Source organism: Paenibacillus sp. NPDC093718 (assembly GCF_050279985.1).
Taxonomy (GTDB): Bacteria; Bacillota; Bacilli; order Paenibacillales; family Paenibacillaceae; genus Paenibacillus_AQ.
Window position 1 is genome coordinate 918,576 of sequence record NZ_JBNNUS010000001.1, and the last position, 230,686, is coordinate 1,149,261.

Annotated in this window: 192 protein-coding genes, 4 pseudogenes, 2 riboswitches and 2 other annotated features (2 of these 200 only partly in view); of the genes and pseudogenes, 69 read left to right on the forward strand and 127 right to left on the reverse strand. The window is 50.0% G+C overall.

Annotated features, from left to right (window positions below; translation table 11 throughout):
- From ACQKPA_RS04620 to ACQKPA_RS04650, 7 genes are all read right to left on the reverse strand, one after another.
- A protein-coding gene (locus tag ACQKPA_RS04620) for an ABC transporter permease (protein WP_427489762.1) crosses the window boundary here: on the reverse strand, positions 1-447 show its beginning. Its footprint begins 501 nt before the window's first position; only the first 447 of its 948 coding nucleotides appear in the window; its start codon is at positions 445-447; the stop codon falls past the left edge of the window.
- Between the two features lie 84 nt (positions 448-531).
- Entirely contained in the window at positions 532-2,139 is a 1,608-nt protein-coding gene (locus tag ACQKPA_RS04625; protein ID WP_427489764.1) for an extracellular solute-binding protein, read from the reverse strand.
- A 227-nt stretch (positions 2,140-2,366) separates the two neighbouring features.
- Entirely contained in the window at positions 2,367-5,669 is a 3,303-nt protein-coding gene (locus ACQKPA_RS04630) for a M60 family metallopeptidase (RefSeq protein ID WP_427489766.1), read from the reverse strand.
- 166 nt (positions 5,670-5,835) lie between these two features.
- Positions 5,836-6,405, reverse strand: coding sequence for a helix-turn-helix domain-containing protein (locus ACQKPA_RS04635; protein WP_036660138.1), 570 nt, complete (start codon positions 6,403-6,405; stop codon positions 5,836-5,838).
- 33 nt (positions 6,406-6,438) lie between these two features.
- A complete protein-coding gene (locus tag ACQKPA_RS04640; protein ID WP_427489768.1) occupies positions 6,439-7,407 on the reverse strand; it encodes an NAD-dependent epimerase/dehydratase family protein in 969 nt (322 codons plus the stop codon).
- Positions 7,408-7,423: 16 nt separating this feature from the next.
- Entirely contained in the window at positions 7,424-8,614 is a 1,191-nt protein-coding gene (locus ACQKPA_RS04645) for a glycine C-acetyltransferase (RefSeq protein ID WP_427489770.1), read from the reverse strand.
- A gap of 165 nt (positions 8,615-8,779) precedes the next feature.
- Positions 8,780-11,281 (reverse strand): M60 family metallopeptidase, encoded by a 2,502-nt coding sequence (locus tag ACQKPA_RS04650; protein WP_427489772.1) that lies wholly within the window; start codon positions 11,279-11,281, stop codon positions 8,780-8,782.
- 200 nt (positions 11,282-11,481) lie between these two features.
- Between ACQKPA_RS04650 and ACQKPA_RS04655 the strand changes: the two genes are divergently transcribed.
- Complete coding sequence (locus ACQKPA_RS04655; RefSeq protein ID WP_427489774.1) at positions 11,482-12,315, forward strand: AraC family transcriptional regulator; 834 nt, start codon at positions 11,482-11,484, stop codon at positions 12,313-12,315.
- Positions 12,316-12,433: 118 nt separating this feature from the next.
- Here ACQKPA_RS04655 and ACQKPA_RS04660 read toward each other — a convergent pair whose 3' ends face one another.
- The gene (locus ACQKPA_RS04660) at positions 12,434-13,336 is read right to left on the reverse strand and encodes a LysR family transcriptional regulator (protein ID WP_427489776.1); all 903 of its coding nucleotides are present in this window, start codon (positions 13,334-13,336) and stop codon (positions 12,434-12,436) included.
- A gap of 185 nt (positions 13,337-13,521) precedes the next feature.
- Between ACQKPA_RS04660 and ACQKPA_RS04665 the strand changes: the two genes are divergently transcribed.
- The gene (locus tag ACQKPA_RS04665) at positions 13,522-15,057 is read left to right on the forward strand and encodes a methyl-accepting chemotaxis protein (RefSeq protein WP_427489778.1); all 1,536 of its coding nucleotides are present in this window, start codon (positions 13,522-13,524) and stop codon (positions 15,055-15,057) included.
- 84 nt (positions 15,058-15,141) lie between these two features.
- Here the strand turns inward: ACQKPA_RS04665 and ACQKPA_RS04670 are convergent, their stop codons facing one another.
- The 3 genes from ACQKPA_RS04670 to uvrA form a co-directional block, all read right to left on the reverse strand.
- Positions 15,142-15,531, reverse strand: a complete 390-nt coding sequence (locus ACQKPA_RS04670; RefSeq protein WP_427489780.1) for a tautomerase family protein — start codon at positions 15,529-15,531, stop codon at positions 15,142-15,144.
- Positions 15,532-15,710: 179 nt separating this feature from the next.
- Positions 15,711-17,474, reverse strand: a complete 1,764-nt coding sequence (locus ACQKPA_RS04675; protein WP_427489782.1) for an ABC transporter ATP-binding protein — start codon at positions 17,472-17,474, stop codon at positions 15,711-15,713.
- A gap of 30 nt (positions 17,475-17,504) precedes the next feature.
- Complete coding sequence (gene uvrA / locus ACQKPA_RS04680) at positions 17,505-20,006, reverse strand: excinuclease ABC subunit UvrA (protein ID WP_427489784.1); 2,502 nt, start codon at positions 20,004-20,006, stop codon at positions 17,505-17,507.
- Positions 20,007-20,329: 323 nt separating this feature from the next.
- On the opposite strand from uvrA, the gene ACQKPA_RS04685 reads away from it, so the two are divergent.
- The 3 genes from ACQKPA_RS04685 to ACQKPA_RS04695 all read left to right on the forward strand — a co-directional run bounded on the left by ACQKPA_RS04685 (position 20,330) and on the right by ACQKPA_RS04695 (position 22,861).
- The gene (locus tag ACQKPA_RS04685) at positions 20,330-20,956 is read left to right on the forward strand and encodes a CGNR zinc finger domain-containing protein (RefSeq protein ID WP_427489786.1); all 627 of its coding nucleotides are present in this window, start codon (positions 20,330-20,332) and stop codon (positions 20,954-20,956) included.
- A 207-nt stretch (positions 20,957-21,163) separates the two neighbouring features.
- Positions 21,164-22,036: an alpha/beta fold hydrolase gene (locus ACQKPA_RS04690; protein ID WP_427489788.1), complete on the forward strand. Its 873-nt coding sequence runs from the start codon at positions 21,164-21,166 to the stop codon at positions 22,034-22,036.
- A 123-nt stretch (positions 22,037-22,159) separates the two neighbouring features.
- Positions 22,160-22,861: a MerR family transcriptional regulator gene (locus tag ACQKPA_RS04695; RefSeq protein ID WP_427489790.1), complete on the forward strand. Its 702-nt coding sequence runs from the start codon at positions 22,160-22,162 to the stop codon at positions 22,859-22,861.
- A gap of 184 nt (positions 22,862-23,045) precedes the next feature.
- Here the strand turns inward: ACQKPA_RS04695 and ACQKPA_RS04700 are convergent, their stop codons facing one another.
- Together ACQKPA_RS04700 and ACQKPA_RS04705 are read right to left on the reverse strand one after the other, a co-directional pair.
- Positions 23,046-23,939 (reverse strand): DUF4097 family beta strand repeat-containing protein, encoded by an 894-nt coding sequence (locus ACQKPA_RS04700; protein WP_427489792.1) that lies wholly within the window; start codon positions 23,937-23,939, stop codon positions 23,046-23,048.
- A 210-nt stretch (positions 23,940-24,149) separates the two neighbouring features.
- Positions 24,150-25,082 carry an NADP-dependent oxidoreductase gene (locus ACQKPA_RS04705; protein WP_427489794.1) on the reverse strand — a complete coding sequence of 311 codons (933 nt, stop codon included), beginning with the start codon at positions 25,080-25,082 and terminating at the stop codon, positions 24,150-24,152.
- Between the two features lie 132 nt (positions 25,083-25,214).
- Here ACQKPA_RS04705 and ACQKPA_RS04710 point away from each other — a divergent pair, with 132 nt between their 5' ends.
- Positions 25,215-26,090: a LysR family transcriptional regulator gene (locus tag ACQKPA_RS04710; RefSeq protein ID WP_427489795.1), complete on the forward strand. Its 876-nt coding sequence runs from the start codon at positions 25,215-25,217 to the stop codon at positions 26,088-26,090.
- Positions 26,091-26,381: 291 nt separating this feature from the next.
- Here ACQKPA_RS04710 and ACQKPA_RS04715 read toward each other — a convergent pair whose 3' ends face one another.
- From ACQKPA_RS04715 to ACQKPA_RS04740, 6 genes are all read right to left on the reverse strand, one after another.
- On the reverse strand, positions 26,382-27,524 hold the full coding sequence (locus ACQKPA_RS04715; RefSeq protein WP_427489797.1) for a glycerate kinase: 1,143 nt from the start codon (positions 27,522-27,524) through the stop codon (positions 26,382-26,384).
- Positions 27,525-27,584: 60 nt separating this feature from the next.
- On the reverse strand, positions 27,585-28,853 hold the full coding sequence (locus ACQKPA_RS04720) for a GntP family permease (RefSeq protein WP_427489799.1): 1,269 nt from the start codon (positions 28,851-28,853) through the stop codon (positions 27,585-27,587).
- A gap of 131 nt (positions 28,854-28,984) precedes the next feature.
- Positions 28,985-30,169 (reverse strand): sugar diacid recognition domain-containing protein, encoded by a 1,185-nt coding sequence (locus ACQKPA_RS04725; protein WP_427489801.1) that lies wholly within the window; start codon positions 30,167-30,169, stop codon positions 28,985-28,987.
- 459 nt (positions 30,170-30,628) lie between these two features.
- Positions 30,629-31,990, reverse strand: coding sequence for an ABC transporter substrate-binding protein (locus tag ACQKPA_RS04730; protein ID WP_427489803.1), 1,362 nt, complete (start codon positions 31,988-31,990; stop codon positions 30,629-30,631).
- A 73-nt stretch (positions 31,991-32,063) separates the two neighbouring features.
- The gene (locus tag ACQKPA_RS04735) at positions 32,064-32,888 is read right to left on the reverse strand and encodes a carbohydrate ABC transporter permease (protein WP_427489805.1); all 825 of its coding nucleotides are present in this window, start codon (positions 32,886-32,888) and stop codon (positions 32,064-32,066) included.
- Complete coding sequence (locus ACQKPA_RS04740; protein WP_427489807.1) at positions 32,885-33,817, reverse strand: carbohydrate ABC transporter permease; 933 nt, start codon at positions 33,815-33,817, stop codon at positions 32,885-32,887. Before ACQKPA_RS04740 ends, ACQKPA_RS04735 begins: the two co-directional genes overlap by 4 nt.
- A 318-nt stretch (positions 33,818-34,135) precedes the next feature.
- Here ACQKPA_RS04740 and ACQKPA_RS04745 point away from each other — a divergent pair, with 318 nt between their 5' ends.
- Together ACQKPA_RS04745 and ACQKPA_RS04750 are read left to right on the forward strand one after the other, a co-directional pair.
- Positions 34,136-34,735, forward strand: coding sequence for a TetR/AcrR family transcriptional regulator (locus ACQKPA_RS04745; protein WP_427489809.1), 600 nt, complete (start codon positions 34,136-34,138; stop codon positions 34,733-34,735).
- Between the two features lie 159 nt (positions 34,736-34,894).
- Positions 34,895-35,449, forward strand: coding sequence for an HXXEE domain-containing protein (locus ACQKPA_RS04750; RefSeq protein ID WP_427489811.1), 555 nt, complete (start codon positions 34,895-34,897; stop codon positions 35,447-35,449).
- A 121-nt stretch (positions 35,450-35,570) separates the two neighbouring features.
- Here ACQKPA_RS04750 and ACQKPA_RS04755 read toward each other — a convergent pair whose 3' ends face one another.
- The 7 genes from ACQKPA_RS04755 to ACQKPA_RS04785 form a co-directional block, all read right to left on the reverse strand.
- Positions 35,571-36,233 carry a class II aldolase/adducin family protein gene (locus ACQKPA_RS04755; RefSeq protein ID WP_427489813.1) on the reverse strand — a complete coding sequence of 221 codons (663 nt, stop codon included), beginning with the start codon at positions 36,231-36,233 and terminating at the stop codon, positions 35,571-35,573.
- A 77-nt stretch (positions 36,234-36,310) separates the two neighbouring features.
- Entirely contained in the window at positions 36,311-37,591 is a 1,281-nt protein-coding gene (locus ACQKPA_RS04760; protein ID WP_427489814.1) for a TRAP transporter large permease, read from the reverse strand.
- Positions 37,591-38,091: a TRAP transporter small permease gene (locus ACQKPA_RS04765; protein WP_427489816.1), complete on the reverse strand. Its 501-nt coding sequence runs from the start codon at positions 38,089-38,091 to the stop codon at positions 37,591-37,593. Before ACQKPA_RS04765 ends, ACQKPA_RS04760 begins: the two co-directional genes overlap by 1 nt.
- 30 nt (positions 38,092-38,121) lie before the next feature.
- The gene (locus ACQKPA_RS04770; RefSeq protein WP_427489818.1) at positions 38,122-39,108 is read right to left on the reverse strand and encodes a TRAP transporter substrate-binding protein; all 987 of its coding nucleotides are present in this window, start codon (positions 39,106-39,108) and stop codon (positions 38,122-38,124) included.
- 79 nt (positions 39,109-39,187) lie between these two features.
- On the reverse strand, positions 39,188-40,210 hold the full coding sequence (locus ACQKPA_RS04775) for a zinc-dependent alcohol dehydrogenase (protein ID WP_427489820.1): 1,023 nt from the start codon (positions 40,208-40,210) through the stop codon (positions 39,188-39,190).
- A gap of 56 nt (positions 40,211-40,266) precedes the next feature.
- Positions 40,267-40,923 carry a GntR family transcriptional regulator gene (locus tag ACQKPA_RS04780; RefSeq protein WP_071223211.1) on the reverse strand — a complete coding sequence of 219 codons (657 nt, stop codon included), beginning with the start codon at positions 40,921-40,923 and terminating at the stop codon, positions 40,267-40,269.
- A 21-nt stretch (positions 40,924-40,944) separates the two neighbouring features.
- Positions 40,945-42,333, reverse strand: coding sequence for a four-carbon acid sugar kinase family protein (locus ACQKPA_RS04785; protein WP_427489822.1), 1,389 nt, complete (start codon positions 42,331-42,333; stop codon positions 40,945-40,947).
- Between the two features lie 242 nt (positions 42,334-42,575).
- Between ACQKPA_RS04785 and ACQKPA_RS04790 the strand changes: the two genes are divergently transcribed.
- The 4 genes from ACQKPA_RS04790 to ACQKPA_RS04805 all read left to right on the forward strand — a co-directional run bounded on the left by ACQKPA_RS04790 (position 42,576) and on the right by ACQKPA_RS04805 (position 50,974).
- The gene (locus ACQKPA_RS04790; protein ID WP_427489824.1) at positions 42,576-43,769 is read left to right on the forward strand and encodes an oxalate decarboxylase family bicupin; all 1,194 of its coding nucleotides are present in this window, start codon (positions 42,576-42,578) and stop codon (positions 43,767-43,769) included.
- 187 nt (positions 43,770-43,956) lie between these two features.
- Entirely contained in the window at positions 43,957-44,409 is a 453-nt protein-coding gene (locus ACQKPA_RS04795) for a MarR family winged helix-turn-helix transcriptional regulator (RefSeq protein WP_427489826.1), read from the forward strand.
- Complete coding sequence (locus tag ACQKPA_RS04800) at positions 44,406-47,573, forward strand: MMPL family transporter (protein WP_427489828.1); 3,168 nt, start codon at positions 44,406-44,408, stop codon at positions 47,571-47,573. Before ACQKPA_RS04795 ends, ACQKPA_RS04800 begins: the two co-directional genes overlap by 4 nt.
- A 266-nt stretch (positions 47,574-47,839) precedes the next feature.
- Entirely contained in the window at positions 47,840-50,974 is a 3,135-nt protein-coding gene (locus ACQKPA_RS04805) for an ATP-binding protein (RefSeq protein ID WP_427489830.1), read from the forward strand.
- A gap of 163 nt (positions 50,975-51,137) precedes the next feature.
- On the opposite strand, the gene ACQKPA_RS04810 is transcribed toward ACQKPA_RS04805, so the two are convergent.
- Positions 51,138-51,818 carry an O-methyltransferase gene (locus ACQKPA_RS04810; RefSeq protein WP_427489832.1) on the reverse strand — a complete coding sequence of 227 codons (681 nt, stop codon included), beginning with the start codon at positions 51,816-51,818 and terminating at the stop codon, positions 51,138-51,140.
- A 129-nt stretch (positions 51,819-51,947) separates the two neighbouring features.
- On the opposite strand from ACQKPA_RS04810, the gene ACQKPA_RS04815 reads away from it, so the two are divergent.
- Positions 51,948-52,835: a LysR family transcriptional regulator gene (locus ACQKPA_RS04815; protein ID WP_427489836.1), complete on the forward strand. Its 888-nt coding sequence runs from the start codon at positions 51,948-51,950 to the stop codon at positions 52,833-52,835.
- A 376-nt stretch (positions 52,836-53,211) separates the two neighbouring features.
- On the opposite strand, the gene ACQKPA_RS04820 is transcribed toward ACQKPA_RS04815, so the two are convergent.
- From ACQKPA_RS04820 to ACQKPA_RS04840, 5 genes are all read right to left on the reverse strand, one after another.
- Positions 53,212-54,141, reverse strand: coding sequence for a carbohydrate ABC transporter permease (locus ACQKPA_RS04820; protein WP_427489838.1), 930 nt, complete (start codon positions 54,139-54,141; stop codon positions 53,212-53,214).
- Positions 54,141-55,052 (reverse strand): ABC transporter permease, encoded by a 912-nt coding sequence (locus tag ACQKPA_RS04825; protein ID WP_076324132.1) that lies wholly within the window; start codon positions 55,050-55,052, stop codon positions 54,141-54,143. The genes ACQKPA_RS04820 and ACQKPA_RS04825 overlap by 1 nt, the downstream gene beginning before the upstream one ends.
- 10 nt (positions 55,053-55,062) lie before the next feature.
- Positions 55,063-56,679, reverse strand: a complete 1,617-nt coding sequence (locus ACQKPA_RS04830) for an ABC transporter substrate-binding protein (protein ID WP_427489840.1) — start codon at positions 56,677-56,679, stop codon at positions 55,063-55,065.
- Between the two features lie 331 nt (positions 56,680-57,010).
- Positions 57,011-59,284 (reverse strand): helix-turn-helix domain-containing protein, encoded by a 2,274-nt coding sequence (locus ACQKPA_RS04835; RefSeq protein ID WP_427489842.1) that lies wholly within the window; start codon positions 59,282-59,284, stop codon positions 57,011-57,013.
- A 146-nt stretch (positions 59,285-59,430) separates the two neighbouring features.
- The gene (locus tag ACQKPA_RS04840; protein ID WP_071223225.1) at positions 59,431-59,775 is read right to left on the reverse strand and encodes a winged helix-turn-helix transcriptional regulator; all 345 of its coding nucleotides are present in this window, start codon (positions 59,773-59,775) and stop codon (positions 59,431-59,433) included.
- A gap of 200 nt (positions 59,776-59,975) precedes the next feature.
- Between ACQKPA_RS04840 and ACQKPA_RS04845 the strand changes: the two genes are divergently transcribed.
- From ACQKPA_RS04845 to ACQKPA_RS04860, 4 genes and pseudogenes are all read left to right on the forward strand, one after another.
- Positions 59,976-61,145, forward strand: coding sequence for an MFS transporter (locus ACQKPA_RS04845; protein ID WP_427489844.1), 1,170 nt, complete (start codon positions 59,976-59,978; stop codon positions 61,143-61,145).
- 157 nt (positions 61,146-61,302) lie between these two features.
- Positions 61,303-61,834: pseudogene (locus ACQKPA_RS04850) on the forward strand (cupin domain-containing protein); the annotation flags it as partial.
- Positions 61,835-62,736: 902 nt separating this feature from the next.
- The gene (locus ACQKPA_RS04855; protein WP_427489846.1) at positions 62,737-64,098 is read left to right on the forward strand and encodes a dipeptidase; all 1,362 of its coding nucleotides are present in this window, start codon (positions 62,737-62,739) and stop codon (positions 64,096-64,098) included.
- 93 nt (positions 64,099-64,191) lie between these two features.
- Positions 64,192-64,482, forward strand: a complete 291-nt coding sequence (locus ACQKPA_RS04860; RefSeq protein WP_427489848.1) for a hypothetical protein — start codon at positions 64,192-64,194, stop codon at positions 64,480-64,482.
- A gap of 390 nt (positions 64,483-64,872) precedes the next feature.
- On the opposite strand, the gene ACQKPA_RS04865 is transcribed toward ACQKPA_RS04860, so the two are convergent.
- Positions 64,873-65,421, reverse strand: a complete 549-nt coding sequence (locus ACQKPA_RS04865) for a hypothetical protein (protein WP_427489850.1) — start codon at positions 65,419-65,421, stop codon at positions 64,873-64,875.
- 206 nt (positions 65,422-65,627) lie between these two features.
- On the opposite strand from ACQKPA_RS04865, the gene ACQKPA_RS04870 reads away from it, so the two are divergent.
- The gene (locus ACQKPA_RS04870) at positions 65,628-66,767 is read left to right on the forward strand and encodes a zinc-dependent alcohol dehydrogenase (RefSeq protein ID WP_427489852.1); all 1,140 of its coding nucleotides are present in this window, start codon (positions 65,628-65,630) and stop codon (positions 66,765-66,767) included.
- 90 nt (positions 66,768-66,857) lie between these two features.
- Here the strand turns inward: ACQKPA_RS04870 and ACQKPA_RS04875 are convergent, their stop codons facing one another.
- Together ACQKPA_RS04875 and ACQKPA_RS04880 are read right to left on the reverse strand one after the other, a co-directional pair.
- Positions 66,858-67,229, reverse strand: a complete 372-nt coding sequence (locus ACQKPA_RS04875) for a hypothetical protein (protein WP_427489854.1) — start codon at positions 67,227-67,229, stop codon at positions 66,858-66,860.
- Positions 67,230-67,317: 88 nt separating this feature from the next.
- Positions 67,318-68,031, reverse strand: a complete 714-nt coding sequence (locus ACQKPA_RS04880) for an aminoglycoside phosphotransferase family protein (RefSeq protein ID WP_427489856.1) — start codon at positions 68,029-68,031, stop codon at positions 67,318-67,320.
- Between the two features lie 135 nt (positions 68,032-68,166).
- Here ACQKPA_RS04880 and ACQKPA_RS04885 point away from each other — a divergent pair, with 135 nt between their 5' ends.
- The 3 genes and pseudogenes from ACQKPA_RS04885 (at position 68,167) to ACQKPA_RS04895 (ending at position 70,028) form a co-directional block, all read left to right on the forward strand.
- On the forward strand, positions 68,167-68,664 hold the full coding sequence (locus tag ACQKPA_RS04885) for a DinB family protein (protein WP_427489858.1): 498 nt from the start codon (positions 68,167-68,169) through the stop codon (positions 68,662-68,664).
- Positions 68,665-68,728: 64 nt separating this feature from the next.
- Positions 68,729-69,720, forward strand: a pseudogene (locus ACQKPA_RS04890) (helix-turn-helix transcriptional regulator).
- Between the two features lie 5 nt (positions 69,721-69,725).
- Entirely contained in the window at positions 69,726-70,028 is a 303-nt protein-coding gene (locus tag ACQKPA_RS04895; protein WP_076324148.1) for a putative quinol monooxygenase, read from the forward strand.
- A gap of 64 nt (positions 70,029-70,092) precedes the next feature.
- Here the strand turns inward: ACQKPA_RS04895 and ACQKPA_RS04900 are convergent, their stop codons facing one another.
- Positions 70,093-70,920: an AraC family transcriptional regulator gene (locus tag ACQKPA_RS04900; RefSeq protein ID WP_216530313.1), complete on the reverse strand. Its 828-nt coding sequence runs from the start codon at positions 70,918-70,920 to the stop codon at positions 70,093-70,095.
- 119 nt (positions 70,921-71,039) lie between these two features.
- Between ACQKPA_RS04900 and ACQKPA_RS04905 the strand changes: the two genes are divergently transcribed.
- The 3 genes from ACQKPA_RS04905 (at position 71,040) to ACQKPA_RS04915 (ending at position 74,293) form a co-directional block, all read left to right on the forward strand.
- On the forward strand, positions 71,040-72,389 hold the full coding sequence (locus ACQKPA_RS04905; RefSeq protein ID WP_427489861.1) for an alpha-L-fucosidase: 1,350 nt from the start codon (positions 71,040-71,042) through the stop codon (positions 72,387-72,389).
- Between the two features lie 231 nt (positions 72,390-72,620).
- Positions 72,621-73,505, forward strand: a complete 885-nt coding sequence (locus ACQKPA_RS04910) for an ATP-binding cassette domain-containing protein (RefSeq protein ID WP_427489863.1) — start codon at positions 72,621-72,623, stop codon at positions 73,503-73,505.
- The gene (locus ACQKPA_RS04915) at positions 73,505-74,293 is read left to right on the forward strand and encodes an ABC transporter permease (protein WP_427489865.1); all 789 of its coding nucleotides are present in this window, start codon (positions 73,505-73,507) and stop codon (positions 74,291-74,293) included. The genes ACQKPA_RS04910 and ACQKPA_RS04915 overlap by 1 nt, the downstream gene beginning before the upstream one ends.
- Before the next feature lie 236 nt (positions 74,294-74,529).
- Here the strand turns inward: ACQKPA_RS04915 and ACQKPA_RS04920 are convergent, their stop codons facing one another.
- The 4 genes from ACQKPA_RS04920 to ACQKPA_RS04935 form a co-directional block, all read right to left on the reverse strand.
- Positions 74,530-75,327 carry a TetR/AcrR family transcriptional regulator gene (locus ACQKPA_RS04920; RefSeq protein ID WP_427489867.1) on the reverse strand — a complete coding sequence of 266 codons (798 nt, stop codon included), beginning with the start codon at positions 75,325-75,327 and terminating at the stop codon, positions 74,530-74,532.
- A 144-nt stretch (positions 75,328-75,471) separates the two neighbouring features.
- Positions 75,472-75,831: a VOC family protein gene (locus ACQKPA_RS04925; RefSeq protein WP_427489869.1), complete on the reverse strand. Its 360-nt coding sequence runs from the start codon at positions 75,829-75,831 to the stop codon at positions 75,472-75,474.
- 262 nt (positions 75,832-76,093) lie between these two features.
- Positions 76,094-76,831: an SDR family oxidoreductase gene (locus ACQKPA_RS04930; protein WP_427489871.1), complete on the reverse strand. Its 738-nt coding sequence runs from the start codon at positions 76,829-76,831 to the stop codon at positions 76,094-76,096.
- 67 nt (positions 76,832-76,898) lie between these two features.
- A complete protein-coding gene (locus ACQKPA_RS04935; RefSeq protein WP_427489873.1) occupies positions 76,899-77,162 on the reverse strand; it encodes an Atu4866 domain-containing protein in 264 nt (87 codons plus the stop codon).
- 201 nt (positions 77,163-77,363) lie between these two features.
- Here ACQKPA_RS04935 and ACQKPA_RS04940 point away from each other — a divergent pair, with 201 nt between their 5' ends.
- Entirely contained in the window at positions 77,364-78,293 is a 930-nt protein-coding gene (locus ACQKPA_RS04940) for an AraC family transcriptional regulator N-terminal domain-containing protein (RefSeq protein WP_427489875.1), read from the forward strand.
- A gap of 171 nt (positions 78,294-78,464) precedes the next feature.
- Positions 78,465-79,729, forward strand: a pseudogene (locus tag ACQKPA_RS04945) (IS1182 family transposase); the annotation flags it as partial.
- A gap of 17 nt (positions 79,730-79,746) precedes the next feature.
- Here the strand turns inward: ACQKPA_RS04945 and ACQKPA_RS04950 are convergent.
- The 3 genes from ACQKPA_RS04950 to ACQKPA_RS04960 all read right to left on the reverse strand — a co-directional run bounded on the left by ACQKPA_RS04950 (position 79,747) and on the right by ACQKPA_RS04960 (position 82,989).
- Positions 79,747-80,580 carry a carbohydrate ABC transporter permease gene (locus ACQKPA_RS04950; protein WP_071223247.1) on the reverse strand — a complete coding sequence of 278 codons (834 nt, stop codon included), beginning with the start codon at positions 80,578-80,580 and terminating at the stop codon, positions 79,747-79,749.
- 16 nt (positions 80,581-80,596) lie between these two features.
- Positions 80,597-81,487 (reverse strand): carbohydrate ABC transporter permease, encoded by an 891-nt coding sequence (locus ACQKPA_RS04955; protein WP_076324156.1) that lies wholly within the window; start codon positions 81,485-81,487, stop codon positions 80,597-80,599.
- A gap of 101 nt (positions 81,488-81,588) precedes the next feature.
- Positions 81,589-82,989: an ABC transporter substrate-binding protein gene (locus tag ACQKPA_RS04960; protein WP_427489877.1), complete on the reverse strand. Its 1,401-nt coding sequence runs from the start codon at positions 82,987-82,989 to the stop codon at positions 81,589-81,591.
- Positions 82,990-83,391: 402 nt separating this feature from the next.
- Here ACQKPA_RS04960 and ACQKPA_RS04965 point away from each other — a divergent pair, with 402 nt between their 5' ends.
- From ACQKPA_RS04965 to ACQKPA_RS04975, 3 genes are all read left to right on the forward strand, one after another.
- Positions 83,392-83,877, forward strand: a complete 486-nt coding sequence (locus tag ACQKPA_RS04965; RefSeq protein ID WP_427489879.1) for a DUF1772 domain-containing protein — start codon at positions 83,392-83,394, stop codon at positions 83,875-83,877.
- Between the two features lie 148 nt (positions 83,878-84,025).
- Positions 84,026-84,712, forward strand: a complete 687-nt coding sequence (locus tag ACQKPA_RS04970) for a G1 family glutamic endopeptidase (protein ID WP_427489881.1) — start codon at positions 84,026-84,028, stop codon at positions 84,710-84,712.
- A gap of 83 nt (positions 84,713-84,795) precedes the next feature.
- The gene (locus tag ACQKPA_RS04975) at positions 84,796-85,683 is read left to right on the forward strand and encodes a DUF2268 domain-containing protein (protein WP_427489883.1); all 888 of its coding nucleotides are present in this window, start codon (positions 84,796-84,798) and stop codon (positions 85,681-85,683) included.
- A gap of 74 nt (positions 85,684-85,757) precedes the next feature.
- On the opposite strand, the gene ACQKPA_RS04980 is transcribed toward ACQKPA_RS04975, so the two are convergent.
- Positions 85,758-86,984: an amidohydrolase gene (locus ACQKPA_RS04980; RefSeq protein ID WP_427489885.1), complete on the reverse strand. Its 1,227-nt coding sequence runs from the start codon at positions 86,982-86,984 to the stop codon at positions 85,758-85,760.
- Positions 86,985-87,036: 52 nt separating this feature from the next.
- On the reverse strand, positions 87,037-87,627 hold the full coding sequence (locus ACQKPA_RS04985; protein WP_427490274.1) for an ankyrin repeat domain-containing protein: 591 nt from the start codon (positions 87,625-87,627) through the stop codon (positions 87,037-87,039).
- A 206-nt stretch (positions 87,628-87,833) separates the two neighbouring features.
- Between ACQKPA_RS04985 and ACQKPA_RS04990 the strand changes: the two genes are divergently transcribed.
- Entirely contained in the window at positions 87,834-88,703 is an 870-nt protein-coding gene (locus ACQKPA_RS04990; protein ID WP_427489887.1) for a LysR family transcriptional regulator, read from the forward strand.
- Between the two features lie 87 nt (positions 88,704-88,790).
- On the opposite strand, the gene ACQKPA_RS04995 is transcribed toward ACQKPA_RS04990, so the two are convergent.
- The 9 genes from ACQKPA_RS04995 to ACQKPA_RS05035 all read right to left on the reverse strand — a co-directional run bounded on the left by ACQKPA_RS04995 (position 88,791) and on the right by ACQKPA_RS05035 (position 99,574).
- Positions 88,791-90,641, reverse strand: a complete 1,851-nt coding sequence (locus tag ACQKPA_RS04995; protein ID WP_427489889.1) for an ABC transporter ATP-binding protein — start codon at positions 90,639-90,641, stop codon at positions 88,791-88,793.
- Positions 90,625-92,400: an ABC transporter ATP-binding protein gene (locus ACQKPA_RS05000; protein WP_427489891.1), complete on the reverse strand. Its 1,776-nt coding sequence runs from the start codon at positions 92,398-92,400 to the stop codon at positions 90,625-90,627. The genes ACQKPA_RS04995 and ACQKPA_RS05000 overlap by 17 nt, the downstream gene beginning before the upstream one ends.
- A 279-nt stretch (positions 92,401-92,679) precedes the next feature.
- A complete protein-coding gene (locus tag ACQKPA_RS05005; RefSeq protein WP_427489893.1) occupies positions 92,680-94,737 on the reverse strand; it encodes a HelD family protein in 2,058 nt (685 codons plus the stop codon).
- A 203-nt stretch (positions 94,738-94,940) separates the two neighbouring features.
- Positions 94,941-95,774, reverse strand: coding sequence for an ABC transporter permease (locus ACQKPA_RS05010; protein ID WP_427489895.1), 834 nt, complete (start codon positions 95,772-95,774; stop codon positions 94,941-94,943).
- The gene (locus ACQKPA_RS05015) at positions 95,771-95,941 is read right to left on the reverse strand and encodes a DUF4162 domain-containing protein (RefSeq protein WP_427489897.1); all 171 of its coding nucleotides are present in this window, start codon (positions 95,939-95,941) and stop codon (positions 95,771-95,773) included. Before ACQKPA_RS05015 ends, ACQKPA_RS05010 begins: the two co-directional genes overlap by 4 nt.
- Positions 95,942-95,953: 12 nt before the next feature.
- Positions 95,954-96,727, reverse strand: coding sequence for an ATP-binding cassette domain-containing protein (locus ACQKPA_RS05020; RefSeq protein WP_427489899.1), 774 nt, complete (start codon positions 96,725-96,727; stop codon positions 95,954-95,956).
- A gap of 61 nt (positions 96,728-96,788) precedes the next feature.
- Positions 96,789-97,607 (reverse strand): NAD(P)H-binding protein, encoded by an 819-nt coding sequence (locus ACQKPA_RS05025; protein ID WP_427489901.1) that lies wholly within the window; start codon positions 97,605-97,607, stop codon positions 96,789-96,791.
- A gap of 61 nt (positions 97,608-97,668) precedes the next feature.
- Complete coding sequence (locus ACQKPA_RS05030) at positions 97,669-98,559, reverse strand: helix-turn-helix transcriptional regulator (protein ID WP_427489903.1); 891 nt, start codon at positions 98,557-98,559, stop codon at positions 97,669-97,671.
- 259 nt (positions 98,560-98,818) lie between these two features.
- Positions 98,819-99,574 carry an MBL fold metallo-hydrolase gene (locus ACQKPA_RS05035; RefSeq protein WP_427489905.1) on the reverse strand — a complete coding sequence of 252 codons (756 nt, stop codon included), beginning with the start codon at positions 99,572-99,574 and terminating at the stop codon, positions 98,819-98,821.
- Between the two features lie 125 nt (positions 99,575-99,699).
- Here ACQKPA_RS05035 and ACQKPA_RS05040 point away from each other — a divergent pair, with 125 nt between their 5' ends.
- Entirely contained in the window at positions 99,700-100,131 is a 432-nt protein-coding gene (locus tag ACQKPA_RS05040; RefSeq protein ID WP_427489907.1) for an Lrp/AsnC family transcriptional regulator, read from the forward strand.
- Positions 100,132-100,223: 92 nt separating this feature from the next.
- Here the strand turns inward: ACQKPA_RS05040 and ACQKPA_RS05045 are convergent, their stop codons facing one another.
- The 10 genes from ACQKPA_RS05045 to ACQKPA_RS05090 all read right to left on the reverse strand — a co-directional run bounded on the left by ACQKPA_RS05045 (position 100,224) and on the right by ACQKPA_RS05090 (position 112,399).
- Positions 100,224-101,495: a Gfo/Idh/MocA family protein gene (locus ACQKPA_RS05045; protein ID WP_427489909.1), complete on the reverse strand. Its 1,272-nt coding sequence runs from the start codon at positions 101,493-101,495 to the stop codon at positions 100,224-100,226.
- A 34-nt stretch (positions 101,496-101,529) separates the two neighbouring features.
- On the reverse strand, positions 101,530-103,152 hold the full coding sequence (locus ACQKPA_RS05050; RefSeq protein ID WP_427489911.1) for an extracellular solute-binding protein: 1,623 nt from the start codon (positions 103,150-103,152) through the stop codon (positions 101,530-101,532).
- Positions 103,153-103,200: 48 nt separating this feature from the next.
- Positions 103,201-104,085: a carbohydrate ABC transporter permease gene (locus ACQKPA_RS05055; RefSeq protein WP_113060632.1), complete on the reverse strand. Its 885-nt coding sequence runs from the start codon at positions 104,083-104,085 to the stop codon at positions 103,201-103,203.
- 19 nt (positions 104,086-104,104) lie between these two features.
- On the reverse strand, positions 104,105-105,064 hold the full coding sequence (locus ACQKPA_RS05060; protein WP_427489913.1) for an ABC transporter permease: 960 nt from the start codon (positions 105,062-105,064) through the stop codon (positions 104,105-104,107).
- A 725-nt stretch (positions 105,065-105,789) separates the two neighbouring features.
- Positions 105,790-106,827 carry a LacI family DNA-binding transcriptional regulator gene (locus tag ACQKPA_RS05065; protein ID WP_427489915.1) on the reverse strand — a complete coding sequence of 346 codons (1,038 nt, stop codon included), beginning with the start codon at positions 106,825-106,827 and terminating at the stop codon, positions 105,790-105,792.
- A 209-nt stretch (positions 106,828-107,036) separates the two neighbouring features.
- Entirely contained in the window at positions 107,037-108,221 is a 1,185-nt protein-coding gene (locus ACQKPA_RS05070) for an MFS transporter (RefSeq protein WP_427489917.1), read from the reverse strand.
- 149 nt (positions 108,222-108,370) lie between these two features.
- Complete coding sequence (locus tag ACQKPA_RS05075; RefSeq protein WP_071223382.1) at positions 108,371-108,673, reverse strand: ArsR/SmtB family transcription factor; 303 nt, start codon at positions 108,671-108,673, stop codon at positions 108,371-108,373.
- A gap of 45 nt (positions 108,674-108,718) precedes the next feature.
- The gene (locus tag ACQKPA_RS05080) at positions 108,719-109,930 is read right to left on the reverse strand and encodes a glucuronate isomerase (protein WP_427489919.1); all 1,212 of its coding nucleotides are present in this window, start codon (positions 109,928-109,930) and stop codon (positions 108,719-108,721) included.
- Positions 109,931-109,959: 29 nt separating this feature from the next.
- A complete protein-coding gene (locus ACQKPA_RS05085) occupies positions 109,960-111,531 on the reverse strand; it encodes an extracellular solute-binding protein (protein WP_427489921.1) in 1,572 nt (523 codons plus the stop codon).
- A gap of 229 nt (positions 111,532-111,760) precedes the next feature.
- Positions 111,761-112,399, reverse strand: coding sequence for a TetR/AcrR family transcriptional regulator (locus ACQKPA_RS05090; RefSeq protein WP_427489923.1), 639 nt, complete (start codon positions 112,397-112,399; stop codon positions 111,761-111,763).
- A 167-nt stretch (positions 112,400-112,566) separates the two neighbouring features.
- On the opposite strand from ACQKPA_RS05090, the gene ACQKPA_RS05095 reads away from it, so the two are divergent.
- Positions 112,567-113,379 carry an SDR family oxidoreductase gene (locus ACQKPA_RS05095; protein ID WP_427489925.1) on the forward strand — a complete coding sequence of 271 codons (813 nt, stop codon included), beginning with the start codon at positions 112,567-112,569 and terminating at the stop codon, positions 113,377-113,379.
- Positions 113,380-113,433: 54 nt separating this feature from the next.
- Here the strand turns inward: ACQKPA_RS05095 and ACQKPA_RS05100 are convergent, their stop codons facing one another.
- Entirely contained in the window at positions 113,434-114,597 is a 1,164-nt protein-coding gene (locus ACQKPA_RS05100) for an MFS transporter (RefSeq protein WP_427489927.1), read from the reverse strand.
- A 21-nt stretch (positions 114,598-114,618) separates the two neighbouring features.
- Between ACQKPA_RS05100 and ACQKPA_RS05105 the strand changes: the two genes are divergently transcribed.
- Positions 114,619-114,834, forward strand: a complete 216-nt coding sequence (locus tag ACQKPA_RS05105) for a hypothetical protein (protein ID WP_427489929.1) — start codon at positions 114,619-114,621, stop codon at positions 114,832-114,834.
- Between the two features lie 208 nt (positions 114,835-115,042).
- Here the strand turns inward: ACQKPA_RS05105 and ACQKPA_RS05110 are convergent, their stop codons facing one another.
- From ACQKPA_RS05110 to ACQKPA_RS05130, 5 genes are all read right to left on the reverse strand, one after another.
- Positions 115,043-116,605 (reverse strand): 2-isopropylmalate synthase, encoded by a 1,563-nt coding sequence (locus tag ACQKPA_RS05110; protein ID WP_427489931.1) that lies wholly within the window; start codon positions 116,603-116,605, stop codon positions 115,043-115,045.
- Positions 116,606-116,713: 108 nt separating this feature from the next.
- Positions 116,714-116,943 (reverse strand) — a binding site (T-box leader).
- An 80-nt stretch (positions 116,944-117,023) separates the two neighbouring features.
- On the reverse strand, positions 117,024-118,094 hold the full coding sequence (locus tag ACQKPA_RS05115) for a bifunctional 3-deoxy-7-phosphoheptulonate synthase/chorismate mutase (RefSeq protein WP_194544030.1): 1,071 nt from the start codon (positions 118,092-118,094) through the stop codon (positions 117,024-117,026).
- A gap of 470 nt (positions 118,095-118,564) precedes the next feature.
- The gene (locus ACQKPA_RS05120; protein WP_427489934.1) at positions 118,565-119,788 is read right to left on the reverse strand and encodes a Gfo/Idh/MocA family protein; all 1,224 of its coding nucleotides are present in this window, start codon (positions 119,786-119,788) and stop codon (positions 118,565-118,567) included.
- 75 nt (positions 119,789-119,863) lie between these two features.
- Positions 119,864-123,805 carry a discoidin domain-containing protein gene (locus ACQKPA_RS05125; protein WP_427489936.1) on the reverse strand — a complete coding sequence of 1,314 codons (3,942 nt, stop codon included), beginning with the start codon at positions 123,803-123,805 and terminating at the stop codon, positions 119,864-119,866.
- 272 nt (positions 123,806-124,077) lie between these two features.
- Positions 124,078-125,289, reverse strand: a complete 1,212-nt coding sequence (locus ACQKPA_RS05130) for a DUF418 domain-containing protein (RefSeq protein WP_427489938.1) — start codon at positions 125,287-125,289, stop codon at positions 124,078-124,080.
- Between the two features lie 302 nt (positions 125,290-125,591).
- Between ACQKPA_RS05130 and ACQKPA_RS05135 the strand changes: the two genes are divergently transcribed.
- The gene (locus ACQKPA_RS05135; protein ID WP_427489940.1) at positions 125,592-127,055 is read left to right on the forward strand and encodes an ATP-binding protein; all 1,464 of its coding nucleotides are present in this window, start codon (positions 125,592-125,594) and stop codon (positions 127,053-127,055) included.
- A gap of 111 nt (positions 127,056-127,166) precedes the next feature.
- On the opposite strand, the gene ACQKPA_RS05140 is transcribed toward ACQKPA_RS05135, so the two are convergent.
- A complete protein-coding gene (locus ACQKPA_RS05140) occupies positions 127,167-128,123 on the reverse strand; it encodes a 3'-5' exoribonuclease YhaM family protein (RefSeq protein ID WP_127591713.1) in 957 nt (318 codons plus the stop codon).
- Positions 128,124-128,307: 184 nt separating this feature from the next.
- Here ACQKPA_RS05140 and ACQKPA_RS05145 point away from each other — a divergent pair, with 184 nt between their 5' ends.
- A complete protein-coding gene (locus ACQKPA_RS05145) occupies positions 128,308-129,234 on the forward strand; it encodes an NAD(P)-dependent oxidoreductase (protein WP_427489942.1) in 927 nt (308 codons plus the stop codon).
- Between the two features lie 121 nt (positions 129,235-129,355).
- On the opposite strand, the gene ACQKPA_RS05150 is transcribed toward ACQKPA_RS05145, so the two are convergent.
- On the reverse strand, positions 129,356-130,276 hold the full coding sequence (locus tag ACQKPA_RS05150) for an aldo/keto reductase (RefSeq protein WP_427489944.1): 921 nt from the start codon (positions 130,274-130,276) through the stop codon (positions 129,356-129,358).
- A 214-nt stretch (positions 130,277-130,490) separates the two neighbouring features.
- Between ACQKPA_RS05150 and mgtE the strand changes: the two genes are divergently transcribed.
- The 3 genes from mgtE (at position 130,491) to ACQKPA_RS05165 (ending at position 134,118) form a co-directional block, all read left to right on the forward strand.
- Positions 130,491-131,846: a magnesium transporter gene (mgtE, locus tag ACQKPA_RS05155; RefSeq protein WP_427489946.1), complete on the forward strand. Its 1,356-nt coding sequence runs from the start codon at positions 130,491-130,493 to the stop codon at positions 131,844-131,846.
- 328 nt (positions 131,847-132,174) lie between these two features.
- Positions 132,175-132,771: a DUF1349 domain-containing protein gene (locus ACQKPA_RS05160; RefSeq protein ID WP_427489948.1), complete on the forward strand. Its 597-nt coding sequence runs from the start codon at positions 132,175-132,177 to the stop codon at positions 132,769-132,771.
- 270 nt (positions 132,772-133,041) lie between these two features.
- Positions 133,042-134,118 carry an SDR family oxidoreductase gene (locus ACQKPA_RS05165; protein ID WP_427489950.1) on the forward strand — a complete coding sequence of 359 codons (1,077 nt, stop codon included), beginning with the start codon at positions 133,042-133,044 and terminating at the stop codon, positions 134,116-134,118.
- A gap of 72 nt (positions 134,119-134,190) precedes the next feature.
- On the opposite strand, the gene ACQKPA_RS05170 is transcribed toward ACQKPA_RS05165, so the two are convergent.
- From ACQKPA_RS05170 to ACQKPA_RS05185, 4 genes are all read right to left on the reverse strand, one after another.
- Positions 134,191-134,565, reverse strand: a complete 375-nt coding sequence (locus tag ACQKPA_RS05170; protein WP_127596394.1) for a winged helix-turn-helix transcriptional regulator — start codon at positions 134,563-134,565, stop codon at positions 134,191-134,193.
- 175 nt (positions 134,566-134,740) lie between these two features.
- Positions 134,741-135,895 (reverse strand): bifunctional diaminohydroxyphosphoribosylaminopyrimidine deaminase/5-amino-6-(5-phosphoribosylamino)uracil reductase RibD, encoded by a 1,155-nt coding sequence (gene ribD, locus ACQKPA_RS05175; protein ID WP_427489952.1) that lies wholly within the window; start codon positions 135,893-135,895, stop codon positions 134,741-134,743.
- Between the two features lie 17 nt (positions 135,896-135,912).
- Complete coding sequence (locus ACQKPA_RS05180; protein ID WP_427489954.1) at positions 135,913-136,662, reverse strand: GTP cyclohydrolase II; 750 nt, start codon at positions 136,660-136,662, stop codon at positions 135,913-135,915.
- Between the two features lie 184 nt (positions 136,663-136,846).
- A riboswitch (cyclic di-GMP riboswitch) is annotated at positions 136,847-136,940 on the reverse strand.
- 164 nt (positions 136,941-137,104) lie between these two features.
- Entirely contained in the window at positions 137,105-138,451 is a 1,347-nt protein-coding gene (locus ACQKPA_RS05185; protein ID WP_427489956.1) for a PLP-dependent aminotransferase family protein, read from the reverse strand.
- A gap of 180 nt (positions 138,452-138,631) precedes the next feature.
- On the opposite strand from ACQKPA_RS05185, the gene ACQKPA_RS05190 reads away from it, so the two are divergent.
- From ACQKPA_RS05190 to ACQKPA_RS05200, 3 genes are all read left to right on the forward strand, one after another.
- Positions 138,632-139,285 (forward strand): nitroreductase family protein, encoded by a 654-nt coding sequence (locus ACQKPA_RS05190; protein WP_427489958.1) that lies wholly within the window; start codon positions 138,632-138,634, stop codon positions 139,283-139,285.
- Positions 139,286-139,389: 104 nt separating this feature from the next.
- Positions 139,390-140,373 (forward strand): glycoside hydrolase family 43 protein, encoded by a 984-nt coding sequence (locus ACQKPA_RS05195; RefSeq protein ID WP_427489960.1) that lies wholly within the window; start codon positions 139,390-139,392, stop codon positions 140,371-140,373.
- A 462-nt stretch (positions 140,374-140,835) separates the two neighbouring features.
- On the forward strand, positions 140,836-141,504 hold the full coding sequence (locus ACQKPA_RS05200; RefSeq protein WP_427489962.1) for a hypothetical protein: 669 nt from the start codon (positions 140,836-140,838) through the stop codon (positions 141,502-141,504).
- A gap of 127 nt (positions 141,505-141,631) precedes the next feature.
- Here ACQKPA_RS05200 and ACQKPA_RS05205 read toward each other — a convergent pair whose 3' ends face one another.
- The 4 genes from ACQKPA_RS05205 to ACQKPA_RS05220 all read right to left on the reverse strand — a co-directional run bounded on the left by ACQKPA_RS05205 (position 141,632) and on the right by ACQKPA_RS05220 (position 144,003).
- Positions 141,632-142,270 (reverse strand): SdpI family protein, encoded by a 639-nt coding sequence (locus ACQKPA_RS05205; protein WP_427489964.1) that lies wholly within the window; start codon positions 142,268-142,270, stop codon positions 141,632-141,634.
- Complete coding sequence (locus tag ACQKPA_RS05210; protein WP_015736836.1) at positions 142,254-142,538, reverse strand: autorepressor SdpR family transcription factor; 285 nt, start codon at positions 142,536-142,538, stop codon at positions 142,254-142,256. Before ACQKPA_RS05210 ends, ACQKPA_RS05205 begins: the two co-directional genes overlap by 17 nt.
- A gap of 229 nt (positions 142,539-142,767) precedes the next feature.
- Positions 142,768-143,277 (reverse strand): GNAT family N-acetyltransferase, encoded by a 510-nt coding sequence (locus ACQKPA_RS05215; protein WP_427489966.1) that lies wholly within the window; start codon positions 143,275-143,277, stop codon positions 142,768-142,770.
- Between the two features lie 144 nt (positions 143,278-143,421).
- A complete protein-coding gene (locus ACQKPA_RS05220) occupies positions 143,422-144,003 on the reverse strand; it encodes a TetR/AcrR family transcriptional regulator (RefSeq protein ID WP_427489968.1) in 582 nt (193 codons plus the stop codon).
- 378 nt (positions 144,004-144,381) lie between these two features.
- Between ACQKPA_RS05220 and ACQKPA_RS05225 the strand changes: the two genes are divergently transcribed.
- A complete protein-coding gene (locus ACQKPA_RS05225) occupies positions 144,382-145,557 on the forward strand; it encodes an MFS transporter (RefSeq protein ID WP_427490276.1) in 1,176 nt (391 codons plus the stop codon).
- Between the two features lie 46 nt (positions 145,558-145,603).
- Positions 145,604-145,737 (forward strand): annotated as a pseudogene (locus ACQKPA_RS05230) (LLM class flavin-dependent oxidoreductase); the annotation flags it as partial.
- 156 nt (positions 145,738-145,893) lie between these two features.
- Here the strand turns inward: ACQKPA_RS05230 and ACQKPA_RS05235 are convergent.
- The 3 genes from ACQKPA_RS05235 to ACQKPA_RS05245 all read right to left on the reverse strand — a co-directional run bounded on the left by ACQKPA_RS05235 (position 145,894) and on the right by ACQKPA_RS05245 (position 149,133).
- Positions 145,894-147,195 carry a DUF1963 domain-containing protein gene (locus ACQKPA_RS05235; protein WP_427489970.1) on the reverse strand — a complete coding sequence of 434 codons (1,302 nt, stop codon included), beginning with the start codon at positions 147,193-147,195 and terminating at the stop codon, positions 145,894-145,896.
- A gap of 353 nt (positions 147,196-147,548) precedes the next feature.
- Positions 147,549-148,403 carry an NAD-dependent epimerase/dehydratase family protein gene (locus tag ACQKPA_RS05240; RefSeq protein WP_427489972.1) on the reverse strand — a complete coding sequence of 285 codons (855 nt, stop codon included), beginning with the start codon at positions 148,401-148,403 and terminating at the stop codon, positions 147,549-147,551.
- Between the two features lie 547 nt (positions 148,404-148,950).
- Entirely contained in the window at positions 148,951-149,133 is a 183-nt protein-coding gene (locus ACQKPA_RS05245; RefSeq protein WP_194544051.1) for a GapA-binding peptide SR1P, read from the reverse strand.
- A 543-nt stretch (positions 149,134-149,676) separates the two neighbouring features.
- Here ACQKPA_RS05245 and ACQKPA_RS05250 point away from each other — a divergent pair.
- On the forward strand, positions 149,677-150,324 hold the full coding sequence (locus tag ACQKPA_RS05250; protein WP_427489974.1) for a transcriptional regulator: 648 nt from the start codon (positions 149,677-149,679) through the stop codon (positions 150,322-150,324).
- Between the two features lie 1,332 nt (positions 150,325-151,656).
- On the opposite strand, the gene ACQKPA_RS05255 is transcribed toward ACQKPA_RS05250, so the two are convergent.
- From ACQKPA_RS05255 to ACQKPA_RS05270, 4 genes are all read right to left on the reverse strand, one after another.
- On the reverse strand, positions 151,657-152,268 hold the full coding sequence (locus ACQKPA_RS05255) for an SRPBCC family protein (RefSeq protein WP_427489976.1): 612 nt from the start codon (positions 152,266-152,268) through the stop codon (positions 151,657-151,659).
- An 80-nt stretch (positions 152,269-152,348) separates the two neighbouring features.
- Positions 152,349-153,317, reverse strand: a complete 969-nt coding sequence (locus ACQKPA_RS05260) for a helix-turn-helix transcriptional regulator (RefSeq protein WP_427489978.1) — start codon at positions 153,315-153,317, stop codon at positions 152,349-152,351.
- Positions 153,318-153,623: 306 nt separating this feature from the next.
- On the reverse strand, positions 153,624-154,547 hold the full coding sequence (locus ACQKPA_RS05265) for an NAD(P)-dependent alcohol dehydrogenase (RefSeq protein WP_427489980.1): 924 nt from the start codon (positions 154,545-154,547) through the stop codon (positions 153,624-153,626).
- Positions 154,548-154,712: 165 nt separating this feature from the next.
- On the reverse strand, positions 154,713-157,529 hold the full coding sequence (locus ACQKPA_RS05270; protein ID WP_427490278.1) for a LuxR C-terminal-related transcriptional regulator: 2,817 nt from the start codon (positions 157,527-157,529) through the stop codon (positions 154,713-154,715).
- A 211-nt stretch (positions 157,530-157,740) separates the two neighbouring features.
- Here ACQKPA_RS05270 and ACQKPA_RS05275 point away from each other — a divergent pair, with 211 nt between their 5' ends.
- Complete coding sequence (locus tag ACQKPA_RS05275) at positions 157,741-158,613, forward strand: AraC family transcriptional regulator (protein ID WP_427489982.1); 873 nt, start codon at positions 157,741-157,743, stop codon at positions 158,611-158,613.
- Positions 158,614-158,776: 163 nt separating this feature from the next.
- Complete coding sequence (locus ACQKPA_RS05280; protein WP_427489984.1) at positions 158,777-159,847, forward strand: hypothetical protein; 1,071 nt, start codon at positions 158,777-158,779, stop codon at positions 159,845-159,847.
- A 99-nt stretch (positions 159,848-159,946) separates the two neighbouring features.
- On the opposite strand, the gene ACQKPA_RS05285 is transcribed toward ACQKPA_RS05280, so the two are convergent.
- From ACQKPA_RS05285 to ACQKPA_RS05400, 24 genes are all read right to left on the reverse strand, one after another.
- On the reverse strand, positions 159,947-161,032 hold the full coding sequence (locus tag ACQKPA_RS05285) for an NAD(P)H-dependent flavin oxidoreductase (protein WP_427489986.1): 1,086 nt from the start codon (positions 161,030-161,032) through the stop codon (positions 159,947-159,949).
- 303 nt (positions 161,033-161,335) lie between these two features.
- Complete coding sequence (gene tyrS, locus ACQKPA_RS05290; protein WP_427489988.1) at positions 161,336-162,595, reverse strand: tyrosine--tRNA ligase; 1,260 nt, start codon at positions 162,593-162,595, stop codon at positions 161,336-161,338.
- Positions 162,596-162,686: 91 nt separating this feature from the next.
- Positions 162,687-162,917: a binding site (T-box leader), on the reverse strand.
- Between the two features lie 118 nt (positions 162,918-163,035).
- Positions 163,036-163,851, reverse strand: a complete 816-nt coding sequence (gene tetB(58) / locus ACQKPA_RS05295) for a tetracycline efflux ABC transporter Tet(58) subunit B (RefSeq protein ID WP_427489990.1) — start codon at positions 163,849-163,851, stop codon at positions 163,036-163,038.
- On the reverse strand, positions 163,848-164,879 hold the full coding sequence (gene tetA(58), locus ACQKPA_RS05300) for a tetracycline efflux ABC transporter Tet(58) subunit A (protein WP_427489992.1): 1,032 nt from the start codon (positions 164,877-164,879) through the stop codon (positions 163,848-163,850). Before tetA(58) ends, tetB(58) begins: the two co-directional genes overlap by 4 nt.
- A 287-nt stretch (positions 164,880-165,166) precedes the next feature.
- Complete coding sequence (locus ACQKPA_RS05305) at positions 165,167-168,259, reverse strand: S-layer homology domain-containing protein (RefSeq protein WP_427489994.1); 3,093 nt, start codon at positions 168,257-168,259, stop codon at positions 165,167-165,169.
- A 331-nt stretch (positions 168,260-168,590) separates the two neighbouring features.
- A complete protein-coding gene (locus ACQKPA_RS05310; protein WP_427489995.1) occupies positions 168,591-169,538 on the reverse strand; it encodes an ArsR/SmtB family transcription factor in 948 nt (315 codons plus the stop codon).
- Positions 169,539-169,740: 202 nt separating this feature from the next.
- A complete protein-coding gene (locus tag ACQKPA_RS05315; RefSeq protein WP_427489997.1) occupies positions 169,741-171,138 on the reverse strand; it encodes a family 43 glycosylhydrolase in 1,398 nt (465 codons plus the stop codon).
- Positions 171,139-171,227: 89 nt separating this feature from the next.
- On the reverse strand, positions 171,228-172,970 hold the full coding sequence (locus ACQKPA_RS05320; protein ID WP_427490000.1) for a glycoside hydrolase family 2 protein: 1,743 nt from the start codon (positions 172,968-172,970) through the stop codon (positions 171,228-171,230).
- A 67-nt stretch (positions 172,971-173,037) separates the two neighbouring features.
- Positions 173,038-174,042 (reverse strand): aldose 1-epimerase, encoded by a 1,005-nt coding sequence (locus ACQKPA_RS05325; RefSeq protein WP_427490002.1) that lies wholly within the window; start codon positions 174,040-174,042, stop codon positions 173,038-173,040.
- A gap of 12 nt (positions 174,043-174,054) precedes the next feature.
- Complete coding sequence (locus ACQKPA_RS05330; protein ID WP_427490004.1) at positions 174,055-175,833, reverse strand: glycoside hydrolase family 2 protein; 1,779 nt, start codon at positions 175,831-175,833, stop codon at positions 174,055-174,057.
- Between the two features lie 49 nt (positions 175,834-175,882).
- On the reverse strand, positions 175,883-176,818 hold the full coding sequence (locus ACQKPA_RS05335; RefSeq protein ID WP_071223309.1) for a carbohydrate ABC transporter permease: 936 nt from the start codon (positions 176,816-176,818) through the stop codon (positions 175,883-175,885).
- Positions 176,819-176,833: 15 nt separating this feature from the next.
- Entirely contained in the window at positions 176,834-177,805 is a 972-nt protein-coding gene (locus tag ACQKPA_RS05340) for an ABC transporter permease (RefSeq protein ID WP_220684211.1), read from the reverse strand.
- A 29-nt stretch (positions 177,806-177,834) separates the two neighbouring features.
- The gene (locus ACQKPA_RS05345; protein ID WP_427490007.1) at positions 177,835-179,568 is read right to left on the reverse strand and encodes an extracellular solute-binding protein; all 1,734 of its coding nucleotides are present in this window, start codon (positions 179,566-179,568) and stop codon (positions 177,835-177,837) included.
- A gap of 612 nt (positions 179,569-180,180) precedes the next feature.
- Complete coding sequence (locus ACQKPA_RS05350; protein ID WP_427490009.1) at positions 180,181-181,134, reverse strand: glycoside hydrolase family 43 protein; 954 nt, start codon at positions 181,132-181,134, stop codon at positions 180,181-180,183.
- 314 nt (positions 181,135-181,448) lie between these two features.
- The gene (locus ACQKPA_RS05355) at positions 181,449-182,099 is read right to left on the reverse strand and encodes a formylglycine-generating enzyme family protein (RefSeq protein ID WP_427490280.1); all 651 of its coding nucleotides are present in this window, start codon (positions 182,097-182,099) and stop codon (positions 181,449-181,451) included.
- A 60-nt stretch (positions 182,100-182,159) separates the two neighbouring features.
- Complete coding sequence (locus ACQKPA_RS05360) at positions 182,160-182,528, reverse strand: DUF4180 domain-containing protein (RefSeq protein ID WP_427490011.1); 369 nt, start codon at positions 182,526-182,528, stop codon at positions 182,160-182,162.
- Positions 182,525-183,190: a TetR/AcrR family transcriptional regulator gene (locus ACQKPA_RS05365; RefSeq protein ID WP_427490013.1), complete on the reverse strand. Its 666-nt coding sequence runs from the start codon at positions 183,188-183,190 to the stop codon at positions 182,525-182,527. Before ACQKPA_RS05365 ends, ACQKPA_RS05360 begins: the two co-directional genes overlap by 4 nt.
- A gap of 281 nt (positions 183,191-183,471) precedes the next feature.
- Positions 183,472-184,929: an ABC transporter substrate-binding protein gene (locus ACQKPA_RS05370; protein ID WP_427490015.1), complete on the reverse strand. Its 1,458-nt coding sequence runs from the start codon at positions 184,927-184,929 to the stop codon at positions 183,472-183,474.
- A 70-nt stretch (positions 184,930-184,999) separates the two neighbouring features.
- Positions 185,000-185,896, reverse strand: a complete 897-nt coding sequence (locus tag ACQKPA_RS05375; protein WP_427490017.1) for a carbohydrate ABC transporter permease — start codon at positions 185,894-185,896, stop codon at positions 185,000-185,002.
- Positions 185,896-186,822 carry an ABC transporter permease gene (locus tag ACQKPA_RS05380; RefSeq protein ID WP_427490019.1) on the reverse strand — a complete coding sequence of 309 codons (927 nt, stop codon included), beginning with the start codon at positions 186,820-186,822 and terminating at the stop codon, positions 185,896-185,898. Before ACQKPA_RS05380 ends, ACQKPA_RS05375 begins: the two co-directional genes overlap by 1 nt.
- Before the next feature lie 32 nt (positions 186,823-186,854).
- Positions 186,855-188,120, reverse strand: a complete 1,266-nt coding sequence (locus tag ACQKPA_RS05385) for a Gfo/Idh/MocA family protein (protein WP_427490021.1) — start codon at positions 188,118-188,120, stop codon at positions 186,855-186,857.
- 47 nt (positions 188,121-188,167) lie between these two features.
- Positions 188,168-189,259 carry a DUF4832 domain-containing protein gene (locus ACQKPA_RS05390; RefSeq protein ID WP_427490023.1) on the reverse strand — a complete coding sequence of 364 codons (1,092 nt, stop codon included), beginning with the start codon at positions 189,257-189,259 and terminating at the stop codon, positions 188,168-188,170.
- The gene (locus tag ACQKPA_RS05395; protein ID WP_427490025.1) at positions 189,240-190,565 is read right to left on the reverse strand and encodes an acyltransferase domain-containing protein; all 1,326 of its coding nucleotides are present in this window, start codon (positions 190,563-190,565) and stop codon (positions 189,240-189,242) included. Before ACQKPA_RS05395 ends, ACQKPA_RS05390 begins: the two co-directional genes overlap by 20 nt.
- Complete coding sequence (locus ACQKPA_RS05400) at positions 190,543-191,907, reverse strand: DUF4832 domain-containing protein (protein WP_427490027.1); 1,365 nt, start codon at positions 191,905-191,907, stop codon at positions 190,543-190,545. Before ACQKPA_RS05400 ends, ACQKPA_RS05395 begins: the two co-directional genes overlap by 23 nt.
- A 354-nt stretch (positions 191,908-192,261) precedes the next feature.
- Here ACQKPA_RS05400 and ACQKPA_RS05405 point away from each other — a divergent pair, with 354 nt between their 5' ends.
- Together ACQKPA_RS05405 and ACQKPA_RS05410 are read left to right on the forward strand one after the other, a co-directional pair.
- Positions 192,262-193,284: a LacI family DNA-binding transcriptional regulator gene (locus tag ACQKPA_RS05405; RefSeq protein WP_427490029.1), complete on the forward strand. Its 1,023-nt coding sequence runs from the start codon at positions 192,262-192,264 to the stop codon at positions 193,282-193,284.
- A 197-nt stretch (positions 193,285-193,481) separates the two neighbouring features.
- Entirely contained in the window at positions 193,482-195,461 is a 1,980-nt protein-coding gene (locus tag ACQKPA_RS05410; protein ID WP_427490031.1) for a DUF4832 domain-containing protein, read from the forward strand.
- A gap of 138 nt (positions 195,462-195,599) precedes the next feature.
- Here ACQKPA_RS05410 and rpsN read toward each other — a convergent pair whose 3' ends face one another.
- From rpsN to ACQKPA_RS05425, 3 genes are all read right to left on the reverse strand, one after another.
- A complete protein-coding gene (gene rpsN, locus ACQKPA_RS05415; RefSeq protein ID WP_427490033.1) occupies positions 195,600-195,869 on the reverse strand; it encodes a 30S ribosomal protein S14 in 270 nt (89 codons plus the stop codon).
- Positions 195,870-195,896: 27 nt separating this feature from the next.
- Complete coding sequence (locus tag ACQKPA_RS05420; RefSeq protein WP_427490035.1) at positions 195,897-196,709, reverse strand: AAA family ATPase; 813 nt, start codon at positions 196,707-196,709, stop codon at positions 195,897-195,899.
- A gap of 65 nt (positions 196,710-196,774) precedes the next feature.
- The gene (locus tag ACQKPA_RS05425; RefSeq protein WP_427490037.1) at positions 196,775-197,023 is read right to left on the reverse strand and encodes a type B 50S ribosomal protein L31; all 249 of its coding nucleotides are present in this window, start codon (positions 197,021-197,023) and stop codon (positions 196,775-196,777) included.
- A gap of 280 nt (positions 197,024-197,303) precedes the next feature.
- Here ACQKPA_RS05425 and ACQKPA_RS05430 point away from each other — a divergent pair, with 280 nt between their 5' ends.
- Positions 197,304-198,317 (forward strand): permease, encoded by a 1,014-nt coding sequence (locus ACQKPA_RS05430; protein ID WP_427490039.1) that lies wholly within the window; start codon positions 197,304-197,306, stop codon positions 198,315-198,317.
- 17 nt (positions 198,318-198,334) lie between these two features.
- Positions 198,335-198,781, forward strand: a complete 447-nt coding sequence (locus ACQKPA_RS05435) for a DUF1980 domain-containing protein (protein WP_427490041.1) — start codon at positions 198,335-198,337, stop codon at positions 198,779-198,781.
- Between the two features lie 145 nt (positions 198,782-198,926).
- On the opposite strand, the gene ACQKPA_RS05440 is transcribed toward ACQKPA_RS05435, so the two are convergent.
- Genes ACQKPA_RS05440 through ACQKPA_RS05455 form a run of 4 tightly spaced genes read right to left on the reverse strand, consistent with a single transcriptional unit; the run spans position 198,927 to position 202,885 of the window.
- Positions 198,927-199,736 carry an ABC transporter ATP-binding protein gene (locus ACQKPA_RS05440; RefSeq protein WP_427490043.1) on the reverse strand — a complete coding sequence of 270 codons (810 nt, stop codon included), beginning with the start codon at positions 199,734-199,736 and terminating at the stop codon, positions 198,927-198,929.
- Positions 199,737-199,770: 34 nt separating this feature from the next.
- Positions 199,771-200,823, reverse strand: coding sequence for a FecCD family ABC transporter permease (locus ACQKPA_RS05445; protein WP_427490045.1), 1,053 nt, complete (start codon positions 200,821-200,823; stop codon positions 199,771-199,773).
- Positions 200,820-201,833: a FecCD family ABC transporter permease gene (locus ACQKPA_RS05450; RefSeq protein WP_427490047.1), complete on the reverse strand. Its 1,014-nt coding sequence runs from the start codon at positions 201,831-201,833 to the stop codon at positions 200,820-200,822. Before ACQKPA_RS05450 ends, ACQKPA_RS05445 begins: the two co-directional genes overlap by 4 nt.
- A gap of 20 nt (positions 201,834-201,853) precedes the next feature.
- Complete coding sequence (locus ACQKPA_RS05455) at positions 201,854-202,885, reverse strand: ABC transporter substrate-binding protein (RefSeq protein WP_427490049.1); 1,032 nt, start codon at positions 202,883-202,885, stop codon at positions 201,854-201,856.
- Between the two features lie 260 nt (positions 202,886-203,145).
- Here ACQKPA_RS05455 and nikA point away from each other — a divergent pair, with 260 nt between their 5' ends.
- The 5 genes from nikA to ACQKPA_RS05480 are packed head-to-tail and all read left to right on the forward strand — an operon-like array spanning position 203,146 to position 208,023.
- Positions 203,146-204,675, forward strand: coding sequence for a nickel ABC transporter substrate-binding protein (gene nikA, locus ACQKPA_RS05460; RefSeq protein WP_427490051.1), 1,530 nt, complete (start codon positions 203,146-203,148; stop codon positions 204,673-204,675).
- Positions 204,676-205,623, forward strand: a complete 948-nt coding sequence (nikB, locus tag ACQKPA_RS05465; RefSeq protein ID WP_427490053.1) for a nickel ABC transporter permease — start codon at positions 204,676-204,678, stop codon at positions 205,621-205,623.
- A complete protein-coding gene (gene nikC / locus ACQKPA_RS05470) occupies positions 205,620-206,468 on the forward strand; it encodes a nickel transporter permease (protein ID WP_427490055.1) in 849 nt (282 codons plus the stop codon). The genes nikB and nikC overlap by 4 nt, the downstream gene beginning before the upstream one ends.
- Positions 206,465-207,265, forward strand: coding sequence for an ABC transporter ATP-binding protein (locus ACQKPA_RS05475; RefSeq protein WP_427490057.1), 801 nt, complete (start codon positions 206,465-206,467; stop codon positions 207,263-207,265). Before nikC ends, ACQKPA_RS05475 begins: the two co-directional genes overlap by 4 nt.
- A complete protein-coding gene (locus ACQKPA_RS05480) occupies positions 207,262-208,023 on the forward strand; it encodes an ABC transporter ATP-binding protein (protein ID WP_427490059.1) in 762 nt (253 codons plus the stop codon). Before ACQKPA_RS05475 ends, ACQKPA_RS05480 begins: the two co-directional genes overlap by 4 nt.
- Before the next feature lie 73 nt (positions 208,024-208,096).
- Here ACQKPA_RS05480 and ACQKPA_RS05485 read toward each other — a convergent pair whose 3' ends face one another.
- The 4 genes from ACQKPA_RS05485 to ACQKPA_RS05500 all read right to left on the reverse strand — a co-directional run bounded on the left by ACQKPA_RS05485 (position 208,097) and on the right by ACQKPA_RS05500 (position 211,849).
- Positions 208,097-208,291, reverse strand: a complete 195-nt coding sequence (locus ACQKPA_RS05485; protein ID WP_427490061.1) for a Spo0E family sporulation regulatory protein-aspartic acid phosphatase — start codon at positions 208,289-208,291, stop codon at positions 208,097-208,099.
- 196 nt (positions 208,292-208,487) lie between these two features.
- Positions 208,488-208,582, reverse strand: a riboswitch (cyclic di-GMP riboswitch).
- Positions 208,583-208,725: 143 nt separating this feature from the next.
- Positions 208,726-209,370, reverse strand: coding sequence for a YitT family protein (locus tag ACQKPA_RS05490; RefSeq protein WP_427490282.1), 645 nt, complete (start codon positions 209,368-209,370; stop codon positions 208,726-208,728).
- Between the two features lie 190 nt (positions 209,371-209,560).
- Positions 209,561-210,427 (reverse strand): phosphosulfolactate synthase, encoded by an 867-nt coding sequence (locus ACQKPA_RS05495; RefSeq protein ID WP_427490063.1) that lies wholly within the window; start codon positions 210,425-210,427, stop codon positions 209,561-209,563.
- 111 nt (positions 210,428-210,538) lie between these two features.
- Entirely contained in the window at positions 210,539-211,849 is a 1,311-nt protein-coding gene (locus ACQKPA_RS05500) for an MFS transporter (protein WP_427490065.1), read from the reverse strand.
- Between the two features lie 183 nt (positions 211,850-212,032).
- Here ACQKPA_RS05500 and ACQKPA_RS05505 point away from each other — a divergent pair, with 183 nt between their 5' ends.
- From ACQKPA_RS05505 to ACQKPA_RS05550, 10 genes are all read left to right on the forward strand, one after another.
- Positions 212,033-212,740: a 2-phosphosulfolactate phosphatase gene (locus tag ACQKPA_RS05505; RefSeq protein WP_427490067.1), complete on the forward strand. Its 708-nt coding sequence runs from the start codon at positions 212,033-212,035 to the stop codon at positions 212,738-212,740.
- A gap of 119 nt (positions 212,741-212,859) precedes the next feature.
- Positions 212,860-213,246 (forward strand): hypothetical protein, encoded by a 387-nt coding sequence (locus tag ACQKPA_RS05510; protein WP_427490069.1) that lies wholly within the window; start codon positions 212,860-212,862, stop codon positions 213,244-213,246.
- Complete coding sequence (locus tag ACQKPA_RS05515; protein ID WP_427490071.1) at positions 213,243-214,511, forward strand: DNA polymerase IV; 1,269 nt, start codon at positions 213,243-213,245, stop codon at positions 214,509-214,511. Before ACQKPA_RS05510 ends, ACQKPA_RS05515 begins: the two co-directional genes overlap by 4 nt.
- Positions 214,508-214,846, forward strand: coding sequence for a YolD-like family protein (locus ACQKPA_RS05520; protein WP_427490073.1), 339 nt, complete (start codon positions 214,508-214,510; stop codon positions 214,844-214,846). The genes ACQKPA_RS05515 and ACQKPA_RS05520 overlap by 4 nt, the downstream gene beginning before the upstream one ends.
- 191 nt (positions 214,847-215,037) lie before the next feature.
- Entirely contained in the window at positions 215,038-215,991 is a 954-nt protein-coding gene (locus ACQKPA_RS05525; protein WP_427490075.1) for an ABC transporter permease, read from the forward strand.
- Between the two features lie 12 nt (positions 215,992-216,003).
- Complete coding sequence (locus tag ACQKPA_RS05530) at positions 216,004-216,933, forward strand: carbohydrate ABC transporter permease (protein ID WP_427490077.1); 930 nt, start codon at positions 216,004-216,006, stop codon at positions 216,931-216,933.
- Positions 216,934-217,022: 89 nt separating this feature from the next.
- The gene (locus tag ACQKPA_RS05535; RefSeq protein WP_427490079.1) at positions 217,023-218,519 is read left to right on the forward strand and encodes an ABC transporter substrate-binding protein; all 1,497 of its coding nucleotides are present in this window, start codon (positions 217,023-217,025) and stop codon (positions 218,517-218,519) included.
- A gap of 139 nt (positions 218,520-218,658) precedes the next feature.
- Complete coding sequence (locus ACQKPA_RS05540) at positions 218,659-220,422, forward strand: sensor histidine kinase (RefSeq protein WP_427490081.1); 1,764 nt, start codon at positions 218,659-218,661, stop codon at positions 220,420-220,422.
- A complete protein-coding gene (locus tag ACQKPA_RS05545) occupies positions 220,397-221,158 on the forward strand; it encodes a response regulator transcription factor (RefSeq protein ID WP_127593255.1) in 762 nt (253 codons plus the stop codon). The genes ACQKPA_RS05540 and ACQKPA_RS05545 overlap by 26 nt, the downstream gene beginning before the upstream one ends.
- 30 nt (positions 221,159-221,188) lie before the next feature.
- Entirely contained in the window at positions 221,189-222,712 is a 1,524-nt protein-coding gene (locus ACQKPA_RS05550) for an ABC transporter substrate-binding protein (RefSeq protein ID WP_427490084.1), read from the forward strand.
- Between the two features lie 168 nt (positions 222,713-222,880).
- On the opposite strand, the gene ACQKPA_RS05555 is transcribed toward ACQKPA_RS05550, so the two are convergent.
- Complete coding sequence (locus tag ACQKPA_RS05555; protein ID WP_427490086.1) at positions 222,881-223,312, reverse strand: DnaJ family domain-containing protein; 432 nt, start codon at positions 223,310-223,312, stop codon at positions 222,881-222,883.
- 209 nt (positions 223,313-223,521) lie between these two features.
- Here ACQKPA_RS05555 and ACQKPA_RS05560 point away from each other — a divergent pair, with 209 nt between their 5' ends.
- The 4 genes from ACQKPA_RS05560 to ACQKPA_RS05575 are packed head-to-tail and all read left to right on the forward strand — an operon-like array spanning position 223,522 to position 227,501.
- Positions 223,522-224,625: an iron-siderophore ABC transporter substrate-binding protein gene (locus ACQKPA_RS05560; RefSeq protein ID WP_427490088.1), complete on the forward strand. Its 1,104-nt coding sequence runs from the start codon at positions 223,522-223,524 to the stop codon at positions 224,623-224,625.
- Entirely contained in the window at positions 224,618-225,658 is a 1,041-nt protein-coding gene (locus tag ACQKPA_RS05565) for a FecCD family ABC transporter permease (RefSeq protein WP_427490090.1), read from the forward strand. Before ACQKPA_RS05560 ends, ACQKPA_RS05565 begins: the two co-directional genes overlap by 8 nt.
- Positions 225,655-226,686, forward strand: coding sequence for a FecCD family ABC transporter permease (locus tag ACQKPA_RS05570; RefSeq protein WP_427490092.1), 1,032 nt, complete (start codon positions 225,655-225,657; stop codon positions 226,684-226,686). Before ACQKPA_RS05565 ends, ACQKPA_RS05570 begins: the two co-directional genes overlap by 4 nt.
- Positions 226,686-227,501: an ABC transporter ATP-binding protein gene (locus tag ACQKPA_RS05575; protein WP_427490094.1), complete on the forward strand. Its 816-nt coding sequence runs from the start codon at positions 226,686-226,688 to the stop codon at positions 227,499-227,501. The genes ACQKPA_RS05570 and ACQKPA_RS05575 overlap by 1 nt, the downstream gene beginning before the upstream one ends.
- 321 nt (positions 227,502-227,822) lie before the next feature.
- Here ACQKPA_RS05575 and ACQKPA_RS05580 read toward each other — a convergent pair whose 3' ends face one another.
- The 4 genes from ACQKPA_RS05580 to ACQKPA_RS05595 form a co-directional block, all read right to left on the reverse strand.
- Positions 227,823-228,449, reverse strand: coding sequence for an ABC-2 transporter permease (locus ACQKPA_RS05580; protein WP_427490096.1), 627 nt, complete (start codon positions 228,447-228,449; stop codon positions 227,823-227,825).
- Positions 228,442-229,308, reverse strand: a complete 867-nt coding sequence (locus ACQKPA_RS05585) for an ABC transporter ATP-binding protein (protein ID WP_427490098.1) — start codon at positions 229,306-229,308, stop codon at positions 228,442-228,444. The genes ACQKPA_RS05580 and ACQKPA_RS05585 overlap by 8 nt, the downstream gene beginning before the upstream one ends.
- On the reverse strand, positions 229,305-229,688 hold the full coding sequence (locus tag ACQKPA_RS05590; protein ID WP_427490284.1) for a GntR family transcriptional regulator: 384 nt from the start codon (positions 229,686-229,688) through the stop codon (positions 229,305-229,307). The genes ACQKPA_RS05585 and ACQKPA_RS05590 overlap by 4 nt, the downstream gene beginning before the upstream one ends.
- Before the next feature lie 303 nt (positions 229,689-229,991).
- Positions 229,992-230,686, reverse strand: the final stretch of a protein-coding gene (locus ACQKPA_RS05595) for a dockerin type I domain-containing protein (RefSeq protein ID WP_427490100.1). The gene runs 1,576 nt beyond the window's last position; only the last 695 of its 2,271 coding nucleotides appear in the window; its start codon lies off the right edge, out of view — the gene reads right to left on this strand; the stop codon is at positions 229,992-229,994.

Consider the following 230,686-nt stretch of genomic DNA (forward strand, 5'->3'; position numbering starts at 1 on the left):
TGCGAGGAAATCGAACATGATCCCGGTCACGACGACGATGGATACGAAATGCGGCAAATACGATATCGTCTGAACCGTACGCTTAAACAGCCGGCTGCGGATTTCGTTCAGCAGCAGGGCAAGGATAATCGGTGCCGGAAACGCGAAGATGAGCTCATAGACATTGATCAGCACGGTATTGCGCAGAAGGCGTTCGAAATAATAGCTGTTAAAGAAATTGCGAAAATGCTCAAATCCGATCCACTCGCTTCCCCAAATACCGTCGGCAATGCTGAAATCTTTGAAAGCCATCAACAGACCGTACATCGGTCCATAGTGGAAGATGGCATAGTATAGAATAACGGGAAGCGCCAGTATGTAGACGAATTTGTTCCGTTTCAAATCGTTCGCAATCGTTGTCCATTTCCCTTTGCGATGCTCGAAGGGATACTTCTGGGTGGCTGACAATCGAATCCCTCCCTCCAAATCAATTTATATTGCGCCAAGAGCGGCGGAGTCTGCATGTTTCCGCCGCTTCGGGACGTTTACCGTTTACCGCTTACCGTAACGCTCCAAGGCTTTCTGCTGTATTTCCAGAGCTTCGGCAAGACCCATGGATTCGATGGTTTTCACATACTTGTCAAACTGATCCAACGGCTCGGCACCCATGACGAACTTCAAGTACATCTCATCCTTGTATGTGTTGATGTCCGTCATGATGGAAGCATAGCGGCTGCTCTCGGATTGGGTCGGCGTTGTGCGCGGCATTTTCTTCTCCATGGTCGGCTCTGCCCAGATGATCTTGGACTCCAGCTGATCCGGTTCGGTCGTGTATTGTTGATCGAACCGAATATCAAGCATGAACGGCCCGCTGAAGGTTGCGCGGTTATGCTTGGACATGGACTGAATCACCGGCAGTCCGGAAGGGTCCTTCAATACTTCGGGCTTAAATATCGGCTTGCCGTCCTCCATCGCATAGCTGACGCCCTCTTTTCCGAAGTTAAACAACAGGGTGCCTTCCTCGGAATAGCCGTAATCCAGCCACTTCACCGTTTCAACCGGGTTTTTGTTGCTGGTGGTAACCGCTGCCCCGATTCCGTTAAACGCATGGTCCTTATATCCCCAGATTTGCTTGTCGCCCTTGTTCATCACAGGGTAGGGGGCTGCTACCAATCTGAAGTTCGGATCTTTATCCTTCATGAGTGTTCCATACTTGCCGATCCCGCTGCCGGTGTATAGAATCGCTGATCCGATTTGCCCGCCCGTAATTTTGGCCTCCAGCATTTTCTCATCGGTCGTCGCAAAGTCTTGATCAAGCAAGCCTTCCTTGTACCACTGGTTCATGAGCGTCAGGAACTCCTTAAATCTCGGGTCCGTCGGGCCGTATTTAACCTGACCTTCCTCTTGGTAAAACCCGGCATTAATACCCCATGCCCCGAGAAAAGCGGTTGTTGTATCGACATCTCCTTTTGTCAGATACAGGGGAATCTCATCCGCCTTGCCATTGCCGTTCGGATCTTGCTCCTTAAAAGCCTTCAATACGTTGTACCATTCATCAACCGTGGTCGGCATCGATAGCCCCAGCTTATCGAGCCAATCCTGCCGGATCGTCGGTCCGAGAAATACCTTAAGCTTGTCGTCGGTGCGCAGAAACGGGAACACGTAGATGCTGCCGTCATCGGTCGTAATTTCCTTCTTCCACTCCGGATGATCCTCGAGCACCTTTTTAAAGTTCGGGGCATATTGGTCGATCAAATCATTGAGTTTGATGATTTTGCCGTCTTTGATCGCCTTCTCCGGCCCCCCCGGATAGCCGGCCCATGAATATTCAATCACGTCCGGGAGTTTATCCGAGGTCATCATGAGGTTGAACTGCTCCGTCGCCTGCTGGCCCTGCGGAGGATGCTGAAAATCCACTTTCACCCCGGTGATCCTCTCCAGCTCCTTATAAGCCTCGATTTCGTTATAACTCTTCATCGTAGCGGACACCTGGCTAACGATTTGCACCCAATACGTCAGTTCCGATAGAACCGGAGGGGCTTCCGGGTCCGACGCTACCTCCGGTTGTTCCTTGGCAGGACCGCCGCACCCTGCCGCCGTAATGGCCATGGTGACGGCAAGCAAAACAATCCAGAATACTTTAAACCTGTTGACCTTCATTATCATTTGCCTCCCTTTTCCTTTGCTTGTTGTGTGAACTTCTGGTTTGTTAAGCACCACCTTACTGAACATTTTGGCGATTGAACACTGCCGTTTTTTCTAATTGTGCAATATATTTTTAAGGCAGTACATTGTCTATATTTAATCTTGGACTGACTTATTTCATGATGATGGCCATTACAGAAATGAAGGGCGGCCATTTCGGCCGCCCTTCATTTCGTAAGCTGCTAGAAAGCCGAGCTGCGGCTTCGGATGTAGTCTATGTCTCCAAGAAGCAGCTCCGCGAAGCCGAAATCGAGATGCTTGCCCTGCTGCGCCTTAATGGCATTCTCCAGCGAAATGATCGCATCCTCAGCTGCTTCGCTTCCAGGCGGATGCTGCTGGAGATTCGCGATTTTGGCCAATAAGCTTTGCATGATGCCGTGATTATCGATCCAGCCTTTCTCTTCCCCTGCTCTTACAATATGGTCGAGCTGTTCCTGATCGACAACGACTTCAAACGGGTATTCGCGAACCGAAATATTCCCGGCTGCATCTTCTGCCGTTATCCGAAGAGTGTGAGGTCCTGCTGTCAGCGTTAACGGCTCTCTAACCAGCGTTTCGGCAGCTTCCTTGCCATCCAGTTCCACGATGACGCCGGATACGCCGCTTAATGCGTCCGTGATGTGAGGTGACATGGTGAAACGCTCGGTTTGGTATACGGACTGGGTCACGTTTGCCGTGATTTCCGGGCCGGTCCGGTCGATCTTCACCGTCTTTGAAGCTTCGTCGCTTGTCACACCAGACATCGCGGCCGCCCGGGCATGTATCGTTGTCTGGCCTTCCGCTTCGACAAGTATGGGAGCCGTGTAATCCGTCCATTTGCCATCGGATCCGATCTTATACTGGCCTCGCATGCCCGCCGCTTCAGCTTCCGGTGTCATAGTGATGGTGACCTTCACTGATTCGCGGCTCCACTCGGAATCCTGATCGACCTTGATCTCGGGAGGAGCGTTCACCGTATGCGTCTCCCGCAGCCGCCACACCTCCTGCGAAGGGACTGGCAGATTCAGAGCGTCAAGGCGGGAACGAACTTCTTCTTTGGAATACAGCAGAGCCCATTTATCGAAGAACTCCGTCAGGTTCTCGCCTGCGGTTTTCGAGGCCATGATGACAAAGGTGTCGATCTCTTCTTGGTTTGTCGCTGGCAGCTGTGATGCCGGCAGCTCCCGGTACGCCTTATGAAGCTCAGCATAAAAGTCCCATCCGTAAGCCAGGGAAAGCTGGCGGAACATCACGAGATAGCCGAAGAGATCCAGCTGGCCCGAGGTGCCGAACGACTTGCCCGGAAGATCGCTTTCGATATAATCAAATGCCCGGTCGTAGAAGTCCTTTCCTTCCGCGTTCCGAATCAATAAGTTGCTGCTGTTGCCGAATTTTTCTTGGACATATAAAGAATAAATATTAACGGTAATTTCGCCCGTTACGTTCCAGTTCCAAGCTCCTTGCTGATACTCGTGGCCCGTCTCGTGCCAGAAGCCCCATCCTCCCTGTGTAACTCGGGATATGTCCACGGCGTGGCCCGCCGAAGGATCGATGTGGAACATGATCGGATAGCCGGCATGCATATAACCCGCACTAATCTGTCGATCCGCAACGTAACGGAACGGAAGGTCTATACTTTTGTGCGGCAGCGGTTGATCCGGGGAAAGTCCCGCGACTTCCTCGGTGTAGTCCACGATCGCGTCCCACTTCTCCACTAATTGCTGCGGATCTTCTAGCTGCCTGATATACTCGGACGGAAGCGTCAAGATCACTCTGCGTCCCTGAAGCTCTGCCCATGGAGCGGGATGATGCCGGATCGCGTCTTCCCATTCAGCCGGTGAGGTCTCACCAAGGATATAATAAGGAGCGCGAACTCCGCCGCTGATTTCAATATCCTTCGCAACGTCCGTCTGCGGTTTGGTCGGAATCAGGTAAATCAGGCCGCCATAAGGGCTGCGGATCCGATTCTCGCCCGGAAGGAGCGGCTTTCGCTGCGTTATGACCGGAGGTCGTTCCCATTCCGTTTTACTTGTCAAATTATCCGTGTGAGCCCCTACCTGCACATCTAAATTCTGGGTGCCTTCAGGAACATGAATCGTTACCCATTCTCCGGCCGGTGCGTATAACCCCGTGCTGATCCAATTCTTTGGAACCGTCCCTTGACGTAAATAGTCAAAGGTCGAATAATCAAAATTCACGTGAACGGATTGTCCCGTCACTCGCGGTGCGTCCGCCGGAACGGCTCCAGGAAATTGATCGGCATAAGGGGATTTGGGTGCTGTCAGATCATTGCCGATCCGTCCCAATTGAAAAGCTAACAATGCGCTGGTATAGGGCGCTTTGGAACGGTCCAGCGGAAACGTAAGCTGGGACTCCAAATCGCTGGCATCCTGCTCGATCACAGCATACAGCGGGCTTTGCGGGGTGATGCTGCTGACGGTTCCGCCGGTCACCGAAGCGATGACTTGCAGCTTCTTGTCCGCGCCGGCGCCAGGCCGTCCGACGTTGACCTGATCCGGTGACAGCGTTCCAGCCTCAATCGCTTCGGCCTGCTCCAGCAGCTTTAGCGAATGATAATTGGCGGATTGCTCCGGTGTCAATTTGGGCAAGGTTTCCGTTCGAGTAGACGCCGTATTGTTCATCAGACCAAGACCCATCCGGTTCAATAGGCGCTGCACCGGGAAATCCTCACTGAGCCTGCCCGAGCGGCCCTGATATTCATTCCCGAGGAAGACATGCGGATATTGCTCCATCACCCATCCTTTTAAGGGGACAACGACATGACCTCCTTGCGCGACGTAATGCTCGACGGCATCGACCTCGCTATCCTTCAGCGTCCCGTCAACATAAGCTACGGGGTAGCGGGACGGATCCAAATGCTCAGGTGTGAATTGCTCCAACCGGACCAGATCGATCGGCACATCGGTTTCGATGGTATAATTCTTCCACGTTGCCGACAACATGGGCAATCGCCCCTTGCCTTCCAACGCCTCCTGATAGGTCAACGTCTCGGAATCCTCCGTTAACCACAGGAGGATGTTGCGTGCCACCGTCTTCCGCTCATCGGTAATATCGGAGGTGAATTTGAAATAGGAGTCATCCCCTGCAACAACAACTTTGCCTTTTCCGTAGCGAGCGGCTGCAAGAATCGGCGTCGTGTCGGGGTTGACCGCCAGGACGAAGGCTTGGTCTCCGATGGCCGCGACACCGCCGTTATAGGTGGCCGATACCGTCGGATAACCGGACAAATCCTTATAAATCACATCAAGATCATGCTGGGACGCCATGCTCGCGGCGGTATTCGTGCCTAATACATGAACGTCAGCCTGCTTCGTCATTCCATCCGCCGCCATCAGTGTCTTCCCTGCCGGCGGAACGGCCGCAAGCGTGCAAGCAACCGCCAATAACAGCTTCAACCACTTTTTGGTGTGGAAACCCATCAACCGCTCAACTCCTTTGTCGATGATTTCGTAATAGCAACGAGAAACGAAGTGCTTCCGTTTCACCTCCTCCTCCCCTCCAGTTTCCTTTTTCCCACATCCTAAATATAAAACGGCCGCCCGGAACACCATACAGTCGATATTTAAGATCGGACTGTATTTTCTCCGGGCGGCACTAGCTTTTTTTAATATTTGGTTGACGGTAATCAATACGTGAAGCTGTTTTTCAAAATCATCCTCTGGCTGCGGCATCCGCATAAAATATAATCGTGTAAAATTTCGTTGTTTCATTCCCAGGGTTAACGTACCGATGGGGCCGGTTAGCCGAGAAATGCACAGAGCTTCCGGCAGGGACGGTGTAGCTTTCGTCTTCGCGCCACAGTTCCAGCTCTCCCTGATGCACAAAAATATATTCCTCCACGCCATCATTATGCGCTTCTGAACCATGGTCACAGCCGGGATCCATGATGACCATATAGGACTCAAATTTGGTGCGCAGGTTGTAGGAGAACAAAGGGTATACCCGGTATGCGCCTTCGGCCTCGTGAAAAGGCTCCACGTCCTCCGGGGATACCACGGTCACTTCGGTTTCCGCCTCTTCAATGAGCGTGGTGAATGAAATGCCGAGGCCGCTAACGATGCGCCATAATACGGAGATCGTCGGGTTGGAATCCCCCCGCTCGATCTGTCCCAGCATGGCTTTGCTTACGCCGGTCAACTCGGCTACGTTATCGAGGCTGAGGCCCCGTGATTTGCGGATGGCTTGCAGATTTCTCCCTACTTTTTTATGAATGGGTTCCAAGTGTAACCATATCCTCCTTCTGAAACTAAGCCGTTAACTGATCTTGCTCTGATCCGCTTGCGGCTTCTCCATAAGCTTTGACACCATATCATCGGTCATATGGTTCAAATCATATTGTACATCAAATCCCCATTCTTCGCGTGCTGCAGTTGCGTCGATAGAATCCGGCCATTCGTTCGCAATCGCTTGACGGACAGGATCCACGTTATAGTCGAGGCTGAAATCCGGTATGTGTCGGCGGATGCTGGCCGCAATCCCCTCAGGGGCGACGCTCATCGCCGTGACATTAAAGGCATTACGGTGTTTCAGCTTAGCCGGATCCGCTTCCATCAATGTCATGATAGCGGAGATCGCATCCGGCATGTACATCATGTCAAGGTAGGTCCCTTTATCAATGTAGGAAGTATAGCTGCCGCTGCGGATGGCGTCTACATACATCTCAACCGCATAATCCGTCGTTCCCCCGCCTGGAGGCGCAGAGTGGGAGATCAGCCCTGGAAAGCGCAATCCGCGGGTATCCACTCCGAATTTATGGTAATAGTAGTCACACAATAGCTCGCCGGAGACCTTGCTGACCCCATACATCGTTAACGGGCGCTGCAGCGTGTCTTGCGGCGTTGCTCTTTTCGGAGTGTCCGCCCCGAATGCTGCGATAGAGCTCGGCGTAAAGAACTGGCAGGATAATGCCCGTGCCGTCTCGAGCGCGCTTAACAAACCGCCCATATTCAGGTTCCACGCCAGTGCGGGATTGGATTCCGCCTTGGCGGACAACAGGGCTGCAAGATGGATAATCGTATCCGCCCGGTGTTCTTTAGCTGCTTCATGGAATGCTTGGTGGTCGGTTACATCCAGTATTCGGAACGGTCCTGATTGCACCGTTTCATGCTGGATTTGGCGAATGTCCGTTGCGAGAACAGCTTCTTCGCCGTAAACTTGCCGCAATTTCGCCACCAGGTCTGAGCCAATCTGACCGAGCGCACCGGTTACCATAATTCGTTTCATCACTTGTGCCCCCTTATTAGATCAGACCCAGCTCGCGTCCGATGGTTTCATATGCGGAGAGTGCGCGATCCAGCATCTCCTTCGTATGCATGGCGGTTGGCATATTCCGAACTCTTCCCGTGCCTTTTGGCACCGTCGGGAACACGATCGATTTGGCATACACGCCTTCTTCGTACAATCTGGTGCTGAATTTCTGGGTGGTTGCTTCGTCTCCAATAATGCAAGGCGTAATCGGCGTTTCCGTACGGCCGACGGAATAGCCAAGACGCTTAAGGCCTTCCTGCAGATAACGGGTGTTCTCCCACAGCTTCATTTGCAGGTCTTTGCTGTTCTGCAGGATGTCGATAGCGGTAATACAAGCAGCCACGGTACCTGGAGGCAGCGCCGTGGAGAACAGGAACGGCCGGCTGCGGACCTTGAGCCAATCGACCAGATCCCTTGATCCGGCAACATACCCGCCAACAACGCCAACCGCTTTGGACAGCGTGCCGATCTGGATATCCACTCGCTCCGACAATCCGAAATGCTTCACGGTGCCTGCTCCGCCGCCAAGAACACCTGAGCCATGCGCATCGTCCACATAAGTGATCAGATCATAGGTCTCGGCGATCTCCACGATTTCGGGGAGCTTCGCAATATCGCCGTCCATCGAGAACACGCCGTCGGTAATGACCATAATTTTGTTATATAAACCGGATTCTCTCGCTTCTTGCGCTTTCGAACGCAAATCGTCCATGTCCGAATGGTTAAAACGAATGACTTTGGCTTTGGTCAGGCGGCAGCCGTCAATAATGGAGGCGTGGTTCAGCTCATCCGACAAAATCGCATCCTCGGCACCCATCACCGCCGAGATCGCCGCCATATTGCAATTGAAACCGGACTGATAGGTCAGCACCGCTTCGGTTCCCTTGAACTGAGCAAGCTTCTCCTCAAGCTCTACATGAAGTGCAAGCGTTCCGTTAATGGAGCGAACGGCGCCGCTGCCGGTCCCGAAATCGGTCGTAGCCCGGATTGCCGCTTCTTTCAATCGCTCATCATTCGCCAGTCCCAGATAGTTGTTGGAAGATAAATTCACGAATTCACGACCCTGAATGGTAATAAGCGGACCATTCGGACTTTCAAGAGGCTGGATGGTATTATAGAGCCCTTGCTGCTTAAGTTCCGTTAGATTATCCTGTAAGAAAGCGCTTAACGATTGACTGGACATATGAAATTCCTCCCGTGGATCCGAAGTATCTTAACGTACATATCATTTACCATTCCATTGTATGCAAAAAGCCACACGCATGCAATATCCTGTACAAAAATATGTTATATTGCATAAACAAAAAAGCCATGCCTCCTCAACCGAGAAAGCATGGCTTATTCATGGTTATTCTCTTAACGTCCAAATATCGGCTTGCGGCTCAGGCAAATTCAATGAGGCAATCCTTGCTCTTCCGTCATCCGTCAGGCCTATTGCCCATTTGTCGAAAAATTCAGTCAGGTCCTCCCCAGCCGTTTGAGAAGCTATGACGGCAAAAGTATCGACCGTGCCTTGAATTTCATCGCGAGATAATTCGCGGTATGTCTCGAATATTCGGGTATAGAATTCCCAGCCGTAAGCAAGCTGAAGCTGCTTGAACATCACCAGTCTTTCATAATTGCCGATTTGGCCGTATTTTTTTGCCGGGTCATTGTTCTCAACAAATGCGATCCCCCGGTCGTAGTAATCCTTGCCGTCATTCCCGACTTTCAATAGTTCGGAGGCATTCCCGTACTTCTCTTGGGTGTAAAGCGAGAACAGGTTAACGGTCACTTCCCCGACATCGCTCCAGGTCCATGTCCGCTGCTGGTATTCATGCCCAAGTTCATGCCAGAATCCCCAAGCGCTTGATTTTACATAATGGACATCCAGCAGGTTGGCCGCATAACTGAACGGCAGCATGATTGGATATCCCGCATGCATTGCACCCGAAGAGATCTGTCCGTCGGCGACGTAACGACGATTCAATTGATGGGCGGTATGCGGCATTGCCCTGTCCGGATCAAGACCTACCAGTTCATCATAACTGTCGTAGATTTCATCCCAGGTCCGCATCAACTCCTCCGGATCGGTTACTTGGCGAATCAAATCCGAGGGGACCGTCAGGATAATACGTTCGCCTTGAAGCTCCGCAAAAGGGACGGCAACCGGCCCGGTGCGAATGCTCTCCCATTCCTCAAGCGTAGTCTTGCCAAGCACGTAATACGGTGCTTCCGCCGCCCCACTGATCTTGACGGTTGCCCGAAAGTCATTCTTCGCCTTTAGGGGAATGAGATATATGAAGCCACCATATGGGCTGTTAACTTGATGGATGCCCGGGGTCAGCTTCTGGTGGTTAACGATAAGCGGAACTCGTCCCCACTTGCCGGATCCTCTCAAATCGTCATCATGCGAACCGATTTGAACCGATAAATGCTCCACGCCTTCCGGTACTTCAAGCGTAATGACTTTACCGGGGGGTGCATACAATCCGGTACTGATCCAGTTTTTCGACGGAAGCGCGTGCGTGTACATCGTGTTGGGGAAATCGAAGTCGACCTCGACTTCCCGGTCGTTAACGATGACCGCTTCCTCCGAAACTGCTCCCGGAAATGCGTCGGCATACGGAGATTTCTCGTTGGCCGGATCCAAGGTAAAATGACTGAAGCGGAAGTTATGCAGCGCATTCGTATAGGGCTGCTGAAATTTTTGGACCGGGAACTCGGCGGGTGGCAGGCTGCCGGCCTCTGTATCTGCCCAAGCGTACAGGGGGGATTCGCTGGATAACGTTTCGAGCGTCTCGTTTAGTATATGGTAGAGCCGCTCCTGTTTTTTGTTCGCAGGGGTGCCCGGCGGGCCGATATTGATTTGATCGTAAGTGATCGTTCCCTCTTCCACTTCCTTGCCTTGAGCAAGCCGTGTCTTGATATGATGATCGTTGGCTTGCTCATAGGTCAATACCGATTCGCTCACACTAGACTCCGAACCTCTGTTCATCAGCGTCAGCCCAGCCCGGTTAAGCAGCTTTTGAATCGCAAAATCACGGCTCAGTCTGGCTCCCCTCAGATTGCCGACTTGAAGCACGATTTCCTCAGGGGTATCACGCGTTATTCCCTCGATGCTGCTCAGGTTATCCGCCACGACAATGCCGCCGCCTGACCGTAGATATTGATCCAGCGCTTCCAAATCCTTTTCCTTCATCGTATGGTCTACATAGGCTGCCGCGTATTTTTGCGGATTCAGGTTTACGGAATCCCAACTGTCGATTTTCACCAATTCGATGGGCAAATCCGGGTTTACCGTAAGCCCGGCGGAGGTAGTTATCAACCGAAGCTTCTTCCCAGATTTCTTCAATGCATCTTCATAGCGGTTCGTATGATCGTTTCCTTGACCTTGATTCGTGGTGGCATCTTCCGTCAGCCACCATAAAATATTCCGGGCCAGTTTACCGGCAGCATCCCCCGCCGACTCGGTCAGATTAAAATACTCCTTGCTCCCGGCGACAACGATACGCCCTTTACCGTAACGGGCTGCCGAAATCGTTGGAATATAATCGGGCACGTTGATATTGAATGCCGCATCCCCTACTGCAGCAACACCGCCGCCAGCGAAATATGGAATCGCTTGCAAATCCTTATAAAATATGCTGAAATCGTTCTTAAGCACGTCGAGCGGCGTTCCAGCCGACCAAGGAGCATCAGCCAATCCGGATGATTGAAGCTCGGTTGGTCCGGTGACGTCTGCCTGCGAAAAAGCCGTTACCGTATGTTTACTGATCTCGGCAGATTCTGCTGATGCGATAGATGCAAACATTAAGGATACTGCGGACCCGATTACTGCATATTTTTTAATCCGTTTCATTATCATCATTCCCTTTACGATTCCTCCTTGATTTCCTTTAATATCTGGATGGAATGGCACAGCTGCCATAAGCTTTACAGTCAACACCTCCCCCTGGATTTGTCATAGAATAGGAACTCCACTTTTAGCTTAATGAACGCCGCTCGGATTTGAAATGCATAAAAGACACATCAATGTATCCAAAATACACAACCGGTAGGGGGCAGCCAATGGATATTAACCACCTGAAGTTGATTCAGAATTACCTGGCTAACGCAAATCTTCACTTATCCATTGCCAAAGTTGATAAAGTGTCCCAGAATTGGCGTTTTTTTAATATGAGACCGTCCTATAACGCCTTATATTTTATACGGGAAGGAGAAGGCTGGATTAAGATCGATGATCAAGAGTATCGTCCCTCCCCCGGACAAATCGTTCTCATGCCGGCCGGATCGCTTCATTCCATCTCTGTCGTCAACGACAATACATACAGGAAGTTCTGGTGCCATTTTACCGCCAAGGTGGACACCCTGAACTTGTTTCAGCTAATTCATCTTCCCCATGTGCTGGATGTGCCGGACGAGTCATATATGGAACAGTTATTCAAGGAACTGATCGATGCCTATCGGAGCAGCGCTTGGACCGCCCCACTGCAAAGGAACGAAATACTGATGAGGCTTGTCCGACATTATCTTGACATCGTTCCCGATCGCCAAATCTCGCTGTCCATGCTGCCTGATATGCAGAAGCTGAACACGGTATTCCAGTATATCGAGGAGCACATCAACGATAACGTCAGCGTGGAACAGCTGGCAGGACTTATCCATTATAATCCCAACTATTTCATCCGCTTCTTCAAATCCAAAATGAAGATGACACCCGTGCAGTATATTATTAAAGTCAGGATCGAGAAAACAAAGGGTCTATTGATGACCACGGATTTAACACTGGAGGAGATCGGGAGAAGGGTGGGGATGGAGGTTCATTATTTATGCCGGGTATTCAAGCAATTCACTAACATGTCACCGGGGGAATTCCGTAGCCAGATCATGTCGAACCGCTAAAAAATCCCCCTGGGATGTTCCGGATTTAACTCCGATACTCTCAGGGGAATATGAGGGGCGACGCTATACAGTAACTCCAACTATAGCTAGCTATAGCCGGAATCTATACCCATCAAAATCAGGTGGATATCGCTTCATGCAGCGCTTCGACATAAGCGGCGGCCAACTTGGACAGGGTCGCATTCTTATGACAGATCCATCCGACGTTGATCGTCTCATCGCATGCGAGTGGAACCGGAATAATCTCGTTCCCGTTCAGGTCAGCGCTCAGCACCCCGGTCGAAATGGTATAGCCATTCAAGCCGATGAGCAGATTGAACAGGGTCGCGCGATCATTGACCCGAATGCTTTTTTTATGGGATAACGTGCTGAGGATTTCCTCAGAGAAGTGGAATGAATTGTATTCCCCTTGCTCGAATGACAAATACGGATAATTCTGAAGCTCGTCAATGGCCACAATGGACTGCTTGGCCAGCGGATTTTTGATACTGATAAAAATATGCGGCCTCGCCGTAAACAAGCTGGTAAACTGCAGTCCTGCATCCTTCAGCAGCTTGTTGATCACCTTGGCATTGAATTCATTGAGGTACAGGATGCCGATTTCGCTGCGCAGGGTTTTGACGTCCTGGATGATTTCGTAGGTCTTCGTCTCACGCAGCGCCAATTCGTATTCATCCTGTCCGTATTCCTGAACGAGGTTCACAAATGCATTAACCGCAAAAGCATAATGCTGTGTGGATACCGAAAAATGCTGCGGAGAAGGCTTCGCATTCAGATAACGTCCCTCCAGCAGCTCGGCCTGCTCTACCACCTGCCGTGCATATCCCAGAAACTCCACCCCCTCCTTCGAAAGCGATATCCCTTTGTTCGTCCGCTCGAATATCGTAATATGTAGCTCCTCTTCCAGATCCTTGATTGCGTTGGACAGACTGGGCTGGGAAATAAATAATCGTTTGGCCGCCTCATTCATCGAACCCCGATTGGCTACCTCAATTGCATATTTTAACTGCTGTAAGGTCAAAGCAGACGCCTCCTCTATAATTTTGAATCGAGATGCCGATAAACAACGGGTATAGAACAATTTTTCATTATTTTAAAAATATATATCTCTATTTGAAGGGAAAATTTAACTCATGTCAAATAGGTAGGCTGTATCGAAATTTTCAAACCACGATGTCGAAAGATAAGGAGCTCGATAAATTCTCTATGCTGAAACAAAAGATCAAACTTATGAATTCAGTCTCACTGGCCGTCATCGTTATTGCCGGCATTGTACACCTGCTCGCTCGGAAATTTCATGTATTTGATCACACCATGAAAACACATGGAATACTTACTTCTACCGAGATGGAAAGTCAGTTCGGCCCCGCACTGTACGCGCTGCTGGCTGTTCCTGTTGTTTTGTTAGCCATATCCCTAGCCGTCTATGCACGACGCTCAGATCATCCGATCATTCCGTATCTACATACGCTCATCCTAACGCTGGGAAGCATTTCGATGATTGCCGGCGCAGGCGGGCACGTCGAATTTCACTTTTCCATCTTTATGGTTGTTGCTGCATTATCCTATTATAAAAATATAAGACTCATCGTTTTGATGACAGCTATTTTTGCCGTACACCATCTGCTTGGCTATCTGGTCATTCCTGAACTGGTGTTCGGAACAACCAGTTACTCACTCACCATGCTGCTCATACATGCCTTATTCCTGATCTTCACATCGGCAGCAACCAGCTGGCAAATTATAAGCACATTGAAGATCGAAACATTACTCAAAGAGGAGCAGCATCAACAGCGTGCCGCGATCATTGAAGAGATCACGTCGAAATTGTCGCAGCCCTCCCTCCAATTGAATGACACGGCACTGCAGCTAAGCAGTCAATCGGGGCAGAGCACAGAGATCAGTAAGCATCTTGGCGGAGTTGTTCAGCAAGTAGCCGCCGGAGCACATCATCAGTTACATGTTATGAACATGAATACCGCCGCCATTGGCGATATTGCCGTAGGAATCCGGCATGTCGCAGCTTCGGCAACAGAAGCCGCTGCTGCATCCGAAGAATCCGCCAGACAGGCAGAGTTCGGCAGTCATATGATCGGTAATATCGTATCCGAGATCCGGAATACCGGTCAATCCGTCACTAGATCGCAAGAGGCAGTAAATGCACTAAACCACCATATTGCCCGGATCGGACATATATTGCAGGTGGTTCAAAGTATTGCAAGCCAGACCAATTTGCTGGCATTGAACGCTTCCATCGAGTCGGCAAGAGCCGGCGAGGCGGGTAGAGGGTTCGCGGTTGTAGCGAGTGAAATCCGTAAGCTCGCCGAGCAATCCTCCTCCTCCGTTGAGGAAATCACGGAGCTGATCCGGACTATACATAGAGAAACCGCTGATCTGTTAGGCAGCATCGGCCAAGTGGACCACAATATGAACACCGGGCTGCGGGTTGTAGATCAGGCGAAGGCTTCATTCGAAGTAATCTATCATGCCGTCAAGCAGGTAGCACTCCAAATGCAAGAGATCTCCGTATCCACACAGCAGTTGAATACAGGCTCCGACCAAATGAATCAGTCCATACAAGAAATGACCCGGTTTACAAGTGAAACGGCGGATCATACTCATGAAATCGTCGAAGCGTTCCGTGGACATTTTGAATCCATTAAGCAAGTATCGGATGCAGCCGACATCATGACCAGGCTGGTTGCCGATTTAAATCTTATTATAGAGCGTTTGAAGGAATGAAAGTGGGGAATACCTGCATGCTCAAAATTAAAAAACAGGGACAGTCGCATGGACTGTCCCTGCACTTAAAGCTTCTTTGATGCTCTAAATATTCACCTTATACCCTAATGCCAGTTCATCCCCGGGAAGCCCCCGGATTCCCCAGTTGTGCTGCGGGGTTTCGAATACCGTAATCTCCACATCCTGAGAAGAGATATGCAGCGTGTGCTCGATCCGTTCGAACAATAATCGAATCAGCTGTTTCTTGGCCTCCACGGTCCGGCCTTCAAATATGCTGATCTCAATCACCGTGTAATGATCCGTTCTCCCGTCAGGGAAGAAGAAATCCTCGCGACTCATAGGGAAAAAACGATGGAATTTCTTATCCGCCGGAAGTTGAAAAACGTCTACCACGCATGAATGTATCACTTCCGACAGCTGTTCCTTCACCGGGCTCAGCCGCTCCCGGACGCCATAAATTTTGATCTGCGCCATGCTCTGCTCATCTCCTCTACTCTCCACCCTACTCATCTATAGCGAGGTTTACGCTACCTATTATTTCTATTCGACCTTGGTCGAAACAAAACCTCTTGCCCTGATTGCACATGTTGAACAAGGTATGCGAAACGTCGTGCCGATCACTGTTGTTCCCAGTTCAATCCCCCTTGTGTCCCCTATTCCCCGGTCTGAAACTGCTTCTTCGCCCACTCCACATAGGACGGATGGCTTCGAATCAATTCTTCATGCGTCCCGCTTCCCGTAATGTGACCCTTCTCCAGGACAATAATCTGATCCGCCTCGACCACGGTAGATAACCGGTGGGCAATAACCACGGTCGTTCGTTCCACCATTAGATTGTTCAGCGCCTTCTGCACTTCGTGCTCGGAGTCGCTGTCGAGGCTTGCCGTCGCTTCATCCAGAAGCAGGATGTCCGGCTTCCGCAGCAAAGCCCTTGCAATCGCTACGCGTTGTCGCTGCCCCCCGGACAACTGGATGCCTCGCTCCCCAACCTCCGTGTCATATCCTCTCGGCAGTGCCTCGATAAATCCCTCCGCATAGGCCAGTCTCGCCGCTTCGGCAATTTCCTCGTCGGAGACCGGCTCCTCCCGTCCATAGACGATATTATCCCGGATCGTTCCGGTCATCAGCGGGCTGTCCTGGGACACATACCCGAGCTTTCGCCGCCAGGACTCCAGAGTATAATCACGGATCGCTTCAGAGCCAAAGTAAATCTCCCCGCCGGATGGCGCGTAGAACCGCTCAATCAAGGAGAACACCGTGGTTTTGCCGCTGCCGCTCGGACCTACCAGAGCGGTGACCTTCTTGGCAGGAATCGAAAAGGATACCTCGGACAGAATGGTCTCGCCTTCATGATAAGCAAACGTCACCTCTTTAAATTCAACGTCCCGATGCCCATTCGGTGCAGTACGCACCGCACGATCGTCGCTCTCCGGCTCATATTCGAGGATCAGCCGCAATCTCTCGGTGGCCGCCATCACCTTCTGAAGCTGGGAATAGAATGTGGCAAACTGGCTGAAAGGAAACATGATCTGGAACAGCAGCAGGATAAACGATACCAGCTCGCCTGCGCTAAGAGCGCCGGAAGAGACGCGAACGCCGCCGTATCCGATGATGACCACCAGCAGGACGACCATGACCATCGACATCAACGGAATCAGGACCGAGTTGATTTTGGCTTCCTTCATGCCGAATCGGTACAGGCTGTCCATATCGTCATACCCGCTTTTCTCCTCCCTCCGCTCTGCATTGGAGGCTTTCACCAGCCTGATCTCGCCGATCACCTGGGTCAGCATGGCGGACAGCTGGGCCAGCTGTCCATACATGCTGATGGAAATTTTGTACATCTTTCCGCCGATGGGCATTAATATGCCGAACCCTACGGGAACGGCAATCAGAATGATGAGAGTCATCCGCCAATCCAAGTAAAACAAGATTGCAACGGCCCCCAAGACGGTCAATAGATTCGAGCAAAAAGCAATCAAATGATCCGTGATCAGGGTCTTCACTTCATTCGTATCGTTGGTCACCCGGCTCATCGTTTCTGCCGAGCGGTGCTTGTCAAAGAACGGAACCGGCAATGCCAGCACCTTGGTCCAGAGCCGTTTCCGAATTTTGTTCACCGTCTGGTTTCCGACATAGGCAAGCATATAATAGGAAAGTCCGCTCGCCACGGCTTCCAGCAGGAACAGAACGGCCAAAAAGCCGACCGTGCGAATATTAAACGAATCTGCCGCAAAATTATCGATTAATTGGCCGGTGATGAGCGGGACGACCAGTCCCGTCACCGCACCCACCAAACTGAGCACGATGGCCAGAAACAGCACCAGCTTCGGAATACCCGAAGAGCGCAGCAGCTTAATAAAATATCGAATCGTAGTTTTTGTAACCTTACCCTTCTTTTCTACGGTTTGCTCCATATGGAATTCCTCCCTTTTTGCATCCAGCCGTCACATATACATTTCTTTGATAAAACGGCCGGTGAACGAGGCTTCCACAGCCGCTACTTCCTCAGGCGTTCCTGTCGCCACGACAGACCCGCCGGCAGCTCCTCCGCCAGGCCCGATATCGATGATCCAATCCGAATGCCAGATCAGGTCCAAATTGTGTTCAACCAAAATCACGGTGTTCCCCGCGTCCACCAAGCGGTTCAACAGAACGAGCAGCTGCCGGACATCACCAGGATGAAGCCCGGTTGAAGGCTCATCCAGCAAATACAGCGTGTGGTTTTTGGTCTTTTTGCTCAGTTCCTTGGCCAATTTAATCCGCTGTCCCTCACCGCCGGATAAGGTGCTCACCGATTGCCCCCACTTCAAATACCCAAGCCCGACGTCGCAGAGCAGCTGGGTCAATTCCATGATTTTCGGCCGATCCTCCAGAATCGACAGACTTTCCTCAATCGTCATATCCAAAATGTCGGAGATGGTGTAGCCGTTATAGGCCACGCGCAGAACCTCTTCCTTAAACCGCTTGCCCTTGCAATCCGGACAACGTACCTCCAGCTCCGGAAGGAAGTGCATATGCACCGACACAACGCCAAGTCCTTGGCATGTCTCGCAGCGACCGCCTTGTGTATTAAAGGAAAAGTGCTTGGCCGTCAATTGACTCTCCTTGGCTTCCGGCAAGCTGGCGTACCAGTTTCTGATATGGGTGTAAACATCGGTATACGTAGCAATGTTGGAGCGCTGCATTCGGGATACCGGTGATTGGTCAACCGTAATCAGCTGCCCTACCGATTCCCAACCCGTGATGGCCTTGCAGCCGATTGGAGTTGATTGATCGCTTCCGGATTCCGCCAGAAGATCAAACAAAAGCGTGGATTTACCAGATCCCGATACGCCTGTCACCGATATGAGACAGCCGAGCGGGAAAGAGGTCGTGATATGTTTCAGATTTCTTAAATGTGCATCCTCGATCGTCAGCAAACTTCCGTTTCCAGCCCTGCGCCGATTCGGTGCCGTAAGCATCGTGTTCTCCCGGAAATAGGATCCGGTCACGGACGTGGGATTATGGATAAGCTCCTCCAGCGTACCTTGACCGACGACCGTACCGCCCATCGTTCCCGCACCCGGCCCGATATCAATGATATGGTCAGCGGCCCGCATCACTTCTTCGTCATGCTCGATGACGAGCACCGTGTTGCCCAGATCCCTCAGTTGTTTCAGAACCTGGATCAGTCCCCTGGTATCTTTGGGATGCAGTCCCGTTGTCGGTTCGTCCAAAATGTACAGTACCCCTGTCAGGCCTGAGCCCAGAATCGATGCGAGTCGAAGCCTCTGGGCTTCACCGCCAGACATCGTGACGACCTGCCTCTCCATGGACATGTAACCCAGCCCGACATCCATAATGCGTTTTAGTCTGACAGCGGAATCATGAATGAGCGGCTCTACAATCGTTAATTGATCTTCCGTCAGCTTCCTCAGCAGCGCCTCCATCCAATTTAAGGCTTCCCCGATCGACCAGGCGTTGACTTCGTTTATGGAGACTCCATCCACCCGGACGCGGCGGCTGTCTTCCTTCAGCTTCGTTCCGTGACAATCCGGACAGAGGTGCTCATGAAACAGGGACGCTTCACCGGACTCGCTTCCCTTCTCCCGATACCTTCTCCATATCCCGGTGACTACACCCTCGTACTTGCCTTGTCCTACGGACTTCGGCGGTTTGACGTCAGGAAAATGCCGGCTGAACTGCTCGCTCTCTACGCCGAAATACAGGAGATCGCGCTGAATCTCGTCATAGTCCCGAAGCGGCATGAACTCATCGAATGCGAACCCGTAATACTGGGCTGCCGCTTTCAGAATGCTGGTGTTATAATCGGTAAGAGCGCTGTACCACGTTGCCACCCCGCCGTCCCTTAAGCTTAATTCCGGACGAAACACGGCCTCCATGTTCAGACTCACCGTTTGACCGAGTCCGCTGCATGTTTCGCATGCGCCTTCCGGCTTGTTAAAGGAAAAATGTGACATCGTCAATTTTTCGAGACCATGGCCGCATCGCCTACAATGAACCGTCTCGTGAGAATCGCTGATCTCTTCCTCCTCAGCCAGACCGTGGTAGGCTTCTCCCTCCACATGAGGGATCACCGTATCGCCACAGGACGGACAAGTACGTTCACCAAGCTTAGAAAACAGAATTCGAAGCAGCGTGTAGATATCCGTCACCGTTCCGATGGTGGATCTTGGGTTCCGGTTCGTAATGTGCTGTCCCACACTGATTGACGGGGATAGTCCTTCAATCGAATCCACCTTCGGCTTGCTGACCGAGTCCGACACCATGCCCATGGATTCCATGTACTGCCGCTGGCACTCCCGCTGCAGCGTATCCATCGCGAGCGTGGACTTGCCCGAGCCGGACGGGCCTGTCATGACAACCAGTTTGTACTTCGGGATTTCAAGCGAGACATTCTTCAGGTTGTTCTCCCGGGCACCGCGAATCTTAATCGTTCCTTCCATATATCCCAACCTCCTAAAAGTTTTGTGGAGCTCAGCTTCATTGAGAAACCTCGTAATAAAACTCGCTACGCAAGCATACTGTTTCGTTTTGGAAGCCTGGCGCCAATCCTTCAATTTACAAACCCATCTTACAACATTGATGCAAGTACAAAATTCCAAACGGAAAAAGGTTGATCTATCGCCGTTTTCGAGATCAAAAGCCGTCACGGAGCTTTAAGGTTTATGTATAACGTTTGATGCCGTTCCATTTGTATAAACACAGCATTGACTATATAATGGGCTACAAATAGTACTTATCGTATGTTTTGAGGAGAACGGAAACCATGCCGAAAAAAATCGCACCCGAATTTTATTTTATTGGCAACCATCCCATGCTGGATTTCGTGAATACCAAGATTGCGGTTGATGGACAACCTCTGGATTTGCTTGATACATTCGATTCTTTATTGGATTGGATGGTGAAGGCGAACCTGCTGTCCGAGGTTGATCGCAACCTGCGCAAGGCGGTATATAACAGCGCCGAGGAGGAAGCCGGAATCGTGGAAGCCGCCCGGTTGCTCCGCGGCCACCTCTTTAATCTGATTCAGCCGGGCAGCGTGAACGAGACCTCTACGGAAGCTAGCCTGCAGTATGTCAATGGGCTGCTGAAGGAGCAAATCCTTCGCACAACGCTGGTGGCAGAAGGGAACGCGTACAGTCGCAAAAGCCGGATGCTTTTTCGCAAGCCGCTGGATCTGTTGACCCCGGTCGCCGCATCTGCCGTTGATTTTTTAACTACCCATGACCTGAAGTTGGTGAAAAAATGCGAAAATCCGGCGTGCGTGCTTCGCTTTTACGACAATAGCAAAAATAGCACAAGGCGCTGGTGCAGCCCCAAAACATGCGGGAACCGCATGAAGGTCGCTGCCTATCTGGAGCGTCAGAAACAGCAGCAAACGAAGGAATCTTAGATAAATCATCTAAGATTCCTTTTTTAATACCCAAAACAACACTTTACAGGTTAATAATCAGGGTGTATAATTCCCTTAATCACATTTAGGTGGTTAATAAATCAAATAAGGTGGTGTTTTTCTTCTTATCATTACGACCAGTCAAAAGGCTCTACATAACGATTGCATCATAAAAATTCGTAGATAATTCAAGGAGGCATTTATCAGATGAATCATAAAATCCAGTATCACACGGCTCAAATCGAAGGCTTGGATATTTTTTACCGTGAAGCGGGGGCTCCCGGCTCGCCTGTTGTCCTGCTGCTGCATGGTTTCCCGACTTCCAGTCAAATGTATCGTCAATTGATCCCGGCTCTTGCCGATCAGTACCACGTGATTGCACCGGATTATCCTGGTTTTGGTTACAGCAGTGCGCCTGACCATGATCAATTCCAGTACAGCTTTAACCATTTCAGTCAGCTCATCGAGGAATTGCTCTCCCAATTAAATATCCAGAGCTTCTACGTCTACCTTATGGATTACGGTGCACCTGTTGGATTCCGGATTGCAGCACGCCACCCCGAGCGGGTTCGGGGGCTGATCATACAGAATGGGAATGCCTATGAGGAGGGGCTCGAGGAATTCTGGAATCCCATTAAAGCGTACTGGGAAGATCCCGCGAATCCGGATAAACGCGAGGCCCTGCGTTGGTTAACCAGCATCGAGGCAACAAAATGGCAATATACCCATGGCGTCCGTGATACCTCCCTCATTAGCCCCGACACCTACACGCTGGATCAAGCGCTGCTGGATCGGCCCGGGAACCAGGAAATACAACTGGATTTGTTCCTGGATTACGGATCAAATCCTCCCTTATATCCGGCTTGGCAGCAGTATTTCCGCGATGCGCAGCCGCCGACTCTGATCGTGTGGGGACAAGGCGACCATATTTTCCCTGAGAACGGGGCCCATCCGTATCTGCGCGATCTGCCCGATGCCGAGCTGCACATCCTGAAGGATGCCGGGCATTTTGCGTTGGAGTCACATGGACCTGAAATCATTGGTTACATCCGGGCATTCTTGGAATGTCAATCTTCATAAATATGAGCATGACAATGATATAAGCTATTTTCTCGGCAGGCTTTTCATTGAGCCGTTCTTCATGATACAATCCCCCAGAAAAAAGGATTCAAACAGATCCGGCATGAGGTAAGGGGGACCGTCATGGGTATCAGACCGATTGATATAGCCAAGAAACTGGGGATTACCACAAGTGCGCTCAAGCATTATGAAAAATGGGGAATTGTCCCTCCTGCGAAGCGTGCCCCGAACGGATACCGGGTGTATACGGAGGAGCATGCCGCATACTTCGAATGCATAAGAGCCATGTTTCCCGGCTTCGGCGTAGACGTTACGAAGCAAGTGATGATCAAGCTGCAGGAGAACGAGCTGGATGAAGCGCTCTGGATTGTAAGCGAGGTGCAGGCCAATCTGCAGCAGGATAAAGTCCTCGCGGAGCGGACCATCCGCATTCTGGAAACCGAGCAGCTTGACGTTGTCGATGCCCGTGGGCGGAAAAGAGAGCTAACCATCGGGGAGGTTGCGGCCGAAACCGGCGTTCCCACCTCGGCTATCCGCCATTGGGAGAAGGAAGGCGTCCTGATTCTGCCTCGGGATCAGGAAAACGGCTATCGGAAGTTCGAGGGCGCCCAAATCCGGCAGATCATGATCATTCGGATTCTTCGCTCGGCCAATTACCCGCTGGAAGTCATCAAAGATGTACTGCATGAACTCGAGCATCATCAAGTCGATAATGCCAGACGGGTGCTCAAGGACACGCTTGTATACCTCAACTACCGCAACCATAACCAAATACGCGGCGTGCACTATCTATATCAGCTGTGCCAAGTGCTGAAATTAATGTAAATCCCACTCCCTATGTGCACTGTTGTTTAACATACAAAAAAAAACAATCAAGGATGAACTACATCCATGATTGTTTTTTTACTTGATACCCCTATGTACTAGGGGGACTCGAAGAGTAACCCCGAATACTATAGAGCGCGTCTCGTTAAGAAATTTGGCACGTGCTCATAGCTAATGTGCCCGCTTATGGATTAACTTTGATGGAACCGACGGAGGTCGTCAGGGATATTTTCGCTCCCCCACCGTTTACGTCGCTCTGCCCCCGGCTTGCTCCAGTAATCTGTCCAAGCTCGGTTTCAGTGTCCAGCGTGTATTTCATGGTCGGCGCAAACGTGGCCGTGATGCTGCCTGCCGATGTGTTGGCCGTCAGCGTGCTGTCCTTATCGATCTGCTCAAGATCCAGCTTCACGCTGCCCGCTTCGGATACGATTTTGGAATTGCCCGTGATTTCCGTTTTGGCCAGCTGAATTTCCCCGGCTCCCAATTGAAGTTCGAAAGCCCCCTTCAATTCGTTCACCCGAATCTTCCCTACATCATTCTTGATGCGAATATTCCGCATGTCTTCCGGCACTTCGATTACATAATCTATCATGAATCCGGAGTCTCCAAATTGCTTCTGCGACCAATCCCACAGACTTTGGCTGGCGTCCTCCATAGGATGTGTTCTTAGTTCCAGTATGCCGCCCTTAAGCGTAAAGGAAGTGGCGGCCTGCTCCGTAACCTGGGAACGAATGTTGTCATTCTTGAAGAAGCTTTCATTAAACCATACGGTGGTTTTCACTTTGATCTCATTACCGGGTACAGCGATGAGCTCAATATTACCTACGGCATGGTCGATGGCCAGTCCCTCGGCTGCTCCCGCTTCCTGAGCCGTCGTCAACTCGAACTCTTTCCCTTCCCGCTTTACTTGATCACTGATAGCCAGCGCTGAATCGCCGGCAATATTTCCAACTTGTGCTAGTTTATCAAGCTCCTGATGTAATGCTTCCTCCGCATTATTGGCGGCATCGCATCCCACCAGTACGGCAAATATCAACAGCGATGAGATTTTCACTGCCATCATACTCTGTTTCTTCATAAAATCCTCCACGTCCATTCCTCTATATGTATATGTCCATTATATCGTGAAGGAAAAAGTTGACACGCTGCCACGGACCAGTTTCTACCTGGACCTTAGTCTGGGACGCCTCCTCCGTCTTTTGTATGACGCCGCGCGTACGAATCTGAAAAAAAGAAGGGAGTTCCCGCAGTAAAAGATCTACTCTTGGAACTACCCCTTTCTCTAAAATCACCGCGATTCTGATGGCTGGTCTATCCGCAGCACGACCTTCCCCCGAACATGGCCGGACTCCACAGTGCGATGCGCTTCTGCTGCTTCGCTCAGCGAAAACGCCCGGGACACATGGATCAGCAGTTTGCCTTGTTCATATAACTGAACCAATTCGGCCAATCGATCCTTGGATCGCTGACTGCGGATCGCGAGAACCCCCAGCTTTTCTACCCGATTGAAGGCTACTATCGTGCCGATGCGGCTCCGGTCGCCGACAAGCTCCAACGAGGCCAGCAGCGCTTCTTCGCCTGCGGCATCCAGCGCGGCACTGACTCCCTCTGGGGCGGCTGCCTTGACCCGATCTACAAGGCCTGGGCCATAGACAACAGGAACAGCACCCAGTGAGCGAAGATAATCATGATTTCGCTCGCTTGCCGTTCCGATGACCCTGGCTCCCCAGGCACGAGCGATCTGGACGGCGAAAGAACCGACGCCACCTGCTGCCGCATGAATCAGAACGGTATCGCCTTCACCGATTCCTAACGCCTGAAGGGCCGTATGGGCAGTTTGCCCCGATGCAGTCAGCACGCCTGCTTCCTCCCACGGCATCGAATCCGGTTTACGTACCACTTGATCTGCGCTAACCACGACATACTCCGCGTAGCAGGCGAGTAAAGACCAGCCAATGACGTCCTCACCAACCTCAAAGCCTATGACCCCCTCACCTACCTGATCTATCGTTCCGGCGAACTCATTGCCCAGGATTTGCGGCATCCGCAATGTCACATTAGGGGGCGCCCAGCCGCTTCCCCTTATCCCGCAGTCGGCTGGCTGTACGCCAGCTGCCTTGATTTTAACTCTTATCTGACCGTTACCGGCCTGAGGATCTTTAAATTCCAAGACACGCAGGACATCCGGCGGTCCAATCGTACTAAACGCTACGGCTTTCATATCGATCATCCTTTCATGAATCTCTTGAACTTGTTTCTGAGATCATTCTATAATCATCAATAGATAATAAAAAATACAAAAATGTCTATGTATACATATACTGGAGTATATAAGCAAGGACGGTGAACCGGAATGGAAATGTTACAGCTGAAGTATTTTGTAACCGTAGCAAGACTTGAACATATGACCAAAGCCGCGGAGGAGCTCCATATTGCTCAGCCGGCGCTCAGCAAGACCATTGCCAGACTTGAGGAGGATCTCGGCGCTCCGTTATTCGAACGCCAAGGCCGGCAGATCCGCCTCAATCCGTATGGCAAAGCATTTTTGGCAAAAGCCAAAGCAGCCCTGCAGCTGCTGGAGGAGGGACGGCGGGAGGTCGAGGATCTGGCGGGGCTGGAGCATGGGCGTATTCATTTGGCCTTATCCAACATGGAGCAGCTCCGCGAGCCCTTAAGATTGTTTCTAAGCAAACATCCGAAGGTCAACTTTCATATCATCCAGTCTTCGATGGAGGATATGGTTCAGACGATTGAACATAACGAGGTTGATTTCTTTCTCACTTCCATGCCCATCCGGCACCCGGATATACGGAGCTTGCCTTTGCTCGTCGAAGAGGTGTTCTTGGCCGTTCCCCCCACCCACCGCTTAGCCGGAAAAAATCAAATTCACTTAAGCGAGGCTGCAAGTGAATCGTTTGTCGGTTATAAAGAAGGTCATCCGTATCAAAAGATGAATAATGAGTTTTGCAAACAAGCCGGTTTTCTGCCGAAGGTCGTCTGCGAGGTGGAGGACCCCGGAACCATAGCCGATCTGGTACGTTCCGGATTTGGCGTGGCTTTAATCGGGGAATGCAGAAGCGGCGAGGAATTAAAGCTGACGAAGCTGAGCATTCGCGAGCCTCAGGCCCGCCGCATCTTCCAAATAGCATGGCTGGAATCCAGGTACTTGTCGAAGGCCGCGATTTCTTTCCGTGATTTCCTTGTGGAATATTACGCGGAATCACGTTAAGACGACCACAAGGGGCTGTCCCAATAGATCTTAGATCTTGCGGGAGGCCCTCTTCTTGCTGTTAGAAGACGCTGGCAGATCAAGAAGGCGGCAATAGACCAAAAGACAGAAATGACGGTACAGGGCTGACTTCCCTGGAATCGCCATTCCTTTATTTTTGCTGTTTTTTCATCAAATGAGCCCTCTCATCGAGTAAGCAGACTTGCTAATGGGACGGCCCCTTAGCAACAGGATTGCCAATCAAATCCTATACTCGAATTCCATCATACCCGTCTCTAATCGTCATCTTATTCAAGCCAACTTGCTACCGCATTTTAACGTCATTGCCATATTGCGCACTGTACGCTCCATATTGGCGGCGGCTTGTCTTATCGCATCGTCCAGGCTGCATACGCCGGGCACGATCGTGAACACCATATCGATGCCATGCTCAAGCACCGCTTCATGCCCGTCCGCAAGCGAGCCCGCGATCCCGATAACCGGCACTCCGTACCGCTTGGCCGTCTTGGCCACGCCCATCGGCGTTTTGCCGTAAATCGTCTGGCCGTCGATGCGGCCTTCTCCCGTAATGACGAGATCCGCATCCTTCACATGCGAAGCCAGCCCCGTCGCTTCGATAACAATATCTACGCCCCGCTTCAACTCAGCTGCCAAAAATGCGAGCATACCGGCGCCTAGCCCTCCGGCTGCGCCAGCTCCGGGAATTCGGGCCACGTCGCGGCCCAAGCATGCCTTAATCATCGCCGCATAATGGGCGAGATTGCCGTCGAGCTGCTGTACCATAGACGGATCGGCGCCTTTTTGGGGGCCAAATACGGCCGAGGCGCCGCGCTCTCCGGTCAGCGGGTTGTCCACATCGCACGCGGCCACGAAGGTAACCTGCTTCAGCCGTGGATCGGCTCCGCCCGTATCGATGCGGGCAATGCGATGCAACTCTCCGCCGCCATGGCCAATTTCCGAGCCATCGGCGTCAAGCAGCCGCACTCCGATCGCCTGCGCCATTCCAGCGCCGCCGTCGTTCGTGGCGCTGCCGCCCAAGCCTAGAATAATCGTGCTGACGCCTTCGTTCAGCGCCGACGTAATAAGCTCGCCAGTGCCGCGCGTTGTCGTCGCGAGCGGATTGCGCTGCTTCGGCGGCACAAGTGCTAGTCCCGAGGCCGCCGCCATTTCGATAATCGCGGTCTTTCCGTCACCAAGTATGCCGTAGAACGCGGTCACGGGGGTACCAAGCGGTCCCGTCACTTCGGTGTGAACCAATCGTCCACCTGTCGCATCCACCAAAGACTGCACCGTGCCCTCTCCGCCGTCAGCCATCGGCACATTGACGATATCCGCTTCGGGATACACGGCGCGCATACCCTTCTCTATGGCATGACATGCCTCTAACGCGGATAAACTCTCTTTAAATGAATCTGGAGCAATTACAACCTTCATTCTCTCCACTCCCTCTCCATCAGTCTTAACCAACTGCCTGAACCATCACTTTGCCGCAGATTACAAGAACCAGCCGAACACGCCGAACACCAATGTCGATACGACAGCCAGGACGAGACCGATTGCGGTCTCATACGGAATAAGACGCAGCCGCTCCTTCATCGCCATATTGACGCTTCCGCCCGTTGCGTGGAAGAAGCTGCCGTGCGGCATATGGTCGAAGACGGTCGCCCCGGCGTGAATCATCGCCGCAGCGCCCAGGGAAGCAACGCCAAGCCCCATAATCGTCGAGCCGAACACTGAGCTGGCGACCGCGGTACCTGCTGTTGTCGAAGCGGTGGCCAAGGACATGAACGCGCCGCTTATCGGTGCAAGCAAGTAAGCCGGCAAGCCGGAGGAGGCCAGACTGTCGATGATGACATCCTTCAATTGCGAATTCGATATAATGCCTGCCAACGTCCCCGTACCGAGCAGCATGATAGCCACGCCAGACATTTTGCCCAAGCCCGATACCGCAAATTGATTGATCTGCTTGATGCGGCCCATACACAAGGCGCCAACGAGGCCGCCGACCGGCAGCGCGATAACCGGATCGATGACGATGCCGGCCAGCGGGCGTAGCGCCAACAGCACAATCGCCGTGATCGGAGCCATCATCGCCGCCAGGAAGCTCGGAAGCTGCTCAGCGCATTCGTCTACGCTTTCCTGACCCGTAATCTTCGTTCCCTTCTTGGACAGGCGCTTCGCGATCAGATAAGTGGCAAAAAGACCAAGAACAGCCGGTATGATTCCTGCCATCATCATCGATGTCAGTGGAATATTAAATGCCTCTGCCGCCGAGATGGCGTTCGGATTCGGCGACATAATGTTGCCGGCCTTCCCGCCGCCGATCATGGCAAGCAATATCGCCATGCGAGACAAGTCGGCGCGCTGCGCAATCGCGATCGCAATCGGCGCCACCGTAATGACCGCGACGTCGATAAATACGCCGACCGCCGTCAGTACCATCGTCGCGAACGCCAGCGCAAACAGCGCACGCGTCTCGCCGACCTTGCGGACCAACGTTTCGGCAATCGTCTTCGCGCCGCCCGATTCAATCAGGACGCCGGCAAGCACGCCGGCTGCCAGGATGCGCAGCACGGCCGGAATCATGCCCTTCGCGCCATCCATCATCAAATTCACCGAATCAACCAACCCGATTCCGCCGACGATCCCCCCGGCAAGTGCCCCAATCATCATGCCATAGGCCGGAGGGACTTTACGCAATATAAGCACAATCGCCACAACCAAAGCCGTCAAAGCACCAAGTACAGTTACAGATACGTCCATAGTCAAGACCCCCTAATGTGTTGTCTCAATTCGTTATACTATTACTGTACCTGCAATCTGAAAGCGCTTCATCATGCATAAAAATGAAATAAAGCGCTTTATAGAACATGTTTTTTGTTCAAATGCACAAATCATGCATGTTCCTTCCAGACGCCCTCACTCTCCGGCTTCCTCTCTTCCAGCGCGCTTAGCCAGCGGGCCGTCATCAGCGTATATAAATCGCGAAAATGCTTCGGGTCTTTGCCGGTCGCCTCATGAATGCGCTGCAGCCGGTAGCGCAGCGTATTCCGGTGAATCGACAGCCGCTCGGCGATGCGCTGCTGCTCGCCGTTCTCATCATAATAGGCCTCCAGTGTCTGCTGCAGTTCCCCGCTCTTATCCTCCTGCACGAACCGCCACCATAGCCTCTGCAGCTCTTCCGCCACCCACGAGGGCGTAACGTTCGCTGCCACGGTCTCATTCGGCATATCTTCGCCGTAGTATACCGTCTGCTCCGGGAATATCGCCTGGCCTGCCCGCATCGTATCTTGCGCGGAACGGTAAGACGCGATTAAGCCGTCGATGCCGGAATACGCCTTGCCAACCGCAATGCGGAGCGGCGCAATCCGCTTCTCTTCCAGCAGTCTACGAATGTGACGGATGCCTTCGCATATATCGGCGTTCGGCTCCCGCGGATGGAGATGGGGCTTATACAACACGATTTGGCGCGTATTGTGAATGGCAATCAGGTCGATGGCGGGCCGACCCTCCAATATTTCGACCACCTGCTTGAGCGTAGACAATGAATTCGCGTCCTGCGCACCAGTCAGCTCCATAATGCATGCAACGCGCGCCTTATCCGGATGGAAGCCAATTCGTTCCGCCTGGAGGCGCAGCATGGCATTATCCTTGCCGTCCGCATGAATGACGGACAGAAGGAAATCCTCCTTCATCCGCTTGTCCCATTGGGCTTTTTCCAGCAGATCTGCTTGCTCCAAGTACATTTCCGCCGTCATTTTCACCAGCTCCCCGTACTTGGTCACCTCGTTCGGATCGCCGGTAATGCCGATGACCCCAACAACTTCGCCCTGGAAGTGAATGGCCAGATTCGTTCCGGGCAGCACCCCTTGCAGCTTGCGCGCGCTTTCCTCGTCAATCTCGAAGCGCCCCTTCCTCTCAATCGCAATGAGCGCCCCTTCATGCTTCTGATATAAGCGCGAGCGGTCGCCAGAACCGATAATCCGCCCCCGTTCATCCATGACGTTCACATTATAATGAATCACTTGCATTGTCCGTGTTACAATTTCTTGCGCCAATTCCTTTGTCAATCTGCTCATCTTGTCTATCCCCTGTCTATGTCCGCCACAATATGAAAAAACGCCCTCCATCCGATAAGTGCGATTAATCGCATTCTTACCGGGATAGGGGCATTCAGCTTGGAATAACGTTATATGTGCCCTAAATGAGAGTGTTAACACGAGGAAGGGAATTTCCTCACGAAGTGGCTGTTATTCGGTGAGGTACTATAATTAACGGTTATTTTGTCTGAGTATACGCTTTCGCGTTTCTTTTGTAAACTCAAACACCACCAGTATGGCCTCAAGAGAACGCAGGTAATCATGATTCCGTCACTAGCGGTTGAGGCGGATTTCTTTCTAAGAATGTATCGCTTATGCGAAACTGCCGGTGAATCGTTTGTTGGCTGAGCATTTCATGCCATGAACCAGCAAGCCGATCCTGATGGATCGGCTTGTTACTCCCTGTCTCTCCTGAGTTTGAGGCTCCCCATATCTATGCTACTTCACGGTACGGTTATAATCCTGGATTTTGGTCGTAATTTCTTTTGCTGCGTCATCCAGTGCCTGCTGCGGTGACTTTTTGTTGTTCAGCACCTCTTCAATCGCACCTTCCACAATCTGTCTTGCCTCGGGAAATACGCCCATCACAGCACCTTGGGTCGCTTTAACCAGCTTCGTCTGGTGCAGCTGATCAATGGCCGTCTGGAATTGCGGGAATTTCTTCAGGTTCTCCTTTACGCTTTCTTCCTCATACGCCTTCGTGGTAATCGGGAAGTACCCGGTATTGATATGCCAGTATGCCTGCTCCGATGGAGAGGTTAAGAATTTAATGAACTCCCATGCGGCTTTTTGCTCTGCTTCAGGACGACTATTCATCATCCACAGGCTTGCACCGCCCACGATAACACCACCTTCTCCCGCTCCTTCCGGCTTCGGAAGGAAGCCTGTGCCCACTTCAAACTTGCCTTCGGCGCTATCCACAAGTCCCTTCAAGGCTGCGGTTGAGTCCAGAATCATGGCGACCTGACCGGCAGAAAATGCCTTCTTGGAATCATCGGTTTTACGTCCCAGGTTATTGGCTGCCTTGGAGTCGATCAGATCCTTCCACCAAGTCAGCACCTTTACGCCAGGCTCGGTATTGACGAGCGACTCGGTCGCCAGATCGTCCCGGCCGTTGCCGTTGTTTACATACTCCGCACCCTGATTAGCAAACAACTGCTCCATAAACCAGCCGTATATAGCAAAATTCGCTCCTACCGCTTTCCCTTTTTTCGATATGGTGTCTGCCGCGACTTTCAGTTCTTCAAACGTCTTGGGCGGACTTTCCGGGTCGAGTCCTGCATCCTTAAACAGGTCTTTATTGTAATACAGTATCGGATTGGAGGAGTTGAAAGGCATGGAATACAGCTTATCATCAAACGTATAATACCCGCTGATGTTAGGTTCCAGCTGCGACACATCCCACTGATCCGCATCGATGAACTCCTGCATGGGTGTAATTAGTTTGGAATCGATCATAAACCGGCTGCCGATCTCGTACATCTGGACCACGGACGGTCCCTCGTTTGTGCCCATCGACGCCTTCAGTTTACTTAACAGGTCATCATAGGTTCCCTGATACACCGCCTCTACCTGCACCTTGTCCTGCGAAGCGTTAAAGTTAGCGACTAATTGATCAACCACCTTGGTTGTCGCTCCTCCCATCGCATGCCAGAACACCACTTTTTGAGTGCCAGCCTCCGTCTTTGGTACGGTATCCGTCCCCTTTTCAGGCTCCTCGCCCATGTTAATGTTACATGCACTAACCAGCAGCATGATCGCAGCTAACAAGATACTTACCAACCTCGTTCTTCTTCTCATCCGTGATTCCTTCCCCTTTCGTTCGTAAAATGCATCCTATGATAAACCTGCATATGACAGGTCAACCACCGCACTAACCTTTCAACGCGCCTGCGGTAATTCCCCGCACCAATTGTTTGACGCCAAAAGCCAGCAGCACAAAGGAAGGAATCAGCACGATGGTCACGCCGGCCAGAATCAGGTTCCATGACATTACCTCAGCATGCTGCAGCATAGCCACCCCGATCTGTACGGTTCGCATCGAGGCCTGATTCGTGATCAAAAGCGGCCACAAAAAGTGATTCCAGTGCGTGAGGAAGGTATACACCGCCAAGGTGGCAATGGAAGACCGGGACAACGGCAGCACCATGGACAAATAACTGCGGATATGACCGCATCCGTCAATTTTGGCCGCATCAAACAGCTCACGCGGGAGCTGCAGAAAAAACTGGCGCAGCAAAAACACGCCAAAAGCCCCTGCCATAAACGGCACGATCAATCCCTGGTAGCTGTCCATCCAGCCCCAATCCTTAATAGTCAGATAATTCGGAATAATTGTGACTTCCCAAGGAATCATCATCGTTGACAAGAAGAGTCCGAACAGCAGTGCCTTGCCCTTAAAATTCAAAAATGCAAACGCGTATGCGGCCAGACTCGATGTAATAACCTGACTGATCATGATGGCCGTCGAGACGATGAAGCTGTTCAGAATAAAGCGAATGATCGGGAAGCCGGAGATGGCCTCCGTAAAGTTGCCCAGATAGAAGCTCGACGGGAACAGCGGTGGTGGAAAATTAGCTACCTCCTTCTCGGTCATAAAGGATGAGAACACCGTAAAGATGAGCGGATATAACACAATCAAAGACAGCAGGATAAGCAGCAGATAGGTGAACAGGGACGTGATTCGGCGCAGGGTCATTGGTAATGCACCTTCTTCTCCAGAACTTTAAACTGCAGCAGCGTAAGGAGCAGAATAATCGCAAACAGGATCAAAGCCTGTGCGCTGCCGATGCCAAACCTAAAGTTGACGAAGGCATCCTGATAAATGGAGTAAACTATGACATTCGTGGAGTTGATCGGGCCTCCCTTGGTCAGAATGTGAATTTGCCCGAAGGCTTGAAATGCACCGATAACCGATACAATCAAGGCAAAGAAAATCGTGGGCGACAGCAGCGGCAGTACGATTTGGATAAAGGTCCGGATCGGCCCGGAGCCGTCCATTTTGGCGCTTTCGTATATTTCCTCCGGAACTCCCTGTAAACCGCTGGACAGCACAATAAACAGAAACCCCATGTTCATCCAGATCGTCATGATCGAGATCGAGATCAGAGCCCAGGAAGGATCGGTTAACCAAGGGATCGGCCCCAGATGAACGAAGCTTAGAAAATAGTTCAGCATGCCCGCCGTAGGATGAAACAACAGAAACCATATAATCGAGCCGGTTCCGACGGAAATGACAATCGGCAGTGAGAAAACAAACTGAAACACCTTCATCCCTCGCAGCTTGTTATGGGTAATGGCGGCAAGAAACAGCGACCAGATCAATGAGGTAGGCACGGTAAACAAAATAAACATCAGCGTTACGCCAAGATTCTTATAGAATGAATCAGTTGATAGAAGCCGGATAAAATTCTCCAACCATACAAATTCAACAACCTGACCCCGCGGATCCGTTATCGTCATGCTGAGATAAACCGATTTCAGCATCGGGTAGAACAAGAACATCATAAACAAGATGATGGAGGGTGCCAGAAATCCATAAGCTAAAGCATGCTCACCCCAGAGCCTTTTTCTTACTGCTGCGCTTTTAGGTTTCTTGCCATGTAAAACGCTTTCATTACTAGACAACCGACATTCCCCTTTCTTCGAAAATTTCTGCTTTGCCAATCGAAAAGACGCAAGGATTCGCAAAAAAGAGAACAAAAAAACACATAAACTGCATGCCGAAAAACAGACAAGCAATTGATGTGATTCTCCTCTTCTCCATCACATATGCAGATGCTCTTAACCATCCTCCCTTCATTATTATCAATAACACTGAAAATTTAGAACATTCCATGCCTTGATATTTCGAAAGTTGACAATACTTGGGAAACGATTGTAGTATTGAGTAAATACTCAGTTTTCTTAGGTTCGTCATTACATGAAAAAGGAAGCCATCTGCCTATGCCTACAACCAATCGAAATGCCAAGAAGGAACGGATATTGAACGCTGCTCTGAAGCTGTTCTCCCAGCAGGGATATCACGCGACGACAACCAAAGAGATTGCCGCCGAAAGCGGCGTTGCCGAGGGGTTAATCTTCTACCACTTCGGAGATAAGCGGAAGCTGCTGCTCTACCTTGTGAACAACTTTTCCTTTGTTACGCAGCTTCAAGAGGATGCGGGAGAACTGTCGAAGCTTCCTGCGGAGAAGGCCCTCCTTCAATACGGCTTGGCATACCTCCAGTTCCTCAGGACAAACATGGATTATCTACTGCTCATTTGGTCACCGGAACTCATAAAGGATGCCGAGGTATCGAATGAGGTGTCACGTCTGATCGGAGGTTTTGGGACAGCAGGCAGCAGCATACTCAAACAGGCGGCGGGATCGAAGCATCAATCTGAACATACGGTTCAGGTTGCGATGATGATGATGACCTCCTCCATCCTGGTCTATTGCATGCTCCATTCCCGCTTTGGACAGGAAACGCTCCCGCTTGGGGACGAATCGTATATTCGCGAGCTCGTCCGGCTGCTGATGCATGGCTTGAATGAAGAATCCTAAGTCGCCGAGGTTCATCACAGGAAGGATTGAATAGAAAAGCTGATCGCAGAACAGAAACAACATCTCTGCATCAGCTTCTTTTATCCATTGGATTTGAGTATTTACTCAGTTTTTTCGAGTGTCGTTAATATCGTTAGATTGAAGGGAGAAATGAGGATCATGCTGTCTTTCATGCCAGATTGGAGTTTCGCCATGATGTTGTGGCTGCTGCCGGTTGTATTTTTCATTCACGATGGAGAAGAGATTGCCACGATGGAATGGTGGCTCAGGAAGAACAAGAATAACCCTGTGCTATCCAAAATCTCGCCTGTCCCCACTCCGTGGGATAAAAATATCACCCTGCAATTTACATTTGCCGTCCTGCTGATCGGCTTTATTCTCACCGGCGTAACGCTCCTGACGGCTCTTAACTTCGAAATCAGCAGTCCATTCAACGCGCTGTTCGCGGGTTTTGTCACGGTGTTCCTGCTGGATGGCGTGAAACATGTGGGAGCGTCAATCGCCCTGTGGGCATACACCCCGGGTGTCATTACAGCCGTCATCCTTGAAATTCCGTACGGGATTTATGCGCTTTATCGCCTCCTACATGCAGACATCATAGATATGACTTCTCTCGCCCTCGGAACCATCATCGCCCTGCCGGTCACCCTGCTGCTGGTATGGACGGGTCTGACGCTTGGAAAACGCATTGCACCCTTCCGCATAAATATGTAGGCTCCGATAAGCGACATGTAGAAGACAAGCGACTACTCAACGTTCAAGGCGCCTCTTACTGAATCTCAAAAAAAGAATGCTTCCGGATCATCCGGAAGCATTCTTCTCTCTTTCGCAAATCCTACAAACTCCAATTGCGTCTAGGCTTATAACCTGCCTTCTCCAGAAATTCCCGCTCCGTCTCCAGACCAAGACCCTGAATCCCCACCTTGGCGCTCATCGAAGTAATCAGCATGCGGCTGGCCATCTCCAACGTTTGCAGGGCCATCCGCGCTTCGCGAATGGACGTATCATAAATAACCACGCCATGGTTTTCGAGGAGCAGCACATTGGCGAGCTTGGCCTTTTCCCGGACTCCCTCGCCCAGCGCGTCACTGCCCGGATGATAGTAAGGCACACGTTCGATTCGCTCGAGATAATACATCGTCTCGACGAACATATTGGACGGGAGCTCCAGGTCGGAGCAGGCAATCAGCGTAGTATAGAATGGAGAAGCATGGAGCACCGCACCGATCTCCGGACGGCTTTCGTAAATCGCCCGATGCATGGGCGTTTCTTTGGACGGTTTGCGCCCTTCTGCCCCATACACGTTCCCGGACAGATCACATTCGATCAAGTCCGCTTCCTCCAGTTCGCCAAGGAAAGTCCCGCTGGCCGTCACCACATAACGGTCCCCTTCCGTTCTGGCAGAGATATTCCCCGCATTGCCCCACGCGAGGTCGTATTGCATCATATATTTACCGGTGTGCTGCAGTTCTTTTCTAATCGTTTCTACACTAGCCATGACATCTACCTCCTGTAATAAAGTCTAATACTTCTCCAAATAATCGCTTGCTAGATGAACATCAACTAACGTACTTCCTATTTACCGCCTAACAGATTCGGAAGGAACATCGACAATTGCGGAAGATACGTGATCAGCAACAGGTCAATGATCAACACAATATAGAACGGCACCATGCCTTTTGCGATCTGATCCAGCCGGATCTTCGCGATCTGGGCCGATATGAACAGATTGATGCCTAGCGGCGGCGTGCACATCCCGATCGCCAGGTTGACGATCATAATAATCCCGAAATGCGTCGGATCGATCCCGAATTCGGCAGCTACCGGCGCCAGCAGCGGAGCCAGAATGATGATCGACGCATTGGATTCCATAAACATGCCCACGATCAGCAGGAACACGTTGACCAATAACAGGAACACGATCGGGTTATCGGATATGTTCACGAAGAAGCCTGCAACCGCCTGGGGAATTCCTTCACGCGTCATGATCCAGCTAAACAACCCCGCGCTTGCAATGATGAACATAATCACGGATGTCGTAATCGTGGATTGCGTTAGAATATTTATCAGCTTGGAGAATTTAATCTCCTTATACACAAATACGCCGACAATGAATGCATACGCAACGGCAACGCCCGCGGCTTCGGTCGGCGTAAAGATGCCGCCGTAAATTCCGCCAAGAATGATGATCGGCATAAGGACGGCCCAGAAGGATTCCTTGAAGGCCTGCCATACCTCTGCCGGCGTCTTTCTCTTCTCGCGCGCATAGCCTTTTCGTTTCGCAATAATATAAACGGCAATCATCAGCGATAAACCAATCATGATTCCCGGAATGAGACCCGCCATGAACAGATCGCCGATGGAAGTTTCGGCAGCTACTCCGTATAGAATCAACGGAATGCTTGGCGGAATGATAACCCCCAACTCACCGGACGTCGCTTGAAGAGCCCCCGTAAAGTTCTTATGATAACCCCGGGAGATCATGGCCGGAATCAGGATACTGCCCAGCGCCGCGGTTGCCGCGGCGGAGGAACCGGATATGGCGGCAAAGAACATCGAGGTTACAATTGTTACGAGTCCAAGGCCGCCTGGCAGATGGCCTGTAAGTGCATTCGCCAGATTCACCAGTCGTCTGGAAATCCCGCCAAATTCCATCAAGGTACCCGCGAACACGAAGAAGGGAATTGCCATGAGCGGGAATGAATCCGTTGACGTGAACGAACGCTGGACCAGTACAAGCAGCGGCGTGCCGCCTTCCCACCAGATTGCTACCGCCGACGCCATCCCCATCGAGACGGCAATCGGAACACTGATGGCGAAGAACAGGATCAGACATCCAAACAGTACGATAGGCATTATAATCCTTCCTCCTTCGCTTGCGGTACGGTGTCGGACACGATCGTTTCCAGAATTACCGCTACCGCATTCATGATGAGCAGCACCGCTCCAATCGGAATGGCTGCATAAGGAACCGACATGCTAAGCCCCATCGCTGCCGACGATTGCACGGAGACCCGGCCCAGAATGTCGATGCCCTGGACCAGCAATAGAATGAAAAACACGATGCATATCGCCATGACGGTAATTCGAATCACCTTTCGGTTGACTTCGCTCACCAGCTCCGGCAGCAGCTCGATCGCTACCAGCCGATGATGGCGCAGCGCCAGCGAGGAACCCAGAAATACAAGATAAACCATCAAGTATCTGGCAAGCTCCTCGGACCAGTGAAGCGGAAAACCGGCAATCCGGTATATAATCTGCATGATAATCAGGATGGACATGACACCCAGGATCATGGCCACTGCGATGCCCACGAGTTTGTTGAGCGTATCGATCGCTTTTAATGTCTGTCGCATGGCTTATCCCCCCTCTTGAAAGAAAAATGGTTATGGCGTGTTGATGATTTTGTCGTACAGCTCTCTTCCGTACATGTTGGCAAAGCGTTCATGCACCGATTTAGCTGCCGCCTCGAACGGCCCCTTATCCACTTCCACGAACTCCGTACCGAATTCTTTAAGCTCATTGATAATCTGCTCTTCTTGTTCAAAGACCAGCTGATTCTCGTATTCCGTCGCTTCCTTGGCGGCTTCTTCAATAGCCTGACGCTGAGACTCATTCAAGCGTTGATACGTCACTTCGCTCATCGCGAGCATCACGTAACCGTATACATGATCGGTCATCATCATATACTTCTGGACTTCCTGAATCTTGGAGCTGGCTGTAAAAGCAACCGGGTTCTCCTGCGCGTCAATAACCCCGGTTTGAAGCGATGAATAGACTTCGCCAAAGGCCATTGGCGTCGGCGTCGCCCCCATTGCTTCCCAAGCCGCAATGGAAGCCGGGATTTCCGGGACGCGGATTTTCAAGCCGCGCAGATCGCTTGGCGTTTCGATCCTCTTGTTGGCGGTCAGCTCACGCGGGGTTCTCATCCAGAATTCCAGCCCCCGGACCTCGGCATTATTCAGCAAGCTCTGTTTCAGTTCAGCGCCAACATCCCCATAGAGCACGTTCTCCAAATGCTGCTTGTCGCGGAACAAATACGGCAGTTCCAAGATGGCATAGGGGCTGTAGAAATTCGATAACACGCCCGCCGGCAGCGCAAAATCCACTGACCCGATTTGCATCCCCTCGATCAGGTCACGGTCATTCCCGAGCATCGAGCTGGCATACACTTCAACCTCAATCTCGCCGCCCGTTTTCTCCTTCACCAATTCCGCAAATTTAAGCGCGCCCAGATGCCACGGATCGGATTCACCCGTTATGTGACCGAGCCTCAGCTTGATCGGGCCCTCATCCGTATTCGGCTTCGTTATAATTAAAGCGCTTACAATGAGCAGTGCGGCCACCATGACAACTGCGAGTCTTTTCCACATTTGTCGTTCCCCCAATCTGATATGAAGTTCCTGCAGCCTCCACAACTAGAAGCGGAAGCTGCGGGGAGTATGTTGATTATTAAAAGGTGACGATAACCTTCAGGGACGAATCTTCCTTCTTGTCTACCAGGCGGAACCCTTCCGCAGCATCTTCATATGACAATCGATGGGAAATAACGGCTTTAACGTCCACCGCTCTGCTGGCTAACAAGTCAATGGCGGAAATGGTATCCTCACGCGTGTACGTCATGCAGCCCACAATTTCCTTCTCCGTCTGCTGTAAATTCACGATATCGAAGGTTTGCGTGCCATGGAACATGGCAATCGTTACGCAGCGGCCGCCTTTGCGAAGCAAGGCAAGGGCATCATCTACGATCCCTGGAACTCCTGCTGCAATCAGCACCTTATCAAATTCACCGGCGATATCCGCCTTCGCTTCCTCGGTCCAATGCTTCTTGCCGCCGATGTTTAAGGTGTGGGTAGCACCCATCTCCTTCGCGGATTCAAGCGCATAATCCATGACGTCCGTCACCATGAGCGTTGTAGCGCCGGCAGCCTTCGCAGCCGTCATGGCGAGCAGCCCGATCGGTCCAGCACCGAGAATGGCGACCTTGTCTCCGACTTCGATCCCGGCCTTGCGTACCGCATGGACCCCTACCGCGAAGGGCTCAACCAGCACGCCCAGCTCATGATCCAGCTGATCCGGCAGTTTGAACACGCATGCTTCCGGCGCAGCAAAGTACTCCGCCATCGAGCCATACCAGCCCTTCAGGCCCGGCGCTCCCCGCTCGGTGCAATAATTCGTTCTGCCCGTCAAGCAGTAATCACATTTGCCGCAGCCGACCTGAGGCTCCACGGTTACCCGATCACCAATCTGAAAGGATGTGACGTCCTTACCCACCTTCACGATTTCGCCGGACACTTCGTGGCCGATAATGACGGGCGGCTTCCGAAACAGATGCAATCCCTTATAGGTGTGAATATCCGAGCCGCAAATCCCGGCTGCTTTTACCTGTATCAGAACTTCCCCTGCCCCGATCTCCGGTATGTCCACGTCTTTAACGACAACTTTGTACGCATCCTCCACATATACAGCCTTCATTGTCTCTCCCCCTTGTTGTGATCAAGCTTCATGGGATGTTTTCCCGCTTCTCTCTGTTAAATAAAAAGCGCTTGCTTCGATTCCTGCAAATGCTTGCGCATCACTTCGGCGCTGCTCTCCTTGCCGGTCTTGAGCGCCTCATAAATCTTCCAGTGATCCTCCAGGAACTTCTCCATCCGGTGCGGATCCTTCCGCAAATGACGGCGGGTGATTCGCTGCAGATGATCATGGTAGTTCAGCAGCACCCGGTGTATTTCCTGGTTGCCCGTACATTCGCAAATGATCAAGTGGAAATCATGGTCGGCTTGAGCAAAATTTTTGACATCAAGCCGGCTGACGATGTCGGCAGTTTCGGCAAGATTGCCCTCCAGCTCCTTCTCCTGCTCAGGCGTGAGTCTGGATTCGATCTGCTGGCAGTTGAACGTCTCCAGCGCAATCCGCAGATCATATATGTCTACAATCCGGTTCACGGATAGATCATTGATGATGATGCCCTGCTTCGAGGAGACGGTGACAAAGCCCTCTGTCTCCAGCCGCGTCAACGCCGCTTTGATCGGCGTCTTGCTCATTCCCAGCAGCTCAATCAATTCTCGCTCGGACAAGAATCGCCCCGGCTCGAATTTCTCATTCAGAATGCTTTCCTTAATCTCGTTATAGGCCACATCTTTTAACAGAAGAGAGGAAGCTGCCCCTTTGCTTTTATCCATCGTCATTCGTGTATTCTCCTATCTTGGCTATTGATCCGGTTCAGGAAAACCGGCATCCCGTACTTTAATAAAATAATCCGGCGATCCCAGCTGTCCGCCCTTAAGAGCCAATTCCAGACCGTCCAGGCTTGCGTCGTCCGAATATACCCTGCACAGCGGAGCCCCTGGTGATACGTCCCATATCATCTCCAACCCGTAAGCGCCCATCTCGCTGGTGACAAAACCGGAGGTGTCTCCCCCAGCAATGACAACTCGGCGCAGCCCGGCTTGATCCATGACATGCTTGGTCAACTTCCCAAGGCTTCTGCCGATGTACTCGCCCGCTTCCGCTCCGGATAGTCCCATGGTCTTCAACCGTGTTCGTGTCTCACGGATCGCTTCATCCTCAGGGCCCAGCGCCGTGTAGAGCACCACGCTTTGTCCTTCTTGGAGCTTATCCACCGCTTGCTGGACAAGCCCCAGCCGGGCAGTATCATCTGTCCCCCCGATCATGGCCGGCGTAATACGCATGCCGTGATACCCTTCAGCTATCGCACGCTCAATCTGAAGCTGACTGACCGGTGAAGCGCTCCCGGACACTACCAGAATGGCATCGGTTGGCCGAACGGTCGCACCAGGTTTGTTATTCTCCAATGAAGGGGAAGCGAGTCCCAGCTCATCCCAATGGGCGGCCAAAGCATATTCAACGCCAGAGGAACCGACAACGAAAGTCCCCGCCCCTTCCGGCTTGTCCTGAATCAGCTGGCCACAGCGCTTGAGCCTGTCCTCATCCAGCGCATCAAACAGCAGAATTCCCGGCTTCTCCCCCAGTTTATCACGATATCGGCGAAGAACCGTATCCTTGTCTCCATCCAATTCTACAATATCCATTAAAGTTATGGAGTCCGCCGTCTGCTGCGCAAGATGAAGACGCAGATCCGCCTCATGCATCGGCGTGGAAGGGTGCTGCGACATGACGGGATGCCGATCCAGACGGTACACCGTATCATGCATTTTCGCAAAATGCTGGCCGAACAGCGTATAACGTCCAAGGCGGGGCGCGCCGACCAGCAGCGGAACCGTCACCTGATCTGGAAAATAGTCTCTTGCCACCCCAATCGCGTGGCCGATACTGCCAACCTCAGGCGAAGAGTCGAAGGTGGAGCATGTCTTATAGTGGACGAGCGGCGCGCCGCTCATGGACAGCTTCTCAAATACCGGCCGGAGCTCGGCCTCCATATCCTCCGGAGATTTGGCTCGGCTTGTACCTGCCACCCCGATGCAACGGATGCCTTCAAACTTCTTCAGCCGATCAAGCGAAGGAGCTTCCAGAAACAATACCGTGCGGTAACCGCTTCGGGCCAGCGCCTCCATCGCATCCGTTGAACCTGTAAAGTCATCGCCATAGAAAGCAAGCAGCAGCTCATTGTGGTTCATGCTTGTCCCTCCCGAATCTATGATAGATCTATCATAGATCTATTTGAGACCTATTGTATTTGCAGCGCTTTCAAATGTCAACCACCTTTTCGTTTTGAAGTGAGAAATATCATTGCGAAAACCGTCTTTGACTCGCCTCGCATTCCTCAACATATTAGCCAAGCGCTGGCTCATAAACTTAATGGATGGCAGTTTAACCGGATACGGTACGAAAAAACCAATATGGAGGGAGATACCGATTCATGGAGGATCAGAACCGGAACAGAGGAAATCATGACCGCGTGCCCCAGCCGATACGCAGCGACGGAGCAGGCGGGCCGGACTATGGCCCGCGGGATGTGATGAGGGATATCGAGAATCCCGACATGCTTGTGCCCCCCGCCACGGATGCCGGCTTGATGCCCAATCTGAAAATGTCGTTCTCCGATACGCATATGCAGCTGAATCATGGCGGCTGGTCGCGGGAAATTACGGTACGGGACCTGCCGATTGCCACCACGCTGGCCGGCGTGAATATGAGCCTTACGCCCGGCGGCGTCCGGGAGCTTCATTGGCATCAGCAAGCGGAGTGGGCCTATATGATCTGGGGCAGCGCCAGAATTACGGCCATGGATGCAAGCGGTAGAAATTTCATCGCGGATGTGGGGCCAGGCGATCTGTGGTATTTTCCGGCCGGCCTCCCCCACTCGATCCAGGGACTCGAGGAAGGATGTGAGTTCCTGCTGGTTTTTGACGACGGCCACTTCTCGGACCTGAATACCTTATCGATCTCCGACTGGTTTGCGCACACGCCAAAGGATGTGCTGTCCGCCAACTTCGGCGTTCCGGAGAACGCTTTTGACCATATCCCGAAGGAACAGGTTTATATTTTTCAGGATCAGGTGCCGGGTTCGCTCGAAAGCCAGGAGGTCCAGTCTCCTTACGGAAAGGTGCCGCTGAGTTTCAAGCATCGTCTGCTGGCACAAGAACCGATCCTAACCCCCGGGGGAAGTGTACGAATCGTGGATTCAGGCAATTTTCCGATTTCCAAAACCGTTGCAGCCGCACTCGTCGAGATCAAACCGGGCGCCATGAGGGAGCTTCATTGGCATCCGAATCAGGATGAATGGCAGTATTACCTTACCGGCCAAGGTCGAATGACCGTGTTTGCCGGCAATGGAGCAGCGCGTACCTTTGATTACAGAGCCGGTGATGTAGGCTATGTCCCCTTTGCCTTCGGCCATTACATACAGAACACGGGTACGGATTCCTTGTGGTTTCTGGAGATGTTCAGAAGCGACCGGTTCGAGGATATATCCTTAAATCAATGGATGGCTTTGACCCCTCGGGACCTGGTCCAGGATAACCTGAGTGTTGGAAATGAAGTCACCGATGCTTTGCGCAAGGAAAAATGGCCTGTTGTGAAGTATCCGGGATCTTCGTATTACCCGAGGTAAGTTCCAACCTTCCCGCGTCGAGGACATTGATCTGTTGTATTAACGTCATACAGACTCGCCCGGAGGATTTTCTTCCAAGGCGGTCTGTTATGTGCCGTCATGCGGATATTGACTTTTCTTTCCTTCTGCCATATAGTTCATTAATAAAACTATTTCATACGTGAACTATTTGAGAGGAGAACTATCATTGAACGACAAGGCAAAGCAGTGGATCGACCGGTATGTCGATGTCTACCTGCTTGTATCGAGGCGGATCAACGCCCAGATTAGAGAGCAGCTCGGCGAGGATCTGACCAGTGACCAGTTTCAAGTGGTACGCTTGATCAACGGCACGGATCACTGTACTTCATCCTATCTGGCGGAAGCTCTCGCGGTTGGCAAAAGCTCGGTTACGGCTATCGTCAACCGTCTCGTGGAGGCCGGCATTATCGACAGAACCCGGGACGAAGCAGATCGCAGGCTGGTGTATCTGACTTTAACGCAATACGGACGTACGATTTTTGAATCTGCCCAGGAACAGATGAGGGAGATCGTCTCTCCTTACCTGCAGCATTTTGAAGAAAAAGATATCGAAATGTTCATCTCGATGTTCGAGAAGCTGGGACAATTGATGCAAGAATCAGGGGGGAGAAAGAATTGAAAGTCATACTGAAAGCAAGATGGGCCATTATTGTGCTGTGGCTGGTAGCCGCAGTTGCGCTGTTTTTGTTCGCGCCTTCCATGTCGGACCTGGTGCGGGAAAAGGGGCAGCTGTCCGTACCCGACGGTTATACCTCTTCGCGCGCGGCGGAAATTCTCAAGGAAGCCTCCGGCGGCGAGGGCGGAGAAACCCTGCATCAGGTTGCGCTCGTCTTCAATAAACCCGATGGGCTAAGCGAATCGGATAAAGAGAGCATCCGGGAGGGCGTTCAAGCTTTAAACGACAATAAAGAAAGCCTTCATATTGATTCCATCAATGAACCGTTCACGCAGACGGAGCTGGAAGACTCGCTCATCGCCAAAGACGGCAAGACCATCATGGTCGCGCTTCAGGTCAGCGGCGGCCAGGAAGCCGTGAAAGAGCTGCCCGAGAAGGTTGGTCAGGTGCTGGAAGGCGTTCAAGCGGATCATTACCTGACAAGCGAAGGCCTCATCAATGAAGATACCATCGTCAGCTCGGAGGAAGGCCTGAAGAAAACGGAATACATTACGGTCATCTTTATTCTGCTCATTCTGTTCGTTGTATTCCGTTCCTTCGTGGCACCGTTCGTCCCTCTGTTGACCGTGGGGCTCAGTTATATCGTGTCACAGTCGGTCGTTTCTTTTCTCGTGGACCAGTTCAACTTCCCGATATCGACCTTCACTCAGATCTTTATGGTGGCCGTCATGTTCGGGATCGGGACCGACTACTGCATCCTGCTGATCAGCCGGTTTAAGGAAGAACTCACCACGTCGGAGGATACCAAGACGGCGATCATCGAGACTTACCGAAAAGCCGGCGGCACCGTGATTTATTCCGGGCTCGCCGTATTTGTCGGCTTTGCAGCCATCGGGTTATCCAAATTCATTCTGTACAAATCCGCGGTTGCGGTTGCAATCGGCATCGCCGTTATGCTCCTGGCATTGGTTACCGTCGTTCCATTCTTCATGGCGGTGCTGGGCAAGAAGCTCTTCTGGCCGTCACGCGGCAAGCTGGAGCATAGCGAAAACAAGCTTTGGGGAGCGGCAGGTTCCTTCTCACTTAAGCGTCCTTGGGCTGCATTGCTTGTCGTAGCCGTTATCGTGGCCCCTTTCCTGGCTACGTACAGCGGCAAGCTGTCGTTTAACAGCCTGGAGGAAATCGGGCCAAGTTACGCTTCGGTCAAGGGCTTTAACATTATTTCGGACAGCTTCGGCCCCGGACAATCGCTGCCATCCACCATCGTGATCAAGAACGATGACCGGATGGATACGGCGGAATACATGGGACTCGCGGAAAAAATCAGCCGGGAAGTGGAAAAGGTTGATGGCGTATCCAGCGTACGCGGGCTCTCCCGTCCAACCGGCGAGCAAATCAACGATTTCCTCATTCCTACTCAAGTGAAAACGTTAAATGAAGGATTGGGAGAGTCCAAAGACGGACTAACCCAGATTCAGAATGGACTATCCGAAGCAGGCAAACAGCTCAGCGAGAATACGCCGAAGCTGAATGAAGCCGCTGCGGGAGCCAAGGAGCTGACCAAGGGAACCGCCGACCTCAAGGACGGCATCACGGAGCTTGGCCAAGGCCTCAGCGCCATCCAAAAAGGAATCCAGAGCGGCAGCGCAGGCGCAGGCGAACTCAAAGCAGGGCTTGCCCAGGCTGCGAAAAGCGCAAAAGAGCTGGCTGCAGCTCATGCCCAGCTTCTCCAAGGTTATAAACAACTTGATACCGGATTAGCAGCTCTTGAAGGCGGCGTTGCCGGACTTAAAGAACAGCTGGGCGGCGTTGCGGCTGCACTGAGTGGACTTGAAGGCTCCTTCACGGGACTGGAGAGCAACCACCCGGAACTCATTCAGGATGCCGACTATCAAACCATCAAAGGTACCGTCACGCAAACAGCGGCAGGCACAGCCGAGCTGGCAGCAGGGTTAGGACAAATCGCCGAGCAGCTTAAAGGCGCGTCAGCCGGCTTATCGGAAGCCAACGCCGGCTACGCCAAGGCAGCCGCCGGGCAAACGGCGCTTGCCGACGGTCTACAGCAGCTTGTGACCGGTATCGCCGAGCTTCAATCCGGCCTTTCGCAGGCAGCTAACGGGCAAGGACAGATCGTGAGCCAAATCCCTTCCATTACAGACGGTCTGGACCAGCTGCAAGGCGGCCAGAAGCAGCTTGCCGACGGCTTTGGCGATCTAACCGGCCAGATCGGAGAACTGACGGAAGGACTGAACTCCAGCGCGGACGGATTGAAGCAAATTTCGGACGGACTGCATTCCGCACAGGATTATCTGCAGCAGATCCAGGACGTTCAGGATGAAGAGCTCAGCGGGTTCTTCATTCCGCAGGAAGCCCTTGAGAATGAAGAATTCCAGACGGTATTCGATACCTATCTCAGCGATGACCGCAAAGTAATGACGCTGGATGTGGTTCTGGCAACCAATCCGTACAGCGAAGAAGCGTTGGGCAGCGTCGAACAGATTCAAGCTGCGGTAGATCGCGCAGTAAAAGACACGAAATTGGAGAACGCCGAGGTTGCCATCAGCGGCATTACAAGCACGAACAACGATTTGCAGAACATATCGAATGAAGACTACACGCGAACCGTGATTCTCATGCTGAGCGGAATCTTCATTATCCTGGTCGTGCTGCTGCGCTCCCTCGTGATGCCGATCTATCTGATTGTTTCACTGGTTATCACATACTTTACGGCTGTCGGCGTTACGGAGATGATTTTCGTTCACGGCTTCGGGTATTCCGGCATTACCTGGGCCACGCCATTCTTCAGCTTTGTCATGCTGATCGCGCTTGGGGTGGATTACAGCATCTTCCTAATGGCGCGTTTCAACGAGAACAAGTCCAGGAACGTTCAGGATGCCATTCTGCATGCCATGCGCAACATGGGTACTGTGATCCTGTCCGCGGTAGTCATTCTTGGCGGTACCTTTGCGGCGATGTATCCGTCCGGCGTACTGTCCATGATGCAGATCGCAACGGTTGTCCTGGTTGGACTTGTGCTCTACGCACTCCTGTTCCTGCCATTCTTCGTACCGGTGATGGTCCGCATCTTCGGCAGGGCTAACTGGTGGCCGTTCACCCCGAAGGAGCAGGAAGCAAAGAGCCCTTCCGGACATGACGTAGGAATGTAGCCATTACAAGGATGACCCCAACCTAACAATGATCACAATAACCGTCTTTTCCTGAATCATGACAGGTAAAAAGGCGGTTATTTTCTATGCCATTTCAATAAAAGGGAACGGAAATCTCATCCGTGAGCACTTGGGACGATTACCAAAGAACCGAGCGAATGCTTTTTGATGGGGAATAGCTATACGATCGCCACATTTTCTCGTATATTAAGAAGAAAGAATTCTCGGATCTTCAACCATACCAAACCTAAAAGGGAACGTGAACCGTGCCAACACGATCTGCAAACCATACCTATCGCATTCAAATTAAAAAGATTCTTCAGTATATATTGGCAGTTGCTGTTTTTCTGTCCGTGCTCCTCAGCATTCGGTGGTATTGGATCGAGACCTTCGTTCCTCCCCACCATCCGAAAGCCTCCCAAGGGGTGCTCGACTTACGCAGCTGGGACCTCATACATTCCAAATCCATAACATTGGATGGAGAATGGGAGTTCTATCCGGACATGCTTGCCACAAAACAAGAGCTGGAGCAAACCAATCCGCAGCATCGCTATGTGCAGGTTCCGGGAAATTGGCGGGAGAGCCAAACGAAGGAATCCGCATCTGCCTATGGTACCGGAACCTATCGGCTTCGTATTCTGGTCGATCCATCCTTAACCGCTCCCCTTTCGTTCTGGATCCAACAGATTCAGGCTTCGGCGAGCGTCGAGATAAACGGCCTTAAGATGGGAGAGATGGGCAGCACCGGAGAGGACGGCAAAGACACCTATTCACCGGCTCGAAGTCCCTTCGTTGTCGATTACGCTCCCGTTAAACACACGCAAGAAATCGATTTGATTATACGCGTGGCCAACCATGAGCATCCGCTCCAAGGCGGAATTGTAAATTCCATCAAGCTGGGATCCAGCGAAGCCATCCACGATGAACGCGGACTTTCCATCGATCTTCAGCTCATTACATTCGTCGTGCTGATCCTTCACGGTTTGTATTCCTGCATTCTGTATTTTTTCAATCCGCGGGAATGGACGCTTCTTGATTTTTTTCTGCTGCTACTTACCGCATCCGTGACGATTGTAGTTTCAGATGACGATTTACTGTTGAAATGGCTGCCCATCAATTACGCTTGGGATCTTAAAATCTCCATATTGTCTTATTCTTGGCTATCGTTTTTCGTATTGAAAATGACTAGGAGCTTCACCTTGAAGACCCGCAATCGATGGTTTATCGGTTATGGCATTTCCCTGCTTCTATATTCCGGATTTATTGCAATCGCACCTGCTTCTCTTATCTTCTGGACGGTGGAATACAAAGTTTTTGCCATTCATTATTTATTGCCAATTATCATCTCTATATATATGTTCGGGAGAATGGTGGCTGCAAGCCGGGATGACGCGATCTTTCTGCTCTTGGCAGCCAGCGGCGTTTTCTCCAGTGTTATTTGGGGAGCACTCATTAAATATCAGGAACTTCCAAAAGTGTATTACCCCGTTGATGTCATCGCGGCCATCATCGGTTTCTCTGCCTATTGGTTTAAGCGTTATTTCCGCAACGTCGATAAAATCAGCAAGCTCAACCGCGAATTGCAGAAAGCGGACAAAATGAAAGACCGGTTTCTGGCCCAGACGTCACATGAGCTGCGAACGCCGCTGCACGGGATCATGAATATCGCCCAGAGCGTCTCAGACAGGGAACAGCATAATATGGACAATCGAAGTGCGGAGGATATGCAACTCCTTGTTAAGGTTGGACGCCAGATGTCGCATTTGCTGAATGATCTACTGGACGCCGTAAGGCTGAGGGAAAAGCGAATCGTACTGCATGCCGAGCCGCTATCCCTTCCCTCTATCGTAAATGGCGTTATCGATATCCTGAAGTATTTGCTCGAAGGAAAAGCTGTGCAGTTGAAAATGAATATAGACACATCCGAAGCCCTCCCTCTCGTTATGGCGGATGAAAAGAGGCTTGTGCAAATCCTCATGAATTTATTGCATAATGCCATCAAACATACCGAGGAAGGAAGCATTGCCGTAACGGCCAACGCCAAGAACGGGCAAATGTTCATCGAGGTAACGGATACGGGAACGGGAATGGACCAGGAAACACAGCAGCGGGTATTTCTGCCATACGAACAAGGCGATCCCGGATACGGCGACACCAACGGCATAGGTTTGGGCCTTAGCATCAGCAGAGAATTGGTAGAGCTTCATGGCGGCTGGATGACGGTTCACTCCGAAATCGGAAGGGGTTCAACGTTTACATTCACGCTTCCTTTGGCTGATTCGACTGACGTAGAGATGTCCCCCGATATATCGGCCGTTCGGTTCGAGGCCTATGAAGAAATGGCGGCAAGCCGGAACGACCTGAATGACCAGCCGCTCCAAACCGCAGAAGTCCCGTCAGCGGAAGAGCAGATGAACATCCTAGCCGTTGACGATAACCTTGTAAATTTGCGAGTGCTTGCGAGTATATTGATGTCTGAACCTTACCACCTGCAATTAACAACTTCGGCCGGAGAAGCGCTGGAATTGCTCGGAACGAGGCCATGGGATTTGGTAATCGCTGATGTCATGATGCCGCAGATTTCCGGTTACGAGCTGACACGGAAGATAAGAGAACGTTATTCCCCTTCCGAGCTCCCTGTGCTTCTGCTGACGGCGCGAAACGAGCCCTCCGACATGTATGCGGGGTTTCGGGCGGGTGCCAACGATTATGTCACGAAACCAGTGGATCCGATGGAGCTTAAATACCGTATCCAGTCATTGATTACGCTAAAGCAGTCCGTGAACGAGCGTCTGCGTATGGAAGCTGCCTATCTGCAAGCTCAAATCCATCCGCATTTTTTGTTCAACACCTTGAATTCAATCCACGCATTGAGTGAAATTGATGTGGAAAGAATGCGAAAACTTAACGAAGCCTTTAGTTCATACCTGCAAATCAGTTTTCAATATCAAAACTCCGGCAAATTTGTCTCACTATCGGAAGAACTCGAACTTGTACGCGCATATTTGTATGTTGAGAAGGAGCGACATGGCAACAGGCTCCATGTCAGATGGAACGTGGATCAGGACATTAACCTCCTGCTTCCTCCATTAACGATTCAGCCTCTGGTTGAGAATGCCGTACAGCACGGTATTATGCAAATAGCTAAGGGTGGAACCGTACAAATTCGTATTGAACGTCAGGAGCTTTCCACGCTGATTCAGGTCAAGGATAACGGCATGGGAATGAGCAGAGAAAAGGTACAGGGGTTGCTGGATGCTCCGCGAGAGGACAAAAGAGGAATTGGCCTGTACAATACGAATCGCAGATTGATTCAGACGTATGGGAGCGGTCTTTCCATTCAAAGCGAGGTCCATGAAGGCACAAGCGTATCTTTTGTCATTCCCGATCCGGAGCAATAGCGTCTCTTAACAGCAATAGGAGGGTATCCCGCCAGATCTAAGATCTTGGGACACCCTCCTTTTTTTCAAATACAGACGGATTCGATTGCTGCGTTTTCTTTTTCCTTCTGCCATTAACCCGATACGGATCGCCGTAAATGGAACGATGCTCCAGTCTAACAGCTCACGATACAACTCCGATATAAAACCCGTCATACCCCTTACTTCCCACCGTTTGAATAGCCGTGCCGGAAATCGCGGAGTTGGCGGACAGCATATCCATGAATTTGCGGATACCGTGCACCCGAGGGTCTGTGCTGTGATGATCGATAACTTCTCCATTCCGGATCACATTATCGCTAATCATGACGGTGCCCGGCCGTGAGAACTGTAACGCCCACTTCAAATAATTCGGATTGTTGGGTTTATCGGCATCAATGAAGATCAGATCGAACGGTTCCACCTTCTCCTTGGCCAGCTGCTCCAGCTGCAGCACAGCATCGCCTACCCGGATTTCCACCCTATCCTCCAGTCCGGCTAAGGCCACGTTGGATTTGGCAATCTCGGCATGATGCGGATCGAGCTCCAGTGAAATCAGCCGCCCCCCATCCCCAATCGCTCTGGCCATCCAGATCGAACTGTAACCTCCCAGTGTACCGATCTCCAAAATTCGTTTCGCACCCTTGATCTGAACGATGAGGTTCAGCAGCTTCCCTTGAGCCCTGGATACATCAATCTCCGGCAATCCGGCCTCCCGATTTGCAGCTAAGACCCTCTCCAGAACCTCATCATAAGGAATCAAATGTTCTGTGACGTAATCGTCTACTTTATCCCAAGTTGCAGCTTCAGCATCCTTCTTTTTCATGCCCGCATCCTCCTTATTCTCCATATAGATCTTACAAAGTCATTGTATGTGATTTATTGTTATAGATATAATATATATTTAAAGGACTTATATACTTTAAATATATGAATGGATAGGAGTACGGCACTCATGAATTTGCACGCATTACGGCTCTTTCACGTTATCGCCACAACGGGCAGTGTTACCCGAGCTGCTGAATTGTTAAATATAAGCCAACCCGCCATAACAGCCCAGATTAAAAAATTCGAGAAGGAACTCTCCCTTACTCTGTTCAAGCCGCAGGGCAGGGGCATCGGATTGACGGCGGCCGGAGCCGAGCTCGTTCCGCTTGCCAAAAGACTCTTCTCCGTCGAGCAGCAGATTGAACAATTCTGCCTGGATTACCGCAGCGGTTCGAGGGGACAGATCCGCATGGCGGCTACCTATCTTCCTTCCCATTTTCTTCTGCCGGCCTGGCTTGCAAAATACAAGCAGCGGTACGAAGAAGTAGAAATGAGCATAACCACCACGAATTCAAGCGATGCCCTTAAGCAACTGTTACATATGAATGTCGACCTTGCGATATACGGCGGTCTGCCAGAGGAATCTCCGAATACGATACAGATCGAGGAGCTGTTCCGGGATGAGTTATGGTTTGTCGTATCCCCAAATCACCGCTATGCCAACAAGCGTATCTCCCTGGAAGAGATGATGAGAGAGCCATTTGTTATGCGGGAGAAAGGCAGTTCAACGCGAGAACGTTTATTTGCCTTATGTCGTACCCATAGCGCGCCTTCCCCGCGGATCACGCTGCAATTCAATGGTCTGCACGAAGCGATTATGGCCGTCATTGCCGGATACGGTGCAAACTTTGTGTCCTCACTCGTCGTACGAGAGTATGTGGAGCGCGGTGAACTGAGCCGGGTCTATGTTGATGGAATCGAGCTTCAAAATATCATAGCGGTCTGCACCCGCAAGCATGAAACGTTATCCGCTGCCGCCATGAACTTCGTCGATATGATCCGGAATCAGTCATAAGTTACCGTTACATTTCCCCTATACATATTGCCTGCCGGGCTTCTCGTATTCTATACGAGAACAATCCCGGCAAGCTGCAATTTATCGGCGAACCGAGTGAAACACCGGACGGCCTCTGGTTGAGTGCCAAGGATGATTCCGGCAACGGAATCTACTTTACGGATGAAAGCCTCCATGAATCCTGATCCTATTTGCGCCGCTGGCACCCCTGCCCTCTTGCGCGTGACGGCGACAATCGCCAATATCCATCGGCTTCATATACTGCAGTAACAACAGGAACAAACAAATAGGGACATCCCGCCAGATCCTGGATCTTTCGGGACCGTCCCTTTTTTGTCTATTCCTCTGAAGCTTGATTAGTAAATTTACCGATGCGTTAACCTTTAATGGAGCCGATCATGACGCCTTTCTCGAAATATTTTTGCATAAACGGATAAATGAGCAGAATCGGAAGCGTCGATACAATAATGACCCCGTACTTGATCTGGTCGGCATATCGCTGCGCATACCCCCCTGCATCCCCGCCTGTTCCGGCACCGCTCGAGAACACCTGGTTTGACAGCAGAATATCCCGCAGAACGATTTGCAGCGGCTGGAGCTTCGTGTCCCGGATATAGATCAGCGCGGTGAAGAAATCATTCCAATGCCCCACCAAATAATAGAGTCCGATGACGGATATCAACGCTTTGGACAGCGGCAAGGCCACTTTAAAGAAAAAGGTAAAATGGGAGCAGCCGTCCATGACGGCCGCCTCATGCAGCTCCTGCGGCAGCGAGTTCTCAAAAAAGGTCCGCGCAATGATCAAATAAAACACATTCACGGAGAAGGGGAGAATAAACACCCAGATCGTGTTCGTCAGACTAAGCCCCTTCATCAGCAAATAGGTGGGAATCAGCCCGCCGTTGAAAAACATCGTGATCACGAAAATAAACATAATGAGCCGTCTGGCGCGGAATTCCTTTCTGGACAGCACATAAGCTGCCGGAAGCGTGAACAGCATGTTAACCAAGGTGCCGAACACCGTGTAAAACAACGTATTTCGGTACCCGGTCCAAATCCGCATATCTTTGAAAATCTCCTGGTAACCAAAAAAACTGATATTTTTGGGGATAAAGAGGACTTTCCCCGTAGAGACGAGCGTTGAGTCGCTGAACGAAGCAATGATGATAAAGTACAGCGGATAGGCGATCAGCAGAAAAATCATACTGCACAGAAAACCCAATGTGATCTTAAACGCTATCTCCTTGCCGTTCATGCGCGTTCTCGTATGTTCATGTTCCACAACCGTTTCTCCTTCCCCGATCATTAGAATAGGCTCGTTTCCGACATTCTCTTCGAGATCGTGTTCATCGCATACAAGAATACGAAATTGATGAGCGTGTTAAACAAACCGATGGCCGAAGCCAAGCTGAATTGATTGGAGATGATCCCGATTTTATAGACGTAGGTGGCAATGACCTCCGAGACGGGAAGGTTCAGCGAATTCTGCATCAGGAATATTTTCTCGAAGCCGGTCCCGAGGATATTCCCCATGCTGAGGATAAACAAGATGATGATGGTCGGGATGAGGGCGGGAATGTCGACATACCGGATCGTCTGCCATCGGCTGGCCCCATCGATTTTAGCGGCATCATACAGCTGGGGATCCACGGTGGACAAGGCTGCAAGATAGATAATGCTGTTCCAGCCGCAGTGCTGCCATATGTCGGAAAGCACATACACCGGGATAAAAGTCGAGGTGGATGCCAACAGATTGATATGTCCAAGCCCCACCGCCTTCATGAAGTGACCGACAACTCCGGTTTCGGAGGATAGCAGCACATTCAGCATGCCGACCAGCACGATAATGGATATGAAATGGGGCAGGTATACGGTAGTCTGCATCAGCTGCTTCATTCTTTTTCTGCGGATCTGGTTAAGGATGAGGGCCAATATGATCGGAGCCGGAAAGCCAAGCACAATCGTGGCCAGACTGATCAGAAACGTGTTCCGCATCAAATCCGTGAACAGGTAACTGTCGATGAATTGCTGAAAGTAAGCAAGCCCTCGCCACTCGCCGCCGGTCAAGCCTTTGCTGAAATCGTAGTCCCGAAAAGCAAGCTGGATGCCGTACATCGGGATATAGTTAAACAGCAGGATGACGATAATAGCCGGAAAAATCATAATCCACAGCTGATAATCTCGTCTGAAGGTGTTCTGTCTTTTACGGGATTCCATATCCTCCCTCCTAGTTTTGATTCATGTACTCGTCGTAATATTTTTGCATAATCTCTAGATTCTGCTTCAGGCCTGCCTTCTCGCTTTCCTTGATGTACGCGTCCCATTCGGCTTCCACGCCGCCCTTGGTCACCCATTTGGCAAAGCTGGATTCCGCTAGATTCATCACGTTGGTGTTGTTCAGGCTCATGGCGTTATTGTCCATGGTGGAATACTTGATGAACATGCCGGGGAACACGTCTTTATCGGGATCTACGTCCAAGGCCGCCTCCAGCGGCTCCGATTGACCCAGCACCTCCTGCATATCGGTGCCAAGCGTCAGCTCTAAGGTATCAGGGATATAAAATGCGCCGTTGTCCGCCATCGTCGAGGTCCATTTCCATGTACCCGGATCCATCTTGGCATCGGCTGGAGGCAGAACGGCATATGTACCGTCTCCGTTATCTTTAATATTCGGACCGATGGATCCGAATAGCACCTGCATACCCACCTCGGGGGCATAAAGCTCGTTGATAAATTTCATGGCCGCTTCCTTGTTCTTGGTCTTGGCGGACATGACGATATGGTTGGTGCCATAATTCAAGGAGTAGTGATCGTAGCTCCAGGACAGCTTCCCTGCATAATCTGCAGACACCTTCATCGGCGGCATGGAAGCATACTGCGGTGCCAGCTGCTCGCCGAACCGGTCGGACGCCACCCATCCCCAGGTAAAGCCGACCTTGGCCGTATCCCCTTCCCCGCGCGCGATGGATTGAAATTTCGTATAATCATGCGTGAATACTTCCGGGTTAATGAGACCCGCCTTGTACAATTTGTTTAGAAACGCGACCATCGTTTTGTACCTTTCATCCGTCAGGAAGTTCTTCACCTGACCGTCTTCCACAAAATAGCCCTGTCCGCTGCCGTCCGTCAGCGTAATGCCCATGCTGCCCAGGAGCACCGCCGGGTTAAAATATCCGCCGATGCCTCCCGGCCAATCCATCGGAATCTCGTCGTTCGGATCGCCGTTGCCGTTGGCATCCTTCTCTTTGAAGGCCACGAGGACTTCATACAGTTCATCCCATGTGGTCGGCATGCTCAAGCCGAGTTGATCCAGCCACTGCTGGTTAATGAACTGCCTGCTGGCGGTAGCGGGCCAGAACCGCTGATATTTGGGAAGACCGTAGATTTTGCCGTCCGACTGCGTGGCAATCACTTTTGTATCCGGTTTTTCATTAAACATGTTCTGTACGTTGGGCGCCTGATCCAGCATGCCGGACAGATCCTGGAACAAGCCTTGGAATTGCGCAAAGTCCGCATCCGTAATGACGTTCGGTCCGATGAACAGATCCGGAATATCGCCGCTGGCCAGCATCGTCCCTTTCTTCTGTCCCCAATCCGCGGTAATCTCCTGCCATTCGATGTCCACGCCCGCCGTCTCCTCAACCTTTTGCAGCCATTCCATTTCAGCCAACGGCTTCGTGAGCGGATGCTTGGTAATGATGGCGGTGAGCTTTACTTTTTTGCCTGTTTGATCCCCGGGTGTTTCGGCTGACTCGTTCGTGTCACCTCCGTCCCCGGTGCATCCTGTTAACAACATGGCTGTGATGGCGACGAGCGAGATGAAAACGTTTACCCTTTTCTTCATTCCATTACCTCCTGGTTTCGTTTGTTGGTCTGGTCCATGGGGGTATGCGGCCATGTATGGGCCTTGCCTTGGGACACATTTCACTCTAAACGGAGGGGAAGAGCTCCGTAAACGGACAGTTTTTTAAGCATCTTCATTTTTTGAAAGCGCTTATAATCAAACAGGTGAAAGCGCAACCAGTCTGGATCGCTACAGGGAATTCAAATATTGTATATATTCAAAAAATGACGCTTCTCAGCTTCAAGAAAATGCCCGCACAAGAAGCTTATAACGAAAAAGTTTGACAAAAGACCGCTGTAAGCTGTCTTATTCAGCATCAGCGGTCTTCGTTTTATGCTTTATGCGTATTTCGATATTGTCCGGGTGTCGTACCCACCATCTTTTTGAAGGAACGGATAAAACTCGAGGTGTTGGTGTATCCGACCTGTTGGGAAATGGATTCGAGGGTCTCCTCACTGTCCCGTAGAAGCTGAATGGATTTCTGGATGCGGAGCTGATCGATATACTCTTTGAAATTTTGCCCCATCGTTTTCTTGAAGTGATGGCTGAAGTTGGAGACCGACATATCAAAATAATCGGCCATCATCTGCAGCGAGCAGTTGGGATCCATTCCTTTCTCCGCTATGAGGGACAGAATCTCTTCCTGCGTTGCCGTACGGGACACGGGGAGCGTTTCGCTAATCATCTCGCACAGCTTGGCATAACTCTCCCTGATAATTCCGATCATCTGCTCCAGTGTATAACGGTGGTTAAATGCGGCCTCGGTTAGCCGAAGCAGGCTCTGGTCGTCATGACGGAACCGCTGGAGGCCGTTGAAAATGACGGTAACCGTATTGAGGTACACGCTCCGTATCATATGCGGCGGCAGGCTGTCGTTGCTTAAGTAACCGATCATCCGCTCCGCCAAAGAGGCCAGCATGGCCGCATCGTTCTTAAGGATCGCAAGCTCGAGGGATTGCAGGATTTCGGCAAAATAGGAGACGGCTCCGGTTTGGGGGACCTCGAGGTTGTCAAAGATCAGCACGGTCCCGGTCTTCCGGATGCGCAGAAACTCCGCCGTACGGAGCGCCTGCAGGTAGGAGAGATGGAGGTCCCCTGGCAATTGAGCTGCGCTAGGCTTACCAATGCCAATCACCGTTTGCCAGCTCGTCTGCTCCAATATTTCATCTTGCATCCGTTCCAGGCAGGATTTGAGCGGGAAATTCTCCGCATGGGAGCACACCAGAATCAATTCCTGCTGATAGATGCTTCTAAAGAAATAGCCTTGGACATCATCCGGCAGCCGTCCTTCATAGTTCCGGCAATAATCCAATATCTTCTCTATCCCTGCTCCATCCGCTTCACAGCATAGTACGGCAACCGTGAAGTAATCATGATGAAACCGGATGCCGACCTTTCTTGCTTCCCGTTCAAAATCATCCCAGCCTGCAATACGCCCGCTCACCAGTTCAAACAGCAGATTATCCCGCATAATCGGCAAGGATCCCTTCATATGCTCGTCCAGCTTGCTGTTGGCCAGCGAAAGCTCCTCCAACGTATATTTGATCGTATCGATTTCATTCATATGCTTCCGCTCCCGCGGTTCAAAAACTTGAACGGCGAGATCAACCAAACGGCGAATCGGCTGGTAGTTCTTCCGGATGGATACGTAGATAATGAACATTTCAAGCAGCAGAATCAGCCCGACCAGGATGGCCGTATTCAGTTGAATTGTCCGAATGCCCTGCAGGGACTTAGTTACCGGCAGCAGGCTCACATATTTCCAGCCATTCTTATCCGAAACGGAGAACGACACCAGATAGTCCGTTCCGCTGATTTGGTAAATGCCCGAAGAGGACGCCGACCCTTCCCCTATGCCGTGCACAAGATTCCTGAAATCATCGGAGGATTGGTATGACGTATCATTGGAGGATACCAATCGCCTTCCCTGGCCGTCAAACACATAAAAATCGCCGCTATAGGTTTCCGAAACGGCCTTCATCATCCGGACAATCGTATCCTCCCTGACCATGATCATGACGGCTCCGGGAGAATTCGAGCCTCCTACCGGCAGCGGCTGTACGAAGGTCAGCATTCTGACCCGGTTATTGCCGGGCACAACCACATTCTCCACAGGCCTGACGATTGGAGAATTAAGATCATTCAGGGTCTGGATCATATCTTCATGCGCCCAGTTTTCATAGTAGTAACCGACGCCCGGAATGGAAAGGTCGTCCAGACTGTATGCGCTTCCAGTTTTGGAAAACAAATAACCGATGTTCTTCACATACAGCAAGGTGTTGTAAATAAACGCATCGGTTGCATTGTATTTTTTCATCTCATTGGCAATAAGCACCCGCTGGTAGTCGCTTTCCTCCGCCTTATACATCTTGAATTCCCGGTTCTGCACCAGTTCAAACGGCAGATTGTACACATACCTTGTAAACGTATCCATCGATGTCATGAACTGCTCCGTAATATGCGCATTCCAGTCCATTTCCTTCTCTTTCACCACTTCAGCCGAATAGGGATAGTAATAGCACAGGATGACGATCACGGGAAACATCAGCACAAGCAAATAGGAAATCAACAATTTTGTCAGCAGGTTAATCTTATGGATTCGCAAGCGGCGACCACCTCCCTATCCTTCATAACAAATCTAAAAATGTTAACTATAAGAATACGTAATTTTCAAAAAAAAGAAAACTCATTTCCTGTTATAAACCATCGGAAATGAGTTTTTTGATATGTGTACTATTGTTGTGGCAGCAGTCATGAGGATTGTTCCACTCCCCATTTTTCGGCCCACTTCTCCATCTCCTTCAAAGAATCCAGGAAGTCCAATCCCTTGTCGGTCAATGAATATTCCACGGAGACCGGAACGGTAGGAAATACCTCGCGTCTTACGATCCCGCTGCCTTCCAAATGCCGCAGCACATCCGTTAAGGATTGCGTCTTGATGATGGCTGCATCCCGGTGAAGCTGATTAAACCGTTTCGGTCCTTGGGCTAATTGCGCGATGACTAGAAACGCCCATTTGGCTCCGAGAATTTGCAGCACTGAGCAGATATGATTGAACGCCGGCGTTTCCTGCAGCTCTTCTCTAACAGGTTCCACGATCTCACCCCATCGCTAACTAATCGTAAGTTAGTCAAAATGATTGGATAATATCCAAATACTTTGCCTTCTTACATAATATATGCGTCTTACTTATAATACAAACACAAAGAGATTTCAAGTTATACCAACCCGCTTGCGGCATGTGCTAGCCATGATCGCAGAGGGTATTGATCTTCTGACGAAGGGATGAATTAGATATGAATCGATTTACGATATATTTATTGGCGCTTGGGGTTTTTCTTACTGCTACCTCGGAACTGGTCGTCTCGGGAATTCTGTATGCGATCGCAGACGATCTTCATATTTCCTTGGCCTTTGCCGGCCAGCTGATTACCGCTTATTCGCTGGCTTTTGCGATCGGAACACCGTTTCTCGTCTCGTTCACGGCTCGGTTCAACCGTAAAAAAGTGCTGCTCGGCTCTCTTCTGCTGTTCATTGCCGGCAGTCTCGTTTCCTATTTCAGCACCGAAGTCTGGATGCTCATGGGTTCCCGCGTCATCCTGGGGGTAAGCTCAGGGGTGTATCTCGTAGCTGCAATGGGTACAGCAGCCAAGCTGGTACCCCCGGATAAGTTAGGCCGTGCCATCGGTACCATCGTGCTGGGTTTTAGCAGCGCCATGGTGCTTGGCGTTCCGATCGGAATATGGATCACGAATCTGCTGAACTGGCAATCGATCTTTCTGCTGCTGGCTCTGCTCAGTCTGCTGGTCGCCTTTGTCCTGATCAGACGCCTGCCGGATGTTGAAGGGGACGCACCTGTTCCCTTTCACCAGCAATTCAAAGTGCTGGGGAGCGTCGTAATCGTGAGCGCGCTGCTGCTTACGTTCTTCCGGGAATCCGGCAACTCGGTACTGTTTACCTATGTTACGCCATTTATCCAGGATATTTTCCATATCGCGCCATCAGGGATCAGTATCATTATGCTTGGCTTTGGACTTTTTGGAGCGATCGGCTCGAGGCTCGGCGGATATGGGGTCGACCGGTTTGGGCCTGCAAAAGTGATTACGCTCAGCACGATCATTCATATCGCGGTATTCGCGCTTCTTCCGCTGCTCGCCGGCCAATCGTTCATAGGACTCGTGCTGATGGGAATCATGGTGCTGTCCATGTTTGCGGCGGGTCCAGCCGTTCAGAGTTATTTTATCCAGCAAGCACCGGGCTCTTCCAATCTGATCCTCAGCTTAAACACCTCCATTGTCCATCTCGGGTTAGCCGCAGGCGCGGGTGCAGGAGGCTTCATGGTCAATACGACATCCACGCTTCAATATCACCCATGGCTCGGTGGATTCGTGCTCGCGCTTGGCCTGTCTGCAGGACTGGTCAGCTTCTTCGCAGGGCGGAAGACGATGATTCCGAAATCGGCGTGACCTCACCTGCCCCACCATATGAAATTTGCCCAAGCCACCCTGCCAAGGGTGGCTTGCACGCTACTGGTTCCGAAAATGGGCTCACGCATGTTTGCCTATGGGAATACCGTATTTTATGGGTCAAACGCCTATTACATTATGAAGGGCAGGAATCACAGTGGCAGTCTCTTATATGGATTTCACCTCTCCATCTGTTCGCTATACTTATGATCTGAGAAACAATCAAACATTTAAGAAAGACAATCAGAATTTCATCTATTCTCTCTCCGTAAAAGAATTGAATACGCTCGGAAACGCCTCCCTGCTGGATATTCACCTCAGCACAGGCAATGTGGTGGAGCCGCATATCCACCAGAATGCATCCGAGCTGGTGTATGTGATTACCGGCGCAGCCATCGTCTCCATGGTCAATCCGTTCACGAAGGAGCTGCTGAACTTCAAGGTAACGCCCGGTCAAGTAGCCCTCGTCCCCCAGGGCTGGTGGCATTATGAAATGGCGACGGTTGACAACACGCACCTGATCGCGGTCTTTGACGCACCAGTGCCTGAATTCATTGCAGGCTCCGATCTCTTGAGATTGACGCCAGCCAGCGTGTTCGCGCACACGTACTGCCTGGATGAAGCCAAAGTCAAAGACACCCTGGCACCGATTACCGATACGGTTGTCATCGGTCCGCCCAAAAACTGCCCGCAGCAGGGGCAAGTGCAAGGGCAGATGAAGCATCAACAGCCTGCGTCACATCATAATCAGCACTATTACCATCAAGAAGCCCATGATAATCGGGACTATGAGCTTCTTCAGCAGCAGCAGCAACAGCAATTCCAGCAACAGCAGCTGCAATTTCAGCAGCAACAACAGCAACAGCAATTCCAGCAACAGCAGCTGCAATTTCAGCAGCAACAACAGCAACAGTTGTTCCAGCAGCAATTTCCAGCTCAGGATCAATCGCAGCATGGAGCATATGCTGCTGAACCGCCGCTAACACCACCTCAATTACAAGAGCAATTCCGTTCGCAGCAGCAATTACAAGAGCAGCGTCAGCAATTACAAGAACAACAGCGTCAGCAGTTTATTCAACAGCAGCGTCAGCTGCCATTTTTGCAGCGCCAGTTAATTGGAAATGGCTGGGACCAATTCTAATCCATCCTCTGGTGATTATAGAACTTCGAGTGGAATACGCAGCATGACTATTGGCCAGTGATGCTGCGTATTTCTTTTTTATATGGAAATATATTATTTAGGAAGACCGGATCCTCTCGTTTTTTTCAGCTTCCGGCTGGGGTTGGCATGATCGCAGAAGCGGCCATACAAGAAGACTGGGAGAGGAAAAATTCCAAGCTCGACCGATTCCATCCTGGCTGCCCGAGCGCCTGATTTATGCCGTTCGCCACTGCAATAAGCTGATCCGTCCGGGGCTGCGGATGTTCTGGAGAAACCTTTTGGACAATTTTGCATTTCAACAGCCGGATGAGAGTCATGACAAGTTTCAAGATTAATCCCGTTATATTTCGTATTCTTCAAAAAACGGTTAGAATAGTAAGGTACGGCATGTATCGAATGCCAATGTATATTGAAGGAGGAACCTATATCATGAGCGTTGATTATAAAGCGTATTTCGCTGAACACCGTGAGACCCATCTGAATGAGCTGAAGGAATGGTTGTCCATTCCGAGCATTTCGGCCCTCTCCGAGCACAAAGACGATGTGGCAAAGGCTGCCGAGTGGCTCGCAGGCAAGCTGACGGAAGCAGGCCTTGAGCATGTGGAAGTTCATCAAACGGCAGGACATCCTATTATTACGGCAGACTATCTGCATGCCGAAGGCAAACCGACCGTGCTCGTCTACGGTCACTATGACGTACAGCCCGTAGACCCGCTTCATCTGTGGGAAACGCCGCCCTTTGAGCCGGCTATCCGCAACGGCAAATTGTATGCACGCGGAGCAACGGACGACAAAGGCCAGCTTTTCCTGCATGTCAAAGCCGTTGAAGCTATTTTGAAGCAAGAGAAGGAGCTTCCGGTCAACATCAAGTTCTGCATCGAAGGCGAAGAAGAGGTGTCCAGTCCGAACCTTCCGCTCTATCTTGACAACAACAAGGACAAGCTGGCTGCGGACGCCATCGTGATCTCGGATACGTCCCTGCTCGCACCTGGCAAACCGGCCATTTCCACGGGCCTTCGCGGATTGTGCTCCCTGGAGTTGTCTCTGGAAACAGCCAATACCGACCTTCATTCCGGTACATATGGCGGCGGCGTACCTAACGCCCTGCATGCGATGGTGTCCTTGCTCTCGTCTCTCCATGACGAACAGGGCCGCGTCGCCGTAAAAGGCTTCTATGACGGGGTGCTCGAGCTCTCCCCTGAAATGCGTGAGGAATTTGCCAAGCAGCAATTCGACGAGGATAAGCTGAAGCAGGATCTCGGCCTCGATTCCCTGTATGGTGAGGAAGGGTTCTCCTTCGTTGAACGCGTGGGAGCGCGTCCGACCCTTGAGCTGAATGGCGTATACGGCGGATTCCAGGGTGAAGGCAGCAAGACGGTCATTCCGAAGGAAGCCCATGCCAAAATTACGTGCCGTCTGGTAGCAGATCAGGATCCGCAAGCGGTCCTTGACGCAATTGAAGCCCACTTGCATGCCCACACTCCAGTCGGTTCGAAGATTACGTTTAAACCGAAGGAAAAAGCATTCGCCTTCAACATCGATCCGTCCCATCCAATGCTGCAAAAAGCCGCGGACGCGTTCGAGCATGTCTACGGCACGCGTGCCCTCTTTACGAAGGATGGCGGGTCCATCCCGATCGTGGAGAAGCTGTCCAGCACGCTGAACGCTCCTGCCGTCATGATGGGCTTTGGCTTGCCGGACGAGAATCTGCATGCGCCGAACGAGCATTTTAATTTGGAGAATTTCGACAATGGCTTGCTGACGATCGTTGAGTATTTGAAGCTCGTGTAAACTTTTGACGCCAACACCGAAGAGTAATAGTAACGAAAAGAACGCGTATGGCGGGATGATCGAATCCCTGCCAATACGCGTTCTTTTTGCTTTATGAAAAGCCTTTACGCCATCTATATACCGATCATTGACCTGCGGCTTCGTTTTACCGAAGAAATCGACCATGGGGTGTCTTACAAAAACTGTTGGGATGCCGGAACAAGCGGCTGCCATCACCAAACAAGCAGATTTCATCACCAACAGACGGCTGCTATCACCAAAACAAGCGGATTTCATCACCAACAGCAGCTGCTATCCCATACATGTGAATTCCATCACCAACTTGCAGCTTCCATCACCAAACAAGCGGATTTCAACGGACCACAGATCCGTTATTTGCCATGATTCAGGCGATTCTCTTATCCTAACGGACACCAAGTCCGTTATTTAACCTTTTCGCTGCGGAAAAGCGGACTTTTTATGCAAATAACGGACCTCATGTCCGCAAGTATCAAAGATTAGCTCATATCAGAGCAAATAACGTATCCTGTGTCCGGTAAATCCCATATGTCACGTTTGTCATCGGTTTGCGCAGCCGGTTCGCTCATAGGCGTGCCTCAACCAAACCGTAGTATAAAGGTGGCGGCTGCTGCGATGCACCGCCGGCTATTTGGTGTTGGTGCGCACGATGTACAAAAAGCTGTCCAAAGGAGTCATCGCTCCAACAACGCGTCGTGCAATCGTGCAATCTGGGTCGCCAGACTACGCTCCTTCGCCTGCCAAGCGACTAAGCTCTTACTTCCAGACGGCACCGTATTTCTTCCGGTACTTCGGATCTTCCTCGGCTTCAATCCATTCCAGCGCAAGCTGCTTGATGGTCTCATCCGGGTCTTGATCATACAGATGCCGCATTCCCTGAACGATATCAAACCGGACGAGCGTGCCGTTCTTCTCTTCCATCGCCGTTCTGTACCGTTCGCCCAGCTCCTCCATCAGCAGCTGCTTCTGCTTGTCCCCCGCAAGGCCAATCTTCCATAACGATTGCAGGCCATGTCTTGCGGTTACAAACCGCTTGTCCTTCGTCAGTTGGATCAGAGCCGGGAAATCTCTGAATATTCTGCCCTCCGGATCGCTGTGTGCAGCCAGATTGCATAGAAGTTGAGCCGCAATCGAACGTACATGGTTGTCCTTATGCTTCAAGTCCTGTACAAGCGCATCCCACAGCTCATAGGCCCATTCCACCTTCTCGCTCGTTAATGTCAGCAGCTCATTATATGCTTCATTTTGTATGTCGCGATCTTGCGATCTAAGATTCTCCAAATAACGATGAGCGTCATTCATCATGGTTCTAAGCCCTCCATTTATGGAATCAGCAGTTTTAGTTATCATATCACCGCGATTATACGATGTTTAGCATTGGCCTTTCTTTCACAAACTATGTTACTTGCGCGTCTCAGCGCATATGCATAAATAGCGGTGGGGATGTTAATACAATTGGATATCGGGTATTAAAAAAGAGAACTTCTGTACAACGCATAAGGAGGGAACGTATGAGAGCAGTCACATTTCAAGGCGCAAAAGACATTCAGGTCAAACACGTAGAGGATCCATCCATTCGGACCCAGGATGATATTATCGTCCGCATCACCTCTACAGCCATTTGCGGTTCCGATCTTCATATATACCTAGGGGCTATGCCCGCGGCTAAAGATTTCGTGATCGGCCATGAGCCCATGGGGATCGTGGAAGAGGTCGGTGCTAACGTAACCCGCGTGAAAAAAGGCGACCGCGTCGTTCTTCCGTTCAATGTTTCTTGCGGCCACTGCTACTATTGCAATCATGATATGGAGAGTCAATGCGACAATTCCAATGGCAACCCGGATGTCCATGCCGGAGGGTACTTGGGTTACACCGAACGCTACGGCAACTACCCTGGCGGACAAGCTGAATATTTGCGCGTTCCGTACGGGAACTTTATGCCGTTTGTCATCCCCGAGTCATGTGAGCTGGAGGATGAGGCGCTTCTGTTCTTGTCCGACGTTCTGCCTACTGCCTATTGGAGCGTGGAGAATGCCGGCGTGAAGCCGGGCGATACCGTCACGGTGCTCGGCTGTGGACCGGTTGGTCTGATGACCCAGAAATTCGCCTGGATGAAGGGCGCTAAACGGGTAATCGCCGTGGATCGCCTTCCTTACCGGCTGCAAAAAGCAAAGCTAATGAACAACGTGGAGATCTACAATTTTGAAGACTATGATGATATGGGCGCATACATCCGCGAAATCACCAAGGGCGGCACGGATGTTGTGATCGACTGTGTTGGCATGGACGGGAAGAAGTCAACCCTGGAAGCCATCGGTCAAAAGCTGAAGCTGCAAGGCGGAACGTTAAGCGCAATCGATATTGCCATCGATGCCGTTCGCAAATACGGCACGATTCAGCTGACCGGCGTATACGGTTCATTGTACAATATGTTCCCGCTCGGCCATATTTTTGAACGGAACATTACCCTTACCATGGGGCAAGCCCCCGTCATCCATTATATGCCGGAGCTGTTCAAGAAGATCACCGCGGGAGAATTCGATCCAACCGAGATTGTATCCCACCGGCTTCCACTGGAACAAGCAAGCGATGCCTATCGGATATTTAACGATCATGAAGACGACTGCACCAAGGTGGTTCTGAAACCGTAGCGTAATCTCAGCAAAAAGATAAACCATGCATCCCTGTCACAATCTTGATCTTGATAGGAGATGCTTGGTTTTTTGTGTCCCGGTAGCTGTCTATTCATTCGCTTTTCTGGGATTCACCCGAATGATCGTCCCGCATGGATCGGATATCCAGTAGCCCTGCGAGTTCTCGTAAACCTCCACCTCATCCCTGCGATCCACCTGATGCTCTCTCAAATATGAAGCGGCCGCCTCGGGATGATCCGTAGTGACCTCTAACCAGACATCCTGCTGAGCATAGTGCGTCATGCAATCCAGCCATAAATTGTTCGGACCGTGCTGAAAGAGGTGTGAACCATCCTTGAAGCCCAAATAAGGCAGCTGCAAAACCTCTTTGTAAAAATGTACGGTTTGCTCATACTTGTACTTCGGAATTTTAAGGGCAATATTGTTTCCACCGACAAACCGAATATCCGCTGATAACATGAGTACAAACCTCCGTCTGTTTTTTTATTATCGTATCATGCTGCGGCTTCAATAAATTCTTCTAGATTGCTATCCTGTCAATGATAGGCTAAGTTGACCCAGGCATCGGTTTATACCAATTGGGCATATGCGTCTGGAACCCCTCATACCAGTTCAGTACCTCTTGAGCCTGATTCAGCATAACCCCCACTTCCTGCTCACCGAATGGAATCGCCCAGTGTATCGAGGAAATCTGATTACTTGCGATATAAAGTGCCATTAATCTGAAGAATGAATCCGGTACCTCTCCACCTTGGAAATATCCGTGAATACGACCGGAAGCAAACCACGGGCTAATCGCAGCATCCCACGTAATCCGGTTAAACTCCTCCCAAGGATCACCGGAATCCGCCCGGTTGAAATCGATGATACCCAGGTCGCCTTCAGGAGTAACCACCATATTGCCGACATGATAATCCCCATGCTGAAAAGAACGGGGCCGCGCATCAAGCAAATATCGGTGCTCCTCCATATAACGAATGATGTTCTCAGCACCTGCCAGCCGAATGCCGCAGTTCTTATAATTTTTGATGTACCTATCCATCTTGGAATTATAATAAACCGCCCACGTATCAAAGCCGCTTTCAGCCGGAATGCGATGCATCTTGCACAAATATTGGCCTGCCTGAACGCCCAGCCGGTACTGCTCCTCAGAATCCAGCAATGGAATGGCGTCCCTGGCATCTTCTCCCGGAACCCATGTAAACAGGGAAAACACTTGGCTGCCATCATGGCATACGCCAAAATCAATCGGGCGGGACATACGCATCCTGCTGCGAATAGTTGAGCTTACAATCCCATTTTTTAATTTGGCCCATAATCACTGACCGTAACTGTCAGGAATGGTGTAATATACTCGTCTTGCAGCACACATCCTAAACCAAAGCGAGGGTTACACATGAACATGAGCTTAGAGGATTTTAAGACTGAATGGTTAAAAGAGGCGCATATCACCGAACAAGTCATGAACGCTTTAACCGACGAATCGCTCAAAACCGCTATGACGGAACAGCATCGCACGCTCGGACAGCTGGCCTGGCATTTGGTGATGTCGATTCAGTACATGACCATGCTCGGTTTGCAGTTTGAGGTCCCGTCTCGCGAGCAGGAAATCCCCAATTCGGCTGCCGAAATTACGGACAGCTACCGCCGGATCCGGCATGCCCTTCTGGATGCAGTTCAGTCGCAGTGGAGCGAGGAGGATCTTCGCGCTACCCGCGAATTCAACGGTGAGCCTTGGACAAACGCGGCATTCCTGCATTTTACTCTGGTTCATCAAGCGCATCACCGCGGACAGATGACGGTGCTGATGAGACAAGCCGGGCTGCGGATTCCCGAGCTCTACGGTCCGACCTACGATTCCTGGATCGACAAGGGCATGGACCCGCTCGTGTAGAAAAGATACAATCTACTTAATAGTAAACATTCAGGATCATCCCATCTGGAAGGAGCGCATCTAGATGTCCAAAGCGGATAATATGCTGTCGATCCTGTGGATGCTCCGCTCGGGCAAGAAGATGACCGCGCAGCAAATCGCCGATGAGCTGGAAATTCATGTCCGAACGGTGTACCGCTGCATCGATTCGTTATGTGCCAGCGGCGCGCCCATCATTGCGATTCCGGGCCGAACGGCGGCTTTCGGATCCTCGGACAGTTCGCGGAATCTCCGCTGATGTTTGACGCCGAAGAGCAGAAGGCATTAGTGCATGCTTCGATCTTTGCCAAAGAAACCGGCTATCCGTATACGGACGCGCTGAAGCGGGCGATCGGCAAGCTGAAGCTTTATACGAACGAGGAGCAGCTTTCTCAGATCGAACGGCACAGCAGCGGTGTTTCAGTTTTGCTGCCTCCTGTCCACAACGGGCTGCGGCCGCTGCTTCAGACGCTTGAAAGTGCCGCGGCGGATGGGCAAACCCTGAAAATGACGTATTCGAAGGGCAGGGAAGGCGCCAGCAATACCCGAAACTTCAACCCCTACGGCATCATCCACTGGAAGGGTCAATGGTATGCTGCCGGCTTCTGCCATCTGCGTCAAGAGATTCGCAATTTTCGCGTGGATCGGATCATCGGGCTGGAGCTGACAGGACATGGATTTGAACGGCCCGCTGATTTTTCTGCCAAGGATGTACTGCTTGGCAGTCTGCTGCCCGATCAAGGCAGCCATGAACCGCTGGTCCATGTCGTCATCCAAGGCCATGAGCATGTTCTGAATGAATTAAGTCAGCATTGGTTATTTGGACATACCCTTGTGAAGCGCCGTGATGGAGAAGCTCATTTTCAACTGGATACGTCTTCGCTGATGTCCTATGTTCCCTATTTTCTTCTCCCTTACGGCAAAGCTTTAACCATTCTGGAGCCCGCTTCTCTCGTGCTGAAACTGTCAGAGATCACAACAAGCATGGCGCTGCATTACGAACGCATGTTAAGCGACATGACCAACAAGGAAGGGTGAACCCGATGGAGAAATTCGCGATGTACGGGAAACTGATTGCCCATCCCGGCAAACGGGATGAACTTGCGGAGATCCTGCTCGAAGCAGCAGCGATGCTTAGCGATAACAAAGACTGTGAACTCTATATCGTCAACGTTTCGGACAGCGATCCGAATGCCGTATGGGTCACGGAATTGTGGAGCAGCCAAGACGCGCATGCCGCTTCGTTGCAGGGAGCCGATACGTCCGAGCTGCTGCAGCGCGGGCGCCCGCTGATCGCCGGCGCTGAGCCGCTCAGGCTTAAGCCGCTTGGAGGAAAAGGTTTCTAGGCAAACCTGATCGGAAGAAAAGAGGCTATCCCCGAATTGAATTTCAGGGACAGCCTCTTTTTTGCTATATATTGTTCCGATATTCCGAGGGGCTGTAACCAACCTCTTTACGAAACGTTTTCGAGAAATAGTTCGCTGATTCAAAGCCGGTGGCGTCCGCAATTTCTTTGATGCTTAGAGGGGTCGTTCTTAGCATGAGTTTGGCCTGCTCCATCCGCTTGAGGCTTAGATATTTCTGCGGCGTGATCCCGAAATGCCGTTTGAAGTACTTAATAAAATAATTCGGATGCAAATGCAGCGTCCCCGCCATCTGCTCAAGTGTAATCTCTTCATGCAGGTGATTCTTAATGTACTGCTGCACTTTGTGGAGCCTGCCCATATCTTCCATTTTGTCCGTATGAATCTGCGGCTGCTGGTGCTCGAACACGCGGGACAGGATGTCCAGCATCACCGACTTTTCCTTTAACCGCGCAGCTATGGTACCGGTACGATGCGCTTCCACCAGCTGCTGGAATAATGACGGAATCTCCGCATTGCCCGATAAATCATAACAATAAGGAACGTTCAGCCAGGAAAATACGTCGGAATCGCCCACGGTCGCCGAGAAGTGCGACCAGTATTTAAGATAGGGACGGCCGCTGATGACGGAGTAGGATTGCCTGGTCCGTGCCGGCATCAGAACCAATTGACCCGGAACGGGATACAGCTCCTCATCGCCGATCTTCACCCATCCTTCCCCATCCAGGATAAAATAAAGTTTGTTGTAGGACACGGTGTAGTCGAATTCCTTCCACTCCGGCCAGCACTGCGTTCTTTCGGCCTCCCAGATCTGAACCTGCATGTTCAGGAGCATCTGCTGAATGGCTTCATGTTCGTTTCGTTCATTTTTCATCTTCGATTATCCTCTAAAGTTATTATAATACCCGTCAGAGTTAAGTAATTATCTATTCATACTAACACATTCTTGTTAAAATCAAACTCGACAATTCCAAGAATCGGAGGTTTGAATCCATGACAACGACTACCACTCCAACCAATCAAGTCATCCAGGAACGAAACCAGCGCGTGCAATGGTTCCAGAACGACCGTTTCGGCATGTTCATCCACTGGGGGCTCTACTCGATCCCAGCCAGAGGCGAATGGCTCCGAAGCACGGAACAGATGAGCATCGAAGACTACCAGACCTATTTCGATGAATTTGATCCCGTTGACTATAATCCTCGGGAGTGGGCCAAAGCAGCCAAGAAAGCAGGCATGAAATATGCGGTGCTGACGGCCAAGCACCATGACGGATTCTGTTTGTTCGACAGCAAGCTGACCGAATATAAATCAACGAATACCAAAGCCGGGCGGGACCTCGTGCAGGAGTTTCTGGAAGCTTTCCGTGAAGAAGGACTTAAAGTCGGCCTCTACTTCTCACTGATCGACTGGTACCATGAGGACTATCCGGCCTATGGGGACCGCATTCACCCCATGCGCGCGAACGAAGCCTTCAAGCGCGATCCGAAAAACTTCGACCGATACCTGGATTACATGCACGGGCAGGTTCGAGAGCTGCTGACAGGCTACGGCAAGCTTGATATTATGTGGTTTGACTTCTCCTATGGTAACATGCGCGGCGAGGTGTGGCGCGCTACCGAGCTGATGAAGATGATCCGCGAACTCCAGCCGCATATTCTTATCGATAACCGGCTTGAAGGCAGCGGCGAGAGCGGGGGCAGCATCTACACTACCGATCCTTCCGTTTACAGCGGAGATTTCGCTTCGCCTGAACAGATCATACCGCCGCACGGCGTCGTGGATCAGACAGGTGCCCCGATCCCATGGGAAGCCTGCATCACGCTGAATAACAACTGGGGCTATGCAGCCGCCGACCGCAATTACAAATCGGCAACCACGATCATCCGCAAGCTGGTGGAATGCGTCAGCAAGAACGGCAACATGCTGCTGAATGTCGGACCAGATGCGAGAGGTGTTATTCCTAAGGAGAGCCTTGACGTGCTGGAGGAGATCGGCGACTGGATGAGCAAGAACGGAGACAGCATCTATGGCTGCGCGGCCGCCGATTATCCGAAGCCGGATTGGGGTCGGTACACCCAAAAAGGCAATAAACTGTATGCCCACGTCTTTGAGGAGTCCATCGGACCAATCAATCTCATCGGCATGGCCGACAAGGTGAAGAAGGCCCGTCTGCTCGCGGACGGATACGAATTATTCCTCAGCCGCCCATGGAGCGCAGCGGAATTCATCGAGGACGCATTTGTGAACTTCGCGCGGCCTGAACACTTCACGTATCCGCTTCCCGACAAACGCAATACCGTCATTGAACTGGAGCTTCATGACGAATCGGATCGTTCATAGCGCCAAGCTGCCTATACCCCTGCTTACATTCCTGAATAGAGCCTGACACGATGTTTTGTTACATCGGGCCAGGCTCTTTTTTTATACCCTGAAGCTCCATCATCCCTGTAGCCTCACGCAGCAGCCAAACTTAAAAAAAACATATTGCATATTAACTGTTTATACAATATACTAATTATCAATTAAACTGTTTATTATATATACAATTATATTCAAGGAGATGAACCTAACATGAGTAACTATGCTGTTGAGATTCGTCAACTGCGTAAAAGCTTTGGACATCAAACCGTCCTGGACGGGATCAACCTGAACGTGCCGGCAGGAAGCGTATTTGCCCTTCTCGGTCCCAACGGCGCCGGCAAAACAACCTTAATCAACATCCTATCGACCTTGGTAACGCCCGATGCAGGCAGTGTGCGGATCAACGGATATGATCTCGGCCAGAGCAAGCTGGATGTCCAGAAGTCCATCAGTCTGACCGGCCAGTTTGCTGCCGTCGACGAAGTATTGACCGCGGAAGAGAACCTGCGGATGATATGCAGGCTGTCGGGTTTATCCGCAGCGGAAGCACGCCTGCGAACTGCCGAACTGCTCGAACAATTCGATCTCGCAGCTGTTGCAGCCAAGCGCGTGAAGACGTATTCGGGCGGAATGAAAAGACGGCTTGATCTTGCGATCAGCCTTACCGTGCCGCGTCCCGTTCTGTTTCTGGATGAACCGACCACGGGACTGGATACTCGCAGCCGCCGTACCCTGTGGGATATCATCCTGCAATTGAAGAGTCAGGGCATCACCATACTGCTGACCACGCAGTATTTGGAAGAAGCCGATCAGCTTGCGGACCGGATTGCGGTCCTGGATAGCGGACGAATCGTTGCTGAGGGGAGCCCGGCTGAGCTGAAAACCCGGGTCGGAGGTCAGATGCTGGAGCTCCGCAACGTACACGACGAGGTGATTTACAGGATTCCGACTAACGGCAGCATTAGGGATGTCGCGCAGACGCTTCAAGAGTTCACTCGCCTGCTTCCGAACGAGACGCGTGTAAGTCTTCACAGACCAAATATGGATGATGTATTCCTGTCGCTAACCGACAAGAAATTGGAGGAGATCGTATAATGAGAGCAACGGCTTCGAACTCAAAAACAACGTCCTTTGCGGTCACCCAAACCGTCTTTATCGGTCGCAGCTTACGTCACAGCATCCGAAACGCGGAGGCCATGATTACGGCCATGATGCTGCCGATTATGTTGATGCTGCTGTTCACCTATGTATTTGGCGGCGCACTCGATCCCAGCGGACAGTATGTAGACTACGTGGTGCCGGGAATCATACTGCTATGCGCCGGCTTCGGATCGTCCAGCACGGCCCTCGATGTCTCCCAGGATATGACCAATGGCATCATTGACCGCTTCCGTACCATGCCCATTCAAAGCATCAGTGTCATTACAGGACATGTCGTTGCCAGCCTTGCCCGAAACATGCTGGCGACATTCGTCGTTATCGCTGTGGCTCTGCTCGTCGGATTCAGGCCTTCGGCCGGACTTCTGGATTGGATTCTCGCCATCGGTTTGATCGCGCTCTTCATCTTTGCCTTCACTTGGCTTTATGCCGCCATCGGCCTCGTTGCAGGCAGTCCGGCAGCGGCCGGCAGCTATGGATTCGCCCTCCTCTTCCTCCCCTACCTCTCCAGTGCCTTCGTTCCTACCGAGACGATGCCGACATGGCTGCAGGGGGTCGCAAGCAACCAACCGATCACGCCGGTCATCGAGTCCATTCGCGGGTTGCTGACGGGTGGATCTATCCAGGATCACATCGGCTGGGCAATAGGATGGTGTCTGTTCATCCTTGTCGGCTCTATGGTGTGGGGCATGTGGACCTTTAAGAGAAAAGCTGGAAGACGTTAACAATGCTTAGGCACGATAACCATTGAAGCATGCCCCGGACCACACACCGCATACAGGGAGCAGTGCACACGATATAGCATTGCGTTTTAAGAGCCACAAGGAACTTCATCCCCCTTCCAGCGGCTGTCATGTCCGGGAACGATATCAACCAAGCCAGACCATGATCCCCCGCTTTAGGCTTAATCAACCAGCAAAAAACCGATCCTCTTGCGAGGATCGGTTTTTTTACTTTATCATTACTTGTCCGACTGTCCGGGCTGTGTCTTGGCCTGAAGATAATGATCAATGCCGTCCAGAATGCGTTCCAACCCGAAATCAATATCGTTGCCGATTGGGTTCTCTTCCTGATTCTCTTCCGTGTAGACCCCCGACATCACAACCGGATGCAGGTACGGAAACCGATCCGGCTTCACAAGCTGTTTCAGGGCGGCCGTATAATCGAGTCCGTTAAATTGTTCCGGGGTGGATCCTGCCTGCAAGGCGCGTTCCATGTCCCGCTGCATCATGCCGCTTGATCTTGAATAATTGCTTAACAGGAGAATCAAAGACATCCGCTCATAATCATTCAACGGCATGTCCTTCATGAACCGGAGGCCCCAGTCGATAAATCGCAGGTTGTTCGGCGTAATGGGGATACCCGCAATCGGTATGTCACCGAACCAGGGGTGGTCCCGGAATACCTGCATCGTCGATTTGACGTAGATTCGCATATTCTCGCGCCAGTCAGCAGAATCTTCCGGCGGAATGGGAATATCGCACGCGGCGTTCTGCATCAGCAGCAAAAGGTCGTCCTTACTGGAAATGTACCGGTACAGCGACATGGCGGTAAAACCCAAGGTGGACGCGATTCGATTCATGGAGACTGCGGAAAGCCCTTCTTTATCGGCGATATCGATAGCTGTGTCCACAATCTGAGACAGGCTCATCTCCCGTTTCGGTCCACGCTGCGGCGGCTTTACCAATCCCCAGCTAAGAGCCGCCCCTCTGGGCAGCTTGGATCCAATATCCTGATCCATACTCTTATCGTTTGACATAAACAGTATATCCTTTCTGCATTCTAGCTTCTGATGCCATTGATTATTGTTTATATTATAAACAGTATATCATATATGTTTATCCTTATGTACTGGGCAGCACATAAGCATCAGTGCAAGGATACCGACTTGACCAACGTACACTCAATCATGTGACAGATGCATCAAAATATTGACCAGCTTCCCGAACGGATCGCGGACAAAAAAACGTCTTACTCCCCAAGGCTCATCAACGGGTCCATATTCAATGGAAAAGCCTGCCCGCCTCATCTCCTCCAGCACAGCCTCTAAATCATCCACTTCGATCGACAGATCCGGGACGGGCGTACCTCCGCCTCCTTCGGAAGCAAAGCTGATCTGTATGCTCATCCTCTCCTGCGAGCCATAAGTGGCAATCCAGCCATGATCCATTAACATATCCAGACCCAGCACATCTTGATAAAACGTCTTGGCTGCGGCGACATCCTTCGTTGCGACATTCGCGACAATGCGTTTAACTCCCAACTTGTTCTCCTCCATTCATCATGCTAAAGATATCATTGCATCTACGTTATACACGCCTCATGTAACTACACGACTAAGTATAGCAAATCCTTCCAACAAAAAAAGCTGTTGAGGTATACTCAACAGCTGATTCGTTAACTCTCCAATGCAGTTGTTATCCTCCATGCAGAAGCCCAAGGCTTGTGCTCAGACCTTAGCTTTTTCGGTAACATGGACCAACGCTCCCATAGAGGGTTGTTATTGTCATGAATGTATCCTTGAGTTATGCGGAACTTGCAGTCGGCCTGATGATGATTTCATTCACATCGACCTCCGGCGGCTGCTCGATAGCATATAATATCGCTTGCGCAATCGAAGTCGCCGGAATGGATATTCTTCGATATTCCTTCATGACCTGTCTGGCCGTATCATCGGAGATACTGTCGGCCAGCTCCGACTCCGTTACCCCCGGCGATATTTGCGTGACCCGTATACCGCTTCCGACCTCCTGGCGTAGGCCCTCCGAGATTGCCCGAACCGCATGCTTGGTGGCACAATAAACGGCTGCGGTTGGCGATACTTCGTATGCCCCGATCGAAGCGATATTGATAAATTGACCAAAACCCTGCTTCTGCATCACCGGCAGTCCTGCCGCAATGCCATGGAGGACGCCGCGGATGTTCACATCGATCATCCGGTTCCACTCGTCCACCTTAAAGGCCTCCAAGGGTGACAAAGGCATGACGCCAGCATTGTTGAGCATGACATCCACCCGCCCGAATCGGCTCACCGCCAAGTCGATGAAGGATTCCATTTGATCGAGATGAGCCACATTCAGCGATTGGTAAACAGCTGAGCCGCCTTCCCCATTCAAAGCGGTAGCAAGCTTCTCCAGCCTGTCCGTTCTTCTTGCCCCAAGAACCACATGGGCACCATGATGAGCCAGCAACCGGGCTGCCGCTTCGCCGATCCCGCTGCTCGCGCCTGTAATGGCCACGACTTTTCCTTTTACGTTAGACATACAATTCTCCTCCTGATCCTGTTTTGTACTTCCAAGCCAATCCGTCTTCCGCAATAAACACACATGGTTAGTTTTCCCGAACCAATACCATCCCTGCATGATAGAGAACGCCGTCCCGAAAATCGCCGTCTGCCGTGAAACCGGTATCATCCACATATTCGATGTGATCGCCTTGAATGAAATAGCGGCCTTGATAAGCGCTTTTCCGCCGGCCCCGTGCTTCATCATAACGACCGTTTGACAGCAGCTCGTGGCGAATATATCCGTCCTTGGTCACCCACATGCCTACATAGGGATGCTGCACCCCATTCGCGTTAAGAGCTGGATCCATTGCACACACCCCCCTCATTCCTCTTATCTGATCCTCTTGAATCTCATGAATAACCGTCCTGCCTTCAACCATCGAGGATACTCTAATTATGCCTTCATGGAGTATTTATCCGGTAGCTCAATCCACCACAATTCTTGCCTATTCCTGCAAACCTTATTAAGATTAAATCAAATACCATCGGAGGAGGCTTATCGAATCGGGATGTTAGATCATGAAGGAAGCAGTCTGCAGAACGAACTTGCAGGATACATCGAAAAATACACGGGTACTGACGGTACCCATACTACGCCTATACCCAATCTATCTTTAATACGGGCAACCGACGGGACGGAATTGACCCACTCGATTCACGAGCCCGCACTGTGCATCGTAGCTCAAGGCAGAAAATTAATCATGCTGGCACAAGAAAGCTATTTTTATGACTCGTACAGTTATCTTGTTGTCTCGCTGCAATTGCCCATATCCGGCCAAGTGATTCAGGCAACACCGGAGCAGCCCTACCTGTGCCTTAGACTGGATTTGGATCGACATCTGATCTTCGACCTCATTCCATCCTGCCAAGAGACTCTTCCTAAGAAAACCGACTCCAAAAAAGCTCTCTTTGTCAGCTCGATGAATCAGACTCTCCTGGATGCCGTCGTCCGCCTCGTGCGCCTTCTGGATACGCCGGAGGATATTCCCGTCCTTGCTCCTCTGATCACGAAGGAAATTGTTTATCGAATCCTTCAAGAGGAACAAGGCCAATCCCTCAAACAATTTGCCGTCAGCGGCAGTCATGCGCAGCGAATCGCGGCAGCGGCCCAGTTGATCGGGCGGGATTATAATCAGCCGCTTCACATCGCAGATCTGTCCGCTGCCGTTAACATGAGTCCTTCTTCGCTTCATCATCACTTTAAGGAAATCACCGCCATGAGCCCGCTTCAATATCAAAAACAAATCCGATTGCAAGAGGCGCGCCGACTTCTGCTCTCGGAAACATCCGAAGCTGCGGATGCCGCCTTCCAGGTCGGCTATGAAAGTCCGACTCAGTTCAACAGGGAATATGCCCGCATGTTCGGTTCGCCTCCGATCCGGGATATCAAGCGTCTGCGCGAGTTATTGGACCTCGGCCCCAGGCAGGGCCATGCTTGATTGAACCAGACAGCTAACGGGAACGATTTCGCCAAACACAAAAAAACGGCATAGCTGCCGTCAGGCTGTCGAGAAAGTCTCGACAGCTATTTTTTGTACATTTAATTCAACACGACACCGCGTTAATATTGTATAATATTAGTAAATAAACCGTTCGGAAGGGTGTTAAATATGTTGCGTTCTAACCGAGAAAAACAGCAGGCTTACGAGTTTGTTTCGATTGAAGAATTGGTTCCTCAAGATCATCTGCTCCGTAAAGTGGACAAGTATATCGATTTCTCTTTCATCGACGAAAAGGTCCGTCCGCTTTACTGTGCTGATAATGGGCGACCAGCCATCGATCCTGTCGTGTTATTTAAGATGATTTTCCTCGGTTATTTTTACGGCATCCGTTCGGAGCGTCAACTGGAACGCGAGATTCAGACGAATCTGGCATACCGTTGGTTTCTTGGTCTGGGATTGACCGACAAAGTTCCAGACCATACCACCATTAGCTGGAATCGACGGACTCGTTTCAAAGATACCCATATCTTTCAAGATATCTTCGATGAGATTGTGCTGCAGGCAATCCAGCATCGCATGGTCGGCGGACGAGTCCTGATTTCGGATTCCACGCATGTGAAGGCCAATGCGAACAAGCACCAGTACACCAAGCAGCAGATTTTACAAAACACACGAGATTACATGGACGAGCTCAATGGCGCGGTAGAAGCCGACCGGAAGACGCATGGAAAAAAGCTTTAAAACCCAGAGAGGATGTGGTCGAGAAGAAAGAAATCAAGGTGAGCAAAACCGACCCGGATAGCGGTTATATGATTCGCGACGGCAAACCGGAAGGATTCTTTTATCACCGGACCGTTGATCTAAAATACAATCTGATTACCGATGTCCACGTCACGCCGGGAAACGTTCATGATTCTGTACCGTATTTGTCGCGTTTGGATCGCCAACGAGAGCGATTTGGTTTTGAAGTTGAAGCCGTTGCCCTGGATTCAGGTTATTTAACAACCCCCATCTGCAAAGGATTGCAGGAACGGGGGATCTTTGGCGTGATTGCTCACCGGAGATTTCATCCGACCCAAGGCTTGTTTCCGAAGTGGAAGTTTACCTATGATGCCGAGCGCAACCGGTATATTTGTCCGCTCCAGCATGAATTGTTATACCGCACCACGAATCGAGAAGGATACCGGCAATATGCCTCGGATCCGAGGCACTGCAAGACTTGCCCGATGCTGGAGCAATGTACCCGTTCACGGAATCACCGCAAGATCGTCACGCGCCATGTTTGGGAGGACAGCAAGGAATGGGTGCGAAACAACCGGCTCAGCCGATCCGGCAAGTATTTATACCGAAAACGAAAAGAAACGATTGAGCGAAGCTTCGCGGATGCCAAAGAGCTCCATGGGTTTCGCTATTGCCGGTTGCGTGGGTTGCAAAAATTCTGTGAATTTCCCTATCCCTTCGTTCCGCCCTGCAGCCCGAAGCCCTTGGACATGAACTGCTGGGAGAGAATATACATGATGATTGCCGGAATGGCGTACAGCACCGAGAAGGCGGCCAGGCTGCCGTAATCGACCATGCCATACTGTCCGAAGAACTGATAGAGTTTTAAGGAAGCCGGGAACTTCTCCGGCGACTGCAGCAGGATATACGGAACAAAGAAATTGCCCCAGCTGCCCGAGAAGGTAAAAATCGCGACCGTACAAATTCCCGGAACCATCAGCGGTGCCACCACCTTGCGCATTCCCGTAAACACCGAAGCGCCGTCCACCCAGGCGGCTTCCTCCAGATCGCTCGGCACGGAATCCATGAAATTCTTCATCATCCATATCCCGTACGGCATGGACGAAGCTACATAGAACAAGATGACGCCAAAAATATTGTCATACAGCTTGAGCCCCAGGAACAGCTGGTACACAGGCACCATTACAGCCGTAATCGGGAGCGATGTCATAAACAGAATGGTTAGCATAAAGGGCTTCTTATATTTCATCTGATAACGGGATAGCGGATAAGCTGCGAGCAGCGCCAGAAGAACAACCAATACGGCTTGGCCAAGCGACATCACCAGACCAATCAGATATGCGCGCTGGTTCTCGCTGCTGGTCATCACCTCTACATAGTTTGCACCGGTAACCTTGCTGGGCATCTTCAGCGATTGCATCGCATTCGGATCGACGGAAGCCACGAGCACCCAGAGCAGCGGCAGCACAAAGCAAATACCGATCCCCGTTAGGATCGCGTACGGCAGAATTCGATAGATTAATTTACGTTGTTTGGCATTCATATGATCTCACCTCTGGTTACTCTTTCATCGACCTGATATACAGCAGGCTTAACACAATCCCGATCAGCAACAGCAGCAGCGAAATGGCGGTTCCATAGCCTAATTGATAGTTCACAAATGCCTGATTGTACATGAAGATCGGCAGGGTCGTCGTAGAGTTGCCCGGACCGCCCCCGGTCATCGCATAGATGAGTCCGAACACCCCAAGCGTCTGCAGCGTAACCAGCATCATGTTGGTTGTGATGGTGCTTTTAATGTAAGGGATAATGATGCGCGTGAAGATTTTCCACTTGGAGGCCCCATCCACCACTGCCGCTTCTTCGATTTCGTTAGGCACATCATCCAGCGCAGCTTGAAACACCAGCATCGAGAAGGCCGTACCGTGCCAAATATTCGCAAGAATGATCGTCAGCATCGGGACGGTAAACAGCCAGGTCACTTCCGAAAATCCAAAAAAAGTAATAATCGCATTCAAGGTGCCCTCATCCCCAAAAAAGCTGTACAAGCAAAGGGCGCACACGATCTCGGGCGTCACCCAGCCTGCAAGCACAATCGTTCCAATCACCCGCCGAAACGTTTTGTTCCGCTGCTTCATCAGCAGCGCGATCAGAAATCCCAGCACCTGCTGCCCGATCACAGCCGAGCCGATGAGGAAAACCAGCGTGTTCCAAATACTGATTCGCACCGTGGGATCCTGGAACATCCGGGCATAGTTGTCAAGGCCGATAAACTTAAGCTCCCTCGCCGCTTCGCCGGTTAACGCCAGATTGGTGAAGGAATAGAAGAACGTTAACAGAATGGGATAGATAAAAAACACGAGCATAATCGCGATTGAAGGAAGCAAAAAAAAGAGCCAGGTATACGTTTTTCTTCGTTTCGGGTAAACGTCTACGGACAGACTGCTCATGTATCGTTCTCCTTTTCGTGCAGATGATCTGAAACACCGCTTGCCCAAGCCTCCGCGATACATGGAGCGCTTGAGCAAGCCGGTTCTTTACGTATAGCCGATTATTTCTCCAGGATATGATCCTCTCCGACAATGCGGGTGACGTCCTGCGCATATTTATTCATGGCATCTGCAGGCGATGTTCCCGTTGCTACGGATTCCACCATGGTCTGAATCTGCGTCGACACTTCCGGATACTTTTCCTGGGCCGGTCTAAACTCTGCGTTCTGCAAGTATTCGGTCGCGATTTCGTTAAACGGCATTTTCGTATATTCCGGATCCTTGGCAACATCGGCACGGACCGTGATATTCCCTGAGGACATGACAAGCTTCTGCGTATTTTCCTTGTTTAGCGCATACTTGATAAATTCCCAAGCCTCGTCTTTGTTCTTGGAGTTGCTTGGAATCGACAGCGCCCACCCTCCGGCTAGCGTAATCGATCCAGGGTCCTGCCCTTGGCTGGTCGGCATCGGCGCGAAGCCGAGCACATCTTTGTATTCAGGCCATGGCGCCGCGCCTGATTCCATATAGTTACCCGTGATCCACGATCCATCCAGTGAAATCGCCAGCTTGCCTTGCGGCAGGTATTCGCGGGAAGCCGTGTTGCCTGCCTGACCGTTCAACACTTTGGAGAGCGGGGGTCCAAGCTTCTCTTTATTGACTGTCTCCACAAAAGTCAGCGCATCCAGAATGCCCTGGCTTTTCGTAATCCATTTGCCGCTGGCATCGTCATACAGCCTTTCGCCAGTTCCGTAGAGCAGCATTTCATAGGTTTGCATGGAGGTGGCTTCGCCTGTAGCCTTGCCCATGTTCATCCAGATCGGCACAACGTCAGGCGCCTTCTCCTTGATCGTACGCGCAGCGCTTAAGACCTCCTCCCAGTTCTTAGGCTGCCAATCCTCCGGAAGACCTGCCTGTTTGAAAATGTCCTTGTTGTACCAGAGGCCCCTGGAATCCGTATTGTACGGTACGCCGTACACCTTACCATCGCTGGCCGTAACCCCTTTCTTCATCGCTTCGATGAAGGAACCGTTGCCCCAGTCTTCCCATCCCGCCAACTTATCGTCAAGCGGTTCGAGATAACCTGCGCTTGCATCGGAATTCAGGATAAAGGTATCCTCTGTCACGATATCCGGTGCCGTATCTTTCGACTTGAGCGCCAAGGCCACCTTGGCAAAATAATCGCCTTCCGAGGCCTGAATCGGTGTCGGCTTAATCTCTACGCTTTTGTCAGGGTAGCTGGCCGAAACTTCCTTGAGCCATTTATAGAACGCTCCGTTCTCGCCGATCCCGTCATCCCGAAACGTAACAGTAATGATTTTCTTGGCCGTCTCTCCATCCTTTCCCGGCTCCGGATCGCCGGTTTCGGCCGGCGCTCCCTTGCCTCCGGTACAACCGAATAACAAAGAAACGCTTAATAAAGCCGTCGTTACTAGCCAAAAACCTCTCTTGCCTGACTTCATACTACTCCCTCCTTTTGGCTGCAGCACATTTGATATATTATCCAAATTCTGTATACGCTTACGAGAGCGTATATATAACTCTATTTTGAAAATAGTGCGGATATTCTGAACTTTTTTTCGTGCCAAATAGGCCCCTACATACGAAAGCGACCTATAGCAGCCACTCCTTCTGCATTTCTTATCGTATTGTTTATTTTCATAACGGGCGGATCGATGAACTAATTACCAGAAATAGAAAATATTAATATATCGTTCAGAGTCTATTGATTGATTATCATTTTCTGCATATTTAGGGCTTTACTTTTGCTGGAAATCCAATTATATTTGTATGTACAAACAATCAATTGAATATATACTGGAACCATACCAGTAATAACCTATGACATTGGAGGTTTACCATCCATGAGTGACCGCTTGATTTTTTTGTTGGCTTTATTCTCGGTAACCGGATCGGGACTCATAGCCGGGCTGTTCTTCGCTTTCTCGTCTTTTATAATGACAGCGCTAGCCCGAATTCCCAATGAACAGGGGATCCATGCCATGCAGTCCATCAATGCAACCATTCTCAATCCTTTGTTCGGCACATTATTTACAGGCACTGCGTTAACCAGTATCGTGCTTGCGGTCGTATCCGTCATGCGCTGGGGGGAACCCGGCTCGTTGTACTTGCTTACCGCCAGCCTGCTCTATTTAGCGGGATTCATCGTAACGATGGCGTTCAACGTTCCGCTCAATGACGCACTGGCAGTCGTTGACCCGGGTAGCAGTGCCGGAGGCGAGGTATGGAACAACTACCTGAGACGCTGGATTCCCTGGAATCATGTACGAACCATCACCTCTTTAGGGACGATGATCCTGTTTGTTTTTGCGCTAAGGCAGCTTAACTAGGACAGTAATAGGGCGTCTTAAACAGGCTGCTCTAGAACTCTTCATAGGCACACCAAGGATCTCAACCAAACTTTCTAACAGAAAACCCATACCAACTCTACCGATTCTTCATTAGATATACTATCAATCTAGTAAAGGCGGTGGAGATATGGGGATTCTCACGATAGATCAGTGGAATCACACATGCCAACTTGACACTTCAGCCAAGCCGCGTCGTAACATCGGATGGATATCAAGCAATTGGAGCGGATACAGCCTCAAAGGAAAAAAAGGTGCTTACAAACAGATCTCCGCCAAATGGAATGTGCCGTTTGTTCGTCCAAGCCGTGCAGCGACCTATTCGTCGGCATGGATTGGAATTGACGGCTTCGGCAATAGCAATCTGATACAGACCGGAACGGGTCATGAATTCATAGACGGTAAGGCTTACTATTATGCCTGGTGGGAGATACTTCCTGCCTCGGTTACGATCATTCCGCTGCCCATTCAGCCGGGCGACCGCATGCATGCCAGCATCATCAAGCGCAGCGGCTCGAACTGGTTGATCTGCCTTCGAAACGTATCCCAGAGCTGGACCTTTCGAACATTGCAGCGGTACAACGGTCCACAGACCTCGGCGGAATGGATTGTCGAAGCTCCGCAGGTTAATGGGGCTCTTGCGACAATGGCACGATTATCCCCCGTTGCCTTCTCCTGCTGCCGCGTCAATGGGAAAAGCCCCAAACTCACGGCGGATGATGGAGGCATTATGCTTCAGAATCTAAGCGTTACTTCCATTCCTTCTAATCCAAACCGGGCAGGAGACGGTTTCATTGTCAAAAGCGTTCGTCAATAAAGGGCTTGACCTTCACGCAGCGTAAAGGATTATCCTCATGATTATACGGAGCAGCCATGCTCCGGTAAGAGGAGGAAATCGACATGCAATTGATCGCTATCGATACACTAACCCATCAACAACAAGCTTTGGAATCTGCGCCTGAGCTGCGGAGCTCCGCATATGAGCAGCTTGTGAATCAGCCGCTTCAGCCGTTTATGGACACGATACGCAAACGTATGCCTCAAGGACAGGGCGATTACGATATGACGCAGCTACTGGGATTATATCGCTGTGCCGCTCATCCTGAAGAGGCGCTCCAGGCTTTGTCCCGACTTGAACTGGCCGGCTCCTGGAGCCGGTGCAAGGAAGCCGTGATGAAGGCTTATACCGCATTGAAACCGCAAGCTCATGGCATTGAGCTGGGAGAATTGCTCTTCACCCTCGCGCTGGGTGATCATGAGCGGTTCGGCCCCCAACCCGGATATACAGGCTCAGGGGGAACGCCGGGACAAATCATGGTCGTTGTGTGGCCGAACGATTATAATCTGCCGAGGCTCGCAGCCATTACGGCACATGAATTCCATCATAACGTCCGGCTCTCTTACGAGCCATGGAGCGCAGAGACAACGGTCGCTCAATACCTTGTGCTGGAAGGACTCGCCGAAGCTTTTGCCGCCGAGATGTACGGAGAGGATCACTTGGGACCCTGGGTTCATTCTCTGGACGAGGACCAGCACAGCGAGCTCCTGCCGCGCTACCGGAAAGCACTCCATATAACCGGGTTCAATGAGATACGAGGTTACATGTTCGGGGATCTGGAAGGGGACTTTTACGGGTTCACGAAGATAGGCATTCCGCCTTATGCGGGTTACGCCATCGGCTATCGGATCGTAACCGAATATATGAGGCAGAGCGGTAAATCCGTGGTGGAGGCTACTTATGTTCCTTGGAAAGAAATCATAGCGAAGTCTCCCTACTTCAGGGAATAACAACTCCGTAGCCCATTAACCAACAACAGCCGCTGCACACCGGAAAAGTCCGGCATGCAGCGGCTGTTTCTATATCATAATTCGTAAACCGGTTTTCCCTTGAACAGCACGGCCCGGCGGCGTGACCGCCTGGCAACGGCTTCGGCGGAGCAGCTGGCTTCTACGATCACCGCATCCGCCGCATCCCCGACGTTAGGCCAGGCATAGCGGCCGTCCTGGTCTAACGGCGTCACGCCTCCTGTAATAAACCCGAGAGCCTGTCCGAGCGAACGCTCATCGTACATATGGAAGCGTTCGGCCAGCGTGCCCGCCTTGTCCAGATTATCCCCTTTGCCGAACGGGGACCAATGGTCCATAATGCTGTCTTGCCCTAGCGAGATGTCTACACCGCAGCGATGCAGCTGTGGAATCGGAATGGTTCGGCCAAGCGGTACGGAAGAGGTGACCGATATGCCCAGATCCGCCAACCGAATCGCCACCTCATCCACTTCGCTTGGTGAGACGTCCGCGAAAGCCAGCGCATGGCTGAGCGTGACTCTCCCGTTCCAACCCGCTTCTTCCGTAAGGTCAGCTACGCGCTTAAAGGTATTCAGCCCTACATGCGACGACTCATGCAGGTGCAGGTCAATGCCGGCGTTGGCTTCAACCGCCAGCTCCATCACGGTGTTCAGTGATTTCTCCATGTTCTCATCCACCGTTGTGGGATCCAGACCGCCAACAAGCGCTGCTCCGTTCCGGAGCGCATCCCTGACCAGGGAGACGGACTGGCTGCGAAGCAAGCCGTGCTGAGGAAATGCTACAATCTCAACAAAAGCTTTTTCCCTGTATCCTTCAACCGCCTGCAAGGTGGCCTCCAAATTTCTCAAGCCGACAACAGGATCCACATTGCAATGGGAGCGGATATGGGTAGACCCGTAGCGCAGCAGCAGATCCAGCAGTCCCTCTGCTCTTTCCTTGGCAGTAGGCAGCAGCTCCGGAAGCAGCCTCTCTTCCTCCTCGATTCGGCTGAAGATTCCGTGAGCCGGACGGCTCGGTGCCTTCCAAGGGCCTCCATAATAGGTTTTGTCCAGGTGGATATGCATATCCCTAAATGATGGGAGCATCAGATCCCCCAACATGTCCCGAGTGGGCAATAACGTATCAGGCAAAGCATCCGCTGGGCGAATCTCTGAGAAAGCCCCATTCTCGATTTTCACATGAAAAAGTCCCGTTTCGGTTCCGATCACGACGTCATCATCGCAGCGATAACCTGTTTCCAGACGGACATTCAGCAGCCAATATGCAGTGCTCTGTTCGTTCATAGCGTTCATCCCCTTCTCGCTTATACTGCCTTCTATTTGTCTTGCTCTTCGTTTACAGCGCAGCATCCAATAGGATGCGTTCGATCTCTTGGTATCCCCGCTCCCTGGCATGCTGCAGGGGAGTAACGCCATCCCCGTCGGGAATCCGAGGGTCCGCTCCATGATCCAGCAGCAGCTTCACGATGCGCTGATAATTCTCGCTGCCGTCACCGAGAATGACAGCCTCCAGCAGCGCGGTCCAGTTCAGATTATTCATATGGTTCACATCGACGTCGGTTCGGGTCAGCAGCTCCTGAACAATCTCCACATGTCCGCGGTCGGAGGCCGGAATGAGAGCTGTCCCGCCATAACGGTTGGTCAACGTCACATCCGCACCGGCATCGATCGCCAAGCGCAAAATTTCCGCCATTCCCTCTGCACCGGCATACAAAAATACATTGTTCAGTTGATGATCCCGAATATTGATATCAGCGCCTGCCTGGATCAAAGCCTCTACCGTTCCGACATGATTGTGATAGGTTGCAGCCATCACAGCTGTTCTTCCTTGCTCATCCGTCGCATTGATGTCTGCGCCGGATTGAAGAAGCTGTCGTACTTGCTCCGTGTTGCCTTGCTCGGCATATTCAATGAGTTCACGATTCATATTCTGCACCTCTTCTTTCTCCGGATTGGGTTGACAGGCCGACAGGAAAAGGATCAATAGAATCGCTGATAAACGCAGCACTCGATGCTCCCTCCTCTTTCTATCGTATATATTGGTATGCTAACATGAGACAGAACCATATGAAAAATACTTAAAAAATTGAATTTACTAAGGTTTTTCATATACAAGGAGGATGGTTTCAACCTATGGACATCAGACAGCTCCGGTATTTTATTGCCATCGTGGAGGAAGGCTCGATCTCGCTTGCCGCCAACCGGCTTCATATATCCCAGCCGCCTCTAAGTCAGCAGCTGAAAGCGATGGAGGAAGAGCTCGGGTCCGTCTTGGCATATCGCAGAGGAAAGCGGCTCGAAATCACCGAATCGGGTAAAGCGCTGTATAAATATGCGCTCCAGATGACCCAGCTCATGGAAGAGGCCAAAGCCGAGGTAAAAGAGGTCGGAAACGGCGATAAGGGCACGCTGAGTCTTGGCATCAATACATTATCTTCGGTAGAACTGCCGTCATGGCTGCATGAGTTCAAGGCAAGATATCCCCATGTTTCGTATAAAATTCAACAGAACGAGTCGTATCAGCTCTGTGAGCTTGTAAGAAACCGGTCGCTCGAATTAGCGATTGTTCGCCTGCCGCTAGAATTGGACGATTTCTCGATCCTTCATCTGCAGACGGAGCCCTTTTATATGCTCACCTATGAGCCATACACCGAACAGGAGATAACCCTCTCTCATATTGCGCAGTATCCGCTCATACTGCCAAGCACGGAAGGACTCGGCGTGTATTATACGATCCAGATGGCTTTCTCGGAACAGAAACTCCAGCCGAACATTGCAGCCGAATGCTCCGACATTTCACTGCTGCTGCGCTTGGTCGCTTCAGGTTTTGGCGTGGCGATTGTTCCCGAAACGCTGGTCAAGCAGCACTTGCCAACATCTGTTTATGCCTTCAAAATCAAGGACACCCCGGCAGCGGCTTCCACAGCCTTGATCTGGCTGAGAGATCATCACGTCTCCAGAACGGCTCTGAACTTCATTGACTTGTTGACAAATACCCTATAACTACTTACTGCTTCTATAATCGGCCGCTCATACAAAAAGAGGACAGAGCTAATGAAAGCTCCGTCCTCCGGCAAGAAATTAATGCGGCTATTTTGTACGATACAATGAACCGGCAGCCTCGTGCTCCTGCTTCTGTCCTTGGGAGTGAAGATACAGCTCTTCATAATACCCATGGGAGTTCAGCAGTTCCTGATGCGTGCCTTGCTCCACGATCCGGCCTTTGCTCATGACCAAAATCCGGTCCGCCCCCATGATCGTAGATAGGCGATGGGCAATGACAAGGGTCGTCCGCCCCTCGGCCACAAGTTGAAGGGCGTTCTGGATCAGCTGCTCCGTATGCGAATCCAGATTAGCGGTCGCTTCGTCTAGAATGAGAATCTTGGGCTGGAACACAATAATTCGGGCGAAGGAGATCAGCTGCCGTTCACCAGCGGACAACCCGCTGCCCCGCTCCGACAACCGGGTATCATAGCCTCCCCTCATCCTCATGATGATCGAATCCGCACCGATAAAGCGGCAAGCCTCGATCACCCGTTCCCTCGAGATGGTCTCGTCGAACAGCCGTACATTGTCCAGCACCGTCCCGGAGTAGAGATACGGCTCCTGCTGAACAAGGCCTACCAGCCGGTGCAGATCAGACTGTGCCAGCTCCCTGATGTCGATTCCATCAATTCGAATGCTTCCTTCATTTACATCATAGAAACGGCACAGGAGACTGATAAGCGAGCTTTTTCCCGCGCCGGTGGTACCGACAATCCCGATCATCTCTCCGGGGCTGATATGGAGATCCAGGTCCTGAATAACCGGGGCCCCGCCTTCGTAACCGAACGTGATCCGGTCAAAGTCAACGCGTCCCTCGACTCTTGCTTTCTCAATGGCTGCCGGCTTACGTTGATCGGTAACCTCAGGCTGAATCGCCAGGAGACCCCATATCCGATTGATCGCCACCGTCGCCGATTGCAGCGTATTCCACTGCTGGGTGATCGTGTTGATCGGCTGGAAAAATAAACGAATATACGTTATGAAGGCATACAGCACGCCGAACTCCAGCGTTGTCCCCAGGACGGCTTGTCCGCCGAGCCACGTCACGAACGCAATGGCCAAGTTGTTCAATATTTCGTAGGAGCGGTTAAACAGCACATTCGTCCGGATCTCCCGAATATTGGCCTTGAAGTAAGAGCCGTTCCGTTCCTCGAACTGCTTCTCCTGCTCCTTCTGCTGATGGAAAACTTGAATCAGGTTCATCCCTGATAGATTCTCGGCCACAAAAGCCACCAGCCGGGATAACCGCGTTCTGGCCATCTGATAGGTGTGGCGCATGTAACGCCGGAACGCAATGGCGATCCCCGCAATGATCGGCAGCAGGATCAAGCAGTATAAGGTCAGCGTGACATCGAGCTGGAACATCAAAACGAGAATGAAGATCAAGGTGAAGCCGTCGCGGAACAGGCTCAGCAGCACCTGGTTAAAAAATTGATTGATCGCTTCGGTATCACTGGATACATGCGTAATCAAGCTGCCGCTCGGCACTTTATCGAAATAGGACATCGACAGCTTGGATATATGAGCAAACAGCCGTTTGCGAATACTCGCAACAATGCTCTGCCCCGCCTTTTGCAGCAAATTATTTTGCAAATAGGTGAACACCATGCTGAGCAGCGATAACAAAAAATAGATAGCGCATATGAGCATCAGGCCCCGAAAATCGTTCTTGCCAACCATCAGATTATCATCGATTGCGATTTTCATCAGGTACGGCTGCAGCAGCTCTGCCGAGATGGCAATCAAGGTGCAGCCGATAAACCCGGCAAAGATCAGCCGGTATTCCTTCATGTAACCCGATAAAGCACGGAATGTGGAAATATACTTGGGCTTGGACTGAGGGGCATTCAGATCCGCCTTTTGGTCCAGCTGCCAATTGTTAATGGCCTGTGCCATGAAACTTCATCCCCTCTTCCTGAATGTCATGCAGCGTCCGGTACAGTCCGTCCTTTGACAGCAGTTCTTCATGCGTACCCCGCTGAACCATCTCTCCCTGATCCAGGACGATGATCTCATCGGCATGTTTCAATGCACTGATCCGGTGGGCAATAATGATCGTAGTCTTCCCAGCGCGGATATCCCGAATCGTCTCCATGATTTCCGTCTCCGTCACCGCGTCGACAGCGCTTACGCTGTCATCCAGAATGAGGATAGGTGCATCCTTGATTATTCCTCGTGCAAGGCTGGTCCGCTGCCGCTGTCCTCCGGACAGCGTAATGCCGCGCTCCCCAAGGCGGGTTTCGAACTTGTCCGGAAACTCCACGATGTTGTCGTAGACCCGTGCTTTTCGTGCCGCTTCTTCAACGATTGCTGGCTCCGTGTCCCGTTTATAGAAGGCAATATTTTCGCGGATGGTCGAGCTGAACAGGAAGCCGTCCTGGGGAACATAGGCGATCCCTTCGCGCAGGCTTTTTAATGTAAGCTTCCGAATATCCTCTCCCCCGATCAGCACTTTCCCTGGAGGCGGGTCATAGGTACGCAGCAGCAGCTTCATAAGCGTGGTCTTGCCGCTTCCCGTTCGGCCAATGATGCCTAGCGTCGATCCGGGCGGAACATCCAATTGAATGCCGCGCAGAACCTGTCTGGCCCCCTCCTCTTGACCAACCGCATCCTCGTAAGAGAAGGATAAATCACGCACTTCAATGCCTGGGATCTCCTGATTCAGCTCCTTGGCGCCAGGCAGTTCCTTAATGTCGGCCTGCTTGCCAAGCAGGTCGTTTAATCGGTCAAGCGAAGCCCTCGCACGCTGAACGACATTGATGACATTGCCGATCTGCTGCAGCGGATTCATTAGCATACGAATGTAAAGCGTCAATGCGACAAAGTTTCCGACCGTAATCCGTCCCAGAATGGTCAGGTAACCGCCGAATAAGAGGGCGATAATGAGTGAGGTGGCGCCCAGAAACGGAATGATCGATTGAAAGAGCGATGATACGCGTACCAGCCGCAGCTGCTTGTCCCGGATGCGGTCCACCGTCGTCCCAAAACGCCGCTTCATCGTGTCTTCCACCGCGAACTTCTTGGTGACACGGATCCCGCCAAACTGCTCCTCCGCCGATTCCGTCATCACACCCAGCGCTTCCTGTACCTGTAGTGACCTTCTTCTGATAATCGGTCCGAGCCAAACGACAATAACCGGAATGAGCAGCAAAGGCGCGATGCTCGCAGCCACCAGATACAGCGGTACGTTCGTGATCAGCAGCATGACGATTGTGGAGACCAGCAGAATGGAGGAGTTTGCCGTCTGATTGATCCCCATTGAGATCGCTTCCCTTACCGTCGTCACATCATTCATGAAATAACTTAGCAGCTTGCCAACGCCATTCTTGGAATAAAATCGCTCACTGAGCCCCGTAAAATGGACAAACAATCGGCGGCGGTTCATAAATTCGAAATACCGCCCCGTGTACATCACCAGAAACTGACCGATCCCGCCGATGACGGCGAAACCGACACCGATACCCAGCAGCGTCCAGCTGTACTGTACGATACCGTCGACAGACAATAAACCATCCTTCAGTTCATCCGTAAAATGGCCCAGCACCCTTGGGAAGTTCACGTGGATGATGTTAGCAACCAAATGGCAGCAAACCGACAATACATAAAACGGCCACGTCTTCCTGAAAAAATCTCCAAGTATTCGATGAGAGTCCAATGTCCCATATCACTTCCTGTCCCGTTATTGGATTGATTAGCCCGTTACGTTCCTCCTTCCATACGTTTGCTGTGATACTCCCATATTAATAGGTTCTAGAAATAAATCAGTCCTCCTTCCCGAACGGCCATACGATTTATACAAATTCAGACATACTGAGTAACAGCAGCCGATATAGATTCAATCCAATCATCTAAAGAAAAAAGCCGCAACCACCCGTCGCGACTTTTTTAAAAGGTGTTCCTATGGATTGCGCTATCCTCCATTTTCGGCTCACGCTCACACCGCCAACCAAGGTGCCGGCTCGCCCGAATAGGTTAGCGAAAGCTTATGCATGGCCCGGGTACAAGCAATATAGAGTAAGCTTCGATCCATCTCCGAACGATAGTTATCGGCGTCCGCAAAAGGAACGATAACCTGATCGAATTCCAGACCTTTGGCCATATGGGCGAAGGTGATCGTAATTCCCTCCTCAAAGCGTTCACTGCTAAAGTCGAGCAGATTCACGCTGCCCTGAAGCCCCCTGATGGACTCATACACCTGCCGGGCCTGTGAAGACGTTTTGCATATGATCCCCATCGTCTGCAGCCCGGAATCTAAAAAGTGACGGCTAAGCTCTTGAATGAACTCCAGCTCCTCCCGGATGTCACGATACCGGATCACCTGCGGTTCTTCCCCATGCCGCTCAACGGGAATCATGGTGCTGCCCGGATGGATTCGCTTCGCGAGTGCCATAATCTCCAGCGTGGAACGATAGCTTTTTAACAGCTCAATCGTATCGGCATGCGGAAATACGCTCTTGATATCATGCAGTGAAGTGGACGTATATACGTTGACCGACTGGTTGCTGTCCCCAAGTATCGTTTTTTTGCACGAAAACCATTTCGATAGCACGACGTATTGAATCGGTGTATAATCCTGCATTTCATCGACCAGCAGATGCTTCACCATATCGTATGACGTGCTTCCCTCCAAATGCATTTTAAGATACAGCAGCGGAAAAACGTCCGCATACTCGATCGTTTTCCTTCCGTTCATGACAAACATGTCCGGTTTGTTCCTATATGAGAAAAATTCCTTGTACATGCTGAGCGCATTTTGAAATTTGAACATGTTCTTGATCGCGGTTTTGACTTTTTTGGCTTCTGCCGCAGTCAGTCTCTCTCCATCCTCTGTACGAACCCGGCCTGACAGGATGGAAGCCGTCTTCTCCAATCGCTGCCTGATCGGCGTGATCATGGTGCCAAGATAACAGTCCCTGATCTCCGAAGCCGGAATACATACGTCTTTCAGCTGAATATCCGCAGCCAGGAAGAAATGCTCATCAGCATATTTCATATAAGCCTCCAGCTCATGTACGAAGTGCATGCTGGCCTTATACCGGATCCGTTCAATGCCCTGTTCGTCATCGGCGCTCACGATTTCGTTCACCTGTTCGAAGAAGGTCTGAAACTGACATAATCCCCCCAGCTCTTTGGCAGCAAGCTCCTCCATCGTAACCTCCATGATTTTCTCTTCCCCAAGCTCTGGCAGAACGTTGGATATATAATCAGAGAAAACTTTATGGGGGGATATAATGAGCACGTTGCTGGAAGTCAAAGTCTCCTTATGGCGGTACAACAGAAAAGCTACCCTGTGCAGAGCCACCGAGGTTTTGCCTGAACCTGCCGCCCCCTGTATGATCAGCTCATTCGCGGTTTCGTTTCGTATGATGGCATTTTGCTCCTGTTGAATGGTAGCCACAATATTCTTCATCTTCTCGTCTGACGTGCTGCTGAGCTCCTTCTGCAGTACGTCGTCATTGATGTTCATGGAGCTCTCAATCATATATTCCATTTGACCGTCTTTGATTTTGTACTGCCTCTTAACGGTAATTTCGCCTTGCATCCTGCCCATGGGCGCTTCATACGACGCAGGACCGACATTGTAATCATAGAACAAGCTTGCTACCGGCGAGCGCCAATCATAAATCAGATGCTCCTGACTCTCCGAATTCGTAAAGGAATGGATGCCAATATAGTAGGCACCCTCTTCTTCCGGTTCATTCGAACGGAAATCCACCCTGCCAAAATACGGCGACGTGAGTAGTTTGCGCATCTTCTGCAGCCTGGCCGCCTTCTTCTCACCCGTATCAATGGACAAGGAAATATCAACCCGGTTGGCCGCCCGTTCCGCCGCATCCAATTGGGCCATGTTGACCCACAGGTACTTCTTCGCTTCAATGATCTCCTTATACGATTCGGACACCTTACCCTCTAATTCCTCCGACGCTTGATGAAGCTCCTTTAATACAAACTCAAGATATTCCCGCTCTGCGCTTTCGCTTCGATTCAGCATTCGTAAATTCCCCCTCTTTGCTAAAGAATAGCTTTAAGTATAGGGGTTTCCCGAAAAAAATATAGACTTATACTTTCCGTTGTAGTATTGTGTATTTATCGTGGGTCCAAAAATAGTGATACGATTTACATAGACCATAGAATGACATACCATAGATAAAAACCAGGCCGCATGCTCATGCAAGCCTGGTTTTTTTGTGCCTCTTACCGCTCGTTATTTGTCTGATACAAATACAGCGTAAGCGGGGCGAAAATAGCGATAATCACCACACAGACCCCGATTCCGATCATGATCACGGCCATGGTTGCCGTGCCGTTCATCAGTCCCCTGACCGTGGCTGCCGCCATGCTGATCGGATTCAGATCGATGAGAATGCCCGTCCATTTCGGCATCGTCGACGAATCCACCAGAATGTTGCTGGCGAACAGCAGCGGGTATATCGCGATCATGCTCGACCCCGATACCGTCTCCGGCCGCTTGGCGACGACGCCGATCAGCGCAAATATCCAGCTGACGCTGAATGCAAAAAGCAAAATGAAAGCAATGGCGCATACCATTTGGATGGCGCTGCCCTCGGGGCGGAAGCCCAGCGCAAGCCCCGTACCCATGGCAACGATAACGCCGACCGTATAACGCAAACCATCCCTGAGGATGGAACCGATGACGGAGGCGGGCTGCCAAAAGGGCAGCGTTCGGAATCGATTGTACACCCCTTTGGTAATATCCGAGCATACCGTGGTTCCGCTATACACCGTCATGGGCACGACCGTCAGCATCAGAATGCCGGGCAATAGGAATTGAATATAAGCTCCGGTTGACCCGGCCATGGCGCCGCCGAACAAGTAACTAAATATGAGCAGCAACAGAACCGGCGAAAGAACCGCGTCCATCACCAGACCAAACCCGTTATGCTTCGTATGCTGCCAAGTTCTCCACATAAAGATTCGGATCGCCGTCAGGGCATTGGGAGGATCGGTATCGGCTTGGCGAACAGGCAGCACGCTGTCCTTATTCACTGTATGTTGGCTTACATTCATGGAGTCCCTCTGCCTCCCTTCGACTTCGCATGGGTCAGTGACAGAAAGACCTCATCCAGACTCGGCTCGCTTAAGTCGAAATATTCAATGGCGAATCCGTTCTTCATTAGCGTACGAAGAGCCTCATTGGCAGCACTTGCATCCTCCACCGGGATCTTATGTACCAACGGATGTTCATCCTACATTACGTTCAGCGCGTGTGTCTCGTTTAACAAAGTACCGAGCTTGCGCTGATCGGCCGGTTCGATGAATTGGATGGTTAACGTTCTGTTGCCAACGGAAGCCTTCAATTGCCGGGGTGTTCCTTCCGCAATCAAACTCCCCTTATCCATCACGGCTATCCGGTCCGCCAGCTGGTCAGCTTCTTCCAGATATTGCGTCGTCAGCAGCACAGTGGTTCCCCGCTTCAAGAGCGACCTTACAACCTCCCACACTTGATTGCGGCTTTGCGGATCGAGGCCTGTTGTCGGCTCATCCAGAAAAATAACATCAGGCTCGGTAACGATACTGGCGGCAATATCCAGCCGCCTCCGCATCCCGCCAGAGTAATGCTGTACCGCGCGGTCCTTTGCTTCGCCGAGTCCAAAGGATTCGATCAGCTCCTCGCTTACGGATCGAGCCATTTTCGCCGAATAACCGTAAAGCCTTGAAATCAACATTAAATTCTGAAGACCGGAGAGTCCCTCATCCAGTGCTGCAAACTGGCCTGTCAGGCTAATCTTTCTCCGAACGTGCCGGGCATTGCTTACGACATCATACCCGGCTACGCATGCGAATCCCCCATCCGGCTTAACCAGGGTGGATAACATATGAATGGTGGTTGTTTTTCCGGCGCCGTTCGGGCCTAACAAGGCAAACAGCTCTCCTTGTTCGACTCGCAGATCGATTCCTCGAACGACCTCCATGCCGTTGTAAGATTTCCGAAGCTCCTTCGTTTCAATGGCGTAAGGCAAGTTTCACAGCTCCTCCTCTTCCTATAAAAATCAGCCTTTAGAATGTCATGCTGGCTTACTCTTAAAAATCGTCCAGATGATCACGGACCCAATCAGCAAGCGTGGCTGCCGGCCGCCCCGTGACTTCCTCCACCGTCGGCAATACCGTATAACCGATCTCGGGCGGATTTTTTCCCATTAGCACAAAAAACTCAATCGATTCCTCGTCATAGCCTTGCTCTCTCCATTGATCTCTCGCCTGTTCCTCGGTCAGTTCGATAAAACGGATGTCCTTGCCTGTTACCTCGCTTATGATCCGAACCGCTTCCGTTCGCGAGAGGGCTTCCGGTCCCGTAAGGAAATATTCTTGTCCATGGTGACCTCCCTCAAGAAGTGCGGCGACGGCAACCCGTGCGATATCGGCTTCATGGATTCTCGCGCTCAGCGCATGGCCGAACGGCTCGCGGACGACTCCCTCAATGCGGATCGATTCCTGCCAATCGGCCAAAATATTCGCCATAAATTCGCCGGGCTTGAGCAGGGTCCATTCCATCCCGCTCTCTCGAAGGGCAGCTTCGACGGGACCTTCTTCATAGCCCACCAATACCGTTACCCGCTTGACGCCTGCCTTCTCGGCAAGCTCGATAATCCTCGGATCCGTCTGAAGGGTTCCGTAAGCCTCATCGCTGGAAATGATCAGATGCATCGCCGTCACGCCTTGCAGGGCGGGGATCAGGCTATCCGGGTCATTGAGATTCCCGGCAACCACCTGGACGCCCTCCGGCAGAATCGCTTGCTGCGGATTGCGTGAGATTGCCCTCACTTCGCTTCCTTGCAGCACAAGCTGCTGCACAATGTGTTTTCCAACGGTTCCTGTAGCGCCTGTTACCAAAATGGTCATATGAAACTTCCTCCTCAAGTTCTGATCTAACGGTTCATGTTCATTCATTGTTCATGGTCCATCATTCATAATGTTTACGTATTTCTTCCAGCTCCTGCAGCAGATCTTCTTTCAGTTCCGGCGGGGAGATGATCTCCACCTTTGAACCGTAGCTTAAGATCACCGAGATGGCATAAGCTTTGGTATAGAACACCGTTCGGACATCGAGAAGTCCCTCGCCGGAGATGAAGGCCTCCGGAAATTGCTCGGTCACCCGCGGTCCGGCGGATGAATCGAAACGGAGATGAGCCTGTATGCCCTGCACCGCCTCCTGATCCTCCCGCCCCAGGTTTCCTCTTGGGAGGAACGTGTCGGTGGATATTTCAAGACTGGATATGCGCGATACTCTGAAGATTCGTTTCCCCTGCTTTAACAAGCAGTAGGCCTCCAAATACCACACGCCTTGTTCCCAGTACAGCTGCAGCGGCTCCACTTGCCGCTCCGAACAGCTGCCGGATGTACTCGTATAGTGAAGGGTCATCAGGTTCGAGCGTTCAATGGCATTTAGAATGGGCCGTACCCATGCCCGCTCATGCTCCGACGTGCTCATATCGAATAGGATTTGTTCATGACATCCTCCGTTCAACAGGGCAGGCTGCAGGGTTCCGAGCTTATTCATGATGGATGTGTATCTCCCCTTCACAGTCCCTTCGATGCCCTTCAAAAGATTGTAGATCGCCAAAAAGTCCTCAACAGAGAAGTGCTGCCTCGTCAGATATAACCCGCCCATCAATTCAAACCCGCCATCCGCACCGGGATAGGAAGCAACCGGAATGCCGGCCTGATTAATGAGGTCCACATCGCGGTAGATCGTTCGAACCGAGACCTCATACCGGGCGGCAAGGGCCGTGGCCGCCACTCTTTTTTTGGTCAATAATTCCATCGTAATGCCTAGCAGCCGGTCGAGTTTCATCGTTAACACTCCTCGCGTTTCGTACTTTTTGACTGCTGAATCGAATGATAAAACATGAATCCTGACATCTAGTATGTCAGGATTACATATCGTTCCTGGATTATTTTTAATGAAAAGCAGCAGATGAGGCGGGACAACAAAAAAGCTCCGCATCACGGAGCTTCCTGCACAGATTATATCATGTTCAGACTATCCCATTACTACAGAAACCAACGGATGACAGCCTGCCTTACCCGCTGCTGTGCCGAGCTGTTGCGTATTACGCTTTCCATTCGACCCATTCGCCGTCCTGCGGAATTTCGATTTGATCGCGCAGACCTTCCGCTGCCAGACGACCGGACAGTTCCGCTCTTGTCACAAGGCAGTGGTTGATGGCTTCCATATGGACTGCAACCGCCTTCGTATAGGGTGCATACCGAAGCAGTTCAATCACTTCGCTCTCATCCATGATGATCGGGTCCCCCGTGAGAAACCGGGCGCCGCCGGCGTTGACAACCGTCATCTCGGGTTTGTGTGCATCCAATGCTTCTTTCACTTCATCGCACCAGATCGTGTCGCCTGCTATATAGAGCGTCGGGTGGCCTTCTGCCTTTAAAATAAAGCCGGATACCTGTCCCATCATCTGGCCGATCTCACCCGTGCCGTGATGACCGCCTGTTCGGATTATCGTAACCCCCTCATATTCCAGGGTTTCCTGGACTGCCGTCACGGAAGTAAAGCCCTGGGATGCCAAGGTATCCTCGTCCCCAGGTTGACAAAGGATCGGTGTCGCCTTGGGTAGTGCATCCACAGCAGGTTGATCCCAGTGATCCGGATGCAGATGCGTAACCAGCACCACATCGGGATGGAGCTGCCCAGCTGAGAACGGCAGCGGTACAAGCGGATTCCGTCTGTCATTCGCGGTGTTGATGACCGGCGGGTTCGCCTTGGCATCGCTAAACATCGGATCGACCAGCAGTTCAAGATGGGCGTACTGTATTCTTAACGTAGCATTACGTATAAGCTGAAGTTTCACTTTCATTTCCCCTTTGTTTCATTTAATATGGTTCTGAATCAATTATAGGGAACGCCGGATTCTTTCGCCTACAGCTTCGTGAAAGGAAATAGGGGAACTCACTTTCATCGTGAAAGGAAATGACTATGCCAAGCGTTCATGAATTCGACGAAGTCGATCTTCGCATATTACATCACCTGCTGGAGGATGCAAGCCTGTCTCACAAAGCCATCGGACAGCGGGTGCACTTGACAGGTCAAGCTGTCGGAGCCCGTGTTCGTAAGCTGCAGGATCTGGGTGTCATTGAAGGCTTTACGCTTCGTTGGAACCCGGACAAAATCGGTCTGACCGTACATGCTTTTATCACCATGTTCTTGGCGTTAAATACGGCTCATTCTCCCTTCTTGTCCTTTGTTCAGTCCCACGACATGGTCGCCGAAACCCACCGCGTCAGCGGTGAGGGCTGTTATTGGCTCAGGGTACGGGCGGGCTCGCCCAAGGAATTGAATGATTTTCTAGAAGAGCTTCTGAAGTACGGGAATTATAAAGTCAGCCTGTCCATTGATCAGGTGAAATAAACAAGAAGAAGCCGCGGATCCTCGAGATCGGCGGTTTCTTCTTGTTTGTCTATTATGAATTTTTCATATGATGTATTTTTAATATAATTCCATTATTTCACCGCGTTTTCTTCCGCCATCAATTCCCGCGCATATTCGTTCAAATTGATGGATTGGCCGTGATTCAGCCTCGATTTCTCCGCTGCGAACGCAATCAGATGGCTCCGCACGGAGGCACTGGCCGACGTCAGGCTCTCCTGCCCGTTATAACTCCGAACCTCCTTCAGGAAGCTCGCCACAATTCCACTGTCGCCCCCGCCATGTCCGCTGGACTGCGAAGGAATCGTAATCTCCGTTTTCTGTCCGGTCAGGAAATCGTAAACCGTAATCTTACCTTCCTCTCCCCGAAGCTCGCCGCGGGTGCCCATAATCTGAATTCTGCGCTCCTGTTCATACGTAAACCCGCACATGCTGAACATCGCGGTGGCGCCGCCCTCAAACTCCATGTTGACGACCTGATGATCGACCACATTGTTATCGCTCCGATATACGCAGCGGCCATAGTCCGTATCGCGAAGCCCCTGAATGATGTTCGGCTTGGTCAGCTCCTGGGTGAAATGCCCCGCCCATCCCTTGTACTGATCGCTCAAGTAAAACCGGGGGGCCGAATATGGACAGGTCGCTTCTACCTGGCAATCGAGGCAGCGGTCGGCCGAACCTTCGGGGGCCTGCTCCTCCCGGAAATGCATCAGGGAGCCAAACGAAGTGACCTGCGTGCACGGCCGGTCCATCAGCCACGACAGCACATCCATGTCATGACAGGATTTGGCCAGTATCATCGGGCTGGCCTTGTCGGAATGATTCCAGTTCCCCCGCACAAAGCTGTGCGCGATATGCCAGTACCCCACATTCTCGTTCAGCTGGATCGAAGCCACCTCACCGATGGACCCTTCCTGAAGCACGCGTTTGATGGTACTCCAAAAAGGGGTATATCTCAGAACATGGCATATGGTCAGCAGCCTGTTGTTGCGAATGGCCGCCTGCTCCATCTCAAGACACTCCTTCGGTTCCGGAGACATCGGTTTCTCCAGAAGCACATGATACTGTTTCTCCAGCGCTTGCATGGTTGGGCCATAATGCATGCGATCCTGCGTGCAAATAACGGCGATATCGGCAAGCCGGGGCTCCGCCAGCAGCGGCTCCCAGGTTTCATAACACTGTTCCGGCGGAATTCCAAACCTCTCGGCAAATCGGATGCGCCGCGCCGGATCGGCCTCGGCCACGGCCACGAAGGTCAACTCATGCGGGTAATCCAGGGCATAGGGGGCATAACCCCCGGCGCCGCGCGCGCCGGCCCCGATCAATATGGCTTTCAATTGTGTCATAACATGTCGCTCCTTTTAGGTTCTGTACACGTGTTTATTTGGTATATCGATCTGCCGCAGACTGGTAAATGGCCTGATAGCGCTCCGAGCCCATTTTTTGCAGGTTAGCTACATATTGGTCCCAGTTATCAAAGGACTCGTTGCCAGCTATGAATTTATCCCGCATCTCATCCACGTAAGTGTGAATGTCGGTTTGGATACCGGTAAGCTCGGACTGCTCATCGGCCGTAAAGTTAAACGGCGGCCAGACCTTGTCTTGAGGGATGACGTACGGCTCGGCTTTTTTTGCGTTCTCTACAGAAGTCGGCAGGCCTTCCGCTCCCTTGAAATACTTCTGGGTCACGAAGCCCGGATAATATCCGCCGGGCCATATCAGATACTGCCCTACCGCCTGGTCCAGATTGAGACCTTCCGGATTGTTCTTGATCTCGTCCACGTAATCCACATTGCCTTCTGCATCTTCCTTATACGTTTCGTCTTTCCAGCCCATGAAGAACATGCGAATGCCCTCGTCGCTGTAGAAGTAATCCATCCAGCGGATCAGCGCGGCCGGATTCTTCGCTTTATCGGTCAAGACAAACATCCCGATGTTCCCCAGCGGAGAGCCCGTGGCGCTGAACATCTGATCGCCGTGCGGCCCCTTCAAAACCGGCAGTCCTACATAACCCTCCTGGTTGTAGATGGCGACCGGATCGACGTTATCAACAACGCCGAGAAGGCCTTCAACGCCTTTGGCGTCCACCTCCGTGCTCTTCACGGACATGATATCCTGCTCCAGCAGGCCGTCCTTGTACAGCTTGTTCACGAACTGAAGCAGTTCCTTGTACCTTGGATCCGTCGGAATGAACCGGACCTTTCCGCTCGCCGGATCGGTATCCACGTTAATGTTCGAAGTTCCGTGATAATTGAGGCCGAACGAGCCGCGCAAATAGTTGACGATGCCGGCAGTCCCCACGCCGCCCCAGGCATATTCATCCTTCTGGCCGTTGCCGTTCGGATCCTTCTCTTTGAACGCCTTCAACATATCGTAGAATTCATCCAGCGTCTGCGGCTCTTGAAGGCCAAGCTTGGTCAGCCACTCCGACTTCACCCACGGCGTTCCGTACAGCACGGACCGGAATTCCGGATCGTACAGCGTCGGCAGCCCGTAAATGTTGCCGTCCGGCATCGTAATCCCCTTCTCGATGACCGGATACTTCTCCATCAACGCTTTGAAATTCGGCGCGTATTGATCAATCAGGTCATTCAGCGGAATAAAAGCGCCCTGCTTGCCGTATTTCAGCAAATCTGCCCTCGGGAATGCGGATGCATAGAACATTTCCGGATAATCGCCGCCGGCCAGGAGCAAGTTTCGTTTTTCCGCCAAATTGTCTTTGTGCACCGTGTCCCACTGCACCTGAATATTGGTCATTTTCTCATATTCCTGCCACAGCTTGATGTTGTTCCAGTCGGCGTTGGCAAAGAACTTTCCGGCAAAACCGGTCACTGTCATCTTGTCGTCGACAATAGGAAACCCCGTTTCATTTATCGCGGATTTCCCTTCACTCGAAGGGTCCGATTGAGCCGTTCCTCCCGAGCCTTTCGAGCTGCAGCCCACCGCCAGCGATACCGACAACATGCAGGTCAACAGAAGACTTCCCCATTGCTTCAGCTTCATCCGTAATCCTCCCCTTTTCATGTTCCATCCATATTTCCATGCAAGGAATTATCCTTTGATGGCCCCAATCATCACGCCTTTGACAAAATATCGCTGCAGGAACGGATAGAGGGCCAGCACCGGAATATTCGCTACGACCAGCACCGCGTACTTAATGCCCTCCACTTCCCTCTGCTGCTTGATCGCCGATTCGGTCGACATTTTGACCATATCGTTCGTTTGTCCCTGAATCAGAATTTCGCGCAGGATGAGCTGCAGCGGAAATTTATCTTTATCCGATAAATACAGAAGTGCATTGAAGAACGCATTCCAATGACCGACCGCATAGAACAAAATGGTCACCGCGATAATCGGCATGGACAGCGGCAGTATAATCCGTGTCAAGATTTTAATGTTCGAGCATCCATCGATCGTCGCGGCCTCCTGCAGCTCGCCGGGTATGGACTGCTGAAAGAAGGTGCGCATAATGATGATGTTCCAGATAGATACGGCATTCGGGATAATCATGACCCAGAGCGTATTCAGCATACCGAGGTTCTTGATCAGCAAATACGTCGGAATGAGTCCTCCGCTGAAAAACATCGTGAAGACCAGCAGTGCCATGATCGCATTTCGCCCGACAAAATCCTTCCGGGACAGCGGATAGGCGGCAAGGATGGTCATCGTGAGATTAATGAACGTGCCGAGCGACGTATACACCAGCGTGTTGGTAAAGCCGCTGATGATATCCTTGTTCTGAAAAATTTTTACATAGGAATTCAAGTTGACTCCCTTGGGCCACAGCAGCATCTCGCCCCTCAGAACCGCCTGCGGGTCGCTAAACGATGCGCTGAGCACAAAGACCAGCGGGTACATGACAATGATGGTAACCAGGATCAGAATCGTATAGTTGATAACATTAAAAATGCGGTCCCCTCTGGTTTCGATTTGCATGGTTCTTTCACTCCCCTCTTTACCAAAGACTGGTCTCGCTCACGCGCTTCGAAACAAAGTTCACGACAACCAGCAGGACAAAATTGATGACGGAATTAAACAATCCGATGGCTGCGGAGAAACTGTACTCGGCATTCTGGATCCCCATTCGGTAGACATAGGTGGCAATAATGTCGGAGCTTTCCATATTCAGGTTGTTTTGCATCAGGAGCACCTTCTCAAACCCGATGCCCATAATGCTGCCCATGTTCAGGATCAAGAGAATGATGATCGTTGGCATAATGCCCGGGATGTTAATATGCCATATGCGCTGAAGCCTGGTCGCACCATCGACGCGCGCTGCTTCGTGCAGCTGGTTGTCAATGCCGGCAAGGGCAGCCAAATAAATAATGGAGCTCCAGCCCATGGCCTGCCATACATCCGACAGAACGTAAAGAGACTTAAACCAAGAGGGCTCGGTCATGAAATTAATCGGCTGGCCGCCGAACATTTCAATAAAATGATTGATGATGCCGTAACGGGGCGACAGGAAAATCATCATCATCCCGACAACGACCACGGTAGAGAGAAAGTGAGGCGCATATGTGATGGTCTGCACGAATTTCTTGAAACGTTCAGCCCGAACCTCGTTCATGAGCAAAGCCAGAATAATCGGGATCGGAAAACCGACAGCAAGACTGTATAATCCGATGCCCAGCGTATTCTTGATCAGGCGCCAGAAATAATAACTGTTGAAAAAGCGATCAAAGTGCTCAAAGCCGACCCACGGACTGCCCCATATCCCCTGCGTTGCTATAAAATCCTTAAAGGCGATCTGGATGCCGTACATCGGAACATACTGGAACAGGATGTAATAGGCGATGACCGGTGAAATCAGGGCATAAAGCTGCCAATTGCGTAAGACGCGATTCCACAGTAAGCGCTTACGTTTTGTTTCGGGTACCGCGGTTGCTGCGGAGTGCAGGGGCGTATTAGCCAATGAGCATCACCTCGTATGTATGGGATTGGGTTAACCTCGTTTCACCAGCAAAGCGATTTTGACATGCCATCAAATCATGGGTATCCGCTCATCAGCGGATCAGTTCCATTTCACATGAATGGCACTTGGAAAGTACTCGTTTATGATTTCCCTCCTTTTCTCTGCAATCCGTCATATGACTAATCCACCACCGCCTCAAGCTATCCGTTTGTCGGATACGGTTATTCTAACGCACAATATGTTAGGTATAGTAACGCCAAATCGTTTTATAAATAAGACCCGAGCAGGTCGGGTGTTATTTCATTTTCTTGGATTTATTTTGGATAATTTTTGGATAAATTCGGATTGAATTTGGATCAATATTGGTACATGAAAGGCACCATGCGAAGGGCCGCATTCATGAACCGGAGGAATTAACCCTATTATTAAAACCTTTATATTAAAGGAATGAAAACGTAATCAATGACTAGAGTGAAGTTGTGCGAAGAATCGTTCAGCAGTTACCAAGACCAAAAATATCATTCCAAACATTTCGTTGATTTTCACTCATAATAATATAGCGATTTGGCATTGTCAAATGATTTTTTGGACTGTTTTGGCACAATAACCTCGATGTTGGATAAAAAACCACAAAAAACAGCTATCGGATTTCAAGCCGATAGCTGTTCGATGCTCTTTATTTCATATTTTATGTTAACTAGTCATACATGACGCGTTAGTTAAATTTATGTTCTGATGAAACTTGAAGACTCCCGAACAATCAATGAGCATGGCAGCAATATTTTGGTTGCCACCTTGAAATGCCCGTCCAAATAATCCACGATCGATTTGGCGGCTACCCTGCCGATTTCGTATTTCGGCACGGAAACAGAGCTTAACGGGGGCGTTGTATACTGGGCCACATCAATGTTATCCATCCCCACGATCGCGATATCTTCCGGGATCCTGCCTTGATTCTCGACAACGGCACGCATCGCCGGAATGGCAAGCATGTCGCTGGCACAAAAAACAGCCGTTGGCCATTGATCTTTGGGAAGGCCTCCGAGCAGCTCGGACAGCTTGCTGAAGCTTCGATCCACATTCCATCCGGTATTCATCAGCCACTCCTCGCGCACCTCTAGGTTGGCTTCCAGCATGGCGAATTTATAGCCGACATACCGTTCTTCGCTCTCCATCTGCTTGGAATATGCAGGCCCCCCGATATAAGCGATTCGCGTGTGTCCCTGGTCAATCAGGTGGCGTACGGCTGCCCTCGCGGATGAAATCCGGTCACAGTCTACAACCGGCACGGTCAGCCGCTCATCATTCAAACTCACACCCATGATGGCAACCCCGGCCTGCTGTATCAGTTCAAACAGCTCCTTGTCGTACCAGCTGACGGCTACAATCCCCTGAGCTCCTGTCTCCCTCAGCATGAGGCGTATTTTGTCCGCATCAGCGATTTCCTCGCATGTACGAACGATTGCCGGGGGCTGTCCGAGCTCCTCCATTTTTTTATGGAAACCGGCAAGAACCGTTGAGAAATACGGGTGGTCGTCCATCAGGTTTTGGGGAACGACGCAGACAACCCGCTTATCGGCGATACCGTTATCATGAACCCTTTTGGATGACTCAGGCAGTTTATAACCAAGATCAAGCGCCGCTTGCCGGATTTTCTGCTTGGTATCCTCGCTGACCGGACGGCTTGCATCATTGCTAATGGCCCGCGAAACCGTAGATATGGATACCCCGACTCGCTCGGCGATATCTTTAAGCTTAGCCAATCGCATCTCCTCCTTCGCAAAATTTGGAACCAAATTTTCCGCCATCCATTGATCATAGCATAAACTTTCTTATTTTGGGGCGTCAAATTGATGTCCATATCATCGCTGAGAAGAAAGGGGATGGCTCATGGATTCTTTCGTTTCCGACCGTATAAAAAATGCTGTATATCAAGCCCCGTCACAGCATAGCCGTCACCAGTGGTTATTCATTAAGCTTCCAATGGCGCGCGCCCCATGCTCTCCCGCTTCCCTAATCGGAAAAGAACAAACGACACTATCATGGCTATGGCAACGCCCCCGGCACCGATCCAGGTAATGGATGACAAAGACCATTGCTCGACGGCAACCCCTCCGATGCCTGCGCCCGCAGCCATGGCGAGCTGCATCACGGACTGGTTTAGGCCTAGCATAACCCCGGATGAATTCGGCTCCAGCTGAACGAGGTTATACTGCTGCGTCGGACCGGAAGACCAGGCAGATAACGACCATATTACAAGAATCGCAAACACGAGAATGACAGATACGGCTGCTTGGGTAAAAGTCAGAACGATTAATGCGAGAATATGCAGAATCATGCCACCGGTTAATGTAAGCGGCACTCCCCATCGATCCGTACTGAATCCACCGAACTTGGAGCCAATGAGGCTGGCAATGCCAAAGGCAAACAGCGCTGCACTAATCAGACCTTCGTTCAGGCCGCTAACATGTAGAAGGTAAGGAGACAGGTACGTATAGGCAATGGAATAACCACCCAGCCAGAAGAACGTGATCGCCAAACCGAGTGCAACTTTAGACTTCTTGAGCAGCGCGAACTGCTGGAGCAGCGGTACGGGAGCATCCCCTTTGGTGTGAGGAATCGCCTTGTGCAGCACAATCATGGAAATAACCCCCAGAATGGCAATGAAACCGAACACTGACTTCCATCCAAAAGCAGCAGCAACGACACGGCCGAGGGGAACGCCGATGATCAGGGAAGCCGTGAAGCCCATGATGACCGTAGCGATCGAGCTCGCCTGTTTACCCGGCGGTGCGATTTTGGCGGCAATCCCGAGTGCAGTTACAACTACCATTCCTGCGCCCATCGCCATAATAACCCGCGCAATTACAAACGGAATATACCCCGGAAGGGCAAACGACAATAGATTCGCGATCACGAAAATACCCAATGAATAAATCAACAGTTTCCGTCTCTCCATTCTAGCGGTCAGTGCCATAAGAACGGGGGTCAAGATCGCATAGACCAATGAGAAAATCGTGATCAGCTGACCCGCAGCGGTTATCGTAATTCCTAACGAATCCGCAATTTTATCCAAAACTCCCGATATAATATACTCCGACGTTCCTACTAAAAAACTAACGATCGCCAAAAAATAAATCTTCCAAGCACCCGTCATGATTGTAATTCCACTCCCTTAGTAATATTTATATATCACGAATTGTCGATATGTTAAACCAATGAAAATACATATCGCAATATGTAGATATATAGTGTAAGACAAGACTGAATATTCCTTATTTCTGAAGGAATCATTCAGTACCTGCTCTAAATCTCCTGCTTCAAATACTCTCCAATTTCCCGGATAGCCTCTTCATCCCGCGTATAATACGTAAATTTCCCAAGCCGCTCCGTCTTGATCAAACCTGCCCGGTGCAGAATCGACAAATATTGCGATGCGGTGGACTGCGTCATATTCAATTTCTCGGTCACCTGGGTTACGCATACCCCGACTTTCCTCATATCAATCCCTTCGTGGGGTGTAAAATGTTGTTCCGGTTCCTTGAGCCACTGCAATATTTCAAGCCTCGATTCATTGGACAACGCTTTAAAAACTTCGATTGGTTTCATACGTATCATTATATCGAGAATTATCGATATGTCAACCTGTTTCCCTTACTGATCCTCCGTACGAATGCCATAGCGCTTCATGGCACTCGCGTAGAACCATTCGTTTGCCGTATCCAGCGCCGTCTCTTCGTCGATCCAGCCAGATAGGACCCGCTCCCACAGAAACTCGGCAGCCAGCTTCTTCACAAGCAAAATCTTGCCGTAACTCCATTCCATACATCGGGCATCCGAGACGATAATCGAGCTCTTGCTTGCCGGGAGTGCCTCCAGACGGTACTGCATGCTGTCCCGGTAGGTGCTCGCCCGGAAGTTGAACCACCACATGCCGCCGACATGAACATTCGGGAAATTCCAGGCCGCCTGCACCGCATCGAGATTGTTCAGCTCCGATGCAAGCACAAGCTCAAATTCACAACGGTACGACTCAAACAAAGCCGTCAGCTTTAGAATCCGCTCTGTATCATTAGCAGGGAACGCCGTACCGCACCACGATCTCTCTACTCCCAAAAACAGCTGAACGAGCAGGTCGTTCCGAGCCGCAGCACCACATATAACGTGCAGCAGCTCCATCAGAATGTCGTCACGCCCGCTTGCCGGCCCAATCTCCTTACGGATGTGCGAACTCGATTCATACCGCGGCAGCGTTGTCATGATGCCCGGGAGGCCAGCTTCGCGAAATCCGCCGAGCAGCAAGTCAATCTCGCCTCCCACATCAAGTAAAGTCCTGGCCGGATCATTAGATTGCACGATGCGGTCAACCCATGGACCCAGCACTCCGTCAATCCGGGGGATCAATACGGCATCATCCCGCATGCCTTGAAACGCTGCATGCTCCGGATGATTCACGACAAACCGGCGGATATTCATCCGATCTGCCGTTTGCTGTGCCCAGCCCTCTTCGGCGGATGCATGCCGTATGCGAGCCATGGCTTCCCGCACCGAATGTTCATCCTTGATGGTGACTCCGTATAATTCACGCATAATCGAGGTGAATACCCAGTTCATCAGCGTGCTTCTCGTTGATCGATAGGCTTTTAGAAAAGCGGCAATTCGCTCCTCCTCCGGTAATTTATCCGCTTCATCCGGGTATCCTCCAGCTTGGAGCTCTCGGTAAAACCAGAAGTAATGGACGATTTCCCAAAAGTCCCTTGCACCAAGCCGGTCACCGATAAGGTGAGTATGGGTATCGAAGACCGGCAGCCCCATGATTCGCTCGAAGAATACGGCTTGTTTGCCGCTCATATCATGCAAGCTCATGTGAACATCTCCTTCTCTTCATGAATCGGTTATTTCCGGTTTTCCGAGACGACAATCCCCTTCCCTTCGTTGTAACGGTCCGTGGCTTCCTTAATGATCTCAAGGCCGCCCTTCTTCTTGTATTCCTCAATCACTTTCGGCCAATCCGAGATCGGCTCTCTGCCATAAATCATCTTGATCATATGATCAAGAACGAGCTTAGGCCCCACGTCATCGCCTTGCGGCGCGGTATCCGGATATTTGGAATAAGCGTCCAATGCCGGCGAGAAACGGATCGACCCCAGCCCTTCCTTAAAGACCACCGTATCCATGAACTTGATCATGTCCTGCCCATCCTCGGTGAGTTCTTCCTTTGCCTTGTTGTACACCATATCGTGGACGAACCAGAACATGCTGCGGAAGCCGTCTTCATCCATCGCTTCCGGCGTGGATGGAGGCGTAAACTTGATCGCGCCGTTCTCCCGGGTGAACGTTTCGCCTTCAATGCCGAACGAGAAATATGTCTCTGCCTCCGGCGTCAGCATCCAATCAAAAAACTTGATAATGCCGATGGCCTTCTCTTCTGAGACCTTGCTGTTAATATAGTAAGATGTATTGATGCTTGAATACAGCAGATGGCCTCCTGTGTTCTCCGGACCGCGCGGCGAAGCAATGATATCGATCTTGGCATCTGGCACGGCATTTTTCAACTTACCGCGGAATCCCGAGAGAAGCTGGGCATTGGCTGACCACATACCGGATTTGCCGCTCTCAATGTTTTTGCCATAATCACTCGAGGTCAGGGTCGCAAAATCCTTAGAAATTAGACCCTCATCGTACATAGTCTTATAGGTCTCGAGCGCCTTCGTCATATTTTCCACGTCGAAGAACTTAGGAACGACCTCCCCGTTCTGGAGTTCGTACTGCGATGGCAGCACGTCGAACGCTCCCAGAATCGTGTCGGCATATTTGAAGTTCTCCCGCATTTGATACGGGAACTCCACGCCTTCCTTTTTCATCGCACGCATCACATCCAGAAATTCATCCACCGTCTTTGGTGCCGGGAGCCCTGTCTTTTCCAGCAAATCGGTCCGGATAAACAACCCTCTACGGGACGGGTTGGACAGCCATGCCGGTATTCCGTAAATTTTGCCGTCATAGCTTGTCTCCTGCCAGGCTTCCTTCGGCACACTCTTCATCAAATTCGGAGCATGCTCCTTCAGCAAGTCGTCAAGCGGCATAAATACGCCTGCTTCCACGGAACCGGACATTCCCTTGCTTGTAGCCCCTCCCACGTTCTGAACGACGTCAGGAATATCATTGGAGGCAAACATTAAAGTCATTTTGCTATCGAAGTCCTTCAGCGGCAGCATGGTCAGTTCAATATCCGTATTGGTCAGCTTCTCAAGCTCCTTCACCCATCTCTCTTCATTGACGTCCTTCGAACGCTCGGCATGCTTGTTTCCGCTGGTTGCCATGGACATCGTGAAAGACAGCTTGCCATCGGCGGCAGCGCTTGATGAACCGGAGGTTCCGCCATCCGCTTCCTTGGGACCATTACAGCCGGCCGCCGTAAAGGCGATTAGTGCGCTCATCAAAATCAGACTCCATTTTCTTCTCATCCATATCGCTTCCTTCCATAATTCTCACCTTTAAATCTAAAGCGCTTTCATAATAACATCCAACTCCCGAATATTAACATGTACTTTCTTCTGATCGCATGTGTTTTCCTATGCTGCCGTTCGCTGGGAGGAGGACAACCTCTATTTCTTCAAATAAAAAAACGGCATTTCTGCCGTTTAGCCGTTGATCTCATTTCAAATGGTTGCTTATCCAGTCCAACATGGGTTTCTATGATATCATCCCCAAGATTTGCATGATCTCCTGCTCCATTTTCGCATCCTGCACGGAATCGAGATGTTCTGGCTGGAACAGCTGGTATTTTTTCAACTGGTAAAAATCCATCAGCGCCTGTTTTAACGTCAGATCGTATTGGATCGAGAATAGCGGGTCCAATATACGACGGAGAACCGCATCGTCCTGAACCATGAACAGCGCAGCGTTCATCCGGTTAAATATGCCCTGGTTCATTCCGGCTTCGAAGAATGCCTCCAGATTTTTGTTCCGGGTCTGCTGGGCTGCCCAAAGTCGATCAAATAAATGCGGATAGGACTCTTTAAGATCCTGCAGGAAAAGATCCGACACGTAAATCACGCATCTCAGAGACTGCTCGTACGTTTTCTGAAAGCGATCGGCAAAAGGAATTATCTCATCCTGAACAATGAAATCTGCCCGAAGCAGATAGTCGATGTAATGCTCAACCACCACCTGAATGACATCATCTCTGGAAGAAAAATGCTTATACAGCGTTACTTTACTGATGTCCATATGATGTGCAATATCATCTATTTTCAATTGGCTGAACTTCGTTTTTCTCAGTACCGGCTTTATTTTCTCAATATATTGCTCTATACTTACCGCCTTCTTCACCTCTAGAACTCCCCCTCCCGTTCTACTCCTCATTATAACGCATGAAAGAGATCGATAACCATTTGAATTATATTTATCAACTTTACTAATTTAGTAATTTTAGTTTACTTTGTTCAGCATTCGTTATATACTCTCCTTGCAAGTGAGAATAGAGGAGGAATAAGACCATGAAGACCATTTTAATTACAGGCACATCTTCAGGAATCGGAAGAGGAACCGCACAATATTTTTGGGAGCGAGGATGGAACGTTATCGCAACCATGCGTTCGCCGGAGAAGGAGATGGAATTCATTCAACTAGAGCGTATGCTGGTCACAAGACTCGATGTTGTACGGAAGGAAACGATCGAAGCATCCATCGCTGAAGGGATTCGGCAATTCGGTAAAATCGATGTGCTGCTGAACAATGCAGGCTACGCAGCCATTGGCGCATTTGAAGCCGCGACGGATGAACAGGTAAGAAACCAGTTTGATGTCAACGTATTTGGTGTCCTCCAGACAACCCAGGCTATACTCCCCCATTTCAGAATGAACGGCGAGGGAACTATCATTAATGTTTCATCCGTTGGCGGCAGAGTAGCCTTTCCTCTTCTGTCCTTGTACCATGCGAGCAAGTGGGCCATTGAAGGGTTCTCGGAATCCTTGTTCTATGAGCTGGCTGCACAGAATATTAAGGTGAAAGTTATAGAGCCCGGAAACGTTGCAACAGACTTTACAGGACGTTCATTGGATCTGCTGTCAGACCCTTCGCTGAATGCTTATGCAGCCTATTCAGAAGCGGTGCTGCAAAAACAAATGGCCAGCTTTGAAACCAACGTCTCCACACCGGAGTTAATTGCGGAAACCATTTACGAAGCGGCTACAGATACATCCTCCCGTTTCCGCTATTTATCCGGAGCAGATGCTCATTTCTTGATGGATTTGCGAAGCAACGCCTCGGAGGAGGAGTTTATGGCGGGGATCACGCAGCAGTTCAGCTGAAAATTAGAAACCACCAGCTCCGTATATTCGGAGCTGGTGGTTTCAGGTAATCCATCATTGATCGGAAGACAGAGGCTGTGATTCTCCCCTACCTCGCGCGGCTGGCAGTAAGGACAGCAAACCGAGAACAGCCAAGAACGCCCCTACCCACAGAGGCGATGCCAAGCCAAATCCCGCATCCATCGCCATCCCTCCAACGGAGGAACCAACAACAACGCCGAGGCTGATAACGGACCCATGCACCGTCGTAACAAGCGATCCCGTATCGGCAACCCGGGTGACCCGGGTTGCCATGGCCGGGTTCATAGGCACACCCGCTAAACCCACGATCACAACCGCAATCATAGCGATCACCTGGCTGTGCACAAACAGTCCGAATATCACTAAAGCCGCCGCCAGAGCGACCAACCCAATGATGAGGATCTGCATCATATAATGATCCGCCAACCTGCCGGTGACCATGTTGCCAAGCACCGTCGCCACGCCGTAAACGCCAAGCAGGATCGGAACCGCCTGATCGCCAAAGCCGGTAAGATCGGTTAAGATCGGCGAGAAATAACTGAATGCGGCAAAGGTAGCTCCGATAATCAGCATGCTTGTAGCATAGGCAGCCCATAAATGGCGATTCTTGAAGGCGACAAACTCGCCCCGAATGCCGGCCGATTCAGGTCTTGGTAACGACGGGATCGTAAACTGCCCTACCAAACCGGATACCGACACCAGAACCACCACGGCCCAGAAGCTGGCACGCCAACCGAGCAGCTGCTCGATCCACATCGCCAGCGGAAGTCCGATCGCCGTTGCAACCATTAAACCGCCGAGGACGATCGACGCCGCCCTTCCACGCGACTCCGGACCGACGAGGGAGAAGCAAATCGCAAGCGATACGCCGAACGCCGCCGCAGAGGAGATGCCCGTGATCACTCTGGCCGCCATCATTACCTCATATGTGGACGCGACAGCTCCCAGCGTCTGGCCGACTAGGAAGATGGCAGCCAAGATCGTAAAGGCCTGTTTGCGCGGCACCTTCAAAAGCCCCACCGTCAGCAGCGGTCCTCCTATAATCATGCCGACAGCATAAGCAGTAATGAGATAACCAATGGCTGCAACCGAAACGCCGAATTCTGCTGAAAGCGAAGGCATAATGCCTGCTACCATAAACTCAGAGGTCGTCATCGAGAAGATCATTAAACCTAATACATAAATGGAAAATGGCAATGGTAACAACTCCTGTCTTTTATGATTCCAAACTTTTGTAATTATCGGTACAAAAATAGGATCAGTGAGTCCCGTAAACGCTCGAATAAGACGCTACTTTGCATACAATCAACTATTTTACCGTTTAGTACAAAACAATGCAAAAAAATAAAACAACTCGCCCACTCTACATTTCGGCATGAAAGAACATGCCATTTCGCTGCAAGGACGTATTCCTCCATAATCTTCGCACCATGATCGGCTCCTCTCTCCTATAGTTTCCAGCTCATTATATATATTTTGTAACGATCGGTCAATAAGTATGTTTTTAAAACCCATCTGTTACGGGCGGCCGCATACCCCACCTCTACATTAATAGTAGACGTGAGGTATCCACCCTCCGCACCAGCATTACGTTACTGTTATGACTTGGCCTTTGGTGAACGCAACCGTCTCATAACATGAATTATCGTGCATCCACCGGCGCTTGCGCCTGCACATCCTGGCTGGCATCAAGCAATACCGCGTTAATCCCGTTAAGAAAAGCCAATGCGCTTGCCTTAATGATATCCGTATCCATCGCGCGCCCGGAATAGATTTTGCCTTGGTATTCGATTCGGATATTCACCCGACCGATGGCTTCTTTACCCCTTGACAGACTGTTGATTTTGTAATCCTTCAACTGTACGTCCAAACCGACCAATGCTTTCATGGCGCTGTACAGCGCATCGATCGGGCCATCCCCCACCATGCTGTCCCTGAACGTCTCGCTGCCTTTTCTCAGCTTCACGGTTGCCGTCGGATACAGATCATTGGTCACGACCTGGAACGAATCCAGCTCATACAGATGACTGCTGACTTCTTCATGGGTACGGTGCTGGGTCACCAGATAAAAAACGTCATGGTCATATACTTCCTTCTTGGCATCGGCCAACTGCAGGAACTTCGCGAACAGCGCCTCAAAATCTTCGCCTTCGCCTGTCTCGAAGCCCAGCTTCTCCACCGCATTCTTGAACGCATGCCTTCCGGACCGTGCCGTCAGGATCAGCTCCATGCTGTCAGCGCCGACTTCCTCCGGCGACATGATCTCATAAACCTGCTTATCCTTCAGGAGACCGTCCTGATGAATACCGGAAGAGTGCGCGAATGCATTCTCACCCGTAATCGCCTTGTTCACTTGCACATCCAGGCCCGTCAAATGCGTCAACAGCCTTGAGGTTCTAATCAGCTCCTTGAGCCGGATATTGGTGGAGGCCTTAAAGTGATTCTCCCGGACCTTCAGTCCCATGACCACTTCTTCAAGCGATGTGTTACCTGCTCGCTCCCCTAAACCATTGATCGTGCATTCTACTTTCTGGGCACCATTTCTCACTGCGCTGAGCGTATTCGCCGTAGCAAGCCCGAGATCGTTATGACAGTGAACGCTGAGAATAACCTGGTCGTTCAGATTCTTCAGTCGTTCATGGATTTTGCGAATCAATTCGCCGAACTCATCCGGAACGGCATAACCGACCGTATCCGGCACGTTAATCATCGTTGCTCCGGCCTTCACGACGGCTTCGATCGTTGTCCACAGATACTCAAAATCGGACCTGGATGCATCCTCCGTCGAATACTGGACATGAGGCAGCAGTGTTTTGGCATACTTCACCGCATCAACGCCCATCTGGAGCACCGCATCCTTGGAGCGATTGAATTTCTTCTCCACATGAATGTTCGAGGTGCCAAGCACGATATGAATCAGCGGATTTTGCGCGAGCTTAATGCTTTCATATACGGCATCGATATCGCTCTTTACCGCGCGTGCAAGCGCAGTAATGGAGACGCTATCGCCTACGGTTCGGGCGATTTCCTGAACCGCTTGAAAATCCCCTGCCGAAGACGCGGGAAAACCCGCCTCGATAATATCGACGTTCAGCCGCTTTAGCTGCTGCGCAAACTCAATTTTTTGCTGTACGTTCAGTTTGGCACCCGGAACCTGCTCTCCGTCGCGCAAGGTTGTGTCCAATACGATAATGTTGCGTTCCATTTGATATTCCTCCTCGATAATCGATCGTTCATTTTCGTTTTCGTTTATTTATATCAAGCGGGGTTGGTTAAACCCGGAATTTAACCAACAAAAAACCCCGCCTCTACGTATAGAGGCGGGGTTGAACCCGCGGTACCACTCTAATTCATTTTATGCAAAATGATCTTCTTCGATGGCCATCACCATCTATCCCTGTAACGGTGGAACTCCGGCTAACCCTACATGATCAGGCAGCTGTTCATAGACGAGTTCAAAGGGAACGACATTACCGTTTCACACCTGCCAACGGCTCTCTGAAAAGTCATTTCGCTTTTACTATTTCTAATCAAAACATTTCGATATGAATTTTGATAACTATCTTAAGGAATGAGAAGCGTTTTGTCAACCCTTTATCTTCCAGAAGCAAAAGAATGCTTTTTTACAGCAATCCGGATTTCTTCACATTCGCCAGGAAATCATGGAATTCCGGAATATTCAGCTGCTGCGCCGCATCGGACAACGCCGTAGCCGGATCGGGATGAACTTCTACCATCACGCCGTCAGCTCCTGCAGCAAGAGCCGCTCTGGCACAAGGGGCCAGGATGTCCTTACGGCCCGTGGAATGCGTCACATCCACCAGCACCGGAAGATGCGTTTCCTGTTTCAGAATCGGTACCGCCGAGATGTCCAAGGTGTTTCTCGTCGCTTTCTCGTACGTCCGAATGCCGCGTTCAATCAGCATCACTTGCGTATTACCGCGGGACACGATGTATTCCGCAGCGTGCACGAACTCATCGATCGTAGCCGCAAGACCGCGTTTCAACAGCACCGGCGTCTGAACATCCCCCGCCGCTTTTAACAGCTCAAAGTTCTGCATGTTCCGCGCACCGATCTGAATGACGTCAATGTATTCGCACGCAAGCTCGATATGCGCAGGGTCCACGATTTCGCTGATCGTCTTCAGCCCGAACTCGGACGCCACTTCCTTCAGAATTTTCAGGCCCTCAATGCCCAGGCCCTGAAAATCGTAAGGCGATGTTCTCGGTTTGAACGCGCCGCCGCGCATGACGGTTATGCCCGCTTCCTTAAGGGCAGCCGCAACCTGGCGTACTTGCTCATAACTCTCAACGGAGCATGGTCCTGCGATCATGACCGGCGTGCCGCCGCCGATCACCGTATTGCCCAGCTGAATCAGCGTATCTTCCTGCTTCTTCTTCCGGCTCACCAGCAAATGCTTCTTGTGATCGACTTGCTGAAGCTTCAAGGATGCCTGGAAAATCTGTTTAAATAAATGACGCACCGTTTCATTATCGAAAGGACCTTGGTTATGCTCCACCAGAGTATCCAGCATTTTTTTCTCGCGTACCGGATCAAAATCAGGAACTCCCTGCTTTTGCTTCTCCTGACCGATCTCCTGGGCGATTCGTGCCCGCTCCGACAACAGCTCCAGCAGCTGAAGATTAACGGAATCTAGCTCTGATCTTAATTGTTCCAAACGTCCTTGACTCATCTGAAATCTCTCCCTCACCTTTTTTTCTGGTTTATAAAAACAAAAAGACCCCCCGCCCGGAAAGGGACGAGGAGTCGTGGTACCACCCTTATTAGATATGCCAAAAAAAAGCAAACACATCTCACTTGAACCTCTTAACGCAAGGGTTACGGGTAAACCTACCCTCTGCACGCAACATGCAGATTATCAGCATACCAGCTCCGGAATGAACTTCAGCGGAGAACCTTCGCCCGGGCGCTCTCAGTCGGTGGCTGCCCTTTCCTGTCAGGAACGTTCTTTCGCTTACTCTTTCCATCATCGCTTGTTATAACATATCGTGTTGGTTAATTAAGAAGCATTGTATTACACCCCCGATTGAAATTGCAAGAGTTTTATTTAAAGCTTGGGTGCTTCAACGCCATAAAGAAACAATAAATTCCGCTTTTTGCAGGTGTTCACAATCTCCATACACACATGGATCTTTCCCTTACTTAAAGCGCATAAGCTGTGGAGTTGCCCTGAGGTCTATTCATCCATTTCCCGTTCGTGAAATCGGGGAACGGAAGCATTGTGCCTCCAAGTTCAATCGATTGCTCGGATAGCGCGGTCACAGCCATCCAGGCGGCCATGTCGTACACATCGATCGGCATTTCCGTTTTCTTGAGCACACTCTCGACAAAAGCGCGCAGGCATAGATAGTCCATGCCGCCATGTCCTCCCCGTACGCCGTCTTTCAAATAATCCGCCCACACCGGATGCTCGTACTCGTGGAGATAGGATTCGAACGGCTCCCATGCATGGGCCGGGCTCCGATCTTCAATATGAATGACGGCACCGTCCTCCATCCAGATGCCCTTCGTTCCCTGTACACGTCCCCCGCGGGAATATGGGCGGGGCAGGGATGTATCGTGCGTCAACAGAATCGATTCACCGTTGGCGCACTGAATCATGGTGGTAACAATATCACCGAGAGCCATATCCGTAAGCGTAACCGGGTGCTCGGCACCCAGGTTTCTGCGAGCCCACTCTGTTATTCCGCGCGTCTTGGTGGACATGGAGGAAAGCTTGGTAAGACGGTTGCCCCGGTTGATGTTCAGCATTTTGGCTGCTGGCCCCAGACCGTGGGTCGGATACACATCGCCGTTGCGGTGCAAATAATTGTGGACGCGGTAATGGCGGTTTTCCACCCCCATCGCTACTTCTTCCCGGAGATCATGCTGGTAAGCCCCCTGACAGTGAAGCAGTTCCCCGAAAATCCCCTCCCTTACCATCCGCAGCAGCGCCATTTCTTCCCGGCCATAACAGCAGTTTTCCAGCAGCATGCAGGGCGTACCGGTCTCCTCATAGGTGCGAACCAGCTGCCAGCATTCCTCGAGGGAAGCAGCGCCTCCCACCTCCGATGCCACAGGCTTTCCCGCCCTCATCGCGGCCATGGCGATCTCGCTGTGGCTGGTCCAGGATGAAGCGATGATAACAGCCGTTACATCCCTACGTGCAATCACTTCCCGATAATCCGTAGAGCAAGCAGGGGCAGATTTTCCTGTTTCAGCAACCTGCCGTGCAGCCTCTTGAAGGCGATCCTCGTATAGATCCGAAATCGCCGTAATCTCCACATCCGGCATATCACTCAGCAGCCTCAGCAGATCTTTTCCGCGTTTGCCGAGACCGACAAAGCCTAACCGAATCTTTTCTTGGGAATCGTTGTACCCGATCATATATGAACTACTCCTTCTATCATGAATTGGCCCCTTTAACCTTATGTTGATTCATGGCAGAACGGGCCTCTGCCATCATTGTCCCCTGCCCCATCCATTTCCGTTCATCGGACGAAAGATGCCGACCTCCGTGTAATTATTCCATTGGTTCGACGTATTGCCCGATCCGTTGATGCGGATAAATCTCGCCGTTACCTCGGGAAATTGGAATACTTCCGGTTGGCTGGTCGTTCCCGAGCTGAGTCCGTCCGGGTAAATCGTATTCCAGTGGACTCCATCGGTGGAGGACGTCAATGTAAAATAGGACCTTCGTGTTTCCCCGCTGAAAAAGGCGATAGACACCGCGCCCACCTTCCGATTCTCTCCGAGATCGTATTGAATCCAATGCGATCCTTCCGATGTCCAGCGCGTCTCATAATTGCCATCGATCGTTTTCTCCGGAGTATATCCGTTATTCGCCTGCGGGGATGCGCTGGCTGTGACCTCTTGAACCGGCAAGCGATGACCGGGAGGAGGATCGCCAATCAACGGTCCAGGCTTCAAAGCGATGGTATACCGATTGCGGACGTCCGGATTGGACCGATCGGTCACATCAATATACGTCTTGCCGGGAACGCCGCCAGCATGGATGACAGCAACATCATGATCGGAAACAACCTCAATCTCCGGAACCTTCGAGCGCTGGTCGTACGGAACCGTCCATTCGTAATAGGTGCGCTGCGGATCAAACCCGGGCAGGGCGGAGCCGTCCACCGAGATGGCATTCACTTCTGGCAGCCGCACCTTTTGCGGTAGGGGACCGTCCGGAATCGACCAATCGTCAAGGCTGTGGAACTCCGGCGCTTCTTCCGGAAGCGGAGCCTCTTCGGTCAAAGGGACCATCCACAGTGACAGTTGGCCCCGGTTCGCGCCGGTCATATGAACAACCAGCTTGCGTATGCCGTGATTCACGGTTTGACCCGAAGGATTCGGGGTCCCCTCCAGCGGCTGGGCCATCATCTCGGAGAATGCTGCCCCTTCGGGAGCAGCCAGCATTTTGACGTACAGTTTTTTGTCGTTCTGCGTCAGCACGGCTTCTTGGCCACTCCCGAGCACTTCTATGTCCGCTTCCGTATGCATAAACCAATAAAGATCGGAAGACGATTTTAAGTCAAACTCATCCTGCACGACCAGTTGCTGACGATCCCCGGTCAGCATTAATCCACGCCTGTAGGATAACGCATCCTTCGGATAACGCTCGGTCAGGTCGATCACGCCAAAAGCGCCCCGCGGCTTGGATTCACTTCTTACAAGCGGTGCCCGCGCATCGTAATCCTGCATGAAGACGGGATTCGATTCCGGGTTGATTACCATTACGTTTTGTCCCTGGGCGCCTTTGCGGTAATAGGTCCAGCGTTGTCCGCCGGCATAATCCCAGAATCCTGGCAGGTTATAGTTTTCCATCCCTAGATCCGTCGCCCACCGCTCACCCAGCGCATCGAACACAAATGTGCCTGCGTCCATATCGATATGGCTCAGCAGTGTATCGTTAAAACCTTTCACCGAAGCAAAGGTATCATTCAAGTCTGACCATCCGCTCCGCATGGATATCGATTCGATACCTGTGAATGTACGGTCCAGTGAAGGGGGCAACTCATCAAACATCCCCGGACGGTAAAACAGCAGGTAGTAAGGAGAAAAAGCCCCTTTACGACGGGTCAGTTCGCCTGCATACCAGGCGATGTGCGGCTGATCGTAGAAATCTGCCATCCAGAGCGTCTGGGGATGCACATTCGGTGTCGCCGAATCGTAAAAATTAAAAAATCCTCCCGGCCCCCATAAATGCAGCGGATACTCGCCGGATTCCTTCACCCCCTCAAGCTCGGCCAACCCGTAATCGGTTCCAAGCGTACGGTGCATGGCAGCCATCTTGAAAAACAGAAACTCCGTCCCGTACTGCCAATAATGCGGCCCCTCCGGCCACGATCCGTCCTCAGTAAAGAAACGGAGCGTATTCTGCAGCTTACGATAAGACCCGCGCAGAATTTCAAGCCCGGCTTGCGTCACCTTCTCTTCATCGCCCAGCATGGCTAGCGCCGCAACGGAAAAGCTGCCATTATCCACAAAGTTAATGTTGTTGTACTCCCCGTTGTGGGTAAATTCCCCGCGATACCAGGCAAGCGCGTGAGAGAAGGCATGCTTCATGACCGCCTCCGTCACCATCGCTCGCTGCTGTTCTGACATGGCATCATACAGCCAGTCGTAAGCGAGCGAAAATCCAAGCGTCATATACGTCAAGGAGAGCATATTGTTATAACGTCCTCCCCAGTCGGGGTATGCCGCGGCAGACTCCAACTCCTCGATTGCCCGGCGAGCATAGGCTTCATCCCCGGTCAGCTGATACATCATCGACGTTCGGATCAGCAAATCCCGGACATTGCTGTTGCTTCCTCCATTCGCAAGATATCCGTACGACTCCGTCTCCAGCAGTTGATCCGCCTCCCGCTTCAGCTGGTCATACCACTCTGTCACATATTCATCCTGCCCGATGAGTCCGCGGATGGAAGCAAAATCACCGGCATCCGCGAATACGCGGGGATGTATGCCTTTATTACCGCTGGAGGTCAATCGATCCAAAAGATCCGCTTCATCCGGCACCACAAAAATACGAGTCTTGCCAGTGGCCGATTTCCCGGATGCCGTCGTCGCCGTAACTTCAAACGTATCGTAGCCGACTTCATTAGGCGCAGGCGTATAAGTAAAGGAGCCGTCCGACGCCAGGCTCATTTCACCGCGGGGAGACGTGCGAAGTGTCCATTCCACCTCTTCTTCCGACAACAGGCGGCCCAGTTGTCCGGTCAGCGGAGTATTTTTTTTGGTGGAATACCACGTCAGGTCCAAGAGCGGAGGCGAGTCCAAAGGAAGCACCTCAATCTCCGCCGCGGCTGCTGCAGGTCCGCCATCCGCTCCGTAAGCCAGGAAAATAAATGAATCGGTTCCCGCGTGGCCGCGGTTCGGATAATACCGGAACGAACCATCAGGCAGGACTGAAACCGTACCATTGCGTGGTGCAGCGGCCAGTTCAAATGAGACCGAAGCTCCCGAGCTGTCCGCAGCAGCTAACTGTCCGTCTAATACGCCATTCTCGCTCATGGACCCCAAGTAGGACTCGGCGATAAGCGAAGGAGGCGTACCCACGGTAACCACGCCCTGTCTTGTTATCCCGCTCTTCGGGGACAGAGCAGATATGACAGCATAACCGGGCGCATGGGCCGCCACCTCCCCGCTTTGATACACCGAAGCTACGACCGTGTTAGATGAAGCCCATTCCAGAAACGTATCTGAAGCATTCACCGGTTCATAGGCTGCCTGGAAACGTCCGGTCTCCCCCGGTTGCAGGCTGATGGTCTGGCGGTCGAGTGTAATATCCCGGAGCGGGACATACTCCCGCAGGGATAGCTGGTCGAACCAGACCGTACCCGCTGATTTTTCCAGAAAGGCCTCCACCTTTCCCTGGGGATTGACATCCATGTCTGCAGCCACATGAACAACATGGCTGAAGTAGGTCCAATCCTTGGTCCCCTTTTCACCTTGAAAAGCATAACTGATACTGCTGGTACCGCCTCTCTTGTACTGGAAGCGGACCAGCACCTGATCCGATACATTCTCGAGCTTGTACATGCCACTGAGCAAATAACTCTTACCTGCCTCAATGCCTGCCGCGGGGAGCGTTATCGCTCCCCGGTCGGTTCCAGATACGGTACCGGTAATGGAGACAGACCGGGCCCCACTATAATAGACGGAGTCATCGACCGCAAACACCGGATTTCCAGCCGCCTTCCATTCACTCACATGCTCGGGAGCCACCTCGTTCAGCCAGGCTGCCTTCGTTGTGACGGATTCAAAATCCGAATTCGGCAGCAGATTGCTTCCTTCAGGAGTCCCTTGAGCCCAAGCCTCACTTCCTGTCCTCGAAATCCCTCCTACCGATAATGCGGTAACAAGCACGAGCGTTAGCCAGCGTTTAAAGAACATCATCCAATCCCTCCCTCTCACGGATTCATCAGAATGTCTTGATTTATGCTGCCCTTTCCCCCTCTCCTTTCGCCTCCAACGTGTTATACCTAGCATCATAACGCAAGCACATTTATGCCGTACAACATATCTTAAAAATTGATAATGCATCTTCAATTGGTATCATGCCATCCAAGATTTTTGTTCGGTTTTGTTATAAAAAATCTCGCCCTATAAGGGACGAGATTATGGTGAAATTCTTATGAACATACTTTATGCGAGGGTCTAACCTTAACTTATTCAGCATGCAAAGCGGCCTTTCGCTCTTGTTTCACCGGATTTCCCCAGTATGTAAACAAGCGCCAAACATATTCGAATGGTCCGATCGGAAGCCGCTTTAACCTGCTTCTACTGAACACAACTTGGAGAGCGAAGATAACGAATACCATCACCATCTGCCAGATCGGTTCGATCGTTCCGTACCACCCCAATCCGTAGCTGTAAAAAATCAATCCGCAAAGAATCGATTGAAGCAAATAGTTGGTGAAGGCCATTTTTCCCGGATAAGAAAATAGATTCAACACCTTCTGCCACGATTTGTTCTGGTATAAAAGTGCAAACACGCCGATATAGCCCAGTGTCAAGAGTGGTGCCCCAACGAATAAAACGACCGCCTCGCCCCAGGATGGAAGTCCATCCGCCAGCGACATCACAAGTTGAAGGACAAGACCCAAACTACCTCCAATGACAACCAATCGGATGATCCCTTTCCGGTTCTTCTGGACCTCATGCAAAATACGACGCTTGCAGAAGTAGGCACCCATCAGGAACATCCCTAATACTTGGGGGTAGAAGACCACCATATTCAAAATGGAGCCGATGTAATCATTCAGTCGCTGAGCGATGATCTGGGCCGTCGTCCCCTCTCCGTATATGGCGGCATCCCGCTCCTGGAAATAGATTCCCATCTGATGGGCATCCGCCGGGCTAAACGGCTCGAATACCTGGCCGGATGCCGGGTTCAGAAGGCTTGCTCCCGTCAGCAGAACAGGAACGAGCAACAGCAGGGATAGCGACCAGATCAGCAGCGTTCTTGGCTTGCAGCGTTGAAACAGCATCAGCAGAAAACCCATGAGTGCATAGTGGGTCAGAACGTCTCCGTACCAAATCAGGATTCCATGGATCAGACCGACTAGAAGCAAAGCCGTCAATCTTCGAGTATAGAGGCGGTTAAAGCTTCGTCCTTTTGCCTGACTGCTCTCCTGTAACATCACCATGCCAAAACCAAACAGGAAAGAGAAAATCAATATGAATTTGCCGTCAATTACAATTCCGCGCAGCAGCATCAGGACTTCATTGTACCAGCCTGTCCATAATTCAACCCCGAACGAAATGGTTTGCAGCGATGTCGTAAAAAACGTAATGTTCACCAAAAAAATGCCTAATAGTGCAAATCCCCTCAAGCTGTCAATAAGCTGTATTCTTGGCTGTGAATTCGTTGCCATCATCGTACCTCCTTATCAATGTGCCTTCAGGTTAAGGTACAATCATAAAGAAAGGATAAAGAAACTTATATTGAACTGTAAGTATATAGTAGCTTAGGCATCACTGCGCATGCGGATCATTCTTCCGATCGCTGTTGCCCCCAGATTTCTATCTATGCATTTAAGAATGGTTGAAATCCGGATGCTGTGTTTGCTTCCGATGCCAGCTTTCCTTTGGAAAGCTTTCGGGCCAAGCTGGCCGCCCACGCACAGGACCGCAGCTACATTCAAACCGTATGGGGCATTGGCTATAAGTGGGATCCCAAATGATAAAACAGCGTTCCATCAAAAACACGTTCGCCCGCCATTTCGCCTCGATCCTGGCCTGCAGCTTGCTGGCTACGCTTGTAACCTGGGGACTGCTCGTGATGCTGCTTGGATACTTATTCAACCATGACATCGCCCTCCCGGCCAATCATTACGAGGCGCAAATCCCCGTGATTACGGAATACGCCCAGACCCGGGGCGATTCTGTCATGAGCAAGCAGGGACAAGCCGAACTGGAAAAGGTGATCCCCTCCCAGGGCATGTCCTACCTGGTAGTATCCCTTACCGGCGAACCCTTGTACGGGGATCTTCATATCAATGAATCGCTTAGCCGGCAGAAGATCCTGGCGCGATTAAACCAGACGCGCAGCGGCATGAATGAAATCATAGTATACAAGCCGGTTGTCTCCAGGGACGGCAATCTTATCGGAGCTCTTCTGGTTGGATACAGCCTGAAGGTAACGGCGGCTAATCCTGCGCTGAATCCCTTGGTGACCTTTGGGTTCCTTGCGTTCTTTCTTACGCCATTTTTGTATATCGTCTTGTTCACCTTGGTATTCGGCAGGCGATTCAGCCGAAAAATCAGCGCTCCGCTGCAGCAGCTTCTGCAAGGAGCCGAAATGATTAAAGAGCGAAATTTACACTTTTCGATGACAGGGACATCGTCTATAACGGAAGTTAACCGGCTTACACATGCTTTCGAGGACATGCGTCAAGAGCTGGAGCAATCCACCCGGCGGGAGTGGAGATTGGAGCAGGATAGAAGTACCATGTTTGCGGCTCTCGCTCACGACCTTCGGACACCGCTTACGATTATTCAAGGACATGTCGAGGGCTTGGAGCAGATGAACGGGGAGTCTTACGAAGCCAAACGATTGCAATATCTGCAAGTCATCAAACGCAACACGACGCGTGCTTCGAAGCTCCTTCAGGATATGAACACCATCGCAGAAATTGAGAAGGTCTCTTTTCGGCTTCAGCCGCTTCCCGTGGATCTTGAAGAACTGGCAGATGATAAAACCATGGAATATGCCGCTTTATGCGGCAATCAGAACATAACCTTCCATACAGAGATCAACGATAATCGATTGAACAAGAAGCCCGTCCTCTTGGATCCCTATCGCATCATGCAGGTACTGGATAATCTCGTTTCGAACAGCATTCGATATACTCCTGAAGCCGGACAGATTCTATGGCGGATCGATATCACCGAGGAGCAGGTGATGATGGCTGTTACGGATAATGGAGCAGGTTTTGGGCAGCAGCAGGATCTGCGGCAGGTATTTAAGCAGTTTTATCAAGGGGATCATCATTCCTCTAGACAAAAAGGGCATTCCGGTCTGGGGCTGTATATCGCCAAACTTCTCATTCAGCATCATGGAGGGCATATTTCTGCCGAGAACACCCCGCCTCGCGGGGCGACGGTACGCTTTACCATACCGATATCGAGCCAAGAACCTTAAACTTTTCCAAGCATAACGAAGAGGCATACTCCATGATCCAATGGATCGAAGGATGCCTCACTCATTTTATGAAAGGCACTCTCTTTTCTCTTACTCGTATTCAAGCAATCGTTATACCTTCAGTCGATAAATCGCCTTATTGTCGAGCCCGCGAATCATCGGTGTCCACGGCTCCGTTTCAAGTGTCGTATCCAGGGCATCCTCTACCATCTGCAGCTTGGCATCCAGCAGATCGATATGATGCAGCGCGACGGCTTCAGCCGTTTGCGGCTGAACCGGGCTCCCCCACTCTCCCAGGTTATGGTGGGAAAGTACAAGATGCTGTAATCCCAGTACCACTTCGGAATCCAGCGCGATGTCGTTCTGTATGGCCGCTTCCACGATCCAATTGGATGCCAGGGCGATATGTCCGATCAGCTTTCCCTGATTGCTGTAGTCCGTAACGATGCCCATCTGAGCGATCATCTCTTCCGGCTTTGCGATATCATGAAGGATAATGCCCGCCCTAATCAAGTCCGGATTCAGAAACGGCCGCTGCTTGCAGATGAAATCGCCAATCTCCAACATGCGGACAATATGATAGGCAAGTCCGGCAAAATAGGCATGATGATAGGTTTTGGCAGCCGGATAATGCATCAGCTTCTCTTCCACCTTCGACACACAATACTGCACAATGCTTCGTACCTGCGGCTCCGTAATCTCATTCATCGTAAGTTTGATCGTATGTAACAGATCCACGGGACGGATTGGCGCAGCCCTCACAAAATCGGTTAAGGAAACGCCGTCCTCATCCGTTGCTTTACGGATTCGGCTGATTTTGACTTGAGGCTGATCCCGGTAGCTCAGCACGGTTCCCTGGATTTTGACTAATTGCATCGGCAGGAACGTTTCTTTATCCTGAATGGTCACATCCCAGTACTTGGCCGAAATCTGGCCGCTCGCATCCGAGAGAATGATGTCAAAATAATCTTTCGGCGGCGTGCCGTTGGTCTGTCTCATATTTAACTCTTTCAGCAAGTAAAATCCAACAAAATCATCTTGAACGCTAAGTTTATTAATAGGTTTCATCTGGTTCCTCCCCAAAAAATCCCGTTAAGTTAACTATAACAAAGTCCCGTGCAATGAGTCTATCACACTGAAATATCCGCCCTGTAAAATCACAGAATCATAAGCCAAACTTTTAGTAGTTGACTTTGACACCAGTGTCATCGTTTAGCATGGGGTTAGACTTATCGAGAGGAGCTATAATTCAATGAAAAACAGTACGCAAAGTCAATCATCAGTGACGATCATAGGCCTGGGACCGATGGGTCAAGCCATGGCACGCACGTTACTGAATCACGGTTACGAGGTCACATTATGGAATCGCACAGCCAGTAAAGCCAATGAGCTTATTGAGCAGGGAGCGATCAGAGCGTCCACAATCAAGGAAGCCTTGAATGCGAACAAGGTAGTCATTCTCAGTCTTACGGATTACAATGCGATGTACACTATTCTTGAAAACGCCTCAGACATTCTCGCGGGTAAGGTATTCGTTAATCTAAGCTCGGACACCCCGGAGAAAGCCCGGGAAGCAGCCAAATGGCTGGCCGGACACGGTGCTTCGCATCTCACAGGCGGTGTGCAGGTTCCTCCGTCGGGAATCGGCAAGCCGGAGTCGTTCACCTTTTACAGCGGCCCCTTGGATGTCTTCAAGTCCCAAAAGGAGTTGCTTGAAGTGCTTACGAGTACGGATTATCGGGGTGAAGATCCTGGGCTCGCCGCGCTATATTATCAGATCGGAATGGATATGTTCTGGACGGGGATGCTCAGTTATTTGCACGCTGTTGCAGTAGGCAAGGCTAACGGCATCACAGCAGAACAATTGAAGCCTCATGCGATCAGCACGATGGCATCGCTGCCGCAATTCATTGAGTTCTATACGCCGCGCATCGATGCAGGAGAATATCCGGGGGACGTGGACTGGCTCGCCATGGGCGCTGCCAGCGTTGAGCATATCGTCCATACCACACATGACGCGGGGATTGACGCTTCACTGCCTGAAGCGGTGCTGGAGATCTTTAAACGGGGGGTGGCCAATGGCCGTGGCGGGGACAGCTTTACCAGCCTGATTGAAACGTTCATGAAGACCGCGGATCATCGCATTGAACCATCCCGTGCTTCTACGAGTCATCTCTAATTTCGATTCTTGCCTGTGAAGCGGATGGTTGCCGGTTTGCAGGCAGGATAAGGATAATACAGGAAAAAGCACCTCTATAGGTGCTTTTTCTATCATCTCCCGATTCGCACTCAGGGCTGAACTAAGGTTTCCACGCTCCCGGATGGTCGTCTTGGACCAAATCCTGCTCCACGGCTCTCGCGTTCGTCTCCACCTGCTCCACGCTCTTGCAGCCGGGAATGACACAGCTGACAGCCGGATGCTTCAAGCACCAGGCCAGCGCCCACTCGGCCATATTCACGCCCTCCGGCACTTCGTTCTGCTTGATCTCTTCCACAAGCTTCAGCTTGGCATTGATCTCGTCCTGGTCACGATTCTTGCGCACATTGTCGCTGAACACCGTTCCCGGCTTGTACTTTCCACTTAAGTACCCGCTCGCAAGCGGAACTCGCGCCAATACGCCAAGATCCTGCTTCAAACATGAAGGGAGAACCTCTTCCTCCGGAGCTTGGTCCAGACGGTTATACACGACCTGAATGGCTTTGGCATTCACCTCCGCAGCCTTGTCGGTTTGATAGATATTTCTGTTGCTTCCGATGGATATGCCCAGATTGCGGATCGTTCCCGCCTGAACCTGCTTGTCCAGCATCGTCCACATGTCATCATTGTTGAACACTTCATCCGAGCCGGAATGGAATTGATACAGGTCGATATAATCGGTACGGAGCGCTTTAAGTGACTCTTCCAGCTGAATTCGGATCTGCTTCGCATCCCAAGCGTTCTCCCATTGCTCATGCCATCGATGACCAAACTTCGAGGCAATGACCCAATCCTCGCGGCGGTCTCGCGACAAGAAATCACCGATGAAATTCTCAGACATATGATGAGGACCATAACATTCGGCTGTATCCAACAGATTAATGCCGAGCTCCTTCGCATGCGTTAAAATGGCATCGACTTCCTTTTGGTTGAAATCCTTCCCCCAATCACCGCCAAACTGCCAGGTTCCCACACCGACTACCGATACTTTCAGATCGGTTTTTCCGAGACGTCTGTATTTCATATACTCACCCCTACTCTTAGATTTGTGCGCCTATATCTTATGTGAAATTGCAACCGGTTGCAACTCTTACTGCGGACTCTTTTTTCTCGTCCATTCCCTTATTTTCATCCACTCGCCGTATCCGGATTGTTTAATAATAAGTCGTTATGGTGAACCCTATAATACGTAATCATTTCGTTATTATAGAACGGAATCAGAAAGGAGGATTGTCGGCGTGAATACTCGGACACTGGAGCAATGGATGCCGGACATTATAGAGAGTCTGAAAGCAAAAACACCCAATGACTTTCAGCGAATGATCGATGAATTTCTTCCTTATGACCTGGCCAGAATACATAGCCATCTCAGCGATACGGACCAAACCCGATTTCTGCAGTTTCTGAACGAGGAACAGCTGGCCGATATGATTCAGGAAATGGAGCATGACCAGCAGATCGAAGTTTTGGGCAGGCTGGGCAAAGAAAGAACGGCCATCATCCTGGACTTGATGGATAACGACGACCTCGCCATTTTGCTTGATGAGCTGTCGCCTGAGCAGAAAGACGAATTCCTCAAGGGAATGCGGGACGAGGAATCCCAATTTGTCCTGAACCTGATGAAATACCCGCCGGAAACTGCGGGACGTATCATGACCAATCGTTATGTGTGGATTCCCCAGCATTACACCGTATCAGAGGTCGTCCAGAAGCTGAAAACTTACGTCTCCATTTCCGAAATGATCAACTATCTGTACGTCATAAACCAAGACAAGAAGCTGATGGGCGTGGTGTCCTACCGTGGACTTATCTTGGCCGAACCGGATGAATATATGGTGGATATCATGCACAGCCGGGTACTGTCCGTACCTGTGGATGCCGATCAGGAGGAAGTCGCACAGATTATCCAAAAATACGATTTGGTCGCCATCCCCGTCGTTGAACACGATAACAAACTTGTAGGCATCATTACGGTTGACGATATTCTCGACGTCGTCATCAAGGAAGCCGATGAGGACATTCGGAAAATGAACGCCACCGGGGGCAAATCCATTGACTTCAACACCAAAGCAACCGTTGCCGCCTTTCGAAGATTACCGTGGCTGGTCCTGCTCTTATTCATCGGTCTCATCTCGGGAACGATCATTTCCCGATTTGAAGAGACGCTGGCACAGGTTGTGGCGCTAGCCTTCTTCATGCCCATGATTGCAGGCATGACCGGCAACACCGGCACGCAGTCGCTAGCTGTTATTGTACGCGGCCTGACTACGAAAGAAATGACCAAGTCGCTGGTGTACCGGCTGTTAGCGAGAGAGCTGAAGGTCGGCTTGATGATCGGGGTCACATGCGGGATCCTGATATCCTTGATCGCATACTTCTGGCAGGGCAATCTCTATCTGGGGCTTGTGGTCGGAAGCTCGTTGATTGCAACACTCATCGTGGGCACGATGGCCGGCACCATCATCCCCCTCATTCTGTTCAAATTCAAGATCGATCCGGCTGTGGCCTCCGGTCCACTGATTACAACCATTAACGATATCCTATCGCTTGTCATCTACTTTGGTATCGCGACCCTGTTTCTTTCCTATATCTAGCCGACCACTGGGATGAATATTCCCTTTCAATAAAGACTTCCGGTTCATACACCGGAAGTCTTTTTATTTGGAATCCGCCAGTTTGAGGATATCATCATCTCAAAAACGGCTGGGTCTTATGGAAAACTGCGGAATAGACATTATGATGCATTTCCTCTTCTACCTTTTTTTTCTTGCAAATGATGCCACCTGGTTTATTATATATGTAGTCCAGATAATGAGCTTATACATACTAAATACGATGTACATAGATTATATGTACATGGTAGATCTGCCCAGCTTGGATCAAAATAAAGTTTGCATTTAATCCAATAGAGGAGAGACGGTTATGAGCAAAAATTTATTTCATCCCGAAACAAGAGAGAAACTAAGGTGGCTTAATGAACCAGAGCATTGGGAGTTTACGACAGATGACAGGCTAATCATGGATGCCCCGTCGAAAGCTGACTTTTTCAAAGACCCTGGAGGAAAACATGTTGCTCATTCTGCACCCTATCTTCACCTTCAGGTTGATTCTACATTTCAGCTTGTAACGCAGCTTCAGGTAGACATGCACCATTTATATGATTCCGGGTGCTTGATGTTGATGGCAGACGAGAACAATTGGGCCAAGCTATGTTTTGAATACAATGGTGAGTACGCTACTATTGTGTCCGTTGTTACGCAGAACGGCTTTTCGGATGATTGTAATTCTGAGTGTGTATTCGTCAGCAATCCTTATCTAAAAATAACGAAGAAAGATAGAGTTATATCTTTTTACTACTCAACGGATGGTGAAGTTTGGAAATTGATTCGATACTTTGGAATGGATGCCTCGACTCCATTTACAGCGGGTGTGGTAGCCCAATCACCGATGGGAGCAGGTTGTCGAGTCCAATTTCTGTCTTTGTTTTTATCAGAATCTGATGAGAAAAGTAGGTTTTAGAAGCAGCTCATGAGCTGCTTCTTTTTTGGTTTTACGGACCGAATATTGCGCTATACTTAGCAGCATTATGCGGCTATTGAGAAGGATACAAGCTGCAAGTTCTTGTCTTCATTAAATGGAGTTCAACATATTTTCTTAGTTAAAAGGGCTGGTACTGCTTAAACGTTACCAAAAAGTAATTACATCACTTCAAAGTGCGTACTTCTCAAGCCGAACCCTAACGTGCAAAATGACATTAATCAAGATAACGACGTTAGGGGATGAACTTATATGAATACAGATCAACGTTCACATCATTCGCAAAAAACGGCTTTGGTTGTTGGAGCCAACGGGGTGATCGGCCGCAACCTCATCGAATACCTTGCAACGCTTCCCGATTGGGATATTATTGGCGTATCGCGCCGGGGCGGCGAATCCACGAATCGTGTAAGCTATCTATCGGCCGACTTGCTTGATCGCGAGGATACGCTCGCCAAATTAAGTCACTTAACGGAAGTGACACACATCTTCTATGCGGCTTACCAGGACCGGCCAACGTGGGCGGAGCTCGTTGCACCGAATCTGGCGATGCTCGTCCATGTTGTGGAAGCGATCGAGCCAATAGCTGCCAATCTGCAGCATGTCAGCCTGATGCAGGGTTATAAGGTATACGGCGCTCATCTCGGTCCATTCAAGACGCCAGCACGGGAGACGGATGCTAACCATATGCCGCCGGAATTCAATATCGATCAGCAGAACTTCCTCGAGGAACGGCAGCAAGGCAAAGCCTGGACTTGGTCAGCCCTGCGTCCATCCGTAGTCAGCGGCTTCGCCCTTGGAAACCCGATGAATCTGGCGATGGTCATTGCCGTCTATGCCTCGATTTCGAAAGAGCTCGGCATTCCTCTTCGTTTTCCAGGTAAGCCGGGGGCCTATCACAGTCTGCTGGAGATGACCGATGCCGATCTGCTCGCCAAGGCCACGGTATGGGCTGCAACCGATGAACGCTGCGCCAATCAAGCATTTAACATCACGAATGGCGATCTCTTCCGTTGGAACGAGTTATGGCCGAAGATTGCGAAATACTTTGATATGGAAACCGCGCCGCCCCTGCAGATGAATCTGGAAACGGTCATGACGGATAAAGAGCCGGTCTGGAATCGTATGGTTGAGAAACATGGACTTGCGGAGCACACGTATCAAGAGGTTTCCTCCTGGAAGTTTGGTGATTTTGTGTTCTCCTGGGACTATGATTTCTTTGCAGACGGCTCGAAGGCCCGCCGCTTCGGATTTCATGAGTATGTCGATACAGAGGCCATGTTTATGAACATCTTTGACGAGCTCCGGCGGCGTAAAGTTATTCCCTAAGCTATCGCGCAAGCTGCATGACAAAGAGCCGACTATACGTGGAATAGTCGGCTCTTTCATTGATCATACCTGTTAATGCCGATCCTCAAATGCCGGCTTCTCCAGCACCATGGCGGATTCACCATACTTCCGTTCGATATGAATATCTCCCCATCTGCACATTAGATGAAGAATTTCCTTCAAACTCCAGCCATATTCGCTCAATTCATACTCCACCTTGGGCGGAACCTGATTATACGTCTTGCGTAATATAACGCCCTCCTCTTCCAGCTCCCGCAGATGCTGTGTCAGCATTTTTTGGGTGATCTGGGGAATCAGGCTTAAAAATTCACTATTGCGTCTTTTTCCAAAGGTAAGATGAAAGAGAATGACAGGTTTCCACTTCCCGCCGATGACCTCCAGCGTAGCTTCGACCGCGGTGTTGTACACTTTATTGATATTTTCCATGCGTACTCATCTTCCTTTCGATCCAGATACTCCCGCCCTTTTACGGTCAGGGAATGCTCTTACAAAGATATACCATCTGATTTATGCTATCAATAGGGTGCCTGGTAACCAGTTGGATCGAAAATTAGAATAAGCTTTGCTGAGACGCTCATAGAGATGAAGACAAGCGCTCACACTAAAAACCATTCAAGGAAATTTCATTTAGATTATCTATTAGGTAGTCACTCTTAGACATAGAACAATCGTAATTCGGATAAGCGGTGATGCAAATATCTTCGCCGATTTGTTGAACAGCATGAATTTTTACGTGCAGCGCCTCATCCATTAATTCCAAATCCGAGCCTCCGTACGGCGAGAAGGATTTCCGTCCTCCTAACACTTTGGGGGCGATATAAACCATCCATTTGTCAATAAGGTTGGCCCGAAGGAATGACCCGTTTACTTCGCTGCCTCCTTCTACCAGCAGGTCGGTAACACCTCGCTGATATAACATCTCCGATAGCGCATGGAGGTCCAGCCCGAAACGGTTCACAGGGACGAACAGAACTTCAATTCCTTTTTGCTGCAGCATGCGCACTCTTTCCAGATCAGCATCCTCCTTCGTGACTACCCATGTCTTTGCTACTGAACAATCGGTAACTTTGGCATCCTCAGGCAATCTCAAATTCGAATCTAAAATTACCCGGATCGGATTCTTCCCGCTTTCTTCTGGCAGTCGGGTCGTAAGGAGGGGATCATCGGCCAAAACCGTATTAATTCCTACTAATATGGCATCGACTTTGTTTCTCAATTTATGTACCACAAGCTGTGTTTCATCACATGTAACCCATTTTGAATGCCCCGTATACGTGGCAATTTTCCCGTCAAGCGTCATGGCTACCTGCGAAATGATAAACGGCCGTCGTTGTGACATATTGTGCACGAATCGTTCATTGAGTAGTTCGGCTTCCTTCTCCAATACACCCGCATCAACTTCTATTCCATTCTCTCTCAACAATTGAATGCCTCTTCCGGCCACCTCCGGATTCGGATCCTGCATCGCCACGACCACTCTTGCGATCCCCGAATTTAGGACTAATTCTATGCAAGGAGAGGATTGAGGGCTTGGTTCCAGCGTAACATAGAGCGTTGCGCCTTCGGTATATCCTTCAGCCATCTGGAATGCATGCACCTCCGCATGAGGTTCCCCTGCTTTTCGATGAACACCTGCACCGACTACTTGTCCGTCTTTTACTATCAGTGCGCCAACGACCGGATTCGGGTTGGTTTTCCCACTGGCCGTACCTGCCAAATCCAATGCCAGCTTCATAAAATGTTGGTCTAATTTCATATGATTAACACTCCCCATCATAATAAAGCTGTCTCCACCAAGGAGTCGTAAATATGACCCGATTTTTCGATCTTCGTTGCCAAATATCGATTATTATGCTCGGATACATCTCCCCAAATGGATTTATGATGATCGGTTAAAAGTCCCTTTTCCCGCAAAGACTGCAGCTTTCTAGGATTGTTTGTAATAAGGGTGACTGGTTTTTGCCGCAAGCTCTGAAGTACACGTATGGCTTCATCATAAGATCGATGGTCATCTGCAAAGCCAAGGCTTAGATTGGCCTCTACAGTATCGCACCCCTCATCTTGCAAAAGATAAGCTAACGATTTGGGGAAAAGCCCTATTCCGCGACCCTCGTGATTCGCCAAATAAAAGAGAGCTCCACTACCGTTTTCAATGATCATGCGCATGGATTGCCGCAGTTGGTAGCCGCAATCGCATCGTTTACTTCCAAAGATATCTCCAGTATGGCAAATGCTGTGCATCCGTATCAAGGCATGCTCCTCATTGGCAAAATCGCCAAATACTAGTACGGAAGACTGCTGATGTGAAGCGAGATCTGCCTGAGATAATGATTCCAGAATATCATTCTTATCCATAAATGAATTGCCTGTATTCAACCAAGTATACCATTTAAATACAGCCTCATTGTCCTCCAACTGCACAGGGAGCCTAACGGGACCAACAAGACCGATGTTGGGACATTCCGGCTGTTTAAGAATGGTTAATTTACTAGCTAGCAATTTCCTGACCTGGTCCATATTCATGAATACCACTCCTTGTTGGTTTAGATGGTGATCAATCGATTGGTTTGTTTCCCTCCTTGAAAACGTTGGCAGTTTTTACGTTAGCTACTACTTCTCCACCCTTAAAGAATTAGGTGAGAAAACGGAAATTTTAAAAATAAACACAAAAAGCCCACGTCTGAATAGACGGTGGGCTCCCGTCGTATTCGGTAACTGGCTGGCATAGCGGATGCGAGCGATCCACCTTAGCCCCTGTAGCTTTGCGTCGCCACTTTTCAGTGGGTTTGCCATTATCGTACGATGTCATTTCATAAAATTAATCCGCGATCATTGTCGAATGTGGGAAAGCAACACCATTCAAAAACAATCGAAAGTAATAGCATTTTTTATCAATATGACTACTAAATGAATATAAAATACAATTTCATGAATTGCAACCGAAATATAAACCGATCCGATAGGATCACCAAAGATTACCGACTTCCCGCTTCACTTCCTCAATGATCGCTTGGACCCCCTCCTCTATCTGCGTAAGGCGTGCTCTGGAAATACTGATACGAATAAACTTCTCGCGTTCCAGGAAATCGGACAAATAAAACAGCTTACCGGGCATCACCAAGATGTTCCGCATTTTCAGCCGCTTGATCAGTCGCTCTAAGTTAACCGTCTGCGGCAGCTCGAACAATTTGTATATTCCGCCGTCACCGGGTACGACTTTAACAAGTCCGGTTGCCCCGTACCTTTTCACAGCAGAGTCTAAAGCCTGCATTCTGGTTTCATATTGACTGTAGATTTTCTGTTTATGCCGTTCATACATACCGTTGCTGATATATATTTCGAGCGCTGCTTGGGACAGCAGTGAGGTATCACCATATTTTTTATAGGCATGAAATCCCTCCAGCAGCTTTTCCGGCAGCACAACGGCACCTAAACGCAGCCCTGGAAAAATAATCTTTGAAAAGCTCTTCAAGTAGATGATGTGCGAGGTTTGGTTATAAGCATAGATGGGGTCGAATCCGCGTCCACTGCCCAGGTCAGCCATGTAATCATCTTCCAACACAAACACGTCATATTGGCTGGCCAGAGCGGCGATCGCTTTCCGCTCTTCCATTCGAAGCGACGTTCCGAGAGGGTTATGATACCTGGACATCGTATAGAAAAACTTAATGTTCCCCGTTTTGAACCGGTCCTCAAGTGCTCCCAGATCGATCCCGGCTGTTGAGCGAGGTATGCCCATGACGGATAGTCCTTCCGACTCCAGATACTCCAAATAGTTATTGTAGCTGGGCTGCTCAACCAGAATCACCGATTTTCCGTTTGGAAACGGCATCTTAGCCAGTATCTCCAGCGCTTGATTTGCACCTGATGTCACCACGATCCGATCTGGAACGGTAAATACCTGACTGTCAGCCAGGTGGGACACAAGCGTGTGGCGGAGTTTCTCCATCCCCTGCGGATCGCCATAGGTAAACAGTTCATATTTATAGGTATCAATCGCCTTGTTCAGGCAATGCTGAAAATCCAGATACGGGAATACATTCACGTCCGGAGAGGCCGAAGCAAAATCAATCAAACCCTTGTCCATGTTATCCGAATCCCCGTCTTTCTGGACGACATAATAGCCGCTTTGCGAAACCGAATAAATGGCGTGCCGTTTCTCAAGCTCGGTATAGGCGCGAATCACCGTACTGATGCTGCACCCGTAGGATTGTGCCGCACTTCGAACGGAAGGCAGCTTCTGCCCTGAACGGTATTGACCTTCCTGAATTTTCGATTCCATATCGGTAAGAATGGATAAATACTTTTTCACAACCACGCCCCCCTTGTGACTCTTATTATACAGGACCTCACCACTGTATCGGTACAGTTATCAAAATAGGGAATGGTTTCGAACGCATCATTATCCTATATTTCAAGTAACCGTTCGCTGCTTTAGGAACACCTTCCCAGCTTTAAGAATGAAGATAACTATGATAGGGAGCTGATTCGTATGTCATCCATCTCGCATACCGATTTTTTAACGACTGTACGTGAACGTCAAGCGGTTAAACATTTTGACCCGCATCACAACCTCAGTCATGAAGAGATTAAAGAATTGCTTGAGATTGCGAGTACCGCACCTTCCGCTTGGAATCTGCAGCATTGGACGTATCTTGCTATTACAGATAAGGCCGCCAAAGAAAAACTGCTGCCCATCGCATATGGACAAAGGCAAATTGTTGAAGCCTCCGCTGTTATCGCGGTTATGGGAAATCTGCAGGCCCACCATCATGCTGAAGCGATATATGACCAAGCGGTTCAGGCAGGATTCATGCCAGAGGAGGTCAAAACGAATCTGGTCCGGCAAATTATGAATTCGTACACCAACGCGCCTGAGCTCGCCCAGGAAGAAGCGATACGGAGCGCTTCCATGGCCGCCATGCAGCTCATGCTGGCTGCAAAGGCACGCGGTCTTGATTCATGCCCGATGGGCGGATACAACGCAAGCCTTTTCATAGAAGCATTCGGGGTTCCGCGCTATTTGATTCCCGTTATGCTGGTTGCGATCGGTAAGAAGTCCGTTCCGGCTCATCCTTCTACCCGTTTCCCCGTAGACGAGACGGTTTTTTGGAATCACTTCGAAGGCTCAACAAAAAAGATCTAATATTTTTAGGTGAAAAACCTAATTTTATTAGGTTTTTTGAGTGGTTAGCGTCTGATAAAATGAATACAAGCGCTTACAATGCAACGATCCAAGGAGGAAACGTGATGACCAAACCCGTACAGCCTAACGAACCGATCGTAACCCATATCTATACCGCGGACCCTTCCGCCCACGTATTCGAGGGTAAAATTTATATTTATCCATCCCATGACCTGGATCACGAGAACACGTCCAATGATAACGGTGACCAGTATGACATGGAAGACTACCATATTCTATCGCTGGATGATGTGAACGCTCCATGCGTGGACCATGGCGAAGCACTTCATGTGAAGGATGTTCCATGGGCGAAAAAGCAAATGTGGGCACCCGATGCTGCCTTCAAGAACGACACCTACTATTTATACTTCCCTGCCAGGGATCATGACGATATTTTCCGCCTTGGCGTAGCTACAAGTTCTTCGCCTTCCGGTCCATTCAAGCCGGAGCCCCATTACATTCCGGGCAGCTACAGCATTGACCCTGCCGTATTTGTGGACGACGATAACCGGGCTTATATTTACTTCGGCGGCCTCTGGGGCGGACAGCTGGAACAATGGCAGACCGGATCGCACATTCCGGATGCGGAAGGACCTGCCGCAGATGCGCCTGCCATCGGACCGCGGGTCGCTGAGCTGAGCGACGACATGCTTACTTTCAAGGAGACGCCGCGAGAAATATCCATCGTTGATGAGAAGGGCAACCCGATTGTCGCAGGGGACGAAGAGCGAAGATATTTTGAAGGACCTTGGGTCCATAAATACAACGGCACCTACTATCTATCGTATTCAACCGGCTCAACGCATAAAATCGTGTATGCCACGAGTCAAAGTCCGGCGGGACCTTTCGAGTTCAAAGGCACGATTCTAACACCTGTTATCGGCTGGACAACCCATCACTCCATCGTTCAGTTCCAGGACAAATGGTACCTCTTCTACCATGACAGCTCCCTCTCCGGCGGTGCGGACAACAAACGCAGCGTCAAGTTTACCGAGCTGACCTACAATGAGGACGGCACCATTCAGACGATTGATCCGTACGGTAAATAAGGCAAGAGAAAGGCTGGATTCCATGACTATGGAGTTCAGCTTTTTTCATTTCAATTTTTTTACAGCTGCTTCGCTGTCGTTCTATAGTGATATAATGAAAGTTGCTATCAATTTTATGATGTTAGCAGCGGCGTATCCATCTATATTACACAGAAGAAGGAATGCAACCATGACAAAGCAGCTTATGAAACGATATATCATCCTGATTTCAGGACTATTCTTAATGGGACTTGGCACAGCGCTCGTGACCAAAGCCAATATCGGATCATGTTTCGTTGGCGCAGCAAAAGAACCCGGGAAGCGGTGCTCATGCAGAGCCCATAATTTTCATGAGATATCCTGTGGTTAATCGATAGCATTTTGATTATAATGAGAGATAAGAGACGAAGAACGTCCTAGCGCATTCCTAATTTGGAGTGAAGCCGGGACGTTCTTTTTTTATTTAGGGAGGTATGCGGTCGAATGGATTTTCAGAAGGCACACGGGAATTTTATGCATGATCATCTGAGCAACAGAACTGGAGAAAGAAGAGGCCGTTTGGAACGAGGGCATGGTGAGGCCGAAACCTTGTTTTGCCAAAATGTCTGGTGGCCGCTGCGTGGTCACTTTCGCGATTTACATCCACAATTCGAGGTGCTGGATTGGCGCGGACGATCCTATTTCTGCAGCTTCGCCTTCATCACTCCGCATCTGCGACTGATCATCGAGGTTAAACCATTTAGCACGCATACAACCGAGATGGACCGGCAGAAATATTGCAACGAGCTCAATCGGGAAACCTTTTTATCCGCCATGGGGTATCAGGTGATTTCATTTGCTTGCGATGATGTGACCGATCGTCCGGAGCTGTGCATCATGCTCCTGCGGAAGGTCCTGAGCCGGTTTCTGGCAGAACCACATTCAACAAGCGTATCTTCGGTAACGGAACGCGAAATCATTCGGTTTGCATGCATGCTGGCACGGCCCCTGCGCCCGATTGACGTGAAAACGCATCTGCGACTGAACCATCGTACGGCCCTTCGCTTCCTTCATTCTCTTTGCGATAAGGGACTGCTGATTCCCGTAACCGGATCGCAAGGCAAACACGTCGTTAAGTATGAGCTTCATCCTTATGCGGCGCAGTGTCTATAACTGCTACAGAGGAGGCATCCCGAGCAGCTAGGCTCGCGCCCTGCCGTATAATAAAACAAGCTGACCCATCATTCATGGAGTCAGCTTGTTGGCTATTCGTGACGTTCATGTGTTACAGCCCCGCCCGTTACACGCCCTTTTTAAACAAAGAGAAAGAGTAAATCGCTGGAGCCGCCACAATCAATATAATGACAGGAACGATTGCGACAGCAAGGTTCGCTTTCAGGAACGCCGTCAGGATCATGAACGCTCCGCCTGCCATCCACAGGTACCCGGCAAAACGATGCGTTTTATTCCAATTCTCTTGGCTGTTCAGCGTCCAAGGCAGCTTGATGCCCACCGTATAGTTCTGTTTGCTCTTCGGCAAATAATTGCCGGTGACCACGAGCAGCATGCCCACGAGAGCCGGTGCAATCGTCTGGATCGGCAGCTCGGCCCCCATGGCCTTGAACAGCGTGATCGGCATGAGAATGAGAGACAGCGCGGGGATGAGCCATAGCCCCATCGTTCTTAAAACCGGGGCAGCGTTCATTTTCTTAGGATCGTTGTTAAGCCCTACATGGACAATGACGTTAAGAACCGCCGTAAACAACGGAAACACAAACGCCGCAACCGCCTTCGACACATAATTATCCGGATTGCCCGCTGCGTCCCAGTGAACAGCCACCTGCTCAGGCAATTGGTTATACAGCGTCATCGATAAAATAATTGGCAATAAACATATCAGCGTTGTTATAACCAGCATCGAACTATTCTTTTTCCTCATCTTGTTTCCCCCCGTTAAATTGTGAAAACCACAGCATGATTTCTTCGAAGACGGACACGTTGATCTCATAGTAGATATAATTTTTATATTTCGTTTCAAATATCAGTCCGGCCTTCTTCAGTTGCGACAGATGATACGAAATGGTCGCCCCGGTCATATCGAAATGCTGGCCGATCTCTCCGGCTGACATTTTGCCGCGCTTGAGCATAACCAGGATGTCCCGTCTCACCGGATCAGATAACGCCTTGAATGTTTCCGGAAACCCCAATGTGCATCACCCATATTTCTATTTAGAATTTCATCTAAATACATTATCGCTTATCCTTGCATCCAATTGCAATACCTATTTTGAAAAAAATCTAAATAGAAGGTAAAATGGGCATTCAGACAAGTCCCATCGCCATGATGCATGTAATCGTAGTTTTCCTATAAACAACAAAAGTCCACCTCGGACCAGCATACGCGCTGATCCTCAGCAGACTCACTTTAAGGCTTGTTTAACCAAGCACCTTCTCAAATACCGGAAAGCTTAATGTTCTGCCCGGGAAGTTCACTTCTCCCCGCAGGTCATAACCTAATCCTTGATACAGCTTGAGCGCAGCCGTATTCTTGGCATAGGTATCCAATCGTAGACTCGTGTAACCCTCTCGCATGGCATATTCTTCAGAGAAGGCTATCAGTTTTCGCGCAACTCCCTGTCCTTGGGCTTCCGGATCGACAGCAAGCCGATGCATCATTAAATGAGGCCCTTTCATCTGCTTCCAGTTAATGGTCCCATACTGCTCAGCCTGCGATTCGTCAAGGACGATGATCCCTAAGATGCGGCCTTCGCCCTCAGCTGCAAACAATGTTCCTCGCTGCAAATCCTCACCAATGACCTCTCGGTTCGGATACTGATCATCCCATTGATCGCTGCCTCCAGCCTGCATGACACTAACACAGCGTGCAATCAAAGCCATGATTTCCTGAAGGTCCTCTATTCGTCCTGTCCGTATGTTTATATTCATCGATGCACCTACTATTGTTTTTTTAGAACAGTTTACTATGATTGGACGACTGTAACAACACGTAACCGTGAAACTCGACAGCATCCTACGAAATTATTCACTTCGTGGAGTAGTGCCTTTAAACGTTCCAGTTAGGATAGCAATTTATCTAAGCAATGTAAGAGTCACCTCTATCGTATTATTTACGAATGAGCGCTCCGGACGGGATTTCAACATGACGGTCAACCCAATCAGCGATACGATGAGCGCTTGGGATAAAGCCTTCGCGTCCGTGCCGCTCGCAAGCTCGCCCGATTGTATGCCTCGTTCAATGGTTTCTTGAAATATAACCGCCAAGTACATCTGATGCTCCCTTGTCAGAATTTCAAATTTCTCATCATGAGGCGCAAGCTCGACCATCGTATTGATGCAAAAGCATCCTCTGCTGCGGCTTTCGGAATATTCCTCATCAACCACATTTTCAAAAAAAGCACGAAACGCCTCCCTGACCGATCGATGGTTTTGCAGCCTGGTCCGAGCCTCAGAAGCATGTGACATCGTGTATTTGCGCAGAGCGGTTTCGAACAGTTCCTTCTTGTCTCCAAAGGCTGAGTATATACTGGGCCGCTGAATGCCCATTCTGGAAGTCAAATCGCTTAATGAGGTAGCCTCATATCCCTTCTCCCAAAATAACTGCATCGCTGCATCTAATACTTTCTCTTCATCAAATTCGCGGACTCGTCCCATAATGAATTACCTCTCGTTACAATTGATTTTAGGGAAACTTCATGATCATAAAGGGAAGTAAAGAACCTATTTTCATTACCAATCAGTATGATTAAGTTTATGATGTTCGGATGCTTTTGTCAAATACCGAATTTCTGTATATTGTAGGTTTAGATTAGAATAATCCGTTGTTAAACTAACGCTTGCAATAAACCTGTTGACATAGAACGTATGGATGGGATATATTAATCGGGAAATTTATCATACCGATCAGTACATAAAATTCGAAAGGGTTGGATGCACACAATGGAAGGGATGATAGCAAAAAAAGCGGTCCATAACGAAACAGCCGCGAATGCGTCACAGGGGACGGTGAGCACGGCCGAATCCGGTAATCGTATGCCTCTGACTCGTTACGTCACGTTATTGTTTGCGATTGCTTGCGGTATGTCAGTTGCCAATATCTACTTCGCTCAGCCGCTGCTCGATGAGCTGTCGTACGAGTTCAACATGGACTATTCCGTCATTGGAATTCTGATTACCGTCACACAGATCTTTTATGCATTGGGACTGCTGCTGCTGGTGCCTCTGGGGGATTTACTGAACCAGCGCCGGTTAATTATCGGTCAAATGGCCGTCTCCATGGCGGCTCTCGTGATCGTTGGTACTGCTTCATCCGGCACGATGCTCTTCGCAGGTTTGGCTTTGGTCGGATTGCTTGCCGTAGTCACGCAGACTATTGTGGCGTTCGTCGCAACCGTAGCTGCTCCTGCTGAACGAGGGCGAGCCGTAGGTATGGTAACCAGCGGAATTGTGATCGGGATCCTTCTTGCGCGAACCATTTCAGGAGTTTTGAAGGATCTTGCAGGATGGCGTTGGGTTTATCTGGTTTCTGCTGCGTTGATGCTGCTCATGGTTTACGCATTATATAAGGTGCTGCCAAATGTTGAGCGTAAGGTAAAAACGCTTTCCTATTCTCAACTGCTTAAGTCGGTACTTGTGTTATTCCTGCAAGAACGGCTACTACGCATCCGCGCTGTTTTGGCTATGCTGATTTTTACAGCTTTCAGCATTTTGTGGACGCCATTAGTGCTGCCTCTTAGCGCGCCGCCACTATCCCTTTCGCACTCTGCCATCGGGGCGTTTGGTCTCGTAGGCGTCGTGGGTGCATTGGCTGCAGCAAAGGCCGGTAAGCTAGCCGATCGAGGTTACGGACAAAGAACGACCGGAGTTGCATTGTCCCTGCTATTGCTGTCATGGCTGCCGATCAGCTATACAGAACGGTCCCTGTTTGCCTTAGTCATTGGTATTATTCTGCTGGACTTGGCGGTACAGGCGGTGCATGTCACGAATCAGAGTATGATTTTTGCATTGCGCCCGCAGGCGCGCAGTCGCATGGTTGCCGGGTATATGATTTTTTATTCCATCGGAAGTGCCGCCGGTTCCATTGCTTCGACCCATATCTATGCACAGTATGGTTGGCATGGAGTTTGTGTGCTTGGCTCCTCCGTCAGCGCTGTTGCTCTTATATTTTGGGCTGTGACTAAAGGTGCTGCAGCTCCCATAATTAAATAAAGCTTATGACCTTTACGTATTAATAAACTTAAAAGAGAGATTTCCCATGGAGATTGGTATTACTCCGTTTGTAGAGATAAAACCGGATGTTCACACCGGTGAAGTGATGAGTTACGCACAGGGATGCGAGAAGTGGTTAAGGAGATTATCCTTGCCGATGAGGTGGGACTGGATGTGTTTCTCTATTTATAGTTATGGATGCTTTTCCTCAGAATAGCAAAAGACACGCCGTATGGGCGTGCCTTCATCAAGCTTTCCTTATGGTGTTTTCCCCAGGATCACCTCGTCTGCCATCTTACCGATCTGATAACTTTTCAAATCATTGCTAGAACAAGCCTACGTCTGCTGAAACAAGGTTGCCGTCACCTGGCAGTCCGCGCACAGGAACATATAATAAATGCCTTCTCCATACTCCTCGATCTGTTCCCAATCCAACTGCCCGATGAATGTCATGCTTTGGGAACAGCAGGAGCAGGACGGATATACGGCGTCCTGAATCCAAGCCGGGTAGCCGCCGATTTGCGAAACCGCCGGACCGAGCGTCCAATAGGCCGCATAATAGCTGTTTCGAGGATGGTCCGCAAGCCGTAAGGACTTCCCCGCCGCCGCATAGCTTCTATCATCCTCCTCGGAATCAGGCTTCGGTAGATATTCCGGTTCAATATTAGCTGGGCTCCATTCGGATTTTCCGTGGAAATCCACATCCATATAGATCGTATCGTAACAGCTGCAGTTCACACAGGTGCACACCCGCAGCCTCTCTCCGGTCAACCCCATGAATTGAAGCTTCGGATGGCTGATGTCCAGATCCGTCAAGGTGGTCAGGCTGCTTCCGCACCATGGACAGGAAGTGGAATCCTCCTGTAAAAATTGTGCGGGCTCGGGTTCCGCTGCATAGGTGCTTTCTGATGGAACTATTTTCGCTATAGCGTAGCTGTCAAGGTAGAATAGTCGGCGCTTGCTCCCTTTCTCCGTAAGCTCCCAGCCCCCCTCATGCGCATAAGCTTCAGGAGGGACGTATAATTCTTCCGCCCATGATGGAGGCACGTTCCTCCATTCTTGAAATTGGTGCACAACCTGATCATCCCCGATCCAAGCCAGGGCGAGCAGCAGATGGTTGCGGTTATCCTTCTCCTGTTCCACTTGTTGAAGCAGTTCGTCGCGGCTATGGGCAGATGCATCTTTGAACAAAATGCCGGGGTAATAGATACCGCGCTCCATCAATGTCGGGATACAGGATTCAAGCGACTTGTTCTGATAGCAGACCAGGGAAACAAGAATTTCCTGACAGGTGTCCTCATCGCCTGCTTCCAGCAGATCAAGAGCAATAGTCAGCATGCGTTCGGCCTCGCCTGGAGATAACGCCGAATATACCTCTTCTCTTTTCAGAGGATAGGGAATATATTGAATCAATGGATCCCGCTTCAGCGGGGCATGCATGATCTTAAGGACCTCTACGGGATCTGTAATCCCTTCGTATAAGTCGATGTCTCTCCGATTTTGTTCTATGTACCGCTGCCGTTCCTTACGCTCCATCTCCTGCTTGCACGGCATGCAATAACCGCCCGTCTTGGCCGCGGTTGCCGGTAATATCGTTGCGGAACAGCCTTCGCTTCGACATGGCAGCCGTTCTGTCATGCTAGCCCCTCCTTATTCTATGGAAGCCACTCAGCTGGATCCTGGCTCCTATTTCCTCATGGCCTTGAATCTCCTCTATTAACTATAGCTTTCTTTTCATTCCCATATCAACAAGGAGCTCTCTTATAGACCACTGACCGCAAGCTTTGGGGTATCGGCATATAAGAAGCACGATGATTGGAAGTCTTATAACGTCTTCATGGAATCGTGCCCACTGCTCCCTGAGCGCACGGTGTGTGGTCCGGGACATGCTCTCATTGTTATCCCTTCATATACGGTGTACTTTGTGAATAGCATACTCCTTGTGTATGTACTCTTAACGGCGAAATCGATTGGCGCATCGCTAAGCTCGCTCACCTTAGCGATTGCGCGAACCCTGTTCGCCACGTGGGATGTAACGGCTCCCAGCCGTACTCCTTCCGGGCTTTGGCGTTCGAAGCGCCGCGTTCGCCGCGCTTGCTCCCCGCTTGATATGCTGGGGCAGGCGCGTGCAGTGCCTCAGCATACAACGGCAGCCACAACGTACCGGCAGCAGGCTCGTCATCTACGATATTAACTGGCCCTGTCGGCCAGTCCAATGCCTGCAAAGCTGCATTCGCCGCATCCTCGACATGGAGAAATGACATAACGCCATCCGATGCTGGAAGAGCTCGAGTTCGTACCTTTTCCGCCATCACCCCGTTGGCATCGTACCACGTGCCAGGGCCATAGAACATACCGTACCTTAAAATGACGTGATTCGGCAGTTGTGCGACGGCATGTTCCAGCGAGATGATTCCGTCTATCGTGGACTTGCGCGGCGCAGGCGCCTGGATATCCAGAGGGACGTCCTCGGTGGCGGGATGATCCCCGGGTTCATAGGCCCAGGCAATGCTCTGGGCAATCATTCGTGTAACGCCATGGATCTGTGCGGCTTCTACCAGATGACGGGTGCCCTCCATCCGAATCCTCGCATTATCCTCCAGATTCCATTGGCTTAACGAAGTGAGCTGATGGATAATGACATCCGGCCGCACTTCCCCAATCGAGGCTATGATCTCTTCCCGATCAAAGGCATCCGCCACGATCGCTCTTGCTCCCCATGATTCGATCAACCCTTTCCGCTGAGAGTCGTGTGTCATGCCTATAACTTCATGGCCGGCTTGTACCAGTCTGGGAAGTAAACGCTGGCCGATAACGCCGGTAGAGCCCGCTACGAATATTTTCATAATTGACAACCTCCATTCCGCTGCATATGAAGATAATTGGTCCTACCATCAAAAATGGGATATTGGCAGTTTCATCTTAGCATGACGGATGGGCAGCTATAAGTACCACTTTTCATCAAGTCAACCATGCCATTTCATTCGATTGAGAGGTTATCTCCGCAGTTGGAAAGAGTATAGGGCGCTCGCGTTTTTGACAAACGTGACGGAGCAGCGTAGTTTGGCAAACACGACTGAATCGCACTGTGACAAGCGTGGATAGAGCACCCGCCTTTTGATCACACATTGTCGTAGTATTACAAGCGCGACAAGCACGCAGCAATCGCAGTCAACAAACGCGATAGAGCACCCGCAATAAGTGATAAAGCAATGTTGTTATACAAGTGCATAATGCACCGTTGTTTTATAAGCGCGACAGAGCACTCACTGTACGTGAACTAGCATTGTAGTTAGACAAGCAGACAATCACGCAGCAATCGCATTCTTCATTCAACACAAACACGCACCACATCAAGTGGTGCGTGTTTGTGGGAACAGCCTTCTTCTATCATTACTCTTCGTCTGTTACATCACTTACTGATACATGCATGTGACTGTGCAGCTGCCGGCACTCCGGCTGATCACACACGCCATAGAAGGTAGCGATTCGATTCGTATCCACCGTATCGACTTCAGCGCTGCAATGCCTGCACAAGATGACGCCCATTTCCAACTTTTTAACGGAAGTGTTCATGCTTCACTCATCCTCTCCAGTATCAGATTGTGTTCGACTTCCCAGTCATCAGCTTTCTGATCAATTACAGGGTTGGACCTCCTCTTCTTACTTCAAACTCTTTTTAGTTTCGATCCACCTCCAATTATGCATTCTTTATAATTATCTCATGCAATTAATGTACAGTATAAATAAATAATACACAATATATATTCATTAATTTGTTAAATTTCGTTATATATGACGTCATATTTATGGAGGCAACATAGAAAACCACTCCCCATCGTAATGGAAAGCGGTTCATGGCCTAAATTTGCGAATATCACGCGATCATATGCTTTTTTGATCAACTGGAAGAACGATATCGCTGTCACACATAGCTTGGAAGCAGTACTATTGCAAAACCCGCAAAACACGAGTTATACTAGCCATCATAAGGACGTGAAGAACACGCCGCTTCCATGCAAAGTGCCCCAATTAAGGATTGGGGTTACATTGTATGGAGCGGCTTTTTTTATTTTCTAGCGCACTCGCATTCCATCTAATAAAGGAGGAAAACTGAACATGTCACGGTTTGATCAACAATATGAGCTCTGGATGCACACGAATATTCTGAATGAAAAGAATCCCCGCAGGCTCGAAATCCTTCATAAAGGGTTAGGCCACGGTACCATCGAGTTTCTGCGCTCGGTGTGGTTTCCCGCGATCGGTAATTTCAATGACTTGCTTCCGGAATGGGAAGTACGCGATTTCAGCAATGGTTATCGTTATTTAGACCTTGCCTACATGCCCGGTGGTGCGAGAGGAGGCATCGAAATCCAAGGATACGGCCCACATGCCCGAGATTTGGACGTAAGAAGGTTTAAGGATTTATGCCGCCGTCACAGCTTACTGGCACTGGATGGTTGGACATTCCTTCCCATTGCTTACCCCTCCATCGTCGAAGAGCCAAAACAATGCCAGCAGCTCATTTTATCCTTCGTCGGCAGATTTGTGGCGTCAGATGTGCCTGCGTCCTTAAGTTGGCTGGAGGCAGAAGCTGTCCGATTTGCGCGACGATTGCTGCGCCCGATAACCCCATTAGAACTCGCGAATCATCTAAGGGTGAGTGACCGGCATACCCGACGCTTATTGCATAAACTGGTCGAGCTCCAGATACTGGACATAGCAAGCGGTGAACAACGAGCCCGTACCTATAAACTCCGCTTGTAGTACCTGACGGGAGCATGCATCAGTCTTGCAGATATTGCAGGGTATTGCAGGTACCTAAGAGACGAATAACAAACTAATGGACACCAGATCCGTTATTTCGAAAAAAACAGCCACTTTCCCCATACTTCCGGACTCAGAATCCGCTATTTACTTTAAATAACACGAATTTGCACCATTCTCATGTAATAGCGGATCTGGTGTCCTCATATTACCCAAAACCCATCAATCGAGACGTAATAGCGGAACCTCTGTCCTCATATTACCTAATCCACCCATCGAGACGTATAGCGGAACCTCTGTCCTCATAACGTTGCAGTAGTCCAACGCGAGACCGTACCTATAAAATCCGTTGTAACACAGTACCTGACGGGAGCATGCATCAGTTCTTGCAGTTCTTGCAGTTCTTGCAGTTCTTGCAGATCCCAAGAGACGAATAAACAAACTAATGGACACCAGATCCGTTATTTCGAAAAAAACAGCCACTTTTCCCGTTCTTCCGGACTCAGAATCCGCTATATACTTAAAAAACCACAAATTATCGCCATTCTCTAAGTAATAGCGGATCTGGTGTCCTCATATTACCTAAGAACCACCCATCCAGACGTAATAGCGGAACCTCTGTCCTCATATTACCTAATCCACCCATCGAGACGTATAGCGGAACATCTGTTCTCATAACGTTGCAGTAGTCAACCGCGAGACCGTACCTAACATCTCTAAACTCTGCTCATCTCTAAACTCCGCTTGTAGTGACAGAGCTTACGGGAGCATGCATCAGTTCTTGCAGTTCTTGCAGTTCGTGCAGATACCCAAGAGACGAATAAACAAACTAATGGACAACAGATCCGTTATTCCGAAAAAAACAGCCACTTTCCCCGTACTTCCGGACTCAGAATCCGCTATTTACTTTACATACCACGAATTATCGCCATTCTCTATGTAATAGCGGATCTGGTGTCCTCATATTACCTAAAACCCACCCATTCAGACGTAATAGCGGAACCTCTGTCCTCATAACGTTGCAGTAGTCCAACGCGAGACCGTACCTATAAACATCTCTAAACTCCGCTTGTAACACAGTATCTGACGGGAGCATGCATCTGTTTCTGCAGATATCCAACACACTCATACAGCGGCCTGATATTCCTCGGGCACCATGCGTAAGACCTATCGATACAATCCGTCCATCAATCTATTCGCGTCCTTCGATTCATTCATCCGTTCGACAAAGTAGGTTTGATCGTTATGAATCGGCCGGTCGGCCGATCCAAACAATCCATCCATCAATTCAATCCAGTTGATAAACCCTAAGTTCCATATAACTGAATCTGTTCAGTTCAGCACCATCACCCGGTTTTGCAGGGTAGTCAGCATCTCATCCCAATAGCGCCTCATGAGCTCTCTCATATAAACGTCATCCAGCATCTCCTGGTGAATCGCAATGGTTGTGTTTCCCGTTTTCGTGGACAGCACATAGATTTGCAGCCGGGACGGGTTGTCCCACTCCTTGCGTTTCCAAGTCAAGCGCAGCTTATGGTAGGGTACGACCACCGTAAGTTTGCCGGACACGCCTTCCTTCGATTCATATTCATGCCCGACCTGCAGCTCCAGAGAAGGGACATCCCCGATCCATAACGACAGTCCCTCAGAAGACATGAGGAAATCCCACACTCTCTCTTTCGTCGCGGCCATCGTCTTTCTGACCCCGATCTGCACCCCGGCATCTTTGGTTACGCCAACCGGTAGACGCCCCATAATCTGCTCATACATGACGGCGATCCACTCGCCCCATTCCCCGGATACCTGATACTGCTCAGCGATATGGTTTCGGATCTGCTCGTGTGACCAGAGCGGGCCCACTTCCTGCCCAAGGGTCACAATCCATTCCTCCCACGAACGTTCCGTTGCCTTCATCACTTCTTGTTTAAAAATCGTGCCTGCCATCGTGCTATCTCCTCCCTGACGCGATCTGATGGAGTTTATTATATAACACAAACACTGACAAAGAAGGTCAGTGTTTATCTTCAGGATTGATAATATTTTAAGAGGGATTCTGCAATGTCGATCATGCCTGATTTCAGTTCCTCGGGCCCGATGATTCGAATCTTCCCGCCAAATGACAATAGGTAATAGGCAACTTGCGTGTATAACGTATGCTCATCCAGCCTGAACACCGCATGCTCCGCCGTACGTTCGACGAGGGCTTGACTGAGCAGCCAATGCGCGCATAAATCGTCCAAAGCTTGAGGGATGCCTTGGATATGTACGGAAACCAAATGAGGATTGGATTCGGAACCTTGTCCCGATAGCAAGCTGTCCAATACGTATTCCCGCGGGGAAAACGACACCGGACGGTCAAACGCGTTGTCGGTATGCCGGATATCGCTCATACGATCGACACGGAAGCAGCGAATTTCACCGCGCAGATGGCAATAGCCCACTGCGTACCATTTGCTTTTCCAATGGACGAGTCCGTAAGGATCCAGGATACGTGTTTGTGTTATACCGTCATAGCCTGTGGTGTAGTCGATCTCGAGGCTGGTTTGCCGGTCGATCCCCGCCTCGATCTCATGCAGCATGGAGGTAAGCCCGGATGATGCAGGCGGATGGATGGCCTCGATGCTGTTCTCGTGAAGCGCCAAACGCTCCAGCTGCTCCGGATTCGTATATCGTTTTATTTTGGAAACGGCTCGATTCAGCGGCTCTTCGGACGGATACCCCGCTTCCCGTGCGAATGCGGCGGCATGAAGAAGCGCCTTTTGCTCATCGGCTTCAAAAAACAGCGGCTCCAGCTTAATATGCTCCGGGATGGAGTAGCCTCCATCGCGCCCAATCTCGGATACGACAGGCACGCCGGAAATGCAAAGCGCATCAATGCACCGGTAAACCGTCCGGATATGCACACCCAGCTCCTCCGATAGTTGTTTAGCGGTCATTCTTCTTCGCGATTTCAGCAGCCATAGAATAGCCAGCATATTATCGGCTTTAGACATCGTATGCAGCAGCCCTTCCCTTGGAATTCATATATGTGATCACATTATATATCACTCCTAGTAGAAGGTTTAGAGATTTCTCTTGCTCTAATCAGGATGGTAATCACCGATTCCCCACATTCCGATGAGAAAAGCCGACCCTCTGCAGGCTCGGCTAGTAAATGAGTACTCATCGTGCGCACGGTACGTGGTCCATGGCATGCTTGAATGTCTGTCTATATCCTTGAATGGCTGTCTATATCCTTGAATGATGCCTTGCTTCATCAGCTGTCATAATCATGCCCCGCCGTGAATGATGACTGTTCCTCAATGATCATGCCCCACCGTAATGACGACGCTGCCCCTCTTCCGTCCTTCATCTACGTACCGGTGCGCCTCGGCCATTTGCTCCAATGCATACCTTCTGTCGATGACCGGCTTGATCTTCCCCGTTCCCAGCAGCTCCGCTAGCAATCTCAGATCCTCCATCAGCACCTTGGCCACCCCTTGCCCTTCAACGGTTACATAGCTCCCGCCCGGGGTGAGCAAATGCTTGCATCTGGATTTCGGCAGTTTACCGACCGCATCCAGGATGATGTCGTATCGCGCTCCGCTTGTCGTCAAATCCTCTTTTGTATAATCAATGACCCGATCGGCTCCGAGAGACCTCACTAGCCCCACATTCACGGTACTGCAAACGCCGGTTACCTCTGCTCCATAATGCTGCTTAGCAAGCTGTACGGCTAACGTCCCCACCGCACCGGACGCTCCATAAATCAGCACCTTGTGCCCCTGCTGAATATTACCTTTTCTAAGAAAATGCAGGGCCGTCGTTCCTCCGAAAGATACGGCGGCGGCATCGTCATAAGTCACATGATCGGGCTTTAACAGCACTAACGCATCTTCATGCATGCTGATATACTGGGCATACGTGCCGAATCGCATTCCCCTGAATGCCAAGACCTGATCGCCTACCTTGAATCGCGTAACATCCCTGCCAATGGCTTCTACTTCCCCCGCCAGCTCCACCCCGAGTATCGGTTGTCTTGGCTTTCTCAGACCCAGCACGAGCCGCATAGGAATCCTGTACAAAAGAGGACTGCGAAATCCCCGCACGCGGCAATCCCCCGAATTGACGGTGGTTGCATAAATTTTGATCCGAATTTCGCGATCCTTTGGGATCGGCTTCTCTACCTCTTGCAGCTGTAAAACATCCGGTGCTCCATAAGCGGTGCATACCATTGCTTTCATGGGTTCCCTCCAAACTGGCATTTGCAATCAGTATATCTGCCGCCAGGTAGTGGAACGTAGATACTTAAGTATGGTTTTCTTATGAACAACAGTATGGTTTTCTCATGAATAGCGGTATTGGAAGGGGGATAGCTATGGATGTATATCTATACTACGATTGTCACCTTATAGTAAACCCAGCTCTCGCGCTCGCGCCACTGCTTCGGTACGGCGCGTGGCCTGGAGTTTATCAAAAATCATCCGGTTATGCCCTTTCACGGTGGAGAGCGTAACAAAAAGCCTCTCGCTAATCTGACGATTCGATAACCCCTCGGCAATGAGACGCAGAACCTCCATTTCCCGCCGGCTTAGCGGCTCAATCAGAGAATCCGCAGACTGAACAAACCCTGGGACGAATACTGATGTGACTCCACGTTCCTTTCTTTCAGCTTCAAATGCATGCAGCAGTCGCTCCAGGTAGTCATGGATGGGCCATAACAGCTTCTGCTCCGGCCCGTCTACAACTCCTCTTAAGGGCAGCTGCTTCGGTTTGTCTACATCTTCTCTTAACAGCTTCTGATTCGGTTTGCTCACAGCTTCCCTTAATGGCTTCTGATTCGGTTTGCTCAAAGCTGCTGCGTTGATCATTTCCCGCATCGGCTCCCCTTCATCGATAAACATCCGGATGAATCCGCCCGGCTCGCCCATCTCCAGCACATCCGCAATAACCTGTGCCGCTCTCCGTTTCTCCCCATGGACGTGAAAGGCCAAAGCCTGCAGCACCATCACCTTAAGCTGTTCGTTCACCCATTCCTTAACTTCCATATCCGTCCGCAGTTGTTCGAGGATCACCAGCGCTGTCGCCGTATCCCCCTGTGCCAGCAGCACTCTGGCTAGGCTTAGCTTGAGCTCAAACCTCTGGGCAAGCTGCAACGCTGAACTGACATCCCCTTGCTGCAGCAGGGCAAGCACCTGTGCCTCGGCAATATGGGGCAGCTGATGCGTGAAATGATGCTGACGGGCGAAGTGATCCGCCTTGGTTAACATGGCAGCCGCTTCGCTCACCGCTCCCCGTGTAAGCTTCAGCCTTGCGAGAAACACCTCGCAGGCCACGCCCCTGTCGATATGCTCGAACTGCCCGGCCAAGCGGAGGGCCTGCTGCCCATGCTGTTCCGCGGCATCCAGATCATTCCACTCGCTGCATATTCGGGCCAATCCCAGATACGCTTCGCAGGCTGCCGGCAGCGGAGGATCACCAGCCAAATCCAGAACGCGGCGATACGTCTCGGCCGCTGCATATAATTGATTCTCCGCTTCCTGAATCATTCCGAGTCCGAGCGTCGCCATCATGTTAATCATGATGTGCCCAATCTTCTGACTGATGGTCACGGCTTCCTGATACGCCTTGCCAGCCGCGGCCCGATCCCCCTGCAGCAGGTAGGCGTATCCCAGCGTCCATATCGTGGCAGTACGGACGGGCAGATTATACGAACTCAAGAATTCCAAGGCCCGGCGCGATTCCGCCATGATGGTTTCCGTCTGATGTTTACTGACAGCAATCGTGGCACGAATGGAGGCGATATGTCCTATAAGATCCCGGGTATATTCGTCCTCCGCAGCTTGCAGATAGGTTTCGGCGGCTCGAAGTTTAGGTTCGATACCGGTCATTTGACCGACCATTAACATGGCGGAAGCATGCATGACATGTAGCGCGGGCCTTGCATCCATCTCCTCCTTAGGCAAGGAATCCAGCCAATGGAGCACAGGTCCAATGGCTCCACGGAAGATCAAAGGTATCCCCTCCCCTTCAATGAGGCGTGTGGCGCGATCCACATCCTGAGCGGCAATCGCATGCTGGAAAGCTTCCAGCAGAAGAGCTTGATGTTCATGCCATTCGCTGGCACGACGATGCAATTCGGACACATCCCTCTCTCCGCCAACCGCAGAAGAACCCATTCGGGTTAGACGCTGCCGAAGCGCATCCGAGAACAAATGGTGATATCGGTACCACTGCCTCTCCTTGTCCAGCGGAACGATGAACAGGTTGACGCGCTCCAGGTACTCCAGGGTTTCTTGCCCGGAGATGGCGTTCAGCGGAGAATCACGAGCTTCGCTCCGCAGAACGTATTCACACAATGGACCACACAACCGCTCAAGAATGGAGGTGCTCAGCAAAAAATCCTGAATACCCTCGGGCAGCTGCTGCAGCACTTCTTCAACCAGATAGTCCAGTACGTCACGGTGCTTGCCGCCGAAGGATCGGATAAAGGTGGCGGCGTCGTGATGGCCCTGCAAGGACAGCGCCGCTAATTGCAGGCCGGCAATCCAGCCCTCCGTTCGCGATTCGAGGAGCGCTGCATCCTCGGCCAACAAATCCAGTTCCATGGAGCGGCGCAGAAATTCAGAGGTTTCATCGGATGTGAAGCGCATGTCCGATGTCCGTACTTCCGTCAACTGGTCCCGGGCACGCAGCCGGGCCAAGGGCAGATCGGGATCCTGGCGGCTGGCGATAACCACATGCATCTGCTGCGGCATGTGCTCGATGAGAAAATCAAGAGCGCTGTCTATCGCTTTGGAATCCAACACGTGGTAATCGTCAAGAACCAGAATGAACTGATTCCGAAGGGCCGCTATGTGGTTAAGGATGGCCGTGATGATACCTTCGAGCGGCAGAGGAAGAGGGGACGGCGCTTGGAGTTTGCTCATGACGCCCTCTCCGATTTCAACTCCGACGGTTTGCAGGGCGGCCACAAGATAAGCCAGGAATCTTGCTGGCTCACGATCCCCCTCCTCCAAAGACAGCCAGGCGACGGGCAGCGAGGAGTCTTTGATCCATTGGCTGAGCAGCGTAGTTTTACCGCAGCCTGCAGAGGCGGAAATCATAGTGAGCCTGCGCTGCAGACGCAGCCCCCCGTTCAAACGCTCGATCAGGCGGGGGCGAAGAACAGCCCTCGCTCGGGGAGAAGGTACATACAATTTTGTAGACAAAATAGGCGTGGACATCATAACCCCCGTTATGCCGTCATTGCAGCATTTTTTAACATATATATTATGATACAGTGTTCGACAGCCTCCCGGTTTTCCCTCTTGTGCGCGATATTCGCTCGCTGAAGTCAATCGCAGAAGCATGTTCTGCAGGGTTAGGCATACGATGTATCCGAAATGCTGGAAGCTCTGTAATTGAACCCATCATTCATGCAAAAGGAGGTTTCAGATGAAAATTCACCATTCGATTCCCTGGCGTGACAATCTGTATCTGTTCAACTATCGAAGCGTACATACCGAGCCGGTGGAATATTTTCATTATCATGAAGGGTTGGAGATTCTGTACATTCACGAAGGCGCCGGAAGATATATCGTCGATAATCAAACGTACTCGCTGAAGCCCGGCACCTTGGTGTTGATTAAACCTTTTCAAATTCACCATATTAAAGTCATCGTACCGCCGAATTACATTCGCAGCCTGCTGAAAATCAAAGCCTCCGTCATCGAGCGTTTTCTCACCGCACTCCCACAGTTAACAACCACGGTTTCACAATTGCTGGAGCATCCGTGGTCCAATCAGGTGTTTCATCTGTCGTCCAAGGATTCCATGTATTTGGAAAATCAGTTTCTGCAATTGCATGAAATGCTGGCCAGCGTTCCGCCCAAGGTTCAGAAGGAAGTTGTTGCCTTGTTTTTATTTCATTTCTTCACCTACTTCAATAGCCATATTTACCCGCCGGATCGTAGCGGGGGCTTCAAGTATCCTGCTCCCGCTGCTTCGATCGAGCCTGTCGGCGCCATGGTAAGGTGGATCGGCAAGCACTATCATCTATCCTTCACGATTAACGAAATGGCTGCGGAGCTTCATTTCTCTCCCAGTTATTTGTCCAAGCTGTTCAAAGAGCAGATGGGCATGACCATCATCGAATATACGAACAACAAGCGCTTGGAGGAAGCCAGAACGCTTCTTGGCTTGCCGTCTCTGACAATCGAAGACGTCAGTAAACAGACCGGATTCAACTACCCCTCGTATTTTATCGCCATGTTCAAAAAAAAGTACGGTTTGACGCCTCTTCAGTATCGAATGCAGACGAAATTATGATATTTTCAAGCAGCAATGTGGTATGGGGATTGGATTATAATTAGAGCGCTTAAACAATGATTCTAATCCTGGTCAAGTGAGGTGATGTGTTCCGCACAGAAAAAACGCAAGGTAAAAAATGCGACGGTACGATGAATAGTGTCCAAAATAGCGGGGAGGTTTCATGATGATCAAGCCATCATTCAAGTTTGGCATGGTATCTTTATTTTGCTTCATGCTTGTATTCGCATTCTACCCTGGTCACATTGTAAAGGCGGCAACCAAAACGGTCCCGGCCGGTGACGTCGCGACGCTGCGGAGCTACCTAGCCAGCGCGAATCCCGGTGACATTATTGAAGTATCCGGGACCTACTCGGTGTCGGATGGAACCATTGCAACCTCCCGGAACGGATCGTCAGGCAATTACATTACGATTCGCGGCACGGGCATCGGAGTCACCTTTCATTTCACCGCATCGGCAGGCAACGCGGCTTTCCATATCAAGAACAGCTATTATAAGCTGGAGAATGTGACGATCAACTCCAACTCCAAATCAAACAAAGGCCTGCTGATTGAGGCCTCTCACGGCTACGTTACCAACGTAACGGTCAAAAATACGACGGCAGAAGCGTTCAAGATTCGGAAAAACAGCCAGTACTGGCTTGTCTCGAACAGTACCGCCCATAGCGCGGGGCAAGGCGGGAAGTTCGGCGAGGGCTTCTATGTGGGGGATGCCGATCAAAACTGGACCACACTGCCAAATCCGGATCGAAGCGGATATATTACGTTCCTGAATTGCAGCGCCATACAGACCAAAAACGACGGCTTTGATTTCAAAGAGGGCACGCATCATATCAAAGTGATTGGCAGCACGGTTGACTTTCAGAATACGGTGCCGGAATCGACCGTGGGCAACAACGGAATATTCATGCGGGCCAATGACGTACAGATTATCAACACCACGGTCAAAAACAATGCAGCCACGGGTCAGGCGTTCAGAACTAGCAAAACCACGGCCTCGGACGGAGTGTCCTACGGAAGCAATCTGGAGCTTAAGAAAGTAACCGTATCCAATATGTCGGGAGCGATGATTTACACGAACTATACTTCAAACAAATTGTATACCGACTATACGATGACCGGCGTTGCCGGGGGACTCTACGCTTCCGGCTCCAAAACAGCGACTTCTTCCAATCCGTCCTCCTTCGTGGAGATGACGTGGAGCGGCGAAGGCGGAGATACTTACGGCTTCTAGCAAAAAGATATGCAGGCCACCTTAAGGGTTTTCTTCAGGTGGCCTGCTGCTTCATGTTTTCCTAAGCGCATAGCGTAATCCGCTCTCATCTCCAATGAATCACGAAGAAAATGGGCAGAACAACAGTGCTTCCCGGATCGTCTCGGCCACAATATCCGCTGCCGTTTGTCCCGAAGTAAGGCCTCTGGTGCCTTGTCCCGCCCACAATGACATATACTCCGGATTGTTTTGGCGATTAGCCGCGTTTCGGATGTCGCGGGTTACCGTATTCTGCGTAGGAAAAGGCAGTGGCTCTATACCGCTCTCGTCCCATTGCCTGATGAATGTATTGCGGATGCCCCTTGCAGGCCGGCCCGAGAACGCTTGGGTGATCACCGTGCTCTCTTCCGTACTCTGAAGCAGCGCTTGCTTGTAAACCTCATGCGCACCCGATTCAACCGCCGTCAGAAATCGCGTCCCCATCTGAACGCCTTGGGCTCCAAGAACAAGCGATGCCGCGAGTCCGCGTCCATCCATCACGCCTCCGGCGGCAATCACGGGAATCTTGACGCGATCCACAATTTGCGGTACCAAGGCAAACGTTCCGATTTGGGCACCCATCGGGTGCTCCGAAATATCAAACGTTCCACGGTGTCCGCCCGCTTCGCTGCCTTGGGCAACGACGGCATCACACCCTGCCTGCTCAGCCAATATGGCTTCACGGACCGTGGTTGCCATCGCAACAACCCGAAGCTTGGCCGCTCTCGCTTGCTGCATATGAGGCTCATCCAGAATCCCGAATGCCGTACTAATGACGGGCACCTTCTCTTCGATCAGAACCGCGAATTGCTCCTCGAACCAATCCGGGGTAGTTACGAGATCCTTGCCTGCATGGGGAATGCCAAGGTCATCCCGCATCCGGTTTAGCTCCTGTTGAACTTCTCCGATTCGCTCTTGGCCATCCGGGGCACTGGGCGCAAAAAGATTGACGGCAAAAGGCTGATCCGTCCGCTTGCGGATCTCCTGAATACTGTCGCGAATGGCAGCCGGCTCCATATAAGCCGCACCCAGTGTCCCGAGTCCGCCTGCGTTGGATACGGCGGCGACCAGCTCAACTGTCGTCGGTCCCCCGGCCATTCCTGCCTGAAAGAGCGGATAACGGATTTGGAACAGCTCGCACAGCTCGGTCTGCAGTTGAATGTTCATGATATCATCTACCTCCTTTAACACTACAGATATTATCCTATTAAAAGAGAGAAACTTTCAAATAAAAATAACGCCAATCGACGAACCCTCTCTGGACAGAGCTCATATAGCAAATGTTTACTGGCGAGATCAGGAGGGTAAGCCTCCGAGGTTATTCTTTCCCATCTCTAGTAAAAAGGCCAATCAGAAGATTCTGCCTAACCTGGTAATGTAAAAGCCGCTAAGCACATGAAACGTGTTTAGCGGCTTTTTACGGGTGTTTTCGTCCGGGGAGACCGTTCTCCTCGATGGTTATACCGTCTTCTAGGACATTTTCACCAAGCTGTAGTTTTTCTTGCCTTTGCGAATGATGATGAACCGGCCGCCAATCGCTTGGTCGGCTGTCACCTCGTGACCGACATCGCTGATACGCTCGCCGTTCATCGAGATGGCGCCTTTGGTAATATCCTCACGAGCTTGCCGCTTGGAAGGCTCGATGCCCAGATCCACAAGCCAGTCCACGATATTCTTCGTTTCCGGCGTGGCTTCGAATGTCGGCATCTCCTTAAATCCCTGTTCGATCTCATCGGCCGTAAGGGATTTAATATCGCCGCTGAACAAAGCCGCCGTAATGCGCTTGGCCTGCTCCAGCATCTCTTCGCCATGCACGAATCTCGTCATTTCCTCAGCCAGCATTTTTTGCGCTTCGCGTTTATGCGGCTCGCTCTGCACCTTTTCGGCCACATCGTCAATTTGCTCTTTGGTCAAGAAGGTGAAGTACTTCAGGTATTTCACAACGTCGCGGTCGTCGGTGTTCGCCCAGAACTGGTAGAACTCGAACGGCGTCGTTTTGTTCGGGTCGAGCCAGATCGCGCCGCCGGCCGTTTTGCCGAACTTCGTGCCGTCGGCTTTCAGCATGAGCGGTATGGTCAGGCCGAACGCTTTTGCTTCGGGTCCTTCCTTCTTCCGGATCAGATCCAGGCCGCTTGTAATGTTGCCCCATTGGTCCGATCCGCCGATTTGCAGCTGCACGTCCTCATGCTGGTACAGATGCAGGTAGTCGACCGACTGCAGGATTTGGTATGAGAATTCCGTAAACGAAATCCCGCTGTCAAGCCGGCTCGCAACCACGTCCTTCGCCAGCATCGAGTTAATGCTGAAGTTTTTGCCGTAATCGCGCAGGAATTCGATAATGTTGATTTTATGCGTCCAGTCGTAGTTGTTAACCATGCGGATTTGATTGTCACCCTCGGTTACGAAGAGTTTTTTCATTTGTCCGGTCAACGCGTCAACGTTAGCTTGAACCTGCTCCAGCGTCTGCAGGGATCGCTCGGTTTGACGTCCGCTTGGATCCCCGATGGTGCCTGTCGCGCCCCCGATCAGAATGACCGGACGATGGCCGGCAAGCTGGAAGCGTTTGAGCATGATGAAGGGAATCAGGTGACCGATATGCATGCTGTCGCCCGTTGGGTCCACGCCGCAGTACAGCGAGATGGATTTTTCATTCGTAAGCTCCCGGAGGCCTTCGGCATCCGTCTGTTGGTTAATCGCATCGCGCCATTCCAGTTCGTCGATAATATTCACAGTGTTAACACTCCTTTTAGTTCAGTAATTTCCTTATAACGAAACGTCCAACTCGTTGAAAAACAAAAAATCGCCCCTTGTCTGTTATAGACATAGGGACGATTATTAACCGTGTTACCACCCAGATTGCACGAATGATCTGCACGCTGCCGCGCGTCATTCATGCCGCTCATTAGACGAGATATCGTTCGTCGTTTCCGCTCGGCATTACCCGAGATACTCCAGAGTGTAATTCGCCGCCTTGGTGTGTACCGGGTTCCATCCCCCCCCGGCTTTCTAGAACAGGGACCAAGCTGCTACTGGGCTCTTTCAACGTATGTCGCTTATAAGATTACAGACAGTATAGTGAATTCATAAATCAATGTCAACCTGCGTTTCGGACGGAAGTCCTGCTTTCCCCGGCAGCATGGGTAAACGCCGTTAGGCGAGCCCCCTTGGTATCAAGTGCGGCGCATGTAAGCACGAACCGTAATGGGAGCAAAGATGGCCACAATGACCGCGGCGCCAACCAAGGAAATCGTCAGATCCCAGCCCACGATGCCAGCGTTGGTGAGATCCCGAACGGCAGTCACAAGATGCGAGATCGGATTCATATTGACGAACCACTGCAGCCAGCCCGGCATCGTATCCACCGGCACGAACGCGTTGGAGAGAAACGTAAGCGGAAACAGCACGATCATCGATATCCCCTGCACGCCGGAGGCGGATCTTGCAATCACGCCGCAGAAAGCAAAGATCCAGCTAATGGCCCATGAGCACAAAATGACGACCACCCCCGCAAGAGCAACATAACCCAAGCCGCCCTCGGGCCGATACCCCATAATATATCCCATCGTAAAGGTAAGCACTGTTGCAATGGTATACCGAATCGTATCTGCCAGCAGCGCACCAGCCAGCGGTGCGATGCGCGCAATCGGCAGCGATTTGAATCGGTCGAATACGCCTTTATCCATATCCTCGCGCAGCTGAACGCCTGTGACGACGGAGGTCGTAATCACGGTCTGGACGAGGATGCCGGGAATGATGACGGGCAAATAACTCGCCACGTCACCGGAGATGGCGCCCCCAAAAATATAAGTGAACATCAGCGTAAAAAGAATGGGCTGAAACGTGACGTCAAACAACTGCTCGGGCGTGCGCCGGAGCTTCAGCAGCCCGCGGTAGGCCATCGTCAACGAATTTCGGATCGTCTGACCCAAACTCGTGCGGTTCTTAAGCTGACGTTCCGTCCCAGGCTGAATCATGGTGCTGCTCATACCCGTGCCACCTCTCTATCATTGGTTTCATAAGACCCTTGGGCAGCGTCTTCCTTCACGCCGTGGCCTGTGATTGTCAGGAATACCTCATCCAGGGTCGGCTTCTGCACGCTCATCTCGGACAAGCCGATTCCTGCCGTTCGCAGCTCGATCAACAGGTCTGTAACAAGACCCGCATTAGCCATCGGCGCCGTTATCTTTCCGGCTTCGGGCGATACATTGGCATGGACGCCTAACACTTGTTCCACGGTATGACGGGCGCGATCCATGTCAACCGAATCCTGGACAGTCAAATGCAGCGAGGAAGTGCCTACCGACATCTTCAGTTCATCGGCCGTACCCTCGGCCACAACCCGGCCGTAATCGATAACGGCGATGCGGTCTGCCAGCTGGTCCGCCTCCTCCAGATACTGCGTGGTCAGCAATACCGTTGAACCGGTATTCACCAATCGGCGGATCGTATCCCACATCTGGGAACGCGTCCTTGGATCGAGCCCCGTCGTCGGTTCATCGAGGAAAATGAGCGGCGGCTGGGCAATCAGGCTTGCCGCCAGATCCAGCCTTCTCCGCATGCCGCCGGAGAAATTTTTTAGCGGCCGCTTCGCGGCTTCCGACAAACCGAATTCCTCCAGCAGCTTATCCGCCTTGCGCCTTGCCTCCTTACGCCCCAAACCAAGCAAACGGGAGAATATAATCAGATTCTCCGTAGCGCTGAGCGTTTCGTCCACCGACGCGTATTGGCCGGTTACCCCGATCAACTGACGGACAATCTGCGATTCCGCCTGCACGTCATGTCCGAAGATTCGGGCAGAACCCGCATCCGGTTTTAGCAAGGTTGCCAGCATCCGGATGGTGGTTGTCTTGCCTGCCCCATTCGGACCAAGCACACCGTAAATCGTTCCGGTACGCACGTTCAGATTCACGCCGTCCACGGCGCGGTTATCGCCGAATGTTTTGACCAGCCCGTAAGCCTCAACGGCCAAATCGCCCGGGTTAGGCTCTATTTTCTTTCTGTATACATGCTCCATGATGATTTCCTCCTCCTCTTTGCTATTGGATGATTGAATCGTAACACCCCTATTTAAACGGAATGTAAACCGGAAGATGAATGGGCCGGACTGCAAAGGTGCGAAGAAATATATGGAGCGCTGCGAGCTCGGTTAATGAAGGGCAGGCTTAGTTAGCCGACACATGATTGGTTTGAATAAGTATGGAATAAAAACCCCCCGGTCAACGCGCTTCACGCGATCCGGGGGGTTCGAGAATCCTATGCTCTGAAGACCTTTGGCTGGCAGAAGCCGCCATTTCATCCTATTTACCTGAGTATCATGACACTGCCGCCTTGTGCGGGTCTTTTCATTTCCATAGCCCGAAGGAGAAGGACCACGGCCTCAGCACGGGTTACTTCATTCTGAGGCAGAAAGCTCCCACCCGGATAGCCCGTGAGGACTCCCTGCTCCGACAGTGCCACTGCCGCTTCCCAGGCCCATGAGGAAATGCTGTCCTGATCGATAAATGCCGGCGTTCCTTCCCCTGCAGACAATCCCGTCCACCGCATGACCATCACGGCCATCTGCTCACGTGTTATCGGGTCCTTCCCAGCGAAATATGTTGGCGTATACCCTTCGATGATCCCGTGGGCTTGGGCAGTCGCAATCCTGTCTTGCGCCCAGTGGCCTTTTGTGTCGGAGAATGCATGACCGCTCCTCTCGTCCAGGTTGAAGGCACGGACAAGCAGGGATACAAATTCCGCTCTGGTAATGGGACGGTCAGGTTTAAAGGTACCGTCTAAATAGCCGCTAATTACTCCGATTCGAGCCCATTGGTTAATCATGTCCTTAGCCCAATGCCCATCAAGATCGGTAAAACTCGTCTCAGGAGTACCCTCGACTTCCTTTTTAACCTTAGTAGCAATCACCGCAAATTGGGCCAAATGATCGATCGTGCCGGCCACGGTCCCCTGGTCCCAGTCCACTTTGATGTTCTTTAGTTCGACCCATTCGTTCGTTTTTTCGTTGAGCCAATACAGACTCACGGTATCTTCTTCATTGTTAAGAGCATCGGTTCCAAATTCCAGGTTGAGGGTGACCGCTTTGTGAAAAGCTCCATTCCAATTCTTCGTAATTTCGATCACTTGGCTGACAAGTCGCTCGGATTCAGTCAATGGAAATGCGCTCGTGTCTTCGATTACCTTAAAGTTGAGACAGAAGGTTACGTTCCCCACACTCTTCGGAATAATAATCTTACCCTTAGGAAACAGAATCGTTCTACCTTCGGTTCCTTTAACGCATGTATTGCCCAGCAGATCTTCGTTACCTCCACTCACCACGGAGCCGTTACTTCCACCTGAACCTCCATCCCTGCTTTTTTCAAGAACGGTGACTTGGGCAACTGCATGCAATTCGTTCGGGTTGATAATGCCGTCCGGCAACTCCAAGGAGCCCTTGAAGGTGTAAGTGCCTGCTTGCCGGCCATTATACACCGGTTCTCCATGATCCCAGGTCACATTCATTTTAGCCGTGCCGCCATGGTTTAATCCTGCCTCCACCTGCTTAGGAAGAGTAATGGCGGATTTCTGGGTACCGTGGCTTACCTGGATGGTTGGAATATCGCTCATCTTAACGATAAACGGTTGGCCTACCGTTACATTGATCGTTGCCTTCAAACGGTCCGGATTCGCCACATCTTCCGGTAAATTCACCAAACTGCCCGTAAAGGTATAGATGCCCGGAGTGGCAGGCTGATACGAATGATTCTCGTCAGCCAAGGTCCATTCCACCGCAGCGGCTCTCGTCAATTGACCAGGGCTCAACGTGACTTGGACTGTGTCCGGCAGGCCTATTTCATCAACAGGCGTCCCGTTAGCAACCGTTAACGCATCAGGCTGTATGACACCGGTAACGGTATACGGATTGACAATGACTTCGACCTGGGTGGTATCGCCGTGCAACGTGACGCTAATCACCGCTCTCCCTGGAGCTTTTGCTGTAATCTGTCCTTCTTGATCAACGTCAACGATAGATTCTCCCTCGCTGACAGCATAGCCAGCGATATTCGTTGCGATATACGACGACTGTCTTTGATGATTGGCGGTCACAACCATTTGAGTGCTGTTCCCGACGTCCAACGTTTCAGAAGCCATCGCAACAACGGCTCTTTCAAACGGGTCCTCCCATTGCAGAAAAGGCAGCGTCTGCCCGTTATACAGGTACCAGGTATCCTCAAAATCCCACTGGTCATATATGGCATGCTGTTTCAATTCTTCCTCGGTCACCGGCGTTCCTATCCCATTGTCAGGAGGGGCTGTATTATACGCACTCGTATTCCAATAAGACGAATCCACCGAGCCATTGTTGATCCCGACCAGCCCCCCGATACCGTCTCCTGCTCCTGATATGGTTCCGGAAAAGTAAGTGCCGATAATCATGCCGCTGTCCAAATTAATGCCCACCAAACCGCCGGAGATCTGTCTCGTATTCACGGTTCCCTTGGCATACGAAGAATGAATCCGGCCGCTATTTCGTCCTGCGAGGGTCCCAACGTTATCATCTCCAGAGACCTGTGCCGAAGCATAGGAGCTGCTCATATCACCGCCATTCTCTCCTGCCAGACCTCCGACGCCGACTAATCCCGCTACCGTCCCTGAGAAAGATGACCCGTTAATTATGCCGTAGTTCATTCCTGCCAAACCGCCGGAATAATGGGATCCATCTACACTACCCGTCACATGCACTTCTCGGATCGTGCCGTAGTTTATTCCCGCAACCCCGCCTGAACTCCAATGATAATAACTTCCTACGCCTACCCTCACGTCTTCAAGAATGACATTTTTAATAATTCCGCTGTCACCGACGATACCAAACAAGCCCAAGAGACTCCAATAACGAGCGCCTATCCCCAATCCGGTAATATGATGCCCTTGCCCGTCGAATGTCCCACTGAACCTGGCCGAGTCAGTCCCGATCGGTTCCCAGCCTTCTATCGTAGCATACCCTGACAGATCAATATCTTGAACTAATTGGTAGTGGGCCTCAAGGTTATTCCGGACAGCGTTTAACTGCTCAGCTGTCTCAATGAGGTAGGGCTGCTCCAGTGAACCGTCTCCTCCTGCAAATAAACCGAACGCACCGATATCCGCAGTCTTCGCTTGCATGGTGCCATCATCCTGCGCGGACACTTCCTCTTCCGTTCCGGTTGAGAGAGGTTCGTCAGGTCCGTCCTCTTCTGCCTTCACAGCTTCTCCTTCATCTGAAGGCAGATTCACATTTCCATGATCCCCGGTTGACGATAGCGAGCTTTCCGTGCCTTCTGCCGATACCTCGTTGACAGGCGGCATACCGGACCCCATCAGGACTGCCGTCAACACGAAAACCAGGAAGCTAGGCCACCATTGTCGTTTGTTTTTCATCTTTTTCTTTCCTCCCCCAGAGATGACCGGGACTAATTCCGTGTTCTCTGTACGCGTTCAAATCTTTTTTCACTTGCTGATGCTGCAGGACTTTGATCCATTAACTAGTGTAATATAATTAAAAAACCAGCAATGTTTCATTTTTGTTTCAAACTATAAACAGGAACGAGGCGTGCGTGACCGCGGAATCCAGATGGCTCGCCCCTAACGGATCGAAGCCTGCTCCGTACACTGACCATAAAAATGGCAGTACAGAATAATTTTCTGTACTGCCATTTATGGATATGGACGGCATGGTGCCAACAGATCATGCGAGCATGCGACCATGCAGCTAAAGGTCTTCCTCATCCTGATCCATCGTATATTTTATCTGCATGATGATATTCTGTTCGTGATCTCCAAACTGGCGGCCGAACAGATTCAGCCCTCCTTGATTCACGGCATCGGGTTTGATGCCGATGCGCAGCCGCAACTTGGGGCTCGCGGCGATATTCAGCTGATCCAAGGTAACGCTCGATACCTTCTCCATGTCCAGCGTCGTCTTCTCATCATCGACGCGCCATGTTTTGAGAAACCCGTATTGCGTTGCCCAATCATACCACCAATTCGGGTTCAGCTTGCCTCGCCGATCCCCGAAATCGCCGGGGCTTGTCCACATGCCGATCTCCACGCCATTAACCCACACCGAAATATTCGAAGGCCAGTTATGATCATAATTGGGGGCCTCGGAGCACATCTCCATGGACAGTTCAAGCGACTCGATGCGGGCTCCGGCCGGAATATCCATCGGCATCAAATATTCCAGATATCCCTTGCGAAGCCAGATGATCTGGGCATTGACATGTTTGGGATGGTAAAAGCTCGCCGGCTCGTCTTCCTTTATGATATACCCGTCGGCATTCGCCATTCCGCATGTAGGCGATACTTCGCAATCGCTGTAATGGCCGATCGGCATATCGACTTCATAAACATGCGTAACTCCCTTGGGGACCGAATTCTTCAAATTCAACGCAATATGGATATCATCATAATTCCGGCTGCACACCTTCATTGCGCCGCGCGAAGCCGGAAGCAATTCCGTATTGATTAACTCGGCCGCTTCCAGCACTTTGATATTGCTTGCCACCGTCGAAACGGGAAGGTTGAGTTTCTCGGCGATTTCGATGATATTCAAATTTTTGGAATTCAAAAGCCTCAGAATATCAACCCGAGAACGCGTTGACAGGGCATGAGCTACCGTGACCAGTCTTTCCGGGTCGTTAAAACCAAGTTCCAGCACAAATCCGCTCTCCTTTAAACATATTCATTACCATTCATCTTATCTCTTCGTGAAATGAAAAACAATCATGCTTGCAAAGGCATGCACCGAAAGAAATCATTCCTTTCTTAGCCAGAAATGGCTTCCGGGAGAAACGGAAGCCATCCATGATCAAGCTTTTAATTACTTTATTTTTTCGGTAAGCTAAGCCAGCCGCTGTGTCCTAATTTGCCGGCTTGATGTCAAAAAAGTCGATTTCTCCGTATCCTTCGCCTTTTGAGAAACGTATCTTGTTCACGCCGGCCTTCAGCTGAACCTTCGCCGTAGACAGGCCCCAATTCTCCCATCCTTTATTTGTGATATGAAACTTGCTTGCCGTCCCGGCATTCACGCTGAGCATTAGATGGGACCAATTCCCCCCGGCCGTTCCGTTCGCCGTGCGGGCCAGCAGAATGTATTCGCCTGCGGATGGGGCATGCACCGAAAATTCCACATAGCTCTCCGGCGTATCGATATGCCCGGCCTTCATGCCTCCCGAGCCGTTAGAGCTTTGGGATGCATAGGCGACACCTCCGAATGTTCCCTCCTCACCCTCGTAACGGGTATGTGCCGCTTCACCGGACGGCAGGGCTATCGGAGCATTCGGATTCGCCGGAACGCCGAGGTTTGGCGTATGGTCGGCATGCCACGTGAATTTCTGCGCTCGAACCTCGCGATTCCACCCGGCATTATTGTATTTGGCGACATGATAGAGCATCCAGTCCTCCGAACCGTCGGGAGACTTGGTAAAGGAATGGTGCCCCGGCCCGTACAGCCCGTTGCCGGACTTGAATATAGGCTGGCTGCGTTTGCTCCATGATGCCGGATTCAGCAGATCGCTGGTTGTGCTGGCCGTGATGAGGCCCAGGCAATAGTCGTTGGTCCAGCTTCCGCTTGCCGAGTATACCAGATTGATGAGACCATTTCGCACAATCACCTGCGGCCCTTCGTTTACATGCGGGGAATGATTCGTTTCCCAATCATACGTAGGCCTTGCAATTTCAACGCGGTTCGAATCAATCGTCCAAGGGTTGCTCATATGGGCGATGTACAGATTCTGCCGCACATTAGTGTCCCCTTCCCAGCCGGACCAGATAAAATAGAGCTGACCGTTAACCTGCAGCACTGTGCCGTCGATCGCCCATTTGTTCGTCGGGTCCGTAATCTGGCCTTTGTACTGCCAGGTTCCCTGCGTCGGGTCCGCCGATGTGTTCTCCATGACATACATGCGGTGGTTGACGTTATCCCCGTCATCCTTGGCATAGTAGATGTACCAAGCGCCATTGATGTAGTGTAATTCGGGAGCCCAGATGCTGCAGCAGCCCGTTTCCACGACCCTCGTCGGAGCTGCATCAATCGTGGTAAGCTGTGCGGACTTCCATATGGTCACATTTCCGCCGGTCGTTTTTGTGAAGTAGTAAAAGCCATCGGTGTGTTTATATACCCATGGATCCGCGCCCTCCTGCATGACCACGTTATAGAAATTATTTTGAAGCGTAGCCGCATGTGTCGCCTGACCCATAGGAAGGATAAGGAATGCGCATATCGTGAGCAATAATTTATTCCGGTAATTCACCTTCATCCTTCGTCACGTTCCTTTCGGATAATATGCAATCATACACCACACAGAAATGTAACACCGCCTACTTCGATAACGGTCATGTTAACAGCTCAATCTTCAATCGCGGCCTTCCGGGAATTGATGCGGCGGATCACGTCGGGATCGAATTTTGGACGTCTGTCATAGGTATACAATCCGTTCACTTCCTGCTCCACGTCGTACAGCTGGGTGTAACAAAAACCGAACATCATCGGATGATCCAGCAGAACATTCGTTAAGCCCGCATAACGTGTTAGAAACGCTTCTTCGGATGTCGGCCTGTCGCCGTAACCCCAGGACTTCTCGTCTTTTTGGTCCGGATTCCACCATATGCCGCCATATTCGCTGATGAAATAAGGCTGGCCTTCATACTGCTGCCGATTCGGGAAGCTATTGTAAACCTCTCCACCGTTCTTCATCGGCTCATATCGCTGCTTAAAGGTCTCCGGGTTCTGGTCGTAATCATGGATATCGAAAATATCCGTTACGACATGGAAGTTGCCGCTCGTATCAATCACGGGACGCGTCGGGTCCATTTTCTTCGTGACCTCGTATACAATGCGCAGTACGTCGTTATTTTGCTTGGCACCGTCACGGTCCCATGTCTCGTTGAAAGGACACCAGCCGATGAGGGCCGGATGATTGAAATCGCGCTCCATCCCTTCGAGCCATTCCGGTAGGAAATCGGACAATCCCTCCGCCGTGGTAATGTCGAGCCCCCAATTCGCATGCTCTCCCCACACCAGATATCCTAACCGGTCTGCCCAGTATAGAAAGCGCGGTTCAAACATCTTCTCGTGAAGCCTTGCGCCGTTAAAACCCAGTCCCATCGAAATTTCGATGTCTTTGCGGAGGTCCTCATCGCTCGGAGCCGTATAGACTCCATCCGGATAGAAGCCTTGATCCAGCACAAGGCGCTGAAATACGGATTTGCCGTTGATGCGGAATGCCATTCCGTCCAGCATAACGGTTCGGAGCCCGAAATAGGATTGGACGGTGTCGCTCACCTGATCCCGTCCTTGCAGGGTTAATTCCAGATCGTACAGCCTGGCCTGACCCACCTCCCACAAGTGAACCTCTGATAACGGAATGGTAAGTTTGACGTACGGCCCGGATACGACGGCACTCGCATTCCCTGCCGCTTTCCCTTCATACAGGGCGGATGCGGTCAATTTATGGCCTGCTGCGTTCCCGTTGATCTTAATCTCGAGGTGGGCACATCCATTATCCGGGTCACCCACCAGCTTCATGTCGGACATATAGACCTTCGGCACTTGCTCCAGCCATACCGTCTGCCAAATCCCCGTCGTACGGGTATAATCACAGCCATGCGAGTGGAAGCGTCCGCTTTGTTTCCCGCGCGGCTGGCGTCCGGAACGGACGTCATCCTCCGCACAGACGGTAATTACGTTCTTGCCCGGTATCACATGCGAGGTGATATCAAAGCTAAAGGGCGTATATCCCCCGCGATGCGATCCTACGGATACACCGTTTATCCATACCTCCGTCTCGTAATCCACAGCCCCGAAGTGAAGCAGGATGCTGCCTTTCCATTCTTCAGGCACGGTAAAATCCCGCTTATACCATACGGCTGCCATGAAATCCTTATATTCAACGCCGGACAGCTTGCTCTCGGGACAGAAAGGAACGGTGATCGTTCCGGACAGATCATGTCCCGGCTCATGGAATCCGCGCTCCTTCCCGCTTTTCCCATGATCGATTTCGAATTGCCAAGAACCGTTCAGATTGATCCAGTCGGGTCTCACCCATTGCGGACGGGGGTACTCCGGACGCGGCAGTGTTAATTCAGTCATGTTTAACTCCTTCTTATATGTTTAATTTGTCGGCATTTATCTTTCTGCCGACTGTCACCTGCGGCTTTTAGCCTCGGCTTTCCTTCACATACAGCCTGCTGGTCTCTTCCCAGATTTCATTCGGTTCAAGGCTGAAACATCCGATCTCTTCAGCTTCCATGTCCATATTGGGCGCATTGACCAGATTGATCTGCGGCTCAGGGCAAAAGAAACCCTCGGTCGCTTCGTTGTTCCAGATCATCCATTGTTTATAGGAGGTGCCTACGTCATAGACCAGCGTCAGTTTCTTCGCCCCATCGGTAAGCTCCATCCGGTTCCGTCCGTTCTGAGGCACGGCAGTATAGTGATTGTCCATGCTTTCGAAGAACGGATAAACGCCGGCGCCTTGCATGGCCTGCTCGTTAGCCGACAGCTCCTGGTAGGAACCGGTAGGCAGCATTCGCCCATTCAGCTCCCACCGCTTCCCGACGGTCAGCTTTAAGCGGTAATCCCGGGCGTCGCCCCCCTCGGCAAATGGCGTGTTAACGGACGTATGAAACGCCAGCAAACACGGCATCGCTTCTTGGCCTGCGTTGGTGATCGTTACCCGTTGGGACAACCCCTGATCGCCTAAGCCGTAACGAAGCTGAATGCGGAACCGGAACGGAAAGTGTTCGAACACCGGATGCCGTTCATCCACGCGGACAGACACGGTCACATAAGCTTCCTGCCCCGTATGCCCGTATTCGTCCACCTCCCATGGCATATTGTACAGGAATCCATGCAGATGATGGCCCGTCGCCTCTTCATTGACCGGGAGCTGATGGACTTTACCGTTCCACCGGAACCGGCCGTCTTCATACCGGTTCGGAGGAAACAATACCGGAATGCCGTGAATCATCGGCCTTGCTTTGAATGCCGGCATTTCCTCCGGCGTCGGCTCATGCAGAAACCGGTACCCCTTTTCGATATCCCGAAACGCTATCAAATTACCGCCTATATCCGGGAGCATGACCGCTTCATAACTCCCGGCTCTTAAATAAACTGCTTTTTCGTTATGGTATACCCCTTCATAGGCATTCGTCCCGCCCATTTCTTTTGCCTCCTATTGTCCCGTCATGATGCTGCGTATGGTTTCAAGCGGCGCCTTGGGCTTGCGGTCATACGTAAGCAAGCCGTTGATTTCCTGCTCAACATCCGTCAGCTGCGTGTAGCAGTATCCCTGGATCACCGGGGAAGAGAACATTGGATCCACTACGGCCTTGAGCCGGATCAGGAAGTCCTCCTCGTTCTCGGCTCCGGAATACCCCCAGCCTTCCCAATCGCTCTTCTTGAAGGCAATGCCGCCAAACTCCGACACCAGGATGGGTTGGCCTTCATAGGAAGCACCGCCGACGAATATCCTCCGGTTGGCCGGCATGGCTTCCACCGCGGACACGGCTGTTGCATACCGTGCTTCCAGCACTTCCTGACGGCTCTCGTAGTCATGAATGGTGACCAGGTCCGTGGTCATATGCTCCCAGCCATCGTTATAAACAACCGGCCTGCTATCGTCCAAAGACTTCGTTAAATGGTACATCGCAAGCCCGTGCTGCTGCTGACGCTTATCCAGCTGAACATTCGGAACTCCCCAGCTCTCATTAAGCGGAACCCAGGTTACGATGCAAGGATGGTTATAGTCCCGCTCGATGATCTCCTGCCATTCCGCTGTGAAGCGGCGAACATACGATTCGGAATATTCATATGCGTTGGCGGCCTCGCTCCATAACAGCAGGCCGAGCTTGTCGCACCAGTACAGGAACCTGGGGTCCTCCGTCTTCTGGTGCTTTCTCACGCCGTTGAATCCCATTTCCTTCGCCAGCTCCACATCGCGTCTCAAAGCCTCGTCCGACGGCGCCGTTAGAATTCCCTCAGGGAAATACCCCTGGTCCAGCACCAGCCTTTGGAAATACGGACGGTTATTCAGACATAGCTTGCCGTTCTCGATCGATACCTTCCGCATCCCGAAATAGCTGGATACTAGATCGACAACGTTCTCATCCTGAACAAGGCGGAATTCGATTGTATACAAGTTCGGATGCTCCGGGCTCCACAGGCGTCCCAGACCATGATCGGTAAAATCGCTTAAACCGATGGTCCGCAGCTGCTCCGCGCTTCGAATTGCATATTGATCTTCTGCTACCCACTCGCCCTGATAGGATACGGTGATCTGCAGCTTGAGATCCTCCATCGGCTTGTAACCCTCAAGGAAGGTCCAGATACGAATTTCGTTCCGGTCAATGTCGGGTGTCATCCTTATTTTGCTCAGATGTACCGGGGATACCGGCTCCAGCCACACGCTCTGCCAGATGCCGGTCGTACGGGTATAGAAAATGCTTGCCGAATGCTCAAGCCAGTATTGTTTGCCTCGTGGCAAGGTAACGTCGCGGCTGAAATCCTCCGCCCGCAGCACGACCGTGTTGCTTCCTTTTACGAGCGAAGCCGTAATGTCCGCTTGGAACGGCGTATGCCCGCCTTCATGAATAGCCACCAAATGCCCGTTTACCCACACTTTGGCCAAATAATCCACGGCGCCGAAATGAAGCACGATCCGTTTTCCATTCCAATTCTCCGGAATCTCGAATGTTCTGCGGTACCACACCACATCATGAAAGGAAGGATCGTTGATGCCGCTCAGCTTGCTTTGAAACGTAAAGGGTACGTTAATTTTCCGCGTGTACGAAGCCTTCGCTTCCACCCGGTGCCACCCTGCATCCTCGCCGATGGCTTCATCATCAAAACTGAAATCCCATTCGCCATTGAGGGTTAACCACTCTTTGCGCTGAAACTGGGGCCTCGGATATTCATTGCGAACCGTTTGTGCCTTGCTAACTTCTGTCAACATGATGCAACTCACTCCTAATGATTCAATCTCTATCTATACGGTTGAAGATCTAGCCTTTGATCGAACCCACATAAACGCCTTTCACGAAATACTTTTGCAGGAACGGATACACCATTAATATAGGCACCGTCGAAACCACGATCGCGCAATATTTAACCAGCTCTCGGAACGCGGTCGAGCTCTGGGCGCTGTTAATAACGACTCCGCCCGCGCTGCCGATCGTGGTGGCCGTCGAATCATTGGCAACCAGGATTTCCTTCATTAACAGCTGTAACGGGAACAATTCCCTGTCCTTCAGCAGGACCATCGCGTTAAACCAGGAGTTCCAATTCCCAACCAGATAATACAGGAAGATAACGGCCAGCGTGGCTTTCGACAGCGGCAGGATCACCGTGATCAAGATGTTGGCCTGGCTTGCGCCGTCAATCAATGCCGCTTCTTCCAGCTCTCTCGGAATCGATTGGAATCCGGTCCTTAATATGATGATGTTCCAAGTGCTTAAAGCGGTCGGCAGAATCATCGCCCACAGATTGTTGTACAAGCCGATATCCTTCATTAACAGGAACCAAGGAATCAGCCCTCCGCCAAAGAACATCGTGATCGTAATCAGAACCATGATAAAATTCTTGAAATACAAGTCCCGTCTGGAGAGCACGTATGCCCCCAATATCGTCATGACCATATTGACCAAGGTGCCCAGTCCAACATAAATGATTGTATTCATGTACCCCTTCAGCAGGCTGTTGTCTTTGAACACCAGCTTGTAACCGTCGAGCGTGAATCCCAGCGGCTTTAACAAAACCCCTTTATGTGCCATCAAGGCGCTGGGATCGCTGACGGAGGCAAACAAGATATGCAATATGGGATAAAAACATACCAACGTTAAGGCGGTTAACAGCGTATAGTTCGTGAAGTCGAATACGCGGTCCCCTATGCTTTTATGCTTCCTTCTTCGTTTCACTTTGAGTTGCTTGATATCCTCCATAACCTTCCCTCTCTCTTACCATAAGCTGGATTCAGATCTGCGTTTCACGATGGTATTTGTCATCCATAACAGCCCGAAGTTCACGATGGAGCTTATTAATCCGACGGCTGTGGAATAACTCAGGCTCGCTTCCCTCAAGCCCCTGCGGTAAACATAGGAAGCGATGACATCCGCCGTATCGTAGATCAAAGGATTATAGAGCAGAATAATTTTCTCGTAGCCGGAAGCCATCAATCCGCCGATCGCAAAGATAAACAGGATGATGATAACCGGACTGATCTGAGGCAGCGTAATGTACCACATTTTTTTCACCCTGCCGACCCCGTCGATATCGGCCGCTTCATATAATGAAGGATCGATGGAGCTCATTGCAGCCAGGTAAATGATGCTGTCCCAGCCGATGCTCTGCCAGATTCCGGAAAAGGTATAAATCGGCCGGAACAAATTGGAATACCCGAGAAGGGAGGAGTAGTCTTTTCCCGTTATGAACGAAAGCAGCTGCGTAACGACCCCTTCATTGGCCGTAAAGATGTGAATGATCCCGCACACAACGACCAGGGAAATAAAATGCGGCATATACGTAATGGTTTGAACGGTCCGCTTAAACTTGGAAGAACGAACTTCATTCAGCAGCAATGCCAGGATGATCGGTGCCGTAAATCCAAACACGATGCCCCACACATTCAGCAGGAGCGTATTCTTGACGACTCTCCAAAAATAGGGTCCGGAGAAAAAATCGATGAAGTGCTTGAAACCCACCCAATCGCTGTCCGCGAAGCCCAGCAAAGGCTTGAAATCCTTGAATGCGATCATCACGCCCCACATCGGTCCGTAACAGAAGATCAAGAACCACGCCACGACGGGAAGGGCCATCAGATAGACGAACCAATTCTTTCTGAGATCTTTTTGAATCAACCGTTTGGTATTCTTGGGCTCCGAGGGCGTCCGAACATGGCCTATTTCCTTGTTTTTCTGTAATATCTCCATGAATCAACCACCTGTTCTTATTATGAAAACTATCGTTGGTTATACCGATCCAAGGCTGCCTGATGGAGACTTAAGAATTCGTCCAGCCCCATGCTCTGCGCTTCCTTCAAAAATTTATCGTAAGCATCGACCGGCAATTCGCCCATGATGATCTTTGCAAAGTATTCTCCGCGCAGCGTGGACAATTGGTTTCCAAGCTCGGCTTCGCGTGAGGCTTCTTCTTTCGTGAACGTGATCGGCGGCATCGCCATGCTGGTATCCATGTTTTCCGTCCAATTCTTTCGGATATCTCCGGAATAGCTTCCCTTCGCCGAGATCAACGGGTTGGCATTATGCTCATCGCGAATGTTCGGCCAACTGTGCCAGCGGTATTTCCAAAGTGTGACGTCTACCGGCTGACCGTCCGGGTCATTGTAGATGTAACTGTTTTCCGGATAATAAGGCATTCCTTGTTCATCCACTAAATGAACCGTGCCGTACTCGCCGAAGTTAATGAGCTCCCAGCCTTTTTTGCTGAAGTTGAAATCCAGCCATGCCATTGCAGCTTCGACATTTTTGCTCTGAGTGGTGATGGCTGCACCGGTTCCGGTTCTTTTGAAGTTTTTATAGGTGGTTGCGGATTTGTCCCCTTCATTCAGAACAGGATTCAGCGCCCCCACGAAATCAATATCGTTCTGCACTTTCCAATAGCTCCACATCGTATCCGGGGAGTCCATCATGACGGCCGTATCATCGGATATCGCGCTAGCCATCCGTTGATTGAAATCGGCGGTAGCCCAATCCCGATTCAGCAAGCCTTCCTTATTCCACTGCTGCATGGTCGCGAGATATTCCTTGGCTTTCGGCTGTGCAGGACCCCATGCGACTTTGCCGTTCTCATCCAGGAAGGTCCAGTCCCAGACGCCATAAGCGCCATTAATGATGCCGGTAAAAATTTGGCCGTACGTCGATCCGTAATTCAGCGGTGCTTTATATCCAACTTCCTTGGATTTCTTCAGAAATTCATACCATTCGTCTATCGTCGTCGGGACTGGAAGTCCCGTCTTATCCAGCGCTTCCTGCTTGATTAACGTGCCAAACCAGATCCATTCGGAATATGGAGCGATCCCGTAGAAGCCCAGCAGCCTGCCATCATCGGTCACGGTCGTTTTTCTTCTCGTTTCGTCCGAGTTGCGCCATGCCGAATAGTTCGGGGCATGCTTTTCCATCAGGTCGGTCAAATCGAGGTAAGCGCCGTCGTTTACCCCCGCTTCCAAGCCTCCTGGATAACGGCCCGGGTCAATGATGATATCCGGCAGCTCGCCAGAGGAGATCATCAAGGTGAAGGCATCCGCTTCCTGCCCGACGGGCGGCGTAATGAAGTTCACTTTAATGCCGGTGAGCTTCTCCACCTGCTTCTGAACCAAGTGATTATTCATATCCGGGATGTTGGAGTTGGCAGGCATCCATACATCCAGCACCACATCGCCTTTGACGGGATAAGCAGAATAATCGCTAGGAATGACTTCGTCAAATACATCACCGAGGTATGTATCATTGAGTGTGCCGTTGACTTCATCGATTTGTTCCTGTGTCGGTGCTTTATTGCCCCGTATGTCCCCGCTGATATCTTCGAATGTCACCTCGTTTTTCTCTACGCCTTCCTCTTGGGCTACGGGGTTGTCTGGCTCGTCACTTGCCTTGCCGCTGCAAGCGGTTACCGTCGAAAAGATCAATATAGATATGAATAACAGAGTGAAATAACGCTTCATCGTTCTGTTCATGCTTAACCTCCCATGATATGAATAATTACGAGCACCCTCCGCATTAGCGCCCCAGAGGATCTATATTCCGTAGTTTTTCAGGGGTGCCAGTCAAAACTTGCTATCTATTATCCTTCATCTTCGCAGTGTCTAAGCACCTCCAGTCTGAAACGCAGCTCTTCCTCATGGCCATTTCAAAGGATCCCCTTTTTCACATGATAACTGACGACATTGCCAACCCTTACACACTCGTTTAATACAATTATCCTGTATCTTTAACCGAATTATAAGCATATAACTTTGTTATGTCAACGCTTTCATACATAAATTTTGTAACTAAAATTATTCATTTTCTTAAAATCCGCACTTTCAATTTCGGATGTCGGAAACAATCCACAGACTCGAAACCCTTATGCAAAAAGGAGAGTTCGTCTTAGAGTACATTTTTCGTTATGGATATGTGTGTCTTACACATTTTACTCTCATTCGTAATAAACCCCCATTTATTACAGATAATCTGTAATGAATGGGGGTTTATCGAATCCTATGAATATTCACTTACACCCTTGCAGCATTTACCGCCCCTTGCCGTTATCATCTTCCCTCTTGGATCTTGTTATGAATCCGCATACATTATTCACCGGACGGTTTGGCCAGAGCCTCAGACTCGCCGGCGGGTACGCCGAAATCCGGAGTTCCATCCGGCTTCCAGCCGAATTTCTGGATGCGGGTTGATCGCAAGACCGTATCTACTCCAGGCGCTGGAAGCGCATGGTAGACAATCCAGTCCTCCTTGCCATCTGGAGATTGCGTGAAGCTGTTATGGCCGGTAGCATACACCCCGTTTTCCACGCTTTTGCAAAATACAGGTTCCATGGACTTAGTCCAGGAAAGCGGGTCCATCGGATCCGCAGTTTCATCCATCGTGAGCATCCCCAGCGCATAATCCTCAGACCAGGTGGTGCTGGCTGAGTACACCAGGAAGATGCGGCCGTTTCGCTGAAGGGCGACAGGTCCTTCGTTAATGGCCATTCCGCCTTGTTTTTCCCAGGATAGGGTCGGGGCAGTAAGTAATACATGATCTCCCATCAATGTCCAAGGGTTTGTCATGCGCATGATGTATATAGCGGACCCATAATCCGGGAAGTGACCGTAGCCGGCATACAGGAAATAAAGCTGATCCCCTACGGTCATAACCGTACCATCCAGGCCGGGGACGGGAGTCGGCAGCGCACCTTTCCATGTCCATTCGCCTTCCATCGGATCAAGCTCCCCGTTCTCCAGCACGCATATTTGGCGCGACTCGTCGCCTCCCCCATCATTTGCCGTGAAATAAATGTACCATTTGTTGTCCAGATGATGAATTTCCGGCGCCCACAGGTTATAACTATGACGTCCGCCGGCTTCCGGAGTCCAGATCGTTTTCTTGCGGCCCTCCGCAAGGCCTGTTAAGGTAGCGGATTGCGTCAGCTCCAGATATCCGCGTCTCGTCGACATAAAGTAATAATAACCGTCCGTATGCTTCCATACCCAAGGATCGGCTGCTTGCTCTACAATCGGATTGTTGAATGTTGGTCCATGCACCATCTTCTTATCCCCCTTATCCCTTGAATTTCCTGGTTTTTGATCAACACTACGGCAATTCAACCCCTGTCTCCCTTTAGCTCCCTACACCTCCCGCGAAAAGTTAAACCCAATCTTACTGATGTCTTCCAGCCTTGTCTATACGCAATTTTACGAATATTCATCGCGTTAGATTATGTGACATATCTAGTTATAGTGAAGGATTGATGGCCTAGCATCTATTACCATCTGGAGAAAATTGACGGCGTTTCGATGCGTTTATTGGAAATTCGCTAGGTGCTGCACGATCAAAAAAAGCTGGTCCCGAAGGATCAGCTTTATCGTGAAATCGATCTCGCCAAACGAAACCCGAGATCCTCAATCCGAAACGTCGGATGGCTTCGGCGGCGGCATGTCGCCCCGCAGCCCCTGGCCTCTTCCGCCCAGCTTCCGCCGCGGAATACTCTGTACGAGCCGTATACATCCGGATCGTATACATCCCAGCACCACTCCCACACATTTCCGAGCATATCGTAAAGCCCCCACGCATTCGGACGCTTTGTGCCTACCTCATGCAGGGCTCCCCCGGAATTCCCTTCATACCAAGCGATGTCATCAAGTTCTCCGTAACGATAGCCATCACTCCCGGCTCTGCACGCATATTGCCATTCCGCTTCCGTCGGAAGGCGGTATCCATCCGCCTCCCAGTTACACACAACACACTCACCATCCTTCGTGACCGAATAACATTCGTCCAGACCTGAGTGTCGAGATAGCACATTACAGAAGTGAATCGCATCATTCCATGATACATCCACGACCGGAGTATGCATGACCTCAGCGAATCCGGTTGACTGTGGCATGAGCGAGTAATATAAAGCCTTCGTAACAGGAACCGGTGCAAGCTCAAAAGCGTCCACTTTGACCGTCCACGAAGACTTTATACGGTCGTCCCTTAATTGAATTTCGCCTGCTGGAATGCTCACCATCGGATATTCATTTGGATTAAACCCAGGTGCCGACAACCGTCTTCCTCCCTCTTCCGTCTCTTAGTTCAACCTGCTTAACCGTTCAATTCCTTGTTGTTCACTCGGCAAGAAAAAGAAGTCGTTCCCCTTATTGCATTCATATATGAAATCTTGCAAGCTTTGGCTTGGATACACAGAAAAATCTCCGATGATCGCAACCTTCACATGATAATTGATATACTTCTGAAGGATTTCGCCTGCAAGGCGCGTCTTCAAATCGAAGAAGGCTTCGCTGAATATCGATTGATTCATTACCATACGATGGCTGCCCGTTTCATATTGCACGGTTGCCATAAGATCCAATGCAGACTGAACATCCACAATTAATATTTCATTGCTGCTAACGACCGCTATCGTTCCTCCATCTGTTTCAATCTTCTCTATGTTCATAGTCTCCCTCCTGTTCTGGTAAGTCTTCTTACATAATCCTCACATATGTACCGATTGTCGTCGCCGCTGGCTGGCAGAACGTTAGCAACTCGAAAAAAACTCAGACCTATCGCCATCGCCAGCACACCATAGGCAGCGCTGTGGGGATCCTCGACGGACATCTCTCCCGTCCGATTACCGTAATCCATGATCTTAGCGATGCCATGGAGATCCGTCTCGTAGCTCTTCGATACCACGTCCTGCAAATTGCGATCCAGCATGGCCTTTGAGTAAAACTGGACAAAGAGCTTGGCTTGATCCGCAAGCGGAATATACATCTTGTCGACCCCGTCCAGCTGCGACACATTAATCGTGCGATCCGCGTCATCGCTGAGCGGGGGAAGTATAAACTTCAGGGTAACATCCATCATTTCTCCCGGTGTCATCGTATGCTCAATGCCTGATTCGATCTTCAGTCCATAGTACGCCAAGAACGATTTGAAGGCTTCGATCGTCAGATGATCCTTATTCTTGAAATAATATGTGACAACTCCTTTGGAACAGTTTGCATGATCGGCCACCTTATCCAGTGTCATGCCGTCAATTCCATACATGCTGATGCAGGTTAACGTGGCATTAATGACCTCTGCCCTGCGCTTCGGTCCCATTCCTAATTTGGGCATGATTTCTTCACCTGTATCCTTGTTGATTTTATTTATACTGAACAGTCGGAATAAAAAGAGTGTACACAAGAATGGCACATATTGTAAATGGAGGCTTATGATCAGACCAGTACGGTAGCCTTTTTTTGTTATAACTCGCAAGAATGAAATGCTCCTATATAAAAAAAAGAGATATTTCCTTATACAGAAAATACCTCTTTGAGCTTACACATCATTTATCTCAGCCCTCGAAGCTTGCAGCTTATCCGAGTTAGAACCGGAACAAAAGTAGATACACGCTGTTATTTCCCCGCCAAAAACTCATCCAACTGACGCTGGATCTCAGCGACATAGTCATCAATGCCCGCCGCCTTCAGCTTCTCGATGGCTTTGGGATACTCCGTCTCAAAATCAACGAAACCGGAACGGATAGCGGCTAAATCCTTGCCCGCGACTTCTTTCAGGGCCGTCTCGATTAACTTGACCTTTTCATTATTAAATCGGAAGCCCAATGAATCGGATCGAATAGCCGTCTCATCCCAGCTCTTGTACTTATCGATGGACTCTTGCGCCACATTCGGCCCGAACAATTGGTAATTTTGGTTTCTAAACATCCATTCATAGAAGAATTCGCTAGCGGTGAGCTTATTGATTCTTCCATCCACCATCTCGTAATCCTTGCCTTCGACGCCATAGAGAGCAAACAGATAATTCTCCTGGGATTTATAAATCCAGTTCACGAACTTCATGGCGCCTTCCGGATTAGGAGCATTGACAGGTATGCCCAGCACTTCTCCTCCTGCGGCTGTCACATAACGCGGTTTATCCTCGGCTAACAGATACGTCTTCACCTCGGCATCCGGCGCATTGGCTTTGATGGCATCAACGATTTCCATTTCCTTGCCCAAAGATCCTTCAACCCATAAGTATAAGCCTGTCTGCATGCGGGAGTCTCTCTCGTTGTATTTGATGGTCAAATCCTCTGTATACAACCCTGCATCATACATGGAGCGATTAAACCTCGCGACTTCCTGGAACGCTTCCGTTTCATAGTAGCTGTATGCTTTTTTGCTGTCTTCCCCGAATACGACCAAATCCTCTACGGCGATCCAGTTATATTGCTCATCGGTAAAATATCGCGTCAACGGTTTAAAGATAATATCGGCGGGCCCCTTCATTTCAGGGAATTTCTCTTTCGCCCTGGTTGCGAATTCCTTTAAATCGTCAGCTGTCTTCAAGTCCGTCATCCCCACCGCTTCGAGGATATCCTGACGAACGGCCACCAGCTGGTACATGGCGGAGGACGGTGCATATGCGGATGGAATGCCATGAATCTTCCCATCGATCGTTGCCCCCTGAATCTGCTCCATCGGCAGGACTTTTAGCATATCCTGACCATGTTCCTCGATTAAATCATCCAATACCATGGCTTGTTTCTTGTTGACGATGGTAGAAAGGTCCGGGAGACCGTCCCAATATAAATCGATCGGTTCATTTGCGGCCAGCATGATATCTTTTTGTTCCCAATACTGGGCCCACGGCACAAATGTGACTTCAACCTTCAAACCAAGATCGGCTGCCATCTTCTCCGCGAATTCGTTATCCAGAAATTCGCTCATCCGATCGCTACGCTCCCCCGGATACAGAATCGTGACGGTTTCAAGCTCGGCTGCCCCCTCTTTTTTGCCGCTGCATCCCGCCATAACCGAAACGGACGCAATTAATAAGACCAACAAGATCAGCATTTTCCTTGCTTTCATGAAAGACCCTCCCTAATAAAATGGTTAATCTATGTTAAAAGCCGGTATCGGCCAGTAACCACGCAGGCGTCTATTCTTTGACCGCACCGGCCATAATCCCGTGCACGAAGTATTTTTGAATGAAAGGGTACAGGAATATGATCGGACCGATCGTAATGACCGTAATGGCCATCTTCACGGTCTCCGCAGGCAATGTGATGTTACCTGAAGCCCCTGATGGAATACGTCCCGAGCTTATCGCATTGACGTTCGACAGGATGTTATAGAGGAAATATTGCAGCGGAAATAAATCGCGTTCGTTAATAAAAATTAGAGCGTGCCACCAATCATTCCAATATTGAAGCGCATACATTAATCCAACCGTCAGCAATGCGGTCTTGCTTAATGGGAGGGCTATTTTTACATAGATCGTAAAGTAATTGGCGCCGTCCATCTCGGCAGCTTCATATAAAGATGGAGAGATGCTTGCAAAATACGTGCGCATCAGAAACATGTTCCATACGCTGAATATAGAAGGCAGGATCAAGGCCAGAATGCTGTTCTTCAATCCATAATAATTGACGCTGACCATATACCACGGAATCAAGCCGGCGGAGAAGATGATCGTAAAGTTGCTAATAAATGCGAGCACGTTGCGGTATCTCAGCTTTTTGATCGATAGGGAAAAGGCAATCATGCTGGTAATCAGCAGAGCCCCTACCGTACCCGCAGTGGTTACAAACAGGGTGACTCCGTAGGATTTGAGCAGTTTCATCCCACTATTAACAAAGATATATTTATAGGTATCCAAGCTGGGATTTAAGGGGATAATCGAATAGCCGTTTCTCGCAACGGCCTGTTCCGAAGAAAAGGATACGCTTAAGGTTAAAACAAGGGGATACAGACACACGAGCGCGAATAAGCCAATGAAACCATAGGCAAAGGCTATCACCAATTGATCGCCAAGCAATCTATTCTTTTGTTTCATCAAAATAGACCCTCTCCGTCATTTATTTTCTTAGCCGATTGGTTTGCAGCCGTAATCAGGATCAATCCCATCAAGGACTGAAATAACCCGATTGCCGTAGAGTAAGAAAAGCCCAGCGTACGCATCGACTGGTAAACATAAGTATCGATAACCGTTACCTCTTCAGCCAAGACCGGGTTGTTGCCCACAATTCCGTAAATCATGCCAAAGTCCCCGTAGAAGATTCGGCCGACGCTCAGCAAGCTCAAGACAATGATCGTTGGCTTCAGCATAGGCACGGTCAAGTAAAAAATCCGCTGCAATTTGTTGGCGCCATCCACCTTAGCCGCTTCGTATAAGCTTCCATCAAAATTAGACATCGCCGCCATATAGATAATGGAACTGTACCCGCTCCATTTCCAGACGCTCGACAGGATGATGATCCATTTCCAATACTTCGGCTCCGAGTACCATCTGATCGGCTCTGCTCCGAAGAACTCCAGAATATGATTGGCAACCCCAACTTCGGTAGAGAAGATCCCATACAGAATCGCCCCAACGACGACCCACGAGATGAAATAAGGAAAAAACATCATGCTCTGAGCGACCTTCTTGTAGGTTTTATGCCGGATTTCGTTGATCAGAATGGCTAAGCTGACAGGAATGATAATGCCTAAGATGAGACCAAAAAAGTTGATGTACAGCGTGTTATAGGTAACCTTCCATCCCATGCTGTTTTCCGAGAAAAAGTATTTGAAATTGTCCAGACCCACAAATTCACTGCCGAAGATGCCATCAACCACATTAAAATCGGTAAATGCCATCCATATCCCGGCAAAAGGGATATAGGAGAACATGATCAGCACGATCAGAGCAGGCACGCACATCAGATACAGTATTCTGTTTTTCGTTATTTCATATAGAAACCCCTTAACCACGGAACCCATTCCATCACTACCTTTGCAATGTGATTAAACGATTATGCCAAAATGCTCTGCTGCAGCCTCTCCTTAAGTTGATCCAGATCGACCACGGTACCAGTAATTCTCGCCTCTTCCGCGGCATAAGCCATGATATGGCTTTCGACGGACATGTCGATGGAGGATCTGCTGCTGAAGTCGGCATTCCCCAGATTCTCCAAAAAGTCGTTCATCAGACCGGTATCGCCGCCGTTATGTCCACCGCTCACCGTTGCTGGCCGAATGACGGTTTGCTGAACGGGTTCTGCCATATTGGAGTTAAAGCGGGTGACTTCGATAATGTTCAAGTTATCGTCGCCTCGAATTTCCCCATGCTCGCACATGATTTTGAGCGTACGGTACATCTTGTTGGTGAATCCGCTTAAATTAAACGTTGCCGTTATTCCGTTTTTGAACTCGATCACGGTGACTTGATGGTCGCACACATCATTGTCAAGCCGATAAACACAGCGTCCGTAAGGACTCGTTGCGAGCGCTTGGAGTAGTCCCTCTTCGCTCTGATCCGCCGAAATGACGGTAGCGGGCCATTGACCCCTTATAGGCAAATAGGCTTTTCTTGCATCGAATCGGCAGTTTGCTGCTACCTTACAGTCGAGGCATCGTTCCACACTGCCTGCCGGTGCATTCTCCGCTTTAAAATAAGTCAGGCTGCCATAGGAAGAGATCCGTTTCGCTTGACTGTCCACCAGCCAGGCCAGAATATCCATGTCATGGCAGGACTTCTGCATGATAATCGGACTGGCCAGGTCGCTTCTCCTCCAGTTGCCTCGTACAAAGGAGTGTGCCATATGAAAATTGCCGATGTTCTCATTGTGCTGTATGGTCACGATCTTGCCGAGCTCTTGGCTATCGATGATTTTCTTGATTTCCGCAAAGAAGTTCGTATATCTGAGTACATGGCACACAATCACTTTCCGACCTGTTTCATTGGCTTTTCGTTGTATTCTCAAGCTTTCTTCTGGACTTGGTGAAATGGGCTTTTCCAGCAAAATATCATAGCCAAGATCAAGCGCTCTCATCGTTTGCGCGTAATGATCACGGTCCATGGAAGAAACAATGACGGCATCGCAAATTTTGCCGAGCCGATAAAATTCATCTACGGATTCAAATTGTTTCTCCAAGGGAATCTGAAACTCATCCGCTGCCGCCTTTCTTCTGCTGTCATCCGGTTCAACGACCGCAACAATGTCCTCGCTTGGGTATGCATGCCTTGCGTAGATCATGCCTCTTTGTCCTGCGCCGATTAATGCTAACTTCAAATCCATAACCTCCAGCAAACTCGTATTTGTCCTAACCATCTTGTTCGAAACATCTATTTCTGTTCCGGAATCACGGGATCTTCCAAGGGATAATATCCTTCCGGATCATAGTCATCCCAAATATTCCTAAGCGGATCCTCATCGGATAGTTCGACTTGGATCATGCCTGCCTCATAATATCCATCCTGCTGCGGGTTCTGTATATGCAGTGGGATATACGACCGGTCTTTAAAAAAGAGTGCTATACTCAGCGTATATTTTCCCGGTAACATATCCTTCAAGGGGACCATCTCGTTATGGACAAGGTCCCCGGTTAACCAGGAATGCGTGGCGGCGTGCAGGGGATATTCATAGGAAACCTCCCCCTGCTTTAACTGCACCCATAACTGAAACTCCTGGTATATTCTCGAGCTGCCCTCGTTGACGAACCAGAATCGCAATGGCAAGCTTCCACGGCTATATACCGTTTCTGGATACGTCAGCCTGCGTAAAGTCAGATGATATCCAAGCCCTATATTCAAATTGGAAAGAGCGGCGTGCCAGCGATATGCCTCGCGTATGGTATGAGGACCGCAAACGTTATCGGTCACATCAAGGACCACCTGGTAACGCTTCCATACGTTCTGCAGCCTATGTATGGCAAAAGCCTCACAGCATTCGATCCAATTCTCCTCACCGCACTTCACCAGCAGGCCAAATCCGCGACTGCGGTCTCTTAAATGTTGAATCAATCTGTCATTCTGCAGTTCGGCTAGCAGGGTCTGCGTCTCAAACGCTTCCACATAAGCGTTCCATTCCTCCTTACTGTCAGCTAAGGTCGATATCAGAACGGCTGTTAAACGTCTGTTGGAGTCGATATAACTCCCGACTTTTCGGACCAAAGCCGCAAAACAATCAGTTGCGTAACCCTGAACCCAGATCGGCAATTCCGGTACCAGGACTAGAATGGGATTATGGGCCGTATGCAGTGCTTCATTGATCGCTTCAAGCCTGTATTCTCCTCGAACCGGCTCAAGCGCTCTCCAGGAGAAGGAGGTGTATTCGAATGGACCCTGGCTTGCATCAAACTCTCGGTTCAATAAGGGTTGCGGTCGAATTTTTACGGTTTTATACTTCTCGTAATTTTCAAACGAGTATTTCCCCATCCTCTTCTCTCCCTTGCAAATGGCTGTCAACGGTGCGATGGAATTGCTCGATGTCTGCGTCGGTTATGTACGGCCGGCTGCCAATCTTGTCGATATCCTCGCGCAATACAATCATGCTTAATGTGTTAAAACGTGCTCCCGTCTCCATATATGCCGCTGCTGCTTTTTGCAGGGTGGTTGTATATTCGCCTGGGTTTCGGACCGGGTCTGCCTTCCTGTCCCCAAAGGCTTCATAACGCAGCATACCGTCCCCTTCCATGGTCGGATAATTATAGAATTGTCGTTGAACGAGGACAATATTGCTTCTTTCATGATCCAGGATAAGCGACAGCCTTGTATCATAAAGCCAGCTTGAGCTCCAGAAGCCTTTGATGGGTAACTCCGGAAAGTAACGGTCATAGAATGCAGCAGCCATCTCCATGGAATTCTTCAACCTGTCCGGCGTGTACCCGGGGCCGGATGGAATGTGGAGCGCTAGCAGCGTATCCCCTGTTTGAAGTACCGGTTCCCATTCCTTCTTCAGGATCGGCGTCGTTTCTCTTTCAACGAATCCCATGGGATTTATCCGATTAGCGATGACAAACTCGGCATTCTCGTGCCATTCTGAGGTGAAGTTTCCTTGTAGATCATATACATCATTGATTCCGTTCCGTTGTCCATCGCTACGAAATTCTTCGCCTGCGTGCCGAAGGGCAATAACCTCCTGCGTGTTCACATGACGGAACATGGTGAAAGGATCGTCGAATCGGTAGGGGATAAAATAAAACCGGTCTAACAGAAAAATGGAGCAGGTATAAAAATTCATCACCCATGGAAAATCATGAACCTTGGCATCGCCGCGGAGCACCAATTTTTCCAATTGAAGCTTCAGGGGCTGTTGAGGGATCTGCTCGTAGTAAGCTTTAGGTATGGAACGCGCCTCCAGTTTGTTCATGGAAGGAACAACGCAGGCCAGCAGCAAAAGAAAGGAGTATAATTCTCCGTATTGCGCCATGCATCCTGGCGTCATATTCGTATAATGGGTCTCATCACAGCGATTGCGCAAAGTGCACATATCCTCTACTAAAAATTGGGTAAAATGAAATAGTACGTCATCCTTTTCTATCGCCTCAACCCCATGAACGAGCCATTGGCGGGTAGGTTCAGGAATTTGATACTGCTCAAAGATTCCGGACAAGAACTCCCGCGGGATGAGATGGGGCTTGCCATCCGGTTTATATCGATGATATTTAGCTTCCAACCCTTCTGGCAGGTAATCAAAGTTGCAGATTGCGATACACTCGTTAAACTTCAATAAACTCTCCATTTCCTTGTCTCCCCCGTTCAACTGTTAACTTGCCCATCGGGTAATAGCCGTCCCTGTTCCCCTCGATGGCCAGCTGGATATTCCCGATTTCCTTAACCCCGGTTTCGATGCCAATCTCCAAATGATATTCACCTTCGGACATATTACCGGGTAAACTGAAACACTCTTCCCACACAATATCTTCGTCCGGCAGCCACTCCCTAATATCCTCTCTGCTGCGCAGCTTATAGGTTTGATCATGGCCAGTAAGCCTCACAACCAGCGGATAAGGATTATAAATCGGCGCTACTCCTACATTAGCCCACAATGCACTGATTTTTAGCTGACCGCCCGCCTTGACCATCGAATCGTACGTGAACTTTCTCAATTCAAAGCGGTATCCCATCTTGTTCAGCCAAGCCTTGACCTTCTCTTTCCACGGTTCGGGGACTACCGTTCCTCTATTGTTAAAGGATGAAATATGCCACTTCAGCGTTTCTTGAATGATATAATCCATATCCCAGCCCTGAAGATACCAATCATTCATGTGCCAGCATGCTTCAAATAGAACCGGCGCCTTCTCCCAGGCATCGCTCATCTTGAAATTCTGAATATTCTGGGGATAGAAATCCGTCATATGTGACCACTCATTTCCATGAAAGCCGCCCATATCACCCAGGCAATCGACGCGAAAGCCCACTTTGGCTTTGCGCTCCTTCATGATGCTGATCGACAAGGCATCATGCAGCAATGCTTGGAGAGGGGTTATTTTAAACCCATCCAGGTAGGCATCTGTAATGTGTTTAATGGCCTCCGGCTTTAAAAACTCCGTTCCGCCGCCTTCTCCCCAGGCCCCTACAATCGTCAAATCAACCGAGCTTATGACCGGATGTCCGTCAAACCGTGCGGCAAAAGCCTTGATAAAGTCAGACCAATACAACACATAGGGTGTTGTCTCAGGGTCTACTCTCCAGAACGGAAAGTCGGGCTCCTCCGGATGTTCCGCACGATACCAGGCGGGTATATCATCCTCTTCGCTTAACGCGTATGGGGAACAGCGAACCACGGCCGTACAGCCCATCGATTTGGGGTAGTCCAGCCTCTCCTCAAGAACTTCCCACCTGTACTCTCCTTGGCGAACTTCCAGGTCCCGCCAGCGCACGCTGCAGAAATACACTTTGCTGTCGGGATGATTGTACGTTCTGCTGTCTTCCGTGAACTTATATTTCTTGTGCTCTTCCCCTCGATTGTCGCAGATCCGATCCAGGTCTCCCATTAACCCCGGTGCTGCCGTAAAACCTATGCCCGGGTTGTTTAGGATGTCTTCTAACATCATGGGGTAAACCGTTACTGCTTTGTTCATGTTCTAATCAGCCCCCCGCCGCCTGATAAACAAACACTCCTATTTTGTTACGTTAATAAAACGTAACAAAACAACGTAATAATCATGATGTTTCGTGATTTCATGTTATATCATCCCTGCATATCCTTGCAATAACAATTTTGTTTTTTTTAAAATTTGTAGTAACACAGCACGACAGAAACATGTTATGATTGATTTTAATCATGAATATAGATACACTTTAATAACGTAACGATATTGCGCAACAAATCACGCAACAAGACATTTATCAAGTCCATCATTGTTTACCATGTGACATTCCTATAAACTCTAAATGGTGACTATTCGTAACTTAAAAGGAGAATGTGTTTATTTATGAGTACCATTCGGGATGTTGCTAAATTAGCAAATGTATCTACCGCCACCGTATCCAGAGTGTTAAACAATGATACGAAATATAAAATCACGGACGAGACCCGGGAACGAGTTTGGCAGGCGGTTACGCAGTTGAACTATAAAATCACTTCAAGTCCCAAGCGAAAAGTTTCAACCAAGGATCATTCCGACAGCAAGTCGCATATCAAAATAGGTTGTGTACTAAGCGTTACAAAAGATAAATACAACGATCCTTATTTCATGTCGATTTTATCCGGTGTGGAAGAGCGATTGCTGAGTGCGGGATATAACATTTCCTTTATTCGGACTGGAATCGAACTGAATGACAGCAAGATCCTATTTAATACCTTCAGCGAACCGATTACCGGTCTGATTCTTATGGAATCGTTGAACGGGGAAACCTATGAGTATATACGCAAGCAGGTCCCTTATATCGTGGGGATTGATACCGAACGCGGGGATATCGATAATGTGGGCTATGATCATTACAATGTCGCTTCGATGGCCGTCAACCATCTCATTGACAAAGGCCACACCCGGATTGGTTATATCGGGGGAAGCGGATTAACGAATAACCTGAAAGACAGCCGCCGTTACCGAGGCTACTACGCCAGCATGCATGCAGCCGGAATGTCGGTGAATCCCGAGTGGGTTATTGATTGCATGTGGGATGAAGCGGTCTGCATTGAACAAATAAATCATTTATGCAAAACCAAAAATTGCCCGACCGCCTTCTTTGCAGGCAGCGATCTAATGGCTATGGCCGCCCTCAACGGCTTATATAACAACGGCATTTCCGTTCCTAATGAAGTGGCTGTCATAGGTTTATCCAATATTGAGGTATCCAAGTATTCCAATCCTCCTCTGTCAACAATCGATGTACCGACAAAAGAAATCGGCATGGTTGCCGTCGACAACCTGATCGACAGAATGAACGGAAATCAACTACTGCCTAAGAAAGTGATTTTGCCTACCCGCTTGGTCGTACGCAGTTCTACTTAAGCGAGACTGGGAAGTCGAAATGAATACATTCATCAACGCATTGCACAAGAAGCACCGGACAACGGTGCTCTTTTTTTCATGGGGTGTGAGAATTTAGGAGGCTGCATTGGAAAGGAGGTGAGAGCTTCGGATTCGGTAGAATGAATCCAGTGTTAACAAGACGTTTGGACTTCAATCATTCTGTGAGGAGGTTTGACATGAAAGCATGGGGTATTAACATGAAAATGACATTCGCAATATTTATTATGACGGCCGTTCTCCTTACCTTGCTCCCTTATCCCCTCTTGATTACAACTGCAGAAGCGGCTTCGATCGTTGTGGATGGTGATCCGAGTGACTGGGAAGGGATTCCGGCTCTTGCCACGAATTCGGGAACCGCTGGTGTCTTAAAGGCTTCCCACGATGACAGGAATCTTTATCTGCTTGTGGAAGGCTCAGGCCTTAGCACTACCATGGGGAGCTTCTGGCTGAATACGGACAAGAATGCTTCGACCGGATATCAAGCTTTCGGATGGGGGACGACCGGCATTGAATGGCTCCTCGAAAATCAATCGCTTTACCGCTACTCCGGGAATGGCAGCAGCTGGAATTGGGATTGGGCTTCCTCCCTCCCTTCTTCTCAGTACGTACGCACCTCATCTACGATTGAAGCGGCAATCCCTCTCTCTACACTTGGACTTGCTGCAGGCAGCAGCGTGAACATTGGTTATCTGGACAACAATTCGAATGTCAATCGCCTGCCAGCACAGAACCAGCCGCTTCCCGTTTATACGCTTAATGAAGGTAATCCCGGAGAAGAAATGATCGAATTTTACCCAAGCGAGCTGAATGATCCGCTCAATAACCCGTTTAAGGGTTGGGCTCCTTCAGCGAAATCAACCCATTACCCTCAGGACCACCGTCTCGTGTATGCCGGTGTCACCTGGAAGGAGCTGGAGCCAACGAAAGGCAACTATGATTTCAGTGCGATTGAAGCGTCCAACCATTTCGACTATTGGCAGAGCCGCGGAGTCAAGGTGGTGCTGCGCTTGATTCTTGACAGTCCTTCGGGCGTGCCTCACCGGGATATTCCTGACTGGCTGTACAATGACATGGTGAGTTTGGGACAATCTCCAGGCAAGGCCTACCAAGATGAAACCGGTGGTATGGGAGCCGGCAACAACACGGGGTTCTCCCCTAATTACAGTTCCGATTATCTGATCGCCCGGCACAAACTTGCGATCGAAGCGATTGCGGAGCATTACGACACGGCTGACAGCCCGATCGCTTTTGTGCAAATCGGTTCGCTCGGCCATTGGGCGGAATTCCACACCTGGCCTTACATCGGACCTAATGGGGAAAGCAACTATACGGGCGCGTTTCCTCCAAACCCCATTTCCAACCAGTACATTCAGCACTATATCGATGCGTTTGCCGATCAGGAGGATCATACGCAGCTATTGATCAGACGAAGCGTGGAATTGGCCAAAAATAATAACAAGGGGCTGATTCTGGGCATGTATAATGACGTGTTCGGAGATCAGCCTAGCTTCGATTCCGAATGGGGATGGTATACCGGCACACAGAATGGTTATTGGGATGATATCGGCCAGCAGCAGCCAAACCATGCCAACTTCTGGGACACTCGCGTCTCTGGCGGCGAATTTTACGGGGGCGCCTATGGTCTGAATGCCGCGCTCACGACAGGCAGCGGCTTTAATGAGACACTGCGGCAGACCGAGCTCAGCAAACCGAGCTGGCTTGGACCGAATTCTCCGGCTTCCTTGGCGCTGGGCAATCCTTTGCAGGGCAATATGGATACGCTGAAGAAACGAATGGGCTATCACTTTGTCGTGAGCAAGGTTTCATATCCGCAAGATAGCGGAAGCACCCTTGAAGTATCCATCGTCGTGGAAAATAAGGGGGTTCAGCATTTCCCGTTCAACTGGCCTGTTGAAGTTCAGCTGCGCAGCGGGGGCCATATCGTAGCACGTCAGTCCACATCTGCGGACTTAAGAACCTGGAGGACTGGTCTGCATACGACCTCAGGCTCTATCTCCACAAACGAGCTGCCAAATGGAACCTATGAGCTGGCCATAGCGATTCTTAATCCGTCCACGAACCAACCCGGGGTTGATTTTGCTAATACGGAACGCCTTTCGGACGGAGCTTATAAGATCGGTACATGGACAAAATAACGAAAGCGACAGACTGATATCCGAAACGATGAACAACAGCTATCGGGAATATCCCGATAGCTGTTGTCACCTAAGATTCAAATAAAACCGTCCCTTTACTGAATTCTCCGTAGATCAGATAACCGTGAACCTGTCATGTTACCAGCTGGACTTCTTCACGCCCGGAATTTGTCCTTTATGGGCCAGTTCACGAAACACGATTCGGGACACGCCGAATTTACTGATGTAACCTCTTGGTCTGCCGCTGACTGCACATCGATTGTGCAGCCTTGTTGCGGAAGAGTCGCGAGGCAGTTTCTGCAAGACCTCATAATCGCCCTTTTCCTTCAATTCCCTGCGTTTCTGCGCGTATTTAGCAACTATTTCCTGTCTTTTTAGTTCCTTCACTACTTTGGATTTTTTCGCCATTCGTCATCATACCTCCCTTTATTTAAGTTAAGAAGTTGCTGCAGCAGGCTTATATTCATCGCAAGATTCTTGGATATGCCTCCTTTGCAGCGGTTGCCGCTCTATAATCGCTTTTCGTTTTGCTTTCAATATAATTTGCTCAATATCGGCAAAGCTGCAGCCTTCAAGCTGCTCGCCAACTTCAGTTACAGCTGCCTCATCACATTGAAACTCTCCAATTAGAATTTGAATATATTGCTGTCTCTTCCCATTGTCCGGTAACGAATACGTCATCTTCGTATCGAATCTGCGCCATATCGCCTGATCCAGATCCTTCTCCAAATTGGTGGCCGCCATCATAATGCTCTTATCCCCAAAGTCATCAAGACATTGCAGTAATGTATTGACGGCACGCGCCATCTCCTTAACTTCATCGTTGTTGTCCCTCGTCCTTGCGATGGCATCGAGCTCATCAAGAAACAGCACGCAGGGGAACATGCCTGCATAATCGAATATTTTGCGGATATTGCTGCCCGTTTCACCCAGGTGGCTATGGATGATCGCGTCCAGGCGAACCAGGACAAGCGGAAGTTCGAGAATGTTAGCCATATAGAAAGCCGTTAAGGTTTTTCCGGTTCCAGGGGGGCCGTACATTACGACTTTGTTAGGAATGGGAACGTGAAACTTCTCAAATTCCTCCCTCATTCCCAAAATCGAAATAAACTCATCCACGATTTTTTGATTAAACTCGGACAATATCAGATGCCTTGCCTTTTTGGCGCAATCACTAGGCGAATAATAGGTTGCCATATCAATTCCCTTGGCCCGGGGAAGACGCGGGCCTGCACTGCTTTTGCTCATTGTCGGCTGCTGCTCCTTCACTGCATGAATCATGGTATTTAAACGGGGTGATATTCGTGGCTGGATTACTTTTTATAATGTAATCGTTGCTTAAACCTGTCGACACGCCCGCCGATTTCGGCATTCTTCTGTTTCCCCGTAAAGAAAGGATGCGATGCAGAACTGGAGTCCACACGTATAACAGGATAGGTATTACCGTCTTCCCATTCCATCGTTTCCGAAGAAGTCTTCGTAGAAGCACTAAGAAATTTATAGCCTACGCTCGCATCCAGAAATATGACTTTCTGAAAGGTTGGATGTATTCCTTTTTGCATAGTAATCCTCTTTTCCTTCCGAGCCATTTGACTCTTTCTTTCCTTAATCGTAAACATTACGAATAAGTATATGAATGAATATAAGATAAAAGATCTCCGCTGTCAACCTAATGACTTGATTTATGCCTGGAAGAATTGATCGGTCCACGGTTTGATTTTTCCTTAAAAGGCGTTGTCAATTCTCTGCAATCCGTGCTTTAATAGTAATTATTACGCATTACGAATTGATTAAATATATTATAAAAAAGTTAACACCGCCGTTGTCTGTAGAGGAACCAATTTGCGTAATTGGCTATCAAAATCCGGACTCAATCTATTATTCACCCTGCTGGTTCTCAGTCTAATCTACGTTGCGTTATTTCCTGATGTCATCTCCAACTTCAGCTTGACTGCCCCGAATATGGACAAAATTCAAACCTTCAAAACGATGCTGATCAGCATCGTCTTGGAAGCTTTGCCTTATATCCTCATTGGCGTATTTGTCTCTTCGTTAATACAGCTGTATGTATCCGAAAAATGGATTGCTCGATTCTGTCCTAAAAATCCGATTCTGGGCATTGTATTCGCCTGCACTTTGGGTATTATCTTTCCAATCTGCGAATGTGGCATGATACCCGTTGTTCGAAGACTCATGATGATGGGAATGCCCTTATACATAGGCGTTGTTTTTATACTGGTAGGTCCGATTGTCAACCCTGTTGTTTATGCTTCGACGTACCAAGCATTTCGTTTGCAGCCGGAGATATTGTATTCCCGAATGGGATTGGCTCTGATTGTTGGCTTCATCATCGGATTATTGATCTATAAATTCGTATCCGGCAATCCATTGAAGCATACGGAAATCCCCCCTATATCAAGTGGGAGTGACGCTTCACATCAGCATGCAAAGAACAAATTCCTGATCATGATGGACCACGCCGCTAAGGAGTTTTTTGATGTAGGGAAGTATTTGATTATCGGGTCCATATTAACTGCGGCGATTCAAGCTTTTATTCCTCGAGACTTTCTCGTTCAAATCGGACAAGGAGAGATCGGCTCCCATCTGTTCATGATGGGGTTCGCCTTCATCTTATCCATCTGCTCTACGTCGGATGCTTTTGTCGCATCATCTTTTCTGCAAACATTTTCCGCATCCTCTATCGTTAGTTTTCTTGTATTTGGGCCCATGGTTGATTTCAAGAGCACACTGATGCTGCTATCCGTCTTCAACAGGCGCTTTGTCGTTCAGCTTGTCGTTCTTATTGGCATGGCTGTTTTGTTTCTATCCATTATGCTTGGACAAATGATTTCTTGAAGAGGGAGTGTTTAAAAATGAAGCGGCAGCGCAATGAAGCGGTTCATTATTGGATAAGATCCATCATCCTCCTCATTTTTTTATGTTTTATCGTTTACCTCGTCAAGACAGGCACGTTAATGTACTACATTGCGCCTAGAATGAAAATCTACATCCAGTTAGCTGCAATAGGGCTATTCATACTCAGTGTCAGTCAAGCCTACTTGGCCGTGCAAACAACCCGAAAGCACAGCGTAATGTGTGACTGTCACTGCGGCCAGTCCAAATCGCTTAGAGTACACATCGGGGTTTATTCACTGTTTGTTTTTCCACTGCTGCTCGGCTTCCTCCTTCCCAACACGATCATGGCAAGTAATGTGGCTTCGATTAAAGGGATGAACATCACCCCCGTTCGATTGGACAAGGCATTGGAGGAGAATACGACAGCAGTGTCGGAAGTTGACTCCGAATTACCGGATCCATAGGAAAAACCAATTACAATGACGTGGACGTCGTGAAGGTGGATGCAAAACATATCCAAACCATCGATGCTCCAGAAACCCCTTATGTACACCCTTACGATGGGGATTTCCATCATCTTCTGGATTAATCTCGCATGATTGATGTTTATCATTCACGTTGAGCGATGGAATGAGGCAGAAATACCGGCGTTCCCGTTACCGGATCGTTTAATACCGTTGCATGAATGCCAAACACTTCTTGCAGCATGGTCTCTGTAAGAACTCGATCCGGAGAACCATCCACCTCAATAGACCCTTCCTTTAGGACGACCATTCGATCTGCATAACGTGCGGCCTGATTAAGATCATGCAGCACTACGATTATCGTGATGCCCCTCTCTTGGTTCAGCCTTCTCACAAGCTCCAGAATTTCCAGCTGATGCCGAACATCCAGGAATGTCGTGGGCTCATCCAGCATTAGCAGCGGGGTCGACTGGGCCAAAGCTAAAGCGATCCAGGCTCGCTGTCTCTCTCCCCCGGAAAGTGCATCTAACGGCCTGCCTGCAAATTCATGCATTCCCGTAAGTTCAAGAGCCTCTTCGATCGCGACATGATCCTGTTTTTTTAACATCCGGAGCGGACCTACATGGGGATACCGCCCTTGCTCAACCAATTCTCTGACCGTCATGGCCATCGGAATTTCCGGTGACTGCGGCAGTATAGCCATCTTTCGTGCAAGGGCAATCGTAGATTCTCTTGCAATCGCATGGCCATCCAGATAAACTCCCCCTTTCTGCGGGGTGAGCAGCCTTGCTATGGTCTTAATCAACGTTGATTTGCCGGATCCATTCGTACCCACCAGAGCCGTTATGCCACCTGCCGGGATGGTAATAGACAATTTCTTAAGGATAAGATGGTTATGATATCCAACTTCTACTTCTTCCGCCTCCAGCAAGGCGGCGACAGACTGTTCTTTCATCCGCTATCCCTCTCCTTTATGTAACGAAGTGTTCTTATTTTAATCTACTCTTTTGCCTAATGAGGTATAGGAAAAAAGGCGCGCCCATAAAGGCGGTAACAGCGCCCACTGGAAGGGATACTTGTGAGCTCAGGCCAAACATTTTCAATTCAAACGATGCCGCCTGCGCAACAACATCTGCACCAAGCAGCAATACTCCCGTCACCATCGCACTAAAAGGAAACAGCCTCCTTGCATCTTGACCCACCCATCTCCTTGCAATATGCGGGCCGATCAGACCGATGAAACCTACGGCTCCAACGGCAGCAACGGCTACAGCCGTTAGCATGGCAGCGACGATAAGCAGCACCCATCTCATCCAGTTGACGTGGACACCCAGACTAGTGGCAGCGGAGTGCCCTAATTGCATGGCATTCGCAGCACCAGCACTGATTAAGCCCAGAGGGATAATCAATACCGCCCATGGCCAGAGCATGTCCCAGTGAACCCATACCCTACCGTTAAGAGAACCGATCATCCACAGCAAAATGCTGCCGATCGCTTCCGTATGCCTCAGCAAAATCAGGGATGTGCAGGATTGTAACACGCTGCCTATTAAAATACCGATGAGAGCAAGCCTGCTAATATCTTTTCCCTTACCCAGACTTAACGTATTCACTAATATAACGGTGCCAATACCGCCAAACCATGCCACTAAAGGAATGTAGCTTGAAACTTCCCCTACCCCCTCGGCAAAAGTGATCCAGATGACAATAAATAATACTGAACCAGCGGATACGCCTAACAATCCAGGTTCAGCGAGTGGATTACGGGTTATGGATTGAAGAATCGCACCCGCCAGTCCAAGCATTGCTCCCGCAGCCAGCGCAATCAGGGTTCTCGGAAATCGAAGCTCCCAGATGATTTGCCGATGATGCTCCTCTTCATGGATGTTCGTTAGTGCTCGAAGGATATCCTGCGGAGAGATGAACACTTTACCAAAGGCAATATGTATGACACTTAAAATAAACACCAAGAGACATGAAATCATCAATCCCACTCTAAACGTCATCTCATAACGATTGAGTATACGGCTTTTTCCTTTCATTGTTCAGGCCGCCCTCCCATCTTACGCGCAAACAATCCTATTAAAATAGGTCCCCCGATCAGCGTCGTCCATAGCCCAACCGGTACTTCTCTTGGCATGAATACGGTTCGCGCGAGTATATCGGCACCTGATAATAATATGGCACCCATCAGTGCTGAGAACGGTAAAACGGTCTTGGCATTATATTCTTGCATCACGCTTCTTACAAGGTGCGGGGCTATCAATGCGATATATCCTATTGGTCCACACTGGGATACAACCGCGGCAGTCATTGCACAGCTTACAATGAGTAGACATACACGAATTCGGCCAACGTTAAGTCCTACGCCCTCGGCGGTCTCATTGCCCAAACGCAATACATTCAAAGACCTGACAAAACATAGAGCAAGAGGAATCGTTACCAAGGCCCATGGGGCCAGATTGGCAACATGGCTCCAATTACGATTAGCCAGGCTTCCCATTAAGAAGGTGAACAGCAGGCTTGTGCTATTGGATGTGCCCATCGTTATAATCCATACCACCAATCCGTTCATGATCGCCGTTACGGCTGCACCAATCAAAATAAAATGAATGCTCCCGTGCCTTCCCCCGGCGGCCAGAATAACAATCCCTCCGCCTATGAACCCTCCCAGAAGCGCAAACCAGGGCTGCAGCTCATAGGAGACGGGAACGTGAAGTACGGTAATTAGCGCCATTACAAACGAGGCACCCGAAGAAACGCCTAATAACTCCGGCCCGGCTAATGAATTTCTAAGGCCGTCCTGCAAGAGAACGCCGCATAGCCCCAGCATGGCTCCCGCAATGGCTCCTACCACAATGCGCGGAAGCCTGACCTCAAACACAGATATCCGCTCAAGCTCAGTTCCCCCATTATAAAAAAGCAGTTGATGTAAACCAGCCCAGGATAGCTCTGGGTAACCATACTTCATCCCAACCGCCAAAACAGCAAGCATCATAGATATTAAAGTGAAAAACAGGGGGAATCCCCCTATTTTTACTTTCTTGAACATGGTGAAGGTTCCTCGCAAAGCTACTCCACCGCTTTCTCGTATACATCCGGATACATGAAACTCATCGCTTCATCCAGTATAATGCCGAGCGAACGAGTCCCTCTTCCGCTGGCCCATACCGATGTGCGCACTTCATGTACCCGATCATGTTGAACGGAACTCAGTTTAGACCACAGTGGATTGGTCTTGAACTGCTCGGATAAAGGCTTTGCATCTGGACCGAACATAAAGGTCTCTACAAAGAGATGATCCGGATCGTTCTCGAGGACTTTCTCCAAAGAATAAGCCATGCCCCCGGCTTGATGGCCGCCATCGGCTTCAGGAGCAGGCCATGGATAATCCGTAACTTCGGCCAACATGGATCCAACCAGTGATCCAGCTGTATCAATACCGAAATTCACATCGGATCCATACATCGCCAGCGCAGATTGATCCTTCGGACTGTGCTCCTTGTAATAATTGAATTTGTCCAGAAAGCGATTCTTCGCTTCCTCGGCTTCTGATGTTCTGCCCGTGAGTTTGCCCATATGCTCCAGGAATTCAATCGATTCTTGCACGTTTTTGGGCTGAACAATATAAAGCGGAGCGATGCTGGCTAATCCATCCCGTAATCCTTCGTGCGTTCCTTCCAATCCAATAATCAGCTCTGGGGCTGCAAGAGAAATATCCTCCAAATTCGGTTCGAAGAAACTGCCTCCGATTTGTCCAAGATTGGCTGCTTCTTCACCATAAAACTCCGGCTCGGGAGCAAGGCCGCCTGCAGTAACAGCCACGGGTTTCAGACCAAGCTCGACCAGGGCATCAACACAAATTTCCGTCAAACAAGCTACTTTTTCAACAGGAAGATCCAATGATATCTCCGTCCCTGTTAAATCCTTAAAGGTTTCTGTGGATGCTTCTTCAGCTTTATTATGAGTAGTCTCGCCAGCAGGTTGCTCCGTCGTCGTTTCAGGTACAGCTTGTGTTTCTCGACCCTTGTCTTGAGAACCGCTGCTGCACCCGGCAATGAAGATAACGAAAATCAAGAACATGGTTGCTAACCTCTTGCGCATAAATGAATCCCCCTAGAAACGCGTTATTTAATCGTAATAATTACAATTAAGAAGATTCTAGCTTTATCCTTTTTGCTTGTCAACTCATTCCTGAATCTTTATGGTTCGCTGCACACCCACGCGCCTCTCAACTGGCAGAGGGTATTTGACCCCTTATTCCCGGACACCTTGAAATCCAAACAGAAAATCTTCTTGTCACAACAAGATCATTAAGCTATGATGTAAATCGTAATATTTACGAATAGAGGAGCGGTCATCATATGTACATAAGAAATCACTTTCTGAAGCTTGGCATCCTATTGGTATGCATCAGTTTGATCAGCGCTTGCGCCCAGCCCTCTCAACGTGCCGAGGAGAAAAAGCATATTCATTTCCTCTATAATTTCTCAACGAAGTCTTTAGATCCTCATGTTGATTCAAGTTATGTTCCGCTGCGGGCGGGGATAACGGAAACGCTGGTTCGCCTGGATGAAGAGAATCTATCCATCGCGCCTTGGCTGGCGGAAAGCTGGGAAGGTGAAGATGGTCAGCACTGGACGATTAAATTACGGGAGAATATTACGTTCCATAACGGCAATGTAATGGATGCTGAAGCGGTGAAGGCCTCTCTTGAACGGGCATTAAAAGAGAGTATAGCTATTCAGAATGCACTCAAAATCGAAAAGATTGAAGCGGATGGTTACACACTGCAAATTACAACAAAGCAGCCGTTTCCCGAGTTTGTCTCTGAGCTTGTTAATCCTAATGTATCCATAATTGATGTTACGGAAGAAGACATGATAAACCGTCCTGTAGGAACCGGCCCTTTCGCATTAAAGTCATTCTCACCCGGGAGCAAGCTGGAGCTTGAGCGCTATGACGACTATTGGGATGGGGCTTCCAATCTTGATTCCGTGACGTTTGCCTTTAACGAGGATGCCAATGCCCGTTCGCTAGCGCTCCAATCCGGTCAGGTGGATATCGTTTATCGTCCGGAGACAGAAAGTTTAGAATCATTGCAAGCCCAAGGTGGAATTAAAGTGGAGTCGACTGCGACATTCCGCGTACATCAAATGACCATGAATATGGAACGTGAAAGTTTGCAGGACGTTCATGTTCGTCGTGCGGTGGATGCCTTGATCGATCGTCAGAAGATTGTCGATACCATTCTGTTAGGCTACGCTGAACCCGCTTTCGGCCCATTTTTACCTTCATTGCCCTTTGCCCCCACTTACGAACAGAGCGACACGGGTGCAGACATCGCTGTAAAGCACTTGGAGAAAGCGGGATATTCACTTGTGAATGGGAAAATGCAAAAAAACGGTGAACCATTGACCTTCACCTTGTTGACCTATAGTGCAAGAGCGGACTTGCCTTTAATCGCTCAAGTTTTTCAGTCGGACGCCAAACAAATCGGAATCGACGTTGAGATTCGCCAGATCGATATCCCTGAGGAGTATATGGCTTCTAACCGCGATTGGGATCTCGCTACGTACAGTAATCTAACAGCCCCGCGCGGAGACGCCGGTTATTACTTAAATGCAACGTATCACCCTACGGGGGCTCTCAATTTTTCCGGTGCTCAAAGTCCTGAATTGACGGCCATTATTGATCAGCTCAATCAGACCGTTAACCAAGATGAACGTGCTTCGCTTTCAGAACAAGCCGCTGATTATGTTCACAACAACATGATTAACTCGTTTGTTCTGCATCCTTCGACCATCGTTGCCTATAACGAACACAAAGTGAAAAACTGGCTGACTACCCGTAGTGAATATTACATGATTACAAACCGGTTGGATGTGAAGTAAATGCTCCGAATCCTTACTCGTAAATTCGCGGAAGTCTTGTTTTTCATGTTATTTATTACGTTTATCAGCTTCTTGTTCATTCGACTTGCCCCTGGCGATCCGATCTTGACCATTTTGAACGTGGATGAGTTATCCGTAAGTCAGGAGCAGGTAGAGGCCCTAAGAGAGGAAATGGGATTCAATAAGCCGCTGCTTGTCCAATATGGACTTTGGCTGGTTAAATTTGTTCAGCTTGATTTCGGCAGCTCTTATATCACGGGTCAACCCGTCATGGACGTCATATTAACGGGGCTGCCGGCTACACTCGAATTAGCGGTCGGTGCGTTGATCGTAATGCTGGTCGTATCCATCCCGCTCGGATCGCTGTCCGCCCTTTATCGGAACAGCTGGATAGATCAATTGAGCAGAATCCTATCCATTCTTGGAGCCGCCGTTCCAAGTTTTTGGCTTGGCCTTATTTTTATCGATTTATTCGGCGTGCGCCTGAACTGGCTGCCCATTATGGGAAGAGACGGATGGATTACCCTGGTCTTGCCGTCATTGACGCTTGGTTTGGCGATTTCCAGTGTATATGTTCGTTTACTCCGCTCCAGCTTGCTTGATTCGCTTAGCCAGGAATTTATCCGTGCCGCGAGAGCGCGAGGTCTGTCGGAGAGGAGAATTTTTTTCGTGCATGCCTTCAGGCACAGCCTCCCTCCTGTCATTACCTTTTTCGGCGTCAGTTTAGGAAGCTTGATCGGCGGGGTGCTAGTCATTGAAGTTCTATTTGCGTACCCAGGGGTAGGGAAGCTTGTTGTGGATGCCATACGCCAACGCGACTATCCCCTTATCCAGGGCTACATTTTAATGATGGCGGTTATCGTTTTTATGGTAAACACAGGCGTGGATTTATCTTACCGGTATTTAAACCCTGAAATGAAGCTCAAAGAAAGGGGGATTCATGGATGAAGGGCATGTCTTCACCATTGCCAAAGATAAAAAAGCCGGGCTGGCAAGGGATCCTCGCATTGGTTAGCCTGTTCCTTGTTTTATTGGTTATCGTTTACGTATTTATTTTCTTAAAACATGATCCAACATTAACAAACCTGGATCATCGCCTTCAAGGATCGAGTCTTCAGCATCCGCTCGGAACAGACCAGCTCGGCCGGGATGTTCTTACCAGGCTTTTGCTGGGAGGACAACAAACGATGGGATACAGCTTGCTGGCTCTGTTGGTTTCTCTCGTGATTGGAGTCCCGTTTGGTCTTATTTCAGGATTTAAACGAGGGGTCGTGGACCGTATTTTCATGCGTATTGCCGATGGATTTCTATCTTTCCCCGATACGATTGTCGCGATTGTTCTGAGCGGATTGCTTGGAGCCGGGATCAGCAACCTTGTGCTTGCCATTGTGATGGTAAAATGGGTCAGTTATGCCCGGCTTGTTCGCAGCACGGTATTATCGGAATCCCAAAAAGAATACATCCTGATTGCTCGAACCAATGGCTTATCTTCAGGTAAAATCATGCGCAAGCATTTATTCCCTCATATTGTAGGGCATGTTCTCGTACTTGCAAGTCTTGATCTTGGGAAGATTATCCTGCTCATTTCCGCCTTTTCATACATTGGACTCGGGGCTCAGCCCCCCACTCCGGAATGGGGAGCTATGCTTAACGACTCTCGGTCCTATTTCCAATCCAATCCAGAATTAATGATATATCCCGGTTTATCCATTGTATTGGCTGTACTGCTAACGAATATGCTGGGGGATTATTTACGCGATCATTTTGATGTAAGAAAAGAGGTGCGGTCATGATGCTGTCAGTCGAGCAAGTATCTATTAGCAGCAGAGACAAGAAGATTATCGATAACGTCACACTCTCCATCCGTGAAGGTGAATGGTATGCACTGGTTGGACAAAGCGGCAGTGGAAAATCCTTGCTCTCCCTGGCAATCGGTCAAATGCTCCCGCCTAATTTGCGGGTCGAAGGAAACATATACTATAAGGAACTCCATCTTTTGTCTTTATCGCCTAAACGAATGAGAACCGTTCGCGGCTCAAAACTAGCCTATATTTTTCAAGATTACCAGGGTTCATTTACACCCTTCAGAACGATTGGCCAGCATTTTGAAGAATACCAGAAAGCACACGGTATCTCCGATTCCAAAACTCGGCGGCTCAGCGCATTTGCTGCACTGGATTCCGTTGGGTTAGACGAATCCCTGTATCTTCGGTATCCGTTTCAATTAAGCGGAGGGCAGCTTCAACGGGTCTCCATTGCTATGGCACTTCTGCTGTCGCCGGATTTATTAATTGCCGATGAAATCACCACGGCGCTGGACAGTGTCTCCGGCCATAAGATTTTGGAACTCCTTGCAATGAAGCAAAAAGAGACAGGCTTTGCCATTCTATTCATCACCCATGATTGGCGCCATGTCAAACGTTACGCCAACCGTCTGGCTGTCATGAGGGAGGGTCAAATCATTGAATCGGGCGAGAAAGATTTTGTTCTTGCGCATCCTCAGCATGAGTATACCCAAACATTAATCCATGCGGCCCCAACGCTAAATCACAGCCCTTCATCGGCCGTACGGGAGGCGGAGATTGTATGAAGCTGCTATCCGTTAAACAGCTTACGAAGTCATATCAAGGACAAAAAACAGCCATTAACAACCTCTCCTTCGAACTGAATCAAGGGGAATGTCTTGGTCTTGTCGGGGAAAGCGGCTGTGGCAAAAGCACGCTCGCTCGCTGCTTGCTGCGAATCGAGACGATCGACGGAGGCGCAATTCATTTCAAGAATGAAGCGATTGAACAGCTTAATGAGCGGCAATTGCACCCTTACCGGCAAAAAATGCAAATCGTGTTCCAAAATCCATCCGCTGCTTTGAACCCCAAGCTTAAGATAAAGGATTCACTGATAGACCCGTATGAGCAGTACCGGAAGAAGCTCAGTCTCCGACATTTTTCCTATACCTCTAAGGAGGCCTTCGTCAAGCAGCTTCTTGACGCCGTTGAACTACCGGAGCGTTTAGCGAATCAGTATCCGCACGAATTAAGCGGCGGACAACGCCAGCGTGTAACGATTGCGCGTGCGATCAGCATCGAACCGGAACTCATCGTGTTGGATGAACCTACGGCAAGCCTGGATGTGATTACACAGGGAGCCGTTCTTGCTTTATTGACAGAGCTTCGCTCTTCTTTAAATTTGTCTTACTTATTTATTTCACATGATTTAGCTGCTGTAACTCAAATGAGTCAACGAATCCTGGTTATGAAAGATGGGAAACTCGTAGATCAATTTCATCGCGATCATTTGTTTTCGGAGGAACGGCATCCGTATACCCGGGAGCTCATTTCGATCTTTTAGATAAAAATAACATGACGCAGCTGCCAGCGGAAATACATGAGGCACAGAAGGTATCTTCTGTGCCCATTTTGATTCACATATGCTTTTTGATATATTCCTCTTGGTTTTTTAATTGCATGTAACGAACAATCAGATCATCCAACGACTGTGAAATGGCGACAACATCTTGATGCACCAATTCAAAGCTGCCGGCCATTCGCTCAAGTTCTTTTCGGAGAAGTTCGAGTTTTTTCGATACTTGTTTGAGTTCGCTCTCGATAGAAATCACCTTGTTCACCCACCCCCGTCGTAACAAGTGATTGATGACAGTTGCTGATAATACGAATCAACCTAAGCTAAGCGGTTAATAATGGAATCGATCTTCTGTTCATCGCTGCTGCTGCATTCGGCAGCTCATAGCCAAAAATAAAAAAACTCCATCCATTATGATAACCACAACAAAATAGACGGAGGCTTCCGTCGTATTCGGCAGCTGGCTGGCATCGCAGTCTTAAGAAGATCCACATTAGCCCCTGTAGCTTTGCGTCGCCACTTTTCAGCGGGTTTGCTATTATCGTACGAAATATGAATTTGTCGAATATTCAAACATATTATGACATATTCAAACTATAACTTACATTGTTTTTCATTTAATATAGGCCGCACGACCTAAAATTTCATATTTTTGTTATATTTATCAATCACTCTCACACATGTACAGAATCACTTTTTGCGCCAAGCAGGTTGATAGACCGACTTCGGGGGAGGGAACTGGTGAATCCAGTTAATGATCCGGGTCGATATCCACTGGCATATAACTGCAAGGATAATAATTTTCCAATCGATCACATAGGCAGCGAAGGCGAATATAATTCCATTCATCCAGAACAATGAGGTACCTGGGTTGATTCTTTTATACTTATATATGGCTAAGGCAACATAACCGATTCCCCCGTTCGATACCCTCTGTTTTATGAGAATGGCGACACCTGTCCCGAGAATAACCGAGCCGAATAGAAGATCGATCCATACGTTGCCGAACGGGGGTTCTAAGAACACCTCGAAGAAATTAACGGAAACGGACGTCACTGTTATAACAAATATGGTCCCGAAGGCGCTGACACCATCAAGATAAGGGACTGTAAAGACGAGGAAAATAAAATTAGCGAGCCACAGTCCGAGACTCATCGGGATCTCGAACGCATGGTTCAGAAGCACCGCGATTCCAGCTCCTCCCCCCGAAGGAATGGCGTGAGGAAACAAGAACATAGCCATGGCAAAGCCTTGAATGATGGAGCCGGCGGTAATGTAGAAAAGTTTCTTGGAAGCATGACGATAGAAAAAGGGGCTCTTCCGCCCGGGTAGGATATGTAAGTTCACACGGAATCATCCTTCATAGATTAGAGTAACAAGCCAGTCCTGCTTTTTTAGTGTATGCTTGTTCCCTGAAGGGGATACCGGGATAGATCTTTTAAACGAAAATATGTATAGGCTGACTCTGGAGATATCCATAGGCAGCCCTCTAGTATTTATCATTCTCTTGTGGTTTGGTCTATGTTTAAATTACGTAACAAAATCCATCTGTTTGTTTCTCTCTCACCCCGAGCTCAAACGTATCTTGTCGAAGACCCCGGCGCATCGTTTCAAGGGAAAGCACTTCGGTGGGTTGGATATTTCCCAAATGTACATGAGGTCCAAATTTACGGAGAAGCATCGCTTGCTGCTGCTTAAGAGGTGCCTCCCAAATCAGCTTTCTTGCATCCGACACGTTGTCGATGATATGATTTATCATTTCTTCCTGACACTCGCCATGCTTATCGTAAATACCGATGCCTAGTCCTGACTCGCGCGCTTCAACGATGATAAACTCCGCGCCTACGTCTAAATCCGCTTCCATTGTATACGCTAGCATTTCGGCGTCGATGCGGGAACCGGATTGTTTTTTACCATACTCCGTAAAAACCCGAAGTCCGCGTTGTTTACCTTCCCGGATGAGTTCCGTTCGTTTTTTTCGAGACATCTCAATCGTGCCGTCAGATACCTCTATAGCGTTAAATCCAAGACGGCAAACGGTATTAAAAAATGCGGGAACAACATCTTGCTGCACGGCTGTCTCAAGCAAGGTCCCGCCGGGCATGACCGTGATTCCATGTTGTTTGGCTAGATTGATCTTGTATAGCAGCATTTCCGTTTTATACAGCGGAGCCGTCCCAAAACCGAATTTGACGCAATCGATGTAATCCGAGGCTGTTTCGATCACATCTGAGAACATGTTTCTACCCAGGCCTTTATCAATTACCATCGTCATCCCGCGTTCCATGACCCCGTAGGTGTCGTGGTATTTTTTGCCGTGTTCGGGATTTTCGCGCAGCCCGCTCGGATCACATATCTCCATGGGCCAAACTGTTCGCAGGGAACTGTTCATTCTAGGATCTCCTCAATTCTTTTTGATTTAGTCGTTTAATCCAATGACATTGGCATAATATGCTCATACCCATTGACAGGTGCCCATCTTTTGTCATAGGGATTTGCCCGGTCATCCGATCTGCCGAGGCGGCTTAATCAAAAAGAACACCAAACCTAGGGTAACCAAAGATAGTGAAGACACGGTTATAAAAACAACATGATCCGATTTATCCATCATCCACCCGAACAAGGGTGGCCCTGCTGCAACTCCCAAAAATCGCAAGCTATTATAAAGGGACGTAATCATCCCTCGCTCACTCTTCTCAACAGCGCCGGTAATCATCGTATTCAAGCAAGGAAGAAGCATTCCGGTTCCGATGCAGCTGACTGTCAGCAGCCCGATAAACACGTAGATGTTCTTAAAAAAGAAAAGTGTAGCTGCCAGAGATAGGGTCATGGCAATCAGCCCGATATTCATCAGCCAACGAATCAACAAGCCATTCTTCTTGATCAAGCTTCCAGTCGTATAGGAAGTGATAACCATCCCAAGCAATGGAATGGCCAAAATCAAGCCCTTCATGACCCCGTCAATGTTATAAGGCTTGTCTTCAAGAATGTTGGATAAATAAAACAGTATGCCAAACAAAATGAATAGCCCCAGCGAACCGGCAAAAAAAGCAGTGATGAGCCAGCGGCCTTTTTCTTTAAAAATGCCTCCGATTTTTCCGAGGTACTTCCTTAGTTCCTGCTTTGAATTATGCTTCGATTCTTTGATCATAAAAATGACGGCCAACAACGATAGTGCACAGAACACGGGAAATGCGAAGAAGGAAGCATACCATACGATCAGCATAAGCAAGGAGCCGATGATCGGGCTGAGTACCTTGCCCGCGCCATTGGAGGCTTCGATTAGGCCCAGTGCCTTGCTTTCTGTCCCGCCATCGTATAAATCGCCGACGAGCGCCATGGCAATCGGTGCTGTTCCGGCGGCGGCTAGCCCCTGAATCGCCCTCGCGGTGATAATCACCCCAAAAGAGTTCCAAATAGCACCGAATCCTGCCAGAATACCGGCACCTCCATATATGATCAGGGCGGGTATAATAATAACTTTGCGTCCAAATCGATCGGACAAATAACCAATAATCGGAATAAACAAGCCTGCTGCCAAGGAAAAAATCGTGATGATCAAGCTGCTTTGGAATTTACTGATACCCAGTTCCCTTTGCATTTCAGGAAGCCCCGGAACTAGCATGGAATTGCCGAAAACGAGCACGATCGGGATCGTTGCCAGTGCGATAAATTCCCACACTTGCCCCTTTGAGCCGGTAGAAGTTTTTGATTTTCCGGTGGATTCGCTGTCTTGTGTCTCCGCGGAGTCGGTCTGCAGGTCGATATCGCTATGAAAGCTGATATTCAGTTTTCGCTTTTTGGTCTTCTCCATGGTATCGCTCCTCGGACTTGAAGTTCGTGTAGAACAGAACATTTTCTTTATTTCCATGCTTCCTAATTATCACCACATCCGAATTTAATATTCCATCACTGCTGCTGAATCCATTAGAGGATTTGAGCACTCCTTGGATTTGGGCAAATATACTGTTACTAACCGGGGAAAAGGGGATACGACATGCCGATACAGATTATTCAAGGGCACCATCACACCTTGGACGCATCACACATCAATGTTGTAATTGATGTTATAAGGGCTTTTACCGTAGCTCACTATGCCTTTATCCATGGGGTTCAGGGTATCATTCTGGCAGGAACTCTGGACGATGCCTTGCGTCTAAAGAAAATCTATCCTGACTTTTTATTGGCGGGAGAGATACAGGGTCTTCCGATTCCGGGGTTTGAGCTGGATAATTCGCCTGCACGTTTACATGACTTCGATCTTCGGGAGAAATTTCTGATCCAAAAGACAACCAATGGAGTTACAGCCACCCTAAACGCTTTGAGCACCGAGCATCTATTCGTTACCGGGTTCACAAATGCAAGAACAACCGCAGAGTTTATAAAGAGGAACTTATTAAAAGACGATGACATGATGCTTAATGTAATTGCTTCGCATCCGTCAGGGGATGATGATCTGGCCTGCGCACAATATATATCGGAGATTCTCCAAGATACTAATCGTATATCTGCCGAAGAAACCATGGAACGAATTCGAAAGTCAGAAGCGGCCGGGAAATTTTACGATATTGAAAAACCGGAATTTTTGCAGGAGGATATTTCGTTTTGCATCCAAGAGATTCCTTCCGATTTTGTAATGAAAGTGAATCTGAACAAAAACCATCCGTTGATTGAAAGGTTCCAGTTGGGGGTCTTTAATCACTGATTATGATGGGTGCCGCTTGTGAGTTTCTGATTCGTCATCATAAGGGTATAATTTACATTGATAAAAGAACGAATGTTCGCATATAATACAAACAAACGTTCCCGTCAATGAGGTGGTTAATGATGTTGAGTATTGGGTTGAAACCAGATGAAACCCAACTGGTGAAGGATTATATTTTATTACCCCTTTTACTTGATGTGTTAGAGCATGACCGTTCGATCCTATGCAGAGCTGATTTAAAGACCCCGGAGCTAACGAATGCGATGATCGACCATTTGCAGGCAGCTGCATTATCCGATTTAGCTCTGGCTCGCAGGAAAATGCGTGAATACGCCATTAAGGTTTACGAGGATCGAAAAACAAAGCTTGGCATTGAGGTTGAATTCATCTGCAGAGGGTATCATCACAAGCTGTCTATACTGTGGGGGCTAATTGAGGCAGAGATCGAGCAGAGATCGTACACCTACCTGGGTCTAAAAATCGCAGATAAGGGGAGTCCGCTGTGAAATCATCTAACCGAGTGATCATGTTAGGGGATTGCCAGTCCTTTTATGCATCTGTTGAGAAAGCAGACCATCCCGAGTATAAAAACCGCCCTTTGGTCGTTGCAGGGGATCCGGAAAGACGTTCAGGCATCGTGTTGGCTGCTTGTCCGCTTGCTAAAGCAAAAGGAATAACGACGGCAGAGCGATTAGGAGAGGCGCTATCCAAGTGTCCGGATCTTGTCGTCATCAAACCCAGGATGCAGAAGTATATTGACGTTTCGATGCAAATCACGGAGATATACAAGAGTTATACCGATTTAGTTGAGCCTTACAGCATCGACGAGCAATTTTTAGACGTTACCGGTTCGCTGCATCTGTTCGGCACACCCGATGAGTTAGCCCAAACCATTCAACGTCATGTCCTGGATGCTACGGGTGTTTACGCTCGTTTCGGCATCGGCGAAACCAAAATCCTGGCTAAAACCGCCTGTGATAACTACGCCAAGAAAAATCCGTCCGGCATCTACACGTTGTCCAAGGACTCGCTTCCGGATACCCTTTGGAAACTGCCCGTTAGCTGCATGTTTATGGCCGGCAGCAAGATGACCCGCCACTTTAACGTAATGGGCCTGCCCACGATCGGCAGCGTGGCTCAGACGCCTCTTGCTAAATTGAAGCAGATGATGCGCCGTAAATTCGGTAAAAATTCCGATATTTCAGCCGAGATGTACTGGCGTATTGCCAACGGAATCGATGATAGCCCGGTAAGGCCAGGCACGCACCAGGTTGACCCTAAATCGGTTGGACACATGATGACCCTCCCTCGGGATTATACCAAGCTGGAAGAAATCAAGGTCGTGCTGCTGGAGCTGACGGAGTTGGTTTGCCAGCGATGCCGCGGTCTTGGTTTTATGGGGCATGTGGTGTCGGTCGGTTGTATGGGGGCAGACTTTGACCGCCCTACGGGATTTAGCCGACAGATGAAGATGGAGGATCCATCGAATATTACGAATCAGGTTTACCGCTGGGCATGCCGGCTGCTTGAAACGTATTGGGACGGCCTGCCGATTCGGCGGGTCGGTATTAGCTTGTCACAGTTTTCCCCAGATACGGAATACCAATTGTCATTGTTTGATACCGGACGGGAGCGGTCGATGGCACTTGAACGGGTGACCGATGCCCTGAAAAATAAATACGGGAATTCGATTGTGATCCGAGCCGTATCCAAAACGGACGCAGGTCAAGCGCTGGATCGATCAGCCAAGATAGGAGGACACTATAAATGACAACACGAAAAAAGCTTGAGGGCAATGGGCTGTGGGAATCCAGTCGGATGATGCTGCCGGAACACAAAGAAACCATCATTCGCAGGCAGCTGGAAGAAGGCAGGAAAGGCCGGCCGACGCTGGATCCGCAAGAAATGGAATTAATCGAGGGTACACTCGCCGAGTCATTTCATGAACACCGTATGATTACCGTGAGGCTATTCGATGAATATGAGGACACCGAATTGACAGGAATTGTCGTGCTGATCCACACGTTTAGACGGGAGATCAAACTATCCATGGCCGAAGAGGAATCGCGTTGGATTAAAATTGACGAGATCATTTCAGCAGGATAATGGTGGAACATAAATACCTCTGATCGGGATCAGAGGTATTTTTCTTTTGCTTATAACCAATAAATCTTTCGAATCTAACGTTTGTTGACTATAGTATCAAGTTTGTTATCTGGAAGCATCGAATCTTCCTCTTATACAATAAATCTAACAAGTGCACGATAAGCGAGATAACACCGTAAGGAGTGACAGACATGAGCTCACAAGCCGAACCCAAAAAACGAAAGCGCTTACGAATACGCTGGCACAAGCAGGATACGGAACTAACCCTCTTGGCGCTGCCGACCACGATTTGGTACATCCTGTTTAGTTTCTTACCGATGTTCGGGATCATTATCGCCTTTAAAAATTTCAGGATTAGCGGCGGCTTTCTGAGCAATGTGTTTAACAGTCCATGGGTAGGCTTCAAAAACTTCGAATTCTTGTTCAAATCGAATGACGCCTGGATCATTATCCGCAACACGATTGGATACAACATGGTGTTTATCGTGTTAGGGATTGTTCTGCCCGTTCTATTCGCGATTATGATCGGACTCCTCCACAGCCGCAAAGCGAGCAAAGTCTATCAGACGATGATGTTCCTCCCCTATTTCCTATCCTGGGTGGTCGTATCTGCGGTAGGCTGGGCATTCTTAAGCTTCGACAAAGGAATTGTCAATCAAATGCTCGTCAGTATGGGCAGCGATCCTATTAACTGGTATATGGAGCCGAAATATTGGCCATTGTTCTTGATTCTCTTAAATGTCTGGAAGGGTCTGGGCTATGGTATGGTCATTTATTTGGCAACCATCACGAGCATCGACAGCACCTATTATGAAGCAGCTGTTATTGATGGCGCTTCGATTTGGCAGCAGACGAGATTCATTACATTGCCCATGCTCAAGCTGGTAATCGTCATGATGTTCATCCTGGCCGTAGGGCGTATATTTTACACCGATTTCGGTTTGTTCTATCAGGTCACGCGAGACTCCAATTCGCTGTTCAACGTGGCGACCACCATCGATGTCATGGTGTATAAACAACTGAAAACCGCCACCGTAGGGATGGCATCCGCAGCCGCATTCGTACAGTCTGTTCTGGGATGCGCTACGATTCTGATCGCTAACTGGATTGTTCGTCGAATCGATCCCGATAGCGCGATGATGTAAGGAGGCAAGACGATGACACCAAAAACCACTTACGAGACGGGCCTTGAGAAGTTTAACCGTACAAATAAAGCCGTCAACCTGTTCTTCAACCTGGTATTTATTATGTTGGCGCTGCTCTGCGTCATACCTGTAATCGTTGTTCTGTCCATCTCCTTCTCCAGTGAGGAGTCCATCCGCGAGACCGGATATCATCTGCTGCCGGTTGCTCTGTCGGCCGAGGCTTACATTTACATCATCAAGCAGGGAACGATGATTCTGCGGGCCCTCGGTGTATCCGCCCTCGTTACCGTGGTCGGTACCGTGCTCGGGGTGCTGCTGACCGCCTCCATGGGTTACGTTCTCTCTCGCCCCAACTACAAGCTGAGGGGTTTTCTGACCTGGGTGGTATTCATCCCCATGGTATTCAACGGCGGCTTGGTATCCAGCTACTTCATTAACACGAATTTACTGGGACTGAAAGACAGCATTTGGGCGCTTATTCTCCCGCTCGCCGTTTCATCGTTCAACGTCATCATATGTAAAACCTTTTTCAAAAGCACGATTCCCGACGGGCTGATCGAATCAGCGGAAATCGACGGCGCGAGCCAGCTGCGAATCTTCTTCTCGATCATCATGCCGATCTCGCTGCCGGTCATCGCCACCATCGGATTGTTTCTCTGCTTTGCTTACTGGAATGACTGGTTTCAATCGATGCTGTATATCGACAACCAGAACCTGTATTCCCTGCAAGCGCTGCTCAACAGCTTAATGAGCAATGTTGATGCACTCGCCAAGAATGCCGCAAGCATGGGCGTAAGCTACGCCATGCTCGTCGCAACGATGCCGAAGGAATCCGCCCGCATGGCGGTCGCCATTCTCATCGTGCTGCCTGTAGCATTCGCCTACCCTTTCTTCCAGAAGTATTTTATTTCCGGATTGACGGTCGGCGCCGTGAAGGGCTAATGACGAAATAAGCCAAGACAAGCTTGGTTTATGATAAATATCCGCTGTACACACTTTAGGTATTTTAACTTCAAAAAGGGGGAAATGAAATGAAAAGAGCATTAAAGTTCATCTCTACGCTGTGCGTGCTGACACTTATGTTGACTGCTTTGGCAGCCTGCGGCGGCTCGAAGCCTGCTTCTACAACAGACGGATCCCAAGCAACGCCGGACACATCCAAAGACTCCGAAACGACAAGCAAGGATATTCCGACGTTAACCTGGTGGACCATCGGCGGCCAAGTGCCGAACAATTTCAGCAAAGCGGTTGATGCCATGAATGCTTATACGGCCGAGAAGATTGGCGTGAAGGTCGACATCAAGGTAGCCAGCTGGGGCGAATGGGACACCAAAATGAACACTATCGTGAATACCGGCGAGCCCTTCGACATCATGTTCACGAACAGCGGTAAATACAGCAAGCAAGTGGCAATGGGCGCGTTTGCCGATATTACGGATCTCGTTCAGAGCGAAACGCCCGACTTGTACAAACTGATTCCCGAGAAGGTATGGGAAGGCACAAAAATCGGCGGCAAATATTATTCCGTACCGACGTACAAGGATTCCGCACTGACGCAGTACTGGGTATTCGATGATAAGTATGTGCAAAAGTACAGCATCGACATTAATAATATCAAAACGCTGCAGGATCTGGATAAACCTCTCCATGACATGAAGGCTGGCGAAGGCAAAAGCTTCTATCCGCTGCCGATGACGCAAGGCGAAGGCTTGAACGGTTTCTTTAACGACTATGACGATTTAACCCTGGGCTTCCCTCCCATCGGCGTAAAAGCGGACGATGCATCACGCACGGTGGTCTCTGTACTTGAGCAGCCTGATGTCATGACAAATCTGAAGCTCCTGCATCAGTGGTATCAGGATGGCATTATTAACCCGGATGCTCCGACGAAGACGGAGAACGACAAAGGCAGACCGTTCTTTGCAGCCCAGGCATTCCCGGGAGCCGAGGTCAGCTGGCAAATCAATGACGCCATTGAAAAATATAATATGGTTCAGCATTATGGACCTATTTATACAACCAGTACGATCCAAGGCTCGCTAAACGCGATTTCAGCGAATTCCAAGTATAAGAAGGAAGCATTGAAATACCTTGAATTAGTGAATACCGATCCTAAACTTCGCAATATGCTGGCCTTCGGCGAGTTAGGCGTCGACTACAACAATGTCGATGGCGAAAAGGTGATTGAGCGTACATCCGATACTTGGCCGCTGGCTGCTTACACGCAAGGCACATTCTTCAATTTGGCGGTGACCAAGGGCGCCCCTGAAGATCAATGGGAACAGGTTAAAAAGCTGAACGATGCAGCGACCTCTTCTACGATCCTAGGCTTTGCGCTTGACATCACCGATCTTCAGACCGAAGTGGCGAACTGCCAAGCCGTATGGGATAAATACAAATATGAGCTGATCACGGGCGCATCCGATCCGGAAACCATGGTGCCGAAGATTACGGCTGAATTAAAGTCAGCCGGCATGGACACGATTATGCAGGCTGCCCAAGAGCAAATCAACAATTACTTCAAGTAAGATTACATTCAAGCGCATCCCTTAATGAGGCTCTCTTAAGGGGTGCTTTTTCCTTACGATCTATGAAGCTGGGCGTTAATCGTGTTAAATTGAGATTAGCACCACTTGTTTCAACGACCTGCTGCAATCGAGGTGTCGTATGGGCTCTTTTTTACAAATCAAAATTTATCGTCACAAGTTTATTGCCTATGTCATCTTCGTCGTGGCCATCGGACTCACGCTTGGTACGCTGACCTGTGCCATGCTGCTGAATCAATGGGTTGGCAATGCCCGTATCGAGGCGGCTAATGCCTTCTCGCGTGTGGAGAATGAGCTGCAGTATGATGCCGACCGCATCGAGGCTTACATGCAGCGAATGTATTCCAATCCCGGTCTGATGGATGATGCTCGCAGCTTTTTAAGCAGCAGTGCTGAGGGATACTTAACCAGCAGGCTGCAGAACAGCCAATTCTCACAGCCGCTGGTTTCTTTTCCGGAGGATGTTAAGACCTATCTGTACAGCTGGGCGCAAGGTGAAATCACGCAGATAAGCACGCATACCAACAAGTATGGCAATGTCGTCCGTTTTAATGATAACGGAATTGCAAGCTTTATCTTCGGGCTTCCGAATACGGATGAAACTTTTCGCGACACCTTGATGAAGGGATTCGTATATCGCAAGAAACTGTCGGATCCAACGTCAGGTTCCCAGGAATTCGGAGAGCTGCGCTTCTTGGTCAGCAGTGAGCAAGTCTTTAAATCCGTTCAAAGCTTTCGATTGGGTAATGCAGCTGCCGTCAGCCCTTCCGGTGAAATATATTTGATCGGTAACGAACAGGACCTGGACCTGGAGGAAGTATCCCGGCTAGCCGCGGCGAATGGACGCAGTCACGGTATTATTTCTAAAGGTGTTTTGAAACATATCTTTTTTGTCTCCTTTCCATCCACCAAGTTTAATTTCAAATTCGTCAGTATCATCGATTTATCCATGCTCATTCGTCAGCATGCCGGGATGCTGATCACCATCTTCCTGATCATATTGGCGGCCATGATTAGTGTGCTTCTTCTCATTGCATACAATATGCGGGATGATGCCCTCTTCCTGCGCCGTATCATTCAATCGATTGGACGTGTGAAGATGGCCAATTTTACGCCTAACCGTCCTGCCCGTTACCGTCGAAATGAATACGGCATGATCGCCCGGGAACTAGACGATATGATTCAGCAGCTGGATAAGCATATCCGTAATGAATATCTGTTAAAGATTAAACAGCAGGAAACTGAAATGAAAGCGCTTCAACACCAGATCAACCCTCATTTTTTATACAATACATTGGAGGTTATCCGCTCCACTGCTCTTGTCAATCAGGACAGGGACACCGCTGATGCCATTGCAACGCTGGGGGCGCTCTATCGTGAAATCGTCAAAAAGGAAAATATCATTTCGATTGCGAGCGAACTGGAATTACTGCAGAAGTACTTGGAGATTATGGAGTTTAAGTATCCCGAGCGTTTTTATTATCAAGTTAATGTAGAGCCGGCGCTGCTTCACATCCCTACCGTGAAATTCTGGATGCAGCCTTTGGCGGAGAATTTTTTCATCCATGGCTTTAATGCGAATCATGAGTTTAATTTGTATGTCGTTAATGGCTATGAAGCCGAAGACGGTTACGTACTGGAATTCGTGGACAATGGACGCGGTATTCCTCCAGATCGTTTACATACCGTTCGAAGCACAATGTCTAATCATGATGAACCTTCTTCCCATAGTATCGGGCTGCGCAACGTATATACGCGCCTTCACTTTTTCTACGGGAACGGCTGTTCAATAGAGATTGCGAATAATGAGGAAGCTGGAGTCAACATATCCGTGCGGATTTCAAAAGAGGTGATTGAACATGTACAAACTGATGATTGTGGATGACGAACCTCAGATTTTGGAGGGAATGAAGCGAATCCTGGATTGGAAACAATACGGATTTGGTCGGATCGAAACCTGTGAATCCACGGAGGAAGCCATGTCCAAAGGGGTTGATCTGCTGCCGGATGTCGCCATATTCGATGTTTGCATTGGCAAGGAGCTTGGATATGAAGCCATCCGCAGGCTGAACGAATTTCAAATTCCTACGAAATATATCATTATGAGCGGCTATAGTGAATTTACATATGCCCAGGAAGCCATTCGCTGTGGCGTCAAAGACTATCTGCTCAAACCTGTCGAACGCACCAAGCTGCAGCAAGTCATTGAGAAGATCATCGTCGAAGATCTGGGCGGTTCGATCGGTAACAGGAACGGCGAAAGCCTGAACAAGGACCCGGTATTAGGTGTAAGCTATGACAGCTTATCCAAGCTGGTCAACCGCATCCTGCTAATGATCAGGACAGAGTACGCTCAGAATATCACCTTGAAATCCGTGGCGGAGCGTTTCCAGATGAACAGCACCTACCTTGGACAATTGTTTCTTAAAGAAACAGCCATGAAGTTTTCCGAATACCTTATGGCTTACCGCATGCTGCTTGCACAAGAACGAATTCAATCAACAGATGAGAAGATTTCCTACATCGCCTTTTCCGTCGGCTACAACAATCTCAACTATTTCTATACGCACTTTCACAGCTTTTTCCGAAAATCTCCTTCTGAACTGCGGGGAAAAGGGTAACAGCGAACGCGGCGAAAAAGGAGGATACCGATGATGTTAAAGCACCCAAGGCCCAAACGCATCTTCATGATCATCAGTCTCATATGGCTGCTCACATCCTATACAACCGGCTGCTTCCGACAGCCTGGATCTAACGACGAAACATATGATGGGGACACGGTAAATCTGATTTATTATACGATCGGAGAGCCCGACAAGGATCTGCAGCTCGTCAATGATAAAATCAATGAAATCATGGCTCGTAAAATCGGTGTAACGATCACCTATGTCAAGGTAAGCTGGCAGGAGTATGAGGATCGGCTGAACACGCTCATATCCGCCGGCAGCCCGTTTGATATTGCCTTTGCACCTGAGTATGCAACTACCGCTATGCGCGGCGCCTGGCTGAAGCTGGATGACTACCTTGCCGGCCTGGGCAAGGAAATGTACAACGCCATTGATCCCATCTTTTGGCAAGGGGTACGTATGAATGATGGCAGCATTTACGGTGTGCCCACCAATAAAGAGTTAGCGGTGCTTGATCAGTGGATGTACCCCGCTTCCATCGTGAGTAAATATAATATCGACATTACCAAGTACAATACGCTGGAATCGCTTGAACCGCTGCTTCGGATGATTCAGCGGGAAGAGCCGGCCTACATCCCCATGGAATTGGATCGGGATTCCCACAATTTCTTCGCTCTGCATGGATACGAATATATTATGAACCATAAATTGCCCTTGATGATCAAATCACTGGACCCGAGCGCTCAAGTGGTGAATATCTTCGAAACCAAGGAAGCACGGCAGGTGCTGGATACGTTGCGGCGTTATTACAAGGAGGGCTTCATTAATGAGGATGCCGCGCTGCGAGAGCCTGGAGGACTTAAACGCGGGGCCAAAGTGTTCTGGAAGTCTTCAGGCGGCGGTCCGCTCTCGGAGACGACTTGGAGTAAGGATCGCGGCTACAAAATTGTAGCCCATCCCGTAACCCCAAGCACCGTCACGACGGAATCCGTTCGGGGAGGCATCATGGCCGTGAATGCCAACACCAAACATCCCGTAGAGTGTATTAAATTTTTGAATTTACTCAATACGGACCCCGAAATACGAAACTTATTCAACTATGGAATTGAAGGCGTACACTACACGCTGGATAAACAGGGGCAAGTCGTTCCAACTACGGACAAGGACAGCCATGGCGACCCGCTCCCGGATGCGCCTGCAAGCCGCTATTCAGGTGTACAATACACGCAGGGAAATTGGTTTATCCTGAAAACCATGGGCGGCGATAACCCGGATCCCCTCGACAAGTGGGATCAATTCCGCAAGTACAACGCTGGCGTCGTCAAGTCCACCGTGCTCGGCTTTACGCCCGATCTATCCAAGCTGACCGCCCAAACCGATAACATCGAAATGGTCTGGCATAAATATTATCCGAGCCTCATGACAGGCTCCGTCGATGTGGATACGATCCTTCCCAAATTTAACGAGGAGCTGAAGCAAGCAGGCATGGACGACGTACAGCAGGAAGTGCAGAAACAGCTGGATGCTTGGCGGAGTAAAATGAGGTAAGTGCTGGCAGCTCTTGCTTCCCCTGTTCGGACCTTACCTTGTCCCTACATCGAAACACGGATCATATTCAAAAAAGGACCCTGAAGCGGATAGCTTCAAGGTCCTTTTCGTCGTTTTTCACCTGGTCCCCTGAACGGTAACGGGGAGAAGTACATTTGAGTTCATGAGCTACTCCCATTTATCGTAGGCTGCGTGCAAATTGACTTCGGACAGGAGTCCTTTTTGCAGCTGTGGATTCGGAACCATTCGGTTGTACTTTATGATCTTTTGATTAATGGCCTCGAACTCTGTCTCTGGAATCGCATTCGACTCTTGGCGCTCCAAGAGCCGCTTGATGTCAGCGGCAATTTCTTTTCTCAGCTCAACCCATGCTGGCTGGTAATTCGCGTTCTTCATGATCCCGGTTAGAACATCTCCGTCTTCGATCTTAATCGGCTTTCCCTTTAACGGCGAATCGTCAAAGCCGCCTTCTCTGGCAAATTTGTCGATGGCCGATTCCAGCAGTCCGCTGCTGGTCGACATGGGCCGTCGTTCCTTTTCTTCACTTTGATTTTCTTCAGGGGCAAGAGCTGAATTTTTTGGATCATCATTCCGTTCCATTCGGTCACCTCCGTCTTACATATCAGGGAAATAAATTCTTGATTATTAAGAAGCTCGTAGTCATTCTTTCGATAAAAGAAAGGCTGTTCCTCCTTTTGAATCGCAAAATGTGATGGGGAATTTTTCATTGACAAGCCATCCACGCCAATATATGATAATGATTATCATTTTCATGTGCTAATTTGTACCATTTTATTAGAAGGAAGGGTATGTACGTGATTAAAAACCGAAAAATTTCATTAAGAGCATTATTTATTTCGGCAATGATCCTGATTCTGCTAGTCGGCTGTTCGAGCCAGCAATCAAGCTCAACACCTGCACCGGCTGCGACGGAAAAGGCTTCGTCAAGCACAGAAACGCCTAAGACGGAAACTCCTGCATCCCAAGATACAGATGTTGAATATCCGATCGTAATCAAGCACGCTTTTGGCGAAACCGTCATTAAAAGCAAGCCTGAACGTGTAGCTACGATTCAATGGGCCAATCATGATGTAGCTCTCGCTCTCGGCGTTGTTCCTGTAGGGTTTTCCGCCGCGAATTACGGCGTTCAGGATGACAGCGGACTTTTGCCTTGGACGGCTGAAAAGCTTAAGGAACTTGGCGTGAGTGAGCCTAATGTTTTTCAGGATACGGACGGCCTTGATTTCGAGGCGATCTCCGATGCTGACCCGGATGTCATTCTGGCAGCTTACTCCGGAATCACGCAGGAAGACTACGATATTCTAACCAAGATTGCTCCGGTTGTGGCGTACCCGACGACTCCTTGGCTCACTACTTGGCGGGAACAAGTGATGTTAAATGCAACCGGCATGGGCATGAAAGCGGAAGGCGAACAGCTCATTAAAGATACGGAGAACCTGGTCAAGGAAAAAGCAAGCGAACATCCTGAGATGCAGGGCAAGAAAGTGGTTTGGGTCAATTTCTCGGCGAAGGACATGTCCAAATTGCATATCTATACCCCTGCTGACCCTCGCGGCTCTTTCCTGCTGGAGCTTGGAATGGAATATCCTGAAAGTGTTACAAGTCAGATTACCGATCCTACCAACTACTCGCTGAATTTAAGCGCTGAGAACGCTGATGTCCTGAACGATGCGGATATTTTGGTCGGATATGGTGATGAGAGTTTATATGAAGCCGTTAAAGCAGATTCCCTGCTTGGCAAGATTCCGGCTATACAAAGAGGCTCCGTCGTATTTATTGGTAACGGCACACCACTGGCGGCTTCCGGAAATCCGAACCCCCTTTCCATCTCTTACACCATCGATGACTACCTGGAATTACTGGCAGGAGCTATTAGCAAAGTAAATGAATAGTTCATCCGTTTCAGAAATAAAAGTGCTAAACTCCCGCATTCCGAGGAATTTCACATGGGTTCTGGTGATATGTTTGGTTTTGCTCGGTATAAGCGTGCTCGCATCTTTCACCTTAGGCTCCCGTCCGATCCGATTTCATGAATTGATGGACGGATTATTTCACCCGGACATCGATTCCTACGGAGCAAACGTGGTTCGCAAAAGGGTTCCTCGAACGATTTTCAGTTTGTTTTGCGGTGCAGCACTCGGCGTTTCCGGGGCGCTTATGCAAGCCGTCACTCGCAACCCGATTGCAGATCCGAGCATCCTGGGTGTCAACACCGGCGCAGCATTGTTTGTGGTCTGCGGAATTGCGTTCTTGAATATTAGCACCGCCAATCAATATATTTGGCTAGCTTTAGCCGGAGCAACCATTACCGCAGTGTTTGTATTCGGAATCGGTTCCATGGGGCGTGGCGGTGCTACGCCCCTTAAGCTTGTGTTGGCGGGAGCCGCCACAAGCGCCGCCCTCTCTTCGTTGGTTAGCGCAATCATGATTCCACGCTCCTATGTCATGGATCAATTCAGATTCTGGCAAGTGGGCAGCGTGGGTTCAGCGAACTGGAGCGATATGGCTACGTTCGCACCGTTTCTGGTGGTCGGCATGCTGTTAGGCATCATTTCATCCTCGGCATTGAATGCGTTGGCGCTTGGAGACGACGTCGCGACCGGACTGGGCGTTCGTACAGGAGTACTGCGGCTTGTTGCGGCTTTTGCCGGGGTTCTTTTATGCGGGGCGACTACGGCGTTGGCAGGGCCCATCGGTTTTATCGGGCTTTTGTCAACGCATGTCATACGCCTTCTTCTTGGCTCCGACTTGCGTTATATTATACCGATGTCTGCTATTTCGGGAGCTGTCATATTAACGATATCCGATGTCATCGGCAGGCTGGTCGGCAGTCCCGGAGAACTTGAAGTCGGCGTAGTCACAGCCTTTATCGGGGCACCGATCCTGATCATATTAGCTATGAAAGCGAAAGTGCGTTCATTATGAAAAATAAAACTGTTGCGTTTATTATGGCAGGCAGGCGTCAAAGACGCCGTCGATGGATTCTTGTTACCAGCTTCCTTGCATTGCTTGCCTGCGCGCTCTGCTGTGCCATGCTTTTACTCGGGAGTACCATTTATCCCGTTCAGGATGTTGTCCGGGCACTTTCGGGAGAGAACATCAAAGGGGTCTCTTTTGCTTTGAATACTATACGCTTGCCGAGAATGCTGGCTGGTCTTTTTGCCGGATTTGCTTTTGGTCTGGCCGGCAACACCTTCCAGACCATGCTTCGCAACCCTCTTGCGAACCCGAATGTCATCGGGATTACTTCCGGCTCAAGCGCGGCGGCTGTTTTTTGCATTATCATTCTTCATACAAGCAATGCTGTTGTTTCCATTGCTTCGGTGGTCGCAGGTCTGGCTACCGTAACCATCATTTATCTGTTGTCTAGGGCAAAGCCTTTTTCCGTTGGGCGATTAATTTTGGTCGGCATCGGCATGCAGGCCATGCTGAACGCAGCCATATCATATCTTCTCTTGGTCGGCGCGGAGCAAGACATTCCGACAGCGTTCAGATGGCTTAGCGGGAGCCTTAATGGCTCTCAAATGCATGAGCTTCCGGCTCTGGTGATATCGGTTCTGGTTGGTACGCCTATCATTGTCATGCTGGGGAAACATCTAAGTGTACTGGAACTGGGAGAACAAACTGCCGCTTCTCTCGGCGTGAATACGGACCTGACCCGAATGGTGCTTATCTTAAGCTCCGTCTGCATGATCGCGATCGCAACCGCTACGACGGGTCCCATCGCTTTTGTCGCTTTCCTCTCGGGACCGATCGCCAAGAGATTGGTTGGCGTCGGGTTTTCGAACGCCATCCCGGCGGGACTTGTTGGCGTGAATCTGGTTATGGCTGCCGACCTGGTCGGACAGTTTGCCTTTGAGGTCCGATTTCCTGTGGGCATCATAACCGGAATCCTCGGAGCGCCTTATTTGATTTTCTTGCTGATCCGAATGAATCGAAAGGGAAATTTATAATGAAACCTACGCATATTTTTAAAGCTGAGCAAACGGTAGCGGGATACGATCATAAAACCATCATTCACGACATTAGTCTTGTCATTCCCAGTCATAAGATCAGCGTTATTATTGGAGCCAACGGGTGCGGAAAATCTACGCTTCTGAAAACAATGGCAAGGCTGATAAAGCCTACATCTGGTCAAGTTACGCTGGACGGAAAGCCTATCGGCCATATACCGCCCAAAGAGCTGGCTCGTGTATTGGGTCTGCTGCCGCAGTCTCCCATTGTTCCTGAAGGGATCTCCGTCGCGGACCTGGTGGGACGCGGAAGGTTTCCGCACCAGTCATGGTTTAGCGGATGGACCAAAAAGGATGAAGAGGCCGTTTCCGAAGCGATGGAGATCATGAATATCACGGAGCTTGCCAATCATAACATCGACGAGCTGTCCGGCGGTCAAAGACAGCGCGTCTGGATTGCTATGGCGCTGGCGCAGCAAACCGATATTTTACTGCTCGATGAACCTACAACCTTTTTAGATATTACTTATCAGATCGAGATTCTTGACTTGCTCACAGACCTAAATCGAAAATATGGAACGACAATTGTCATGGTTCTGCATGATATCAACTTGTCCGCACGTTATGCCGACCATATCTTTGCGCTTCATAACGGATTGCTTGTGGCTGAGGGTGCGCCATCACAAGTCATTACGAGCACTATGATCAAAGACATATTCGGGCTTGATTGCTCGGTAATCCAAGACCCCGTGTCAGGCTCTCCCCATGTGATACCCAAAGGGAGATATCATGTTCAGCATGAAGACACTCCTTAACATTCTGATGGCATCGATGGAGCAGGTAATTCAACCACCCGTCTATGCCTTAACAATGAAAAGCCCGACATCGTTTAGAGTCGGGCCTTTTGTGCATTTTGGTATTTCGCCTTTTTCATCTATGGTGTCGTGTTTCATTTTCTAGAAGACCACAAGGAATTATCAAAAGCGATAAACAGTATTTGTAATACAAGAAGTCCCCTAAGAAATACATCCAATTTTTCATCCGGAAAGAACGAGCTTTATGTTGTGTATCTTTCAATGGAGGTGCTCTCCTTTTTAGCATTTATTACTTACTTTTCATATGCATCCGCGGGACGCCTATAAGTCTTTTCTAGTAAATAGGCTTATCGTCAAGAAATAGGAAGCAATGAATACAACGACGATACCGATTAGAATCAGAAGTAATGTCTGATCGTTAATGAGGCCTTTCTCGCTCACCATATTCATTAGCACCGCTGCAGGTTGTGCCAGGATAATTAAGGAGATCATGAATACGGCATTGATAATTCCGGCTCCTTTTTTACTAAGCGCGTAAAAAAGAGGCATATAGATAGAAATGAGAACAAGCAGCATTCCTACTGAAACCAACATGGACCATAACGTATAATCCGGCTTTTCAAGCTGTGGGAATGAAAGATTAATGAGCTGGTGAATCCCGTAAGAAGCAATGACTCCAAACAGTGTATATATAACGGCTGTTATGTATTTGGCTAGCACAATATGTTTGCGACTAATCGGCAGCGTGACCAGAAATTTATGGTTATGGTTTTTGATATCGATCATCGTAGCTAGAATAATGGAGCCGAAAGCCGTATAGATTCCTACAAAATAGATAGACATTTCACTTTTTGGTATAAATGCGATGCTGAATACAGCGAGATAGAGAAGAATCGTCCACAGTGAGCTTTTTAAAGCGATGAAGTCTTTACGAAGCAAATTAAGCATGAACTCGTCCTCCCTTGGCCGTGAAATACATAATGTCTTCTAAGGATGGTTTTTCTAAAATAGCATTATCGCTAAACAGCTGCTCGGCCTTGCGTCTATTATCTACCAAGCCCTCAAAACCAAGCGTTGTCTCACGAATCCCGATAAATTCCTTTCGAATATCCGAATCAATCAGTTGCATATCGCCCTTCACGATCGCGTATCTCTCAAGCACATCGTCTTTCGCTTCATTGAATACAAGTTTTCCGTCATTCACGAAAGTAATGTAGTCAGCAATGCGGTCCAAATCCGTCGTAATATGCGTCGAAAAGATAATCGTGTTTTTTTCGTCCTGCATCATATCCGCAAGCAGATCGAGCATTTCCCTTCTGAACACAGGATCAAGTCCGGAAGTCGGCTCATCCATGACCAAGAGCTCGGCCTCATGGGATAAGGCAATGGCAAGGGCGAGTTTAATTTTCATTCCTTTAGATAGATCTTCAACCTTCTTCTTAGGGGACAATTCGAATTGTTCGAGGTAGCGGTTAAATTTCTTTTCATTCCAATGGGTGTAAAAAGGTGCGATCATTCTCTTCGTATCACGAATCTTAAGATGCTCATAATAGAAGCAATCATCCGAGACGATGCCGATGCGCTGTTTAATGTCGACTTCATGTTTAGGCATATCCAGGCCGAGTATTTTTACACTGCCGGAATCGGGACGGATCATGCCGAGCATCATCTTGATTAAGGTGCTTTTACCAACTCCATTCGGACCAATAAGTCCTGTAATGTAGCCTTGTTTCACATCCAGAGAGACATGATCGACTTTGAAAAAAGGGTATGTTTTCGTTAAATTGCGTAATTCGATTGCGTTCATGGTGTTTGTTCCTCCTCGAACAGTAAAGTTAGATGATCGATCACATCTTGTTGACTCATATTTAATTCCTTGCTTTCTCGGATGATATTCATCATTTTCTCTTCCAATCGCTTCATGCGCTGCTCCCTGATGAAATCTTTATTTGCCCCTGATACGAAGCAACCCTTGCCTACGACCGAGTCAATTAGTTTTTCGTTCTCCAATTCTTCATAGGCACGCTTAGTCGTAATAACACTAACCTGTAAATCCTTAGCAAGCTGCCTTATAGAAGGGAGACTATCGCCTGCGCGCAATTCTCCGCTCAGGATACTCTGTCGAATCTGGTTCATAATCTGTATGTAAATCGGATCGTTCGATGCGTTGGATAATATGATTTTTATGCCGTTCACCCCACTGCTGTTAATTAAGTGCATACCGTATATATATAATATATACACTATTCCCTCTTGTGTCAATTCATCCATCTGGGCAGTGATTCTCGTCCACTTCGATTGTTAACACAAAAAAGCCGCGGGTTACGCGACTTCATGTGGGGATATATTCTTGTCTCCGACAGGGCCGTTATGGATATGACTAAAGCAACCGCCCCTTGTGCCAGGAGTGGCCGCTTTAAATTTAAACCGTGCATTAACACTAGAGATGACATCGAGAGCTTGGTATTACTTTAAAAAAGTATGATCGTGTTACTTTTGTTTTCGGCCCTCATTCATTTTTGCTGTAACCCTTTTGACGTCTTCTGCGTTTATTTTTCCATCCTGGTTCACGTCCAGTTTTTTCAATTCATCTACAGGTTCTTCACCTATATGCCTGGCCACCAGCCTGATATCATGATGGTCTACGGTTCCGTTTCCGTCCACGTCTTCGGGGATCGTTGCCTTAGATCCAATATGGATTCGGGACAAGTAGGTGCGGTCCGTGCCGTCCGAATAATACAGATATCCGTCATCGCCTATCGTAAAGCTGTAAGCACTTGTTACCTCTCGATACTCCAGGGTAACCGGATCAATCGCAATGAGCTTGGAGCCGAAGAGCGCGTACAGTATACCGTCGGCATCCCATTTCAGCGGAACGGAAGACCATGCACCGTAATTGAACGATCCCGTATGAACCTGCTTGCTCTTTACAATTTCCTTATTGTCCGGGTCCATCGCGAATATAGTACCGTTAACGGCTCCCCAAATCAGCCCATCATGAGGCCCAACTGTCAGTCGGCCGATAAATTCAGGTTTATCTATGCCTTCGATCTGTGGTGACCATTCCGCTAATTTCTCTCCAGTCAAGGCATTCATGGTAAACATTTTGGCTTCCTCAGCCGTCGGGTTGCTTCCGAGGCCGTTGTTGATATTCGTTGAACCGAAGATTATACCGTCCTTATAAG

Excerpts from the sequence above, each read along its gene's own strand:
- ACQKPA_RS04830 (WP_427489840.1), bottom strand. The coding sequence starts at position 56,679 with ATGAAGAAAAGGGTAAACGTTTTCATCTCGCTCGTCGCCATCACAGCC.
- ACQKPA_RS05495 (WP_427490063.1), bottom strand. The coding sequence starts at position 210,427 with ATGAACAGTTCCCTGCGAACAGTTTGGCCCATGGAGATATGTGATCCG.
- ACQKPA_RS05150 (WP_427489944.1), bottom strand. The coding sequence starts at position 130,276 with ATGAAATACAGACGTCTCGGAAAAACCGATCTGAAAGTATCGGTAGTC.
- ACQKPA_RS05200 (WP_427489962.1), top strand. The coding sequence starts at position 140,836 with ATGGATTTTCAGAAGGCACACGGGAATTTTATGCATGATCATCTGAGC.
- ACQKPA_RS04720 (WP_427489799.1), bottom strand. The coding sequence starts at position 28,853 with ATGGACGTATCTGTAACTGTACTTGGTGCTTTGACGGCTTTGGTTGTG.
- ACQKPA_RS04810 (WP_427489832.1), bottom strand. The coding sequence starts at position 51,818 with ATGAAAAAGAAGGATGCTGAAGCTGCAACTTGGGATAAAGTAGACGAT.
- ACQKPA_RS05305 (WP_427489994.1), bottom strand. The coding sequence starts at position 168,259 with ATGAAAAACAAACGACAATGGTGGCCTAGCTTCCTGGTTTTCGTGTTG.
- ACQKPA_RS04665 (WP_427489778.1), top strand. The coding sequence starts at position 13,522 with ATGCTGAAACAAAAGATCAAACTTATGAATTCAGTCTCACTGGCCGTC.
- ACQKPA_RS05260 (WP_427489978.1), bottom strand. The coding sequence starts at position 153,317 with ATGTCTAAAGCCGATAATATGCTGGCTATTCTATGGCTGCTGAAATCG.
- ACQKPA_RS05365 (WP_427490013.1), bottom strand. The coding sequence starts at position 183,190 with ATGCCCAAATTAGGAATGGGACCGAAGCGCAGGGCAGAGGTCATTAAT.
- ACQKPA_RS05165 (WP_427489950.1), top strand. The coding sequence starts at position 133,042 with ATGAATACAGATCAACGTTCACATCATTCGCAAAAAACGGCTTTGGTT.
- ACQKPA_RS05240 (WP_427489972.1), bottom strand. The coding sequence starts at position 148,403 with ATGAAAATATTCGTAGCGGGCTCTACCGGCGTTATCGGCCAGCGTTTA.
- ACQKPA_RS04920 (WP_427489867.1), bottom strand. The coding sequence starts at position 75,327 with ATGTCAAACGATAAGAGTATGGATCAGGATATTGGATCCAAGCTGCCC.
- ACQKPA_RS05080 (WP_427489919.1), bottom strand. The coding sequence starts at position 109,930 with ATGAGCTTGCATGATATGAGCGGCAAACAAGCCGTATTCTTCGAGCGA.
- ACQKPA_RS05585 (WP_427490098.1), bottom strand. The coding sequence starts at position 229,308 with ATGAACGCAATCGAATTACGCAATTTAACGAAAACATACCCTTTTTTC.
- ACQKPA_RS04870 (WP_427489852.1), top strand. The coding sequence starts at position 65,628 with ATGAGAGCAGTCACATTTCAAGGCGCAAAAGACATTCAGGTCAAACAC.
- ACQKPA_RS05450 (WP_427490047.1), bottom strand. The coding sequence starts at position 201,833 with ATGTTCAAGAAAGTAAAAATAGGGGGATTCCCCCTGTTTTTCACTTTA.
- ACQKPA_RS05005 (WP_427489893.1), bottom strand. The coding sequence starts at position 94,737 with ATGCTGAATCGAAGCGAAAGCGCAGAGCGGGAATATCTTGAGTTTGTA.
- nikA (WP_427490051.1), top strand. The coding sequence starts at position 203,146 with ATGTACATAAGAAATCACTTTCTGAAGCTTGGCATCCTATTGGTATGC.
- ACQKPA_RS04655 (WP_427489774.1), top strand. The coding sequence starts at position 11,482 with ATGGATATTAACCACCTGAAGTTGATTCAGAATTACCTGGCTAACGCA.
- ACQKPA_RS04865 (WP_427489850.1), bottom strand. The coding sequence starts at position 65,421 with ATGATGAATGACGCTCATCGTTATTTGGAGAATCTTAGATCGCAAGAT.
- ACQKPA_RS05285 (WP_427489986.1), bottom strand. The coding sequence starts at position 161,032 with ATGAACATTCAACTGCAGACCGAGCTGTGCGAGCTGTTCCAAATCCGT.
- ACQKPA_RS05510 (WP_427490069.1), top strand. The coding sequence starts at position 212,860 with ATGATGTTGAGTATTGGGTTGAAACCAGATGAAACCCAACTGGTGAAG.
- ribD (WP_427489952.1), bottom strand. The coding sequence starts at position 135,895 with ATGAAATTAGACCAACATTTTATGAAGCTGGCATTGGATTTGGCAGGT.
- ACQKPA_RS05335 (WP_071223309.1), bottom strand. The coding sequence starts at position 176,818 with ATGGAGGATATCAAGCAACTCAAAGTGAAACGAAGAAGGAAGCATAAA.
- ACQKPA_RS04845 (WP_427489844.1), top strand. The coding sequence starts at position 59,976 with ATGAATCGATTTACGATATATTTATTGGCGCTTGGGGTTTTTCTTACT.
- ACQKPA_RS05085 (WP_427489921.1), bottom strand. The coding sequence starts at position 111,531 with ATGAGAAGAAAATGGAGTCTGATTTTGATGAGCGCACTAATCGCCTTT.
- ACQKPA_RS04650 (WP_427489772.1), bottom strand. The coding sequence starts at position 11,281 with ATGATGATAATGAAACGGATTAAAAAATATGCAGTAATCGGGTCCGCA.
- ACQKPA_RS05055 (WP_113060632.1), bottom strand. The coding sequence starts at position 104,085 with ATGCAAATCGAAACCAGAGGGGACCGCATTTTTAATGTTATCAACTAT.
- ACQKPA_RS04675 (WP_427489782.1), bottom strand. The coding sequence starts at position 17,474 with ATGGAGCAAACCGTAGAAAAGAAGGGTAAGGTTACAAAAACTACGATT.
- ACQKPA_RS04880 (WP_427489856.1), bottom strand. The coding sequence starts at position 68,031 with ATGTCCCGCCCGATTGATTTTGGCGTATGCCATGATGGCAGCCAAGTG.
- ACQKPA_RS05525 (WP_427490075.1), top strand. The coding sequence starts at position 215,038 with ATGAGCTCACAAGCCGAACCCAAAAAACGAAAGCGCTTACGAATACGC.
- ACQKPA_RS04685 (WP_427489786.1), top strand. The coding sequence starts at position 20,330 with ATGCCGAAAAAAATCGCACCCGAATTTTATTTTATTGGCAACCATCCC.
- ACQKPA_RS04965 (WP_427489879.1), top strand. The coding sequence starts at position 83,392 with ATGAGTGACCGCTTGATTTTTTTGTTGGCTTTATTCTCGGTAACCGGA.
- ACQKPA_RS05540 (WP_427490081.1), top strand. The coding sequence starts at position 218,659 with ATGGGCTCTTTTTTACAAATCAAAATTTATCGTCACAAGTTTATTGCC.
- ACQKPA_RS05160 (WP_427489948.1), top strand. The coding sequence starts at position 132,175 with ATGAGCAAAAATTTATTTCATCCCGAAACAAGAGAGAAACTAAGGTGG.
- ACQKPA_RS05190 (WP_427489958.1), top strand. The coding sequence starts at position 138,632 with ATGTCATCCATCTCGCATACCGATTTTTTAACGACTGTACGTGAACGT.
- ACQKPA_RS05395 (WP_427490025.1), bottom strand. The coding sequence starts at position 190,565 with ATGGAGAGTTTATTGAAGTTTAACGAGTGTATCGCAATCTGCAACTTT.
- ACQKPA_RS05270 (WP_427490278.1), bottom strand. The coding sequence starts at position 157,529 with ATGTCCACGCCTATTTTGTCTACAAAATTGTATGTACCTTCTCCCCGA.
- ACQKPA_RS04745 (WP_427489809.1), top strand. The coding sequence starts at position 34,136 with ATGCCTACAACCAATCGAAATGCCAAGAAGGAACGGATATTGAACGCT.
- ACQKPA_RS04750 (WP_427489811.1), top strand. The coding sequence starts at position 34,895 with ATGCTGTCTTTCATGCCAGATTGGAGTTTCGCCATGATGTTGTGGCTG.
- ACQKPA_RS04935 (WP_427489873.1), bottom strand. The coding sequence starts at position 77,162 with ATGGATCCAGCTCTTAACGCGAATGGGGTGCAGCATCCCTATGTAGGC.
- nikB (WP_427490053.1), top strand. The coding sequence starts at position 204,676 with ATGCTCCGAATCCTTACTCGTAAATTCGCGGAAGTCTTGTTTTTCATG.
- ACQKPA_RS05400 (WP_427490027.1), bottom strand. The coding sequence starts at position 191,907 with ATGAACAAAGCAGTAACGGTTTACCCCATGATGTTAGAAGACATCCTA.
- ACQKPA_RS04985 (WP_427490274.1), bottom strand. The coding sequence starts at position 87,627 with ATGAATCGTGAACTCATTGAATATGCCGAGCAAGGCAACACGGAGCAA.
- ACQKPA_RS04975 (WP_427489883.1), top strand. The coding sequence starts at position 84,796 with ATGCAATTGATCGCTATCGATACACTAACCCATCAACAACAAGCTTTG.
- ACQKPA_RS04895 (WP_076324148.1), top strand. The coding sequence starts at position 69,726 with ATGGAGAAATTCGCGATGTACGGGAAACTGATTGCCCATCCCGGCAAA.
- ACQKPA_RS05475 (WP_427490057.1), top strand. The coding sequence starts at position 206,465 with ATGATGCTGTCAGTCGAGCAAGTATCTATTAGCAGCAGAGACAAGAAG.
- ACQKPA_RS05545 (WP_127593255.1), top strand. The coding sequence starts at position 220,397 with ATGTACAAACTGATGATTGTGGATGACGAACCTCAGATTTTGGAGGGA.
- ACQKPA_RS04960 (WP_427489877.1), bottom strand. The coding sequence starts at position 82,989 with ATGAAGTCAGGCAAGAGAGGTTTTTGGCTAGTAACGACGGCTTTATTA.
- ACQKPA_RS05135 (WP_427489940.1), top strand. The coding sequence starts at position 125,592 with ATGATAAAACAGCGTTCCATCAAAAACACGTTCGCCCGCCATTTCGCC.
- ACQKPA_RS05360 (WP_427490011.1), bottom strand. The coding sequence starts at position 182,528 with ATGAACATAGAGAAGATTGAAACAGATGGAGGAACGATAGCGGTCGTT.
- ACQKPA_RS04980 (WP_427489885.1), bottom strand. The coding sequence starts at position 86,984 with ATGAACGAACAGAGCACTGCATATTGGCTGCTGAATGTCCGTCTGGAA.
- ACQKPA_RS04715 (WP_427489797.1), bottom strand. The coding sequence starts at position 27,524 with ATGAAGGTTGTAATTGCTCCAGATTCATTTAAAGAGAGTTTATCCGCG.
- ACQKPA_RS05560 (WP_427490088.1), top strand. The coding sequence starts at position 223,522 with ATGTACGTGATTAAAAACCGAAAAATTTCATTAAGAGCATTATTTATT.
- ACQKPA_RS05550 (WP_427490084.1), top strand. The coding sequence starts at position 221,189 with ATGATGTTAAAGCACCCAAGGCCCAAACGCATCTTCATGATCATCAGT.
- ACQKPA_RS04815 (WP_427489836.1), top strand. The coding sequence starts at position 51,948 with ATGAATTTGCACGCATTACGGCTCTTTCACGTTATCGCCACAACGGGC.
- ACQKPA_RS05380 (WP_427490019.1), bottom strand. The coding sequence starts at position 186,822 with ATGGGTTCCGTGGTTAAGGGGTTTCTATATGAAATAACGAAAAACAGA.
- ACQKPA_RS04690 (WP_427489788.1), top strand. The coding sequence starts at position 21,164 with ATGAATCATAAAATCCAGTATCACACGGCTCAAATCGAAGGCTTGGAT.
- ACQKPA_RS04770 (WP_427489818.1), bottom strand. The coding sequence starts at position 39,108 with ATGTGGAAAAGACTCGCAGTTGTCATGGTGGCCGCACTGCTCATTGTA.
- ACQKPA_RS05125 (WP_427489936.1), bottom strand. The coding sequence starts at position 123,805 with ATGATGTTCTTTAAACGCTGGCTAACGCTCGTGCTTGTTACCGCATTA.
- ACQKPA_RS05410 (WP_427490031.1), top strand. The coding sequence starts at position 193,482 with ATGAAAGCATGGGGTATTAACATGAAAATGACATTCGCAATATTTATT.
- ACQKPA_RS05375 (WP_427490017.1), bottom strand. The coding sequence starts at position 185,896 with ATGAAACAAAAGAATAGATTGCTTGGCGATCAATTGGTGATAGCCTTT.
- ACQKPA_RS04820 (WP_427489838.1), bottom strand. The coding sequence starts at position 54,141 with ATGATCGGGGAAGGAGAAACGGTTGTGGAACATGAACATACGAGAACG.
- ACQKPA_RS05435 (WP_427490041.1), top strand. The coding sequence starts at position 198,335 with ATGAAGCGGCAGCGCAATGAAGCGGTTCATTATTGGATAAGATCCATC.
- ACQKPA_RS05250 (WP_427489974.1), top strand. The coding sequence starts at position 149,677 with ATGTCACGGTTTGATCAACAATATGAGCTCTGGATGCACACGAATATT.
- ACQKPA_RS04785 (WP_427489822.1), bottom strand. The coding sequence starts at position 42,333 with ATGAACCACAATGAGCTGCTGCTTGCTTTCTATGGCGATGACTTTACA.
- ACQKPA_RS04670 (WP_427489780.1), bottom strand. The coding sequence starts at position 15,531 with ATGGCGCAGATCAAAATTTATGGCGTCCGGGAGCGGCTGAGCCCGGTG.
- ACQKPA_RS05225 (WP_427490276.1), top strand. The coding sequence starts at position 144,382 with ATGCCTCTGACTCGTTACGTCACGTTATTGTTTGCGATTGCTTGCGGT.
- ACQKPA_RS05345 (WP_427490007.1), bottom strand. The coding sequence starts at position 179,568 with ATGAACAGAACGATGAAGCGTTATTTCACTCTGTTATTCATATCTATA.
- ACQKPA_RS05500 (WP_427490065.1), bottom strand. The coding sequence starts at position 211,849 with ATGGAGAAGACCAAAAAGCGAAAACTGAATATCAGCTTTCATAGCGAT.
- ACQKPA_RS05505 (WP_427490067.1), top strand. The coding sequence starts at position 212,033 with ATGCCGATACAGATTATTCAAGGGCACCATCACACCTTGGACGCATCA.
- ACQKPA_RS05385 (WP_427490021.1), bottom strand. The coding sequence starts at position 188,120 with ATGGATTTGAAGTTAGCATTAATCGGCGCAGGACAAAGAGGCATGATC.
- ACQKPA_RS04760 (WP_427489814.1), bottom strand. The coding sequence starts at position 37,591 with ATGCCTATCGTACTGTTTGGATGTCTGATCCTGTTCTTCGCCATCAGT.
- ACQKPA_RS05575 (WP_427490094.1), top strand. The coding sequence starts at position 226,686 with ATGAAACCTACGCATATTTTTAAAGCTGAGCAAACGGTAGCGGGATAC.
- ACQKPA_RS05280 (WP_427489984.1), top strand. The coding sequence starts at position 158,777 with ATGATGATCAAGCCATCATTCAAGTTTGGCATGGTATCTTTATTTTGC.
- ACQKPA_RS04855 (WP_427489846.1), top strand. The coding sequence starts at position 62,737 with ATGAGCGTTGATTATAAAGCGTATTTCGCTGAACACCGTGAGACCCAT.
- ACQKPA_RS05130 (WP_427489938.1), bottom strand. The coding sequence starts at position 125,289 with ATGATGGCAACGAATTCACAGCCAAGAATACAGCTTATTGACAGCTTG.
- ACQKPA_RS05120 (WP_427489934.1), bottom strand. The coding sequence starts at position 119,788 with ATGATCGGGTACAACGATTCCCAAGAAAAGATTCGGTTAGGCTTTGTC.
- ACQKPA_RS04765 (WP_427489816.1), bottom strand. The coding sequence starts at position 38,091 with ATGCGACAGACATTAAAAGCGATCGATACGCTCAACAAACTCGTGGGC.
- uvrA (WP_427489784.1), bottom strand. The coding sequence starts at position 20,006 with ATGGAAGGAACGATTAAGATTCGCGGTGCCCGGGAGAACAACCTGAAG.
- nikC (WP_427490055.1), top strand. The coding sequence starts at position 205,620 with ATGAAGGGCATGTCTTCACCATTGCCAAAGATAAAAAAGCCGGGCTGG.
- ACQKPA_RS04700 (WP_427489792.1), bottom strand. The coding sequence starts at position 23,939 with ATGAAGAAACAGAGTATGATGGCAGTGAAAATCTCATCGCTGTTGATA.
- ACQKPA_RS05070 (WP_427489917.1), bottom strand. The coding sequence starts at position 108,221 with ATGACGGGTGCTTGGAAGATTTATTTTTTGGCGATCGTTAGTTTTTTA.
- ACQKPA_RS04730 (WP_427489803.1), bottom strand. The coding sequence starts at position 31,990 with ATGAGAAGAAGAACGAGGTTGGTAAGTATCTTGTTAGCTGCGATCATG.
- ACQKPA_RS04860 (WP_427489848.1), top strand. The coding sequence starts at position 64,192 with ATGAAAAGCCTTTACGCCATCTATATACCGATCATTGACCTGCGGCTT.
- ACQKPA_RS05425 (WP_427490037.1), bottom strand. The coding sequence starts at position 197,023 with ATGCAAAAAGGAATACATCCAACCTTTCAGAAAGTCATATTTCTGGAT.
- ACQKPA_RS05045 (WP_427489909.1), bottom strand. The coding sequence starts at position 101,495 with ATGACACAATTGAAAGCCATATTGATCGGGGCCGGCGCGCGCGGCGCC.
- ACQKPA_RS05255 (WP_427489976.1), bottom strand. The coding sequence starts at position 152,268 with ATGGCAGGCACGATTTTTAAACAAGAAGTGATGAAGGCAACGGAACGT.
- ACQKPA_RS05570 (WP_427490092.1), top strand. The coding sequence starts at position 225,655 with ATGAAAAATAAAACTGTTGCGTTTATTATGGCAGGCAGGCGTCAAAGA.
- ACQKPA_RS04995 (WP_427489889.1), bottom strand. The coding sequence starts at position 90,641 with ATGGCACAGGCCATTAACAATTGGCAGCTGGACCAAAAGGCGGATCTG.
- ACQKPA_RS04735 (WP_427489805.1), bottom strand. The coding sequence starts at position 32,888 with ATGACCCTGCGCCGAATCACGTCCCTGTTCACCTATCTGCTGCTTATC.
- ACQKPA_RS04910 (WP_427489863.1), top strand. The coding sequence starts at position 72,621 with ATGAGTAACTATGCTGTTGAGATTCGTCAACTGCGTAAAAGCTTTGGA.
- ACQKPA_RS04695 (WP_427489790.1), top strand. The coding sequence starts at position 22,160 with ATGGGTATCAGACCGATTGATATAGCCAAGAAACTGGGGATTACCACA.
- ACQKPA_RS05215 (WP_427489966.1), bottom strand. The coding sequence starts at position 143,277 with ATGAATATAAACATACGGACAGGACGAATAGAGGACCTTCAGGAAATC.
- ACQKPA_RS05405 (WP_427490029.1), top strand. The coding sequence starts at position 192,262 with ATGAGTACCATTCGGGATGTTGCTAAATTAGCAAATGTATCTACCGCC.
- ACQKPA_RS05030 (WP_427489903.1), bottom strand. The coding sequence starts at position 98,559 with ATGAAACTCGACCGGCTGCTAGGCATTACGATGGAATTATTGACCAAA.
- ACQKPA_RS05145 (WP_427489942.1), top strand. The coding sequence starts at position 128,308 with ATGAAAAACAGTACGCAAAGTCAATCATCAGTGACGATCATAGGCCTG.
- ACQKPA_RS04825 (WP_076324132.1), bottom strand. The coding sequence starts at position 55,052 with ATGGAATCCCGTAAAAGACAGAACACCTTCAGACGAGATTATCAGCTG.
- ACQKPA_RS05235 (WP_427489970.1), bottom strand. The coding sequence starts at position 147,195 with ATGACAGAACGGCTGCCATGTCGAAGCGAAGGCTGTTCCGCAACGATA.
- ACQKPA_RS05195 (WP_427489960.1), top strand. The coding sequence starts at position 139,390 with ATGACCAAACCCGTACAGCCTAACGAACCGATCGTAACCCATATCTAT.
- ACQKPA_RS04915 (WP_427489865.1), top strand. The coding sequence starts at position 73,505 with ATGAGAGCAACGGCTTCGAACTCAAAAACAACGTCCTTTGCGGTCACC.
- ACQKPA_RS04970 (WP_427489881.1), top strand. The coding sequence starts at position 84,026 with ATGGGGATTCTCACGATAGATCAGTGGAATCACACATGCCAACTTGAC.
- ACQKPA_RS05220 (WP_427489968.1), bottom strand. The coding sequence starts at position 144,003 with ATGGGACGAGTCCGCGAATTTGATGAAGAGAAAGTATTAGATGCAGCG.
- ACQKPA_RS05140 (WP_127591713.1), bottom strand. The coding sequence starts at position 128,123 with ATGAAACCTATTAATAAACTTAGCGTTCAAGATGATTTTGTTGGATTT.
- ACQKPA_RS05025 (WP_427489901.1), bottom strand. The coding sequence starts at position 97,607 with ATGACCATTTTGGTAACAGGCGCTACAGGAACCGTTGGAAAACACATT.
- ACQKPA_RS04645 (WP_427489770.1), bottom strand. The coding sequence starts at position 8,614 with ATGTCCAGTCAATCGTTAAGCGCTTTCTTACAGGATAATCTAACGGAA.
- ACQKPA_RS04775 (WP_427489820.1), bottom strand. The coding sequence starts at position 40,210 with ATGAAGGCTGTATATGTGGAGGATGCGTACAAAGTTGTCGTTAAAGAC.
- ACQKPA_RS05050 (WP_427489911.1), bottom strand. The coding sequence starts at position 103,152 with ATGAAGCTGAAGCAATGGGGAAGTCTTCTGTTGACCTGCATGTTGTCG.
- ACQKPA_RS04940 (WP_427489875.1), top strand. The coding sequence starts at position 77,364 with ATGTTAGATCATGAAGGAAGCAGTCTGCAGAACGAACTTGCAGGATAC.
- ACQKPA_RS04780 (WP_071223211.1), bottom strand. The coding sequence starts at position 40,923 with ATGACGATGGATAAAAGCAAAGGGGCAGCTTCCTCTCTTCTGTTAAAA.
- ACQKPA_RS04885 (WP_427489858.1), top strand. The coding sequence starts at position 68,167 with ATGAACATGAGCTTAGAGGATTTTAAGACTGAATGGTTAAAAGAGGCG.
- ACQKPA_RS05535 (WP_427490079.1), top strand. The coding sequence starts at position 217,023 with ATGAAAAGAGCATTAAAGTTCATCTCTACGCTGTGCGTGCTGACACTT.
- ACQKPA_RS04755 (WP_427489813.1), bottom strand. The coding sequence starts at position 36,233 with ATGGCTAGTGTAGAAACGATTAGAAAAGAACTGCAGCACACCGGTAAA.
- ACQKPA_RS04625 (WP_427489764.1), bottom strand. The coding sequence starts at position 2,139 with ATGAAGGTCAACAGGTTTAAAGTATTCTGGATTGTTTTGCTTGCCGTC.
- ACQKPA_RS05110 (WP_427489931.1), bottom strand. The coding sequence starts at position 116,605 with ATGGAACGCAACATTATCGTATTGGACACAACCTTGCGCGACGGAGAG.
- ACQKPA_RS05115 (WP_194544030.1), bottom strand. The coding sequence starts at position 118,094 with ATGAGTCAAGGACGTTTGGAACAATTAAGATCAGAGCTAGATTCCGTT.
- ACQKPA_RS04950 (WP_071223247.1), bottom strand. The coding sequence starts at position 80,580 with ATGAATGCCAAACAACGTAAATTAATCTATCGAATTCTGCCGTACGCG.
- ACQKPA_RS05010 (WP_427489895.1), bottom strand. The coding sequence starts at position 95,774 with ATGAATGTAAGCCAACATACAGTGAATAAGGACAGCGTGCTGCCTGTT.
- ACQKPA_RS05565 (WP_427490090.1), top strand. The coding sequence starts at position 224,618 with ATGAATAGTTCATCCGTTTCAGAAATAAAAGTGCTAAACTCCCGCATT.
- ACQKPA_RS05105 (WP_427489929.1), top strand. The coding sequence starts at position 114,619 with ATGATTCCAAACTTTTGTAATTATCGGTACAAAAATAGGATCAGTGAG.
- ACQKPA_RS04725 (WP_427489801.1), bottom strand. The coding sequence starts at position 30,169 with ATGAGCAGATTGACAAAGGAATTGGCGCAAGAAATTGTAACACGGACA.
- ACQKPA_RS04900 (WP_216530313.1), bottom strand. The coding sequence starts at position 70,920 with ATGAAAAATGAACGAAACGAACATGAAGCCATTCAGCAGATGCTCCTG.
- ACQKPA_RS05530 (WP_427490077.1), top strand. The coding sequence starts at position 216,004 with ATGACACCAAAAACCACTTACGAGACGGGCCTTGAGAAGTTTAACCGT.
- ACQKPA_RS05325 (WP_427490002.1), bottom strand. The coding sequence starts at position 174,042 with ATGGGCGGGACGAATGCCTATGAAGGGGTATACCATAACGAAAAAGCA.
- ACQKPA_RS05205 (WP_427489964.1), bottom strand. The coding sequence starts at position 142,270 with ATGAGGAAAAAGAATAGTTCGATGCTGGTTATAACAACGCTGATATGT.
- ACQKPA_RS04790 (WP_427489824.1), top strand. The coding sequence starts at position 42,576 with ATGGAGGATCAGAACCGGAACAGAGGAAATCATGACCGCGTGCCCCAG.
- ACQKPA_RS05440 (WP_427490043.1), bottom strand. The coding sequence starts at position 199,736 with ATGAAAGAACAGTCTGTCGCCGCCTTGCTGGAGGCGGAAGAAGTAGAA.
- ACQKPA_RS04905 (WP_427489861.1), top strand. The coding sequence starts at position 71,040 with ATGACAACGACTACCACTCCAACCAATCAAGTCATCCAGGAACGAAAC.
- ACQKPA_RS05180 (WP_427489954.1), bottom strand. The coding sequence starts at position 136,662 with ATGAATATGGACCAGGTCAGGAAATTGCTAGCTAGTAAATTAACCATT.
- ACQKPA_RS05355 (WP_427490280.1), bottom strand. The coding sequence starts at position 182,099 with ATGGTGAGCATTCCAGCAGGCGAAATTCAATTAAGGGACGACCGTATA.
- ACQKPA_RS05340 (WP_220684211.1), bottom strand. The coding sequence starts at position 177,805 with ATGGAGATATTACAGAAAAACAAGGAAATAGGCCATGTTCGGACGCCC.
- ACQKPA_RS05555 (WP_427490086.1), bottom strand. The coding sequence starts at position 223,312 with ATGGAACGGAATGATGATCCAAAAAATTCAGCTCTTGCCCCTGAAGAA.
- ACQKPA_RS05095 (WP_427489925.1), top strand. The coding sequence starts at position 112,567 with ATGAAGACCATTTTAATTACAGGCACATCTTCAGGAATCGGAAGAGGA.
- ACQKPA_RS05480 (WP_427490059.1), top strand. The coding sequence starts at position 207,262 with ATGAAGCTGCTATCCGTTAAACAGCTTACGAAGTCATATCAAGGACAA.
- ACQKPA_RS05420 (WP_427490035.1), bottom strand. The coding sequence starts at position 196,709 with ATGAGCAAAAGCAGTGCAGGCCCGCGTCTTCCCCGGGCCAAGGGAATT.
- ACQKPA_RS04875 (WP_427489854.1), bottom strand. The coding sequence starts at position 67,229 with ATGTTATCAGCGGATATTCGGTTTGTCGGTGGAAACAATATTGCCCTT.
- ACQKPA_RS05275 (WP_427489982.1), top strand. The coding sequence starts at position 157,741 with ATGAAAATTCACCATTCGATTCCCTGGCGTGACAATCTGTATCTGTTC.
- ACQKPA_RS05245 (WP_194544051.1), bottom strand. The coding sequence starts at position 149,133 with ATGAACACTTCCGTTAAAAAGTTGGAAATGGGCGTCATCTTGTGCAGG.
- ACQKPA_RS05580 (WP_427490096.1), bottom strand. The coding sequence starts at position 228,449 with ATGCTTAATTTGCTTCGTAAAGACTTCATCGCTTTAAAAAGCTCACTG.
- ACQKPA_RS04990 (WP_427489887.1), top strand. The coding sequence starts at position 87,834 with ATGGACATCAGACAGCTCCGGTATTTTATTGCCATCGTGGAGGAAGGC.
- ACQKPA_RS04710 (WP_427489795.1), top strand. The coding sequence starts at position 25,215 with ATGGAAATGTTACAGCTGAAGTATTTTGTAACCGTAGCAAGACTTGAA.
- rpsN (WP_427490033.1), bottom strand. The coding sequence starts at position 195,869 with ATGGCGAAAAAATCCAAAGTAGTGAAGGAACTAAAAAGACAGGAAATA.
- ACQKPA_RS05330 (WP_427490004.1), bottom strand. The coding sequence starts at position 175,833 with ATGTTGACAGAAGTTAGCAAGGCACAAACGGTTCGCAATGAATATCCG.
- ACQKPA_RS05350 (WP_427490009.1), bottom strand. The coding sequence starts at position 181,134 with ATGGTGCATGGACCAACATTCAACAATCCGATTGTAGAGCAAGCAGCC.
- ACQKPA_RS05370 (WP_427490015.1), bottom strand. The coding sequence starts at position 184,929 with ATGAAAGCAAGGAAAATGCTGATCTTGTTGGTCTTATTAATTGCGTCC.
- ACQKPA_RS05315 (WP_427489997.1), bottom strand. The coding sequence starts at position 171,138 with ATGAAGGTGAATTACCGGAATAAATTATTGCTCACGATATGCGCATTC.
- ACQKPA_RS05265 (WP_427489980.1), bottom strand. The coding sequence starts at position 154,547 with ATGAAAGCAATGGTATGCACCGCTTATGGAGCACCGGATGTTTTACAG.
- ACQKPA_RS05520 (WP_427490073.1), top strand. The coding sequence starts at position 214,508 with ATGACAACACGAAAAAAGCTTGAGGGCAATGGGCTGTGGGAATCCAGT.
- ACQKPA_RS05390 (WP_427490023.1), bottom strand. The coding sequence starts at position 189,259 with ATGGGGAAATACTCGTTTGAAAATTACGAGAAGTATAAAACCGTAAAA.
- ACQKPA_RS05320 (WP_427490000.1), bottom strand. The coding sequence starts at position 172,970 with ATGACTGAATTAACACTGCCGCGTCCGGAGTACCCCCGTCCGCAATGG.
- ACQKPA_RS05445 (WP_427490045.1), bottom strand. The coding sequence starts at position 200,823 with ATGAAAGGAAAAAGCCGTATACTCAATCGTTATGAGATGACGTTTAGA.
- ACQKPA_RS04930 (WP_427489871.1), bottom strand. The coding sequence starts at position 76,831 with ATGTCTAACGTAAAAGGAAAAGTCGTGGCCATTACAGGCGCGAGCAGC.
- ACQKPA_RS05455 (WP_427490049.1), bottom strand. The coding sequence starts at position 202,885 with ATGCGCAAGAGGTTAGCAACCATGTTCTTGATTTTCGTTATCTTCATT.
- ACQKPA_RS05075 (WP_071223382.1), bottom strand. The coding sequence starts at position 108,673 with ATGAAACCAATCGAAGTTTTTAAAGCGTTGTCCAATGAATCGAGGCTT.
- ACQKPA_RS05170 (WP_127596394.1), bottom strand. The coding sequence starts at position 134,565 with ATGGAAAATATCAATAAAGTGTACAACACCGCGGTCGAAGCTACGCTG.
- ACQKPA_RS04955 (WP_076324156.1), bottom strand. The coding sequence starts at position 81,487 with ATGAGCAGTCTGTCCGTAGACGTTTACCCGAAACGAAGAAAAACGTAT.
- ACQKPA_RS05040 (WP_427489907.1), top strand. The coding sequence starts at position 99,700 with ATGCCAAGCGTTCATGAATTCGACGAAGTCGATCTTCGCATATTACAT.
- ACQKPA_RS04705 (WP_427489794.1), bottom strand. The coding sequence starts at position 25,082 with ATGAAAGCCGTAGCGTTTAGTACGATTGGACCGCCGGATGTCCTGCGT.
- ACQKPA_RS04640 (WP_427489768.1), bottom strand. The coding sequence starts at position 7,407 with ATGAAACGAATTATGGTAACCGGTGCGCTCGGTCAGATTGGCTCAGAC.